Source organism: Sphingobacterium athyrii (genome assembly GCF_003071065.1).
Lineage (GTDB): Bacteria > Bacteroidota > Bacteroidia > Sphingobacteriales > Sphingobacteriaceae > Sphingobacterium > Sphingobacterium athyrii.
Map to the genome: position 1 here is coordinate 1 of NZ_QCXX01000008.1, position 230,686 is coordinate 230,686.

At 39.8% G+C, this 230,686-nt stretch carries 220 protein-coding genes, 1 tRNA gene and 1 riboswitch (1 of these 222 cut by a window edge); of the genes, 74 read left to right on the forward strand and 147 right to left on the reverse strand.

Features of this window, described 5'->3' with window-relative positions; all coding sequences use genetic code 11:
• Positions 1–869: 869 nt before the first annotated feature.
• Complete coding sequence (locus DCO56_RS23265; RefSeq protein ID WP_376786672.1) at positions 870–2,042, reverse strand: acyl-CoA dehydrogenase family protein; 1,173 nt, start codon at positions 2,040–2,042, stop codon at positions 870–872.
• 127 nt (positions 2,043–2,169) lie between these two features.
• Here DCO56_RS23265 and amaB point away from each other — a divergent pair, with 127 nt between their 5' ends.
• Both amaB and lat read left to right on the forward strand, forming a co-directional pair.
• Positions 2,170–3,699, forward strand: coding sequence for an L-piperidine-6-carboxylate dehydrogenase (amaB, locus tag DCO56_RS23270; protein WP_108636119.1), 1,530 nt, complete (start codon positions 2,170–2,172; stop codon positions 3,697–3,699).
• A gap of 19 nt (positions 3,700–3,718) precedes the next feature.
• Entirely contained in the window at positions 3,719–5,005 is a 1,287-nt protein-coding gene (gene lat, locus DCO56_RS23275; RefSeq protein WP_108636120.1) for an L-lysine 6-transaminase, read from the forward strand.
• Positions 5,006–5,076: 71 nt separating this feature from the next.
• Here lat and DCO56_RS23280 read toward each other — a convergent pair whose 3' ends face one another.
• The 3 genes from DCO56_RS23280 to DCO56_RS23290 all read right to left on the reverse strand — a co-directional run bounded on the left by DCO56_RS23280 (position 5,077) and on the right by DCO56_RS23290 (position 7,424).
• A complete protein-coding gene (locus DCO56_RS23280) occupies positions 5,077–5,841 on the reverse strand; it encodes a suppressor of fused domain protein (protein ID WP_206531860.1) in 765 nt (254 codons plus the stop codon).
• A gap of 77 nt (positions 5,842–5,918) precedes the next feature.
• Entirely contained in the window at positions 5,919–6,368 is a 450-nt protein-coding gene (locus DCO56_RS23285; protein ID WP_108636122.1) for an energy transducer TonB, read from the reverse strand.
• Positions 6,369–6,440: 72 nt separating this feature from the next.
• Complete coding sequence (locus tag DCO56_RS23290; protein WP_108636123.1) at positions 6,441–7,424, reverse strand: hypothetical protein; 984 nt, start codon at positions 7,422–7,424, stop codon at positions 6,441–6,443.
• A 141-nt stretch (positions 7,425–7,565) separates the two neighbouring features.
• Between DCO56_RS23290 and DCO56_RS23295 the strand changes: the two genes are divergently transcribed.
• On the forward strand, positions 7,566–8,177 hold the full coding sequence (locus tag DCO56_RS23295; protein WP_108636124.1) for a DoxX family protein: 612 nt from the start codon (positions 7,566–7,568) through the stop codon (positions 8,175–8,177).
• Between the two features lie 32 nt (positions 8,178–8,209).
• Here DCO56_RS23295 and DCO56_RS23300 read toward each other — a convergent pair whose 3' ends face one another.
• Positions 8,210–10,321, reverse strand: a complete 2,112-nt coding sequence (locus DCO56_RS23300) for a type IA DNA topoisomerase (protein ID WP_108636125.1) — start codon at positions 10,319–10,321, stop codon at positions 8,210–8,212.
• A gap of 169 nt (positions 10,322–10,490) precedes the next feature.
• Positions 10,491–11,849, reverse strand: a complete 1,359-nt coding sequence (locus tag DCO56_RS23305) for a deoxyguanosinetriphosphate triphosphohydrolase (protein WP_108636126.1) — start codon at positions 11,847–11,849, stop codon at positions 10,491–10,493.
• Positions 11,850–11,989: 140 nt separating this feature from the next.
• On the opposite strand from DCO56_RS23305, the gene DCO56_RS23310 reads away from it, so the two are divergent.
• Entirely contained in the window at positions 11,990–13,048 is a 1,059-nt protein-coding gene (locus tag DCO56_RS23310; protein ID WP_108636127.1) for an aldose epimerase family protein, read from the forward strand.
• Between the two features lie 109 nt (positions 13,049–13,157).
• Here DCO56_RS23310 and argH read toward each other — a convergent pair whose 3' ends face one another.
• Positions 13,158–14,489: an argininosuccinate lyase gene (argH, locus tag DCO56_RS23315; protein ID WP_108636128.1), complete on the reverse strand. Its 1,332-nt coding sequence runs from the start codon at positions 14,487–14,489 to the stop codon at positions 13,158–13,160.
• Between the two features lie 782 nt (positions 14,490–15,271).
• Here argH and rbfA point away from each other — a divergent pair.
• Genes rbfA through DCO56_RS23340 form a run of 4 tightly spaced genes read left to right on the forward strand, consistent with a single transcriptional unit; the run spans position 15,272 to position 18,059 of the window.
• Positions 15,272–15,646, forward strand: a complete 375-nt coding sequence (gene rbfA, locus DCO56_RS23325) for a 30S ribosome-binding factor RbfA (RefSeq protein ID WP_108636130.1) — start codon at positions 15,272–15,274, stop codon at positions 15,644–15,646.
• Between the two features lie 31 nt (positions 15,647–15,677).
• Positions 15,678–16,334, forward strand: coding sequence for a leucyl/phenylalanyl-tRNA--protein transferase (gene aat, locus DCO56_RS23330; protein WP_108636131.1), 657 nt, complete (start codon positions 15,678–15,680; stop codon positions 16,332–16,334).
• Positions 16,318–17,406, forward strand: a complete 1,089-nt coding sequence (locus DCO56_RS23335; RefSeq protein ID WP_108636132.1) for an aminotransferase class V-fold PLP-dependent enzyme — start codon at positions 16,318–16,320, stop codon at positions 17,404–17,406. Before aat ends, DCO56_RS23335 begins: the two co-directional genes overlap by 17 nt.
• Positions 17,407–17,408: 2 nt before the next feature.
• A complete protein-coding gene (locus DCO56_RS23340; RefSeq protein WP_108636133.1) occupies positions 17,409–18,059 on the forward strand; it encodes a hypothetical protein in 651 nt (216 codons plus the stop codon).
• 33 nt (positions 18,060–18,092) lie between these two features.
• Here DCO56_RS23340 and DCO56_RS23345 read toward each other — a convergent pair whose 3' ends face one another.
• Positions 18,093–18,431: a hypothetical protein gene (locus tag DCO56_RS23345; RefSeq protein WP_245935906.1), complete on the reverse strand. Its 339-nt coding sequence runs from the start codon at positions 18,429–18,431 to the stop codon at positions 18,093–18,095.
• 311 nt (positions 18,432–18,742) lie between these two features.
• On the opposite strand from DCO56_RS23345, the gene DCO56_RS23350 reads away from it, so the two are divergent.
• From DCO56_RS23350 to hemL, 6 genes are all read left to right on the forward strand, one after another.
• Positions 18,743–19,585 (forward strand): flagellar basal body-associated FliL family protein, encoded by an 843-nt coding sequence (locus DCO56_RS23350; RefSeq protein WP_108636135.1) that lies wholly within the window; start codon positions 18,743–18,745, stop codon positions 19,583–19,585.
• A 219-nt stretch (positions 19,586–19,804) separates the two neighbouring features.
• Positions 19,805–21,046 carry a glutamyl-tRNA reductase gene (gene hemA / locus DCO56_RS23355; RefSeq protein WP_108636136.1) on the forward strand — a complete coding sequence of 414 codons (1,242 nt, stop codon included), beginning with the start codon at positions 19,805–19,807 and terminating at the stop codon, positions 21,044–21,046.
• Positions 21,047–21,294: 248 nt separating this feature from the next.
• Positions 21,295–22,881, forward strand: a complete 1,587-nt coding sequence (gene hemC, locus DCO56_RS23360) for a hydroxymethylbilane synthase (protein WP_108636137.1) — start codon at positions 21,295–21,297, stop codon at positions 22,879–22,881.
• A gap of 109 nt (positions 22,882–22,990) precedes the next feature.
• A complete protein-coding gene (gene hemB / locus DCO56_RS23365) occupies positions 22,991–23,959 on the forward strand; it encodes a porphobilinogen synthase (RefSeq protein WP_108636138.1) in 969 nt (322 codons plus the stop codon).
• Positions 23,960–24,094: 135 nt separating this feature from the next.
• Positions 24,095–24,487 (forward strand): hypothetical protein, encoded by a 393-nt coding sequence (locus DCO56_RS23370; RefSeq protein ID WP_108636139.1) that lies wholly within the window; start codon positions 24,095–24,097, stop codon positions 24,485–24,487.
• Between the two features lie 87 nt (positions 24,488–24,574).
• Entirely contained in the window at positions 24,575–25,885 is a 1,311-nt protein-coding gene (hemL, locus tag DCO56_RS23375) for a glutamate-1-semialdehyde 2,1-aminomutase (protein WP_108636140.1), read from the forward strand.
• Positions 25,886–25,972: 87 nt separating this feature from the next.
• Here the strand turns inward: hemL and DCO56_RS23380 are convergent, their stop codons facing one another.
• From DCO56_RS23380 to DCO56_RS23395, 4 genes are read right to left on the reverse strand one after another with little or no spacing between them, the layout of a single operon-like run.
• The gene (locus DCO56_RS23380; protein ID WP_108636141.1) at positions 25,973–26,551 is read right to left on the reverse strand and encodes a DUF4252 domain-containing protein; all 579 of its coding nucleotides are present in this window, start codon (positions 26,549–26,551) and stop codon (positions 25,973–25,975) included.
• 5 nt (positions 26,552–26,556) lie between these two features.
• Entirely contained in the window at positions 26,557–27,048 is a 492-nt protein-coding gene (locus DCO56_RS23385) for a DUF4252 domain-containing protein (protein ID WP_108636142.1), read from the reverse strand.
• A gap of 6 nt (positions 27,049–27,054) precedes the next feature.
• Entirely contained in the window at positions 27,055–27,744 is a 690-nt protein-coding gene (locus DCO56_RS23390; protein ID WP_108636143.1) for a hypothetical protein, read from the reverse strand.
• A 41-nt stretch (positions 27,745–27,785) separates the two neighbouring features.
• Positions 27,786–28,301, reverse strand: coding sequence for an RNA polymerase sigma factor (locus DCO56_RS23395; RefSeq protein ID WP_108636144.1), 516 nt, complete (start codon positions 28,299–28,301; stop codon positions 27,786–27,788).
• 302 nt (positions 28,302–28,603) lie between these two features.
• Between DCO56_RS23395 and DCO56_RS23400 the strand changes: the two genes are divergently transcribed.
• On the forward strand, positions 28,604–29,440 hold the full coding sequence (locus DCO56_RS23400; protein ID WP_245935907.1) for a hypothetical protein: 837 nt from the start codon (positions 28,604–28,606) through the stop codon (positions 29,438–29,440).
• Between the two features lie 92 nt (positions 29,441–29,532).
• Here the strand turns inward: DCO56_RS23400 and DCO56_RS23405 are convergent, their stop codons facing one another.
• The 12 genes from DCO56_RS23405 to DCO56_RS23455 all read right to left on the reverse strand — a co-directional run bounded on the left by DCO56_RS23405 (position 29,533) and on the right by DCO56_RS23455 (position 44,180).
• Positions 29,533–30,828, reverse strand: coding sequence for a DUF3472 domain-containing protein (locus DCO56_RS23405; protein WP_108636145.1), 1,296 nt, complete (start codon positions 30,826–30,828; stop codon positions 29,533–29,535).
• Between the two features lie 461 nt (positions 30,829–31,289).
• On the reverse strand, positions 31,290–31,427 hold the full coding sequence (locus DCO56_RS29385) for a hypothetical protein (RefSeq protein ID WP_181390659.1): 138 nt from the start codon (positions 31,425–31,427) through the stop codon (positions 31,290–31,292).
• A gap of 92 nt (positions 31,428–31,519) precedes the next feature.
• Positions 31,520–32,245, reverse strand: a complete 726-nt coding sequence (locus DCO56_RS23410) for a LytR/AlgR family response regulator transcription factor (protein WP_108636146.1) — start codon at positions 32,243–32,245, stop codon at positions 31,520–31,522.
• 11 nt (positions 32,246–32,256) lie between these two features.
• Positions 32,257–33,078 carry a sensor histidine kinase gene (locus tag DCO56_RS23415; protein WP_181390660.1) on the reverse strand — a complete coding sequence of 274 codons (822 nt, stop codon included), beginning with the start codon at positions 33,076–33,078 and terminating at the stop codon, positions 32,257–32,259.
• Positions 33,079–33,386: 308 nt separating this feature from the next.
• Positions 33,387–36,434, reverse strand: a complete 3,048-nt coding sequence (locus DCO56_RS23420; RefSeq protein WP_108636148.1) for a lantibiotic dehydratase — start codon at positions 36,432–36,434, stop codon at positions 33,387–33,389.
• A gap of 19 nt (positions 36,435–36,453) precedes the next feature.
• On the reverse strand, positions 36,454–37,182 hold the full coding sequence (locus DCO56_RS23425; RefSeq protein WP_108636149.1) for a biotin/lipoyl attachment domain-containing protein: 729 nt from the start codon (positions 37,180–37,182) through the stop codon (positions 36,454–36,456).
• A gap of 11 nt (positions 37,183–37,193) precedes the next feature.
• Positions 37,194–39,488 carry a peptidase domain-containing ABC transporter gene (locus tag DCO56_RS23430; RefSeq protein ID WP_108636150.1) on the reverse strand — a complete coding sequence of 765 codons (2,295 nt, stop codon included), beginning with the start codon at positions 39,486–39,488 and terminating at the stop codon, positions 37,194–37,196.
• Between the two features lie 41 nt (positions 39,489–39,529).
• Positions 39,530–39,736: a hypothetical protein gene (locus tag DCO56_RS23435; protein WP_108636151.1), complete on the reverse strand. Its 207-nt coding sequence runs from the start codon at positions 39,734–39,736 to the stop codon at positions 39,530–39,532.
• A 28-nt stretch (positions 39,737–39,764) separates the two neighbouring features.
• Positions 39,765–39,962, reverse strand: a complete 198-nt coding sequence (locus DCO56_RS23440; RefSeq protein ID WP_108636152.1) for a hypothetical protein — start codon at positions 39,960–39,962, stop codon at positions 39,765–39,767.
• A gap of 74 nt (positions 39,963–40,036) precedes the next feature.
• On the reverse strand, positions 40,037–42,394 hold the full coding sequence (locus DCO56_RS23445; protein WP_181390661.1) for a TonB-dependent receptor: 2,358 nt from the start codon (positions 42,392–42,394) through the stop codon (positions 40,037–40,039).
• Between the two features lie 83 nt (positions 42,395–42,477).
• On the reverse strand, positions 42,478–43,785 hold the full coding sequence (locus tag DCO56_RS23450) for a radical SAM/SPASM domain-containing protein (RefSeq protein ID WP_181390662.1): 1,308 nt from the start codon (positions 43,783–43,785) through the stop codon (positions 42,478–42,480).
• Between the two features lie 59 nt (positions 43,786–43,844).
• Complete coding sequence (locus tag DCO56_RS23455; protein WP_108636155.1) at positions 43,845–44,180, reverse strand: hypothetical protein; 336 nt, start codon at positions 44,178–44,180, stop codon at positions 43,845–43,847.
• A gap of 167 nt (positions 44,181–44,347) precedes the next feature.
• Here DCO56_RS23455 and DCO56_RS23460 point away from each other — a divergent pair, with 167 nt between their 5' ends.
• Positions 44,348–44,848, forward strand: coding sequence for a carboxypeptidase-like regulatory domain-containing protein (locus DCO56_RS23460; RefSeq protein WP_108636156.1), 501 nt, complete (start codon positions 44,348–44,350; stop codon positions 44,846–44,848).
• Positions 44,849–45,054: 206 nt separating this feature from the next.
• Here the strand turns inward: DCO56_RS23460 and DCO56_RS23465 are convergent, their stop codons facing one another.
• The 4 genes from DCO56_RS23465 to DCO56_RS23480 all read right to left on the reverse strand — a co-directional run bounded on the left by DCO56_RS23465 (position 45,055) and on the right by DCO56_RS23480 (position 49,078).
• Positions 45,055–45,552, reverse strand: coding sequence for a DUF1648 domain-containing protein (locus DCO56_RS23465; RefSeq protein WP_108636157.1), 498 nt, complete (start codon positions 45,550–45,552; stop codon positions 45,055–45,057).
• Positions 45,553–45,892: 340 nt separating this feature from the next.
• Positions 45,893–46,906, reverse strand: coding sequence for an N-acetyl-gamma-glutamyl-phosphate reductase (argC, locus tag DCO56_RS23470; RefSeq protein ID WP_108636158.1), 1,014 nt, complete (start codon positions 46,904–46,906; stop codon positions 45,893–45,895).
• Between the two features lie 86 nt (positions 46,907–46,992).
• On the reverse strand, positions 46,993–48,177 hold the full coding sequence (gene argG, locus DCO56_RS23475) for an argininosuccinate synthase (RefSeq protein WP_108636159.1): 1,185 nt from the start codon (positions 48,175–48,177) through the stop codon (positions 46,993–46,995).
• A gap of 184 nt (positions 48,178–48,361) precedes the next feature.
• Positions 48,362–49,078: a GNAT family N-acetyltransferase gene (locus DCO56_RS23480; RefSeq protein WP_077438076.1), complete on the reverse strand. Its 717-nt coding sequence runs from the start codon at positions 49,076–49,078 to the stop codon at positions 48,362–48,364.
• A 574-nt stretch (positions 49,079–49,652) separates the two neighbouring features.
• On the opposite strand from DCO56_RS23480, the gene DCO56_RS23485 reads away from it, so the two are divergent.
• Positions 49,653–49,916, forward strand: coding sequence for a hypothetical protein (locus DCO56_RS23485; RefSeq protein ID WP_108636160.1), 264 nt, complete (start codon positions 49,653–49,655; stop codon positions 49,914–49,916).
• Positions 49,917–49,961: 45 nt separating this feature from the next.
• On the opposite strand, the gene DCO56_RS23490 is transcribed toward DCO56_RS23485, so the two are convergent.
• Positions 49,962–52,052, reverse strand: coding sequence for a S9 family peptidase (locus DCO56_RS23490; protein WP_108636161.1), 2,091 nt, complete (start codon positions 52,050–52,052; stop codon positions 49,962–49,964).
• Positions 52,053–52,354: 302 nt separating this feature from the next.
• Between DCO56_RS23490 and DCO56_RS23495 the strand changes: the two genes are divergently transcribed.
• From DCO56_RS23495 to DCO56_RS23520, 6 genes are all read left to right on the forward strand, one after another.
• Positions 52,355–53,980 (forward strand): S8 family peptidase, encoded by a 1,626-nt coding sequence (locus DCO56_RS23495; RefSeq protein WP_108636162.1) that lies wholly within the window; start codon positions 52,355–52,357, stop codon positions 53,978–53,980.
• An 83-nt stretch (positions 53,981–54,063) separates the two neighbouring features.
• Positions 54,064–54,255, forward strand: coding sequence for a hypothetical protein (locus DCO56_RS23500; protein WP_146191123.1), 192 nt, complete (start codon positions 54,064–54,066; stop codon positions 54,253–54,255).
• 219 nt (positions 54,256–54,474) lie between these two features.
• Complete coding sequence (nth, locus tag DCO56_RS23505) at positions 54,475–55,152, forward strand: endonuclease III (RefSeq protein ID WP_108636163.1); 678 nt, start codon at positions 54,475–54,477, stop codon at positions 55,150–55,152.
• A gap of 67 nt (positions 55,153–55,219) precedes the next feature.
• On the forward strand, positions 55,220–56,245 hold the full coding sequence (recA, locus tag DCO56_RS23510; RefSeq protein ID WP_108636164.1) for a recombinase RecA: 1,026 nt from the start codon (positions 55,220–55,222) through the stop codon (positions 56,243–56,245).
• Positions 56,246–56,447: 202 nt separating this feature from the next.
• Entirely contained in the window at positions 56,448–57,215 is a 768-nt protein-coding gene (locus DCO56_RS23515) for an endonuclease/exonuclease/phosphatase family protein (protein ID WP_108636165.1), read from the forward strand.
• A 5-nt stretch (positions 57,216–57,220) separates the two neighbouring features.
• Positions 57,221–58,402 (forward strand): metallophosphoesterase family protein, encoded by a 1,182-nt coding sequence (locus DCO56_RS23520; RefSeq protein ID WP_108636166.1) that lies wholly within the window; start codon positions 57,221–57,223, stop codon positions 58,400–58,402.
• A gap of 106 nt (positions 58,403–58,508) precedes the next feature.
• On the opposite strand, the gene pruA is transcribed toward DCO56_RS23520, so the two are convergent.
• The 6 genes from pruA to DCO56_RS23550 form a co-directional block, all read right to left on the reverse strand.
• Positions 58,509–60,146, reverse strand: a complete 1,638-nt coding sequence (gene pruA / locus DCO56_RS23525) for an L-glutamate gamma-semialdehyde dehydrogenase (protein ID WP_108636167.1) — start codon at positions 60,144–60,146, stop codon at positions 58,509–58,511.
• Between the two features lie 186 nt (positions 60,147–60,332).
• Positions 60,333–60,518: a peptide-methionine (S)-S-oxide reductase gene (locus DCO56_RS23530; RefSeq protein ID WP_245935908.1), complete on the reverse strand. Its 186-nt coding sequence runs from the start codon at positions 60,516–60,518 to the stop codon at positions 60,333–60,335.
• A gap of 97 nt (positions 60,519–60,615) precedes the next feature.
• Complete coding sequence (locus DCO56_RS23535; protein WP_108636168.1) at positions 60,616–61,224, reverse strand: superoxide dismutase; 609 nt, start codon at positions 61,222–61,224, stop codon at positions 60,616–60,618.
• Positions 61,225–61,325: 101 nt separating this feature from the next.
• Positions 61,326–61,793: a nucleoside deaminase gene (locus tag DCO56_RS23540; protein WP_108636169.1), complete on the reverse strand. Its 468-nt coding sequence runs from the start codon at positions 61,791–61,793 to the stop codon at positions 61,326–61,328.
• A gap of 9 nt (positions 61,794–61,802) precedes the next feature.
• Positions 61,803–62,144: a tRNA-binding protein gene (locus tag DCO56_RS23545; RefSeq protein ID WP_108636170.1), complete on the reverse strand. Its 342-nt coding sequence runs from the start codon at positions 62,142–62,144 to the stop codon at positions 61,803–61,805.
• Positions 62,141–62,350, reverse strand: a complete 210-nt coding sequence (locus tag DCO56_RS23550) for a hypothetical protein (RefSeq protein ID WP_108636171.1) — start codon at positions 62,348–62,350, stop codon at positions 62,141–62,143. Before DCO56_RS23550 ends, DCO56_RS23545 begins: the two co-directional genes overlap by 4 nt.
• Positions 62,351–62,438: 88 nt before the next feature.
• Here DCO56_RS23550 and DCO56_RS23555 point away from each other — a divergent pair, with 88 nt between their 5' ends.
• From DCO56_RS23555 to DCO56_RS23575, 5 genes are all read left to right on the forward strand, one after another.
• Positions 62,439–63,035, forward strand: a complete 597-nt coding sequence (locus tag DCO56_RS23555) for a porin family protein (RefSeq protein ID WP_108636172.1) — start codon at positions 62,439–62,441, stop codon at positions 63,033–63,035.
• 172 nt (positions 63,036–63,207) lie between these two features.
• The gene (locus tag DCO56_RS23560; RefSeq protein WP_108636173.1) at positions 63,208–63,978 is read left to right on the forward strand and encodes a succinate dehydrogenase cytochrome b subunit; all 771 of its coding nucleotides are present in this window, start codon (positions 63,208–63,210) and stop codon (positions 63,976–63,978) included.
• A gap of 58 nt (positions 63,979–64,036) precedes the next feature.
• Positions 64,037–65,971, forward strand: coding sequence for a fumarate reductase/succinate dehydrogenase flavoprotein subunit (locus tag DCO56_RS23565; protein ID WP_108636174.1), 1,935 nt, complete (start codon positions 64,037–64,039; stop codon positions 65,969–65,971).
• Positions 65,972–65,984: 13 nt separating this feature from the next.
• Positions 65,985–66,758: a succinate dehydrogenase/fumarate reductase iron-sulfur subunit gene (locus tag DCO56_RS23570; RefSeq protein WP_181390663.1), complete on the forward strand. Its 774-nt coding sequence runs from the start codon at positions 65,985–65,987 to the stop codon at positions 66,756–66,758.
• Positions 66,759–66,846: 88 nt separating this feature from the next.
• Entirely contained in the window at positions 66,847–70,593 is a 3,747-nt protein-coding gene (locus DCO56_RS23575) for a HAMP domain-containing sensor histidine kinase (protein ID WP_108636175.1), read from the forward strand.
• Between the two features lie 286 nt (positions 70,594–70,879).
• Here the strand turns inward: DCO56_RS23575 and DCO56_RS23580 are convergent, their stop codons facing one another.
• The 3 genes from DCO56_RS23580 to DCO56_RS23590 all read right to left on the reverse strand — a co-directional run bounded on the left by DCO56_RS23580 (position 70,880) and on the right by DCO56_RS23590 (position 73,815).
• Positions 70,880–71,806 carry a hypothetical protein gene (locus DCO56_RS23580; protein ID WP_108636176.1) on the reverse strand — a complete coding sequence of 309 codons (927 nt, stop codon included), beginning with the start codon at positions 71,804–71,806 and terminating at the stop codon, positions 70,880–70,882.
• A gap of 99 nt (positions 71,807–71,905) precedes the next feature.
• A complete protein-coding gene (gmd, locus tag DCO56_RS23585; RefSeq protein ID WP_108636177.1) occupies positions 71,906–73,057 on the reverse strand; it encodes a GDP-mannose 4,6-dehydratase in 1,152 nt (383 codons plus the stop codon).
• A gap of 194 nt (positions 73,058–73,251) precedes the next feature.
• Positions 73,252–73,815 carry a lipocalin family protein gene (locus DCO56_RS23590; RefSeq protein ID WP_108636377.1) on the reverse strand — a complete coding sequence of 188 codons (564 nt, stop codon included), beginning with the start codon at positions 73,813–73,815 and terminating at the stop codon, positions 73,252–73,254.
• Positions 73,816–73,869: 54 nt separating this feature from the next.
• On the opposite strand from DCO56_RS23590, the gene DCO56_RS29600 reads away from it, so the two are divergent.
• The 3 genes from DCO56_RS29600 to DCO56_RS23605 all read left to right on the forward strand — a co-directional run bounded on the left by DCO56_RS29600 (position 73,870) and on the right by DCO56_RS23605 (position 75,915).
• Positions 73,870–74,202 carry a hypothetical protein gene (locus DCO56_RS29600; protein WP_108636178.1) on the forward strand — a complete coding sequence of 111 codons (333 nt, stop codon included), beginning with the start codon at positions 73,870–73,872 and terminating at the stop codon, positions 74,200–74,202.
• An 88-nt stretch (positions 74,203–74,290) separates the two neighbouring features.
• Positions 74,291–75,205 carry a lysylphosphatidylglycerol synthase transmembrane domain-containing protein gene (locus tag DCO56_RS23600; protein ID WP_108636179.1) on the forward strand — a complete coding sequence of 305 codons (915 nt, stop codon included), beginning with the start codon at positions 74,291–74,293 and terminating at the stop codon, positions 75,203–75,205.
• A gap of 2 nt (positions 75,206–75,207) precedes the next feature.
• On the forward strand, positions 75,208–75,915 hold the full coding sequence (locus DCO56_RS23605; protein WP_108636180.1) for an SDR family NAD(P)-dependent oxidoreductase: 708 nt from the start codon (positions 75,208–75,210) through the stop codon (positions 75,913–75,915).
• A gap of 46 nt (positions 75,916–75,961) precedes the next feature.
• Here DCO56_RS23605 and DCO56_RS23610 read toward each other — a convergent pair whose 3' ends face one another.
• From DCO56_RS23610 to DCO56_RS23625, 4 genes are read right to left on the reverse strand one after another with little or no spacing between them, the layout of a single operon-like run.
• Positions 75,962–77,338 carry an alpha/beta hydrolase family protein gene (locus DCO56_RS23610; RefSeq protein ID WP_108636181.1) on the reverse strand — a complete coding sequence of 459 codons (1,377 nt, stop codon included), beginning with the start codon at positions 77,336–77,338 and terminating at the stop codon, positions 75,962–75,964.
• A 10-nt stretch (positions 77,339–77,348) separates the two neighbouring features.
• Positions 77,349–77,933, reverse strand: a complete 585-nt coding sequence (locus DCO56_RS23615) for a hypothetical protein (protein WP_108636182.1) — start codon at positions 77,931–77,933, stop codon at positions 77,349–77,351.
• On the reverse strand, positions 77,923–78,414 hold the full coding sequence (locus DCO56_RS29390) for a PH domain-containing protein (RefSeq protein WP_181390664.1): 492 nt from the start codon (positions 78,412–78,414) through the stop codon (positions 77,923–77,925). The genes DCO56_RS23615 and DCO56_RS29390 overlap by 11 nt, the downstream gene beginning before the upstream one ends.
• 46 nt (positions 78,415–78,460) lie before the next feature.
• Positions 78,461–78,760 (reverse strand): DUF2089 family protein, encoded by a 300-nt coding sequence (locus tag DCO56_RS23625; protein WP_108636183.1) that lies wholly within the window; start codon positions 78,758–78,760, stop codon positions 78,461–78,463.
• A 125-nt stretch (positions 78,761–78,885) separates the two neighbouring features.
• On the opposite strand from DCO56_RS23625, the gene DCO56_RS23630 reads away from it, so the two are divergent.
• Positions 78,886–79,620 carry a lysophospholipid acyltransferase family protein gene (locus tag DCO56_RS23630; RefSeq protein ID WP_108636184.1) on the forward strand — a complete coding sequence of 245 codons (735 nt, stop codon included), beginning with the start codon at positions 78,886–78,888 and terminating at the stop codon, positions 79,618–79,620.
• Between the two features lie 7 nt (positions 79,621–79,627).
• Here the strand turns inward: DCO56_RS23630 and DCO56_RS23635 are convergent, their stop codons facing one another.
• Positions 79,628–80,758 carry a glycosyltransferase gene (locus tag DCO56_RS23635; protein WP_245935909.1) on the reverse strand — a complete coding sequence of 377 codons (1,131 nt, stop codon included), beginning with the start codon at positions 80,756–80,758 and terminating at the stop codon, positions 79,628–79,630.
• Complete coding sequence (locus tag DCO56_RS23640; protein ID WP_108636185.1) at positions 80,742–81,716, reverse strand: lysylphosphatidylglycerol synthase domain-containing protein; 975 nt, start codon at positions 81,714–81,716, stop codon at positions 80,742–80,744. The genes DCO56_RS23635 and DCO56_RS23640 overlap by 17 nt, the downstream gene beginning before the upstream one ends.
• A gap of 100 nt (positions 81,717–81,816) precedes the next feature.
• Here DCO56_RS23640 and ruvC point away from each other — a divergent pair, with 100 nt between their 5' ends.
• Positions 81,817–82,383, forward strand: coding sequence for a crossover junction endodeoxyribonuclease RuvC (gene ruvC / locus DCO56_RS23645; RefSeq protein WP_108636186.1), 567 nt, complete (start codon positions 81,817–81,819; stop codon positions 82,381–82,383).
• Here ruvC and DCO56_RS23650 read toward each other — a convergent pair whose 3' ends face one another.
• Positions 82,384–83,463 (reverse strand): hypothetical protein, encoded by a 1,080-nt coding sequence (locus DCO56_RS23650; protein ID WP_241254904.1) that lies wholly within the window; start codon positions 83,461–83,463, stop codon positions 82,384–82,386. It abuts the gene before it with no gap.
• Positions 83,464–83,783: 320 nt separating this feature from the next.
• On the opposite strand from DCO56_RS23650, the gene DCO56_RS23655 reads away from it, so the two are divergent.
• Positions 83,784–84,257, forward strand: coding sequence for an Lrp/AsnC ligand binding domain-containing protein (locus DCO56_RS23655; protein WP_046674894.1), 474 nt, complete (start codon positions 83,784–83,786; stop codon positions 84,255–84,257).
• A 34-nt stretch (positions 84,258–84,291) separates the two neighbouring features.
• On the opposite strand, the gene DCO56_RS23660 is transcribed toward DCO56_RS23655, so the two are convergent.
• The 34 genes from DCO56_RS23660 to rplC form a co-directional block, all read right to left on the reverse strand.
• Positions 84,292–85,356 carry a M20 family metallo-hydrolase gene (locus tag DCO56_RS23660; RefSeq protein WP_108636187.1) on the reverse strand — a complete coding sequence of 355 codons (1,065 nt, stop codon included), beginning with the start codon at positions 85,354–85,356 and terminating at the stop codon, positions 84,292–84,294.
• A complete protein-coding gene (proC, locus tag DCO56_RS23665) occupies positions 85,346–86,152 on the reverse strand; it encodes a pyrroline-5-carboxylate reductase (protein ID WP_108636188.1) in 807 nt (268 codons plus the stop codon). Before proC ends, DCO56_RS23660 begins: the two co-directional genes overlap by 11 nt.
• Positions 86,153–86,178: 26 nt before the next feature.
• The gene (argB, locus tag DCO56_RS23670) at positions 86,179–86,976 is read right to left on the reverse strand and encodes an acetylglutamate kinase (protein ID WP_108636189.1); all 798 of its coding nucleotides are present in this window, start codon (positions 86,974–86,976) and stop codon (positions 86,179–86,181) included.
• Positions 86,977–87,028: 52 nt separating this feature from the next.
• Positions 87,029–87,991, reverse strand: coding sequence for a Rossmann-fold NAD(P)-binding domain-containing protein (locus DCO56_RS23675; protein ID WP_108636190.1), 963 nt, complete (start codon positions 87,989–87,991; stop codon positions 87,029–87,031).
• A gap of 140 nt (positions 87,992–88,131) precedes the next feature.
• On the reverse strand, positions 88,132–89,277 hold the full coding sequence (locus DCO56_RS23680; protein ID WP_108636191.1) for an aspartate aminotransferase family protein: 1,146 nt from the start codon (positions 89,275–89,277) through the stop codon (positions 88,132–88,134).
• 159 nt (positions 89,278–89,436) lie between these two features.
• Positions 89,437–89,940: a 50S ribosomal protein L17 gene (rplQ, locus tag DCO56_RS23685; protein ID WP_108636192.1), complete on the reverse strand. Its 504-nt coding sequence runs from the start codon at positions 89,938–89,940 to the stop codon at positions 89,437–89,439.
• Between the two features lie 130 nt (positions 89,941–90,070).
• Positions 90,071–91,063, reverse strand: a complete 993-nt coding sequence (locus tag DCO56_RS23690) for a DNA-directed RNA polymerase subunit alpha (RefSeq protein ID WP_077438111.1) — start codon at positions 91,061–91,063, stop codon at positions 90,071–90,073.
• A 96-nt stretch (positions 91,064–91,159) separates the two neighbouring features.
• Positions 91,160–91,768, reverse strand: a complete 609-nt coding sequence (rpsD, locus tag DCO56_RS23695) for a 30S ribosomal protein S4 (RefSeq protein WP_108636193.1) — start codon at positions 91,766–91,768, stop codon at positions 91,160–91,162.
• A gap of 60 nt (positions 91,769–91,828) precedes the next feature.
• Entirely contained in the window at positions 91,829–92,218 is a 390-nt protein-coding gene (gene rpsK / locus DCO56_RS23700; protein WP_108636194.1) for a 30S ribosomal protein S11, read from the reverse strand.
• 10 nt (positions 92,219–92,228) lie between these two features.
• Positions 92,229–92,606: a 30S ribosomal protein S13 gene (gene rpsM / locus DCO56_RS23705; protein WP_108636195.1), complete on the reverse strand. Its 378-nt coding sequence runs from the start codon at positions 92,604–92,606 to the stop codon at positions 92,229–92,231.
• Positions 92,607–92,634: 28 nt separating this feature from the next.
• Positions 92,635–92,751 carry a type B 50S ribosomal protein L36 gene (gene ykgO, locus DCO56_RS23710; protein WP_013665024.1) on the reverse strand — a complete coding sequence of 39 codons (117 nt, stop codon included), beginning with the start codon at positions 92,749–92,751 and terminating at the stop codon, positions 92,635–92,637.
• Positions 92,752–92,796: 45 nt separating this feature from the next.
• Positions 92,797–93,015, reverse strand: coding sequence for a translation initiation factor IF-1 (gene infA, locus DCO56_RS23715; protein WP_002997456.1), 219 nt, complete (start codon positions 93,013–93,015; stop codon positions 92,797–92,799).
• Positions 93,016–93,089: 74 nt separating this feature from the next.
• A complete protein-coding gene (gene map / locus DCO56_RS23720; RefSeq protein WP_104385207.1) occupies positions 93,090–93,872 on the reverse strand; it encodes a type I methionyl aminopeptidase in 783 nt (260 codons plus the stop codon).
• A gap of 9 nt (positions 93,873–93,881) precedes the next feature.
• On the reverse strand, positions 93,882–95,219 hold the full coding sequence (secY, locus tag DCO56_RS23725) for a preprotein translocase subunit SecY (protein WP_108636196.1): 1,338 nt from the start codon (positions 95,217–95,219) through the stop codon (positions 93,882–93,884).
• Between the two features lie 3 nt (positions 95,220–95,222).
• Positions 95,223–95,669: a 50S ribosomal protein L15 gene (gene rplO, locus DCO56_RS23730; RefSeq protein ID WP_108636197.1), complete on the reverse strand. Its 447-nt coding sequence runs from the start codon at positions 95,667–95,669 to the stop codon at positions 95,223–95,225.
• A 119-nt stretch (positions 95,670–95,788) separates the two neighbouring features.
• Positions 95,789–95,968 (reverse strand): 50S ribosomal protein L30, encoded by a 180-nt coding sequence (gene rpmD, locus DCO56_RS23735; RefSeq protein ID WP_046674880.1) that lies wholly within the window; start codon positions 95,966–95,968, stop codon positions 95,789–95,791.
• 5 nt (positions 95,969–95,973) lie between these two features.
• Positions 95,974–96,492 (reverse strand): 30S ribosomal protein S5, encoded by a 519-nt coding sequence (gene rpsE, locus DCO56_RS23740; protein WP_104385209.1) that lies wholly within the window; start codon positions 96,490–96,492, stop codon positions 95,974–95,976.
• 12 nt (positions 96,493–96,504) lie between these two features.
• Positions 96,505–96,858 carry a 50S ribosomal protein L18 gene (gene rplR / locus DCO56_RS23745; RefSeq protein ID WP_088160091.1) on the reverse strand — a complete coding sequence of 118 codons (354 nt, stop codon included), beginning with the start codon at positions 96,856–96,858 and terminating at the stop codon, positions 96,505–96,507.
• 5 nt (positions 96,859–96,863) lie between these two features.
• Positions 96,864–97,418: a 50S ribosomal protein L6 gene (rplF, locus tag DCO56_RS23750; RefSeq protein WP_108636198.1), complete on the reverse strand. Its 555-nt coding sequence runs from the start codon at positions 97,416–97,418 to the stop codon at positions 96,864–96,866.
• 21 nt (positions 97,419–97,439) lie between these two features.
• The gene (gene rpsH / locus DCO56_RS23755; RefSeq protein WP_046674876.1) at positions 97,440–97,838 is read right to left on the reverse strand and encodes a 30S ribosomal protein S8; all 399 of its coding nucleotides are present in this window, start codon (positions 97,836–97,838) and stop codon (positions 97,440–97,442) included.
• Between the two features lie 136 nt (positions 97,839–97,974).
• On the reverse strand, positions 97,975–98,244 hold the full coding sequence (gene rpsN, locus DCO56_RS23760; RefSeq protein WP_028071569.1) for a 30S ribosomal protein S14: 270 nt from the start codon (positions 98,242–98,244) through the stop codon (positions 97,975–97,977).
• Positions 98,237–98,806, reverse strand: a complete 570-nt coding sequence (gene rplE, locus DCO56_RS23765) for a 50S ribosomal protein L5 (protein WP_046674875.1) — start codon at positions 98,804–98,806, stop codon at positions 98,237–98,239. Before rplE ends, rpsN begins: the two co-directional genes overlap by 8 nt.
• Positions 98,806–99,153, reverse strand: a complete 348-nt coding sequence (gene rplX, locus DCO56_RS23770; RefSeq protein ID WP_108636199.1) for a 50S ribosomal protein L24 — start codon at positions 99,151–99,153, stop codon at positions 98,806–98,808. The genes rplE and rplX overlap by 1 nt, the downstream gene beginning before the upstream one ends.
• Positions 99,154–99,155: 2 nt before the next feature.
• Positions 99,156–99,524: a 50S ribosomal protein L14 gene (gene rplN / locus DCO56_RS23775; protein ID WP_104385212.1), complete on the reverse strand. Its 369-nt coding sequence runs from the start codon at positions 99,522–99,524 to the stop codon at positions 99,156–99,158.
• Between the two features lies 1 nt (position 99,525).
• Positions 99,526–99,780 carry a 30S ribosomal protein S17 gene (gene rpsQ / locus DCO56_RS23780; RefSeq protein WP_028071573.1) on the reverse strand — a complete coding sequence of 85 codons (255 nt, stop codon included), beginning with the start codon at positions 99,778–99,780 and terminating at the stop codon, positions 99,526–99,528.
• Between the two features lie 14 nt (positions 99,781–99,794).
• On the reverse strand, positions 99,795–100,013 hold the full coding sequence (gene rpmC / locus DCO56_RS23785; RefSeq protein WP_108636200.1) for a 50S ribosomal protein L29: 219 nt from the start codon (positions 100,011–100,013) through the stop codon (positions 99,795–99,797).
• 92 nt (positions 100,014–100,105) lie between these two features.
• On the reverse strand, positions 100,106–100,528 hold the full coding sequence (rplP, locus tag DCO56_RS23790) for a 50S ribosomal protein L16 (protein WP_046674870.1): 423 nt from the start codon (positions 100,526–100,528) through the stop codon (positions 100,106–100,108).
• Between the two features lie 62 nt (positions 100,529–100,590).
• Positions 100,591–101,382, reverse strand: coding sequence for a 30S ribosomal protein S3 (gene rpsC / locus DCO56_RS23795; protein WP_108636201.1), 792 nt, complete (start codon positions 101,380–101,382; stop codon positions 100,591–100,593).
• Between the two features lie 11 nt (positions 101,383–101,393).
• On the reverse strand, positions 101,394–101,828 hold the full coding sequence (gene rplV, locus DCO56_RS23800) for a 50S ribosomal protein L22 (RefSeq protein ID WP_077438121.1): 435 nt from the start codon (positions 101,826–101,828) through the stop codon (positions 101,394–101,396).
• A 6-nt stretch (positions 101,829–101,834) separates the two neighbouring features.
• Positions 101,835–102,101, reverse strand: coding sequence for a 30S ribosomal protein S19 (rpsS, locus tag DCO56_RS23805; RefSeq protein WP_002997495.1), 267 nt, complete (start codon positions 102,099–102,101; stop codon positions 101,835–101,837).
• A complete protein-coding gene (rplB, locus tag DCO56_RS23810) occupies positions 102,101–102,928 on the reverse strand; it encodes a 50S ribosomal protein L2 (protein ID WP_108636202.1) in 828 nt (275 codons plus the stop codon). Before rplB ends, rpsS begins: the two co-directional genes overlap by 1 nt.
• Positions 102,929–102,934: 6 nt before the next feature.
• Positions 102,935–103,225, reverse strand: coding sequence for a 50S ribosomal protein L23 (gene rplW, locus DCO56_RS23815; protein ID WP_077438123.1), 291 nt, complete (start codon positions 103,223–103,225; stop codon positions 102,935–102,937).
• A gap of 1 nt (position 103,226) precedes the next feature.
• Entirely contained in the window at positions 103,227–103,856 is a 630-nt protein-coding gene (rplD, locus tag DCO56_RS23820; RefSeq protein WP_108636203.1) for a 50S ribosomal protein L4, read from the reverse strand.
• 5 nt (positions 103,857–103,861) lie between these two features.
• Positions 103,862–104,479 carry a 50S ribosomal protein L3 gene (gene rplC / locus DCO56_RS23825; RefSeq protein ID WP_077438124.1) on the reverse strand — a complete coding sequence of 206 codons (618 nt, stop codon included), beginning with the start codon at positions 104,477–104,479 and terminating at the stop codon, positions 103,862–103,864.
• Positions 104,480–104,820: 341 nt separating this feature from the next.
• Here rplC and DCO56_RS23830 point away from each other — a divergent pair, with 341 nt between their 5' ends.
• Entirely contained in the window at positions 104,821–105,291 is a 471-nt protein-coding gene (locus DCO56_RS23830; RefSeq protein WP_108636204.1) for a DinB family protein, read from the forward strand.
• A 216-nt stretch (positions 105,292–105,507) separates the two neighbouring features.
• Here DCO56_RS23830 and DCO56_RS23835 read toward each other — a convergent pair whose 3' ends face one another.
• Together DCO56_RS23835 and DCO56_RS29785 are read right to left on the reverse strand one after the other, a co-directional pair.
• Complete coding sequence (locus DCO56_RS23835) at positions 105,508–106,461, reverse strand: helix-turn-helix transcriptional regulator (RefSeq protein ID WP_108636205.1); 954 nt, start codon at positions 106,459–106,461, stop codon at positions 105,508–105,510.
• A gap of 67 nt (positions 106,462–106,528) precedes the next feature.
• The gene (locus tag DCO56_RS29785; RefSeq protein WP_108636206.1) at positions 106,529–106,876 is read right to left on the reverse strand and encodes a DUF2750 domain-containing protein; all 348 of its coding nucleotides are present in this window, start codon (positions 106,874–106,876) and stop codon (positions 106,529–106,531) included.
• Between the two features lie 190 nt (positions 106,877–107,066).
• On the opposite strand from DCO56_RS29785, the gene DCO56_RS23845 reads away from it, so the two are divergent.
• On the forward strand, positions 107,067–108,038 hold the full coding sequence (locus DCO56_RS23845) for a helix-turn-helix domain-containing protein (RefSeq protein WP_108636207.1): 972 nt from the start codon (positions 107,067–107,069) through the stop codon (positions 108,036–108,038).
• Between the two features lie 9 nt (positions 108,039–108,047).
• Here the strand turns inward: DCO56_RS23845 and DCO56_RS29105 are convergent, their stop codons facing one another.
• Positions 108,048–108,461: a hypothetical protein gene (locus tag DCO56_RS29105; RefSeq protein ID WP_146191124.1), complete on the reverse strand. Its 414-nt coding sequence runs from the start codon at positions 108,459–108,461 to the stop codon at positions 108,048–108,050.
• Between the two features lie 287 nt (positions 108,462–108,748).
• On the opposite strand from DCO56_RS29105, the gene DCO56_RS23850 reads away from it, so the two are divergent.
• The gene (locus DCO56_RS23850; protein WP_108636208.1) at positions 108,749–109,366 is read left to right on the forward strand and encodes a fibronectin type III domain-containing protein; all 618 of its coding nucleotides are present in this window, start codon (positions 108,749–108,751) and stop codon (positions 109,364–109,366) included.
• A gap of 150 nt (positions 109,367–109,516) precedes the next feature.
• Positions 109,517–110,329 carry a hypothetical protein gene (locus tag DCO56_RS23855; protein ID WP_146191125.1) on the forward strand — a complete coding sequence of 271 codons (813 nt, stop codon included), beginning with the start codon at positions 109,517–109,519 and terminating at the stop codon, positions 110,327–110,329.
• Positions 110,330–110,446: 117 nt separating this feature from the next.
• On the opposite strand, the gene DCO56_RS23860 is transcribed toward DCO56_RS23855, so the two are convergent.
• The 7 genes from DCO56_RS23860 to DCO56_RS23890 all read right to left on the reverse strand — a co-directional run bounded on the left by DCO56_RS23860 (position 110,447) and on the right by DCO56_RS23890 (position 121,394).
• Positions 110,447–110,863: a hypothetical protein gene (locus DCO56_RS23860; protein ID WP_146191126.1), complete on the reverse strand. Its 417-nt coding sequence runs from the start codon at positions 110,861–110,863 to the stop codon at positions 110,447–110,449.
• A 110-nt stretch (positions 110,864–110,973) separates the two neighbouring features.
• A complete protein-coding gene (locus DCO56_RS23865; protein WP_108636211.1) occupies positions 110,974–111,600 on the reverse strand; it encodes a response regulator in 627 nt (208 codons plus the stop codon).
• A complete protein-coding gene (locus DCO56_RS23870; RefSeq protein WP_108636212.1) occupies positions 111,593–113,554 on the reverse strand; it encodes a tetratricopeptide repeat-containing sensor histidine kinase in 1,962 nt (653 codons plus the stop codon). Before DCO56_RS23870 ends, DCO56_RS23865 begins: the two co-directional genes overlap by 8 nt.
• Positions 113,555–113,695: 141 nt before the next feature.
• Positions 113,696–114,952, reverse strand: a complete 1,257-nt coding sequence (locus DCO56_RS23875) for a glycoside hydrolase family 88 protein (protein WP_108636213.1) — start codon at positions 114,950–114,952, stop codon at positions 113,696–113,698.
• Positions 114,953–115,148: 196 nt separating this feature from the next.
• Positions 115,149–116,417 carry a DUF2264 domain-containing protein gene (locus DCO56_RS23880; protein ID WP_108636214.1) on the reverse strand — a complete coding sequence of 423 codons (1,269 nt, stop codon included), beginning with the start codon at positions 116,415–116,417 and terminating at the stop codon, positions 115,149–115,151.
• A 154-nt stretch (positions 116,418–116,571) separates the two neighbouring features.
• Positions 116,572–118,260 (reverse strand): RagB/SusD family nutrient uptake outer membrane protein, encoded by a 1,689-nt coding sequence (locus tag DCO56_RS23885; protein ID WP_219929440.1) that lies wholly within the window; start codon positions 118,258–118,260, stop codon positions 116,572–116,574.
• 14 nt (positions 118,261–118,274) lie between these two features.
• Entirely contained in the window at positions 118,275–121,394 is a 3,120-nt protein-coding gene (locus tag DCO56_RS23890) for a SusC/RagA family TonB-linked outer membrane protein (RefSeq protein ID WP_108636215.1), read from the reverse strand.
• Positions 121,395–121,535: 141 nt separating this feature from the next.
• Between DCO56_RS23890 and DCO56_RS23895 the strand changes: the two genes are divergently transcribed.
• Positions 121,536–125,417 carry a hybrid sensor histidine kinase/response regulator transcription factor gene (locus DCO56_RS23895; RefSeq protein ID WP_108636216.1) on the forward strand — a complete coding sequence of 1,294 codons (3,882 nt, stop codon included), beginning with the start codon at positions 121,536–121,538 and terminating at the stop codon, positions 125,415–125,417.
• Between the two features lie 85 nt (positions 125,418–125,502).
• On the opposite strand, the gene DCO56_RS23900 is transcribed toward DCO56_RS23895, so the two are convergent.
• Together DCO56_RS23900 and DCO56_RS23905 are read right to left on the reverse strand one after the other, a co-directional pair.
• Positions 125,503–126,753 carry a glycoside hydrolase family 88 protein gene (locus tag DCO56_RS23900; protein WP_108636217.1) on the reverse strand — a complete coding sequence of 417 codons (1,251 nt, stop codon included), beginning with the start codon at positions 126,751–126,753 and terminating at the stop codon, positions 125,503–125,505.
• A 45-nt stretch (positions 126,754–126,798) separates the two neighbouring features.
• Positions 126,799–128,946 (reverse strand): glycosyl hydrolase family 95 catalytic domain-containing protein, encoded by a 2,148-nt coding sequence (locus tag DCO56_RS23905; protein ID WP_146191127.1) that lies wholly within the window; start codon positions 128,944–128,946, stop codon positions 126,799–126,801.
• Positions 128,947–129,482: 536 nt separating this feature from the next.
• Here DCO56_RS23905 and DCO56_RS23910 point away from each other — a divergent pair.
• The 3 genes from DCO56_RS23910 to DCO56_RS23920 all read left to right on the forward strand — a co-directional run bounded on the left by DCO56_RS23910 (position 129,483) and on the right by DCO56_RS23920 (position 135,792).
• The gene (locus DCO56_RS23910) at positions 129,483–130,751 is read left to right on the forward strand and encodes a Gfo/Idh/MocA family oxidoreductase (protein ID WP_108636219.1); all 1,269 of its coding nucleotides are present in this window, start codon (positions 129,483–129,485) and stop codon (positions 130,749–130,751) included.
• Between the two features lie 237 nt (positions 130,752–130,988).
• Positions 130,989–134,390 (forward strand): DUF1080 domain-containing protein, encoded by a 3,402-nt coding sequence (locus tag DCO56_RS23915; protein WP_108636220.1) that lies wholly within the window; start codon positions 130,989–130,991, stop codon positions 134,388–134,390.
• A gap of 151 nt (positions 134,391–134,541) precedes the next feature.
• Complete coding sequence (locus DCO56_RS23920; protein ID WP_108636221.1) at positions 134,542–135,792, forward strand: ROK family protein; 1,251 nt, start codon at positions 134,542–134,544, stop codon at positions 135,790–135,792.
• On the opposite strand, the gene DCO56_RS23925 is transcribed toward DCO56_RS23920, so the two are convergent.
• The 8 genes from DCO56_RS23925 to DCO56_RS23960 form a co-directional block, all read right to left on the reverse strand.
• Entirely contained in the window at positions 135,789–136,148 is a 360-nt protein-coding gene (locus DCO56_RS23925; RefSeq protein ID WP_108636222.1) for a CoA-binding protein, read from the reverse strand. The two genes, DCO56_RS23920 and DCO56_RS23925, sit on opposite strands and share 4 nt — an antisense overlap.
• Positions 136,149–136,277: 129 nt before the next feature.
• Positions 136,278–137,468, reverse strand: a complete 1,191-nt coding sequence (locus DCO56_RS23930) for a serine hydrolase domain-containing protein (RefSeq protein ID WP_108636223.1) — start codon at positions 137,466–137,468, stop codon at positions 136,278–136,280.
• 263 nt (positions 137,469–137,731) lie between these two features.
• Positions 137,732–139,360, reverse strand: coding sequence for a 2-oxo acid dehydrogenase subunit E2 (locus DCO56_RS23935; RefSeq protein WP_108636224.1), 1,629 nt, complete (start codon positions 139,358–139,360; stop codon positions 137,732–137,734).
• A 29-nt stretch (positions 139,361–139,389) separates the two neighbouring features.
• Positions 139,390–140,385 carry a pyruvate dehydrogenase (acetyl-transferring) E1 component subunit alpha gene (gene pdhA, locus DCO56_RS23940; RefSeq protein WP_104385230.1) on the reverse strand — a complete coding sequence of 332 codons (996 nt, stop codon included), beginning with the start codon at positions 140,383–140,385 and terminating at the stop codon, positions 139,390–139,392.
• 241 nt (positions 140,386–140,626) lie between these two features.
• Positions 140,627–142,009: a histidine--tRNA ligase gene (hisS, locus tag DCO56_RS23945; protein WP_108636225.1), complete on the reverse strand. Its 1,383-nt coding sequence runs from the start codon at positions 142,007–142,009 to the stop codon at positions 140,627–140,629.
• 24 nt (positions 142,010–142,033) lie between these two features.
• Positions 142,034–142,774 carry a ribonuclease III gene (rnc, locus tag DCO56_RS23950; RefSeq protein ID WP_104385232.1) on the reverse strand — a complete coding sequence of 247 codons (741 nt, stop codon included), beginning with the start codon at positions 142,772–142,774 and terminating at the stop codon, positions 142,034–142,036.
• An 84-nt stretch (positions 142,775–142,858) separates the two neighbouring features.
• Positions 142,859–144,112, reverse strand: a complete 1,254-nt coding sequence (fabF, locus tag DCO56_RS23955; protein WP_104385233.1) for a beta-ketoacyl-ACP synthase II — start codon at positions 144,110–144,112, stop codon at positions 142,859–142,861.
• 27 nt (positions 144,113–144,139) lie between these two features.
• A complete protein-coding gene (locus DCO56_RS23960) occupies positions 144,140–144,376 on the reverse strand; it encodes an acyl carrier protein (protein WP_028070665.1) in 237 nt (78 codons plus the stop codon).
• A 287-nt stretch (positions 144,377–144,663) separates the two neighbouring features.
• Here DCO56_RS23960 and DCO56_RS23965 point away from each other — a divergent pair, with 287 nt between their 5' ends.
• Entirely contained in the window at positions 144,664–145,158 is a 495-nt protein-coding gene (locus DCO56_RS23965; RefSeq protein WP_241254902.1) for an IPExxxVDY family protein, read from the forward strand.
• Positions 145,159–145,294: 136 nt separating this feature from the next.
• Positions 145,295–146,722 (forward strand): pyruvate kinase, encoded by a 1,428-nt coding sequence (gene pyk, locus DCO56_RS23970; protein ID WP_108636227.1) that lies wholly within the window; start codon positions 145,295–145,297, stop codon positions 146,720–146,722.
• 54 nt (positions 146,723–146,776) lie between these two features.
• Here pyk and DCO56_RS23975 read toward each other — a convergent pair whose 3' ends face one another.
• Positions 146,777–147,100, reverse strand: coding sequence for a hypothetical protein (locus DCO56_RS23975; protein ID WP_108636228.1), 324 nt, complete (start codon positions 147,098–147,100; stop codon positions 146,777–146,779).
• 158 nt (positions 147,101–147,258) lie between these two features.
• Between DCO56_RS23975 and DCO56_RS23980 the strand changes: the two genes are divergently transcribed.
• The 3 genes from DCO56_RS23980 to metE all read left to right on the forward strand — a co-directional run bounded on the left by DCO56_RS23980 (position 147,259) and on the right by metE (position 152,475).
• Complete coding sequence (locus DCO56_RS23980) at positions 147,259–149,088, forward strand: sensor histidine kinase (protein WP_108636229.1); 1,830 nt, start codon at positions 147,259–147,261, stop codon at positions 149,086–149,088.
• Positions 149,089–149,142: 54 nt separating this feature from the next.
• Positions 149,143–149,832, forward strand: a complete 690-nt coding sequence (locus DCO56_RS23985; protein WP_108636230.1) for a response regulator transcription factor — start codon at positions 149,143–149,145, stop codon at positions 149,830–149,832.
• A gap of 152 nt (positions 149,833–149,984) precedes the next feature.
• Positions 149,985–150,088, forward strand: a riboswitch (SAM riboswitch).
• Positions 150,089–150,162: 74 nt separating this feature from the next.
• Positions 150,163–152,475, forward strand: coding sequence for a 5-methyltetrahydropteroyltriglutamate--homocysteine S-methyltransferase (gene metE, locus DCO56_RS23990; protein WP_108636231.1), 2,313 nt, complete (start codon positions 150,163–150,165; stop codon positions 152,473–152,475).
• Between the two features lie 92 nt (positions 152,476–152,567).
• On the opposite strand, the gene DCO56_RS23995 is transcribed toward metE, so the two are convergent.
• Positions 152,568–153,074, reverse strand: coding sequence for a tetratricopeptide repeat protein (locus DCO56_RS23995; protein WP_108636232.1), 507 nt, complete (start codon positions 153,072–153,074; stop codon positions 152,568–152,570).
• A 421-nt stretch (positions 153,075–153,495) separates the two neighbouring features.
• On the opposite strand from DCO56_RS23995, the gene DCO56_RS24000 reads away from it, so the two are divergent.
• The gene (locus DCO56_RS24000; protein ID WP_108636233.1) at positions 153,496–154,077 is read left to right on the forward strand and encodes a helix-turn-helix domain-containing protein; all 582 of its coding nucleotides are present in this window, start codon (positions 153,496–153,498) and stop codon (positions 154,075–154,077) included.
• Positions 154,078–154,231: 154 nt separating this feature from the next.
• Here the strand turns inward: DCO56_RS24000 and DCO56_RS24005 are convergent, their stop codons facing one another.
• Positions 154,232–154,594: a hypothetical protein gene (locus tag DCO56_RS24005; RefSeq protein ID WP_108636234.1), complete on the reverse strand. Its 363-nt coding sequence runs from the start codon at positions 154,592–154,594 to the stop codon at positions 154,232–154,234.
• Between the two features lie 182 nt (positions 154,595–154,776).
• Between DCO56_RS24005 and DCO56_RS24010 the strand changes: the two genes are divergently transcribed.
• Entirely contained in the window at positions 154,777–155,172 is a 396-nt protein-coding gene (locus DCO56_RS24010; protein WP_108636235.1) for a single-stranded DNA-binding protein, read from the forward strand.
• Between the two features lie 62 nt (positions 155,173–155,234).
• On the opposite strand, the gene DCO56_RS24015 is transcribed toward DCO56_RS24010, so the two are convergent.
• The 3 genes from DCO56_RS24015 to DCO56_RS24020 all read right to left on the reverse strand — a co-directional run bounded on the left by DCO56_RS24015 (position 155,235) and on the right by DCO56_RS24020 (position 156,849).
• On the reverse strand, positions 155,235–155,633 hold the full coding sequence (locus tag DCO56_RS24015; protein ID WP_146191128.1) for a hypothetical protein: 399 nt from the start codon (positions 155,631–155,633) through the stop codon (positions 155,235–155,237).
• A gap of 286 nt (positions 155,634–155,919) precedes the next feature.
• Complete coding sequence (locus DCO56_RS29925) at positions 155,920–156,051, reverse strand: hypothetical protein (RefSeq protein WP_281259434.1); 132 nt, start codon at positions 156,049–156,051, stop codon at positions 155,920–155,922.
• Between the two features lie 138 nt (positions 156,052–156,189).
• Positions 156,190–156,849, reverse strand: a complete 660-nt coding sequence (locus DCO56_RS24020; protein ID WP_108636237.1) for a helix-turn-helix domain-containing protein — start codon at positions 156,847–156,849, stop codon at positions 156,190–156,192.
• Between the two features lie 90 nt (positions 156,850–156,939).
• Here DCO56_RS24020 and DCO56_RS24025 point away from each other — a divergent pair, with 90 nt between their 5' ends.
• The 6 genes from DCO56_RS24025 (at position 156,940) to DCO56_RS24050 (ending at position 166,136) form a co-directional block, all read left to right on the forward strand.
• The gene (locus DCO56_RS24025) at positions 156,940–157,329 is read left to right on the forward strand and encodes a YbjN domain-containing protein (protein WP_108636382.1); all 390 of its coding nucleotides are present in this window, start codon (positions 156,940–156,942) and stop codon (positions 157,327–157,329) included.
• A 4-nt stretch (positions 157,330–157,333) separates the two neighbouring features.
• A complete protein-coding gene (locus DCO56_RS24030) occupies positions 157,334–158,041 on the forward strand; it encodes a PspA/IM30 family protein (protein WP_108636238.1) in 708 nt (235 codons plus the stop codon).
• Positions 158,028–158,222 carry a DUF4177 domain-containing protein gene (locus DCO56_RS24035; protein ID WP_181390665.1) on the forward strand — a complete coding sequence of 65 codons (195 nt, stop codon included), beginning with the start codon at positions 158,028–158,030 and terminating at the stop codon, positions 158,220–158,222. Before DCO56_RS24030 ends, DCO56_RS24035 begins: the two co-directional genes overlap by 14 nt.
• Positions 158,223–158,233: 11 nt before the next feature.
• On the forward strand, positions 158,234–158,956 hold the full coding sequence (locus DCO56_RS24040; protein WP_108636240.1) for an OB-fold-containig protein: 723 nt from the start codon (positions 158,234–158,236) through the stop codon (positions 158,954–158,956).
• A 113-nt stretch (positions 158,957–159,069) separates the two neighbouring features.
• The gene (locus DCO56_RS24045; protein ID WP_108636241.1) at positions 159,070–161,187 is read left to right on the forward strand and encodes a flotillin family protein; all 2,118 of its coding nucleotides are present in this window, start codon (positions 159,070–159,072) and stop codon (positions 161,185–161,187) included.
• Positions 161,188–161,291: 104 nt separating this feature from the next.
• Positions 161,292–166,136, forward strand: a complete 4,845-nt coding sequence (locus DCO56_RS24050) for a DNA repair ATPase (protein WP_108636242.1) — start codon at positions 161,292–161,294, stop codon at positions 166,134–166,136.
• A 149-nt stretch (positions 166,137–166,285) separates the two neighbouring features.
• On the opposite strand, the gene DCO56_RS24055 is transcribed toward DCO56_RS24050, so the two are convergent.
• Both DCO56_RS24055 and DCO56_RS24060 read right to left on the reverse strand, forming a co-directional pair.
• On the reverse strand, positions 166,286–167,527 hold the full coding sequence (locus DCO56_RS24055) for a hypothetical protein (protein WP_108636243.1): 1,242 nt from the start codon (positions 167,525–167,527) through the stop codon (positions 166,286–166,288).
• Positions 167,528–167,538: 11 nt separating this feature from the next.
• Positions 167,539–168,168, reverse strand: coding sequence for a GIN domain-containing protein (locus tag DCO56_RS24060; RefSeq protein ID WP_108636244.1), 630 nt, complete (start codon positions 168,166–168,168; stop codon positions 167,539–167,541).
• 610 nt (positions 168,169–168,778) lie between these two features.
• On the opposite strand from DCO56_RS24060, the gene DCO56_RS24065 reads away from it, so the two are divergent.
• Together DCO56_RS24065 and DCO56_RS24070 are read left to right on the forward strand one after the other, a co-directional pair.
• A complete protein-coding gene (locus tag DCO56_RS24065; RefSeq protein WP_108636245.1) occupies positions 168,779–168,985 on the forward strand; it encodes a DUF2683 family protein in 207 nt (68 codons plus the stop codon).
• Positions 168,976–169,248, forward strand: a complete 273-nt coding sequence (locus DCO56_RS24070; RefSeq protein WP_108636246.1) for a Txe/YoeB family addiction module toxin — start codon at positions 168,976–168,978, stop codon at positions 169,246–169,248. Before DCO56_RS24065 ends, DCO56_RS24070 begins: the two co-directional genes overlap by 10 nt.
• A 470-nt stretch (positions 169,249–169,718) precedes the next feature.
• On the opposite strand, the gene DCO56_RS24075 is transcribed toward DCO56_RS24070, so the two are convergent.
• The 11 genes from DCO56_RS24075 to DCO56_RS24125 all read right to left on the reverse strand — a co-directional run bounded on the left by DCO56_RS24075 (position 169,719) and on the right by DCO56_RS24125 (position 183,297).
• On the reverse strand, positions 169,719–171,425 hold the full coding sequence (locus DCO56_RS24075; protein WP_108636247.1) for a bifunctional alpha/beta hydrolase/class I SAM-dependent methyltransferase: 1,707 nt from the start codon (positions 171,423–171,425) through the stop codon (positions 169,719–169,721).
• A gap of 96 nt (positions 171,426–171,521) precedes the next feature.
• Positions 171,522–172,946: a phosphatase PAP2 family protein gene (locus DCO56_RS24080; protein WP_108636248.1), complete on the reverse strand. Its 1,425-nt coding sequence runs from the start codon at positions 172,944–172,946 to the stop codon at positions 171,522–171,524.
• Positions 172,928–173,683: an SDR family NAD(P)-dependent oxidoreductase gene (locus DCO56_RS24085; protein ID WP_108636249.1), complete on the reverse strand. Its 756-nt coding sequence runs from the start codon at positions 173,681–173,683 to the stop codon at positions 172,928–172,930. The genes DCO56_RS24080 and DCO56_RS24085 overlap by 19 nt, the downstream gene beginning before the upstream one ends.
• Positions 173,684–173,835: 152 nt before the next feature.
• Positions 173,836–174,867, reverse strand: a complete 1,032-nt coding sequence (locus DCO56_RS24090; protein WP_108636250.1) for a patatin-like phospholipase family protein — start codon at positions 174,865–174,867, stop codon at positions 173,836–173,838.
• Positions 174,868–175,047: 180 nt separating this feature from the next.
• Complete coding sequence (locus DCO56_RS24095) at positions 175,048–175,893, reverse strand: phosphatidate cytidylyltransferase (protein ID WP_108636251.1); 846 nt, start codon at positions 175,891–175,893, stop codon at positions 175,048–175,050.
• Positions 175,886–176,491 (reverse strand): CDP-alcohol phosphatidyltransferase family protein, encoded by a 606-nt coding sequence (locus tag DCO56_RS24100; protein WP_108636252.1) that lies wholly within the window; start codon positions 176,489–176,491, stop codon positions 175,886–175,888. The genes DCO56_RS24095 and DCO56_RS24100 overlap by 8 nt, the downstream gene beginning before the upstream one ends.
• Positions 176,492–176,654: 163 nt before the next feature.
• Positions 176,655–178,130: a TPM domain-containing protein gene (locus tag DCO56_RS29395; protein WP_108636383.1), complete on the reverse strand. Its 1,476-nt coding sequence runs from the start codon at positions 178,128–178,130 to the stop codon at positions 176,655–176,657.
• A gap of 272 nt (positions 178,131–178,402) precedes the next feature.
• On the reverse strand, positions 178,403–179,725 hold the full coding sequence (locus DCO56_RS24110; RefSeq protein WP_108636253.1) for a gluconate:H+ symporter: 1,323 nt from the start codon (positions 179,723–179,725) through the stop codon (positions 178,403–178,405).
• Positions 179,726–179,741: 16 nt separating this feature from the next.
• Positions 179,742–181,253, reverse strand: a complete 1,512-nt coding sequence (locus DCO56_RS24115; protein ID WP_108636254.1) for a gluconokinase — start codon at positions 181,251–181,253, stop codon at positions 179,742–179,744.
• 218 nt (positions 181,254–181,471) lie between these two features.
• Positions 181,472–181,543: transfer RNA gene (locus DCO56_RS24120), tRNA-Thr, on the reverse strand.
• Positions 181,544–181,665: 122 nt separating this feature from the next.
• On the reverse strand, positions 181,666–183,297 hold the full coding sequence (locus DCO56_RS24125; RefSeq protein ID WP_108636384.1) for an ABC-F family ATP-binding cassette domain-containing protein: 1,632 nt from the start codon (positions 183,295–183,297) through the stop codon (positions 181,666–181,668).
• Between the two features lie 84 nt (positions 183,298–183,381).
• On the opposite strand from DCO56_RS24125, the gene trmD reads away from it, so the two are divergent.
• The 13 genes from trmD (at position 183,382) to dusB (ending at position 198,343) form a co-directional block, all read left to right on the forward strand.
• Positions 183,382–184,059: a tRNA (guanosine(37)-N1)-methyltransferase TrmD gene (gene trmD / locus DCO56_RS24130; RefSeq protein ID WP_108636255.1), complete on the forward strand. Its 678-nt coding sequence runs from the start codon at positions 183,382–183,384 to the stop codon at positions 184,057–184,059.
• 258 nt (positions 184,060–184,317) lie between these two features.
• Positions 184,318–185,721, forward strand: coding sequence for an anthranilate synthase component I family protein (locus DCO56_RS24135; RefSeq protein ID WP_108636256.1), 1,404 nt, complete (start codon positions 184,318–184,320; stop codon positions 185,719–185,721).
• Complete coding sequence (locus DCO56_RS24140; RefSeq protein ID WP_108636257.1) at positions 185,718–186,011, forward strand: chorismate mutase family protein; 294 nt, start codon at positions 185,718–185,720, stop codon at positions 186,009–186,011. Before DCO56_RS24135 ends, DCO56_RS24140 begins: the two co-directional genes overlap by 4 nt.
• Positions 185,998–186,576, forward strand: coding sequence for an anthranilate synthase component II (locus DCO56_RS24145; protein WP_108636258.1), 579 nt, complete (start codon positions 185,998–186,000; stop codon positions 186,574–186,576). Before DCO56_RS24140 ends, DCO56_RS24145 begins: the two co-directional genes overlap by 14 nt.
• Positions 186,577–186,592: 16 nt before the next feature.
• On the forward strand, positions 186,593–187,375 hold the full coding sequence (gene trpC / locus DCO56_RS24150; protein ID WP_108636259.1) for an indole-3-glycerol phosphate synthase TrpC: 783 nt from the start codon (positions 186,593–186,595) through the stop codon (positions 187,373–187,375).
• A 60-nt stretch (positions 187,376–187,435) separates the two neighbouring features.
• Entirely contained in the window at positions 187,436–187,951 is a 516-nt protein-coding gene (locus DCO56_RS24155; RefSeq protein WP_241254900.1) for an RNA polymerase sigma-70 factor, read from the forward strand.
• 49 nt (positions 187,952–188,000) lie between these two features.
• Positions 188,001–188,639, forward strand: a complete 639-nt coding sequence (locus DCO56_RS24160; RefSeq protein WP_108636260.1) for a hypothetical protein — start codon at positions 188,001–188,003, stop codon at positions 188,637–188,639.
• Between the two features lie 145 nt (positions 188,640–188,784).
• Complete coding sequence (locus DCO56_RS24165) at positions 188,785–189,873, forward strand: hypothetical protein (RefSeq protein ID WP_146191129.1); 1,089 nt, start codon at positions 188,785–188,787, stop codon at positions 189,871–189,873.
• A gap of 114 nt (positions 189,874–189,987) precedes the next feature.
• Positions 189,988–192,369 carry a TonB-dependent receptor gene (locus DCO56_RS24170; protein ID WP_108636262.1) on the forward strand — a complete coding sequence of 794 codons (2,382 nt, stop codon included), beginning with the start codon at positions 189,988–189,990 and terminating at the stop codon, positions 192,367–192,369.
• A 23-nt stretch (positions 192,370–192,392) separates the two neighbouring features.
• On the forward strand, positions 192,393–193,622 hold the full coding sequence (locus DCO56_RS24175; protein WP_108636263.1) for a hypothetical protein: 1,230 nt from the start codon (positions 192,393–192,395) through the stop codon (positions 193,620–193,622).
• 73 nt (positions 193,623–193,695) lie between these two features.
• Entirely contained in the window at positions 193,696–194,829 is a 1,134-nt protein-coding gene (locus tag DCO56_RS24180) for a PepSY-associated TM helix domain-containing protein (RefSeq protein WP_108636264.1), read from the forward strand.
• A 10-nt stretch (positions 194,830–194,839) separates the two neighbouring features.
• On the forward strand, positions 194,840–197,281 hold the full coding sequence (locus tag DCO56_RS24185; RefSeq protein ID WP_108636265.1) for an outer membrane beta-barrel family protein: 2,442 nt from the start codon (positions 194,840–194,842) through the stop codon (positions 197,279–197,281).
• A 66-nt stretch (positions 197,282–197,347) separates the two neighbouring features.
• Positions 197,348–198,343 carry a tRNA dihydrouridine synthase DusB gene (gene dusB / locus DCO56_RS24190; protein WP_108636266.1) on the forward strand — a complete coding sequence of 332 codons (996 nt, stop codon included), beginning with the start codon at positions 197,348–197,350 and terminating at the stop codon, positions 198,341–198,343.
• A gap of 52 nt (positions 198,344–198,395) precedes the next feature.
• Here the strand turns inward: dusB and DCO56_RS24195 are convergent, their stop codons facing one another.
• From DCO56_RS24195 to DCO56_RS24205, 3 genes are read right to left on the reverse strand one after another with little or no spacing between them, the layout of a single operon-like run.
• Positions 198,396–199,898: a lipopolysaccharide biosynthesis protein gene (locus DCO56_RS24195; RefSeq protein ID WP_108636267.1), complete on the reverse strand. Its 1,503-nt coding sequence runs from the start codon at positions 199,896–199,898 to the stop codon at positions 198,396–198,398.
• 6 nt (positions 199,899–199,904) lie between these two features.
• Positions 199,905–200,186 (reverse strand): acylphosphatase, encoded by a 282-nt coding sequence (locus DCO56_RS24200; protein ID WP_108636268.1) that lies wholly within the window; start codon positions 200,184–200,186, stop codon positions 199,905–199,907.
• Between the two features lie 37 nt (positions 200,187–200,223).
• On the reverse strand, positions 200,224–201,399 hold the full coding sequence (locus DCO56_RS24205) for an amidohydrolase family protein (RefSeq protein WP_108636269.1): 1,176 nt from the start codon (positions 201,397–201,399) through the stop codon (positions 200,224–200,226).
• Positions 201,400–201,811: 412 nt separating this feature from the next.
• Here DCO56_RS24205 and DCO56_RS24210 point away from each other — a divergent pair, with 412 nt between their 5' ends.
• The 4 genes from DCO56_RS24210 (at position 201,812) to ggt (ending at position 206,977) form a co-directional block, all read left to right on the forward strand.
• Positions 201,812–204,268, forward strand: a complete 2,457-nt coding sequence (locus tag DCO56_RS24210; RefSeq protein ID WP_108636270.1) for a TonB-dependent receptor — start codon at positions 201,812–201,814, stop codon at positions 204,266–204,268.
• 134 nt (positions 204,269–204,402) lie between these two features.
• Positions 204,403–204,861, forward strand: a complete 459-nt coding sequence (gene dtd, locus DCO56_RS24215; protein ID WP_108636386.1) for a D-aminoacyl-tRNA deacylase — start codon at positions 204,403–204,405, stop codon at positions 204,859–204,861.
• Between the two features lie 18 nt (positions 204,862–204,879).
• A complete protein-coding gene (locus tag DCO56_RS24220; RefSeq protein WP_108636271.1) occupies positions 204,880–205,206 on the forward strand; it encodes a nucleotide pyrophosphohydrolase in 327 nt (108 codons plus the stop codon).
• Positions 205,207–205,273: 67 nt separating this feature from the next.
• Positions 205,274–206,977: a gamma-glutamyltransferase gene (gene ggt / locus DCO56_RS24225; protein WP_108636272.1), complete on the forward strand. Its 1,704-nt coding sequence runs from the start codon at positions 205,274–205,276 to the stop codon at positions 206,975–206,977.
• Positions 206,978–207,045: 68 nt separating this feature from the next.
• Here the strand turns inward: ggt and groL are convergent, their stop codons facing one another.
• The 26 genes from groL to DCO56_RS24355 form a co-directional block, all read right to left on the reverse strand.
• On the reverse strand, positions 207,046–208,683 hold the full coding sequence (gene groL, locus DCO56_RS24230; protein ID WP_104385281.1) for a chaperonin GroEL: 1,638 nt from the start codon (positions 208,681–208,683) through the stop codon (positions 207,046–207,048).
• A gap of 114 nt (positions 208,684–208,797) precedes the next feature.
• Complete coding sequence (locus DCO56_RS24235) at positions 208,798–209,073, reverse strand: co-chaperone GroES (RefSeq protein ID WP_028070710.1); 276 nt, start codon at positions 209,071–209,073, stop codon at positions 208,798–208,800.
• A gap of 301 nt (positions 209,074–209,374) precedes the next feature.
• Positions 209,375–209,782: a preprotein translocase subunit SecG gene (gene secG, locus DCO56_RS24240; protein ID WP_108636273.1), complete on the reverse strand. Its 408-nt coding sequence runs from the start codon at positions 209,780–209,782 to the stop codon at positions 209,375–209,377.
• A 12-nt stretch (positions 209,783–209,794) separates the two neighbouring features.
• Positions 209,795–210,868, reverse strand: a complete 1,074-nt coding sequence (locus DCO56_RS24245) for a hypothetical protein (protein ID WP_245935911.1) — start codon at positions 210,866–210,868, stop codon at positions 209,795–209,797.
• A gap of 12 nt (positions 210,869–210,880) precedes the next feature.
• Positions 210,881–211,396, reverse strand: coding sequence for an LptE family protein (locus DCO56_RS24250; protein WP_108636275.1), 516 nt, complete (start codon positions 211,394–211,396; stop codon positions 210,881–210,883).
• A 10-nt stretch (positions 211,397–211,406) separates the two neighbouring features.
• The gene (locus DCO56_RS24255) at positions 211,407–212,684 is read right to left on the reverse strand and encodes a sigma-54 interaction domain-containing protein (RefSeq protein WP_108636276.1); all 1,278 of its coding nucleotides are present in this window, start codon (positions 212,682–212,684) and stop codon (positions 211,407–211,409) included.
• A gap of 37 nt (positions 212,685–212,721) precedes the next feature.
• Positions 212,722–214,158, reverse strand: coding sequence for a tRNA (N6-isopentenyl adenosine(37)-C2)-methylthiotransferase MiaB (gene miaB, locus DCO56_RS24260; RefSeq protein ID WP_108636277.1), 1,437 nt, complete (start codon positions 214,156–214,158; stop codon positions 212,722–212,724).
• A 263-nt stretch (positions 214,159–214,421) separates the two neighbouring features.
• Complete coding sequence (locus DCO56_RS24265) at positions 214,422–215,111, reverse strand: YiaD family glycine zipper/OmpA-like lipoprotein (protein WP_108636278.1); 690 nt, start codon at positions 215,109–215,111, stop codon at positions 214,422–214,424.
• 200 nt (positions 215,112–215,311) lie between these two features.
• Complete coding sequence (locus DCO56_RS24270; protein ID WP_108636279.1) at positions 215,312–216,073, reverse strand: hypothetical protein; 762 nt, start codon at positions 216,071–216,073, stop codon at positions 215,312–215,314.
• A gap of 152 nt (positions 216,074–216,225) precedes the next feature.
• The gene (locus tag DCO56_RS24275) at positions 216,226–216,624 is read right to left on the reverse strand and encodes a hypothetical protein (RefSeq protein WP_108636280.1); all 399 of its coding nucleotides are present in this window, start codon (positions 216,622–216,624) and stop codon (positions 216,226–216,228) included.
• Between the two features lie 5 nt (positions 216,625–216,629).
• Entirely contained in the window at positions 216,630–218,042 is a 1,413-nt protein-coding gene (gene rlmD, locus DCO56_RS24280) for a 23S rRNA (uracil(1939)-C(5))-methyltransferase RlmD (protein WP_108636281.1), read from the reverse strand.
• Positions 218,043–218,299: 257 nt separating this feature from the next.
• A complete protein-coding gene (locus tag DCO56_RS24285; RefSeq protein WP_104385291.1) occupies positions 218,300–218,875 on the reverse strand; it encodes a TetR/AcrR family transcriptional regulator in 576 nt (191 codons plus the stop codon).
• A gap of 114 nt (positions 218,876–218,989) precedes the next feature.
• The gene (gene pheS / locus DCO56_RS24290; RefSeq protein ID WP_108636282.1) at positions 218,990–220,030 is read right to left on the reverse strand and encodes a phenylalanine--tRNA ligase subunit alpha; all 1,041 of its coding nucleotides are present in this window, start codon (positions 220,028–220,030) and stop codon (positions 218,990–218,992) included.
• A gap of 294 nt (positions 220,031–220,324) precedes the next feature.
• Positions 220,325–220,783, reverse strand: coding sequence for a single-stranded DNA-binding protein (locus DCO56_RS24295; RefSeq protein WP_108636283.1), 459 nt, complete (start codon positions 220,781–220,783; stop codon positions 220,325–220,327).
• Positions 220,784–220,802: 19 nt separating this feature from the next.
• Positions 220,803–221,852: an A/G-specific adenine glycosylase gene (gene mutY, locus DCO56_RS24300; protein ID WP_108636284.1), complete on the reverse strand. Its 1,050-nt coding sequence runs from the start codon at positions 221,850–221,852 to the stop codon at positions 220,803–220,805.
• 106 nt (positions 221,853–221,958) lie between these two features.
• Positions 221,959–222,438, reverse strand: a complete 480-nt coding sequence (locus tag DCO56_RS24305) for an urease accessory protein UreE (RefSeq protein ID WP_108636285.1) — start codon at positions 222,436–222,438, stop codon at positions 221,959–221,961.
• Entirely contained in the window at positions 222,431–223,387 is a 957-nt protein-coding gene (locus DCO56_RS24310) for an urease accessory protein UreD (protein WP_108636286.1), read from the reverse strand. Before DCO56_RS24310 ends, DCO56_RS24305 begins: the two co-directional genes overlap by 8 nt.
• A gap of 12 nt (positions 223,388–223,399) precedes the next feature.
• The gene (ureG, locus tag DCO56_RS24315; protein ID WP_108636387.1) at positions 223,400–224,029 is read right to left on the reverse strand and encodes an urease accessory protein UreG; all 630 of its coding nucleotides are present in this window, start codon (positions 224,027–224,029) and stop codon (positions 223,400–223,402) included.
• A 115-nt stretch (positions 224,030–224,144) separates the two neighbouring features.
• Positions 224,145–224,831, reverse strand: coding sequence for an urease accessory protein UreF (locus DCO56_RS24320; protein ID WP_104385299.1), 687 nt, complete (start codon positions 224,829–224,831; stop codon positions 224,145–224,147).
• Between the two features lies 1 nt (position 224,832).
• Entirely contained in the window at positions 224,833–225,327 is a 495-nt protein-coding gene (locus tag DCO56_RS24325; protein WP_108636287.1) for an urease accessory protein UreE, read from the reverse strand.
• A gap of 9 nt (positions 225,328–225,336) precedes the next feature.
• A complete protein-coding gene (ureC, locus tag DCO56_RS24330; protein WP_108636288.1) occupies positions 225,337–227,187 on the reverse strand; it encodes an urease subunit alpha in 1,851 nt (616 codons plus the stop codon).
• 6 nt (positions 227,188–227,193) lie between these two features.
• Positions 227,194–227,565, reverse strand: a complete 372-nt coding sequence (gene ureB, locus DCO56_RS24335) for an urease subunit beta (RefSeq protein ID WP_108636289.1) — start codon at positions 227,563–227,565, stop codon at positions 227,194–227,196.
• A 16-nt stretch (positions 227,566–227,581) separates the two neighbouring features.
• Positions 227,582–227,884, reverse strand: coding sequence for an urease subunit gamma (gene ureA / locus DCO56_RS24340; RefSeq protein WP_046674789.1), 303 nt, complete (start codon positions 227,882–227,884; stop codon positions 227,582–227,584).
• 36 nt (positions 227,885–227,920) lie between these two features.
• Entirely contained in the window at positions 227,921–229,129 is a 1,209-nt protein-coding gene (locus DCO56_RS24345) for a porin (protein ID WP_108636290.1), read from the reverse strand.
• Between the two features lie 154 nt (positions 229,130–229,283).
• Positions 229,284–230,666, reverse strand: a complete 1,383-nt coding sequence (locus DCO56_RS24350; RefSeq protein WP_181390666.1) for a sensor histidine kinase — start codon at positions 230,664–230,666, stop codon at positions 229,284–229,286.
• Positions 230,656–230,686 carry the final stretch of a response regulator transcription factor gene (locus tag DCO56_RS24355; RefSeq protein WP_108636292.1) on the reverse strand. The gene runs 650 nt beyond the window's last position, so only the last 31 of its 681 coding nucleotides appear in the window; its start codon lies off the right edge, out of view; it ends in the stop codon at positions 230,656–230,658. The genes DCO56_RS24350 and DCO56_RS24355 overlap by 11 nt, the downstream gene beginning before the upstream one ends.

The following is a 230,686-nucleotide window of genomic DNA, read 5'->3' on the forward strand; positions in this document are numbered from 1 at the left end:
GAAGTTTTTTTTCTTTTTCTTTTTCCAATTTCTGCGCCTAACTCCCGTTAAACCCTTCTTTTTTCAGGATTCCTTCTTTCGAAGCAACCGTTCCTCCCTTGCGGAGTGGTGCAAAGATAGGGAGTTTATTAACAAACTTCCAAGCCTTTTGTTCTTATTTATTTCATTTTACCCCTAACTCGCTGTAACGGTGGCTGATTGTTTTTCCGCAGGAGGCCTTTCCGCACCCCGAAAATTTCCATTCAATCGCCTATGGGAAACATTAATCATAACTCAAGGACAAGTTATGCTTTTAGTTAGGGTTTAGTTAGGGTTTGTTTAGGTTTAATTTAGGTTTTCATTAGGTAAAAACTAAACTAAATCTAATGGATTGCTAACTTAAATCTAACTTATTGCTAAATTAAAATCGAACTTGTCCATAAATAAGGGTAAAAATGGGGCGATCATAAACAGTATTTGTGATTTTAGGGCTTGTGATCTACCAGGATAAGCAATTAGATAAAGTATGATCAGCCATTATATCGACAGAGTCCAAGAATCAAAAGGAATATAACGGCGGCCAATCCTTGTTATACCCATCTATATTACTTGGGCATCTGAACGAAAATTCTTTTAAGAAAACAAATAGCTTTCCCACCCGGGAGATAAATGGGATTCAATCAGAGGAAAACACTAAATATATGGAGAATGAATTTATTAAAAACAGAATAAACGTGGCGCAGCCATCGTCTTTTTCTCAAAAACGATGGCTGCGCCACGTGAATTAAATACTATATCAGAGCCAACAACACGAAATCTTAAACAAAACATCATGTTGTTATCATCAATTTGAACAATATGATGTCCCCCTATTTGATTTGCATTCAGATTTAAGAAAATGCATTAAGCCCTGTGATATCCTGGCCAGTAATCAATAAATGAATATCGTGAGTTCCTTCATACGTAATAACAGACTCAAGATTCATCATATGTCTCATTATTGGAAAATCTCCAACAATGCCCATTCCTCCCAAGATCTGTCGGGATTCACGCGCAATCTGTAAAGCCATATGCACATTATTCCTTTTGGCCATCGAAATCTGTTGTGGAGTTGCCTTACCTTCGTTTTTCAAGACACCCAAGCGCCACGACAATAATTGCGCTTTTGTAATTTCTGTCAGAAATTCGGCTAATTTCTTCTGTTGTAATTGGAATCCACCAATTGGTCGGTCAAATTGCTCCCGTTCTAAAGCATATTGAACAGCAGTTTCATAACAGTCGATCGCTGCGCCTATCACGCCCCAAGATATTCCATACCGTGCTGAATTCAAACAAGACAGCGGCCCACGCATTGAGCTTACCTCAGGTAATACATTTTCCGCGGGAATAAAAACATCATGAAAAACCAACTCACCCGTTTTAGAGGCCCTTAACGACCACTTATGTAATGTTTCCGGCGTTTCGAAACCATCCATTCCACGCTCAACAATTACCCCCCGTACTTTTCCAGCCTCATCGCGTGCCCAGACCACGGCAAGATCGCATATCGGCGAATTTGTGATCCACATCTTTGCTCCATTTAATAGAAAACCACCGTTCTTAGCGGTCAGTCGTGTTTCCATACCTCCCGGATCAGATCCATGATTCGGCTCGGTCAAACCAAAGGATCCTATAAGCTCACCCGAAGCAAGTCGCGGCAGATATTTCCGTCGTTGCTCCTCACTACCATAGGTATATATCGGATACATCACCAAAGAAGATTGCACCGAGGCAGCCGAACGGACAGCAGAATCACCAGCCTCCAATTCCTGCATGATCAAACCATAAGAAATCTGATCCAATCCGGCACCACCATACTCTACAGGAATATAGGGCCCTAAAGCCCCTATTGCACCAAGTTTAGGCATTAACCCCGGTATTGCCTGATGTGCCTGTGCCGCATCTTCTATGACAGGTTTTATTTCTGACCGGACAAAATCACGCACGGCACCACGAACAAGCTTTTGCTCCTCGGATAACAGGTCATCTACTTGAAAATAATCAACATTTATTTGTTTCATCATCGTATAGTCTACATTAGCTTATCTAAGATAATAAAATATTTTCAAACTGAACAATATTCATTCAAAACTTGTTTAACAGAATTTTATTCCTTACATTTAACATAATACACGAATAAAATAAACCATTATGATAAAAAAGGAACTTAAAATACTTGGCATAACCTCCCTGAATTTAGGCTCGTCAACAGGCGAGAACTGGTTTTCTGGAGGCGAAGCATTCGAATCCTTATCTCCAGTCGACGGAAAACTCATTGCGAAAGTATCAGGGAGCAGCCAAAAAGATTATGAAACCATTATCGATACAGCCGAAAACACATTCAAAGAATGGCGACTTATCCCCGCTCCAAAGAGAGGAGACATTATCCGTCAATTAGGCGATAAATTACGAGAATTGAAACCGACACTCGGAAAATTAGTCTCCTATGAAATGGGTAAATCTTACCAGGAAGGCATGGGGGAAGTACAAGAAATGATCGACATTTGTGATTTTGCCCTTGGTTTATCCAGACAGCTCTACGGAAATACTATCCATTCCGAACGTCCGGGCCATCGCATGTATGACCAATATCATCCACTGGGCGTCGTCGGAATTATTACTGCATTTAATTTCCCCGTTGCCGTATGGGCATGGAATACGGCCATCGCTTTGGTTTGCGGAAACACAGTGGTATGGAAGCCCAGTGAGAAAACACCACTATGTGCGATCGCCTGTCAGAAAATATTAGCTGATATCCTTCACAATAACGGATTACCAGAAGGTATCTCCAATCTGGTCATGGGTGATAAAGAAGTCGGTGAATGGCTTGCTGCTGACAGCCGCATTGCCTTAATTTCAGCAACTGGATCAACAAGAATGGGAAAAGAGGTCGCTGTTACTGTTGCGCAGCGTTTAGGCAAAACGCTGCTGGAACTCGGCGGTAACAACGCAATTATTGTTACTCCCAATGCCGATCTCAACATGACGATCATCGGTGCCGTATTTGGTGCCGTAGGTACCGCGGGACAACGTTGCACCAGCACACGAAGACTTATTATCCATGAAAGTATATATGACAAAGTAAAGAAACAACTGACCAAAGCTTATGGACAACTAAAAATTGGTGACCCTTTGGACACCAAAAATCATGTAGGACCATTGATCGACAAAGCCGCCGTAAAATCATATTTAAACGCACTGGACAAAATTAAAACACAAGGAGGAAAGCTTCTCATTAAGGGAAAAGTACTGGAGGGAAAAGGTTATGAAAGCGGCTGCTATGTGCAGCCCGTTATTGCGGAAGTTGAAAATCACTATGAAATCGTACAGCATGAAACCTTCGCCCCAATTTTATACTTAATAAAATATCAGGGTAACATAAGCGATGCGATTGCCCTCCAAAATGGCGTTACTCAAGGGCTATCCTCGGCCGTCATGACAAACAACCTGAGAGAAGCTGAACTATTTCTCAGTGCTGCCGGATCGGATTGCGGCATCGCAAACGTCAATATCGGTACCTCAGGCGCAGAAATCGGTGGAGCATTTGGCGGAGAAAAAGATACTGGAGGAGGTAGAGAATCCGGCTCTGATGCATGGAAAGCATATATGCGTCGCCAGACGAATACCATTAATTATACGACAGACTTACCATTAGCACAGGGTATAAAATTCGATTTATAAACCATTCAGATTCGAAAATATGAGCAACGTACATGAAAGACTAAGTAAACATATATTGGCGGACGGATTTCCACTGGTCATGGATATGGAAAAATCGCACGGCTCTTATGTTGTCGATGAAAATGGAGATGAATATTTGGATATGTTTAGCATGTTTGCCTCCATGGCTGTTGGCTACAACCATCCTCATTTAATTAAACATCGCGATTTTCTCGGCAAAATGGCAGTCAACAAGCCAGCAATGTCAGATATCTACCCAAAAGAATTTGCAGATTTTGTGGATACCTTCGACCGTGTGGCCATACCCAAAGAACTCGCTTACACATTCTTCATCTCGGGTGGAACATTGGCTGTGGAAAACGCCTTAAAAGCAGCATTTGACTGGAAAACAAGACTTAATTTCGCACAAGGGATACAAAAAGAAGCCAGCCAGGTCATCCATTTTAAACAGGCTTTTCATGGTCGATCAGGCTATACGCTTTCCCTAACAAACACACAGGATCCCAGGAAGTATATGTATTTTCCAAAGTTTAACTGGCCTCGGATAATTAATCCCAAGCTTACCTACCCTTTAACACCGGAGCGCATAAGCCAAACAGTAAACCTGGAAGAAAAAGCAATCGCCGAGATCAATCAAGCTATTGAGAACAATCCCAATGATATTGCATGCATTATCATTGAACCCATACAAGGTGAGGGGGGTGACAATCACTTCCGGAAAGAATTCTTTCAACAACTGCGTCAGATCTGCGATGAAAATGAAGTGCTGCTCATCTTTGACGAAGTACAGACAGGCTTGGGTATTACTGGAAAAATGTGGGCTTATCAACATTACGACGTTATACCTGATGTCCTGGCTTTTGGCAAAAAGGCTCAAGTCTGCGGGATATTGGCGAATAAGGAAAAATTTGATCAGGTCGAGCATCATGTATTCAAAGAATCCAGCCGGATCAACTCAACCTTCGGTGGAGATTTTGTAGACATGCTCCGTTTTAAATTAATTTTGGAAGTCATTGAACAGGAGAATCTATTGGCAAATGCCGCCGAAAAGGGAATATATCTTAAAAATAAGCTGCAGGAACTGATAAACGATAAACCGCAGCTCAGTAACTTAAGGGGGGAAGGCTTATTTGTTGCGCTGGATTTTGATACTGCAGATTCCCGTAACGAATTTATCAAACGGGCTTATGCCAATAAATTGATTATGTTGGGCTGTGGCGAGAAAAGTATCCGCTTCAGACCGCACCTTAATGTCAGTAAGCAAGATATCGACAAAACAATAGCGATCATTGAAAACAGCCTATAAGACAAAATGCAGTATTGCCGAGGATTATCCCCCTAACAATACTGCATTTTTGAACGGAATGTCTCAGATCACTAGTTCCTACACACATTTGGACGATCTATGTCGACCAGTTCTGAGATCCCATATTCGTCAAAACGATCCAATAAAGCGTCTGTTCCTTCTTCCAGTTTGAAATCCATTTCTTCCTTGTAGACCGGAATCATCGCATAGAAATTGATGATATTACCATCCTTCGTTTGAAGTTCCAAAAATTCCTCATCAAAACTCAACATAGGAGGCAATAAAAGCATACAACCAAAACCGGTATTTGCTATTTCCTCAGCTTCCATCCCGTTAGGGATCGTGTGCCCATAGCCTAACCAGGTTTTATACTCATGCGGAAAACGTGCGAGTCTCTTCAAAAAATAGACCGGCCAATAATTGTTATCATCCTGAAACTCCTCCTCACCTATCTTCCAGTCCGCAGGAAGGACAACCATCAATTCGGCACGTTCATAAGCTTGCTTATCGTCTATTTCATCCGGAACACTCATCGGCAGGTCACTCATACCGGATGTTACCAAGATATTGTACGGATAATTCGCGCTAGGTTTGATCCAATGCACATCAATATGCACCAACTCAGATATAATTTCGTGAAAAACCCAATCTGGCTCAGCGATGTATTTCGCCAGATGCTCTTCAATCTCTTCCAAATAAACACATTGTACCTCGGGGAATAGGTCTTTTGGATCTTTTTCCTCAGGTTGATTTTCATAACGATACACAGTCGAACCCCCGGCGGTAATTTCAACATCTTTCTTTCCAGTGGAGGATTCATCCTCTTCCCCACTCATAATTTTTTTGACTTTATCCCAAAATGACATACTATGCGAATAAATGGTTAAATTTTCAGATTACAGCTTGTATTTATTTATTCAATAACAGCAACTACAGGTTGCCTAAATCTTGTTTTGACCGGCTTTCCTTTGACTAAGGCTGGCATCCATTGCGGTGATTTGCGCATTGTTGACAGTACTGCTTTAGCAAATTCAGGACTTATCTTTTCTGGATTCTCAATTTCGATATTACAAATCGCGCCATCCTCACAAACGATAAAATTAAGAATCGCTGTTTGCTTGGAGCCATATTTTACATAGGCAATGCTATCCATAGCAACTGCTGTACGCGTTAGATCGAGGTTATTTTGTAAGAACTTTGACCATGCCGTTATCCCGCCCTTAAAATAAGGAAAATCATCCACATTTTGAACTAGACTATCTGTAGGAATGTTACGAACAACGCCAGTCTGTGCCTTTGAGACCAAACAAACGATAAAAAATAGGACTGATAAAACAGTCATTTTAAAATTTGGTGAATACATACCTGATCTTATCCATAATCATACCATTTTAACGCGTATTTGGAACAACTTATTACCCTACTTTCTTCAGATTTAATTTAGCGGCATATCAACATCCCCGATAAAAGCACCTTGATCATCCAGCAAAAAGCTAATTGGTTGTTCTGGATTTTTGATAATTTCAAATAAGGTCAGCCCCCAAGGCTTCCAGAAGTTTTCCAATACCTGCCCATACGTCTTGTTCTGCCAATGATCAAATATTGGTTTCATCGACATATCTGCTAAAGGCATTGGTTCAACATAAACTTTCTGCGGTGTATTTAAATAGGTATAATCGGGTAAACGATTGAATAAATAAGCTGAATAGAAATAGCGGGCACATAATTCTTCAAACTGTATCGGGTGAAGCTTTTTGCCAGCAATCACTTTCAGTATGTCTTCGTGATAGATATTGTTTGTCGCATTATCCTGAAGGCAAGCAATGACCGCAAAGTCTTTCATTCGAATCGAAAAAATCAGGGTATTTATTTCATCACGATACATGAAGGTATCCGGTGCATTTTCTACGGGTACAACAACGAGGGAAAATGGGAATGTATTTTCAAATTCCATTGGAACAACCAACGACTGCAACATGGCATGCAGGTTGGTAAAACGCTGCGCCAAAGCCTGTGAAAAATTCATGTCCTCACCTGAGGCTTTCTGTTGGCGGATTCCTGCAAGAATTTCGTTATAAACAACTCCATAAATGATCTTTGTCATCCATTGAAAAAGTAGCAAAGGATCCAATTGGCGGACCGCTTCATAGCCTTGCTCGAATGATTGCTCAACGGCACGTTCCATCTGCTCTATTGCTTCAGCAGCAAGGATAGAACATGGAAGTTTTAAGGACTTATAGGTCACTAAATTCTCATCCAACATTTTGAAGGGCTTATCTTCCAATTGAAAAGATTTCATCATCCAGACAGGAAAGACATGGATACTCTCCTCCTCAGACTGAAGTTGATTGCCCGTTAAAAAACAAATAGCCGGATCAAACTGAAATTGTTTGAATGGATTATACAAAGTTGTTGCCATAATGCCAGCAAAGTTAATACAAATCAAAAAGGACACAAGAAAAGGAAAACCTTATTACGATATGGTGACTTGCAGGTCCAAGACTTTAAATTAATTTATGGAAACTGACAATGAAAAGAATCTTATTATAAACACTAAATTATGGAAACAACAAAAGAGGAAAAATTCCAAACACTTCTTGTCTTGTCCATCAGGATATTGTTAGCACTCATTTTTCTAAGTTACGGAATGAGCAAAATCTCTGGTGGACAATTTGGAGGTTTAACCGAAGCCGAACTCAATACCCCCATAAAAGATTTGAGCTTATTCAAAATCGGCTGGTACCTTTTTGACCACCAACCATTCAAAGCTTTCATTGGAATTTCACAGGTCATGGCCGCCGCATTCCTGTTGTTCAACCGTACAGTTATTTTGGGGCTACTGATGCTCATACCTATTATTTTCAATATTTTAGTAATCGATCTGACCATTATGGGTTATGGTCTCAAAGTGGGTTTCTTTTTCAGGTTGACAGGCTATCTATTTTATATAGCATTACTACTTTTTTATTACAAGCAATTCACTTTCCCTGCTCTTCGATCGATAACGCAGACACATTCCACGCCCACTAATCTCAAAAATAAATGGACTTATCTGTGGATTCTATTAATTATTCCTTTACTAGAGATTATTCCCGCAGCGCCCAAGATGCTATTTCTGATAGCAACGCATCCGAAAGAAGTTTGGGTACAAATCATGCACTGGTTTACGTGACAACTGCGATTCCAGTGTTGGCTGATTTCAGCTTACCCCACGTTGACTTTAAAGTTTTCAAATACAAGGGGAGCATTTACGATGGCGCCCTCGCTATTTTTAACACCTTTAAACTCCGAAGTTTTCCCTTTTTCCAACAGATTCTTCATCTCCTTTTCCTCCAGAAAAATACCATTCAAGGTTCGCCAAATCTTAAAATCACAACCGCGGGCGTAGTGATCACATTGTGCCACCCGATCATAGAGCAGGATTAAGCCCTTCTCACATTTGGGGCACTTGATTTTCCCCTTCTGCTGTGGTTTGACTTCCTCTTGCGCCAATGAAATACGCAATGTCAATAACTCTTTGGTAATTTTCGCCGTATAATCCTTAATATGCTTCATAAAAACATCATAAGAAACCTTATTAGCCCGCATTTCTTCCAACTTCTGCTCCCATTTTCCAGTCAGTGTTACTTTAGCGATCGAGCGATCTTTGACAAGGTTATATACGGCTAGCCCTTTTTCTGTTGGAATCAATTTTTTCTTATCCCGTTTAATATAATCCCGTTGAAAAAGCGTCTCTATCGTTGCCGCACGGGTAGCTGGTGTTCCCAGTCCACAGTCTTTCATCGCCTGACGCATTTCATCATCCTCAATTTCTTTACCTGAAGTTTCCATTGCTTTTAAGAGGGAAGCCTCGGTATGAATCGGACGTGCCTTGGTAAAACGCTCAGCAAGTTCCAAAGTCAATATTTGCAGAAATTCCTCGGCCAGCAGTTTAGGCAGCTGGGCATTTTCGTTATCTTGGTCATCGCTGTTCTTATCCTCATCCGGAGCTTCTATCTGCTCGGCAGAAAGGCGCCAACCGTACTGTTTGATGACCGTTCCCTTTGCGATCAGCTCTACCCCCTGTGCATCTATCGTGACCGTAGTGATATCCTTTATACAGACTTCAGAGAAACTCTCGACCATACGCTTGGCAATCATGTTGTAAATATTTTGCTGTTCTTTCAACATGTGGCCCGGCTTTTCATCAGTAACCAACAACGCATGGTGATCAGTTACCTTTTTGTCATCAACAGAACGCTTATTTAACTTTGCCCCAATTAAATTCTTCGCGATGGAAGCAATAGATTCCTCCGCATGATCCGAAAGATGCTGGAAAAGTTCCTCGATATGTTCGAAAACATCCTCACCGATATAACGGGATCCCGTACGTGGATAGGTAATAACCTTTTTCTCGTAAAGTGTCTGCGCAATACCCAGGGTTTGGTCGGCCGAGTAGCCGTATTTTTTGTTTGCATCCTGTTGCAGGGAAGTCAAGTCAAACAATAAAGGAGGTTGTTCCTTTGTCTCTTTGGCTTCAACCTTAGCAACGCGGGCATTTGTTCCAACAGTCAATCGGGCGATGGTCTGTTCGGCAACATCTTTTTTGTCTATTTTGTTTGAAGTGGCTTTAAAGCTAATATTATCTTTTTCAAAGCCCGCCTGAATTTTATAAAATGCCTGCGGCTTAAAATCTTTATTTTCCAGGTAACGCGAGCAGATCATCGCCAAGGTTGGCGTCTGAACTCTTCCCAAAGAAAGAAGCCCTTTGTTGCCTGCTGCCAAGGTGATCGCCTGTGTAGCATTGATCCCGATCAGCCAATCTGATTCCGATCTTGAGCGGGCAGACATGTATAAACTATCGTATTCAGTGCCTTCTTTTAAATTAGCAAAACCTTCTTTGATTGCTTTATCCGTCTGACTCGAAATCCACAACCGTTTAAACGGCACCTTTGAACCCAAGAAGTAATAGATATTACGAAAGATGAGCTCACCTTCCCGTCCGGCATCCGTCGCTACAATAATTTCTTCGGCCTGTTCTAATAGTGATTTTATCGTATTGAGCTGTTTGACCGCACCTGTGTCATCCATCTGCTTTCCATCCCGCTTAACTTTTTTCGATTCCAGTTTAAAATTTGCAGGTATAATAGGAAGATTGGAAATGGTCCAGCTATTATAACCGTAAGCTTGAGGCGTGCATAGTTGAACCAAATGACCAAAAGCATAGGTAAAGGCATAGCCGTTTCCGGCGATATAGCCATCTTTGACTTCCTTCGCTCCCATCACACGGGCCAGATCACGTGCCACGGAGGGCTTTTCAGCTATTACAACTTTCATTTTAACGTTTTGAGATTTGAGTATTGAGATTTGAAACGCAACATGTACATGCTCTTAGCTTATCGAGTACTTTCATTTTTACTTTGACAAGATAACTTACAAAAGTAAGCCTGATCTTAATAAATCGATAACCAGGATCACAAGTTAACAAACTAAATTGTTCGCAAACCTATTCGATACTCGGAATTGTTATTCCTTTAATCTTACGATAGAGTTCAATGGCATATACATCAGTCATACCAGAAACAAAATCCAGTACACAACGGATTTTGGAATAGGAGTCCTGTTTGTCTGTATAAAACTGCTCCGGAATCAAAGCGACTAATTTCTTGTCGTAATTATTTTTGTTCTTTTTAAGGTATGCTGGTACAAACTCTTTCAACAGGGCATCCATAACACGATAGCCTGCAATCTCAATCTGGACTACAGTTGGCGCATTATAGATCTTCGCTATAGAAATTTTTGAGATCTTGTTCATTTGCTTTACAATACTGTCATCCAGTGCATCCATTAATGCGGATGAAAAAGTTCCAGATAAAAACTGTTCTTGCTCACGAACAAATACATCGACACAACCTTTGATCAGGGTATTAATTGCCTTAGCCCGTAAGAGCGCTACACGACTCGGTGTATCAAGCAAACCGTCCAATCGGTCACGAAGATTTTCGGAGCCACATAACGGCAATAAAAGTTCCTCGACCTCTTGGTAGGATAATATTTTTAAATGATGCGCATCTTCCAGATCAATGATATTATAACAGATATCGTCGGCAGCTTCTACAAGATACACCAAGGGATGTCTCAAATAACCCTTGGGATTGGAAGGATCTCTTAGTAACCCTAACTCGTCCGCAATTTTTTCAAAAGCTTTTTGCTCCTCTGTAAAAAAACCATATTTTTTGCGATGGTGGCTTTTTTTGACATGCCCATCTATCGCTAAACAAGGATATTTCACAATAGATGCCAATGAGGTATAGGTCAAAGCAAATCCTTTTGGATCTTTTCCCTGAAAAGCGTGGGTCAGAATCCGTAGCGCATTGGCATTACCTTCAAAATGGGTCAGATCTGCCCATTCTTCGGCTGTTACCTGTTCCTGATATTTCCGTCCATCTCCATCTGTGAAGTAGGTGGATATCGCAGACTCCCCGGAATGTCCAAATGCAGGGTTCCCCAAATCATGAGAGAGACAAGCCGCTGAGATAATATTTCCGACTTCCTGAAGAAATGGGTATTCGGTATCTATATTGGAATTTTCCTCCTTTAACTGTGCATAAAACATACGGCCAAGTGAACGGCCTACGCTGGCAACCTCCAAGCTATGCGTTAGCCTATTGTGCACGAAAACAGCTCCCGGAAGCGGAAAAACCTGTGTTTTATTCTGTAATCTTCGAAATGGGGAAGAAAAGATCAACCGGTCATAATCCCGTTGAAATTCCGACCTAGCCACAAGGTAGCTGTCAGCTGTTCTATCTTCATAGCCCCAGCGTTTTGCAGAAAGCAAATCTTTCCAGTTCATTTTTTCAGACATAGCGCAAATATATAAAAAATAAAAATTTAGGCACCTATTAGATCAACCCGAAAAAACCGCCTAACCGGAGTCTCCCCTCTCAATTCTCATATCTCACGACTTATATGTATCTTTAACCTAAATACCAATGGGAATCAATCATGACAAAATATCAAACACTTATTCCAAAACATTTTGAAACCAATATTGAGGGGAAAAACACCCATTTACTTTTATTAAAAAATGAGGGCGGTATGCAGGTGCTTTTAACGGATTACGGCGCCCGTATTGTCAGTATCCTAGTCCCCGACAACAAGGGCAACCTAGTTGATGTTGCTCTCGGCTTTGATTCCATTCAGGGTTACCTGGAATCCGATGAAAAATACCATGGCTGTACCGCTGGCCGATTTGCAAACCGCATCGCAAACGGCAAATTTGAAATAGACGGGAAACAGTATACACTTCCGCAGAACAATGGCACAAATTGTCTGCATGGTGGAATATCGGGCTTCCATGATAAAGTTTGGGACCGTAGAGTAACCTATCAGTCTCATGTAGAATTTTACTACGTTTCTAAAGATGGCGAGGAGGGTTTCCCGGGAAACTTAAAAATAATGGTTTCCTACACGCTAACGAGAAATAACGAAATCATTATCAAATACCACGCAGAGTCCGATGCTGACACGCATATTAATTTAACAAATCATACCTATTTCAATCTTGATGGCGAGGGAAGCGGAGATGTATTGCAACAAGTACTTCAAATAAATTCAGACGAAGTGCTGTTTGTGGATGAGAATCAAGTACCCAATGCGATCGTACCGGTAGAAGGGACGGCTTTTGACTTCAGAACCCCTAAAAAAATTGTTCAGGACATCACGGAAAATGATGAGCAGCTCATTGCAGCCAAAGGCTATGACCATTGTTATGTCAATAATAAACCAATCTCCCAGCCCTGCGCAACAGCTTACTCAAAAAACACAGGCATTCAGCTGGATGTATTCACTACTGAGCCCGGAGTACAACTGTATACTGGAAATTGGATGACGGGAAATGATATCGGCAAAAGAGGGTATAAATATCTACCTTATGCCGGATTCTGTCTGGAGACACAACATTTTCCTGATAGCCCCAATCAAGCAGAATTTCCCTCCACGCTATTAAGGGCCGGTGAATCGTTTGATTCAGAGACACACTTTAAGTTTTCAATTAAGAAATAACAAAAAAGAGCTGTGATAACATACATATATCACAGCTCTTTTTCATCAAGCATGTCTCAATCAGCACCTATTGTTGCCAAGTGTTACGGACTGAATAGGATAATTGGCCTTATTTCACCAATTCTTCCAAGGCCTTTTCTACTTGTTCAAATCCGAAAGTCGCTTTTACCTGCTGAAACATTCGTTGAATCTGATCGTTACAAAGATTTCCGATACTACCTTCATGTGTATGGTTAACCTCTTTCGATGGTTTGAAACGTCCTTCGTCAATATCAATACCAATAGTCCGGTAAGCCTCACGGAAAGGCACGCCTTTAAGCACCTCATTGTTTACCACCTCAACGGAGAAAAGGTAATCGTATTTTGGGTCATCAAGGATATTGTCTTTTACGGAAATATTTTCTAGCATGAAGGTCGCTATTTCAAGACATTCATTCAGCGATTTAAACGCTGGGAATAGATTTTCCTTTAACAATTGGAGATCCCTATGGTAACCCGAAGGAAGATTCGTTGTCATCAATGCAATTTCATTCGGCAATGCCTGAATTTTATTACAACGTGAACGGATCAGTTCAAAAACGTCAGGATTTTTCTTGTGTGGCATAATACTCGACCCTGTTGTCAAATGGGCAGGGAATGAAATAAAGCCAAAATTCTGATTGATATATAAGCACACGTCCATCGCGAACTTTGCTAATGTAGCTGCGATCGAACTCATCCCCTGTGCTAAAATCCGTTCGGTCTTACCCCTACCCATCTGCGCATAGACCACATTATAGTTCAGATCTTCAAATCCCAATAACTGTGTGGTCATTGTTCTATTTAACGGAAAAGAAGAACCATAACCTGCAGCCGAACCCAATGGATTTTTATTGCAGACCTTCCAGGCCGCTTTCATCATTTCCAGATCATCAACCAGACTTTCCGCATAAGCTCCAAACCATAAACCAAAAGATGATGGCATCGCAATCTGAAGATGTGTGTAGCCTGGGATCAAAATATGTTTATAACGTTCACTAAGCTGGATCAGTTCATTGAAGAAAGCTTCGGTATTCTGAATAATATGTTGGATCTCTGTACGGAAGTACAGTTTTAAGTCCACAAGCACTTGATCATTTCGGGATCGGCCTGAATGAATTTTTTTACCAGCCTCGCCGATGCGTTGTGTGAGTAACATCTCAACCTGTGAATGCACATCTTCTACCGAATCTTCAATCTGAAAATCCCCCGCTAAAATTTCCTTATAGATATTTTTCAGTTCCTTCTGTACCAAAGCAAGATCCTCATCAGTCATCAGGCTGATGCTATTTAGCATCCGTGTATGGGCCAAAGAGCCCAAAACATCCGCTGCAGCAAGCTGTAGGTCCATCACACGGTCATTACCTACGGTAAAAGATTCTACAAACGAATCAACATCTATATTTTTTTGCCAGATTTTCATTAATATATATTGTTTTATGGTAACGAAATTATGATGAGCCAATATTCATTTCGGTTTAGCAGCTGATCATAGCTCATCAGAATATTTATTTGTATGTCATTTTTTGTCTTAGGGCCATTCGCCTACCCTCAGCAAATAGTTATTTGTCAATTGGCGCAATCTCGCATTTACAACTCAGCTTTTTTACGCATAAAACGATCTCTATTCATTATTTATGATCTCTCTTAAACAGATTGAAGTTATTGATCAAAATGCACCCGATTTTTTAACAATGCAAAAATACCAATTGCAAATGGTTATATCAATGCCAAGCTGTGCAAGGAGAAACAATAATCAAAAGAGGGGCAAAAAGGAGAATTTTGGAATAAAAAAATATATGTTACAAAAAAAAACAAATGTTAAAAGTTTGTTAAATCGCAATAAACACATTTTATAAGTAACCACTCACTTTATTTTTAAAAGTTATTTTGTCAGTTTTTTAAGTATTCCTATGTTTGTAGTGTAAGGGAGATGAAAAAATAGAAGCCGGTAAGGTTAGTAAATACTTACCACTTTAAATACACCGAGATTAAAAACCAAATATGATAGACCCCAACGTCTTAAAACTTGCAAGAAATTACCTAACCAATTGTGAATCGAAATTTAAAGGCACGTCAAACCAAGATGTGCCTTTTTTCGTATACACGGGTGCTAAAGCCAGTCAATAGGTATGCATGTGATTCTAGCCTAAAATACTTATCTTTGTGTATCATATTGAGCATATTCAACATAAAACGTATACGATGGGAACAGAAAGCAAGAGACAGCAACGTTTTGCTGGAGTCATTCAACAAGATTTAGCAGCATTATTTCAACGGGAAGGTAAAGCGTGGGCTCCGGGAGCATTCATTACAGTTACACGTGTTCGAGTTACTCCTGATTTGGCTATCGCACGTGTTTATTTGAGCTTTTTAAACACGAAGACTGCGCAGGAAGACATGAAAGCTATACGTACCAAAACATCCGAGATACGTTATAAGTTAGGATCAAAAATTAAAAACCAAGTCAAAATTGTTCCGCAATTGGAATTTTTCCTGGATGACACCAATGAGTACGTGGAGCACATGGAAAAATTGTTTGAAGAAATAAGTAAAGAGCCTCGTCAACCAGAAGAATAACGCAATTTAAATTGGCCTATCTAAAGGATCGATGGTATTTGAACTGGATAACAAAAAGCTGGAGTTTCCACATCCGAGCTACGCTGATGAAGATGGTTTATTGGCTGTCGGGGGTGACCTTTCGGCTGACCGATTGCTTTTGGCCTATAGCAATGGTATATTTCCCTGGTTTAGTGAGGATACACCGATATTATGGTATGCACCTCATCCACGCTTCGTCATCTATCCTTCCAAGATCAAGATCAGCAAAAGCATGGCTGCCTGTATCCGGAAAAAGACCTTTTCCATTTCGGTAGACCGCAGTTTTCATACGGTCATCCAGAATTGCTCCACTATCAATAGAAAGGATCAAGATGGAACATGGATCACAGAAGACATGATCCGGGCTTATACAGCATTGCATGAAATGGGATATGCACATTCAGTGGAAGTATGGCAAGATGGATTACTTGTAGGTGGGCTCTATGGTATGCTGATCAATGGTGTATTTTGTGGAGAGAGCATGTTTTCCAAAGTACCTAATGCTTCGAAAGCTGCACTGATTTACCTCGCGCAAGAAATAGACCTACAATTGATAGACTGTCAATTTCATACGTCCCATCTGGAAAGCATGGGCGGTGAATACCTTTCCTTACCTGATTATTTAGCAATATTAACAAAAGACCCAAGATATGAACAGTCCATATAGTAAATATTTTGACATTGATGAAGCGACAACTTACTTGACCACCCCCGGTTCAGGTCTACTTTCACGTGAAACAAAGCAATGGCGCACGCAACGCGATCAAGCGTTTCATGAGTCAAACACATCGCTTCGTGAACAACAGGGCGCCATGTTGGATTCTTGCAGAAATACACTTGGACAATTCTTCAATTGTCCCGGAACCAATGTATTTTTATCAAGCTGCTTTTCTTTTGGATTCAATGCATTACTAGCGGGCCTTCCCAAACATTATAAGGTGCTGCTTTTGGACAATGATTATCCCTCGGTAAATTTCCCAACTATAGTTAGTGGGTTTGAGCATAGCTTTGTCAATATGGACGAACAGCTTGAGGCTAATATTCTGGATGCCATAGCAACTTTTAGACCTAACGTACTTATTCTATCCATTGTTCAGTACATCTCCGGTTTAAAAATAGACCTTTCTTTTATACAGGAATTAAAACATCAGCATCCTGATTTGTTAATCATTGGCGATGGAACGCAATTTTTAGGAACTGATTTATTTGACTTTAATACCTCGGGCTTTGACGCCGTATTGAGCAGCGGATACAAATGGCTAATGGCCGGATTCGGAAATGGCTTTATCCTGCTGAACGATCGACTTAAAGAAATCCTTTATGCTGATATCCAGAAAAACTACAGTTACCTCAACAACCAATGGATGAATAAATCCGTAGTACAGTTATGCTTTGAACCAGGGCATCTGGACACCCTAGCTCAGGGAACCTTACAACAGTCTCTATTGCAGTTTGAACAATGGGGATATGCTGAAACAGTCTTGTATACACAGGATCTGGTGGCACAGGCCCGGGCTGAACTGGCTAGTAGAGGGCTACTCCTGGATCGTATTATAAATAGACGTCCGCAAAGCAATATTTTCAATATACAGATCGACCCCAAAAATTTTCAGCTTCTGATGGATGAGGGTATAAAATGTTTCCCCCGCGGTTCCGGTATCCGGGTCGGATTCCACCTCTACAATGACCATGCAGATCTTGAAAAACTATTATATATTATAGATACAAAAGCAAATTAATCATGAAATTTAGAATAGGCGACTTAGTCAGGTTTGTGGATGAGCCCATTGAAGGACATATCACTTCCATGCAAGCGAACAATATTGTCGGAGTAACAGATGAAACAGGATTTGAAATTCCTGTTCCCATGGACAAGATCACGCTCGTCTTTGGAAATATGCGCAGAGCAGATGACGAGCTTGATCAGCATGCCGCCCCATTGACGCCGCATCGATTTATCGAAAAAGGAATTTTACTGGCTATCTCCGGAGATCATAAAGATGGATTGGCCAAGCTTCATATCATCAATGAGACAAGTTATGAGCTCCTGGTATCAGTTTCCGAAGCTACGGCGAATAAAGTGAAAGGCCTTTTTAGCAATAAAATACCACCGCACGATTCTATCCAATTTTATACAGGAAACTTCGCCAATGTTGGAAAATGGCCGACATTCCGTTTTCAGATCATTAGACATAGCAGCAGTTTGCAGGAACTGACTAATCCAATCAATAGAGAGCAGCGTGTACGTCCTGTGGACCTCACCAATCCGAAAGTGCTGCATGAAATTCTGGATGAGAAAATCTGGTCTTATGAGTTAGACAAAATTGAAGAGGATCTCGGTCTGGATAAACTAAAGGCACATTTTATACCGCATCGTCCAAACAAAAAATAAGCTAGATAAAATATCTAGCTTATTTTTTTCGCATCACTCATTTGTTGACACAATCTTCTTTGTGCTCAACAGCAATAGCAGGATCCCGATCAAATAGACAATCCACCCCCAGCGCATGTGAAGCGATTTGGACAACAATTTGTCCGCAAACCCCCAGCCAAAATAATTGTTGATTTTAAACCATACGGCGGTAATACTGACTAGATACCAACATACGGACAGTCTTGTCATCCATTGATAGGCGCGTACCGCACGAACAAAAAATAACAATGCTATTATTCCCAGAATCAGCATTGTAATAAAAAATAGATAGGCGTCCACCTGATAAAGATTCCAGTTACCCTTGATAGGAACTTTTAAAAATGGAGTCATACTGGACAAAAAACAAATGATTAGTCCAACAATGGCAAAATACTTCCTGATGATGACCATGGCTCAAATTACTTTAAAATTGATACGAATATAAGTTGAATATCGCCACATATATAACTTGTATTTCATTTTTTGGAAATTTGTTCTAATTTTAAAACGAAGTTCTCGTATAGCATTCTGGACAAATAACAATAATCCAAAAGATCATTCGAAATTGAATAAAATTGATTCCTTCAAAATTGAGTTATAAAAAGTATTTGAAAAGAGTCTTTACCCAAAAGTTGATTTAAAATTTAAGCCCAATATTGAACATGAAAAGAGCATTTGAAGAACCTGAAACAGAACAGGCACCAAAACAAAAATCAAAGAAAAATATATATATCATTATTGGAATAGTCTTGCTATTGGCCATACTTGCCGGCGGAGGATATTATAATTTCGTCCTGCGGCAAGACCTTGATGCCATACCTCTAGATAGTGGAGCAACAGCCGTGGGCGGATTTGAGAATGCAGATCCAAAAGATCTCGAAGAGGCTGATGGCTGGAGCTCCATTGATGAATACGCCCATTGGAACAATGCCATCTTTACAATCCCCGAATATGAAAATATTCCATTACGTTACCGCAGAGGCATTACAAAAATCTTTATGGGAAATAGTTACCTGGAACCCTCCGGTGATAAACCCATCTATAAATTTACCCGGATAAAGGACCGTGCAAAATCGGTATTCTGTTACGGTAATTTTACTGATCGTCATGATGCGGACAATTGGAATAAAGAAATGGCTTTTTTAGTGGAAAAAAATGACTATCAAAGTAGTGCCATCTGGATTATATCAGCAAAAGGAGATATCTTGTTTTGGAAAGAATATTCCAGTGAACTTCCTTTGATCAATAGTTTTAAAAAAGGACAGAAGATTTTTATGGATGAGATGAAATTAGTTCCCGCTCCAGCTGATGGAATTATTGTCAAAAACAAAAGTTCCAAGTATGCATTGATTTACAATAAAGGGACTAAAACATTTGATACTTATTATCAATATAGTGACAGTGAAATAGCGGAGGCGACCGCCGCTGAAGAAGTCCCCTATGTAGAGGAACTGGAAGATATCACCATAGATTCAGCACAAACAAATACAGGCGATAATGAATAGTTTAACGCCTTCAAGAGGTTGAAATTTTCATCACACATCTGTGTGATGAAAATCATTCAATTTTATAACGATATTTAAAACACTAAAAATCAAACACTTAATTACAAAATAAAGCTATTTAAAATCTTTCTAAATTAATGCGTTTGACAGATTTTTGACACAAGCACAAAGCATTTAAGCTACATTTGTACCGTTAAATATAAGCGAGGGATTAGAGCTTTGAAAAATCTTAAAGTATTAGCGTTTACTCATAAACATGTCGAATTAAAAGATCTAGGTAATCTAGTGATCTGCAATGAGGATTTAGAAAGTCGCCTCATTAGCTTAAAACACAGCCTAGATATTCCGGAGATCTTTTACATTGGTACTTGTAACCGGGTAGAGTTTGTATTTTATGGAGCTCACGAATTGACCAACGAATTTATTGCGGAGTTTATGGGAAAATTGAATTTCTGTGTTCCGCAAGAACGACTCCAATGTTATTTGGGTCAGGTCAACAAATATGAAGGAATGGATGCTTTACATCATTTGCTTCGGATGTCCTGCTCACTTGAAAGCTTGGTTGTTGGAGAAAAAGAAATCTTGGCGCAGGTACGTAGAGCGTATGACCGCTGTAGAGAAGCCGGTTTTACGGGTGATTTCCTTCGTTTAATGATGGATCGTCTTGTAAAAACAGCAAAAGAAGTTTATACCTATACCAAAATTTCCAGAAATCCGATTTCTGTTGTTTCTCTTGCCTACCGCAAATTACGTGAATTAAAGCTCGTTGAAAACCCGAGAATCCTTATTATTGGATCAGGCGAAACAAACCAGAACTTAGCAAAATATTTCCAAAAAAATCAAAAGGCCAAATTTGTCGTTTTTAACCGCACGCTTGAAAACGCAAAAGCATTAGCTGAGGAGTTAAATGCTGAGGCTTATCCGCTTGCTAGCATTGAGGAATACAAAGAAGGTTTTGATATTCTGATTACATGTACCGGTGCTCCAACATCAATCATCGATAACACGTTGTACCAATCGCTACTAAATGGTGAAACTGACAAGAAAATTATCATTGATTTAGCTGTTCCAAATGATATCGATGCCGAAGTAATCAAAAACAACCCGATTCATTACATTGAAGTCAGTAGCTTACAAGCTATTGCGGAGAAAAATATCCAGGAACGTTATAATGAACTGGACAGTGCTGAAAAAATCATTCAGGATAATATTCAGGAATTTTTACCACTGATCAAACAAAGACGCGTAGAGGTTGCTATGCGTGAAGTTCCTGAGAAGATCAAAGAAATCAAGTCATTTGCCTTAAACGAGGTCTTTGCCCAAGAAGTACAGGCGCTGACACCGGAAGCGAGGGAGGTTCTTGAAAAAGTCATCAACTATATGGAAAAGAAATACATTAAAGTTCCGATGGTTATGGCGAAAGAGATCCTGGTTAAAACGCCTGAGATTGAGAAAAACTAATTGCAATCCTATCGCTGCAATCATTTCTGACAAAATACATTTATCCTTTTCTGAATTGCGCCCAATAATGGCGACCGTATGCAATTGATTTTTTTGTCAAAAGAGCTCCTACTGCTATTCTAATTTTCGGTTTATCAATCATTTCCTTCTAGATAATGACAGTAACGTGTCAACATATTCCACCTATTTATTTATTTTTGCTTCGATAAATGGTATTAAACACATTTTAATAGGTAAAGTAAAATAACGTGAATAGAAAACTAATTATTGGCACCAGGGGAAGTGTTCTTGCAATGTGGCAGGCAAATTTTGTGAAAGACCGATTACAGGAAATCGGTATAGAAGCAGAGTTAAAAGTCATCAAAACTCAAGGTGATATTATTCAGCATCTCCGTTTAGATAAATTGGAAGGTAAAGGATTTTTCACCAAAGAACTTGAAGAAGAACTTTTGAACGGGACCATTGATTTAGCTGTACACTCACACAAAGATTTACCTACGATTAATCCTCCGGGATTGATTATTGCAGCCGTTTCCGAACGGGAGGATCCTTCCGAATTATTGATTATCCACAAGGATTGTGTAGATATCAAGAAGCGGCTGTCCCTAAAACATAACGCAACTGTCGGAACATCTTCCAACCGTAGAAAAGCACAAATATCGGCTTTACGCCCAGACCTGGAATTCGACGATCTAAGAGGGAACCTGCAGACAAGAATGCAAAAACTGCGGGATGAACAATACGACGCAATTGTACTGGCAAAAGCTGGTATCAGCCGTATCGAAATGGATATCTCTGATTTTCATGTCGAAGAAATCCCACCGGTCGAAATTATTCCTGCTCCGGCACAGGGTGTATTAGCTATTCAGATCCGTGAAGTCGACAAGGAACTCTTTGCCGCATTGCAACCGCTAAATAATGATGGGGTAGCTAAAACCATTGCTGTGGAACGTTTGGTATTGAACAAATTTGACGCAGGATGTCATGCTCCACTCGGATGTTATTGTCGCAAAAGTGGTGACGAGTATGAGGCTTGGGCTTCCATTGCTGATACGAGTGAAGACTTTCCTGATCGTGTGTACCTCAGAGATGCTGATCCGAACCGGTTGGCAGAGCGTATTTTCAGCAAGTACGCAAAAGACCGTAAGTTGCCTCAATCTGTCTTTATTTCCAGAGAGGTGGACGAAAATTCCTACTTCGCGCGCGCAATGGCCAAACATAATATTTCCATCGAAGGGCGTTCATTGATCAAAATATTTCCGATCATTAACAAATTGGATCCTTTTATTCTGAAACATGTGGATTGGATTATATTTTCAAGTAAGAACGGGATTGAGCATTTCTTCAATCTGGAACCCCGATTGAGTAAAAAGACCAAAATAGGCGTTATCGGCCGTGGCTCAGAAGAAGTATTGCGTAAGTACGATCGTGTAGCTGATTTTTCTGGTGACAGCGAAGGCATTAACATGGATGAAATCGCTAAGAAATTTGCCGAATTGGCAAATGGTGGAACAGTACTTATTCCGCGCGCAAAGGAATCGCTTGAGACCATTCAGAAAGCACTAAGTCCAGAGACTAAAATCATTAATATCCCAGTCTATGAGACTGTATTGGAAGAGGACGTCGATCCATCCAATGCAGAAGTACTCGTATTTACAAGCCCTAGTAATGTAGAGGCTTATTTTGCGGACAATCTTTTAGAACCGGGACAAAAGGTTATCTGCATTGGTCGTTCAACCGGGGCGAAGTTTGATGAGATGAATGTTCCTTACACCCTTCCGTATTCACCAGACGAGATCGGTCTCTCAGAGGCTGTTTTTGGTCTGGACTATTAAATCGTATCACGTAATTAGTATTGCGTATGGAAAGGTTGGCAAACAGATTTATCGCTGTTGCAATTGAACGACACAAAATCACTGGATCATAATAAATAAATAAAAAATAATGTTACAACGTCCGAGAAGAAATCGTAAATCTGCCGTGATTCGCGACATGATTCAAGAGACACGTTTAGACGCGTCAAATTTGATTTTTCCACTTTTTATCGTAGATGGCCAAAATCAAAAAACCGAAGTTAAATCAATGCCGGGTATTTACCGCTATTCCATTGATAATTTATTGAAAGAAGTGGAAAGCTGCCTCAAATTAGGCTTACGTTCATTTGACTTATTTCCCAATATCGAAGAGTCATTGAAGGACAAATATGCGACGGAGAGTTACCGTGACGGAAGTTTGTATTTACGGGCTATTGAGGCCGTAAAGAAAAATTTTCCCGAAGCTTGTATCGTTACGGATGTAGCAATGGATCCTTACAGTAGCGATGGTCATGATGGAATTGTCGAAAATGGCGAAATCCTAAACGACGAAACATTGGAAGTATTGGGCAAGATGGCACTCGCACACGCTCAATCCGGTGCAGATATTATCGCACCTTCCGATATGATGGACGGACGTATCGGGTATATTCGTGAGCTATTAGACCACAATGGTTTCACTAACGTGTCTTTAATGTCGTATACAGCGAAGTATGCATCAGCCTATTACGGTCCATTCAGAGACGCTTTAGGTTCGGCTCCAAAACATGGTGACAAGAAAACCTATCAAATGAATCCTGCAAATGCGAAGGAAGCGCTTATCGAGGCTCAACTCGATGCACAAGAAGGTGCAGATTTCCTAATGGTCAAACCGGGGCTTCCCTATTTAGATATTGTTAAACTCCTCGCTGATAATTTTGATCTTCCGATCGCGGTGTATAACGTCAGTGGTGAATATGCGATGTTAAAAGCTGCTATTCAAAATGGATGGTTAGATGAACGCGTCATCTTGGAAACTTTATTAAGTTTCAGACGTGCAGGCGCAACAGCAATTTTGTCCTACCATTCCAAAGAAGTTTTGGAAAAAGGTTTTATTTAACAACTGCCAAATTATTTTCGGTAATCGGGATATGGCTAACAAAAGCTCGGAAATGAATTTCCGAGCTTTTGTGTTTTATTATTTAAACCTTTTTACAACATCGCTGTCAAACAGAAAATTATAATCCACTTTATTATGTTAAAAAGTATTATAATCAGCAGCTTCCTGTTATCGGCACCTTCTGTACATGAACACACCTTTTACTCCTTTTTGGAAGGCAATTGGATTGCAACCAACGCTAAACTGAAATCAATCACATTTAATAAGAATGGTGATGCCTTTTTCACCTTTTCAAATTCGAACCCTCAAAGTCCTCAGACCTCAATTCATCAGAAAGTAGATAGCATAACTATATTAAATCGCAAAAAATTTAGTGGCTACTTTTTCAGTCCCAACCTCTTTGGGAAATATAATGATAACAAGACAGCTTTTGAGATTGAAATTAAATCAACGAATGAAATTATCCTATTTGTCAATAAACAAGAAATACAATTGTTAAAAAATGAAACCATTATACGATTTAAATAGCCAATAACAGGCAATTATAGATTCCTTACGTTTATATGAGACTTATCTTCCGAAAAAAAGATAACTTCGCATACAAATACATAGACAATGCAAACACCTGATATTTCAAGAGCAAAATCTGCTGAATTATTCGAAAAGGCAAAACAATATTTCCCGGGCGGTGTAAACTCGCCAGTTCGGGCTTTTAAATCCGTATTTGGCACCCCTTTATTTATTGAACGTGGCGATAAAGCGCATCTTTGGGATGCTGATGGCAATGAGTTCATCGATTTCTGCTGTTCGTGGGGTCCTTTGATTTTGGGACACAATAACGATCAAGTTCGCGAGGCCGTTGCCGCACAATTAGGTAAAGGATTGAGTTTTGGTGCACCTACTGCGCTGGAAAACCAACTGGCTGAATTGATTATTGAAAACAATAAATATATCGAGAAAATCCGCTTCGTCAGTTCAGGAACAGAGGCCGTGATGTCCGCAATCCGTTTGGCAAGAGGATATACCAAACGTGATAAGATTATCAAATTTGATGGTTGCTATCATGGGCACTCGGATTCTCTTTTGGTAAAAGCTGGATCTGGCTTGGTGACATTTGGAGAAACATCTTCTGCCGGTGTTCCCAAAGCTTTTGCAGACGAAACAATCGTCATCGAATTAAATGACAAAGAGGCGCTACGAGCTGCTTTTGCAGAATTTAAGGATCAGATTGCCGCAGTAATCATTGAGGGCATACCGGCCAACAATGGGCTATTAATGCAATCAAAAGAATATATGCATTTCTTGCGTGCTATCACCAAAGAACATGGCAGCATGCTAATCATGGATGAGGTCATCACCGGATTCCGGATCGGTTTTGAAGGAGCCTCTGCTTACTACGAAATACAGCCTGATATTATCACCTATGGTAAGATCATAGGCGGCGGAATGCCAGTGGGAGCCTATGGAGCATCCAAAGAGCTTATGGCTTGTATATCACCTGACGGTGCCGTTTATCAAGCGGGAACCTTGTCAGGAAATCCCGTGGCCATGGCAGCAGGTATTGCAGCCCTGACTATTTTGGCACAAGATGATTTTTATACAAATTTAAATGCCAAAACTGCAGCATTTGTTCAGGATCTTCGTCAATATATCGCTGAAAAAGGTTATCAAGTACAATTATTCCATGTTGCATCTATCTTTTGGTTTGCATTTACCGAGCAAGAAGATATCAAGAAAGCAAGTGAAATTGACCCCGCATCAATGGAATCATACAAAATTATGCACCGTGAACTCTTAAATAGAGGTGTATATTTCGGCCCTTCGGGCTATGAAGTTGGTTTTGTTTCCGCTGCGCATACCGACGCGGATTTAAATACCGCCAAGAAGCATATTTTCGATGCCTTGGACATCGTATTTCAGTCATAAAAGGAAAGTATAATACAACAATGCCCCAAAAACTATTTTAGTTCTTGGGGCATTTATATGCTGTTTAATCAAGAATCGCTGTCTCAGCTAAAGTTCCTGTTGAACTACAGTATGGGTATCAGCCAATTTGGTGGACAGCTTTTTATCCTTCGATTTTATCTTATTCAATCCCTGGATAAGTTCATCCAATGAAAATTTGCCTTTAATATCCATAAATACGCTTTCATCACCTTCGTCGTGTACCAAAAGTGAAACCCTACTGATTACATTATCTTTGTCAATGCGTGCATTAATTGATATCTCTTCCCCCTCGCTGTTGATCACCAGCAGTTCCTCAAATTTGTTCTTTTTTAGATATTTGTGGTAATCCTCCAAAATCAGCGCATTTTTTTCCTGGTCATTGTTTGATAATGTCATCATCCTGAATTTTTTCAATTTTTTGACGATGCCCGCCATGACTTTTGCATCCTCGTCATTCTCATCCTTTAACGCTTTTTTGATAAACGGTTTCGTTAACCACATCGGCAGATTTATGGCAACAATTTCTGCTTTATTTGAGATATTTGACCCCCTGACGTAATCCATATTGGATCCTTTTTTAATGATGCAGGACTGCAATGAAGAAAGCACTCCAATTAGGCATAACAATGTTAGTAATCTTTTCATAATATCTACTTTTTATTGTTATTTTCGTTCACCAAACCAGTCACTTCCTTCAACGGTATAGCTCCATCCAAAATCATAAACAAGTTTTGGCCATCACCATTGATTGTCAAAAGCAAATTATTGAGAATATCAGAATTTGCGGATATATTTTCAACCAGAAAACGGATATCCTCACCATCACTATTAAGGGTCATCAATTCCTCATACTTGAGATTGGAGACTGCACTCCGAATGACTGAAGTCAAATTTTTGTCTTCGCCATCCTCGACGATCAGCATCCGCAAGGATTTTACGTTTTTGAGTAAAGGCGTAATTTTCTGCATATCCTCGTCATCAATTTTTAAATTCCCTAACAACTTGAACATAGGGGCTCCAATTTTAAGTGTGGTCACTCCCTTTTTCCCCTGATATTGCTCGAAGAGTTTATCTAACTTGGAAATTTGTGCGTTTGCCATACTTGCTACAAGTAATAGGCAAGCTATTAATAATCCTTTCATATTATTTTAGTTAATCGATATTGACATTTGTTTTATATTCATTGCTTTATCTACTCCATTTTCCAGATTATTCGCCAGCAATCCCAATGACCTCAGGGTCAATTCCACAGCTTCCTCTTCGTTGGCAACGGGTTTACCATTTAATACAACATAATCTGCTTGATAAGTCTGTCCTGTGGCTGATTCCAAATTTTCAGTCACGACTTCCTTCTTCGCTGTCCTATCTTTGGCTTGTTTTTTAATTTTTGGACGTTTGAAAGTTTCTGCTGTTTGCATTGCCGTCCGACTTCCATCTGACAATATCCTATCATTAGGATTGGGATTCGCTGCTTCCGTATTTTGATGTTCGATAGGCTTATTTTTCGCAGGTTTTAAATCTTTCATGTTCTTTTCTACGAGCACCGGGTCCTCGATCGTGGGCTTCTGATTCAGGAATAGTGCGATTCCAATGGTCATTAAAAGAACCGCTGCTGCCGCATATTTCACCCAGCTATATTTCCACCATACAATAAGCTTTTTATCCGCATTGATCTGACTTTCGAAGTCATCAAAGGACCAGTCCATTTTAACATTCTTTTCTTGATTCAAAGTTTGAAAAAAAACATGATCCGAGTTTTTCAACTCACCTTCTTCCTCTAACGACGACTGGCCATTAAAGTACTTCTCTTCTAATTCCTTTAATTTTTTATCTTTCATCACCACCTATCTTATTTTGTATAATCATGAAACTACAGTATCTATTTTTTATCTGAATAAACTCGCGTTCTTTCATAATCGAATAACTTTGTCAACTGCTCTTTTACCTTCTGTCTTGCACGCATTAAATTGACTCTAACTGCCGACTCACCCATATCCAATACTTCAACGATTTCCTCAATATCATAATCTTCCACATCGCGCAAATGCATAACCAGACGTTGTTTTTCGGGAAGGGAATTGATCATCTCCAGAATAATTTCTTTGGTATTTCCAACCGTATTCTCCGTCATCGAAACTACTTGATATTGATCAACGTAGTCAGCTCTCACTTTATCTCTTTTAATCCGGTTCAACGCTTCATTTTTAACACTTTGCATACAGAAAGCTTCGACATTTTTATACTGATGTAGCTGATCTTTCAATTTCCACAACCGCATCATGACATTCTGCACAGCATCGAAGGCCTCATCGTCATCAACCAAGATCCGTTTCGCAAAGCGAAATAGCTTATCCTTATGGACGAAAACGGTATTTTTAAATTGTTCTTGGTTCATTTTTAGTATTTAGTAGTAACTAGCCACCATCCCTTCCATACCTTCGTCACATAATCAAGACATTTCAACTTGATGATTCATTACATCTAATATGAATATTTTTTTAAAATATTCATTTATTCAAATAACAGGTTATTGAACACGTTACTCTTTCGTGTTGAGAAAGCAAATAAACAGGGATTATTCTTGTTTATATACCGCTTGCTCACAAACTGGTTAGTTGTTTTAGCATTATTACAAACAAAATACGCTGAGCTATTGTTATTTAAGATGCTGAACAATAAAATTTAAATAAAAAAATTATGAAGTACTACAGAATTACAGCCATTGCCGCTGCATTAGTATTGTTAATGGGAGCCGTCGGATGTAATAATTCATCCAATAAAGGTGCTGACCATACTGATTCCATGGGTGACACCGATACGACTACTGCACAGAAAATGGATTCCATTTCAGTTAATCCAATTGCAGATTCAAAACAATTTCCCGGAGCAAATCTCGAAATCGCTTCTATAACTGCAGAAAAAGTAGGTGCAGACTCTGCAAAAGTCACCGTGAAATACACGGTTAAAAACTTCAAGCTGACAGAAATGACAGAAGATGCGCATGCTGCTCACATGGCCAACTCGCATGATGGACAACATATTCACTTTATTCTGGATAATAAGCCCTATACAGCATTATATAAACCTGAACACTCCGTTACTTTGGCTTTAAATTCGGAGCACTATTTACTTTCATTTTTGTCACGGTCTTACCACGAATCCATTAAAACAAGTGAAGCTTCAAAATTGACTAAATTCAAGATAGATGCCACAGGAAAATTGACACAGGAGCCAACCCCCAAAGAACCATCTCTATTTTACTCCCGTCCAAAAGGGGAATACAAAGGCGATGAAACAAAAAATTTACTCCTGGATTTCTATCTAGTCAACACCAGTATTGCCCCAGACGGAAATAAGGTTACCGCAGATATCAATGGACAGACATTTACTTTGGATAAATGGGGCCCTTACGAAATCAAAGGTTTGCCAATGGGAAATAATAAGATAAAATTAACGTTGGTCGATAAAGAAGGCAATGCGATTACGGGAGATAATATATCTATAGAACGAGATATTAAACTCTCTGCGCAATAAATAGGTCATAACATACCGAAAAGAGTCGCACTTCAATGCGACTCTTTCGTTTTTTATGCTACATATCCTGCTTTCAGGGACAGATTTAGCCATTAAGGCAATTTATCAAAATCAATTTTTGGGGCTGTGTTTTTATTAACAAACTCAAACTTACTTCCAGGTTTGACAATTTCATTAAAGAAACCGCCATTTCTAAGAAAATAGCCATTTTTAGTTGTACCACCGATGGCATCAATACGCTGATTGGCGCGATAGGTATTATCAACACTGAATGAAGCAGATTGGACAGGGCGCCATTGGCCGTCATAAACCCATTGGTTTTTAAATTCCACCTGTCTTTCTAAATATCCCTGATTCGGGCTAAAATTCTCCAGAAAACTATGAAATCTCTTTAAATAAGTATTTGTTTGCGGACGTTTGAAACTGGCGATTACATTCCATGCGTTTTCCTCAGGTACAAAAAACCAGGCGGTATAGTCTGTATTTCCTTTTCCATCCGGGGTACCTTTCAACAAGAATTTATAGGTTTCACCCGCTTTCCAGAAATATTTCCGGTAACTCTGTCCACCAGACCCTTCATTGCCAAATTCGCCCGTTTGGACGTCTTTTCCTTTCTTCAACAAATGGATTTTTTGCTCGTCCGGAATACTTTTCGGATCATCTGTATGAAAGGGGCTCCAAACTGAAAAAAGAATACGGCGTTCCGTCTCCGAATTCACCTGTATACCAAAATAGCCTTCGCCAAAACCGTTGGCCATAAAATATGAACCGATTTTATCTTCTCCTTTGGGGACGGTTACCTCATTGTAATAATAGCTGACATTTCCTTCACTAGGTACCGTATAATTTAAATGACAGGAAGGACCACGACGCGACCAATAGTAATAATCAGGATCATTTGAATAGATAAGGCCTTCAGATGCTGCTTCTCCACTGACAATTAATTCCGTTACGTCGGCAAAGCTACTCCCCGACTTACTTAATCCTTTTAAATTCACCTGTATATAGCCCGGGACTTTGACATCAATTGACAAGGCTGCTGTTTCGGATAACTCAGTTTCTTTTATATCTAAGGAGCTCCTTTTTCCCAAGGCAGAAATCTCTATTTTGGAGGTATTTCCAGCATCAACTTTTGCTTTGAGCTTTAATTCAAGATTTCCGGTTTTCTCAGTTCTGAAATACACCGATGCGATGCTCTGATCGCTTGACCATTTCACCAGTCCATTGCGTCCTGAAATTTCAGCACCGCCATTTTGTCCGGTAGTAATGAAAGCATTGCCCGCAAATGGAACAGAATAGGATTTTATAGAAGTCTGCGCATTACCACCTAATGAAAGGCAAGATAAGGCACCTATGAAGAGGAGCCTGATAAAGAGTTTTCTTTTCATTTTTTATTTTTTCATCAGTTATTTATTACCAAAGGCATTTATGCTCCCTTTAGCTATCAACAGCATGTCGGATCCCAAACTTCCGTTTCATTCGGAGATTTCACAAAGCCTTCCAAATTATAGCCTTGGGAAATCGAGTTGTCGTCTACCTATCCGCTTTAATTCACTTAACAGTGATGTAAGATTTATATCAGTTCTTGAAAACTGCATTATTTCATGAAGATAAGGCATAGATCAAAAGAAAAAGAAAGCAAATGTATATCAATCGATTGTGTAAAATTTGTAGGTTAAAGGACGATGATAATATTTTGGCACAACAATTTAATGAAGACATTTTCAGAAGTAGGAATTAAACCAGAAAGTTTGAGCTTATTGTAAGCAGATCAATGACGGTTCAATGATAGGCTAATAATCACATAAATATGGATATATAATCCATACTTATGTTGGATAGACGTATATTAAAGTAATGAAGAGAATGTTAATCCTTGGGTGACGGTTCCCGTCATCCCTCCTGTTTGTCCATCTCCTAATTCCGATAAATTTTTATTTTTCATTTTAAACACAGTTTTCTTTTTAATGGTTAGTTTTTTGTTCATCTTCTTATATTAAGTTTCCCAAATATAAAGTTTTGGAAAGAAGAATATCTTTTATTTTCGATGAATAAGACTATTTTTTCGATGAACGTAAATTAAAACATCTCTTTAATATATTCTTTTACCGATTCCCAATAAGTAGGACCAATTGCTATGCGCTCAAGTTTTGGTAAAATCGTTTCAATATGAAGGTCTTCAATCGAACGGATAGCTCCCTGACGAACTATCGTCGACCGATTAACCCGAATAAATACCGGTGCAGGCAATAGCTTTTCGAGCTTGGACATCGTAGCATGAACCATTACTTTACCTTCGGGCATAATAAATTCCATATAATCGGCCAATGCCCGTACAATCACGACATCAAGTAAACGTATCTGAACATGCTTTTTCCCCTCTTTAACCCAGATATACTCCTGATCTGTGCGTATGAGATCGTCATTGGTGCTAATTTCCTGTTGATTTTTCAAATACCAAACATGCGCTTTATTGACAGCCTGAAAAAAGCGTTCGAAAGGAATCGGTTTCAGCAGGTAGTCGGTTATATTGAGATCAAAGCCTTCCAAGGCGTACTCGGGATAAGCAGTTGTAAAGATGACCTGAGTCCTATTACGCTGTACGACACGTAGCATCTCTACGCCTGTCATACCAGGCATCTGTATATCCAGAAAGATGAGATCAGGCTGTAGGTTATTTATCATTTCTAATGCCGAAAAAGCATCATCACAAGTTCCCACAATTTCCAAAAAGGGAACTTTCCCAGCTAATTTTTGAATAACCTCCTGCGCAATGGGTTCATCGTCTACAATAAGAATTTTCATTTTTTAATAGATTAAAATAATAAAGTCAATTCCACAACATAGCATTCATCGGTTTTCTTTATGGAGAGCACATGTTTTTCAAAATACTCCAATTCCAAACGTCGCCTGACGTTTTCAAGACCTATTCCACTATACTCTTCTTGTCGACCTCTGTCCCGGGCTTGTAGGTTGCTATGCTTATTGTCGACTGTTAATAAACGACTGTTTGCGACATAAAATCGAATGCTCTTTTCGTCTGCTGTTAATTCTATATCGACCCAGCTCGTACCAACATTCGCATTGACACCATGTTTAAATGCATTTTCAATAAAATTGACCAAAAGTAAAGGTTTGATCTTTTGTTTTTCTGATGTAGCAGCAGAAAAAGTACAATTTATCTGAACTTTTTCAGGTCGATGTCGAATACGTTCTAAGTCGATATAATTGGTTAAAAATAAAATTTCTTCCTTTAAGGATACCCATTCCTGTTTGCTTCCACTGAGCGAGAACCGTAATAATTCAGAAAGTTTGGTAACAGAATCAGCTGCGCGCCGATTATCCAATACCATTCCATAGATATTATTAAGTGTATTAAATAAAAAATGAGGCTGAATCTGCATCCGTAAGAAATTTAGCTCCATATTATTTCGCTCTTGCAGTATAGTAAGTTTTTCTTTCTGACTTTGGTATAAATTATAGGCTGTCTGAATTAATATGGTTGCAAAATTCCAAAAAAACACAGCAGAGAATGTCCATAATAACGGTTGGTTACTAAATATATCTTCCCAAGTTTGGATGCCATAGAACTCATACTTGATTCTATAGTACCTATTGTCCGGAAAAAGGTTAGTCATAAAATACAAAGGAAAATTTGCTATTAGTGTAGAACATGCGTAAAATAGAAGAACAAATAAGATCCCGTTGGCCCAATTCCTCTTTCTGAAAAAATAAATTATTTGAGGAACTAATAAATAATGATTAAGTACAATGGCAATAATAAAATCTAGGTTACCTATTAAATTGATCGGATGCACGATATTAACTTCATATAGTGCTGCATGATTAAGAGAACACATTACACAATAGAGAATAAACCACAAAAGGATATGCACTCCAATTACGCTTCTTCTATTTCTAAAATCAATATCGATTTTCCAAAATCTCATTTTATTCTTTGGGATAAAGCTTTTTTATATTCCTTTTCCAGAAAGCGGTAGCTTATGTACTCCATTAGTCTTTGATCAGATTTATACCATCGATTGATACTCATATGAATATAACTGGCCAGATTTTCTTTCGAAAGATTAAGCGTACCTAATTTTTCTAATCGTTGATCTAACGGTAAGATCGGTTGGGTTGACCGATTTAACATCATTACATTCTTGCCCATCAAACTCCGATAAAGTTGATCCACCTGATAGGCGCTCCCCTTATCATGTTCAAGTGCAAAAGCATTCGCCATCTCCATGCAAAAGGCAGCCTTTGCCTCTAAAGACATACGAAACAAAGATAACCAATTGTCTATATTATGCAAGCCCATGGCAAAACGATACTGATCGTCCTCACAGAATTGTTGATCTTCCAATGCACCTAGAAAAGCGCCAGAGTCAGCCGAAAAAGCTTGCTCAGTATTTTCTATATGCGATACCCCATAACGTTCTATTTCTCGCTGATAGGTATCCAATTGCAATTTCCATATTCTCCCGTCTTCTATATATTTTTTTGCAAACTCATCTATTAATTCCATGACTTTCGACATGTTCGTAACCGTATCATTTTTTACAAAATGAAGTCGAAAACGTATATGATAATGAGGGTCAGTATAGCGGATAAAAAAAGCTATATCGATCAGCTTTTCTTTTCTCAATAGCTCTATTACAGGTTTTACCACGTGTAATAATAGATCATCTGAAATAGAAGCACCGCAATATATTTTATAATATACCCATTCACTACCGGGCACAAATGAATGTTGGATGTCAGATCGAGGTATAGATGGAATATATTCAATTTTGCTGTCAGTTCTTCTCAAGGGCAGTATAAATTGTCTAATATAAGCCTTTTGATCCGTTGGATGATCATTATTGAGCAGGCTTTCCACTAAAGTTAATCTTTTTCTTCCTCTCATTTCTTGTATCAACAGCATAAGATAATCCTTCCTCTTTGTATCAATGAAGAGTTCATTATCACCATTCTGTATACTAACTCGAGAGGAAACACGCCATTTTTTCAGCAGTTTTTTTAACGTTACAAGAGGTAACTCCGAATTCGTAATTGCATTGATATCATCCTCCATAATATTCCATTTTGCTCTTTGTAGGATGACATTTCCAGTTCTAATACGAGGGATAAAGCGATACCAATTCGTCCAATCACCCAATTGTATACCGAGTCCCGGACGTCCCTGATGTTGTATAGCTGCCAAAAATCGATAGATGGGAAGATCGCTACGCAAATAATTATGTGCATTTGTCAAGATCGGAATGATTCTTCTTCCACTTTCTTTACAGCGAAGTATAAGCTCTTCATTCTGAATAGAAAGTAAAATAGTGCTTATCGGTACTGTCGTATCATCCTGTTCCACATAGGCTAGATAGGGAATCTGATAAGCCAATAGTCCCGTTGGCCGGGCGATATTAGCCGTTCGCCCTTCAGGTAGGTGAACAATTCCAGCATAGATAATATCTGCACTTGTTTGCGGTTTGGATATCTCTGATTTGCACCATTTCTCTAAATCATCATTCATATAAGAAAAACGCCCCAATAATGCAAATCCATTAGACCCTCCAAAATTCTCTAAAAGTAGCTTTCCAGAAGGCAAAATAGTTCCCATCACTGAAAGTTCGGAAGCCAATTTTTCTGATTGGTCTGCAAACTGGGCTACATCATATTTGTTAATCTCTATTTCAAGTGTTGGTTCTTCTTGTGCTTTAAAAACTTTTTTTTTCAACCACAATTCGAACGGTTCCATTCTCCTTTCCGTCGACAGTAATCGGTTCTTTGAGACTCCCGGAATGCACTCGGCTATTTCATTATGGGATATATTTCCCAATTTACTTTGCGCAGGAAAGCCAATGCCCTGTTCTTGATCCAATGCTTCGGTCAAAGGTATTTCACGATCGCCATATTTTTCTACAAAAAGCTGTTTGAAATTCCTTAATTGAGTTTCATGTAGGGAGCTATTGGCCGTTGTTCTTGCTAAAATAGCGGAAGCCTGTTGAATATCTTTGAGGTAGGCATTCGGAACATAATCGGCTTCTGCTATAGGATTCCAAAGATCGATGTGAAATAACTGTCCCTGTTTAACTTCAATTCCAATTCCTTGTAGTTCATCTAGACACTCTTCGATCTGTTGACATGGAAATTCCCCTAGTTTCGATTGGTTAATCGAATTTAGCACCTGAGCAATCTTATGAATAACATGAAGATATGTAGACGCCTTCTCCGAGATATTCGGTTCAGTAGAACTAAGTATATTCGTTATGGTTTCTAGAGGGGCAGTACTTGTTAAGACAGTCGACAGCTCACTGGTGACAAATTGCGATTCAATCAGATTTAAAAAAAAATCCTTTTTATCATCGCATGTTACATCATCGCCAATGATCTTATAGATATCATATGCTTGAAGTCTTACATCTTTTTTTAATTTATCGAAAATTTCATCCAACAGATCAGACCGATCTATTGATGCAGTCTGATATTCAATTTTTCCTTCTATCCACAGTGTCTCTATATAGCGATAGGTCTGTGCTAATTTGTATATAGAATTATTTATTTGATATGAAAATCGTTCAACAAAGCAATCATGCAGAGCAATAGTTTGGACAAGCTGATAAAGCACCCCCATGTCAATACGCGCACGCTTAACAAGCTGTTGTTTGATATTGGACTGTTGATCTCCGATATCCACTAAAGAGCATCCCGCAAACACCCCATAAGGAGTGCAGCGGGTCGCCGCACGGATAATATACTTTTGCAACGTAGCAAATAACCGTTCTTTTTTTTCTTTAATTAACCCACCATTCTTAAAACGATAAATTTGATTATAAAGGTCTCTTGATGTCCAATAAATGCCTTCTAAAAAACATGGATCTTCCAGTTTTTCAGTGACAAGTTCATTTAATGCTCTACTCTCTCCACCCGGTGAAAATAGTGTACTATATTCAAATAACGGTTTCCTAACAACCGCTTTTCCTAAATTTTTATACAAAACTTTGAAATTAAGTTATCTATCGTAAGATACTGCTGAATATCCGCTGAAAAATGCTTCGATCATTTAAAAGGATCTCTCCATTACCTTCCATCAGTGGCAATATTGGCAATTCCTTGCCTTGAGATGTCAGTAATTTTTTCAATGTCAAAGTTACAGTAGCCTCATGTGCGTTTTCTGTTTGAATCGGCAGAATAGACCCAATTTGGCCTTCTAAAAACCCGTATTCATAGTCCGGATAATCATCGAGTGCAATGCGAACAGATTGCCCCTTTTTCACATTTCCGGCTCCCTTATTGGAATATTTTATTTTGACATCTACTTCCTGTGAATTGGGTATCACCCAAATAGTTTGCTCAAGCAAATTTTCGGAATTTCGACCATTTACCAGGTAAATTTTACCTGTCATCGGTGTCGTTGTCGCTTCGCTAGTCCCTTGGCTTTTATTGTAGCTCACAAGCAAAGTATCCCCTGGCTTGACCATTTGTCCATCTTTGACATAGAATTGATACTCTTGGTCGGCGTGATTACGTTGGATCGTCACCTTTCCCGGTTGTTGTCTCGCTTGCACCACCACGGATCCTTGTATACTATCTGGAAATCGAATATGCGAAGAGATAAATGCACCGATAATGGCAACGATAAATAACACAGTAATACCCCAACGGATAATCCAAGGAGGAATTCTTCCTACGATTTCCTCCATCTCATTGCTTACTGTGTCTAGCGATCTATTTACATTTGGCATAATATATGGATTTAAGCAGCTCCTAATTCTAATTGGTTTTTCACCAATTCATAATAATACCCCTTCTTCTTGACCAGCATTTCGTGATTGCCTTGTTCCACAATTTCGCCCTTGTTCATCACGATAATCTGATCTGCATTTTTTACGGTGCTCAATCGATGAGCAATGACGATCACAGTTCTCCCTTTATAAAATTCGTCCAAATTTTCCATAATCACTTTTTCGTTATTGGCGTCGAGCGCACTCGTTGCCTCATCAAAAAAGAGGTATTTAGGATCTTTATAGATTGCTCGCGCGATAAACATACGTTGTTTTTGTCCGCCGCTCAAACCTGATCCGGCATTTCCGATTCGCGTGCTATACCCCAATGGCAATCGGGCGATATCATCGTGGAGATTCGCTAACCTAACAGCATCCCAAAGTTTATCCTCTTTAATCCGTTCACCATCGACAGCAATATTTCTTGCTATAGAATCTGAAAATACAAATCCTTCCTGCATGACTGTTCCACAGCTATTCCGCCATAATTGTGCTGAAAGATCATTCAGATTAATACCATCTACCAAAATTTCACCCTCAGCTGTGGGATAGAACTTTAATAACAACTTCATTAAGGTCGTTTTCCCACTACCACTTGCACCGACAATAGCTGTAACCTTTCCTTTCGGTATATGCACATTCAAGTTTTTCAGTACCAATGGGCTTTTGGGAGAGCCATATCGAAATGACAGATTGGATAATGTGATCCCGCCTTCATTCGTGCGAATATTTTTTAGGAATTGCGTATGATTGATATACAACGAATCGGAACCATCTACTGGTTGCCTCGGAAAGGCATTGTCATTGAAACCAATCAAATCTTCACTATTTTCTTCCTCTGGTCTATCATGGATTTCTCCTAATCGGTCTAAACTTATTTTTGCATCCTGTATGCCTTTAATAAATTGTATAATTTGATTTAAAGGGCTATTCATTTGGCCTACGATATAGGATATGCTCAGCATGACACCTAATGTAATCTCCTGATTGATTACAAGCATTGCAGCGGTATAACTAATGACAATGTTTTTAAGCTGTGTAAAAAATGTCGCACCTATTTCCTGATATTGTTCAAGGGCCAAGCTCTTAATATTTACCCTGAAAAGTTTAGCTTGTACACGTTCCCATTCCCAACGTCGAGCCTTTTGACTATTGTACAATTTAATCTCCTGCATTCCAGTGATTATTTCATAAAGACTGTTTTGATTTTCCCGAGAACGTTGAAAACGGCTATAATCAATATCCCTTCGCCTTTTTAAAAAAATCACAATCCATAAGATGGACAACACACTCCCGATAGCGAATATGAAGAGAAGCTGTGTATTATACATCGCAAGAATAATTGAAAAGACAATCAAATTAATCACAGAAAAAAGTGTACTCAATGTTGATCCGGTCAAGAATGTTTCTATACGATGATGATCGTTAATTCTTTGTGTAATATCGCCAACATTTTTAGATTCGAAAAAGTTAATCGGCAACTTCATCAACTTGATCAGAAAATTGGAGATTATACTGATGCTTATTCGTGTACTGACATGTAGCAATACCCAATTCCGTATTAAATCCACAGCAATTCCTCCTGTAAATAAAAGAAGTTGCGAAAACAATACTAAATGGATAAAATTCACATTTTTGCGTGTCACCCCGAAGTCGACCAAACTCTGTGTTAAAAATGGGAAACACATGCTGATGAGACTAGCCAACAACATGCCCATAATCAATTGTATGAAGTAACGTTTATAAGGTTTAAGGTAAGAAAGTAAGAAATTGAAACCCGTTTTCTTAACACCGTTATTTTCTCTATCTTCATAAAAAGACGCTGTTGGCTCAAGCAGAAGCGCTATTCCTTTATTGTCAGAGCTTATCCAACATTGTTCAAAGATCTTCTTTTCTAAACGAACCAAGTTATGTCCAGGATCACCTAAGACAACTTTCTCTACAGACCGAAATGCATTTTTCTTTTCAATATCGTAAAGGACAACGAAATGCTCTTGATTCCAATGTAAAACACAAGGAAGAGGGACTTGCTCCGTGAGTTGTTCGTAAGTTAACTTGGCTACGATGGTTTTAAAGCCGATCTTCTCAGCAGCTTCACTTAATCCTAGCATACTTACCCCATTCTTTGTGATGTAGGAATTTGCTCTAAGGTAATCTAAATCATACTCTTTACCATGATAAGCAGAAACCATGCGTAGACAGGTCGGACCACAGTCCATGTAATCCAATTGTTTATAAAATTTAAATTTCTTTCCGAAGAGTCCCATCTTAGTATAATGAAATATCCAATTTTAACGTTAATATTTTTCTATTTTATACTGCCCATTGTCGGCCAATTCTGACATACGCTGCCAGAATCTTTGTCATCGCCTTCTTTATACCTGCCACCATGGAGCTCACTGCCATCTATTTCTTCAATAGTTTTATCAGCATGAGGATCATTCGTGATACCTAAGTTCCTTAATTGTTCAAGGTTTAAAGTTGATTTTTTCTTATTATGCTCTTTACGTGCCATATTAATTTGATTTTATAAAGTTGATTTATTAAAGAGACGAATCGTTAAAGAGATCCGTCAGATTTGTTTTCCCAGATATCGCTGGTCCGGGCGTATGTATCGGTGCCTTTGGCTCCCGATAACCTCCATAAAGAACTTCTGCCTTAGCATTCTCCAAAGCAAGCTCTTCACATTCTTTTAGTTTGCTTCGTTGCTTTTTTGTAAAAACTCCTTTGAATAAATTCATAACTTAATTTTATTGATAAAGTAATACTAGTAACCTTCGACGCTATTTCTATATTTCTTTCAATGGAAGTCAGGCTATAGTCCCAATCGACCTCTTTCTTCGCTATTGGTATCGGTCGTACTCTTTCGATCACTATTCATTGTTTTACCAAATTTATACCCGATGGTCAGACGAACCCGACGCGTATCATTGCGACTGCTGCCTGTGAATCGTACCGGGACAAAATCACTCCCCCAGCGTTGTACCTGCCCTAAGAAGATATCGGATACATCCACTTTCACGAAGCCTTTTTTGGCAAGGAACTGTTTACGAATCCCTAAGGAAACATTGGATAATTCGTCTACCCAATTCACGCCGGATATGATATCCCCACGATAGAAAGCACTTAAATCCATATCCCAGTCCTTACCTAAGCTAAAGATATTGTTGGTCTTCAGGTTGGGATAAGTATTTTTCCTACGCACAGTCTGTTGTGTAAACGGATCCTGAATATTGTTAAGTTGACGATAGACACCAATTGTATTATAGGATTGCCAGAATTTCCCGATTTTAAATGGTACGGATAGGTTAAGTCCCAATAATTCCCTTTTAGAAAAGTTCGTCACCATATTGGTATAAAATAATTTATCCTCGTCGTAAGTGATCTGTGATGAAATAGCATCCTTAATATGTTCGTATTCCAAAGACAAGCTATAGTTTTTAAAGCGATGTGACCAACCTATCAAATTCGAATATTCGGGTTTTAAATGAGGATTTCCTGCTTGGGCACTGTAAGTGTCAAAATATCGAGTATATGGAACTAATAGATCATAGTTTGGACGGCTAATGCTTGCGGAATAGTATAATGCTGTACTATATTGCGGTGATACGGTAAAATCCAATCGTACCTTTGGAAACAAGTTCCAGTAGGAAGAATCCTGTCCTTCTTTCACCTGATAAGAAGTATTTTCTCCACGTAAACCCACTTGTAGTTTTAGAAAATCCGTTAGTTCAGTATTATAATTTGCATATAAGGCCAAAATATTCTCCTTATAGCCCAATACCGTGTTTTCCTCCTCCATATTGGTTCCACTTCTATTGTTTTCGTGGCTATTGTTTTTTGTATTGGTATATTTTAGACCTAATTCCAGTGATTGTGTTTTACTGAACGCCTTCCTATAGTTGGCCATTCCGGTCCAAATATCATAATTGGCCTTAATATCATTGAGGATCTTGCCTTCTGGATCTGTCTGGGGTAAAAAGTTTTGGCTTTGGCTATTCTGATAAGCGGTATAATTTCCCGATAGATCAAAGGTAGAACCCAGGTCATCCAATTTAAAATTGTACAACAAATTGTAACTATTGAATTTGGTTGTAATATCTATTTTAGAATTTATCGGAGTGAAAGTTTCACTTTCAGGCTGATACTCTTTCAATCGCGTATCCATTGTTCCATCTATATCAATATCGAAATTCATTAAACTAAAATCGAAATCAATGTTTTGCCTGTCATTCAATTGGTATCCCAATTGTGCAGAAAGATTCAGTGGTTTGACTTTTCCACCCAGATCTTTATCCGATTTAACTTGACCAATTTCATCCTTGCCCTTATATACATAGCGATTAAATCCGCCAACTTCCAAGTGACCATTATTGGAATAGCCACCAGATAGGTTAAGGGAGAACTTATTTTTATTGTAATATAAACCGAGGTTACCACCGGAGTGAAACTTCTTCCCTTGAGCGGCATTCAATGTGATATTTCCTCCCCAAGAATCTGTACTCGTCGTATTTTTGGTATAGATCTCGATCACACTATTTGCTTCGGCATCATATTTTACCGAAGGATTTGTAATGACTTCGATGCGGTCTATCTGATCTGCTGGAATAGATTCCAATAGGTCTTTGATGGAAGCATTGGGTAACTTTTTGCCATTCAGAATAATCAGAACACCGCTTTTCCCCTGTACCTCAATACCCTCATTGCTGACTGCTACCGCAGGTGCCATTTTTAAAAGATCGTATACATTATTGCCGGCCGCCAGCACTGAGTTAGCCACATTCATCACCACCCGATCTGATTTTTGGACAATAGGTTGCCGGCGATTGGCGGTTATTGTTACGGTTTCGAGCTGATTACTTGTTGGCGTAAGTGTAATCTGTAGAGTACTATCTCTGTCAACTGTCAGGTGATATATTTTCTCCTGATAACCGATCATCGAGATTTTAAGTACATATTTACCCGAATTTATCGCCGAAACTTTAAAGTTTCCCAAAGCATCTGTAATTCCACCCTTTAGTATAGTGTGCTGTTCTTCATTTTCTACACTATAGGATGCGTATGCAAGTGCGGTATTTTTATCGTCTGCAACATGTCCATTCATGGTGATTTTTTGTTGTGCCATCACCGAGGTTGACAGAAAGATCGTTGAAAAAAGTATTAACTTATTCATAAATTTCATTGTTATTCTGTTAAATTCGTATACTCAATTATAATAAGGCACACCCTCAATTACAATCCTTTCTTAATCGACTTTTAGAGATAGGTATTTGTCAGCTTTAAAAATTTCTCTAAGACCACTCTTTTTTTTGAATTTTCATCAAAATTATAGACACAATAATCCTTATCCATATTTTCCAAAGCGACCTGAGAGCAACCGCCATTACATATTGGTAATATCGAACACGATAAGCAAGGTTTATTTTTAAATTTAGCATCGAGCCTTTTATAGTATGTTTCATTCCAGATTAAGCTTCCATTTTCATCTATAAAACCTTCGCTATTACCGGATTTAAAATCTCTGGCTGTACATTTAAAAAGTTCGCCGTTGTAATTAATAACCGCATGGTTATTCTTATCTGCGTAGCAAGAATTTCTCAAATTGTCTGGCAGTCCACCTATCAAAGCATTTAGTCCCTTGCCTCTAAAATACTTTATTAAGGATGAAACAGTATCTTTAAGAATTTCAGTGTTCTCTTCTTGCCAGACTTTGTGAAAGGTTATCGATAGATAATCTCTATCCTTTATAGGCATATCGAGAAAATCTTGGGCTATATTGGCTACACTAGGTAAGTTTTTCTTGGTATAATTGATTCGCAATGTTGTTTTACGCTGGTGTGCACATAATAGTTTTATATTGGAGACAATTTCATCATAAGATCCGCGCTTGTCATTAACGAAACGTACCGAATTGTGCTCCTCTCTTCCTCCATCCAATGTAATCTGAAAGTTAGTAATATCAAAAGGTTTAAGTGCATTTACATTTGCACGGTTTATTAAAAAACCATTTGTAGTAAAACCATTATCAAACTTTACCCCAAACTTTGAACAATGTTCGCTGGCGAACTGAATGATCGGCATAATAACCCGGTCAAAGTATAAGAATGGCTCACCACCAAACCAAGCTATATGAAATCTCTCTATTTTAGATGTAGCATTTATCTTATTTTCAATAAGAACTTTGATCTTTTCAATTGTTTCAGATTCCATCTTAGACTTTTTCTCATGGGACTCATAACAATACCAACAACTAAAATTGCAATTCATGGTTGGGTTAATAGTTAAATGAAAAAATGTCTCATTTTTAAGATCTACTTGTTCACGTATAGCGACGACTTCCCGAAACTCATCATAATCATCCTCTACTATAAATCCTTTTTTATGTAAGGCTTCAAACAGGGACGGGTGTAATTTTTCTAAACCTGCAAACTCATCATGATCGCGACTCGCGTCTATCAATTCTTTTATAAGTGGATTGATATACAAAAACTGATTCTGCAAAGCATTATACAAGACAAATTTATCGGTATAAGCTACTGTTGTATTAAATCGGCTAAACTTCATATGATCTTTCGTTAAAAAGAAGAGCATTCTAACTAAATACTCTTCTTTTTAAAATATTATTACCAACAAACAATATTTGTAGTTTGGTCGCCTTTATCCGCACCGGATAGAGATGCAAACCCACCTTCAAGTTTCTCCTGATCAATGCTTGACAATTTTTCTTCAGTCAATTGCTCATCTAATTGTTCAAGAACTGTTTTTTTAATGTTTTCTTTCAATTCTTCATTGGTCAATTTCTTTTCTTGTGACATCACGTTTAATTTTAATTGATAGTTCTTACTTGGTTGAGGCTTCAGATTTCCCCTTGCAATTCCGTATTGCTTGAACAAAGATGTTTTATAAAACTCTCCATTAAAAATCGATTCGACAAACAGTCTATTATTTTCGATGAACATACTGTTAATTTCGAATAGAAGTCTTATTTAAAATATTCTGATCAATCGGTCAGCTATCTTATATCAAAAGATAATTTATGTAATCAGGATAATAATATATTTATATATTTGCCGAATACAATTTTTACAAAATACTTACTAAGCCCAAGCCTCAAATTATACAAACGATGAAGCACTTCCTAAGCAATCTAAACTATTTAAGCTTTCTACTACTCTTGCCTATTGGCCTTCACGCCCAAGAAAAGACAAACCTATCAGGCCGGGTCATCAATCAGCAAGGCCAGCCTCTACCCTATGCCACCGTACTCATTCGCAACTCTACACAAGGGAGCGTCAGCAATAGCGGTACCACCGATGAAAAAGGCATCTATCAATTCTCAGTAGCTGCCGCTGATAGTGCCTATATTGAGGTCAGTATGCTCGGTTATGTCAAAAAAAATATCGCTATAGCAGCAAAACAAAGTACGAGGATACAGGATCTTGTGCTAAGTCCCGATCCACATGTATTGACTGAGGTTGTCGTTCAGGCACGAAAAAATAAAATTACCCGCAAGATCGACTATAGTGGTCAATGTCGAGCAGAATTCGGCCGTTGCAGGACGTTCTTCCATAGCCCTGTTTTCCACCTTGCCGGGGGTATTTGTCCAGAATGGGCAAATCTCTGTTAACGGTGTTTACGGTACTCGGGTCCTCCACCAAGGTGGGCTTACCCGAACCATTCTCCCCAATAATAAAGGTCACTGGGGACCTAAACCGTAATTCATTCAAGTTTAATATTGAAGCAATATTAAACGGATATGCTATTCGATCCTCGATTGATTTTGTATTTTTTATGGAGTGAATGTAATACATAAAATCTGATAGCAATGAAATACTAAACTTCTCTGAACGCCTTTAAAACGTAATAGATCACCGGAATAAAAATAAATCCCATTGTCAACGGAAAAAACCATTCGCCCAGCTCATCTGAAGTCCCGGCTGCATTTGGAATGGTCTTGAAGCTGATTACACCCAAAATAACAACACTAATAAATTTCAGATACCGCATCATACGACTTGCATTGGCATATTGCCGAAACGCATTTTCTTTCGTTATCTTAACCGGATAGTTGAAAAGATGTGGAAATCTATTCACGATGGTCATGCCAACAAATAGTATTGTGGCGATAACCGGCAAAGCTAAAATAGTTTCTTTTCCACCAAAATTATCCGCTTTTCCGGATGTATTATAATGAACGGGAATAGTCTCTGGTAGCTTATCATAGTTGACAGCCATCAGATACCATAATGCAAATAAGGACAAGCAACCCATTAATTCCAATATTTTATCCCCTAGTGTCGGTATGAGTTTTATGCGTGGTCTTTTTTCCATTTTGAAGTTGATTACGCCTACATTGATTTGGTTTAATAAGATCGAATTCAACTCGATTTTATACTTACTAAGTTAAGAAACATACGATAACAATACAATGGAACAAGCTGGGTGCTAACTTATCCGATATCGCAGTGATATCGAACTAATACCTTGTTAACTATTGCGCCCGCATTAGCTTTATAAAAATCGGCGTCGGGCATAAAAAAAGTGAAGCGGTTGCCCGCTTCACTCTTCCACACAGCGTTAATAACTATGTTGATAACTGTATTTTATCAGGATTTTGCTATTTCGATTATTCACAGTCTGTTAATTCAGCTGTTGAATAAGCTCTAAACAATTAAAAACCAACACTTTTCAAATTTAATCCCATACGCTCATTCAATCCGAACATGAGGTTCATATTCTGTATGGCTTGACCAGATGCTCCTTTCAACAAATTATCAGTCGCATTTAAGATTAGCAACTTATTCCCATGTTTCTCCAAGTGGATAATACTTTTATTGGTATTTACCACTTGTTTGAGGTCAATATTGCTCCGGCTAACGTGCGTAAATGGATGTGTGGCATAATAGCCTTCGTACAATTCGTAAGCTTGCTCCTCCGTCAAATCGGAATCAACATAAATCGCTGAGAAAATTCCCCGAGTAAAGTCACCACGCTGTGGTACGAAATTTATTCTTTCTGCCGCACGTGCTAATAATGAATCATCAGACGCTGGCAAAAATCCATTTTGCAATTGATCCAATGACTCCGAAATTTCCTGTAGGTGTTGATGCTCGAAAGACTTGTATGCAGAAAGATTGTTGTTACGCCAAGAGAAATGTGTGGTCGCCCCAGGCTTCTGTCCGGCACCGGTAGACCCCGTTGTCGCATTAACGTGAATCTGATCTGGCAACAAGCCCTTACTTGCCAACGGCAATAATGCCAATTGAATGTTTGTTGCAAAGCAACCCGGATTAGCAATATACTGCGCAGATTTGATCGCTTCCTTGTTTAGCTCCGGAAGTCCATAAACAAATTGCTGTCCTTGATAAGCGGTATTTGCGCGAAGGCGATAATCTTGCGAAAGATCAATAATCTTTACAGATGCCGCAACTGGATTCGTATCCAAAAATTTGCGTGCATCGCCATGCCCAACACATAAGAACAATACATCAATATCGGAATGAAAATCAGAAGAGAAAGTCAGCTCAGTATCTCCAAATAAATCATTGTGTACTTCATATAATTTGTTTCCAGCGTTGGAAGCACTATTGGCGAATATAATCTCCACCTCAGGATGGTAGATCAAAACGCGCAATAATTCGCCACCTGTATACCCTGCTGAACCAACGATTCCTACTTTTATCATTTTTTAGTATTTAGATGTGAGATATGAGCCTTTGGCGGTTCAGGTCAAAGACTTACCAACTATCTCCCTTTTTTAATTTTGACTTTTTACTTATTGTTTACTTTATGCCAGATTATAGTTTGATTTCCAAAAATTTTGGAGAAGCCTTTCACATCATCACCAGTATAACCTTTATTCATCTCCCCGTAACTACCGAATTTATTGGACATTAAATCATGCTCCGACTCAATACCAATCACAACAAAACGATAAGGGTGCAATTCAACGATCACACGGCCCGTTACAGTGTCCTGTGAAGACTGTAAGAATGCTTCAATATCGCGCATGACAGGATCGTGCATTTGTCCTTCGTGCATATAATTTCCGTAGAAAGCAGCGATTTGATCTTTCCAGGATAATTGCCATTTGGTCAAAGTATGTTTTTCCAGAGTGTGATGTGCCTTAATCAAAATGACTGAAGCGGCTGCTTCAAAGCCTACACGACCTTTGATACCGATAATTGTATCACCTACGTGAATATCGCGACCGATGCCATAAGGTTGAGCAATCGCCTGCAATTCCTGAATGACTTTAACAGATGACATGTTCTCACCATTTAAAGCAACTGGCTCGCCCTTTTCAAAATCTATTGTGATTTGTTGGGGTTCTGAAGATGTCACTGGCGTGGGCCAAGCTGATTCGGGTAGATATTGGTTGGATGTCAATGTTTCCGCCCCACCTACAGACGTACCCCAAAGGCCTTTATTGATCGAATATTTAGCTTTTTCGGCAGAATATTCAACACCATGTTTATTCAAGTATTCTATTTCCGCTTCGCGGGATAACTGCAGATCACGGATAGGTGTGATAATTTCAACCCCTGGGATCAAGGTCTGGAAAATCATGTCAAAACGTACCTGATCATTTCCGGCCCCTGTAGAGCCATGTGCAACACATTCAGCACCGATTTTCTTTGCATAGTTTGCAATGGCAGTCGCCTGACATACGCGTTCAGCGGACACTGACAGCGGGTAAGTCGCATTTTTCAGCACATTACCAAAGATCAAGTATTTAATAGTTTCGCGGTAATAGTCTGCTGTTTCGTCAATCGCCGTATGTGATTTTACGCCTAATGCATATGCACGCGCTTCAATCGTCTTCAATTCTTCATCCGAAAAACCACCTGTATTTACGACTACGGAATGAACCTCCAAACCTAAATCTTGCGTAAGATAAATACAACAAAACGAAGTATCTAATCCTCCGCTAAATGCTAAAACTACTTTTTTCATTGAGATAAATTGTTTTTTATTGCAGTGAAACTATTATCAACCAATCCGGTTCTATTTGAGCCTTAGGCTAACCGTCTCATCGCTGTTCATTATTTATTTTCAATGGCTGCTACGCCAGTTGACATGCTATGTATGATTTTTGCGGAGAAAGATGGGTGACACCCGGTTTCTCCTGTTAAAGTTATTAAAATCCTTTTGCAACTTTATTATGCTTTGGGAAATTGACCGCAATGAATTTATTGGCCGATTTCCAGAACTTTGCCTGAATACGTTTTAACAAGGATTGTTTTTGTGTGATTCGCTCCAAACGCTCCTTTGCTTCATGTTTACGCTGGATCTTTTCTTTCAGCTCACGTTCTTTTTCCTCCGGATCCCAGAGCATGGCCGTACACATACAATTCTTACGGTCTTTGCTCATTAAAATTTCATAATTCACACAACTCTGACAGCCTTTCCAAAATTCATCATCGTTCGTCAATTCTGAATAAGGTACGGGTTCGTATCCAAGTTCTGAATTAATTTTCATGACGGCAAAACCTGTGGTCAAACCAAATATCTTTGCTTTGGGATATTTTTCACGAGACAGATCAAATACCCTTTTCTTAATGGCTTTTGCCAAACCTACCTTTCGAAATTCGGGATTGACTATAAGTCCAGAATTTGCAACGTAATCGCCATGGCCCCAAGTTTCAATATAACAGAAGCCTGCCCATCGACCGTCTCTATGTAAAGCAATCACTGCTTTACCTTCATTCATTTTGTTGGCAACATACTCTGGTTTACGACGTGCAATACCAGTACCACGAGCCTTTGCAGACTCGAACATTTCGTTGCAAATAACCTCTGCATAATGTGCATGCTCAGGTTTAGCCGGAATAATTAAAAAATCTGATATAGTCATTGACTTACGACCCTAATAATAAAACAACAACTACTGTCGTGTTTTGTTACTGAATAAATTAAAATAATGGATTCAAAACCATCGGACAATCATGGCCTTGTTTGGAAGATTCACTACCTCAAATCAAGCCCGAGGTAGTATGGGTCGTCGGAAGCGTAAAACAGGTATTTCTACGAAAATGAAAGCACAAAACACCTTCCTCATAAACTTCTCAAAAGTTTGAGTATAAGAATAGTCGTTCTTTTTGCTCTGTTTCATTTTATTTCTCTGTCAATTTGTTTCTGACGTTGCAAATGTATAAAAATATTTTTTTCTTTTCCACAATATTATCATGGATTTTTTGCAAAAATCAAAAAATTACAATCAGGCATCAAAATAGGCCTGTACCCTTCATTTTCAAGTAATTAATTATTGACAACCCCAGTCTACCCCTTAGCTTCAGACGATATTAATTTGACAATAAAATCGATAAAGGTTTAAGGCTTTATCAATTGATAAGGGGAGTTTTTTCCACGGGTTCGTTATTTTTGGACAAAAACGATACTTTTGTATACATCATTTAGAGGAAAATAGCATGTCACCGAGTTTAATTTTCTATATTATTTTTGCTGTACCTTATATCGTCTTTATGTATTGGCTTGTCAAACAGGACAAACGTAAATATGCCTGGGGACTCGCAATCATTACTGTGGTTGCTATACTTGCCATCTATGTGTCGCAAAAAGCGAGCAAAGTTGCGATGGACAACTATCAACAACATCAGATCGATTCCAGAGAAATCGAACGTGAAGAACGTTTACAAAAACAGCAGGACAGCATCAATCATGCTCAACAATAAAAAAGCGGCAATGCTGCTTTTTTATTGTTGTCATACTCTATCAGTTTAGTGGTCGATCCCTTCCAGTTTAAACAAAAAAGCATATTCTAGCGCGATCTCCTTCAAATAGTCAAATCTTCCCGAAGCGCCACCATGTCCATAATCCATATCTGTCTTCAAGAACAAAACAGACTTACCCGTTTTGACAGTACGTAATTTTGCCACCCATTTGGCGGGCTCAAAATATTGAACTTGGCTATCATGTAGTCCAGTGGTAACCAACATATTTGGATATTCTTTCGGTTCAATATTCTCATAGGGCGAATAACTTTTCATATAAAAATAAGCATCCGACTCATTGGGATTGCCCCATTCATCATATTCATTCGTCGTTAATGGTATTGTCTCATCCAACATGGTATTCACAACATCCACAAAAGGGACTTGAGCTATGATACCATGATATTGCGCTGCAGCAATATTCGCAACAACACCCATCAATAATCCACCTGCGCTTCCTCCTTGTGCATAAAGGTGGTTTGGAGAAGTGTAGCCCTGTTCAATAAGATGCCTTCCACAATCCACAAAATCATTAAAAGTATTCATTTTACGCATCATTTTCCCATCCTCATACCACTGACGTCCCATTTCTTCGCCACCACGGATATGTGCCAGTGCATAAATAAATCCACGGTCCAATAAACTCAAGCGATTGCTGGAAAAACTAGGATCCATCGATGCACCATAGGAACCATAGGCATACTGTAATAACGGCGCTGTGCCATCTAATTTGGTCCCTTCCTTATAAACGAGAGAAATAGGCACTTTTACACCATCCCTTGCGGGAGCATAGATACGCTCAGTCTTATAAGCTGCCCGGTCATAGCCGCCCAGAACTTCCTGCTGCTTTAGCAATACTTTGCTCCGATCCCGCATGTTATATTCGTAGACGGAACTTGGCGTCACCAAAGAGGTATATCCATAACGCAGACTTTCCGTATTGTATTCGACATTTATCCCCGGATATACCGTATAGGCCACCTCTCCAAAATCCAAATAATGCTGTTCCAGACTGCTCAAATTATAGATCGCCAACTGGGTCAATCCATCTTTTCGTTCGGCTATTGCCAAAAAAGACTTAAACTCTTCAATGTCACTCACCAGCACATCTGGACGATGTGCCAAGAAAGTAGTCCAATGTTCGCGCCCCGTTTTGTTTAACGGACATTGCATCACCCGGAAGTTAATAGCGTCATCATTGGTCAGTATCAAAAAACGATCTTCCAAAGGGACTATGGTATAAAGCACATCCTTCCGGCGTGGTTGAAAGACCTTAAAATCATTATTGGGAAGATCGGCATCCAACAACCATATCTCGGAGGATAGGGTACTTTCGGAACTGATGATAATGTATTTACAATTTTTCGATTTACCGACCGCGATGTAATTTGTATTATCTCTTTCTTCATAAACACATACATCTGCTGAAACGTCCGTGCCCAGTGAATGCCGCATAATTTTTTCACTCAGTAGTGTTACTGGATTCTTCGCTGTATAAAACAGTATCTGGTTATCATTCCCCCAGATTGCAGTACCTTCCGTATTAGCAATCCGATCAGGGTAAATCTCACCTGTCTCCAGATTCTTAATGTATATGGTATATTCCCTTCTGGAAACTGTATCCACACTAAAAGCCAGCAAACGATTGTCCGGACTAATTGAAAACCCCTTAGCAGTATAATAGGCATATCCTTCCGCTAGGTTGTCAATATCCAATAATAATTCTTCGTCGGCATCCAAACGACCTTTCTTACGGCAAAACTTAAAATATTGATTCCCCTCCTCAGTTCTGCTGTAATAATAATAACCGTTCTTAAAGTAAGGTACGGTCTCATCCTTTTCCTTGATCCGGGATTTCATTTCCAGAAATAAGTCTTCCTGAAAAGATTCCGTATCTTTTAGCATTGCAGTGGTATAGGCGTTTTCTTCGTTCAGATAATTGATCACTGCCTCCGATCTGGGCCCCTTTTTAAAATAGTCAATCATCCAGTAATAGTTATCCACGACGGTATCACCATGGATCTGTCTTTTATATGGATGTGTTGCAGCTATCGGCGCTGAAACTTCCGGCCATTGTACATTATTGTTATGTTGCATATACGCTATAAATTCGCTAAATATCGTCTTTCTAATTAAAAAAAACCGCTTATTATATTTTCGTTCCTCATAATCGCACGATCTCCCAAAGGGACTCAATTTAACGCATTTATTTAAACATATCAAAACGATATTTTAAATACGGCCGACTGGTTTTAGGCCGTCCTATGATTTTTCATATCTCGCAATACACATCCTTTCGGTCTATCCCGTTAAGGGCACGAAAAGTCACTTTTAATAAAAATTAACAATTCATCAGAGGCATAAATACTATCTTTGCTACAATGCTAGGAGAAAATTGCATGAATTTAAAGAAATCATTATATCTGATTGCCTTGGGCGTGTTGCCGGTAATCTCGTTTGCTCAAAGTGAATCTGTACCTCCAAATTGGTACAACCTGGATTACCAAACGGATGGTGTCATGGGAATCAGTACGGAGAAAGCCTATAAAACTTTATTAAAGGGAAAAAAATCAACTCCTGTCATTGTTGGGGTTTTGGACGGTGGCGTGGATGTCTTTCACGAGGATCTGAAGGATGTCGTTTGGATCAACCCAAAGGACAGTCTTACCAATGGGAAAGATAATGATGGTAATGGCTATATCAATGACAAGTACGGCTGGAACTTTATTGGCAATGCCGATGGGAAGGATGTTCAATTTGACAACCTGGAACTTACGAGGCAATTAAGGATTTTAGATAAAAAATTTGCGGGTGTCACCCCTACGACAGAACTGAATGAAGCCGACAGGAAAGCTTTTTTGGTCTATCAAAAGATGGTCGTTAAGTACAAGAACAAGCTAGAAGAAGCCAAAATGGGGCAGTTTTCCTATGATGCCCTTAAACGCAACTTAGACGCTGTGGTTCGTGAAATAGGTAAAAAACCAGCAGAAATCACCTTGACCGATTTAGAGAATTTCAACCCAAAATCGAATAATCAACGTATCGCACTTAGTTATGCGAAAGATGAGATTCAAACCAACGGTTTTGTCAAGTTTTTTGATGATATTACGGAGGGTGCAAAATATTTCAACAATCAGGTGGAATACCATTTGAACAAGGAATACGATTCCCGTCCCATTGTTGGCGACAATTACGAGGATGCCTCCGAACGTTATTACGGAAATGCCGATGTGAAGGGGCCTGATGCACTTCATGGCAGCCATGTGGCCGGTATTATTGGCGCCAGTCGCAACAACAACATTGGCATCAATGGCGTTGCAGACAATGTCAAAATTTTAGCTGTACGTTTGGTTCCGGACGGTGATGAACGCGATAAAGATGTCGCAAATGCAATCCGTTATGCAGTAGACAATGGCGCAAAAGTGCTCAATATGAGTTTCGGAAAAAGCTATGCACACAACAAGCAGACCGTGGATGAGGCCGTTAAATATGCCGAGTCCAAGGATGTCTTATTGGTACATGCAGCGGGGAATGACAGTGAGGATAATGACGTGGAACCAAATTTTCCGATGAAATACTACACCGATGCAAAGGGGGATACTACCGGTATCGCAAACAACTGGATCACCGTGGGCGCAACGGGCTTATATCCGGACAACGCACTTTTAGCCGATTTTTCCAATTATGGCAAAAATTCAGTTGATGTATTTGCTCCCGGTGTGCAGATCAATTCCACTATTCCAGATTCGCAGTATAAAGAAGAACAAGGAACAAGTATGGCTGCTCCTGTAGTCGCCGGACTGGCAGCTATGATACGCTCCTACTATCCGAATCTCTCAGCTGTGGAAACCAAACAGGTCATTTTGGAATCTGTGGAAAAACCGGTGGGAATGGTTCAGGTCAAGGTAGGTGAAGATGCAACAAGAATGGTCAAATTAGCAGATATCTCTGTCACTGGAGGAATCGTTAATGCATATAATGCGATTCTTAAAGCTGAAGAATTTAGTAGTAAAAAGAAAAAATAAATATTATTCTCGTTTTTTGTATACCAAAACCATCTTTTGTCCGTTTAATTAATTAACTTACAGGGACAAAACTCAAGATGCTTATGGTAGAAAACTTTACCCAATCAGAAAACGAAGTTCAAAATTTGCTAACCCAAAACGAGAAGGTAATGACTGACGAGGATATAGAAAATGAATTGAAACTTCAATTACCCAAAATGTTGCTTAATCCAAGCAAAAAATGTATTGCGAATATCATGGAATATTCCAAACAAATGGAAAAAAGAAAGGCCTAATCCAGAGATTAGGCCTTATTTATAGAAATAATATCAGCTTTTTTCCTTCCTATTATCTAAGCAGATAAGTACCATACCGTATTCCTAAAATACCCGATAGACTTTAGTGCGCACGCCTATTATCGCAATCCATTTGTATTCCTAATTAATCCGCTCGATGAGCCGTGTGTAAGCGTTAAGTTTTCTTTTTTGATAGAAATTTTGGCTAGTTTTGGAGTGATGTTAAAACAAGAACGATACAAAGCTTTTGTGGAATATTTTTCCAAAAATAATCCGGATGCGCAGACAGAACTCAACTATAGTAATCCGTATGAATTGCTTGTCGCTGTTATTCTATCGGCCCAATGTACCGACAAGAGAATTAATCAGATCACGCCGAAGCTATTCGAACGTTACCCCGATGCACATACTTTAGCCGCTTCAAGCGTCGATGAAGTATTTACTTATATCCGCTCGGTAAGCTATCCAAATAACAAAGCCAAGCATCTTGTCGGAATGGCACAAATGCTTATTGAAAAATTTAACAATATCGTGCCTGAGCAGATTGAGGATTTGGTCAAGCTGCCCGGGGTAGGTAGAAAAACCGCCAATGTCATTTCGTCTGTTGTCTATCATAATCCTGCAATGGCAGTCGATACGCATGTATTCCGTGTGGCTAACCGGCTTGGCTTAACCTACCGTGCAACAACTCCATTGGCGGTAGAGAAACAATTAGTCAAAAATCTCCCGAAAGAGACCATTGCTGTTGCGCACCATTGGTTGATCTTGCATGGACGATATATTTGTCTGGCCCGAAAACCACTTTGCGAAAAATGCCCGATTACTTATATGTGTAAATACTTTGAGAAAACCCATCACATAAAAAGTGCTCCAAGCGCGACAGAAACAAAAAACTAATTTTTTTAGTGGAAATATTTGGTTTATTCTTTTTTATTTTTAATTTTGATAAATATATACTAAAAATATGAGCAACACAGATAAATTAAAAGCGTTACAGCTGACGTTAGATAAATTGGAAAAGAGCTTTGGAAAAGGTTCGATTATGAAATTAGGAGATACAGCTGTTGAGCCTATCGAGGCGATTTCTACAGGGTCCTTAGGATTGGATATCGCTTTGGGAATTGGCGGTGTTCCAAAAGGACGTATCATTGAAATATATGGACCTGAATCTTCGGGTAAAACGACATTAGCGACGCACATTGTTGCTGAAGCACAGAAAAAAGGCGGTATTGCAGCAATTATTGATGCTGAACACGCTTTTGACAAATATTACGCACAAAAGCTTGGTGTTGATGTTGAGAACTTATTAATTTCTCAACCTGATAATGGTGAGCAGGGATTAGAAATTGCAGACAATTTAATCCGTTCAGGTGCCATCGACGTCATTGTTATTGACTCTGTAGCCGCATTAGTACCTAAAGGTGAGATTGAAGGTGAAATGGGTGATTCAAAAATGGGTCTTCAAGCCCGTTTAATGTCTCAGGCTTTACGTAAGTTGACGGGAACAATTTCCAAAACCAACTGTTGCTGTATTTTCATCAACCAATTGCGTGAAAAAATTGGTGTGATGTTCGGTAACCCTGAAACAACAACAGGTGGTAACGCATTGAAGTTCTATGCTTCTGTACGTTTGGATATCCGTCGTACATCGCAGATTAAAGATTCTGACGAGGTATCCGGTAACCGTGTTAAAGTTAAAATTGTAAAAAATAAAGTCGCACCTCCATTCCGTATTGCGGAGTTTGATATCATCTTTGGGGAGGGTATCTCAAAAGTCGGTGAAATCATTGACTTAGGTGTTGAATATGGTATCATCAAAAAAGCGGGTTCTTGGTTTAGCTACGGTGAAACCAAATTAGGACAAGGTAGAGATGCCGTAAAAGCCCTATTGTTTGACAATCCAGATCTAATGGACGAACTTGAGGCAAAAATCCGTACGGAAGTAACAGGAGAAGATCCTATGCTTCATGTAGAGGAAAATGAAGACTAGTTGCTGTAAAAATTAGTATAATGTAGGTGGCCATCCTTTAGGGATGGCTATTTTTTTATCCGCTCCCCTCATATAGTCACGATTAAGTTTAAATGATTATTTTGTTACATGTCCAAACTTTTGAGTTTGTACTGTAAGATTTTAGTATTTTTAGCACAGCGAACATAAATCGCTGACTTCATTCTAAACTTAATTTTGAAAAATGAATCATAAGCTCATTGTATTTATATTGGTCCTTTTCGGATCAATATTTCATCTCAGTGCACAAAAAATCCGTGTGCTTTCCTTTAATATTCATCATGGAAATCCCCCCTCAGAAAAGGAATCTGTTGTCAATCTCGATACCATCGCTCAAATTATTAAAAACAGTAATGCGGACCTAGTCGGTTTGCAAGAAATTGATGTCAACCTGGCGCGATCCTACAATGAGGATCAAGCGAAAAAATTGGCTGAACTAACGGGAATGCACTACATTTTCTCAAAAGGAATAGATCTCGAGAAAGGTGAATATGGTACTGCGATATTGTCAAAACATCCGATAGAACATGTAGAAAAGCATTTTCTTCCTTCTCCGGTCGAAAGTGAACAACGAAGCTTATCCATTGTTGAAGTGCGTATCAACAAAAAGAAAATCCTATTTGCAAACACGCACCTGGATCTAAAAGACAACAACAAAATCGCACAGGCAAAGTTCATTACATCTCGTTTTAAAAATGAAAAACGACCTATTATCCTGGTCGGCGATTTAAACTCCGAACCCACTGATCCTGCGATTAAAGAGCTCGGCACCTTATTCACAAAAACAACGAGCCAAAATGGTTTTACTTTTCCGCAAGATAAGCCAAGTACCGAAATAGACTATATTATGGTCAACAGCGCCTCACATCCCAAGTTCGCCAACCACCGCGTTCTAGAAGAAAAATATGCGAGTGACCATCGACCATTATATGTTGAAATCGACATTAAATAACCCCTATGAATTTTAATAGAAGAAGATTTTTAGAAGCGCTAGCACTCGCGGGAATTACACTACCCAACATTAGCGTCGCTAAAGAAAAAGCAACAGAAAATCCGGAAGGAGATTTTAATTTTATAGTGCCCGCTTATTTACAGAATCAGACGGCAACCGGCATCAGCATTTTTACGATTCTGAGTAAACCCGCCTTGGCCTGGCTGGAAATCCTTGACAGTGCCGGTAATGTACAGCAAACGATCCACCAATCCGAAGATGGTATGATCAATGCAAATACAGATTTCTTTCGCTTCACTATCGATGAAGCTCCCCGATCTTTCCGCTATCGTATCCGGGCAAAGGAAATCCAAAAATTTGATCCGTATAAGATTGTCTATGCGCAAGAAATCCAAACACCAATCTTTGAGGCTAAACTAGCAAAAAACGATCAAGAGCAAATCCGTTGCCTGGTCTACAACGATGTTCATGAAGAAAAAAGTAGCTATCGTGATCTTGTACCAAATCAAGATAGCTCAATCTATGATTTCTTTGTCCTGAATGGGGACTCCTTTCACTATGTGAGCAATCAGGAAGATATTACAGAAAAATTATTGAAACCCATCGAATTCTTCGCCATGGAGAAACCTTTTATTATGAACCGTGGCAACCATGAAACGAGGGGTTCTTTCGCCCGTCATTTCAAACGGTACTTTGGTTATCCCAATAATAAATACTATCAAGCTTTTAAAAGAGGTCCTATTTTCTGGATCATGCTGGACAGTGGTGAAGATAAACCTGATAACCATGAAGTATATGCCGGTACCGTAGATTACGACAATTACAGGAAGGAGCAGGCAAAGTGGCTCGAAACTGTCTTACAGTCCAAGGAAAGAAAATCCGCACAACATACAGTTGTGATCAGCCATATCCCGATATTCCATTCAGACGATTGGCATGGCACATTACATAATCGGGAATGCTTCCATCCTTTATTTCAGAAATACAAAATAGATGCGATCGTCTCAGGGCATACACATCAATACGGATACTACCCCGCAGATAAAGATCATAATTATCCAGTATTTATCGGTGGTGGGCCGAAAGCCGGCAAAAGAACAATTATTGATATTTCGGGATCTGCGAAATCATTAGCCATCCGGATGACGCGTGACGATGGAACCGAACTGGGGCAGTTTAAAAAATAAAAAGGCAGTCCAGTAATGGACTGCCTTCTTTGGATATAACCGTTCTGATTGGCATCAGCTTTATACAAAACCTTACCCATTCGAGCGGACAATCCTTTAGGTATTTTTATTCGCCTTTTTCTAAGAAAGGATATCTATAATCCGTATCCGGATTGAATGTTTCTTTGATTGTACGCGGAGATACCCAACGCAACAGGTTGATCATAGATCCAGCTTTGTCGTTTGTACCTGAACCTCTCGCACCACCAAATGGCTGTTGCCCTACCACAGCACCGGTACACTTATCATTCACATAGAAGTTACCGGCAGCATGTCTTAATTTATCCGTAGCTAAATTAATGGCATAGCGGTCTTGTGCGATAATAGAACCGGTCAATGCATAGATCGAGGTTTTATCAACGATATCTAATGTTTCCTCGAACTTAGCGTCCTCATAAACGTATACGGTCAATACCGGTCCAAACAATTCTTCAACCATTGTTTCATAATCTGGCTTTGAAGCTTCAATGATCGTTGGATGAATGAAGTAGCCTTTGGACTTATCATAAGTACCGCCCACCACGATCTCTGCCTCAGTAGACTCTTTCGCACGATCGATGTATTTCGCTAATTTATCAAAAGATTTCTCGTCGATAACCGCATTGATAAAATTTGTAAAATCTTCTGTTCCACCAATTGTAAATGACTTCACGTCGTTAGTCATTGACTCTTTTAATGCTGGCCACAATGATTTTGGGATATATGCACGTGATGCTGCCGAGCATTTCTGACCTTGATATTCAAATGCGCCACGAACCAAGGCTGTATTTGCTGCTTTTAGATCCGCAGAAGGGTGCACAACGATAAAGTCTTTACCACCTGTCTCACCGACAATGCGTGGATAAGTTTTGTAACGGTGGATATTGCCACCGATTGTTTTCCAGATATCCTGGAATACACCTGTTGAACCAGTAAAGTGGATACCGGCGAAATCAGGATGTTGGAAAATCACATCACCAGCATCTGGTCCCGAAACATAGACTAAATTGATGACACCGTCAGGAAGTCCCGCTTCACGGAAGATTTTCATCAACACGTTTGCTGAGTAGATCTGCGTATTGGATGGTTTCCATACAACAACATTTCCCATCATGGCAACACATGATGGCAAGTTACCGGCGATAGCTGTAAAATTGAATGGAGTCAATGCAAACACGAAGCCTTCAAGCGGACGTTGTTCCACACGGTTCCATACACCTTTGCCAGATACAGGAGGCTGTTGCTTATAGATTTCACTCATGTATTGCACATTGAAACGCAAGAAATCTATGATCTCACAGGCAGAGTCAATTTCTGCTTGATATGGGTTCTTCGATTGCCCCAACATTGTTGCCGCATTTAACTCATAACGGTATTTCCCTGAAATCAATTCAGCTGCTTTCAAGAATACTGCCGCACGGTCTTCCCATGCTAGATTTTCCCAATCCTTTTTAGCCGCCAAAGCAGCATTGATTGCATCTGTTACATGAGATTTCTCACCTTGATTGTATTGACCTAAGATATGTTGGTGGTCATGTGGAGGAGCTATTGTTACTTTTTTAGAAGTAGTCACTTCTTTACCGCCAATATACATTGGGATATCAATTTGTTTCGAACGTGCCTCATCAATTGCTGCTTTCAACAACTTACGTTCTTTCGTTCCAACAGCGTAAGTATACACCGGTTCATTTGCAGGAACAGGAACTGTAAAAAATCCTTTAGACATATTACAATTATTTATTATTCAACTTTTTAGCATCATACTAAATGGTGCCAACAGAAGTAAAAATACCTTAAATTTTATGAATACCCAAAGTTACTCTCCTCCTTTGAGCACCTTGGAAAAGATACGTTTAAATTTTTCCAATTTCGGTTTAATGACTAATTGCAATAAGGTTCCTTCCCATTTAACCTATAATAATCTTGATGATAGTCTTCTGCGGGGTAAAATTATACTTGCGGGAACAACTTCCATTACAATGGGTTCTTGGTAAACTTGCTCCTTAGTCAGCGTCCCAATATAAAACTGTACTTTATGCAGTTGCTTCTTACTATGGACAAATATAGCCGAACGATATTGTGTCCGGCAACAAATCACAAAAACTCATGCCGTCTTAACCCTGTATCCCTTAAAGTAAAGAAGCGACAATAATAATCTTATTGTCGCTTCTTCTTGTACCTATTTAAATGATCAATTATTTTGCTGCAGCATAATTCTGTGCTACGGCATCCCAATTGATAACATTAAAAATTTCTTCCAAATAAACCGGACGTTTATTTTGGAATTTCAAGTAATACGCGTGTTCCCAAACGTCGATACCTAAAACTGGTGTTCCTTTTACCTCTGCGACATCCATCAATGGATTGTCTTGATTCGGAGTCGAAGTCACCGCCAATTTGCCATCAGCACCAACGATCAACCATGCCCAACCTGATCCAAAACGTGTAGCACCAGCAGCCTGAAGTTGTTTTTTCAATTCGTCAAATGAACCGAAAGTAGCATTGATCGCTTCTGCCAATTCACCTGTAGGAGCTCCGCCAGCATTTGGACCTAAAACTTTCCAAAACAAAGAGTGGTTGTAGTGACCACCACCGTTATTGCGTACTGCTGCTGAATATTTGCTCACATTCTTTATAATATCTAATAAAGATAGGTTTTCTGCATCTGTTCCTGCGATAGCCTTATTTAAGTTGTCCACGTATGCCTGATGATGTCTGTCATGGTGGATTTCCATTGTAGTCTTGTCAATATGCGGTTCTAATGCGTCGGCTGCGTATGGTAACGCTTCTAATTCAAATGCCATATCTATTTTAATTTAAATGTTTATTACTTCGTTTATGTATACAAATATAACACAATATAGCCTGTTATGTTTTTATGTGTTACAATAAATTCAATATTTCGTTAGCGTTTTTGACGAAAAAATGATTTTACCAAATCGGCACATTCTTCCTGCAAAACACCTTGGGTAACGACGGTCTTCGGATGTAAAATCTTATCATGAAAATGGGAATAACCACGCTTTTCATCCTTCGCACCGTAGACAATTTTACTGATATGTGTCCAATATGCCGCCCCGGCACACATGATGCAGGGTTCAATAGTCACGTACAATGTACAATCGTCCAGATATTTTCCACCAAGATAATTTGCTGCTGCTGTAAAAGCCTGCATTTCGGCATGAGCTGTGACATCATTCAAGCGTTGGGTAAGATTATGTCCTTTACCAATGATGCGTCCCTTATGCACGATAACTGCACCAATAGGAACCTCCCCTTCTTCAAAAGCTTTTTTTGCTTCATTTAATGCCATCCGCATAAATGATTCATCACTATCTATTAATTGTGTTCCTTCAAAATCTATAAATGTCATGCCACAAACTTAGCTAAGTTTCGATCCATTTGGTAATTTCCTGTCCACAGAAGTCAAAATAATATCTCCACGCTCATCAGCAAATCCTGTCACCAAACATTCGGAGAAAAAATTGGCAATCTGTTTCTTTGGGAAATTCACGACTGCAACAATCTGCTTTCCGATCAATTCTTCCTTCTTATAATGTACTGTTATCTGGGCGCTACTTTGTAATATTCCGATTTCGTTTCCAAAATCAATTTTCAGCTGATAAGCTGGTTTTCTTGCTTTCGGAAAATCCTTTGCATCCAAAATGGTCCCTACCCGTAAATCTACTTTTTCAAAATCTGTCCAGCTAATGCTGTCACTCATAACCTATTGCTATTAATGTCCTGAATTTCCTTACCAATTGTGAATATAATATAAGAGGGTTTGCGTTTTAAACGCGAAGAGAGTTTATGAACCAATTTATCCTCCTCACCTGCTTGAAAAGCTAAATCTTCGTCGCTTAAATGATTGTACTTGCGACGGAGTTTTTCTTTGGCAACTTGCCATTGTTCTTCGTTAATTTTCAGCATAACTATGATTTAGGTACAAAATTTGTATATCTTTATCAAACTTGTGAAAGTTTGTTTAAAGATACAATATATACATAAATAAAAGATTATGAAAAAGATTTTACCAGCATTACTCTTGATTTGTGGTAGCGTAGGAACGGCACAGGCCCAGCTTTTGCCTGGATTTGAGGTCGGTTTAAAAGGCGCTTTGAACTTCTCAAAGTTTAAAAGCGACGGCAAATATTTCAATTCAGACAATAAAGCGGGTTATCAGGCAGGTCTTTATGGACGTGTTGGTGTCTTGGGATTCCACGTTCAGCCCGAGATCTACTTAACCGGGAAGAACACCAAAGTAACGAATTCCGAAGGAGAATCGACAGACGTTAAATTCACAACGGTCGATATTCCCGTGTTATTGGGTAAACGTTTTGGCTTAGGGCCAATTGGAGCCAGAATTCAAACTGGTCCGATCTTCTCATTTAAAGTAGATGACAAACAAGATAAGATCATTGCCAATTTAGATCCAAATAACTACAAAAAAAATGGCACAGCATGGGCATTTGGTGTAGGTGCTGATATCTCAAGCCTACGTGTAGATGTACGTTACGAGATGGGCTTGAATAAAGTTAACAATGAAAGCCAGGCAAATCCAAAAATCAATATGTGGAGCATTGGTTTAGGCTACAGATTATTCAGTATTCTGTAGTTTATAAAACCACTGTTCATACTATATTAAAAAGTCCGTTTTTATCCAAAACGGACTTTTTATTTTAAGAAAATTTAGAACCGTTCTAAATTATTCCTTTTTCTTGTCAAAATGGTATCATATTTAATAGCAAATAGTAGATTTGCCTAATTAAAATTAAATTACAAGCATAATGAGTAAATCAAAGCCAGTTTTCAGTTCTTCGATTGGGAAGAAGCTAATCATGAGCTTAACAGGAATTTTCCTATGTTTATTCCTAGTTGTTCACTTGGTTGGTAACTTGCAATTATTTAAAGATGATGCGGGTCTAGCGTTCAACAAATACGCTTATTTCATGACTCACTTTACACCAATCAAAGTTGTTTCTTACTTATTGTACGCTTCGGTAATTGTTCACGTCATCTACGCCATTACGCTGTCGATGAAAAACAAATCCGCTCGTCCTATTGGCTACGCCAAATACGATGGCCAAGCAAACAGTAAATGGAATTCACGCAACATGGGTATCTTAGGTACTGTCATTTTAGTATTTTTAGCTACACACATGTCTAATTTTTGGTGGAAGTTTCACAATGATCAGGTACCTTACATCGAATACCGTACTGATTTGGCAACTGGACAGACAACAGCTAGAGAACTTCAAGCTTCTGAATTCCACGACTACCAAGAAACGGTAGAAAACAATGTTCAAATCTTAAAAGCAAGAGATTTGTACAAACAAGTTGACTTTGCCTTCAAAAATGTGGCTTTAGTTGCTTTGTACGTTATTGCCATGGCGGCTTTGGCATTCCACTTAATTCATGGTTTCCAATCTGCATTCCAAACTTTAGGTTTTAACCACAGAAGATATATTGGAATTATCAGAGCAATCGGAGTTTGGGTATTTGGGGTATTAATTCCAATTGGCTTTGCAATAATGCCATTGTTTTTCTTCTTTAAATAATTCAGAATCTTTTAAGATAAGACCTTAGGTCTTATCGTTCAATATAAAATTAAGAGATATGTTAGATTCAAAAGTACCAGCGGGCCCATTAGCCCAAAAGTGGTCAAATCATAAATTTAATCTTAAGTTGGTTAACCCTGCTAACAAACGTAAATTTACCGTTATCGTTGTTGGTACAGGTCTTGCTGGTGCATCTGCAGCAGCATCTTTAGCTGAATTAGGATACAACGTAATTACCTTCTGTTACCAAGATTCACCTCGTCGTGCGCACTCAATTGCAGCGCAAGGTGGTATTAATGCGGCAAAGAGCTACCAAAATGATGGTGACTCCGTGTTCCGTTTATTCTATGATACAATCAAAGGTGGTGACTACCGTTCACGTGAAGCAAACGTTTACCGTTTGGCCGAAGTATCTGTAAACATCATCGACCAATGTGTCGCGCAAGGTGTTCCTTTTGCACGTGAATATGGTGGTTTATTGGACAACCGTTCTTTCGGTGGAGCTCAGGTAAGCCGTACCTTCTATGCGCGTGGTCAAACTGGACAACAATTGTTGTTAGGCGCGTATTCGGCGTTGAACCGTCAAATCAAAAAAGGAAAAGTGAAATCATATACACGTCACGAGATGCTGGATCTGGTTATGATCGATGGTCATGCCAAAGGTATCGTCACACGTGACTTGGTATCAGGTAAAGTTGAAACACATGCAGCACATGCGGTATTAATGTGTACTGGTGGTTACGGTAACGTATTCTTCTTGTCTACAAACGCAATGGGATGTAACGTTACAGCAGCTTGGAGAGCACACAAACGTGGCGCTTACTTCGCTAACCCTTGTTATACACAGATTCACCCTACTTGTATTCCTGTAACTGGAGATCACCAGTCTAAATTGACGCTGATGTCCGAGTCTTTACGTAACGACGGCCGTGTATGGGTTCCTAAGACGCAAGAAATGGCCGAAAGATTACGCAAAGGTGAAATCAAAGCCAACGACATCAAAGAGGATGACAGAGATTACTTCTTGGAACGTAAATATCCTTCATTTGGTAACTTAGTACCTCGTGACGTAGCATCACGTAATGCGAAGGAAGCCGTTGATGATGGTCGTGGTGTTGGTAAAACTGGTTTCGCCGTATTCTTGGATTTCAAAGAAGCGATCGGCCGTCTAGGCGAAGATGCTGTACGTGCTAAATACGGTAACTTATTTGACATGTACTATCAAATCACTGACGAGAACCCTTACAAACAACCAATGCGTATCTACCCTGCTGTTCACTACACAATGGGTGGTGTATGGGTTGACTACAACTTGATGACGACAATCCCAGGTTTGTACGCATTAGGGGAATGTAACTTCTCAGACCACGGTGCAAACCGCTTAGGTGCTTCGGCATTAATGCAAGGTCTTGCTGATGGTTATTTCGTTATTCCTTACACTGTCGGTGATTACCTAGCTAAACTAGGTTCTTTCGCACCAGTAGATCACAGCCATCCTGCTTTCGAAGCTACACGTAAAGAGGTTGAAGAGAAAATCAATAAATTGCTATCCCTAAACGGTACGCAAACTGTTGATGATATCCACAAAAAATTAGGTCACATCATGTGGGAATACTGTGGAATGGCACGTACTGCTGAAGGATTACAAAAAGCACAAGGTTTGATCCAGGAGTTGAAAAAAGAATTCTGGACCAATGTTAAAGTTCTTGGAGAGAACGAAGAATTAAATCTTTCTTTAGAGAAAGCTGGCCGTGTAGCTGACTTCTTGGAATTGGGTGAATTAATGGTTGTTGATGCATTGCAACGCGCTGAGTCTTGTGGTGGTCACTTCCGTCTAGAAAGTCAAACTGAAGAAGGTGAAGCTAAACGTAATGACGAAGAATTTGCTTATGTATCTGCTTGGGAGTACAAAGGAGACAATGTACCTGAGGAATTACATAAGGAAGACTTGGTATTCGAAAACGTTCAGTTAACACAAAGAAGTTATAAATAAGAAGGAAATTATCATGGCACAACATATGAATTTAACGCTGAAAGTTTGGCGTCAAAAAAATGATAAAGATAAAGGTCAATTTGTAACTTATCAGGCAAACGACATCGCTGATGATATGTCTTTCTTAGAGATGCTTGATATTGTGAATGAGGAATTGACACGTAAAGGTGAAGACCCCGTATATTTTGACCACGACTGTCGTGAAGGTATTTGCGGGATGTGTTCATTAGTAATCAATGGTCGCCCTCATGGTCCTAAAGAAGGTACAACAACGTGTCAATTGCACATGCGTAGCTTTCATGACGGACAAACGATCGTAATCGAACCTTGGAGAGCTGCTGCATTTCCAGTATTGAAAGATCTTGCCGTTGACCGTACTGCTTTTGACCGTATTCAACAAGCTGGTGGATATGTGAATATCAACACCGGTGGTGTTCCTGACGCTAACACGATTCCTATTCCGAAACGTATTGCTGACGAGGCTTTCGAATCCGCTACTTGTATCGGTTGTGGTGCTTGTGTTGCAGCTTGTAAAAATGCCTCTGCGATGTTATTCGTATCGGCTAAAGTATCTCAATTTGCATTATTGCCGCAAGGTCAGACTGAACGTTACGAACGTGCGCAAGCAATGGTGGACCAAATGGATGCTGAGGGATTCGGTAACTGTACCAACACTGGTGCCTGTGAAGCTGAATGTCCAGTAGGTATTAAATTAACGAACATTGCTCGTTTGAACCGTGAGTACTTGACTGCTAAAATCTTCAAACAGGAAGAACCACACGCATAAGCAATTTTAGAATAAAATAATATAAAAGTCCTTGTCCTAAGAAAGCAAGGACTTTTTTTTATATTTACAATAATGTAAATTGACTGACGTGAATTCTGGTATAAAAATTCGTTTACTTCTACTTATCTTAACACTATGCTTTATAGGAACAGCTATCACCATCAAAGAATCTGTTACAAATAAGGAAATACTCGACATCGATACCAAATCACTCAATGATTATATCTCCGAACAAGAAAAAAAGGTAGACCTTATTTTTAAGGACTCCTTATTACTCAAAACATTTAAAAATTACGATCAATACCCCATAGCCGTCTATCAAGCTTTCGAAAGGTATAAAAACGATCAAGAGGTTTATCTTTTCCTCTTTAAGGACCATCAACCTAAGATGTGGAGCACAAATTTATTTGTTCCGATCACCGATCAGGGCTTCTTAGAAAAATCCAATTTCGTACAAGATGACAATAGGTCCTACGTCATCCGTAAAAAAACAATTGGAAATATAAGCATACTTGCCTATATCCTTGTTAAGCCCTATACCAACAATAACAATCCTTACTTAAACTCTTCGCTACGCAGAAACTTTTTTGATACGCGAAACATAGACATTGCCTCCTACACGGATACCGTAGCCATCAAAAATATCTACAGCAATGAAGGTTCCTATCTATTTTCTGTGAAGCTTAAAGATGGCGAGCATGAAAATATCTATACCATCTTACAGTTCTTTTGCTGGTTACTGGCATGGATTGCACTGTTGATTTTCTTTAACAGCCTTTGCCTCCACATGGCAAAGACCAAAAGAGCTTGGTGGGCAATAGTGCTATTGGCTGGCATATTTGTCTTGGTCAAATTTGCAGACCTAAAATGGAATCTGCTCTCTGAAAATGCCACGTTTGCTATATTTGACTCCCGCAACTACGCCTATAATAGATTCTTCCCCAATATTTGGTCGGTGTTATCCACGACAATATTGATCCTATGGTGGATACTATTTATCTATTCCATTCGAAAGGAGCTCAATTTTGACAAAATCAAAAATATCCGCCTCTTTAGAATACCTATTGCCATTGGCTTTATACTGAGTATATATTTCGCCTTTGCACTTTTATATGATATTGCCGGAACATTGATCACCCATTCAAATAATATCTATTTCGATTTCACCAAACTTGTTGACCTGCATTTCCTGAGTTGGGTGGATCTAGGCATTGTCGGAATGGGAATATTAGCATTAAGCATTTACATAGATCTGGTATTGTTCTTCCTTAAAAAGTTAGAACTAAAACCTACTCAGTTGTTAAATATCCAATTGGCCTGTGTCATCTTTGTTATTCTCATTATCTCCATTTATATCGAGAAAAATAGCTTGGTCAATCTGCTTTTAGCCCTGATTATCCTAATCAAATCTTTCGGCGAGAAATATTTTGACAGGCATATACTGACCAATTACATCGCCGTTTTGATCCTTTGGGCGATCATAAGTACAATTACGCATGCTCGATTCTATCAGGAGCGAGATCTTATTGATATGAAGATATTGTTAAACAATCTTCAATCGGAAGATGATGTTAATGCTGTTTCACTATTTTCAGACATTGAGAATGGAATTACCAATGATAAGGAACTAAAACATTTGTTCAATATCAGCTTACCCTATACAAATACCGATGCAATCAATGATTTTATCAAGAAAAAATACTTCAGTGGATATCTTTCAAAATATGACTTTAAGGCATATTACTATGATCAAAATAATATTCCATTAAATCCGAACAGTCAAAATAAGATTAATGAATATCGAGAGAAAGTAATCAATAAATCGATCAAGGTTACTCAAAATTTTTACCGCGCCAGTGCTGAACTTGGAACCCATGAATACTTTTCGATTATTCCGGTAACAATAGATCAAAACAGGGTCGTCAACGTGATTATTAATCTGTCCAATAAGGATTTCAGTTATACAGTACCGTATCCCGAAATACTGACAGATATGCGGATCAATAATTCGCAATATTATAATAAAGGAGAGTATTCTATTGCCTTGTATAAAGGAGGTTCACTTGTCACACAATTCGGCAAGTATACCTATGAAAATAACCTACGCGGATTAAAAGGTGCACCCGGAGAATATATTGAAATATTAGATCGGGATTCATACCTGCACATGGCTTATGTTGCCAATACCTTTTCAACCTATGTCATCAGTAAACAGAAACCATCGTTTTGGGATTATGTCGCGACATCCTCTTTCCTGTTTCTGGTGTTTTTCATGATTTTCATGTTTTTTCATTATGTCACTTCGTTTTATATCTTCCTGAAGAATACAAAACTGACGTTTCGCAACTTGAAATATCAATTCTATAAAATCATTAATAAAATACAGTATTCGACGCGTATCCAGACCTCGATTATTTCCTCGGTGATCTTAGCTATTCTGATATCGGCCGTGATTTCATATATCAGCATCAATAAACAGCTCTACAACAACAATAGAAATAGTAAGGAGCGTTTCATTATCGAACTTGGAAAACGGATAGAAAACATGCTCCCCAATACAGATGAAGTCTCCAATGAAAACCAACTTATTAGCGTTCTAAAGACGTTATCTGAGACCATATCGAAGGATTTCAACCTGTACTCAAAATCAGGCAGGCTTTTATATAGTTCGCAACGCCGAATTTATGACCTGGAGCTCTTCTCCACATTCATCAACCCGATAGCGTTAAAAAACCTTTCGCTGCTAAAAAAATCAGAAACAATTGAAGATGAGGGAATCGGAACCTTCCAGTTTGAAACAAGTTATGTTACAATTAGGGATAAAGATTACAGCACGGTCGCTTATATAGGCATTCCAAATTTCTCTCTTCAAAAGGAAGAGAATATCAATAAAAATTTGCTCCTTAATACCATTGTCAACATTTATTCACTAATCATCATTGGTTTCGGTTTCTATGCCACTTTTGTTGCCAACAGTGTCACCAATCCACTCAGTATCATCAGTAGAAAGATCTCTCAGCTTCGGCTAGGACAGCCTAACGAACCCCTTTTCTGGCAAAGAAACGATGAAATAGGGACATTAATCAAAGAGTACAACCTCATGATCATAAAACTGGAGGACTATGCCAATAAGATCAAGGACACCGAACGTGAATCGACCTGGCGTGAGATGGCGCAGCAGATCGCCCATGAAATTAAAAATCCGTTGACACCTATGAAATTAGGTATACAACAGCTTCGAAGATCGTATAAAGACAATGATCCGAAGTTTCCGGATCGTTTCAATAAGTTCTCCACCTCATTTATTGAGCAGATAGATGCATTGACACAGATCGCTTCAGAGTTTTCCCACTTTGCAAAATTTCCAACGACGGTGATGGAAAATATCAATATCGTTGAAAAAGTTGTGAAATCCATATCACTCTATAACAATACACCAAACGTTAACATCCGCTTAATAAATAACGCCGATCAAAAAACACTGATTGTTAAAGCCGATGGCAATGAACTGCTTCGGACATTCAATAATTTGATAAAAAATGCCATTGAGGGTGGATATGGACGAAAAAACATGAAGATAGAAATATCCATCGAACGATACTCAGACAAGTTTGTAAAGATAGATATCAAGGACAATGGTTATGGAATACCCGAAGGGATGAAAGATCAAATATTCCAAATTAACTTCACCACAAAAAGCTCCGGAAATGGGTTAGGATTGGTACTCGTTAAAAAAACAATAGAAGCCTGTAACGGACAGATCTACTTTGAAACCACGGAGGGAGAAGGTACGACCTTCCATATCCTACTTCCCTTACAGCAAATAGAGTCTTAATCGGAATGGCGTAGAAATAAACTTATCAGATCTAGAGCTCCTATTTTCTAAATAAAGAAAGCTTTCAATGAGCATATAGAAACACTATGCCAATTCAATAGCGACTTCCTCGCCCCTTGGACTAAATCATATACCTGTGTACGCCTGCCCCTAAAGAATTTCATTTGTGCCATAAAGTAAATTGGCAAAAAGGTCCTAAAAACAAACTGAAAAATTGACCGGACTGCAAAACGAAACGGGCATCCTTGTGGGACGCCCGTTCTATCTTTTTTATAATACTGCTTTACTAACGCAATACCACTGTGGATCTGCCCATTATTGCATTGTCTTCGTAAAGTAATACCGTATATGCTCCTTTGGTAAAACCATTCTCAGCAGCCCAATACACAATATAATCCTCCCCTTTATTCGTAAACAAAATATTATGCTTAAAGGTATATTGCAGTTTTTCACCATGAACAAAGAAAATATTGTCTCCCTGAACAACCAGGTTACCTTGCGGATCGATAATTCTTATATAAATGTCCCGCTCACCATTTTTTGCCAGCGCATTATCGGCGATGGTAAAATTGATCTTTAGCTTATCCACACGTTTGGCCCGTTCTTCCACAGACTCTTTACCATTTTTTTTGATCTCAAGTCCATTAATGCTGATACTTGAAACCTTTAAAGCAGATGCTGTTGTCACTTTCTCCTTCAATTCAGAATTAGTCGTTGTCAAAGAAGTAATTTGTTTATTTTTCTCGACAACAGATTCATTCAAATTTGAATTCTGCTTTGATAAAATTTGATTTTCCTGAATCAATCGCTGAACATCCACACGATAGTTGTCAACTTGCTTCTTTAATAGATTGATTTTACGTTGCGCGTCGTCAATATCTTTAGGAGTAATGCTTTTATTTTCAAGCTTTTTTCGTAGCTCAGCAATTTCTGTTCGCGAATCATCCTTTTGCACCGTCATCTCAGGAGTCAATTGAATATTTTCAATGTCAATCTTATCCAACTCGGCTTCTATCCGATCGATCTGTACCTGAAGGTTTTCTTTTTCTACGGTTAAGGCATAGACTTTCTCTCCGTTCGTCTTAAACTTAACATAAAAATATATATTCGTTGCTAGTAACGCTGCTATCGCAATGATGAAGAAATAAACTTTAGAAGAATCTTTCTTCTTTTCGTCCTCCTTCTTACTCGAAACAACCTCTGAATTCATCATAATACACTGTCATATTCATCGTATGAATTCATTGATTCATACCAATAAATGTTTAAACAAAAATTATTCCAGTTTTATTTTTTCCTTATCAATTATGAATTATTCAAAATAGTTCAGTGTCTGAAAACCACCTTGTTTTAAATATTCTTCCTTTCGCATCAGATGCAGATCTGATTGTACCATATCTGTTACGAGCATCTGGAGGTCATATTTAGGTTTCCAGCCTAGCTTGGTATTTGCCTTGGTAGGATCTCCAATAAGCAAATCAACTTCCGTCGGTCGGTAATAAGCCGGATCCACTTTAACGACTGTTTGCCCAAACTTAATCTGCGATTTATCAATATTCAATTCAGCCAAACGTTCCTCATCAACATCAATAATCACTCCTTTTTCTTGCTCTCCTTTCCCGCTGAATTCGATTTCAATACCCAGTTCGGCAAAAGCTAAGCGGACAAAGTCTCTGACAGTTGTGGTAACTCCGGTCGCAATGACAAAATCTTCAGGTTTTTCCTGTTGTAGGATCAACCACATCGCCTCAACATAGTCCTTCGCATGTCCCCAATCCCGTTGAGCCGAAAGGTTTCCCAGATAGAGTTTGTCCTGCAATCCCAATGCTATTTTTGCTACAGCACGGGTTATTTTACGCGTCACAAATGTCTCGCCCCTGACAGGACTTTCGTGATTGAACAAAATACCGTTACAGGCATACATGTTATAGGCTTCGCGGTAATTAACAGTAATCCAGTAGCCATACATTTTGGCTACTGCATAAGGGCTTCGCGGATAAAAAGGAGTAGTTTCACTTTGCGGTACCGCTTGCACCAGACCATATAGCTCAGAAGTTGAGGCCTGATAAATGCGTGTCTTCTCAATCATTCCCAGTAATCTGACAGCTTCCAGTATACGAAGGGTACCAATTCCATCGGCATTGGCAGTATATTCCGGGGTATCAAAACTTACCTTAACGTGGGATTGTGCCGCTAGATTATAGATTTCATCCGGTTGTGTCTCCTGAATAACGCGGATCAAATTGGTTGAATCAGTCAAATCACCAAAATGCAATGTAAAATTTCTATTGTCAAGATGGGGATCTTGATAAAGGTGATCAATACGATCTGTATTAAAAAGTGAGCTCCGGCGTTTTAGGCCATGTACCTTATAACCTTTTTTCAATAGGAATTCTGCTAAATAGGCACCATCTTGACCTGTAATACCTGTTATCAATGCAGTTTTCGTGTTTTGTTCAGCCATACTTCTAGTTATATTGGGCAGTTCCTAACGTTCTCGCCGGGAATCATGCTATTTTTCATCCGATAAATCTGTTCAACTCCGCTCCCAATATGAATAAATCATGATGGTTTCGGAGTGTAAAAGTATTAAATTTTCAACAAAAAAAGCCATAGGATTTCCTATAGCTTTTCATTATGTTTTTTTTCTTGCTTATGTTAGTTTACGCGGGAGAAATTAAATACCAAATATGCTTCACCATTTGCAACTGTCAACGGCATTTTCATAACTAATTTATTGCCATCAGAATAAGACAGATCCAAACGGTAACCTGTCGTCACGTTTTTGGCTTTATCTCCTGCATAGATCTTTTTAAATTGGAATTGTGGCTCACCTAAACCTTTTCCAGGGTTATAGATAGACCAAAAGATCTCACGTGATGCCCCCGGAGCACATAAAGTACCTTGTGCGTTGAAGGTGATTGATCCCTTTCCATTTCCAATAAAATTCCATGAACTACCAACAAAACACTCCGCTGGAGCTTCTTCAAAAACGCTTTTAATCGTGAATGTAGAAGGTAAATTTTCTCTATCGATTGAATTCAGTGTCCAAGTTCCTTTCACAGCAGATTTCCACTCTGAGGCACTAGGTCCCGAAGCTGCACTTGTATTGGAAGAACCATTACCAGGATTTCCAGATGATGTACCTTGCTTTTGTGCACCACAAGAGAATAAGGACACCGTAGCAAAAATAGTCGCCAATGATAAAACGAATCGATTCATATGTCTAAATTTTAATTTCAAATTGTATTTTTGGGGTAAATTAATCCACAAATCATGAAGATTACAGCCAAAAATCATACCATAAGCAAAATAATTGCAAAAACTCTTTTGAGGTTATTCATTATTCTCCTAGCCTTCGCCACCTATCCACTTTTTCTTGGGCAGGAAGCTAAGGCAAAATTAAGTCAAATCAGCCTAGCCTTCACAAATAAGATTTCTTTGATCGCTCCCATTTTACTATTTTGCTTTATCGTCGGATTAATGATTGCTGTGCTAAAGCACAAATATAATAGAATTGACCTAAATTGGCTATTTTCTCTTGCGACAATATTCGGCATTTTATATCTGATATTATTGTATTCAAGAATTTACCCAACTATCGCTTAAGTAAAATTGCACATTTCGACAAAGTTCCTAACTTTGAATTTTCCAAAATCGCCAATATAATTGATTAAGATTGGAAAAATAAACTTCTATGGACAAAAAAAAAGGTTTTAAGATCCTAAAAAATATACTAAAGATTGTCGTTACTGTGGGAGCCTTATATTGGGTTTTCAGTAAAGTTTCACTAAAAGATCTCAAAGAAGCTGTAATTAATTCAAATCCTATCTTTTTATTTCTAGCATTATTAGCTTATAGCCTCTCAATTTTTATATCTTCTTCACGCTTATTAACCTTTTTAAGGGCAATTGGTTTGGATGTTTCTGAAAAATATAATTTGAAGCTCTACCAGCTGGGACTATTCTACAACCTCATTCTACCGGGAGGAGTAGGTGGGGATGGGTACAAGATCTTTTTTCTTCGAAAAAGATTCAGTATTAAAGGCCGGAAATTATTTACGGCATTATTCTTAGACAGGCTAAGTGGCTTATGGGCCTTATGCCTAATTATTTCCGCCTTAATTACCTACATGCCACAACTGGGAATTCCAAATTACCTGACGGTCATTTTGTTTATATCAGGTAGTATACTTTACTATTTTATTGTCACAAAATTTTTCAAAGAGTACAGGTCCACCTTCCTAAAAGCACACCTAAAAGCGATAGGTGTACAGTCCATGCAAGTGATCGCAGCGATTTTAATTCTTTATGCTTTAGGATTTAACGGAAAGTTCTCCCCTTACCTATTTTTATTTCTGGCCTCTTCGTTAGTCTCAATCATTCCTTTCTCTGTGGGGGGATTAGGCATGCGTGAACTCGTGATCATGTGGGGAGCAGGCATATTTCAGGTTGACTCTCACAATGCGGTATTGATCACATTGTTATTTTATATTATCTCGGCGATGGTCGCACTCTCCGGAATTTATTTTATCTTCAATCCCAAAGCAATCGGAGAGGATAAACTGCCTTCTGTCGAAGAAGTTGAACAAAGTCAAAAATTAGAAGAATAAACATGGCGAATATTATTATTACCGGAGCAAGCAGCGGTGTTGGGTTTGAAGCTGTACTTGATTTGACCTCAAAAAAGGACAACAAGGTTATCGCACTGGCCCGATCTGCAGACAAATTGAGAAAACTTCATGAAATCGCAAGTCAGCTCAATTATGACGGGGGGACACTCTTTCCCGCACAATTTGATATCGTCTATGATGACTATGCAACGCTAATTCCTTTTATTCAATCGAAATTTGACAGCGTTGACATCCTGATCAACAATGCCGGGGCACTCATCAATAAGCCATTCATGGAGACCAGCAGTCAGGATTTTGCAGCAATGCTCCAGACAAATATCATGGGCCATGTCAATATAATACAGCATGTTGTTCCGTTTATGCACGAAGGTTCCCATATTGTCAATATCAGCAGTATGGGCGGCTTTCAAGGCTCAATGAAATTTCCCGGGCTTTCAGCCTATTCCACCAGTAAAGGCGCGTTGGCGATTTTAACAGAATGTCTCGCTGAAGAATTTAAGGAGAAAGGCATCAAGGTTAACTGCTTAGCCTTGGGATCGTCACAAACTGAAATGTTTGAGGCAGCTTTTCCGGGAATGCAAGCCGGTACACTAGCCTTCGAAATGGGCCGATATATTGCGGAGTTTGCGCAGAATGGACACCAGTATTTCAATGGAAAGATTCTACCTGTTGCTAATACTACACCATAACAGAGCAGTTAAAAGCAACAGGTTGTTGATGGAATCTAAGATTCGCTTATTTTGTTTTCAGTTTAAGCCACTTTGTAAGATCATCCATGAGTTGTGCATTGAAACTTTCCGGGTTTTCAAAATATTCCTCAATTTTTCCTGTTTGCGCGTTTTGAAAGAGATGGTTCAAATTTGGGTAATCTTTAATTATTACATCTGTCGTATTTAAGTGCAGGCGTTGAAGCGCATAGATATTTTCATTTGCAGGAACCTGAATATCCTTTCCCCCAAAGGAAGCGAAAACAGGTACTGTCACTTGCTTAAGATAGTAAGCCGGATCGATGCGGAGAAAGGTTTTGAACCATGGGGTCAACATCGGACTCAATTTAACTTTCATATCTGATGTTAATGCATTTCCATTGTTTTGACTGATAAGTTCTTTTTCCAATGATTTTGTCAAATCCTTTGGCGGCTCATCCTTAAGCAGAATGTCATATAGCTTTCTGTTATTGCGCTTATTTATTTCCAACGCCGCTTCAGATAAACCAGCCACTTTCCCCAAAGCATAGCTCTGCAGAATCAATAAGGAATCACCTTTGAGGACAGGTCCGGACAACAAAGCAATATAATTGACTTTATTGTTCTCCGCAGCAACCATTTCGGCGATCAAAGCTCCTTCACTATGACCGATAATACCAATTTTTTCTGCGTTGACCATCTGTTGCCTGCTCAGAAAATCCACAGCTGCATTGGCATCCGAAGCAAAATTAACCGTCGTAGCCAAATTGACCTCTCCTTTAGAGTCGCCAATACCGCGATCATCATAACGAAGCACGGCAAAACCATTTTTACTGAGGTGGTCCGCCAATATTTTAAATGGCCGATGCCCGAAAACTTCTGAATCTCTATTTTGTTGTCCACTTCCATTAACCAGGACGACAGCAGGAAAAGCCCCTCCCCCTTTGGGATAAGTAAGCGTTCCCGCTAAAGTAGCATTTCCTTTCACATTTTGAAACGTAACCTCCTGTTCAACGTAATCGTAGGGAGGAAAGACGTCCTGTTTACGGGAAAGTCCACTTTGGTCGCTTTCACTCCGCACCAATATCATCGCGGACTCAAAACTCCCCTGCTTCATCACTCCCTTCATCACATCTTTATCCCGATCCAGATAACCTGTATAAAATAGACCGATCGCTTTGACATCCATCGATATCGAGTCCTTGTTCACTTTTATTGTATTAATCGGAAACTTCAGCGAGGTCTGCATCGGGCTTTCAAAAGTTCCCGCCCAATTATCATTACTATCCTGTTTAAGATTAAATACCAAAAGTAATTTCTGCCCAGACACACTCACCTCACCTTTCCAAGAACCATCAAAAGTCTGTGCACCTGCACATGAGAACTGCAAACAGATCAAAAATAAATAGAAAATTTTCTTCATCATTTCCTTGCTATCAAAAATAAAACTGTATACCTACATCAAGTATAAAATATAATGCCACAAACAATATGCTTATCCAAATCTTTTTATTATTTACGGCAACATTCATTCCTTTGACCAATAAATAGAACTGATAAAACAGGAGAAATAGCGCTAGTATTCCAAATACACCAAACAATATCATTTGACCTTTATCTATACTCGACAAACTATGGTCACCATTTTTTAACGCTTCATCTATCTCATTGGTAAACTTGTCCTGATTGATTAACTTACCCAAGAGCAACATTAGATAAAGCGGAAATGGCACAATCAGCATCACGTTTAATACATCAATAAGCCTTGTCTTGGTATATAATATAAGACCTACAATATATAATAAGGCTAAAGGAGCCAAAATCATATAAGCATGGACTCTTAAAACAGCAACGAAAGAGACTGCTATCTCTGGTCGATAGAAGTGCATAAAACCATTGAACTGCTCCCCCGATAAATAGACGAAATAGCTCGATAGCAAAAAACCAATGGTGCCTGCAAAAAATAGTTTCCGTTCCGAAAACTCTTCAAATGGGTTTAGAAATAGCTGTTTAATTTTCATTGTTTAAGAATTTGGATAAATTCAATTGTTCGATCTCCACTGGGTTTTGAGTTCCGATGAGCAGTACTTTACCATTTCTCATGGTAAGTTGCAAGCCCATATTACCTTGTGCTGAAAAAGCTCTTCCTCGACTCCCTCTTCTCAGCCCCCAGCCTCCAAACTCTGCAATTGGACTATATTTTCGTAATTCAACTGTAGTTATATCACCCCATGCAATCCTTTTTCGATAGAAATTAAATGGAAAAAAATAGACTTCAATCCCATTCTCATGAATAGTGGTCTTTAAACGAAGCACACCGAATAAACACCACAAGGCTAAATTGATCCAGAATCCAGGTAATCTAAATAGAGGAACAAAATTGAACTGTAAAATATCCTGCCAGTGAGCAGAAATGCTAGCTACGCCAACAGATAAAAGGATCAGACATAGCCACCAACTAAAAAATGATTGACTCTCGTTATAAAATGTGTTATTTCTCATCTTGAGTAAATAGTTTATATATCACTACTTCAATTCTTAAGGCTGCCTAAATCTTCCTATTTGTGTCAACATTACCCGTATTAGCTAGCGAATTTAATTTATGAATCAGATCATCCAAAATATTGCGAACAGTTGGGTACGACTTTCCCATTTGGTTGGCCATCTCTTTTAAGCTACCCGAATACTTTAAAAAATTGAGGACAAACTCCTGCTCATCTATGGTCAATTGCATAAGCAAGGGTAAGTTAAACTTACCGACAACTTCTGTGTCACAGGAATCGCAGACCAGCTTAGAGACCTGCAGTCTCGCATCACAACATGGACAATTTACGGGTATTTTTTTCATTTAAAAAAGACAAACATTAACATTGTTAAATATAATATTAATATTATTAAAACAAAACACAATATTATCAATATTTTCCAAAAATCGTTGCTTAATGATATATTTGTAAACAATAAATAAAGCGTATGAAAAAGTTTTTAGGCTATATCCTATCTATTATATTTTGGTTCTGTTTTGGCTTATCCCTGATTATATTTCATCCCATCCAATGGCTATGCCTAAAATTTGGTGGTTATGATGCGCATAAAAAAAGTGTTGACCTATTAAATGCATGTTTGGTTGCATCTTATTATACATTATTTAATAGGGTTACTTTTATCGATAACAAATCAATCCCTTTGGGACAACCGATTATTTTTGTTGCCAATCATCAAAGTACCTTTGACATCCCCCCACTGATCTATTTTCTGCGAAGATTTCATGGAAAATTTATCTCAAAAATTGAATTAGCTAGTGGCATACCCAGTATTTCATTTAACCTAAAACATGGTGGGGCTGCTAATATTGATCGTAATGACCCCAAACAATCCATAGCTGAGATCCTCAAACTTGCCAACAATATGAAAACAAAAAATTGGTCGGCCTTTATCTTTCCAGAAGGTACCCGATCAAAAACAGGTAAGATGAAAGCTTTTCACGTAGGTGGTATTGCAACATTATTAAAGAAAAACCCAAATGCATTGGTCGTCCCGATTGCGATAAAAGGATCCTACGAAATGGTGCAATATGGTATGTACCCATTGACTCCTTTTTTACATATGACATGGGAGGTACTGGACCCTTTGGACACCGCGGATAAAAATATCGAGGAAATCGTAAAATTAGCGGAAGAAACGATTAAACGGAAAGTGGAAAATTAAAATAGTTTTATTTGACTTGCCTGCCCTTCCAATCGTATTTTCCAACATTCCCCAATATTCCGATATAAGCTAAGTATAGAATATGGGCCAGACTCAATATCGGGAGATACCAAAGCAAAGTAGTACGTTTCGCAAAATTGGTTAAGGGCTGAATAAACAAAAACTCAACTGTTATTTTAAGGAGCAATGCAAAGAGGACAACCCCTCCAAGTGTCTTCACTCCTGTGACCGTAAGAATTGCTGCCACCAGCAATAGCACATTGAACAGCCAAATAGCAATTCCCAAAGCAATGACACCTTTATTTTTATACTTGGTACTCTTGGATGCCCAACGTCTTCTTTGGCTAATAAATGACCCAAGATCAGGCTTGGCGTCCGTATACACAATAGCATCCTCTGATTTACAAAAAGCAATCCGTTCGGGATACTTCTCAGCCACCTTATGCAAAAATAACTCATCGTCCCCCGAAGCAAGCTCATCGATACCTTTAAACCCTCCCATTTGTTTAAATATATCTTTTCGATAAGCTAAATTTGCACCATTACAGGTCGTAGGTTTTCTATTACCAATACCCGCTGCACCAAGACCTATGAGATACAGGAATTCCAAGGTCTGTAGTCGTTCAAAAAAACTCTTTTCCTCCGAGTATACGACTGGAGAAGACAATAAATAAGCATCTTCCTTTTCAAAGGTCCCGATCACGGTAGCCAGCCAATTTGGTCCCATTCGGCAGTCTGCATCTGTCGTTATAATAATCTCCCCCTTACAGCAATCAATCGCCCTTGAGATCGCCAGCTTCTTATAGGAATTCATCCGACCATTCTCATTTAGCTGAATCAACTTGACTCCACTTTCGATATATTCTTTAACAATCGCGGAGGTATTGTCATCCGAGTGGTCATCAATAATAATAAGTTCAAGAAGTTCACTCGGAAAATTTTGATTTAATATGGATGCTATCGTTCTCCGGATATTTAATTCTTCATTGCGGGCTGCAATAATTACCGATACGGTTTTGGTAGAAATTAAGTTACTGTGAGGTGCCTGGATCGTAGCCCAACCTTTCCGCATCCATAATACGAGGATAGCGTACACACAGGCAAAACTGATCAATAAATAGCTAAGAATTTGTATCACCGAAAAAATTTATCTTAAAAACAAAAATAGAACCAAATATTGCAGGAAGAATTAAATTGACAAACCAAATACATGATACAATAGCCATCACCGCAATCTCCTGTGTTGTAATATAGCTATAAAGATTACTTGCCACAAAACTCCGCACACTAAAATCAAAAATATCCAAGGTAGGTAGTGCTGCCTGGACGAAAAAGAGGATAAAAATCATCAAGATCATGGATAAAAGAGGCAACTCAGGCAAAGTCAATTTCATCAAAATAATATATTGTGAGGTAAAAATGATGAATCTAGCCAATGAATTTAGCAAAACAATGCAGAGCTCACGTGCAGAATAATGTTCAAGGACTTCAAAAAAAGGCTTGATTTTCGTCAAAAACTTAATTCGACCCACAAGCATATCCACCCATCGCACATTAAAATACAATATCACAAACCCGACAGCATAAATAATAGCCAACAACCAAACCCCAAATTGAACAGATAATGGCGTAGATAAGAACTTACAGAGAAACCAGGCGATGCTCAGTGATCCTGCGACACTTGTCAGTACCAGTTGGGCAAATAACCCAACCCCCATGGCGACAGCTCCCTTAGCTCTATTTTGGGGTTTCAGAAATAACACCCTTCCACCATATTCGCCAATCCTATTCGGGGTAAAAATCGCCCATGTAAGTCCACAAAAAACGGATTGAAATGCCTTCCAAAAAGATATTCGCTCCAGTTTGGATGCAAGATAGCGCCATTTGACAACCTCCAGAAGCCAGTTTACAAGCATTAAAACAACAATTAAAATCAGCGTCCATACAACAGAATGTTGCTCCAATCCAGTGATTAGCGTCTTAAACTTATCGATATTGCTCTTATCAGACACCTTGGTAATAATATACCATGTCGCAAGTGCAAAAACCAGTATCTTTAATAAAAGACTGATGTATTTTTTTTGTCTCCCGGTCAACTTTTGATAATTAGAGAGCAATGTTACTAAATTTTGTCCAAATGATTAAGTTTTGTACACATCAATCCACTTATAAAGAGCAAAATTTGTAATATTGTACATGCAGAAGGAAAAGGCGAAAGAAAGAATCATTCTAGGGATAGACCCCGGTACGGTCGTGCTTGGATACGGAATTATTAGAGAAGTCGGCAATACCATATCCCTTATTTCAATGGGTGTGATCAAAATGGGGCATCTCGATGACCATGCCTTAAAACTGCAACGCATCTTCAAAAAGACCTCTGCATTAATGCAAGAATATAATCCGGATTGCGTTGCGCTAGAGTCACCCTTCTACGGCAAAAATATTCAAGTGATGCTCAAACTCGGGCGGGCGCAGGGCGTTGCCATGGCAGCAGCACTGGCACAGGATATTCCGATCTTTGAATATTCACCCAGAAAAATAAAGCAATCCGTCACCGGAAATGGAAATGCTACGAAAGAACAGGTTTCTGCCATGCTCAAAAACCTATTAAAGTTTGAAGAAACGCCCCAATTTCTAGATGCGACAGATGGGCTGGCCATTGCGGTCTGCCATTCATTTCAAAAAAACAGCAGCACTGGCAACGGAAAATCCTATTCAGGCTGGTCCTCTTTTATCAAAGACAATAAAGACCGAATCAAATAATTACATCTGCACCTGTCGAATCACATTTTTCACATTTAATTCGACAATATCAGTCATTGTCTTACATTTCAAGTAAGAATTATTTTGGTAAAACTCCGCATAACCTTCGCGCAGTTGTTTTATGTTTTCGGGCGTTGAAAGGATCTGAGTCTGCGAAGCGTCCCGAAGATCAGCAATGCGGTGCCGTTCGCTCCGCACCCTATGCACGATCGAAGAACGTTCCTCCTGTTGATATTGCTGCACCGTTTTTTCTGTCAAATGCTCCATGGCAAGCTTGACATATGGATAGTTCTCTTTAAAGAACTGTGGCATATATACTTTCGGATTTCCCTCATAAAACTGCTGGTCAAAATCAATGGCCCTGATCCTAAACTGAAAGTCATCGAAATCAGGTGTAATCTGCATAACAAAATTATAGGCACGCATATCTCCCAGCAGCGTGATAATACAACGTTCGTTAAACTTGACGAATTCCTTCGAAATCCGTGTCAGGTTGTAATCAGGCGTAAACATTCGGGTTTGCGAAAATATATCACCGGGAATACCAACAATATGCTCCTCAACCAAAGTGTCCTGATCCACCATATAGTTGACCTGATTGGGAGATAGTATTTCCTCAAGCTCTAAGCCGTATATCCGTGATGCATCTGCCTGCTTGATATAAAAATAATCGTAGACGTCATTCAGCCGGTTTACAATACGAATACGAAAAGGCCTCGTATTACCAAAACCGCAATACTCCACGCGGTCGATATATTTGTGCTGTACAATCCGTGTATTACCAGAAGCTTTGAGCTTAGCATAAATTACTTTTAACCCGTCATACAACTGATCAATGAGATATTGAGGATACAGTGGAGTTTCCCAAAAAGTATCATGACCAAATTTATCCATGACTGGTACCGTCTCTGTAAAATTCAATAGATCCTTATAACCAATGGGCAATTTCTCATCCCGTTGATATAACCTAAGATATTTATGGAGCCCTTCCCCTACCTCAAAAATCGGCTTCTTCCTCGAAATCTTTACATCTTGAACTTCTTCCATCTTTATTTTAGTATTGAGACCTTGCTCTGACATGCCCTACAGTTTACTTATTTTACCTTTGATCTTCGTAACACCGTATGAGATCCTTAATCACAGGATCCTCTTATTTCCACCCAACTTTAATAACAAGATAACGAAAGAATCCGATAACCTTACAATAAAATCACCTCTAAAACAATTATAAGCACTTTCAATCAAAAACATACAACATTATCAATATCAATAAGTATTTTTTATTAAATTTACATCTATAAACCGAAAATTCTTAGTAATTTTGAAATAAATTTAATTATTTTAGCAATTGGTCAGATTTTAATGTATGACCGATGAATGAAACACAAAACCCATTGTTAATGGAAAATCAATATGCAAACTATGATCTAGACAATTTGGATATCCAAATCCTGTCTATTCTAATGAACGATGCTTCTATTCCTTATACCGAGATTGCAAAAAAGCTAATCGTATCAGGTGGTACCATCCACGTTAGAATGAAGAAGATGGAAGAGTTAGGTATCATTAGAGGTTCAAATCTTATTATCAATCCCCAAAAAGTTGGATTTGACATCACTGCCTTTCTCGGTATTTATCTAGAAAAAGGTTCACAATATGCAGATGCGGTAGATAAGTTGAAAGAAATCAAAGAAGTGGTTGAGTTACATTATTGTACCGGCCAATACAGTATTTTTGCAAAAATTATCTGTAGGGACACTGTCCACCTCAGAAAAGTATTGAACGAAGATATCCAATCCGTGCCCGGAATTCAGCGTACAGAAACGATTATCTCCCTTGAAGAAAGTATTAAGCGTCAGATCAGCTTAGTCTAGTATAAAAAAAGCTTCCAACAGTTGGAAGCTTTTTTTATACTATCTCTTGTAGCATAGCCACATACAAATCTATTCCTTCCCGAATTTCATTAATATAAATAAATTCATCAGCCATATGCGATCTTGCACTGTCTCCGGGCCCCAGTTTCAAAGAAGGTACCGGAATAAGCGCCTGATCACTCATCGTCGGAGATCCATATAGCTTACGACCAAGTTTTATTCCTGCCTGAACGATAGGATGTTCCTCCGGAATAGCTGATGATTTCAAACGAGTAGATCGAGCCGAAACTTCCGAAGTAACATGAGATTTGATGATCGCCAGTGTTTCTTCATTTGTATAAGCATCAGTTGTCCGTACATCGACCACAAAACTACAATTGGCCGGCACTACATTATGTTGCGATCCTGCTTGAATCATTGTCACGGACATTTTTATCGGGCCTAAGGTAGTTGATGTTTTTTCAAAAGCATAGTCCTTAAACCACTGAATATCTTTAATTGCTTTATAAATAGCATTGTCACCCTCATTACGAGCAGCATGGCCCGCTACCCCTATTGCATTGCAGTCCAATACCATCAGACCTTTTTCGGCGACAGCTAAATCCAGCAGTGTCGGTTCGCCAACAATTGCAAAATCAATAGGTCCGATATCCTCCAGGACGGACTCAATCCCGTTTCTTCCCGATATTTCCTCCTCGGCACTCGCCACTAGACAAAAATTGTATTTTAAGTCCTTCTCGTCATAAAAATACAAGAAAGTGGCGATCAACGACACCAGACATCCGCCCGCATCGTTACTTCCTAAACCGTACAGTTTCCCGTCCTCCTCAGAAGGTGCCAATGGATCACGAGTATACCCCGGATTGGCTTTTACCGTATCATGGTGCGAATTAAGCAGAATAGTCGGTTTATCTAGTGCGTACTGTTTGTTGTATACCCAAACATTATTCCCCTTTCTAAAGGTTTTAATGAGCCTTTCTTTGAAAAATGCCTCAATCAGGTCAGCTGTCAGGACCTCCTCCCGACTTAAGGAAGAAAGCGCGATCAACTGTTTCAATAAAGCTAAGCTATCTTTGAATAAGCTCTCCTTATCCTTCATGATATAGTCCTCCTGCTTTATCGGCAGACAATTTTATTCCTTTGATAAATGCCGAACTAAAACCATGATGTTCCATTTCATTCAATCCAGCTATGGTACACCCTTTCGGTGAAGTTACCTTATCGATCTCGCCCTCAGGATGCGCATTCGTATGCAATAATAAATCTGCGGCACCTTTAGCCGTCTGCACAGCCATTTTTAAGGCATCATGTGCATGGAAACCAATCTCAACTCCACCCTGTGATGCCGCTCGTATAGCCCGTAAGAAAAAAGCTATTCCACAGGCACACAAGGCTGTTGCCGAAGTCATCAGATCTTCATTTATAATGACTACCGAACCAACGGTCTCAAACATCTTTTCTACCTCAGCTAGACTACCTTCCGAAGCATTATCACTCGCAATACAAGTCATCGACTGAGCGATGGCAATAGCCGTATTTGGCATCGCACGTACGACCGTCGCATCATCACCCAATACGGCTCTCAGGTCAGCACAGGAAACACCAGATACAATGGAAACAAAAATCTGGTTTTTCTTATCTATTTCGGGAGCGACTTCAACCAATACCTTTTTTAGCTGCTGCGGTAATATGGCGAATACAATAATATCAGCACCTTTAACAGCAGCTTTATTATCATTACTTACCGAAAATCCCTGGCTTGCTTCCTCAGCCAAAGCATTCAGATTTCTGCGGGTCAATGTAATATCGGCAGCACTGGCGAACTCGCTTTTAACAAGCCCTTTCGCCAAGGAAAGACCGATATTGCCACTTCCGATGATAGTGACCTTTTTCATAGTTGGGTTTAGATTAGATTACATGATTATTTTAATGTCAAACAGGTACCGAACTGCCCCTGTTGAAACAAGTGCAAATTATTGGCATGACCAATATATACCTCCTGAACACCTTTATTTATCGCATTAAATGCATTTTGCAATTTTGGAATCATACCATCATTGACAATGCCCGATTCTTTAAGATATTCAAATTCATCAGATTTAATCGTTGGTATCACCGAATTTTCATCGGTCACATCACGTAATACTCCATTTTTCTCGAAGCAGTAAACCAACGAAGTCTCATACAGGGACGACAAAGAGACCGCTAAAGAAGATGCAATGGTATCCGCATTGGTATTGAGCAGCTGCCCTAAACCATTATGCGTAATGGCAGAGAATACCGGAACAAAGCCTGCTTCCAGGAATTTTTTTATTGCCAATGTATTCACAGAATCATGCAATAAATCTCCAACAAAACCATAGTCAATATCTTTGACAGGTCTCTTTATAGCCTTAATTACATCACCATCAGCCCCTGTCAAGCCAACAGCATCACATTTTAGTTTTTGTAATTTGGCAACGATGGTCTTATTTGTCAATCCAGCATACACCATCGTCACAATACGCAGCATATTTTCATCTGTCACTCTGCGGCCATCAACCATTTGCGCTTGTAGACCAAGCTCACTTGCAAGACGTGTCGCAATTTTGCCACCGCCATGCACGAGGATTTTCTTCCCTGACAGTGCGGAAAATTTCTCTAAAAAAGAATCTAAAAGACCCTCATCGTCGATAATATTTCCTCCAATTTTTATAATATTTAATACACTATTAGCCATTACGCAACTTTTCCCAAATAAAAATAGTTTCTCAATAATCAAAAGACCGATCTTAGACTAGATCTTCCAGCATTCGTTTTAAAACAACCTGTGCCGCCCAGACACGATTACTTGCTTCCTTAATCACCAAGGAGTTTGGTCCATCTAAAATCTCGGATGATAATTCCAAATCCCGTCTTACCGGTAAGCAATGCATGACCTTCGCGTCATTCGTCAAAGACAACTTCTCGTTATCCATCATCCAATCCTCGTCAACGGTATATACCTCGCCATACTCCTGATAGGATGACCAGTTTTTCACATAAACAAAATCAGCATCTTTCAGGCTTTCATTTAGATTTGTTGAAATTGTCGCTCCCTTCGTAAAATCCTTACTGAGTTCATAGCCCATAGGTTGCGCGATGGTAAAATCGACAAGTCCTTCCGCTTGCGCCTGACACATCCATTCCGCAAAAGAATTCGGTACAGCCTGTGGTAAAGCTTTCACATGCGGAGCCCAAGCCAATACAACTTTTGGTTTCGCTGTCTTCTTATGTTCGGTGATCGTAATGATATCCGTTAAACTTTGTAATGGATGGCGTGTTGCACTTTCAAGCGAAACAACAGGTACACCACAATATTTAATAAATTTGTTGAATAGATCCTCACTGTAATCTTCTTCCCGATCTTTTAACTTCGGAAAAGACCGTAAGCCAAGGATATCACAATATTCACCCATGACGGCTGCTGCCTCACGGATATGTTCAACAGTGCTGCCGTTCATCACGACACCATCCTGTGTCTCCAACGCCCAGCCATCCTTGTCCATGTTCATAACCATGACATTCATACCCAAGTTCATCGCCGCTTTTTGAGTACTCAAACGTGTACGTAAACTAGGATTTAAAAACACAAGACCCAAGGTTCTATGCTTACCAAGATCTTGGTTAGCATAAGGTGCCGCTTTTAGCGCCAACGCCTCTTGGACAACGTCTGCTACACTGGATACGTCTTTTACAGAGAAAAACTTTTTCATCTATATAAATCATTTATGCGAGTCTTTTCTAGGACACAATGCATTGTGCTACCCGCTTTGTTTATTTATGCTGAAGAAACAATTCAGATAGGTTCCCCCTTACACGGAGAAGTCACCCTTATTATTTCATCTAATTATCGTTAAGCGACTACAACCGCCTTTATATGTTCTTTTAATGCCAATAAAAATTGATCAGCATGTTCTTTGGTAATATTCAATGCTGGAAGCAATCGAATAACGTAAGGTTTAGCTTCCCCAGTAAAAATACGATTCTTTAACAAAAGATCTTTCTTTACATGTGCCAAAGATGCTGGAAGCTCGATTCCGATCATCAATCCACGGCCCCTTACTTCTACGATCTCTTCAATTTTCTTTAATTCGTCAATGAGATACTGTCCTACAGCATTCGCATTCTCCATCAAACGATCCTGTTGAATCACCTCCAAAACAGCCAAAGCCGCTGCACAGGCCAAATGGTTGCCACCAAAGGTTGTCCCTAAACTACCGTGGGAAGCTTTAAACTTAGGAGAGATACTTATTGCCCCGATAGGAAAACCATTTCCCATCCCTTTGGCCATGGTATAGATATCCGCGTCTACTCCAGAATAATCCTGTGCATAGAACAAACCTGTCCGACCATAGCCACATTGCACCTCATCAGCAATAAATACGGCATTATATTGGTCGCAAAGTGAGCGGATCAATTGAAGAAAAGTAACAGACGCTTCCCTAATTCCACCAACACCTTGGATACTTTCAATAATAACAGAGGAAATTTCCGTGCCATAAGCTGAAAATGCATCCTTTAGTGCTTCCTCATCATTGAACGGAAGAAAAACGACGTTGTCAGTCTCATTGACAGGCGCAACAATACTTGGATTGTCGGTCGCAGCCACAGCCAGCGATGTTCTACCATGAAACGATTTAGAGAACGCGATTACTTTTTTTCTCTTATTATAGAAAGAAGCAAGCTTCAAAGCATTTTCATTCGCTTCGGCCCCAGAATTACAAAGGAATAAGTCATAATCAACCTTACCAGATACTTCGCCAAGCAATCGCGCAAGTTCACGCTGAATTGGAATTTCAACAGAATTAGAATAGAATCCGATACGATTCAACTGCTCTGTAATACGTTGTACATAATGTGGATGCGTGTGTCCGATCGATATCACGGCATGGCCACCATACAAGTCCAAATAAGCATTTCCTTCGGCATCCCACACCGTAGATCCATTAGCTTTAACTATGTTAATGGGATTAATGGGATAAACATCAAATGGTTTCATCTTAATGAATTATAGATTGATAAACGAAATAGCTAGTAATAGAAAAAGCTATCAGATTTTAGCATTACAAATATATCAGTTATAACGGTAGGAATGGTCATAAAATAAAAAAAGTCCTCTTAAAAAGAGGACTTTTTTTTATTTGTAACGGGATCAATATTATTCTCCGTCAACTTTTTCTTCACCTTCTACTTCAGCTTTTACCTCTGTAGGAGCTTCGGTCTCAGCAGGAGCAGCAGCTTTTTTAGCACCGCCACGACGACGAGTAGCTTTTTTCTCAGCAGCAGCTTTTTTACCGTAGATTTCGTTGTAATCAACAAGCTCGATGAAAGCCATTTCCGCGTTATCACCTAAACGGTTTTCCATTTTGATGATACGAGTGTAACCACCTGGACGGTTAGCTACTTTTTCAGAAATTTCGCGGAACAAGATAGAAACTGCGTCTTTATCTTTCAAATAAGCGAATACTGTACGACGAGAGTGTGTTGTGTCGTTTTTAGATTTAGTAATCAAAGGCTCTACATACGTACGCAATGCTTTAGCTTTAGCCAAAGTAGTTGTGATACGTTTGTGTAGGATTAATGATGTCGCCATGTTAGCCAACATTGCTTTTCTATGGCTATCCGTACGGCCTAAGTGATTTACTTTTTTTCCGTGTCTCATTTTGATTTTATTATACTATATATACCGTTCTTGTTTTATATAAATTGCTAAACTTTTCAAAGGCAACTGCCCATCTCGTCCAGCAATCAGCTTCAAGAGGAATTACATATAGTGGTCGCTTAATAAATTATTATTCTTCGTCTAATTTATATTTTGCCAAGTTCATTCCGAATGATAAACCTTTGGATTTAACCAATTCCTGAATTTCACTTAACGATTTTTTACCGAAGTTTCTGAATTTCAACATATCAGCTACGTCGTAAGTTACCAACTCAGCTAATGTACGAATATCAGCAGCTTTCAAACAATTCAATGCACGCACTGAAAGGTCAAGGTCTACCAATTCTGTTTTCAAAATCTTACGCATGTGCAAGATTTCTTCATCGACGACTTTAGTTTCCTCTTTTGTTTGCGACTCAAGCAGCATATTCTCATCAGAGAATAAGATAAAGTGTTGAATTAAGATCTTAGCAGCCTCTTTTAAAGCTTCTTCGGGGTGAATTGAGCCATCTGTAGAGATATCCAACAACAATTTCTCGTAGTCAGTTTTTTGCTCTACACGGTAATTCTCAATGGTATATTTAACATTCTTGATCGGAGTAAAGATCGAATCGATAGCGATAACACCTACCGGCGCATCAGTCACTTTATTCTCATCTGCATTTACATATCCACGACCTTTAGCAATACTCAATTCCAATTCAATTGTCACTGCGTTATCCATGTTACAGATTACCAAGTCTGGATTTAAGACAGTAAAGTTATTAGAGAATTTTGTGATATCACCAGCTAAGAATTGTTCTTGACCATTGATTACTACAAATACCTTTTCGTTGTCGCCAATCTCACCTGTTTTTTTGAAACGGATCTGTTTCAAGTTCAAGATAATTTCAGTTACGTCTTCAACAACACCTTTGATCGTTGAAAATTCGTGCGAAACGCCAGAAAACCTTATCGACGTAATTGCATATCCTTCTAACGAGGACAATAGAATACGGCGCAAAGCATTACCAATGGTTACACCAAAACCAGGCTCCAATGGACGAAATTCAAACGTACCATCAAAATCCGTAGATTTCTGCATGATAACTTTATCCGGTCTTTGAAATGCTAAAATTGCCATTTATTTTCTTTTAATGTTTTATTTGTAATAATAATTGTAATACAACAGAAAGATGCATACCCCAAAACTGGACTATGCATACTTCTATTTTATTTATTATTTAGAGTATAACTCAACGATTAAGTTCTCTTTAATGTTTTCAGGAATATCAGATCTTTCCGGATAGCTTAAGAAAGTACCTGTTAATTCTTTCGCATTCCACTCTAACCAAGAAAATTTATTTACAGTACGACCTGCAACTGAATTAGTGATGGCTTCAAGCGTTTGAGAACGTTCACGAACTGCTACAACGTCACCTGGACGCAAGCTATATGATGGAATGTTAACAACACTTCCGTTAACAGTAATGTGTTTATGAGATACTAACTGACGAGCAGCAGCACGAGAAGTAGCAATACCTAAGCGGTAAACTACGTTATCCAAGCGAGCTTCTAATAATTTCAAGAAGATCTCACCTGTAATACCTTGTTTAGAGGAAGCTTTAACAAATAAGTTAGCGAATTGACGCTCTAATACACCATAAGTGTATTTTGCTTTTTGTTTTTCTAACAACTGAATAGCATATTCAGATTGTTTACCTCTGCGTTTAGAAGCTCCGTGTTGTCCAGGAGGGTAATTTTTCTTTTCTAACGCTTTATCAGGGCCGAAGATCGGCTCTCTAAATTTACGGGCAATTTTGGACTTAGGTCCTGTATATCTAGCCATTTTCTTTTACAATTAAAGTATCTATCAGCCTATAGCCGATGAATCTTATCTTTAAATTAATTAAACTCTTCTGCGTTTTGGAGGACGACAACCGTTGTGAGGAAGTGGTGTGATATCTTTAATAGTAGTCACATCGATTCCTACAGTTTGTAATGTTCTGATTGCAGATTCGCGACCAGCACCAGGTCCTTTAACAAACACTTCAACTTTGCGTAAACCCAAGTCATGAGCAACTTTTCCACAGTCTTGCGCAGCTTGACCAGCAGCATATGGAGTATTCTTTTTTGAACCACGGAAACCCATTTTACCGGCACTAGACCAAGAAATAGTTTGTCCTTGATTATTAGTCAAAGTTACAATGATATTGTTAAACGTTGCGTTAATGTGAGCCTGACCTATAGGTTCAATAACAACGATACGCTTTTTTGCAGCTTTTTTAGTTTTAGCCATTTCTTATTTATTATTTAGTAGCTTTTTTCTTGTTTGCAACTGTCTTACGTTTACCTTTACGAGTACGTGAGTTGTTTTTAGTACGTTGACCACGAACTGGTAAGTGTTTACGGTGACGCAATCCACGGTAACAACCGATATCCATTAAACGTTTGATGTTCAATTGGATTTCTGAACGCAATGAACCTTCTACTTTCAATTCATCATTGATGATGCTACGAATTGCTGCCAATTGCTCATCATTCCACTCTTGTACCTTCACATCTTCGCTGATACCAGCTTTTTCCAAGATATATTGAGCTCTTGTACGACCGATACCAAAAATATAGGTAAGGCCGATCACACCTCTTTTGTTTTTAGGTAAATCAATACCTGCTATCCTTGCCATATAATATTAAGCTATTATTTTTAATGAATTAACCCTGACGTTGTTTAAACTTCGGGTTCTTTTTGTTGATTACAAAAACTTTACCTTTACGACGGATGATCTTACAGTCCGCGCTACGTTTTTTTATTGATGCTCTTACTTTCATGATATTTATTTTTTCAAAAGCTTGTGCTAATTAAAAGGATTACGACTATTTATAGCGGTAAGTAATCCTCCCCTTAGTCAAATCATACGGAGACATTTCCAATTTAACTTTATCCCCAGGTAAAATTTTGATATAGTGCATACGCATTTTACCAGAAATATGGGCAATGATTTCATGTCCATTTTCCAATTCTACCCTAAACATAGCATTAGAAAGTGCCTCTCTAATTATACCGTCTTGTTCTATTGAGGCTTGTTTAGCCATATATTCTCGATTAAATTTAATTTAAAAGCCTGCGAACAGGAGTGCAAAGATAAATAAAAATAATTGAAAACCAACTACTTTTTGTTCAAAACTTTCTCTACATGTTCGAATGTCAGCAACACATCTGGTTCACCTTTTCGGATGGCAACCATCTGTTCGAAGTGCGCCGATAACTTCCCATCTACTGTACTTACTGTCCAACCATCGTCCCAAAAACGAACACCTGCCCGTCCCGCATTGATCATCGGCTCGATACAAATAACCAAACCTTCTTCCAACTTCGGGCCTGCACCACGTTTTCCATAATTTGGAACTTCTGGTTTTTCATGTAAATGATATCCAACGCCATGTCCGACCAGTTCGCGCACAATTCCGAAACCGAACTTGCTCACGTACTCTTGGACCGCAGAGGAAATATCCCCAACACGTTTACCGGCCACAGCCTGTTCAACACCTTTGTACAATGATTCCTTTGTGACATCCAACAACAATTGAGCTTCCTCAGAAATCTCACCGACACCGAAAGTGTAAGCTGAATCACTGATAAAACCGTTCAAATTGACACCCCCGTCGACTGAAACAAGATCACCATCTTTAATTTCATAATCGCTCGGAAAACCATGTACAATCTGATCGTTGACAGAGATACACAAAGAGTATGGAAATCCATGATAATTTAAGAACGCTGGCGTACCGCCATTATCATGAATATACTCATAAGCTAATTTATCAAGAGATATAGTTTTTACCCCAGGCTTAATCACTTTTGCGATTTCACCAAGCAATTGCGAAAGCACATCTGCTGACTTCCGCAATTGCTCTATATCATCTGCTGACTTATAAAATACTTTAGACATCTAAAGAAATTAAATTGCCGAATGATCCATTCCCTCAACAGACGCGGCCGAACGACCTTTAATACGACCTGTTTTCATCAATCCATCGTAATGACGCATCAATAAATGAGATTCGATCTGTTGCAAAGTATCCAACACCACACCTACTAAAATCAATAAGGACGTACCTCCGTAGAAGTGTGCAAATTGATTATTAATACCAAACAAACTTGCAATAGCAGGTAGAATAGCAATAATCGCTAAGAAAATTGCACCTGGAAATGTAATATTTGATATTACGCGGTCTATAAAATTACTAGTTTCCAATCCCGGTTTAATACCCGGAACAAAACCTCCGTTTTTCTTCATGTCATCTGACATCTGTTGCGGATTCACCATGATCGCTGTATAGAAGAACGTAAATGCGATAATTAACACCGCAAAAGTCACGTTGTACGCTACAGAAGTATAGTTACTCAACGAAGTCAAAAATTCCGACTGAAGATTTGGGAAGAACTGTCCTAAACTCATTGGCACAAACATGATCGCCTGTGCAAAAATGATCGGCATTACACCTGCAGCATTTACCTTTAACGGTATATACTGACGTACTCCACCGACTTGCTTGTTTCCGACAATTTTCTTCGCGTATTGCACAGGAATCTTACGAACTCCCTGTACGATCAAGATCGTAAAGATCACGACGAAGAACAAAGCCACAAATTCAAGCAACAATGGAATTGGACCACCACCACCTTTCGCCATTCTAGAAACCCATTCCGCAGTGATACCACTTGGCAATTGAGCGATAATACCAGTCATGATGATCAAAGAAATACCATTACCGATACCTTTATCCGTAATTTTTTCTCCTAACCACATCACAAATAAAGTACCGCCTGTCAAAACTATGGCAGTCAGAATAGTGAACAATGGGTCTGCGATTGTTTTAGCACTTGGCTCGATCTGAGTACGTACATAAGCAAAAGCCTGAAGCAAAGTAATCCCTAATGTTAAATAGCGAGTAATCTGATTCATTTTTTGACGACCACTTTCCCCTTCTTTCTGCATCTTTTGGAAGTAAGGAACCGCGATGCCCAGCAATTGAACAACAATGGATGCCGAAATATATGGCATTACCCCTAAAGCAAAGATAGCCGAACGAGAGAATGATCCCCCCGCAAACATATCCAGTAAGCCCAATAAACCCTCTTTTTGACCGGAAGCCAAAGCCTGAGGATTTACACCTGGTAATACCACGTGACATCCAATACGGTAAATCAAAAGAAAAAGTAAGGTATTTAGAATACGCGTACGTAAATCATCGATTTTCCAAATATTGGTTAAGGTTGTGATTAGTTTCTTCATTTATTAAATTTTAACGATAGAACCGCCTGCAGCTTCAATAGCTTTTTGAGCAGAAGCAGTAAACGCGTGCGCTGTTACTTCAACTTTAGCTTTCAATTCACCGCGGCCCAAGATTTTTACTTTGTCATTTTTAGACACTAATCCATGAGCTTTCAATGCATCGAAATCTACAGCTGTCAAATTGAATTTCTCGATCAACGTTTGCAAAGTATCCAAGTTTACACCATTGTACTCTACGCGGTTGATGTTTTTGAAACCAAATTTAGGCACACGACGTTGCAAAGGCATTTGACCACCTTCGAAACCGATTTTCGTAGAGTGACCTGAACGAGAACCAGCACCTTTGTGACCACGTGTAGAAGTACCACCACGACCAGAACCAGTACCACGGCCAATACGTTTGCTACTTTTTACTGCACCTTTTGCAGGTTTTAAATTACTTAAGTTCATTTTTAAACTAAATTGTGCTAGCCCTTCGCTCTCACTAAACAGGTACTAGCGATTAAAAAATAATTATTATTAATAACAAGTAATGGAAAGAGCCCAAAGACCCCTTCCATATGCTAATATTAAATAGTTTCGATAGCTACTAAATGGTTTACTTTACGTACCATTCCAATGATTGATGGAGTAGCTTCAACTTCTACTGAGTGGTTGATTCTTTTCAAACCCAATGCCTCAATAGTTTTCTTTTGGCGCTCGCTTCTGTCGATAACGCTCTTTATCTGGGTGATTTTGATTTTTGCCATGATAATTAACCGTTAAATACTTTATTCAAATCGACACCGCGGTGCTGTGCCACTGTATATGCATCACGCATGTTTGCTAAGGCAGTTACAGTTGCTTTTACCACGTTGTGTGGGTTAGAAGAACCTAATGATTTAGCCAATACGTCTTTGATACCAGCAGACTCCAATACTGCACGCATTGCACCACCTGCCAAAACTCCTGTACCACCAACAGCTGGTTTAATCAAAACTGAACCACCAGAATATTTACCATATTGTGCGTGAGGAACAGTACCTTTGATTACAGGAACTTTCACTAAATTTTTCTTTGCGTCGTCGATACCTTTAGTGATTGCTTCAGTTACCTCTTTAGCTTTACCTAAACCGTAACCAACAATACCGTTTTCATCACCTACTACAACAATTGCAGAGAAGCTGAAAGTACGACCACCTTTAGTAACTTTAGCTACACGTTGGATACTTACTAAGCGATCTTTTAATTCAATTTCGCTTGATTTTACTCTTTTTATATTGCTTAATGCCATTTCTTTCTATGATTAAAAGTCTAAACCGCCTTCGCGAGCACCTTCAGCCAAAGATTTGATACGGCCATGGTATAAGTACCCATTACGGTCAAAAACTACTTTATTAATACCTGCTGCTACTGCTTTTTCAGCAACCAATTTACCTACAGCTTTAGATTGATCAACTTTGTTACCGGATGCAACAAATTCTTTTGACAAGCTAGATGCAGCAACTAATGTTTTACCTGCATTGTCATCAATGATTTGCGCATAGATACCTTTGTTACTTCTAAAAACCGATAAACGTGGACGTTCAGACGTTCCAGCAAGGTTTTTTCTGATTCCTTTTTTGATTCTCTCTCTACGAGATGCTTTTTGTCCTGCCATGATTATTATTTTTTAGCTGATTTACCTGCTTTTCTTCTCAATACTTCACCTTCAAACTTGATACCTTTTCCTTTGTAAGGTTCTGGTTTACGGAAGCCACGGATTTTTGCCGCTACCTGACCGATCAATTGTTTGTCAGCACATTCTAAAGTGATTGTAGGGTTTTTACCTTTTTCAGCAGTAGTTGATACTTTAACCTCTTTTGGCAATACAAAAACAATCTGGTGAGAGAAACCTAAAGTTAACTCTAATACATTACCTGTACTTGTGGCACGGTAACCTACACCGACTAACTCTTGAGTAGTTTTGTAACCTTCAGTCACACCTTGAACCATGTTGTTCAACAGGGAACGGTATAGACCGTGTAATGCTTTGTGTTTCTTTTGATCAGTTGGACGTGTTACGACGATATTGCCATCTTCTTGAGCAATCGTGATGTCACGGTCAACCTGTTGTGTTAATTCGCCTTTAGGACCTTTTACTGAAACTAAGTTTTTGTCCGAAATAGTAACAGTTACCCCAGCAGGGATAGCGATAGGCGCTTTTCCAATTCTTGACATTTCTTTGTGTTTTTACCTAGATTAATAAACGTAACATAAAACTTCACCACCAACATTTTGAAGTCTAGCTTCTTTATCTGTCATAACACCTTTCGATGTTGACAAGATAGCAATACCTAAACCATTCAAAACACGAGGCATAGTATCAACGCTTGCATACTTTCTTAAACCAGGTTTACTCACACGTGTCAACGTACGAATAGCCGGAATTTTGCTAATTGGATTATATTTCAATGCGATTTTGATCGTACCCTGTACGCCATTCTCATCGAATTTGTAATTAGCAATGTAACCTTTGTCAAAAAGAACTTTAGTGATTTCTTTTTTAAGGTTCGATGCAGGAATTTCAACAACCCTGTGGTTGGCCTTGATGGCATTCCTTACTCGTGTAAGGTAATCCGCAATTGGATCTGTAGTCATTATATATGAAATTTGCGACAGCGGTTTCCCTCCCAACCATTGGTATGAGACCTGCTATCTGTTAAACAATTTTAAATGCAAAAACCCGGCAATCCTAAGTAGAATTGCCCGGGCAAAATTAAGTATTTTTTTTTAATTACCAAGAAGCTTTTTTCACCCCTGGGATCTTGCCATCCAAAGCCATCTCACGGAAAGTTACACGGGAGATACCGAATTGACGCATATATCCTTTAGGACGGCCAGTCAATTTACAACGGTTGTGTAAACGTACCGGAGAAGCATTTTTAGGTAATTTATCTAATGCAACGTAATCGCCAGCAGCTTTTAATTCTGCACGTTTTGCCGCATATTTAGCTACCAATTTAGCGCGTTTTACTTCGCGTGCTTTTAATCCTTCTTTAGCCATTGTTATTAGTATTTTGATTTTTAAATGGTAAACCGAATTGTTTCAACAATTCTAAAGCTTCAACATCATTTTGAGCAGAAGTCACAAAAGTGATATCCATACCTTGGATCTTGTTGATTTTATCAATGTTGATCTCAGGGAAAATGATTTGTTCAGTGATACCTAAGTTATAGTTACCACGTCCGTCAAAACCTTTATCGTTGATACCGCGGAAGTCACGAATACGTGGAAGCGATACTGCTACCAAACGATCCAAGAATTCGAACATGTTGTTGTCACGTAAAGTAACACGTGCCCCTACAGGCATACCTTTACGTAATTTAAAGTTTGAAATATCTTTTTTCGATTTTGTAGCAACGGCTTGTTGACCTGTAATTAAAGTCAATTCAGCGATAGCGTTATCGATTAATTTTTTGTCAGCTGTTGCAGCTCCTACGCCTTGTGAAACAACGATTTTCTCAAGTTTAGGAACCTGCATAATACTTTTATACTGAAATTTTTCTTGAAGTGCTTTACGGATTTCCTCCGCATATTTCACTTTTAATCTTGGTACGTAAGTCATTATTTAATTTCCTCCCCTGATTTTTTAGCGTAACGAACTAATTTACCATCTGCATTTAACTTACGGCCTACACGGGTAGTTTCACCTGTTTTAGGATCGATAACAGCTAAATTAGAGATGTTAATACCAGCTTCTTTCTCAATGATACCACCATTAGGATTAGCTGCACTTGGTTTAGTGTGTTTTTTTACGATGTTAGCGCCTTCAACGATAGCTCTATTTTTATCCACTAAAACAGTTAATACTTTTCCTTGAACACCTTTAGAGTTACCAGCGATAACTTTCACTAAATCACCTTTTTTAATTTTGATTTTGTGCGTAGTCGTTTTTGTTTTCTTGATTGCCATAATTATAAAACCTCCGGTGCTAGTGATACAATTTTCATGAACTGTTTCTCACGCAATTCTCTGGCAACAGGGCCAAAGATACGTGAGCCACGTGGCTCATCATTATTATTTAATAATACAGCGGCGTTGTCATCAAAACGGATATAAGAACCATCTTTACGACGGATTTCTTTTTTCGTTCTAACGACTACTGCTTTAGAAACGGAACCTTTTTTCACGTTTCCTGAAGGCATAGCGCTTTTCACCGATACAACAATCTTATCTCCGATTGATGCATAACGCTTACGCGTACCGCCCAATACACGGATTACTAAAACTTCTTTAGCACCGCTATTGTCAGCTACATTAAGTCTTGATTCTTGTTGTACCATGTTATTTAGCTCTTTCTATAATTTCAACTAATCTCCAGTTTTTTGTTTTACTCAGCGGACGAGTTTCCATAATTAATACCGTGTCGCCGATACCGCAGGTATTAGTTTCGTCATGAGCTTTAAATTTAGTAGTTTTTTTAACGAACTTACCATAGATAGGGTGTTTTACTTTACGTTCAACAGCCACTACAATAGACTTGTCCATTTTGTTGCTAACTACTAAGCCGATTCTTGTTTTTCTTAAATTTCTTTCCATTTCGACTTTAAATTTTACGCCTCAGAGGCTGTTTCGTTTTTAGCTGCAGCTTTGCGTGCACTGATTTCTGTGCTGATACGAGCGATAGCTCTGCGTGCTGCCTTGATCACGTTAGGGTTCTCAATAGCTGAAACAGCATGTGCAAATTTCAATTTCGTAAGGGCTGTTTTCTCCTCTACAAGACGAGCTGCTAAGTCCTCATTAGATAATTCTAAAATTTCTGAATTTTTCATGTTTTTTCAGTTGTTATTTGGGGTATCATCCGTTTATATGTAGCGTTAGGAGTAACGGCCCTAACGCTTAAATGATGACATTACCAAGATTTTTATGCTTCAACGTAGTCTCTACGAATCACAAACTTAGTTTGAACCGGAAGTTTTTGAGCTGCAAGGCGTAAAGCTTCTTTGGCAATTTCCAAAGGCACACCTTCTGCTTCAAATAACATACGGCCTGGGCGTACTACTGCTACCCAGTATTCTGGAGCACCCTTACCTTTACCCATACGTACCTCTGCAGGTTTTTTCGTAACAGGTTTGTCAGGGAAAATACGAATCCAAACTTGACCTTCACGTTTCATATAACGTGTAACCGCAATACGAGCTGCCTCGATTTGACGACTAGTGATCCATGCTTGCTCCATTGTTTTGATACCGAAAGAACCGAAAGCTAACTCCGCTCCACGAGAAGCGTTACCTTTCATGCGGCCTTTCTGCATCTTTCTGAACTTCGTTCTTTTTGGCTGTAACATGTTCGTATACTTTTTAAATCTGCTTCTTCAGCAGGTTTTTGTTGTAATCTAAATAAACTCTATTAATCTTTTTTCGGACCACGGTTATTTCCACCACGGTTGTTTCCACCACGGCTGTTTCCACCGCGACCACCTTTGTTACGGTTGTCACGACGTTCGCCACCACCTTCGTGGTTGCCACGTGATTTTACACCAGATGCTTGACCAATGTTTGGAGATAAGTCACGTTTACCGTAAACCTCACCTTTACAGATCCAAACTTTGATACCGATTTTACCGTATGTAGTCAATGCTTCAGCTAAAGCGTAGTCGATATCAGCACGCAATGTGTGTAAAGGAGTTCTTCCTTCTTTGTATTGTTCAGTACGTGCCATTTCAGCACCACCTAAACGACCGGAACACATGATTTTGATACCTTCTGCACCCATACGCATGGTAGAAGCGATTGAAGTTTTCATTGCACGACGGAATGAAATACGCGCCTCTAATTGCTTAGCGACACCTTCAGCTACTAACTTAGCATCTAACTCAGGGCGTTTGATCTCGAAAATGTTGATTTGAACATCCTTTTTAGTCAGTTTTTTCAACTCTTCTTTGATCTTGTCAACTTCTTGACCACCTTTTCCGATAACGATACCTGGACGAGCAGTGTGAATTGTAACAGTGATACGTTTTAAAGTTCTTTCGATAACAACTTTAGCTACACCACCTTTTGCAATACGAACAGAAAGATATTTTCTGATTTTTTCGTCTTCAACTAATTTATCGGAATAGTTTTTACCTCCGAACCAGTTAGAATCCCAACCTTTGATGATTCCTAATCTGCTACCTATTGGATTTGCTTTTTGTCCCATTTCTCAATAAATTAGTTTTGTTCAACGTTTAATTTGCTATCAACTACCAACGTAACGTGATTTGAACGTTTACGAACTCTGTATCCGCGACCTTGAGGAGCCGGACGCAATCTTTTCAATTGACGACCACCACCTACTGATACTTCTTTTACAATAAGTTCGCTTTCTTCCACTGATTTACCTTCGTTTTTGGCTTCCCAGTTTTTGATTGCAGATAATAATAATTTTTCTACACGAGCAGCAGCTTCTTTACTAGAGTGTTTCAAAATGTATAATGCATTTTCAACACGCTGGCCACGAATTAAGTCTACCACTAAACGCATCTTACGAGGCGAAGTAGGGCAGTTCAATAATTTGGCATCCGAAGCTCCACCTTGTTGAGCTTTCTCTTGCTCTTTGCGTTGTCTAATTAAGACAGACTTTTTAAGTTTTTTTGTTGCTTCCATTACCTATTATTTTTTCTTTTCTGCGTGGCCTCTGAATGTACGCGTAGGCGCGAATTCACCAAGCTTGTGACCTACCATATTTTCTGTTACATAAACAGGGATAAATTTATTCCCGTTGTGCACTGCGAAGGTATGGCCAACAAAATCAGGTGAAATCATTGATCTACGAGACCATGTTTTGATAACTGACTTTTTGTTAGTTTCATTCATAGAAAGAACTTTTCTTTCTAAGTTGTGATCGATATAAGGACCTTTTTTAATTGAACGAGCCATTATTTTTTCCTTCTCTCAATGATGTAACGATTCGATGTTTTCTTCTTGTAACGTGTTTTGAAGCCTTTAGCTAATACACCTGTACGTGAGCGTGGGTGACCTCCTGAAGTACGGCCTTCACCACCACCCATTGGGTGATCTACTGGGTTCATCGCAACACCACGAACTCTTGGACGACGACCTAACCAACGTTTGCGACCTGCTTTACCTAACACTTGGTTAGATCTCTCATGGTTCGATACCGAACCAATTGTAGCAACACAAGTCAATAAGATCATACGTGTTTCGCCTGAAGGCAATTTGATGATGGCATATTTACCATCACGAGCAGACAATTGAGCATAAGTACCAGCCGAACGAGCAATTGAACCACCTTGACCAGGATTTAATTCAATGTTGTGGATGATAGAACCCAATGGAATGTTTGCTAATGGTAATGTATTACCAACTTCTGGGGCAACTTTATCACCTGCAACTACAGTTTGACCAACTTGTAAACCAGCTGGAGCAATGATGTAGCGTTTTTCACCATCAGCGTAGTGCAACAATGCAATACGAGCAGTACGGTTTGGATCGTACTCAATAGTAGCTACTTTTGCAGGGATATCTTTTTTATCGCGTTTGAAATCAATTAATCGGTATACTTTTTTATGTCCCCCACCGAGATAACGCATAGTCATTTTACCGGAGTTATTACGACCACCTGATTTCTTGTTGATTTTTACTACTAACGATTTTTCAGGAACGTTTGTAGTAATATCAGAATAATCTGCGCCTATTCTGAAACGAGTACCAGGGGTTACCGGTTTGAATCTTTTAACTGCCATCTTAAATTATATAGTACTGTAAAAGTCAATAGTTTCGCCATCTTTAATAGTAATGATAGCTTTTTTATACTTAGGAGCTCTACCAGATACGAAACCTGCTTTTGTGTAACGGCTTTTTGCTTTACCTGCTACAACTGCAGTGTTTACAGCAAGAACTGTAACACCGAACATAGCTTCAACAGCTGATTTAATCTGGATTTTGTTTGCTCTGTGATCTACTTTGAAAGCGTAACGGTTTAATTTTTCCGTTAAGATAGAAGCTTTCTCAGTCAAGATAGGTTTTTTGATAATTTCCATATTACTTAGCTAATGCTTCCTCCAAAGTTTTAACAGCATCTGTTGTTAACAATAATTTTGTTGCATTTAATACATCGTATGTATTTAAATCAGAAGCAACAATAACTTTTGCTTTTTTCAAATTTCTGCTTGATTTATAAACAATTTCATCGTAAGCTGGCAATACCAACAATGTTTTCTCATCAGCTACGTTCAACGCATTTATTAAAGCAACATAATTTTTAGTTTTGATCGCATCGAATTTTACTTCATCCAATACCACAATATTATTATCTTTTGCTTTGTAAGACAACGCTGATTTACGTGCTACTTGTTTCAATTTTTTGTTCAATTTGAACGAGTAGTCACGAGGTTGAGGACCGAATACACGACCACCACCATTAAACAATGGAGATTTGATAGAACCCGCACGAGCACCACCAGTACCTTTTTGTTTGTGTAATTTACGAGTTGAACCCGCGATTTCATTACGTTGTTTAGATTTGTGAGTTCCTTGGCGTTGGTTCGCTAAGTATTGTTTCACATCCAAATAGATCGCATGATCGTTAGGCTCTAACCCAAATACCGACTCAGGAAGTTGCACCTTGGCACCTGTTTCTTTACCTGATAAATTTAAAACTTTAACTTCCATCTCTACTATTTGTCTACGATTACATAAGAACCTTTAGCTCCTGGAATGGAACCACTAACAACGATAAGGTTTTGCTCAGCGTAAACTTTCAACACCTGTAAGTTTTGAACTTTAACTCTGTCACCACCTGTACGACCAGCCATGCGCATACCTTTAAATACGCGTGAAGGCCATGATGAAGCACCTAATGAACCTGGAGCACGTAGTCTGTTGTGCTGACCGTGAGTCGCACCACCTACACCACCAAATCCATGACGTTTCATTACACCTTGGAAACCTTTACCTTTTGAAGTACCGACTACATCTACGAATTCGCCTTCCTCGAAAAGTGTAACGTCAACTACGTCACCAAGTTGTTTTGCATCTGGGAAAGTTTTAAACTCTACCAACTTACGCTTAGGCGTTGTATTTGCTTTCGCAAAGTGCCCTTTCAAAGGAGCTGTCGTGTTTTTCTCCTTAGCTTCATCGAAACCAAGTTGAATTGCCGAGTAGCCGTCCTTTTCTTCCGTACGTATCTGCGTAACCACGCACGGCCCAGCCTGAATCACTGTACAAGGAATATTCTTTCCTTCAGCGTTAAACAGGCTTGTCATTCCTACTTTTTTTCCAATAATACCTGACATGTTGTAAATTAATTAATTAAAAGTCCTTCGAAGCAGTAGGGCTTCGCTCAAGACACACTATTCCCATTAAGGGACTGCAAAGTTACAAACATTTTTATAACTGTCAAATAATTAGTGAATTATTTTTTTTATTTTCTAATTTCCTCCCTACTCCGATTTTATTCATCCGATCAGACCACTCACGCCACTCCGCACAATTCATTCACCAAAAAAATAAAAAAACAAGATTTCATTTGCTCTACTGCCATACAGCTGTCATTTATCCGGCTAATTTTGAACTGTCTTAATAACGGAAGACAATTCATCCAGATTAAAATTTAAACACTTAAAATACGATAATCATGAAAACAGAAATCATTTCCAAGAACGAACTGCTTGCACATTGGTTAGGCCACAGAAATTTAACAAGACAAACGATCGAAAAATTTCCGGAAGAAGCACTTTTCAATTATAAAGTAGAAGGCATGCGGACATTTGCCGAAATGATCCAGGAGCTTCTGGGCATCGCTGTCCCCGGGCTGCAGGAAATTGTCAATAATAAAAGCGGGGAGCTTAATGAGAAGTTTAACTATACGACCAAAGCTCAACTGTTACAGGCCTGGGATGAGGCTACTCCACAGATCAGTGCATTATTCGACAAGATTCCAACAGAACGTTTCTCCGAAGAATTTAACCTGTTCGGACAATACAATTCGCCGATCATCCATAGTATATTCTATTTCATCGATAATGAGATCCACCACCGTGGTCAAGGATTTGTCTATTTACGCTTGTTGGGTATCCAACCTCCATTTTTCTGGGAGCGGGATTAACTTGTTAGATGAGAGATATTAGATTTGAGATGGTAGATTCTAGTATTACTAGTCGAAGACGCTCTATATAATATTGGAGACCTGCCACATTATTATCACTGACATCTTAAAATCTATATTTTATAAAAATACTTGTTCGGGTTCAATTCAGATACCGGACAAGTATTCTTTTTAGGAATCTCTCGACGGGGAACCTCATGCTCCCCTAATTTCAGATTAAACCTGTTCGAGTGCTGCCGCCAGCAATTGCCTTACAGTTCCTTTTAGCGATTCCGGCTCTATAATCTTTCCTTTATCGGCAAACATCATGTACCAGCGTGCAAATCCACTTTCAACATGGATGCTTTCAAAGTGCATTTCAACATAACTGTCAGTAACCACTTCCTTTTGAAATCCAAAGTAATGGCGATCCCATTCCATATACCTCGCCATCTCTCTGTTCACCTGCACTACCACTTTGGTTGTTGGCGTCTCGTGCCGTTTATTCAGAAAAAAAGAAAGTTCGGGGTGTTCTTTTCCAAAACTATCAGCGAGCTTCCGGATCTTGCTGATCCGGTCCAGGCGAAATTGCCGGTAGTCATTGCGGAGTTTACAAAAAGCAAGGACATACCAAAACTTACTTTCCACAAAAATACCCACTGCTTCAATCTCCCGTTTTTCCGGTGTCTTGTCTGACGGTTTGGAATAATAAATTTCCACACATTTTTTTTCCGCTATACTTTCTATAAGTGTATTTGTGCCATGGGTCAATTTCTCATTAAACTGATGGCGGCCGCCTCGAACGAGAAAATTGTCCCCCAACAAAGCAACATGTTCCTTTTCGTTCCCTCTCAAAATAGCCTTCATCTTGAGCATAGCTGTCGTAAAATGGTGGGCGAGATTCCTGTCGGTATACTTCTCAACCAATTTTTCAGCAGCGACAAAACTCAGGGCCTCCTCGCGGCTAAATTGCAGGGGCGGCATTTTATATCCTTCGACCAAAGAATAGCCATTTCCTGCTTCGCCATAAATAGGTATTCCTGCCTGCATGAGCGAGCGGATATCGCGATAGATCGTCCGCAGGCTTACTTCGTATTTTTCTGCCAGCGCAGCGGCAGTCACCACAGGTTTTGCCTGCAGGTGCATATAAATAGCAAGGATACGGTCAAATCTTTTCTGAATGTCGGTCATAGGGATAAAGATACGAGTTATTCATTTTTTTCCGACGTAGAAAAAGACTTTCAAAAGCACATGATGCTTAATACTTTTTCAATTCATCACCCATATCCCGAGCAAATTCCTTTACATTGACCACGAACCCAGCCTTTGAATCGACGGAAAATACATTAATTAAATAATTATGGTGTTCAATCAAATCTAGCACGTCCGTCTCAAATTCATCTAAAGTAATTTCTTTGGGCGAATAATCTGACCATTCTTTGACTGCTGACAATAATGCGTATTCTGGGAATGGCCAAATAGAAAAAAAGAAGAATTCGCTAAAGAAGATGAATTTCTGCTCCGCAACTGGAGTTACTACGGACTGATTGAAAAAATTAGATATAAAGCGAATATGGCAGGGATCAATATTATCGTTGAATAGCAGCTACCTGACGGCAGAGCTGGTTAATGCAGATAAATAGCTTTGCCGTTTTTTCCTTTAGTCCTTTTGAATTCCATTTTCTATTCCTGTTTACACTGTCCTTTAAAAAGAAAATAATCTTTGAACAGCATTAAATTGCTTATACCGAAATACTTTTGTATCTTAACGATACTAACCAATTTTTCGAAAAAGTATGCTGATCAACAAGAGCATAAACCTTAAATATCCGTACCATTTAGCACAACGCCATACTGCTCCCAAAGGACTGTACTTTAATTTTCTGACGGCGGAGGATCCTATTCTTTGTACTAAAGATCAGTATATCGCCAGTAAAAAAATAGGTAGTCATACTTTTTTGGAAATAGCCGGAACTTTTGAAGAAGACTGGAATTTTAATATCTGCAATAGCCAGACTGCGCTCTGGATGGCTTTCCAATTTCATGGTTCTTCTTCCATAAAAGGCTTTAATCAATCCACTCTAGTCCATCAGCAATACTTGGGCTACTTTAATACGGATCAAGAAATCAGCTATCAGATAAAATCCGGTAAAGTCGCCATGATCCTGATCGGAGTTGAAATAGAAGATTCCAGCTCCTTAGCACTGGAATGGAATACGCTGCAACTGGACAGGCTACAGGTAACACAGGTATTAGCCACGGAAAAGATTGGCTACCGCATCAGAAAAGTGCTCGACCTTATCCAACAGACCAAATCCTCGGCCTATTCATTAAGCGTCAGACTACAATTTTATACAAGCAATATCATTGAGCTTTATCATAGGGATCTGACCGAACAGCGCAAATCGGCTCAACAAGAGGACATCTCGCTCCTTCATCGGGCAAAGGCCTATATCTATGCACATTATATGGATGAGGGAATCAACATTCAGTGTATTGCAGCCGCCCTGCTTACAAGCGAGCGAACATTATACCGAGTATTTAAAGATAACGGATTAACCGTAAATTCGGCCATTCAGGCCATACGGATCTATAAAGGCCGGGAAATGCTCCGAACCTCCAACGATTCCGTTGATATGATCGCTTTCAGATTACAGTTTTCGACGGCCAAATATTTTATTAAAACTTATATCCATTATTTCGGACACACACCTGTCGTAGAACGGAAGCTCCATAATGCAAAATATAACTTTGACGATGAAGATTAGCGCTTTCCCCTAAGGGGGACAAACTCTTCCCTTAAGGGATTTCAAAAAATTCCTAGGGGATTTTACTTTCCTCTCAGGGGGATAAACTTTTCCCTTAAGGGATTTCAAAAAATTCCTAGGGGAATTTACTTTCCTCTCAGGGGGACAAACTTTTCCCTTAAGGGATTTCAAAAAATTCCTAGGGGAATTTGATTTTCCCTCAGGGGGACAAACTTTTCCCTTAAGGGATTCCAAAAAAATCCTAGGGGAATTTGATTTCCTCTCAGGGGGATAAACTTTTCCCTTAAGGGATTCCAAAAAATTCCTAGGGGAATTTGATTTTCCCTCAGGGGGACAAACTTTTCCCTTAAGGGATTCCAAAAAATTCCTAGGGGAATTTGATTTTCCCTCAGGGGGATAAACTTTTCCCTTAAGGGATTTCAAAAAATTCCTAGGGGAATTTACTTTCCCCTCAGGGGGACAAACTTTTCCCTTAAGTTCAGGCTAGCCAACCAGACCATCTAAAATCAACCTCTACGCCATCCAAACTCAGTTTACAAGAAAATATTTATTTCAAATCAATAATTATTAGGGGTAAAATTCCGCCAAAAAGAATTTTCAGCTTTTTGCATTTTGGCGGAATTTTACCCCCTCCACGTCCTCCCCACTGTCGTATGTTTGTATCGTTGCTAGCACAATAATTTATTTTAAACTTTTAACATTTAAAAATTATGAGTCAATTAACAATTAACGAAAAAGATCAAACAGATGTACAACTGATGCAGACCGCAGAACAGATTGCGACCAAGATGGCCAATGAAGCAGTCCTGTTTCCAACACCGATTCCGGCACTGACTGTACTCAATGCGGCACTTACCGCCTTCCGTAATTCGGCTACAGAAGCTGCTTATAGGGATACCAGGGCAATTATGATCCGTAAACAAAAGAGAGAGGAACTGGTCTACGTCCTTAAAGAGCTCGGCAAATATGTGGATACCATCGCAGGCAACGACGACACGATTGTACTGGCGGCGGGATTCAATATCCGAAAAACAAATACTTCTTATAATGGCTTTGTACCTAAAGCGCAACGCCTCATTGCTGAACCCGATCAGGTAGGCAGCGGCCGTGTCAATCTGAAAACAACCGCATGGGCCGGGGCGAGAATGTATGAGTACCAGTACAGGCTCAAGGGAAGCAATGAAGCATGGTCGTCCCAACTAAGCTCAAAGAGTACCTGCGTGATCGATGGCTTGGAAACGTTCAAAGAGTATGAGTTCAGGGTCACCTATATCGGCATTGATCCGAAACCAAATTACAGTGATGCGATAAGCAGTTTTGTACTGTAGTCGCTAGGTCCTACATCGCCGGCTTCCTCCGGCCTGACACGCTAAAGACTCGAGGAAGCCGCATTTTCCTGAACAACTATGAACTTCCCTTAGCGGAGGTATAAATCAACAGATATGAGCGTATAGACTACGCTAACAAAAAAAACAGATTTGGAAAAAACACCGCCATTTTCTATCTTGATGCGGGAAGGACCAAAAAAAAGACCGGTCAAAACAGTTAAAATGGCGGTAATTCCAGATATCCATACCACTACAATTATGAAAGAAATCGTCAGAGAACACCAGCTAAGGCCAATTGTCCTCCGCTTTGACCTTGATAAGCCCCGGTCAGATTTTGAAAAAAAAGGCCTTGATGCCCACTACCTCATGCACGACCTCACCTGGGATATGCTTCAAACACTCAAAGAGCAATATCGGATTCTGGAAGAGATTGATTATGAAATAGCCGAACTTGAATATCTATTGCTGCCCATTGAGCAGGACCTAGATATACTGGAAGTCATGCTTAAGATCAAAGCGCCTTCCGTCCTCCCCTTCGACGAACATGATGACGGCGCCGAAATCAACATCAATATCGGAGAGTTCTTTAAGGGGGCAATCTACCACAACCAGCGGATACAGGATCTCCATGATGAGGTTTCCGAAGCATACCGATGGTTTAATGCCCATTTTGAGATGATCTATGAAAAAGAAAGCTGGATCGACGAACAGCTCTGGGACGATATCCAACAGATCTATAGCAATTATCTAGAGGCTCAGGTCGATATTGTTTCCCTGGACCGTGACCAGGAGGAATTTAAAGAGGCTTTGTCCCAAGTCATCGAACTGCAGGATAGGTACAACGACTACGGACAGGTTCTATTTGCCTCCTTCAACGCGCTTCAGGCCAGATCGGAAGAATGTTACAGAAGGACCGAGATTGTCAACAAAGGACTGGATGAACTGAATAAAAATCTGAAATAGGCTTCTTATTGAGCGTAATATTCCCAAGAAATTCAATCCAGTACTGGATAAAACAAAAAAATCACATTCCATTTAGTTGGACCGTGATTTTTTTTGTTGAATTTCTAACGAAAGTGATTATTGCTTTGTTCCCTCAAAATAAAATTCTACATCACTGCTAGCTTCAGACTCTGTGCTAATTTGAATATTCTTATCATCAAGTTTATAGGTAATTGACCCCATGGGTCCCTGACCGGAAATATGGATATTTGAGACGTTCTGTACAGGGAATGTTTTAGCCGTAGCTCTACTATAGGCCTCGCCTGTCTTCACTGTCGCTTTCACTTTGCCATCATCCACCTTTGTAACATTGACAATCGCATTAAAATATTCAGCATCACCGCCGATGACCATCTTTCCTTTAAAAGAGCCTACAATGCCATCTATTTTTCCCGAAACGATAGGTTCATTCTTGTCTTTGCTACATCCGACAAAGATCATTGACACCATTGCCGCTAGGCAAAGGATCATTAGGTTTTTGTTAATAGTTTTCATCTTTTGCATATCTATATAAACAAAAGTAGATATACGCTGGAGGTCGAACAATACCACGAAATAGGGTAATTTACCCTCCCAATTTTAGGGTAGTCATTACAAACAAGCGTCTAGAGTAAATTTTCCTTAAATAGTATTGTCAACAGTTCTGCAGTATTTTTTACGGCAAATTTCTGAATCAGATTTTTTCGGTAAGTATCCACTGTCAATGGGCTCAGGAATAGTTTTTCGGCAATTTGCGCACTAGTTTTTCCTTCTGCCAGTAACTGCAAAACCTGTTTCTCGCGCATTGTCAGTGAAGGCAGTTGTCGGGATGGTGCGGCGGCTATGAGCCGTTGCGTTGCCCCACATAAGCCCATACTGCCTTGAGAAACTTTCTGAATACAGGTTATAATTTCCTCTGCATCGGCACTTTTCAGGATATATCCTGCAGCACCATTGGCAAGCATCTGCAGGATGCTATTGCGCGCCATATGATTACTAAACCCAACGATGATAAGCTCGGGATAGTTCCTTTTGAGTTCGCCGCACAGATCGATACCATTCGTATCGGGCAGGGCAATATCCAATAAGAGCAGGTCTATCTGATCCTGCTTCAAAAAATCGGTCAGGGCCCGACCCAGTGAAAATCCAAGCACCCTGCCGTATGACAGATTTTCTTTTAAAAATGATTTGATTCCTTCGATGGCAATTGGATGATCATCCAAGATAGCCAATGTTTTTTGCTCCTCAGACATTGATTTCAATATTGACACTTGTTCCCGCCCCCGGCTGTGACGAGATATTCATTTTTCCATTTAAATATGCTACCCTCATTTGTACATTCTTAAGTCCCATTCCCCCTTTAGCTTCCACAACCTCCCTCACGTCAAATCCTTTGCCATTGTCATCCACACCGATCAAAAAGCCTCGCTCATTTTGCAGACATTGCACGATAATTTGATCTGCATTCCCGTGTCGAATGGCATTATTGATCAGCTCCTGAATAATACGGTAAATATTCAACTGCATATTCTCCGCGATAGTGCTGGAGAGGCCGTTGCACTGTAGCTCAATAACAGCAGTGCCATGCTGCATCAAAGTACAGAGATCTTCAAGGGCAACCAATAGCCCCGAGCGTGATAAGTTTTCAGGCATCATATTATGTGCGATCAGTCTGACATCTGAGATCATCTGATCCAGCTGAGATTTTATCCCATCCAATACGGGCTGATTCCCCTCGGAAGATATTTGCAGTCTCATAGCAGTCAAATGCCCACCAAGGCCATCATGCAAATCACGGGCAACCCGATGACGTTCCTGTTCCTCCCCTTCCAAGAGCGCTTTGGTCACTTGAAGTTCTTGCTGCTGTGCCAACAGTTCCAGGTCGCGTTGTGCCCTCCTCCTGTGCTGACGATATAAATAGACAGACAAACCGAGCAACAACAGCAAGACCAAAGAAAATATACCCAATATATAATTATACAAACGCTGGTTTTTCTGTTGAAGTACAGTCTGCCTCTGTTCAAACTCCAGTCTCATGATTTTCTCGTTCTTCTCAGCTGTTCTAAATCTGGTCTCCAGGCCAGCTATTTCACTTTTATAAGCCGCTTGTGCCAAGCTGTCTTTAATAGCAACATGTTTCCCAAGCCATTTATAAGCATTTGGGTAATCGTTTAATTTGACATAGGTATTAGACAAATCTTTGGCAATTTGTTGCATGTTACTTGTCATATCATAAGGCATGTCCCGCATGACAATCTTAAGCTCCTTCAATGCAAGTTCATATTTTCCCAAACTATAAAAGATATTAAACTTCTGATAATGCATCATGCCGATCTCATAAGGCATATTTAGCCGTTCCGCAATTTTCAGCGCTTTTTCGACAACCTGAAGCGCTTTCGGAAAATCATTCATTGCGCAATAATACATACTGGCTGTTTCACCATAATTCAGATGCGCCAAAGACTCCTTTAATGTATCTAAAATTTGCTCTGATTTTAACAGATAGGATTTCGCTAAGTTAAGTTCGCGCGATTCAACATATTCACGCGCTAAGTTTAATAATGATATTGCATGTCTCTCTTTAGAAAGAGGGTATTTCTCATAGAGTTCAAGCCCCTTTTTAAAATAATAGATACCTTTTTCTGTATCGCCGATTTCCTTCAGAGCGGAGCCAATCGCCTGGTAGGATTTTGCAGCCTGATTATAGTCCTTCTGTTTGATCGCTGCGGGAATTATTTTATCAATCTGGATCTTCACCATGCTTTTCCGATCATCTTTATGATCAATGATCATCGCGTAATTCCACCAGGCTTTCACCCAAAATTCATAAGCTTCCCGGGTATTAAATTTCTCCAGCATAACCGCAGCCTGCCTGTAAAGCTGCTGACATTCATTGGTCTCCCCCGCGGTCATAAAAGTATGTGAAGCTCGATAGTATGTATATAAAGCCTTCAGGTATGACTGCTTTACACATAATTTTTGTGCTTCGCCCAAATAGCGTAGAGCAGTGACTGAATCTTTTTTTTCAAACATCGACTGATTCGCGATCAAAAGAGCCGCTCTCGCTCTCAGGCTATCATTCTTAACGGTATTGAATACATTCCGTAGACTGTCAATGAAACTGGTAGAGGGCCCACTCTGCTGTAATGCAAAAGCAGATAAAAGCATGCTGCACAGCAGTATCGTAAGAAAAACAAGTTTTTTCATCTATTCAGCTTGATATTGACAGATTGGTCTATTTCTATCACACAAAATGCAAAAAAAAGATAATATATTGTTGTTTTCCTGACTACATTTTATACTACTAACTCATCATTTATAGTTATATAATATTTTACTCATATCCTCCTATTTTTTGATCACTTTTTCGCCATTGAGCATTCGGTCATATCTGATCAGTGCCTCTACATAATAGTAATCAGCATAAGTCAATGGTACATCTACCTCAGTTTTATGCGGAATAGAACCGACACTATGTTTCAGTATGTAACCACCGGCTTCTTTGTAATCTGCTTTGTAAGGTTTCGAAGAAAGTGACTTTAACATCTGCTCAGCTTTGGAAATGTACAACTGACTTTCACTGCCTTTTGTATATTGTGCCAATTCCAACAATGCAGAAGCGGTAACCGCAGCGGTAGAAACATCACGTAGATCCTTTTGATTATAATACTTACTTTCCTTGGTCAGTTTATTTTGATCCATATCCCAATACGGAATCAGATCCTTTGGAAGATTGGGATGATTAAGGTAAAACTTGGCAATATGCTGTGCTTGCTCGAGATAATTCTTATCACCAGTTTCACGGTACATCATTGTGTATCCATATAATCCCCAAGCTTGTCCCCTTGCCCATGCAGACTCATCAAAGGCACCCTGTGCTGTTTTTTTCGAAATTATGCTTCCATTTTCTGGATTGTAATCAACTACGTGGTAAGAACTATAGTCTTTTCTGTAATGATTGGTCATGGTTGTGTTGGCATGTGTTACAGCAATATCTCTGTATCGTTTATCGCCTGTCATCTTGGAGACTTCTGTCAAAAACTCCAAATTCATCATATTGTCAATAATAACAGGATAAGTCCATGGCTGTCCATCCCAGGAGCGGATTGTTTTGGGAACTGTGTGAAAACGCGTCGCCAATGAAGCAGCTCCAGTACTTAACACTTCTTTGTATGCGGTAGAATCTCCAGTCAATCGTAGCGCATTACCAAAACTACAATACAGCATAAACCCAAGATCATGTGTTCCTTTATTGTTTTTCTCCTTTTCTAAATATTTTAATTTTCGTTTTGCCTCATCCAACAACTTCTCATCTTTTGTATATTCATAAAGATAGAGCACTGTACCCGGATAAAATCCGGAACACCACCAGCTAGAGCCCCAATTGACATATTTCCCGTCTTTATAAGTGGTGGGAATATCTGACTCCTGTATAGAAGCTGCGAGATAGGTAATCTGTTTACGCGCATCTTCAAGATTGGTTTGCACAAATTCCTTGTTCAGTCCCAATTTGGCTGTTGTTAAATTCTTCTGACTAGAACATGATATGGCCTGTACGCCAAGCCCAATCATTAAAGCTCCTGTAATATAGTGTTGTATCTTCATTATTAGTATTTAGTATTGAGATATGAGTATTGAGTATTGAGATTTTACTTAGACAAGCCTACAGCTTACCAAGTGCATCTATTTTTTATTTCTATCTTTTAATTATTTAGTATTGACATTTTACTTATGCAAGCCTGAGACCTACCTGATACCTCTATTTTTTTAGTATTTAGCTTATGGATCAAAGAACAAGGTCTTAGTAACTAACATAATAATCTTTCGGAAACTGTTCCGCATTCCAGCATTTCTGTGAGGTCCATTTCTGTGGGGCGCATGTCCAGAACTCATCCGTAGCCGGTAATCCTAGCGGCAGGAACGACAGCGATGCCACATACATTGATCCGGCGTTGGTATAATAGTCAGCTAAATTTGACTGTTGGTCTCCAACCACTCCCATACGGAGCCATCCCGAAGGAGCAAAAGTTTTGTCAATATAAATGTGCCTGAGTACCGCCGTAAGGGCCGCCCTCACCTGACCTTTTGAGATATCTTCCGGCAGTTTATCCTCTAAAGCTACTGCCGCCAAAGGCTGAAAGGCCGCATTCTTATAGGTAGAGGACCGCCCAACGACCACATAGTGTCCTTCAGGCGATATCATCCGTTCCAAATGATGTGCATAACGCTGCATGCGTTTATAGGCGCGTTCATACATTTCCTTGTATTTTCCACCCGCAGAAATATTATGACGAAGTGATTCGACCTGCATGCAATGGATCACGTATCCATTATAATGATCAAAGCTAAAACGTGCCCCATCACTATACCAGCCATCACCAACATACCATTCCTGATCAAATTTATTGACCGCATAGTCTATTTTCTCACGCGCACATTCTTCGCCAGCGCTATATAAGAAAGTTTCGGTCATTGCAGCAAAAAGCAACCAGTTACTTTCATTAGGTTTAATCTTACGTAGCAGTTTAAATTCTTCGACAACCCTTTTCTTTGTTACCTGATCCAATGGTTCCCAAAGTGCCTTGGGAGCTCTTAGGAACGCAAGGGCGAGATGTGCTGCATCTACCAGCGTTTGTGATGAAGGACCCCGCCATGTAAAATAATCCGGAGATTTAGGATCTACACCATATTGGATTCCCAATAAAGCTTGATCACGTAATTTCTTACGCAATTTACCTTCTTCAGTGCTGTCATCCGCTAAAGCCAGCCAAGGTGCCATACCTGCCAGCAATCGACCGAAAGCTTCGAGGTAACCAACCCCGGGATCTCTGCTGTCAAAAGTAGGACTTACCTCCATCGGCATCTTTTTGCGCCATTGCTGCTTGCTGATATTATCCAATATCGGTGTGGCCATCTTGCTTAGAATTGAAACCCAATAAGCACGGTCATTCCCCGTATAGCTTATACTTTCATCAGGTAAAACACCTGCCTTCGCGCCCATCGGCAACGAGGCCGTCAATGCACCAACGCCAGCGCCACCTAACAATTTTAATACAGATCTTCTCTTCATCGATAATGGTTTATAAATAAACGTGTGCTCAATACAGCCTCACAAAACATTAAAAATCTTTATTTTAATACAAAAAAACAAACTAAAAAGAATCAATCGCCCTAACAAACGATTGCACGAGCGATTGATTCATAAAATTGTTACAACTTAAACCTTACTGCCATTTTGGATTCTGCACCAGATTCGAATTTAAGGACAATTCCGTAATTGGAAGCGGCCAGAGATAATCACGAGCAGGATCAAATTTTCTTGTGGCCGCAGTCTGTGCAATCACATATCCTTCAGGGGTAAGATTCACAACAGGCTGTTCCGCATATTCGCCTTTGAAAAATTGAATACCAAGTGTGGGCAATGGTAATACCTTTTCTGCGATTTTCCAGCGGATAATATCCCAATAGCGGTGTTCACCTTCCATTGCAAATTCGACTCTACGCTCTCTTCTAATTTCTTCTAATATATTCAACTGATGCTCTCCAGCAAAAGCATTTGTCAATTTGGGCATGCCTGCACGCTCACGAACTATATTTAACGACTTATTCAAGTCAGGATCTGAAATATTTCCATCCAGTTCATACACTGCTTCTGCATATGACAACAGTATTTCAGGATATCGGATAATTTTATGCTCATTGAAACTGGCTTGGTTCACCCAATCCGTATCATTAAAATATTTGAAGGTTTTATATCCCGTTTGCGTAAATGAAAACATAGGCTGGTATTTAGAACCATTGATATAAGTATCTCCTGTTTTAAAAACAGTCATTGCTAGACGAGGATCCCTATTTTCAAATTCAGTTAAGGTGCTTACACTCGGTTTATAATAAGGCGATCTATTCACCCCCTCTCGAGGCAAACCATCGATATACAAGTAAGCGTCCACTAAATAACGCGTGGGTGTAATTGCTCCTTGTTCTATATTCCGGCTATAATTATGCGTTGATATTCTATCCGTCATATCTTTCCCATATAAACGGGGTAAAATAACCTCCTTGTTAACATAACCATTGCCTTCTTTCTGAAAAAGATAATAATAACTCAGCTTAGGGTTGTCTGCATAAGTAAAAAGCTTAAAATAACCCGTTGAAATAATATCATTGGCGGTATTTTTCGCTATTGTCAAGTGTTTATTAGCATCTCCCAACTGATGATATTTTTCAAAAGTTCCTTCAAAAAGTGCAAGCCTAACCTTAAGAGCCTGTGCAACACTTTTATTAATTCGACCATAATCTGTCGATTTCGTTGCACTAGCTTCAGGTAAATTTTGGATTGCATAATCCAAATCACTATAGATCAAATTAATAACCTCTTCCCTAGTGCCTCTAGGCGCCTGAAGCAGCTCATCACTCAGATCTATAGTTCGAGTTATAATCGGCATTCCGCCAAATCTTTTCAATAATTCACCATAGGCAAAAGCTCTAAAAAATCGCGCTTCCGCACTATATTTCGTAATAATACTTGCATCTAGAGTCATCTGTTGCGCTTTTTCTAGCACAGTATTAACAGCACGAATAAGCTGATAATTATTTGTATAATCTCCACTAGTATTGGGCACCAATCGAGAACCATCACTGATTGAATTGTTACCTGTAGAACGAGAATCATCAGTCCAATTTGCTGCACTATTTTCGCCTATTCCTGGCAAGAAGGTATAAAGATAATTAACACCCATCAACAAATGCTGCTCGGTTTTCCAAAACGATGCGTCAGTCACTCTTGTCTCATCTATCTTATTATCTAAATCCTTCATACATGATGAAAGCAGGAAATTAGCGAACATAATCAAGCCACCCAATTTTACAGCGCTCTTTATAAGATTTTTTGATCTATTTACTTCAATTTTCATAATTTTCTTTGGTTTTAAAACGTAACATTTACCCCCAATGTGTATGAACGGAAAAATGGATATCCGAATGCCTGTCCATTTGGCGTTTCAGGATCATAATAAGGATTCCATGACTTTTTAAATTCAAATAAATCCTCCCCCGAGAAGAATACTCTTAAACGTTCTATCTTAGCTTTTGTGGTCAGTTCTTTTGGTAAAGTATAGCCCAATTGGATATTTTTCATACGTGCATAAGCTCCGTTTACCACCCATTTATCCGATATCCTTGTATTACTTCCGCCACCCATGACTGGCCTTGGGAATGTTGCATTTGGGTTTTCTGGAGTCCAGTAATCTTTATGTATTGCCCAGGCCTGGCGCCAACTTTCAACATAAGGAAGGGTCAAAACGGAAGGTAGTAAAAACTCTCTTTTCCCAACCCCTTGAATAAACGCGCTAAAGTCAAATCCTTTATAATTAAAACCTAAATTTAGACCAAATGAATAGCGTGGGTTCTGTGTTCCAAGATATACTAGATCGCCTGGATCCTCTAAATTACCTTTCCCTGAAGAAATAATCTGATCACCGTTGACATCAACATAGCGGATATCTCCAGGTCCCAAATTAGGATTCTGATGATTTACCTTATTATTACTAACCTCTTCTGCATTTTGGAAATACCCATCTGTACGATATCCAAAAATCGAATTCTTCGAATATCCTTCTAAAAGAGAAACAAGACCGCCACTTACGTTGGTTCTATTCAAAAATTTAACAACCTTATTGTTATTATCTGATAAGTTAGCCCCAATAGTATAATTAAAATCCTCCCCTATTTTATCACGCCAATTTAAGCTCAATTCCCAGCCCCAAGATTTAAAATCGCCAATATTTGAACTTGGGCTGCCGATACCGAATACACCGGGTTGCGTAATGACGCCGTAAGTCCCTTTAGTTTCTCGCCAAAAATAAGAGAATGATCCATCGAGTTTTCTATTAAACATAGCGAAGTCCAACCCGACATCAGTATTTGTAACCTTCTCCCATGTCCTTAAAGGTGAGGCTGCACTTCCAATCCAATAGTAGGTATTTCGCACATTATTAAAAGGATATGAATCCCCCTTAGATAGTGCATTTATATAATCGTAATTGCTTGCTCGGGGATTATCGCTATTTGGGTCATTGGCCTGTTTACCCCAAGCTGCTCGCAATTTTAGTTCATTGAATATTTTAGAAGCATTTCCAAACCAAGATTCATTATTTATCCTCCATCCCGCAGAGACACCGGGTAAAGTGATCCAGCGGTTGGCTGGTGATAATCGTGAGCTTCCTTCTCTATTTAGCGTCCCTTGAATAATATATTTTTGGTCAAAAACATATTGCGCGGTACCAAAGAAAGAAATCAATGTATTGGTTTGAATATTATCCCCAACACTGGTGTTATTTTTATCCCCAAATTGACTTAAAGCCAAAACATCATCTGTTGGAAGATTCGAGGCTGACGCACCAATATAATCGTAACGATAATCGTCATAACGGTAGCCTCCACGTACTAATACTTCATGTTTTTCATTAAAAGTACGATTATACTCACCTACTGCTTGCCAATTATTCGTTAATGTTTGAGAACGTCCCTTAATGATTGAATTAAGATTAATTCCCCCTGCCCATCCAGTTCGTCCATTTACATTATACATCGGAACTGGTATTCTGGTATTATTATCATTTTCGACTACTATCCTTGGACTATATAAAACGCGTAGTTTTAAACCCTCCGTAAAAACATCCTTTGCTCCAAGCTCAAAACTACCGCCAATTTCTTGAATGACATTATTGTTACGTCCACCATCCTTCAATAACCCAACAGTTTCCCCAGCAGCACTTCCGGCAGCATATTTTGTATCACCACTTTCCGGAAGATATATGGGACTTATACTCCTTGAAGAAACAATATTATAAATCAATCCATAATCATTACTGGCGCCCAAAACACTTGTATTTCTCTCCGATCTACTGTATAATATTTTAGAATCCAAGCTAAACATCTTGGAAAGTTCTCTATGATAATTAAAACGTCCATTCAAACGTTTATAGTCATCTGGACCAAATCTAAAAATCCCTTTATCCGTGATATAGCCCAAGGAAAACAAGTAATTATCCTTTTCTGTACTTCCGGATATTGATAAATTTTGATTTAAACGTGTTGATTTATCTTTCAGTAAAATCTCTGGATAATTATAATTGCCAAAATATTGATATGCGGTGGGGTTAGTTGGGTTAATCCTATAATATTGATTTGGATCTTTCATCAGAGCAATTAACTCCGCTGACCAATCCGGAGATTGACCGGCATTGATACGGGCGAGGTTCTGCATTTCAGCCTCCTCCCAGCTATTAATTCGCTCCGGAAAAAGTCCCATCTTTTTTGCCGTCCACATCCCCTGATAATTTACCTTCAATTTCCCCTGACCGGATTTTGTCGTCACGAGGACAACACCAGCGGCTCCTCTAGAGCCGTATATAGCTGTTGCCGAGGCGTCCTTAAGAATAGATATACTTGCGATATCGTCTGGATTGGTATAGGTTAGACTACCAGGAACACCATCGATAAGCACTAAGGGATTAGATGAACCCGTAGACAGATCCCCACGAATGTTAACAGAAAAGCCCTCTGCACCAGGCTGTCCACCTGAACGAGTCACAACCAAGCCCGGAGCGGCTCCTTGCATGGCCGACATTACATTGGATATGGGACGGGAATCCAGCACTTTTTGATCTATTGTAGATACCGAACTCGTCAAATTCGCCTTTTTCTGCGTTCCATACCCCACAACAACAACTTCATCAATCGCCGAACTAGAGTTCTCGAGCGTTAAGTCAACAACTTTGCGACCGTTGAGGGTTATCTCTTGGTTTTGATATCCCACATAAGAGATTACTAGTGTTGCGTTGGGACTTACGGACAAGGAATAGGTTCCCGATCCATTTGTGGAGGTTGAGAGTGTTCCTCCCTTCTCTCGAATTGTAACACCTGATAGTGGTGTTCCTTGACTGTCTTTGATTTGTCCTGTAACATTTACTTTCTGTTGGGCGTTAGCGACACCAACAGCAAATAATGTCATAGCGGACAATCCAATTGCGTAAAACTTAGCCATACTTTAGGAAATTGGTTTTATAATTTAAAAATCGGTTGCTTAACAGTATCAAAATTGGGCAAGTGCAACTATTCAATAGGGTGATTTTTATAAATATTAAGGGGTAAAATCTTAAATTTGAACCATAACCGCTATTTATCTATGAATTTCCTCATAAAGCAGATCCAAAACATGGTCATTATCACATGGCTACTTTGCCCATTTATGTCTTGTTTGGGCCAGAATTTCAGTTTTGAGACACTAACACAGGAAAATGTATTAGATAAACAGGCAGTTTTGACTATCGCACAGGATAAAAAGGGAAAACTTTGGTTTGGCGGAGGGAATAATCTGTTTGTTTACGACTCACAAACTATTATAAACCTTCGTGTTCAAGATAGCATATTCAACAAATTGGATTATATTAATAAGATTTGTATAAATGACAAAAATGATCTTTTTATAGCTACCGCAACACAAGTATTTATTTTCAACATAGACAAACGAAAGGCTGTATTGAGGAAAGGAAAGCCTTTTATAGAAAAACTCGTTGTCTCGGATATACAAATTCTCTCAGGCCAGATCTTTTTATGTACAAATAGAGGTCTATATATAGCTATTCCAGCTTCAGGCTCCTATGATTTTAAATTAATTTTAGATCGTCCTCATACGCAGACTATAGTTCAAACAGGACCAGACTCGTACACGATAGCTAGTTCCAACGGTCTCGAATCATTTGTATACAACAACAAACGAATATCTAAAATCCATAACCTAGGGTTCCCCGTATTACCGCTAAAGGAACGAATCTTTAGTACAATGCATTTTAAAGACAACATGCTCTGGGTAGGGACAAAATTACATGGTCTATTTCTGTTCAACTTTTCCAGTGGAAATTGGAGGAATCTAAGAGAAGAAAATAGTAACCTCCTGAGTAATAACGTTCGTAAAATCATCAGAAACGCAAATGGGGAGCTATTAATCGGAACGTTGAAAGGTCTTTCTGTTTTCAAGGGCTCTCCTGTTTTCACAAATTACAAACATAATACATCCATCAAAAACTCGCTCAGTCAAAATTCGATTTATGATATCTTTGTCGATAATCAAAATGTTATCTGGCTAGGAACATATTTTGGAGGTATTAATGCAGTTTATCCTGATTTGATCCCTATCCGATCCTATTCTACACGTTCTTTATTAAATCAACGTTTGAATAGCGATATCGTGGGCAGTTTTGCAGTTTCCAAAAATGCGGCCTGGATAGGCACTGAAGAAGAAGGAATCAATAAAATTGATAAAATTACGGGGAATACCAGTCCACAACCGAATTTGACCCGATCAAACCTGATAAAAGACCTCTATGTCCGGGATGAAAAATTATATGCCGCACAATATGGTGGTGGCTACTCCATCATTGACCTAAAATCGGGTAATACCAAAAATTATCTCCTCGAAAAGGATCTCTTAAACCTGAAAAACAATATTTATAGCATTTACGTGGATCCAGCACAACGAATCTATTTAGGTACAAATAAGGGGCTTTACATTACGGAACAGGAAAAACCACCACAGTTTGATTCCTCGCTCGCAGCAAATACAATAGATGAGATACAGGCAGATGATAAACAACAGATTTATTTCCTGCAATCAGGAAAACTATACCGGAAAAAGACGTTTAGTACTACTATCCAACCCATAAAGCAAGTTGATTCACTTTACATCAATGGATTTCATGTAGCACCCAATGGCAATATTTGGCTTACTTCGAACGGGGATTTATATCATTTCGATCTTAAAGATCGTTTAATCCTTATAGCACGCTTCCCCAACAACACGCTAGGCTGGCCAGTGATGATCGACAAACATTTCTGGATCAGCAGCAAAAATGGACTGATTTTCTTCGACCCAACGACAAAGTATCATACTGTCCTTAATCAGTACGATGGTCTCCCCGTTAAGAATATGCTAGGAGCAAAGGTCTATAACAGCGACGCCGGTGTTTTATTCGTGACTACACTGAACGGTCTGGTTTCCATCGACACCCGAAAAATCACTTTTAATCAGAAGAAACCAAATGTGCTTTTTAGAAATATATTCCTTGAAGATACCCCATTAAACTATGGCCGCATCCAACAAGGTGATCGGTCCAACAGCTATCAGTTGCAATTACGTTATGACGAGAATTTTATCACGGTCAATTTTTCAAGTTCCAATTTTATCAAACCACAAAAAAATAGATATCGTTATAAGCTCGAAGGTTTTGATAAAGACTGGATAGAAACCAATACCCCAAGTATCAGATACACCAATATCCCCGAGGGGCGGCACACACTGACCGTATATGCCAGCAATAATGACGGCGTCTGGAGCAGTACTCCGCTACAAATACATATCGCTATAAAACCTCCGATCTGGCGCACCTGGTGGGCCTACCTCTTATATGCCGGACTATTTACCCTCGGGGTGCATTTTGTCATTAAGTTTGTTGTGGAACGCCAGATGCTGATCAATTCCGAACGGGAACAGGAAAAGAAAATCAAATTCTTTACACAAATTTCGCATGAAATCCGTACGCCGCTGACCTTGATCACTGCACCTCTGGACGAAATCATTACCGAAACCGCCAATTTAACGACCACCCAGTCTAAGATCAAACGGATTAAAAAGAATGCTGCTAAATTATTGGGGGTTGTTAACGAACTACTTGATTTCAAAAAATTTGACGACAAGCACTTCATCCTGAAACAAAGCGATATCCCTTTCAGAGAATATATTGAAGACACATTTTACCTCCTCAATGATCTTGCGCAGAATAAACATATCAATTATTATATCCGGAAATTGGATGCCGTAGGGTTACAATCCATAGACCCTGTTCAATTTGACAAGGTCATGTTCAATCTATTGTCAAATGCCATTAAGTATACGCCCGAGAATGGCACCGTTTATCTTGAACTTCTTGAGAGTGAAGACAGCATCATTATCAACATCGTTGATAATGGCATTGGCATTGCAACGGACAATCAATTCAAGATCTTTGAAGAATACTATCGGGAAGAACAGGCAAACGACAGCATAGGTACCGGAATCGGATTAGCGTTGACCAAACAGATTATCCTACAGCATCAGGGAGAGATCCGTTGCTTTACAATGAAAGATGAAAAAGGAGAATGGACGGTGTTTAACCTACGTTTGCCAAAGCTATCGAAAGTCCGCGTGTCATCTCCTACAGACTCCATGACGACCGCAATAGATCATTCAAATTTAGCAACTCCGACAGCCCCGGACAGATCTTTGCAACAGACCATCCTCATTGCCGAAGACAATAGAGAACTACTGGATACCATTGTTCATTTGTTTCAGGACAGCTATACCGTCATCACGGCTGTCAATGGCGAAGATGCATTAACAAAAGCGCTAGAATACATCCCCGACCTGATCCTGTCTGACCTAATGATGCCTTATATGAATGGAGCTCAGTTATGCCGGGCAATAAAGACAAATATCACAACTAGCCATATTCCCGTTATCTTGCTGACCGCAGTGACAGACAGTGACTCACAGACACAGGCCCTACAATTTGGAGCAAACATCTATCTAACCAAACCTTTTGACAATAGGCTATTGTTTCTATCTGTGCAGAATCTCATCGCAATCAGCCGTAAAAAGAGCAGGGAATTTCAGGTTAAAAAGACAGATTTCGACAATGAACTGGATGCGCAATTTATTGCCTCATTGGATCAACTGATCGAAGAAAATATACAGTCAGAAGATTTTGACGTTAACTTTATATCCCGAAACATGGGAATGAGTGCGCCTATTCTCTACCGCAAACTCAGAGCAATATCCAATCTCTCTATCAACAATTATGTCAAGATGTACCGCCTTAATAAAGCCAGAGTGTTGTTGAAATCTTCGATGAATATCAGTGAGGTCGCTTATGCCGTAGGATTTTCAGACCGAAAATATTTTAGTAAAGAATTCAAGAAACAATTCGGACATAACCCATCTGAAGAAACCTCAGCCGCAGAGCAAGACGGTTAAAACCGTTCTTTAAACTGGGATAGTTAAAATAAAGAAGCCACATTTTATGCTAAAATATGGCTTCTTTATTTTGTGAGATACCTATTTATTTTACAATTTCCTTAATTATTGGCTCACCCGCCAATAATCTCTTATAGCGCACCAATGCTTCTACATAATAGTAGTCAGCGTAGGTCAAAGGCACATCCACTTCTGAATTCAAGGGTAAAGCACCAACACTGTGTTGAAGAATATAGCCACCATTTTGACCGTAAGCTGCCAGATAAGGCGCTTGCGATAAATTTTTTATCATCGTTTCGGCTTTATCCAAGTAATTTGTGGATTCAGTACCTTTTGTATATTGAGAAAGCTCCAATAGCGCCGAAGCATACAAAGCTGCTGCCGACACGTCTCTTAAATCTTTATTAGGATACATCTTATCAGATGAAGCAATTTTATCCTTGTCAAAGTCCCAATAAGGAATCAGATCTGAAGGTAAGTTTGGATTGTCAAGGATATATTTCGCTATCTGTTGCGCCTGCTTCAAAAATTCCTTCTTCTTTGTTTCACGGTACATCATCGTGTAACCATATAAAGCCCAACCTTGGCCACGCGACCACGCAGACTCATCAAAAGCACCCTGATGTGTTTTTTTGGATCGGACCTTACCCGTATTTTTATCATAATCGATCACATGATACGAACTATAATCTTTTCGAAAATGATTTTTTAGCGTCGTTTCGGCATGCGTGACAGCAATATCATAATACCTCTTATCACCTGTTACTTTAGAGACCTGGGTCAAAAACTCCAGGTTCATCATATTGTCTATAATGACTGGATAGTCCCAAGCTCCGTGATCCCATGAACGAATAGTTTTTGTTTTCTGGCTATAGCGTGATGCCAATGAATTGGCCCCCGTCGTTAAAACCGGTTCGTATTTCTGTGTATTCCCGGTCAACCGAAGGGCATTTCCAAAACTACAGAACAGCATAAAGCCCAGGTCGTGCGTACCCTTATTGTTCTTCTCCTTCTCCAGGTAGGTCAATTTATCTTCGGCACTTTGTAATAGTTGCTGATCTTTGGTTCCTTCATATAGATAAAATAAAGTTCCGGGATAAAATCCCGAACACCACCAACTTGATGACGAAAAAACCTCCTTCCCATTTTCAAATGTTTTTGGAAATTTATCCTTTGGCGTTTCTTTATCCAAAACCTTTATCTGCTTGGCAGCGCCATCAAGTTGCTGCTGAATAAACTCCTTCGAGAGTTTCAATTTTTCCGTTTGCCCATGGGCCAGACTGCTTGTTCCCAAAGCAGCCCATACGATCATTAAGATTTTCTTTTCTAGTCTCATTATTTATATTCCCTTTTTTACGTTATTGATTTTTAAGTCTTCGCACTATTTATTTTCACGGATGGCCGCTGTGGCACCTTTATCGAGTTCTAATAGGATCAACCCATCCGCTTCTTTCGTGTACTGTCCCTTTCCAAGTATTTGAACGGATGGGTTCACTATATCAAGCTTGAGTTTTAATGATCCTCCATATTGACTTTTAATCTCAACGGCTACTGTGGCTCCATTTTGTCGTCGTGCTGAAATCAAATGGCCGCCATCCGCCAAAAAGTGCCTGAACGAAACATCTTTCCATCTACTTGGAACTGCCGGAAATACGCGTAATATTCCGTTCCAATATTGTAGGCACAATTCCTGTATACTTGCCATCGCAGCCAGCGGGGTTTCGATCACAGGACCACTTTCTGCATATAAGGTATTCGGTCTGATATATTTGTTCAACAAAACATCCAATGAGGCTAAAGCAGAATCGCCACGCCCCATCATCGCATACATGGAAGCAGCCCCCGTAAATGAATAGCCTTGGAGCCATTGCTTTTTGCTCTGCCAATGCGCGATGGATTTTTCGATCAATCCCCTATTCTCCCTTTGATCCCAGTTCACATCATAAAAAGGATAAATCATCATAAGATGCGAATAATGGCGATGTGATTCATCATAGGGTACATCTTTGGCAATCATAAAACCATCACTGTTTTGTGGATATTCAACCAGATGGGTTAGCACATCCTCCCATACAGCATGAAGTGGATCATTACCCCCTCGCTCATCGTCTAGTTCCAGAAGTGTTTTTAACCCCCACTTTAAAATGGACAGATCATAATTTGTATTGTAAGCAAATCCCTTCGCATATTCCGGTGAATAAGTTTTAACAGCGATATGGTATTTTCCCATTGCATCTTTTTCCATGAGATGCAAATGGTAGTTGACCGCTTCCTTCAAAAGTGAAAAGAGACGATCGTATACTTCTCGCGACAATGTTGCCCGATAATACTGATAGTAGCTATGCAGTAGCCACACCAGATTGCCAAGTTCTTTATCACCATCAGAAGCTTTTTCAAGGGCGACGCCTTTTTGCAGTAACACGGGGCTCCATAAATCCGGCCCCGATGATCGGCCTATGGCGATACTATTATAACGATAGGGCTCCGGAACATTTAAGCGCAAATTGTCTTTATTCCGGTCGATCATCTGTATCAGGGAATTGGAAATATCCAAATGATTTGCTTTAAAAGTCGGTGAATAAGCAAGCTGCATATTCAGATTAAGCCAATAAGCGGGCCAGGGCGTAGCGCTTGTCCAAGGACCTTGCAGATCCATGGCAGGTTTATCCGACCGCGTAGCACTCGCGAGCTTATACAATTGCATATCGTAGAAACCTTGGTAGATTGGATCCGGCAATTCAAGCGTAGATGCATTAAAATAGTCCGTCCACCATTGACGATGCTCCCTCAGACTGGCATTTATCTTCTCGGCATTAAATTTTTGGAGATAGTCAAGTGTTTTTCCGGTAAAATCTTTTCCGGCCTGACTGTAGCCAACTGTGATCACATAGGTATCAAGATCTTTGGACGAACGCAATAAGTAAGCAGTCGTATAACCGCCACCTGCTGTCAAGGGTTGTTCATAGAATTTTATCTGGCCCTGCTGTCCGTCGGTTCCGGTTGGATTGGGAAGGTAAGCCTTCGGTTTTTGGGTATAGCTAAATTTCATACGCGGACTGATTGCAGAATCGGCAATCCAATTGAGCGTATACCTTCCTTTAAAGTTCTTTTTTAATACCTCCAATAGAATAATGTTAGCATTAGAAAGTGTTGTGGTCTTTACGTTGATTGGTCCCTGATCAGTCACAATCGTCGCCACAGCATATGCATCCTTCAAATAGATATCCCCTTTGGCCTGTTCGATCGCACAGCTCAAATCTAGATTGAAGTAGCCCAGGGACAGACGGGCTTTGTCAAACAGTTTATCAGCTGAATTTGCGCGATGGTCATATACATCTGTTCGGCCGATGTCAACCCGCACTGATTTTTCCCCGGACAGGTAAGTCATGGTCCCCAATAGACCATTACCCGTGAATACACCCTCATATATGGTATTTCCGAGCGGAGCAACCTTAAATTGCCCAAACCCTGCCATCTGTAAAGCTAGGGTATAAATAACAATTAATAATAGTCTTCTCGGTCTCATCATATCGGTTTTCCTCTTTTCAAGGCTCCATAAAGATGCCGTATTATCTAAGTATAATCAAGCCTGATTTACGAAAACGATTAAGTACCTCCACAGGTTCCCTGTAGCATATCCGTTTATTTTTTTCCGGTGCCGCCAGTATGAAAGCAAACGAAGCAGACGATTCGGGCATTAATATGGACCAAATATCGTTTCGTTCCTTTCAAAAACGGTCAAATACTCGGATATTACCACTGGTGCGCCGGACTGCATTGCTGAAAACCTAGCCTCAGCAGGGAACTCATTTGGGAGCAGCTTTGTAACAATTCTGTCGCTAAATTTCCTTTTTCCGCAAGAGAACCAAACACTATATACGAAAGAAATGAGTTTAGAAGCATTCTTTTATTATTTTTTCACAAAACGAGAAGAAACAATACGTAAAAATTTAGTTATCAGTTTATATTTAGCAGTTTTTTATCTATTTTTAAGTTCGATATCCAATTGCAGTTATTATTAACAGCCTAGAACGGATCAATTATAAAAAAACTAATCCAACCAACATGAAAGAACAGAATTCATCAAGGCGTGATTTCATTAAAAAATCAGTGGTAGGCGCTGCTGCATTTTCTATTGTACCACGTTTTGTACTTGGAGGCCAGGGCTATCTTGCTCCAAGTGATCATCTAACCAAAGGAGTAATTGGCGTCGGCAATATGGGCCGTGGACACTTCGGCTATGCCGGAACAAAGACAGTTGCCATCTGCGATGTTGACACAACCCATCTTGCAGCTGCGCAAAAGGACTTGGGTGGTGGTATCAAGGAATATCATGATTTCAGAGATCTTATTAAATCTCCGGAAGTAGACATCGTTCACATTGCTACTCCACCACATTGGCATGGTCTTATGTCTATTGAAGCTGCCAAGGCCGGAAAAGACATCTGGTGTGAAAAACCGATGACACGTACAATCGGCGAAGGTAAGAAAGTTAAGGAAGCCATCGCACAACATGGAAATATGTTCCGTTTAAATACCTGGTTTCGCTTCAAAGATGATTTTTATGGAATGAATGTACCTGTCAGTAAAATCAAAAAACTAGTAGATACAGGCATGCTGGGCTGGCCATTGAAAGTGACAATAAGCAAGCACACAGGATTTGACTGGAAATTCTATTGGGTGGGAAAAGAAAACCTACCCGAAGAACAAGTTCCGGCTGAGCTGGATTACGAATTTTGGCTAGGGCCCGCTCCTTATAAGCCATATAACAAACATCGTACACACACCACTTTTAGAGGATATTGGGATTATGATGGTGGTGGATTAGGTGATATGGGACAACATTACATGGATCCCGTGCAATATTTCCTCGGTAAGGACAACGAAAGCCCGGTGACCGTTGATGTCGACGCGCCACAGCAACACCCAGATGCGGTTGGTACATGGAGACGCATTACCTTTACTTATGCGGATGGTTGCCAGATCATTTTAGATGGTGAGGCCAAAGACGAAAAAGCGGCATATATCGAAGGTCCAAAAGGTAAATTATATAAAGGATTTGCTTCGGATATCCCAGACCTGGAAAGAAAACTTGCGCAATACCCTGAACCGGCACCGCAGATCACCGACTTTTTAGAATCTGTCCGGACACGTGAAAAGTTCGCACTAAATGAATTAAATGGGCACCGCTCCTGTACTTTGGTTAATATGGGTCTAGCGGCTTTACGCCTCAACCGTTCATTGAAATACGATTCTCAGAATGAGCAGTTTATTGACGATGACGCGGCAAACCGTTTAATTCATCAACCCATGAGAGGTCCTTGGTCCATCTAACAATTATAATCCGATGAAACATCATATACTTAAAAAGCGTCACTACAAAAGATGGATAGAAAAAGTCATTGTGCTTCATACCGATAAAAGATAAATAATCTCAATGAAACCTTCATGATTTATTCAATTACATAGGGAAATGAGTAAATCCGATAGCTTCATCACAATTGAATCCGCCGAAGGCAGCATAAATGCCTTAGAGGGAAAATTGACTAATGAATAAACAGATTTAAACGGATGAAAAAGATATTTAATTCGCTGGCCGTATTGCTTCTTATCTCAAGCGCTTCATACGCCCAGCAACCACAAAATAGAACCACAGCTACCAAAATAGCTGATGTGTTAGCTCAACAGCCGGCAGAGGAAAAAGAAAAATTCCTGCTCGCCATGCATGAGCTGGAAGGATTCAGTTCGGATGACATCGTTGCTTTTCTTAAAGGCCTAAAAGCACCCGGAAGTAATAATGCACCAATTGAATTTGCTGCGAACAGTTATTCCTTTTATGTCAATCAGCCCGGAAAAGAGCAGCAAAAAAAGATCTTTGTTGAAGGCTTAGCAAAATCCATCACACAACTGAGCGAACCTACAAATCAAGTTTTCGCTTTGCGTTTACTCCGCCAATGTGCGGACAACTCGGCAATCCCTGCTGTCGCAAACTGTTTAACAAACGATTACCTTGCTGATGCAGCTGCAAGAACTTTGGTATCTATCCGTACCAGCGAGTCCGCTGCGGCGCTGGAAAAAGCGCTGGCTGCCTCAACGACTGAAAAAACTGCTATCGCCATCGTTACTGCATTAGGTGACCTAAAAGTAAGCAATGCGGAAAATGCTATTTTAAATTTAACGCAAAAATATAGTTCAGATGCTTTCCAGCGTACCGCACTAATTGCATTGAGCAAAATTGGGGGGACGGCCTCTGCTTCTCTATTTCAGAATAAATTGAATGATGCAGCATATAGCTATGATAAATTTGATGCTGTCGGACTAGGCATTGACTATGCACAGTCATTGATCGACAATAAGCATGACCAAGACGCAGTCAAATTCCTGAATAAATTCTTTCAGGAATCACAAAAAGCAAAATCCATCAACGGACAATTTGCCTCGTTGAAACTATTGGCTGCCATCGATCCAAAAAAGCAACAAAAAAACCTGCTGTCAGCCGTAAAGAGTGATAATGGCGCATACCGTAATCTCGCATTACAATTGCTGGGCAAATATGGCAAAGGCAGTGATGCCAAAAGCCTGCTCGCTTTAGCGAGTAAAGGTACTCCAGAAGTACAGGAAAGTGTACTAAATTACCTTGCACATAACGGATCCGCAAGCAGTTTAACAGCAATCCAGGCATTAGTCGGCAAAACGACTTCGCCAGTTACAAAATTAGCGGGATTAAGCGCGATCAACACACTTTCACAAGGAAAAGAGACCAATACCCTAATACAGGCTTTTGATGCGGACCAAGAATTCAATAATTCTGTTAAGGCGCTCATCCTTTCCTCCAAGGACGCCAATGTGATCAATGATGTCAATAACGCGCTCGCCTCTGTCGATGACAGCAAAAAAATTCAGTTACTGGATATATTGAGTAAACGCTCCAATAGCGCTTCGTCAAAAGCAGTATTGGCAATCAAAACAGCAAATCCTTCCGTTGAGGAAGCGATAAATAAAGCGCTGCCTAATGTCGCTCAGGAATCCGATCTCGAAGAACTTTTCAATAGATTGAACAATACAACTGACCCGAAATCTGCTGCTTTACTGCAAAAAGCGATTGTCAATGTCGTCCAATCAAGCCCAAATGCCAACGGACTCACAGGAAAACTAGCTGCAAACATTTCAAAGTCTGCAGCACCGAGCGCCACAAAGTATTTTCCTATTTTTGCCGGACTCGGGGATGATCAATCGTTAAAAGCTGTCGGTAATTATCTAAACAATAGCAATCCAGAACTTAGAGCCGCAGCCATTACATCATTGGCGAGCTGGACATCCGCGAACGCTCTTCCCGAACTGGTAGCATTATCCAGGACGGAAAAAGACCAAAACTTATTCAATACCGTTTATAAAGGATTAATCAAATCCATTTCCTCTTCGACAAATACTACAGATCAGAAAACACTGTTGTTGCGCGACGCTTTTAGTGTTGCAAAAACAGTAGAACAGAAAAAAGCCGCACTTGCCGCCCTGCAGCCAACAGGTACGTATCAAGCTTTTATTTTTGCTGCGGACAAAATGGCTGATCCACAATTAGGCGAAGCTGCTGCGAATACCGCCATGAACATAGCCATGGATAATAAATATTATGGTAGCAAAGTAAGGGAAGTTTTAGAGCAGGTCATAGGTAAATTGTCTGGCAGTGAGAGTGGCTACCTGAAAGAAGCCGTAGTTCGTTACCTTTCTGAAATGCCAATAAAAGAGGGTTATGTATCGCTTTTTAATGGCAAAGACCTGAGTGGCTGGAAAGGATTAGTCGCTGATCCGATCAAACGAGGTAAAATGAATGCCAAAACATTGGCAGCTGAACAAGCCAAAGCTGACGACATCATGCGTAAGGGCTGGTCAGCATCAAATGGCGAAATTGTTTTTAGCGGAAAAGGAGATAACCTGGCAACAATAAAACAATACGGAGATTTCGAGATGTTAGTTGACTGGAAATTGGAGAACTATGGTGGCATAGAGGGTGATGCCGGTATCTATTTGAGAGGTACACCACAAGTTCAGATCTGGGATATTGCCAACACGAGAGTCGGTGCACAAGTCGGTTCAGGAGGATTGTACAATAATCAAAAAAATGAAAGCAAACCGTTAAAAGTGGCTGACAATGCCACGGGCGAATGGAATACGTTCAAAATAAAAATGCAGGGCGAGAATGTCTCTGTTTGGTTAAATGGTCAATTGGTTACCGATAATATTCCGCTTGAAAATTACTGGGATAGAAATCAATCCATTTTTCCTACAGAACAGATTGAACTGCAGGCTCATGGTTCAGTGGTCTACTATAGGGACCTCTTTATCAAAGAATTCCCCAGAAGACAAGTCTTTAAGCTAAGTGACCAAGAGAAAAAAGAAGGATTCGATGTCCTATTTGATGGAACAAATCTCGACAAATGGACTGAAAACAAAGCGTATGTAATCAATGATGAAGGTTACATTTGGGTATATCCCAATGCAAAATTCGGCGGCAACTTATATACAAAAGAAGAATATGCTGATTTTATCTATCGCTTTGACTTCAAATTGACCCCCGGAGCTAACAATGGTGTTGGGATCCGTGCTCCATTAGATGGAGATGCGGCTTATGAAGCTATGGAAATCCAAATACTGGATGACGGTGCAGATGTGTATAAAGACCTAAAACCTTACCAGTACCACGGTTCTATCTATGGTGTGGTAACGGCCAAAAAAGGACATTTAAAACCATTGGGCGAGTGGAATTCCGAAGAAATATATGTAAAGGGCAATCGTGTTAAAGTAACTTTGAATGGCACCGTTATTGTTGATGCAGATATCGCTGAAGCGAGTAAAAATGGAACACTGGACGGAAAACAACACCCCGGTTTAAAACGTAAAAGTGGCCATATTGGTTTCTTGGGCCATGGAACGGAAGTATTCTTCAAAGATATCCGAGTTAAAAAACTCAAATAACTTCTTGAAGTGCAGAAAAAGGGGATAAGGAATCTTATCCCCTTTTTGCTAAAAGACCGGCTTGCTTGACAAGTGAGAAAAATAACAGAATGATTCCAAAAACTTTTATTAAATTAAAGATCTGGGATTCTAATTCAAAATATGATGTTTTATGACTAAAGCCGTAAACCTGTTGATTAACAAAAAATTGGATAGCAAACCTGAAAAGAAAAATCTATTCAATAAACTTTCTATTATAAAATTAATAGCCGAATTAGGATCTGTATCAGTAAACGACATCGTAAAAAACCTTTCGTTAAGCCTTCCAACGGTCAACAGCCTGATTGCTGAACTATTGGAAGACAATATCGTTCGTCAATTTGACAAGGGAGAATCCATCGGTGGTCGCAAACCTAACCTATATAGGCTATGTGACGGGTTGTTTCAAGTACTATGTATAGAACTTCAACGTTTCTCCATTACACTGAGTATTATGGACAATAATCAGAATATTGTTGCTGAAACCGTTGAGCTGGACAATGAGTTATCCCGCAATGCAGATAATCTCCATGACATTACAGCAATTATTGACCAATATTTATTGGAAAAAGCGGTAGATACCGAAAATCTTACCGGACTGATCATTAGTATGCCGGGACTAATCAATGCTGAAGAAGGAACAAATGAAACGTTTTTACATGATGCTTCACAATCTATCACAGCATATTTCGAAGACAAATACAAAAAGCCCGTATACATACTCAATGATGTGAAGGGGGCAGCGTATGCGGAATTGAAATTTGGCTTAGCCAAAAACACCAGGAATAGTCTTATTATATTAATGGATTGGGGAATAGGTCTTGGAATAGTTTCCAATGGCGAAGTTTATCTCGGGCGTGACGGTTACTCGGGCGAGGTAGGGCATATGCCATTCATTGATAACGGCGAATTGTGTTATTGTGGCAAAAGAGGTTGTCTCGAAACAGTGGCTTCCGGAATTGCCTTGGTCAACAATGCAAAGCAGGAGATCGAGAAAGGTGAGCTTACCAAACTCAATGAGTTGCAGAAAGAAGAGTTGGATCACTTAACACCAACCCACGTGATCGAAGCAGCTAATAAAGGTGACCAATTCGCAATAAATCAAATTTCTAAACTGGGCACCAACCTCGGGAAGGCATTTGCCTCCCTGATCCAGCTGCTCAATCCCGAATTAATTGTACTGGGGGGGAAAATAGCCAAAGCCAATGAGTTAATTACAATCCCGATACAACAGGCAATCAATTCATATACAATGGCTATTTTAAAAGAACATTGCGATATCAAAGTATCGAGCCTGAATCTAGACAGTAACACAATCGGTTTGACAAACTATTTTATCACAAAGTATCTGTCTGTCGAATTGCAACAGAAATCCAAAATCTAAAACTGACCTGTACTCAACAATACCAGAGTACAGGCTCTTTCAGTTTTTATACCATTTTCCATTGCCAGCTGTTCCAATTCAGCATTTTCTGCCCCCGGATTAAAAATAATACGCTTTGGTTTGGTCTCCAAAATATAGTTATAATATTCTTTCTGATGCTGCTCGCCAAGATACATGGTCACCGTATCAATATCAGTATGTATGTCGCCTTTCTTTTCAATAGGTACACCGGCCGCTTCTCCACCGCTCAAACCAATATTAACAATATCGTGTCCGTGCTTACGGAGCATATTCGCGGCTTTATTTGAATAGCGCGAAGGATTTGTACTGGCACCTAAGATTAACGTCTTTTTCATCCTTATACTTTTTTGTTCATCAATGATTGATCTTTAAGAACATGCCTATTGTCTTCATTATACCCCGCATCCGGCTATCAACGCCCAAAGTGAAGTTATGCATTCATTTTATTATTGATGAGCATAGAATTATTCATCAATAATAAAGTCACCATGGGTGCTATAAGCATTCTTACGTAAAACAGGCATACCCAAAATTTTATAAAGTTCATCCAATTTCACCAAACTGCCATTTGTAATATTCGAAAGTAAAACGATAACAATATTTCTTTTCAGATCCCGTACATAGATATGACGAAAACCGTGCCACCATCCGGTATGATAAACAATATGGTCGTTTCCATGCTCAAAAGTACGCCATCCATATCCATAGCTAAAAATACCTTTCTTTGCATCAGGGTAACCGCGGTAAGCCGAATCCAACGTCGATTGTTTTAATAAGCGGCCATCACGAAGCGCTAAATCAAAACGGTAAAGGTCTCGTACTGTACTATAAATTCCTTTATCTCCCAACGGTCCGTCCTGAAAATTCTGCACCACGGATCTTCGCCATATCTTATCATGTCCAATGACGTTGGTCGGTATCTTTTCGTATACAGCTTTTGACAGCGCAGCGGTATTGGTCATTCCGGCAACATTGAAAACACTGTCTTTCATATATGTTGCATAATCCTGTTTCGACACCTTCTCGATAATAGCGCCTAAGACCATAAAATTGGAATTATTATAGAAAAACCGTCCGCCGGGAGCGCCGTATCTGTTAGGCTTAAACTCTGTTAGCATTTTCATAACATCCTGATTGGTCATCCCTTTTTTACGGTCGGGCCAATGTTTCTCTGAAAAATAGACATAATTTGGTAGGCCTGACCGATGGGTCAGTAACATTTTGACCGTAATACCGGGGTAAGGAAAATCCGGATAAAAATCATTGATTGTCTGGTCCAGACGTAATTTCCCGGCTTCGACCAATTTCAATGTACCAACAGCAGTTAAAGGTTTAGAGACTGATGCCAATTCAAACTTATCATCAATTTCCAAACTATCACGTTTCAGATAGTTGGCCCAGCCAAATGTATTTTGATATAGAATTTTGCCATCCTTCGCCACCAGCACATTTCCGTTAAATGCAGATCTCGAATGCAGGTTTTTCATAAATGCATCAATATTGGGGTCTGCCTGCTGAGGGTTGTAAATAAGTCTTGTACTATCTATTTTTGCCTGTGCTATTGCCGCTTCTTTTTGTTTTTTCTCTTTTGAACTACAGGCAACTGTAGATGCCAACAAAAGAGCTACCATTCCCTTTAAAAAAAATAATTTCACGTATTGTATCTCCCGGATTTTCTATTTAATGTTATGTTTACCCCTATCTCGAAGGTAAATCTGCGCCTCATCTTCATACGATTTATACATCGCAATGATCTCATGCCCGTTCCATTCTGTGTATTCTTTTTGAATTTCAATAAAGAATCGAGTTTAAAGATAATAATGCTAAAATGAAGATTTTAGTATAAAAAAACGAATTTTTAGCACAAAAAAAGCCACTTTATTCCTAAAGTGGCTAATATTTTATTGGCATCTAAAATCTATGCTAACAACCGAACTGGATTTTCTACCAATGCTTTTAAAGTCTGTAAGAATGCAGCACCTGTTGCGCCATCTACCACTCGGTGGTCACAGCCCAAAGTTACTTTCATTACATTACCCGGAACTACAGCACCATTTTTCACAACCGGAACTGCCTGAATAGCTCCTACTGAAAGAATAGCTCCGTCAGGAGAGTTAATAATAGATGTGAACTCATCTATACCAAACATACCCAAGTTGGAAACGGTGAATGTAGAGCCTTCCCAATCCGCTGGTTGTAATTTCTTAGCTTTCGCTTTTTGCGCAAAATCTTTCACCTCAGCAGAGATGTGAGATAATGATTTACCATCAGCAAAACGCACTACGGGAACTAACAAGCCATCTTCAACAGCCATAGCAACACCGATGTTTGTATGCTCGTTGAAACGGATCTTATCTCCCTGCCAAGAAGAATTCACAGCTGGGTGTTTTTTCAATGCTACTGCGACAGCTTTCACGACGATGTCATTGAAAGAAACCTTTACTGGTGCGATCTCATTAATTTGAGCACGAGCAGCCATGGCATTGTCCATATCGATAGACACTGTCAAATAGAAATGTGGCGCAGTGAACAATGACTCAGCCAAACGGCGCGCAATTGTCTTACGCATTTGGTTGACCGGTTTTTCTGTATAGCGTTCTTCACCAACATAGGTAGGTAAAGTAATTGCTTTTGTTTCTGTAGCCGGAGCTGCTGCTGCTGTTTCAGCTGGTTTCGCTGCAGTCGGAACAAAGGACTCAACATCTTTTTTCACGATACGACCACCATCTGCTGACCCTTTGATATCACTCAAATTGATTCCTTTTTCCTTCGCAATCTTACGTGCCAAAGGGGACGCTTTCACACGGGAATCATCGTTTGAAGCAGCTGCAACCGGTGCAGCAGTTGCTGCTGGAGCTGAATCAGCTTTAGGAGCTTCTGCAGATTCCGCTTTCGCAGGAGCAGATTTTTGATTTAATAACGGTGTAATATCAGTTCCGGCAGGACCAACAATAGCAATAATATCATTTACTTTTGCGGCTTCTCCAGCTTCAAGACCAACATACAACAACGTGCCATCAGCATAAGCTGTAACTTCCATAGTCGCTTTATCCGTTTCTACATCAGCGATAGCATCATCCGATTTGATCGTGTCGCCAACTTTGAAATTCCATTGTGCAATGACACCTTCTTTCATGGTATCACTCAATAACGGCATTGTGATCACGGTACATCCCAATTCCTCAGGAGTTACAGTACTAGCCGAAGATTCTGGACCAGAAACTTCTTCTGCTTTTTTTTCTTCTGCTTTTTCCGGTGCTTTTTCAGCTGCAGGAGCATCTCCGCTCAACAATGCCTGAAAATCTTCACCGGGCTCACCCAAAACAGCGATAACAGCATCAATAGCTACTGCTTCACCCTCTTTTGGGCCAATATATAAAAGAGTACCTTCTTGGTATGACTCAAAGTCCATTGTAGCTTTATCTGTTTCAATTTCAGCTACTAAATCACCAGAATTTACTTTATCACCAACTTTTTTGTGCCATTTTGCGATGACCCCCTCGGTCATTGTGTCGCTCATTTTGGGCATTCTTACTACTTCAGCCATTCTGTATTATATTATCAAGTTAAAGAGTATTAATCTAAAATAAATGGATAGTCTTGTTGTACATAGACATCTTTGTACAATTCGTCAGCATCTGGGTATGGAGATTCCTCCGCAAATTTTACAGACTCTTCGACTACTTTTTTCACGTCAGCTTCAACCTCAGCAAACCAAGCATCATCAGCATATTTGTTTTCCAAAATAGCATGTTTAGTAGCCAATAAAGGATCGCGATCTTTATACGCTTCCAATTCCTCTTTCGTACGATATTTCGCAGGGTCAGACATGGAGTGTCCTTTGTAACGGTAAGTACGGATTTCTAAGAATGTAGGTCCTTCGCCAGCGCGGGCACGTTGAACAGCTTCATCCATTGCGTTGTGTACAGCAACAACATCCATTCCGTCTACAGGAGCTGAAGGCATATCAAAACCTAATCCCATTTTGTAAATGTCTTGCATGTTAGTCGTACGTTGTACAGAAGTACCCATTGCATAACCGTTGTTTTCACAAACGAAGATAACAGGGAGTTTCCATAGCATCGCCATGTTTAATGTTTCGTTGAATGCACCTTGACGTACAGCTCCATCGCCCATATAACAGATGTTTACATTATCTGTACCAAGATATTTCTCAGCAAATGCGATACCAGCACCTAAAGGAATCTGACCACCGACAATACCATGGCCACCCATGAATTTATGTTCTTTAGAAAAGAAGTGCATAGAGCCTCCTTTACCTTTTGAACAACCAGTGATCTTTCCATATAATTCAGCCATACAAGCATTTGCAGAAACGCCTTTAGCCAAAGCGTGGGCGTGATCACGATAAGCAGTGATTAAAGAATCCTCAGGTTTGATTACCGACATCGTTCCAGCGACTACTGCCTCTTGTCCTATGTACAAGTGACAGAAACCACGAATCTTTTGCTGTCCGTAAAGTTGACCTGCTTTTTCTTCAAACTTACGCATAAGTAACATCGACTTATACCACTCCAAATATGTCTCTTTTGTTATAGGTGTTGAACTCATTTCAAAGTTTTGATTTTCTTACAATTCTAGACTACAAATCTAATAATTTTGGATGAATTTTCTTGGTCAAAAATCAATTTTATTTACACTTTAAGACACTTCTAAGACATTTGATTTAAAGTATATAGCATTTTTTAACAAATAAATGAACGGCACAACCAAATAAATCAAAAACTTATGAAAATAAAAAAGCCAAAGGACTTAATAATCATTTGGCTTTATCTTTTTTATAGAAATTGTTCTAGCGAAGTTTTTGAATAAGCTCATTTTCGGTAACCTTCACCTGTTCTCCGCTTTCCATATCCTTGAGCGATAACTGACCAGAAGAAACTTCTTCCTCCCCGACCAATAATACATAAGGAATTCTTTTTCCGTCGGCATAGCTCATTTGCTTTTTTAGCTTCACTGCTGCTGCATACAATTCAACAGCAATATTTTCTTTGCGGAGTTTATTGAGCAAACCCAATGTATAGGTCTCAAGCTGTTTATCAAAATTAATGATCAACAGCTTGGTAGAATCTGCCTTGTTTGCCGGAAATAAATTCAATTCCTCCAGGACGTCATAGATACGGTCGGCTCCAAACGAAACGCCAACACCGGTCAGGTCCTTCAGACCGAACATCCCGGTAAGGTCATCGTAGCGTCCGCCACCACCGATACTGCCCATGGCAACTTCATTTGTCTTCACCTCAAAGATACAGCCCGTATAATAATTCAAGCCTCTCGCCAAGGTAATATCCAGATCAACAATACGGGTCAACAGTGTGGTGTCCCCGCTCAACTTAATAATATAATCGAAGACTTCCTCAATTTCAGCAATGCCTTTTAAACCCACTGAAGAATTCTCCAAGATAGATTTTAACGCTGCAAGTTTCTCCTCATTCGAACCTTCCAATAAGATGATCGGTTTCAACAGATTCAGATCAGCTTCGGTAAATCCTCTTTCCAGCAGTTCCTTATTGACCCCGTCTAATCCGATTTTATCCAACTTGTCAATGGCGACAGTCATATCAACAATAAGCTCCGGCTTTCCGATAATTTCGGCGATACCAGAAAGGATCTTCCGGTTGTTGATTTTAATATTAAAATCTTTCAATCCAAAACGTTCGAAAGCCTCTTGATAAATCAGAATAAATTCAGCTTCATTTAGCAAACTTTCTGAGCCCACCACATCCACATCACATTGGTAAAATTCACGGTAACGGCCTCTTTGAGGACGGTCTGCACGCCAGACAGGCTGAACCTGAAAACGCTTAAATGGTAAGGAGATATCATTTTGATGCATCACAACGTAACGTGCAAAAGGCACCGTCAGATCATATCTTAGCGCTTTTTCACTTATATGCGGGATTAATTTATTTGAATTTTTATCTTGGAGCAGGCTATCTGGAGCTTTTGCCAAATAATCGCCGGAATTAAGGATCTTAAAGATCAATTTATCACCTTCATCACCGTATTTACCTGTTAAGGTTGTTAAATTCTCAAATGAAGGTGTCTGTATTTCATTGTAACCATATTTTTTAAACACAGCTTTCAATGTGTCAAAGATATAATTACGTTTGATCATTTCGGAAGGCGAAAAATCACGGGTTCCTTTCGCCAAAGAAGGTTTTACTGTTGCCATATCCGGCAAAGTTAATAAATTCCTTTAATCTACTTCCAGAATCTTGAGGAATTCACAGGCTTTTTCTGCAGCTAGCTTTTCAGCGGATTTTTTATTGAAATCACGGCCCAGGCCACATACCACCCCATCTACAACAGCCTCCACACTGAACATCTTCGAAGATTCACCTTCTGGATTATCCGTTTGTTGAAATAGGATTTCTTTCCCGGTATGCTGACACCATTCGATCAACCGGCTTTTGAAATTAGTCTCGGTCTGCTCCAGTAGCTGGATATCAACATGTGGTTTAATAATACGGTTTAGGAGAAAGCTTTTTGTAAATACGTAACCTTTGTCGAGATACACCGCACCGATCAGCGCTTCAAATGCATCGCCCAACAACGACCCTTGTTTGTTTGGAAAACTGATCATTCGAGCGTCGAACTGTATCATTTCATTGAACCCTAATTTTCTGGAAAGTTGGTTCAGATTTGCGCGGCTCACAATTTTGGAACGCATCTCCGTGAGGAAGCCTTCGTCTTTATACGGATATTTCTTGAACAACAGTTCGGCAACGACCGAGCCTAAAACAGCATCACCCAAGAATTCCAGACGCTCGTTACTGTTTTTAGCCCCTTCTTTGATTGTTACTGCAACAGACTTATGTCTAAATGCCATCTTGTACAAATGCACATTCCCGGGAATAAAACCTAGTAGGTTTTTTAGTTTTCTAACATATTCCCGATCCGGCGAAATATATAACTTGTATATCCTTGAAAAAGGCATCTCATCTAAAAATAAGGCGACAAGTTCTAATTAAAGAACCTGTCGCTAGCTCATATTACCAAACCATGTTTGAAGGATCAAACATTAAGCTTTATATTTTTTTACAATCACAGTAGCATTGTGGCCACCGAACCCAAAGGTGTTACTCAACGCTGCATTAACAATACGTTTTTGCGCTTTGTTGAATGTAAAATTCAGTTTATTATCAATTTCCGGATCATCTGTGAAGTGATTGATTGTCGGTGGGACAATGTCATTTTGCACAGCTAAGATCGAAGCGATTGTTTCTATCGCCCCAGCAGCACCCAAAAGGTGTCCAGTCATTGATTTTGTTGAACTGATATTCAATTTATATGCGTGTTCACCAAACAGGTCAACAATAGCCTTCGTTTCACTGATATCACCGACCGGTGTAGAAGTTCCATGAACATTGATATAATCAATATCTGAAAAATCCATCTCTGCATCGTTGACAGCCATCGTCATTGCCAATTTAGCGCCCAAACCTTCAGGATGCGAGGCTGTGATATGATGTGCATCCGCACTCATGCCACCACCGGCAATCTCTGCATAGATTTTTGCACCGCGTGCTAAGGCATGCTCTAAACTTTCTAAGATCAAGGCACCCGAACCTTCACCCGAAACAAAACCATCCCTGTCTTTATCAAAAGGACGGGAAGCAGTTTTGGGATCATCATTTCTTGTTGACAATGCATGCATAGCGTTAAATCCGCCGATTCCAGCTTCATTGACCGTCGCTTCTGATCCACCGGTAACAATCACATCTGCTTTTCCCATACGAATATAGTTAAAAGCATCAATCATTGCGTTGGTGGCAGAGGCACAGGCCGATACTGCCGAAAAGTTAGGACCGCGAAGGCCATGACGCATTGAAATATGTCCTGGAGCAATATCAACGAGCATCTTAGGAATAAAGAAAGGATTGAAACGTGGTGTTCCATCCCCTTTTGCAAAGTTGGCAACTTCTTCTGTAAAAGTTGTCAGACCGCCTATTCCTGAGCCCCAGATTACTCCGATACGATTTGTATCTAATTTTTCAAAATCTAAGCCAGCATCTTTAATTGCCTCATCAGTAGACGCAATTGCATACTGTACAAAAGGATCGACTTTACGAGCTTCCTTACGATCCATAAAATCATGTGGATCAAACCCCTTTACCTCACACGCAAACTGAGTTTTGAATTTTGACGCATCAAAATGCGTAATAGGAGCAGCTCCGCTTACACCATTTATTAATGCCTCCCAGTATTCTGAGACGGTATTACCAATTGGTGTAAGGGCGCCTAATCCTGTTACTACTACTCTTTTAAGCTCCATTTATTACGATTAGCCTAATTAAATTAGTTAGTTAACGTTTTTTTCTAAATAAGCGATTGCTTGACCAACAGTACCGATAGTCTCTGCTTGATCATCAGGAATAGCAACGTTGAATTCTTTTTCAAACTCCATGATCAACTCAACAGTGTCAAGTGAATCAGCACCTAAATCATTAGTGAATGAAGCTTCTGGTGTTACTTCGTTTTCGTCTACACCTAATTTTTCAACGATAATTGCTTTTACTCTTGAAGCGATATCTGACATGATTTTATAGTTTAATTGTTTAATAAATCTGTGCAAAGAAAAATAAATTTCATCAAAATTCAAACCTAAATTGATATTTAGATGAAAGTCACCATGTTAGGCGACCGAACTTATTCGCGTCTTATACTAGCTAACCCACTCTATATTAACTTAGTTCAAGTATAACAAAAAATATTTTGTATTCCAAACGCTCAGCTAATTAACTCAAATTTTACACAAAAAGTATATTCCCACCTTAAAATTATTAGTACCTTCGTTAGCATAAGAACATATATTTTAGAAAAAAAGTGGTCAATAAGTTAGTAGCAAGGTTAGACATGGACATGGATGAAGAGTTAGATTTCACCCTACTCGCCATCACCTGCCCGCTGAAAGATTACCGTCTCTGTCACTTTATCAACAAAGTGACAAATCTGGATTTTTCCAGAGGCAAAGAGAGCAAATATGATCATGATGGCCGTCCAAAAAATAAATCCGAAGAAGAGCTTGAATATCATATCATCTTTGATGCAAAGAAAAAAATAAGCTACCACTTCACCGCTTTTCATTACCTCAGTCCCGATTCGGACACAGAATATTTTCTCATCAACAATAAAAGTATCGAGGGAACCTTTTTAATCCCCGAAAATCCCCATTTTGATTTCTTCGTCATCATCAAAAATTACATCTGTGAAGAAGATGTTGAACATATAATCAAAAGGATCAGCAAATTACCCGAAGTAGTCATAGCGAAAGAAATATCACCAAAAATATTGAAATCTAAAGAAAATCTCATATTTTAGCAGACTGTAGGTTAGTGTAGCAAATACACCTAACTGTAAATCTAAATTAATTCGATTTAGTTTTGACAAAACGACAACAATACAGCAAGCTGTTTGTTGTCATAAATGAAGAACATTAAAAAATACAAAATAACAGATGGAAAAAGTTCAAAAAAGGACTAAAATTGTCGCAACATTAGGCCCTGCTTCGGCAGACAAACAAGTTTTGACCAACATGATTGCCAAAGGGGTTGATGTGTGTCGGTTGAATTTCTCTCATGGCAGCCAGGCAGATCACCTTAAGGTAATCGAAACTATAAATGCAATAAATAATGAAACCGGATTCAATGTTGCCATCTTAGCTGACTTACAAGGTCCAAAGATTCGGATCGGAAAAATGAAAGAAGGTGGTGCTGTTCTCGTCAATGGTTCAAAAGTTGAAATCACCACACACGAACTCATTGGAGATGAAAACAGAATCTATATTACATACGAAAACTTTCCAAACGATGTTGAAGCAAACGAAATCATATTACTTGATGACGGAAAACTTCAACTTCGTGTTTTAGAGACCAACCATAAAGACACCGTAACTTGTGAAGTCGTGCATGGAGGTGTCCTTACTTCACGTAAAGGTGTCAACCTGCCAAACACCAAAGTATCTATCCCTTCATTGACTGGGGAAGATTTGGATAACTTAAACTTTGCATTGGATCACGGTGCTGACTGGATTGCCATGTCATTCGTTCGTTCGGCAGAAGATATCGCACAATGCAAAAAAATCATTGCTGAAAAAGGAAGTCATGCGCGCGTAATCGCCAAAGTAGAGAAACCAGAAGCGATCGAAAACATTGATGCTATCATCGAAGCTACTGACGCTGTCATGGTCGCTCGTGGAGACCTTGGTGTTGAACTTCCCATGGAAGAGGTACCGGGACTTCAAAAGATCATTGTCCAAAAATGTAGAGACCTTTCAAAACCTGTAATTATCGCTACTCAAATGTTAGAAAGCATGATTACTACACCTCGTCCTACCCGTGCTGAAGTAAACGATGTTGCCAATTCAGTATTGGATGGGGCAGATGCAGTGATGTTAAGTGGAGAGACTTCAGTTGGCGAATTTCCGGAGATCGTAATCGAAACAATGAGTAAGATTATTATCCACGTGGAACAAACTTCTTATCCTTATTATAATGAGAAAGTTAGTGAGATACACGACGGAACGCTTATTCCGGACGCAATTTGTGCCTCTTCAGTTTATCTGGCTCAAAAAACAAATGCCTCAGCAATTGCCGTGTTGACATCTTCCGGCGCAACAGCATTTGAAATTACAAGTTACAGACCAAATGTAGACATCTTGGTATTTACAGGTACACAGACATTATTGAGACAATTGAGCTTGCTTTGGGGCGTAAAAACATTCATTTACGACAAATTCGAAAGTACAGATGGTTCTATCCATGATGTCAATAGATTTATCGTCAAAAACAACTACGTTACACCAGGATCAATTATCATTAACACAGCCTCTACACCGTTAATTGAAAAAGGTAAAACAAATACAATCCGTGTTTCTCAGCTGTAAGAAATAGGATCAAAAAAAGAAAGGCATTCGCGGTAAAACGAATGCCTTTCTTTTTTATTTTTTGGGATAGAGCGAATCTATCTTAAATTTGAAATCTTTCACTTTTAAACTATCTTCCAATAGCTTAAACCTTAATGAGTCACGCTGTGATTTTTTTCTCTTGGGTATTTTTTCTGTCCCCGGCATAGGCGATAGACTATCCAGCTTTTTGAATTTCTGAACGGGCATATTATACTTCGCTGAAGCCGTATCTAATCCCAGAACGGGCATCTTGGAGTGTTTATCCTGTAATAAAGGACGATACTCTTTTTGCTTAATTTGGCCAAAGGCAATTCCCACCGTAAAAGATAATGCCAATGATAATACGTAAGCTTTCATAACATAATCTATTTTAACTTCTAATTTACAACAACATAACCAAGATTTAAAGCAATCGCTGTTAAACATTGTTAAAACAGCTTCAAAACAAGTTAGCATCTTTATATTTGTAACAATACAAGTAAAGTGGAAGATGGAAGGCAAGAAAATATAATTTAATGAAGAAAAATAGTATTGTATTAATCATTGGACTAATGTCTTTGGCGCTAATCGGGGTATTGGCCATGCAATTCTATTTCCTGCGGGATTCCTATCGTCAAAAATCACAGCTTTTTGATGAATCTGTCAATGCCGCGCTTACGGCTGTCGCAGGGAAACTCGAACGCCGTGAGGTCGTGGATTTCGCGAAAGTACAACAGGAGCGTAATATCGAAAAATCCAAGCAAGAACAAGCGAAACAACGTCAGTTAACTGAACAGCTTAGGCTCCAAACTCAAATTGAAGAACTCCGTGGCAAATTAGATCAGGTCTATCAAAAATATAAAGTACGAGAAGACAAATTAAAGGCACTTTATCCCAATGTAGTCAATATCGAAAACTGGTTTTACGAAACCTATATCAGAAGACCACAATACCAGGATCTCGTTGAGATTAATATTATCAAAACCCCAACAAATAGCATGTATTATCAGGAAGACGTCATTGTGTCAGCAACAAAGACTATTCCGCGTATAGAAGCAAAGGATGATAGCACTCGATTTTTGATTATCCATTTTGACGATTACAAAAGATTGATAGGAAGAGATTTATTTGTCCTCCCCCCAAGATCAGATCCAAAATTAGCCCGGAAGATTTTCGAACTTGAAACAAAATTAAATAAATTATCCCGGCAAAATGCCCGGTATGAATTCAATGTCTACGACTCCGTTGCCATGCTCGGCGGTAAAAAGGCTGATTACATCGAAGATGTCGCTATCGGGATGGAGCTGGCCAAAAGACCGCTAAAAGACCGGTTAAACGTTATTATTGTTCAGGAACTCCTAAAAGAAGAACTGGCACAACGTGATATCAAAGCGCCGTTTAATATCGAAATATGGAGCACAAGCAACATCTTGCTGAACAATATCCTAAATGAAGCCGAATTAAACAGCCCTAAAAATACCACAAAGTACTCAACTGCTCTTTTTAAGGGTGACATCGGTGCTGCGCCGGGAAAACTGACAATATATTTTCCGAATAAAAAAGCGATTATTGCGGACAACATGGGCTATTTATTACTGCCCATGCTCGCGCTCCTGTTTCTACTGGTCGGATGTTTTGCGTATACGCTTATTATTATCTTCAGGCAAAAGAAAGTATCTGAAATGAAAACCGACTTCATAAACAACATGACACATGAGTTTAAAACTCCCGTGGCTACGATTATGATCGCCAGCGAATCACTCAAGGATCCGGACATCAATGCAGACCATAAACGTGTACAGAAATTGGCCAATATCATTTACGACGAGAATGTTCGTCTCGGAAATCATATTGAACGGGTACTGGATTTGGCAAAACTGGAGAAAGAAACCTTAAAACTCGACCGTGAAGATGTGCATATCAACGACCTTGTTGCCGCTGTTACCGACAGTATGCAGCTTCGGATGCAGAACATCGGCGGACAGTTCAGTGTTGACCTAGCGGCGACAAAAGATCTTGTTGTCGGGGATGAACTGCATTTTTCAAATGTTTTTTACAATCTACTGGATAATGCGATCAAATACAATAAAGGAGATCTACATGTCAATATCAATTCCAAAAATGTCGGCGACAACATCGTTATCACCATTGCTGACAATGGAATCGGGATGAGCCGGGACCACCTTCAAAAGATATTCGATCAGTTTTATCGCATTCCTACTGGAAATGTCCACAATGTAAAAGGTTTTGGCCTAGGCCTCAGTTATGTCCAGGATATATTGAGAAGGCTCAATGGAAGGATCACCGTAAAAAGTGAGAAAGATAAGGGCACAACCTTTGAGGTAATTTTGCCCATAAAAAAATAACACGTTCCTTTTTTGTATATTCAGGGAACATTAGTGAAAATTAATAGATTCATTATGCAAAAGATATTATTAGCAGAAGATGATCCCAATTTGGGGGATCTTTTAAAGGATTATCTCGAATTAAAGGGAAAATTTGACGTTACGCTCTGTATAGATGGGGACGAAGCCATTTCCCAATTCAAAAAAAATGATTACGACTTATGCATTTTCGATGTCATGATGCCTAAAAAAGACGGTTTTACCGTAGGCCGTGAAATCAGAAAAACAAATAGCACTGTACCGATCATCTTCGCCACCGCAAAGGGGATGATGGAAGACAAGACTGAGGCATTTGAATTAGGTGGAGATGATTATATTACCAAGCCGTTCCGTGTTGAGGAGTTACTGCTTCGGATTAATGCCCTTCTGAAACGTAGTGTTAGAGACAAAGAAGATGAAGTGGTTGCAGACAAATTTGAAATTGGAGATTACTTCTTTGATTATACAAGTCAGCAGATCTCCTACAAGGGTCAAACGCAAAAATTATCAACAAAAGAGGCCGAGTTGCTCCGTCTGCTCTGTTTAAAAAAGAATGATGTATTGACCCGTGAAGAAGCCTTATTAAAAATATGGCATGACGACAATTATTTCACCGGCAGAAGTATGGATGTATTTCTCAGCAAACTTCGCAAATATCTAAAAGAAGATAACAAGGTAGAAATTGTCAATGTGCACGGGAAAGGGTACAAACTTCTGGTAAGCTAAAAACATAGCGGGTGAGATTCCATTGAACAATTTCACCCTGCTTTCCAATGAAAAGAAAGAAATAAAACTTTTCTATCCTTAGTAGATTATAAAAAATAGATGCACTTTTATAAAAAATTTGCATGTCAAAAAAAAATGTACTAACTTAGCGTCGCTTATAGAGAAAGGCAGAGGGAATAGACCCGATGAAGCCTTAGCAACCTGTCCCTTGACAAGGTGCTAAATTCTACCCTACTTGATATGGGAATGATAAGCCGAAGTCACCGAATTCTAGTGTGTCCTTCTCTCTAGCAAGAAATATAGTTGTAAAGAAATATTAAAAACATTATTATGTTATTGACTAACAATTTAGGTTACCCTCGTGTGGGCGCGTTCCGCGAATTGAAAAAAGCCAATGAGGCCTATTGGGCTAAAAAATCTTCTGTTGAGGAATTATTGGACACAGCAAAAAAAATTCGTGAAGGCAATTGGAAAACACAAAAAGATGCTGGAATAGATTTGATCCCTTCCAATGACTTCTCTTTTTACGATCAAGTATTGGATTTAACCCTTACTGTTGGTGCTATTCCTGCTCGTTATCATTCTTTATTGAATAAAGTTGATAACAACTACAGCTTAGACTTATATTTTGCTATGGCCCGCGGTTTCCAGCAAGAAGGAATTGACGTGACTGCAATGGAAATGACCAAGTGGTTGGATACCAATTACCACTATATGGTTCCCGAATTCACAAAGGATCAAGAGTTCAAATTGACTTCCGAAAAATTCTTAAATGAATACAACGAAGCAAAATCATTGGGTATTGAGACAAAACCAGTTTTACTTGGCCCAATCACTTACCTTTTGATCGGTAAAGAAAAAGAAGCTGGTTTCGACCGTATCGACCTATTGGACAAATTGGTTCCGGTATATGAGCAAATCCTGGCTAAATTGGCAGAAGCTGGTGCACAATATGTTCAGATTGACGAGCCTTTCTTGGCTTTGGATCTAGACGAAAAAGTAAAAGCATTATACCAACCTACTTTTGAGAAATTAGCTGCTGCTGCCAAAAACATCAAATTAATCGCTACGACTTACTTCGAAGCATTAAAAGACAACGAAGATATCGCGGTTAACTTACCGATCCATGCATTACATTTGGATTTAGTACGCGGTGAAAACCAATTGGATACAGTTTTGGCTAAAGTTCCTGCTTCATTGACATTATCATTGGGTATTGTTGAAGGCCGTAACATCTGGAAAAACGATTACGAAAAATCATTGGTTAAAATCAAACAAGCGGTTGATGCATTAGGAAAAGACCGCGTTTGGGTTGCCCCTTCTTCATCATTATTGCACGTTCCTTTTGATTTGGACAATGAGCACAATGAGCAATCATTGCCTGCTGAAGTTAAAAACTGGTTAGCATTCGCAAAACAGAAGTTAGCAGAGGTAAAAGATCTAGCGATCTTAGCTGACGGTGAGGTTGATGCAGAAACGACAAAACGTTTTGAAGCAAACAAAGCTGCTGCTGAAAGCCGTCGTACTTCTCCATTGATCCACAAACCAGAAGTTAAAACACGTACGAGCAATATCACTGATGATGATGCAAAACGTACATCAGTATTTGCTGACCGTAAAGCAGCACAACAAGCGAAGTTCAACTTGCCAGCATTCCCTACAACAACGATCGGTTCATTCCCACAAACGAAAGATGTACGTAAATGGAGAGCTGATTTGAAAAAAGGAGCGATTACACAAGAAGAATACGATAAAGCAATTGCCGAAGAAACCGAAAACACAATCCGTCTTCAAGAACAATTGGATATCGACGTATTGGTTCACGGCGAGTTCGAACGCAATGACATGGTTGAATACTTCGGTGAGCAATTGGCGGGATATGCATTCACTCAGAACGGTTGGGTACAATCCTACGGTTCCCGTTGTGTGAAACCTCCAATTATCTACGGAGATGTTTATCGTCCACAAGACATGACTGTACGTTGGTCTTCTTACGCTCAATCATTGACTAACCGTCCGGTTAAAGGGATGTTAACTGGTCCAGTTACCATCTTACAATGGTCTTTCGTACGTAACGATCAACCACGTTCGACAACAACTTACCAAATCGCATTGGCCATCCTGGATGAAGTACAAGCTTTGGAAAAAGCAGGAATCAAAATCATCCAGATTGATGAACCAGCAATCCGTGAAGGCTTACCATTACGCAAAGCTGATCAAAAAGATTACTTGAACTGGGCAGTTCGTGCTTTCCGTGTATCTTCATCCAATGTAGAGGATGATACACAGATCCACACACACATGTGTTACTCTGAGTTCAACAATGTGATCGAAGATATCGCAGCAATGGATGCAGACGTAATCACAATTGAGACTTCCCGTTCACAAATGAAATTATTGAATGCATTTGCCGGTGATTTCAAATACCCGAACGATATCGGTCCAGGTGTATATGATATTCACTCACCACGTGTACCAAGCAAAGATGAGATGGTAGACTTATTGCGCAAAGCAAAAGCAGTAGTTCCTGCGGAGCAACTTTGGGTTAACCCAGACTGTGGCTTGAAGACACGCGCTTGGCCTGAAACTAAAGCTGCTTTAGAATCAATGGTTGATGCTGCGAAAATCTTAAGAGCAGAATAATTCTTAAACTATATTGATAAGAGCCCAAGATGAGAATTCATCTTGGGCTTATTTTTTTGAGTATTTTATCCGAAATCAAGCATCTTCGTCAGTTATTTACCTCGCTTTTTGATTGTCTTGGTCATTTCCTGTTTTCCTTTAATCCGATCTTCGACAGACTTTATGACCGTGGACAGATCGCTGTCCAGGTTATCCAACTTAGCCATTTTGAGGATTTTTAAAGCCTTTTTGTATTTCTTTAATTTCTCAAGCAGCAACACCTTCTTAATCCAGATCACTGTCAGGGACATCCCGGGCAATGTCAATGCATATTTGATGGTTTTCTTTGCTGCTTCGTAATCGCCCATGTCGATCAAGGTCTGTATAAAATAGGGGTACACTTCCAAAGCATGCACATTATGGCTTAAAGCCTCCTGAAAATATTTCTTTGCCTGCTCATAATCAAAAAGTTGCTCCGCATAAACCCTACCCATTAAACACAACGCCATGGTATTGGATTCATCGTATGACAAGGCATAGGATAAGGATTCTAACGTATCCTCCAGATAATATGGATAATTATCCAGAGCCTGAAGGACATATTTATTCACTGAATTCATTGTTTTTTTTCAACATTACATGAGTATTAGACCTCCTGCGACTACGACCAGCCACACAGATGTCATTTCCTTTATCGGTTAGATCATCTCAAATGATCTCCTGGCGACACATACATCACGATCCGATGCTGTATTCAAGCGCCGAAAATTGGTCCGGAAAAGAAGATTAGGAGAGTGCGGTATTCCGGAGAATATGCCCAAGACTCTTCTTTGAGGACGAAGCTGGGGTTTTTAGTATAGCAAACATATTCTTCCGTTTTTTTATTTTATATTAATACCTGATTGTGTTGCAAAGATTCAAAATATTTATCAGATTAAAAAATATTTGATTATTAACAACTTACAAACATGTTATATCATTGGCATATTATTGTCATATCGTTTTTTTTAAAATCAACACCGTTTTAGCCATTTTCGTGTCATGGAAAGTCAAACAGTAAATCAACTCATCAAACAATCTAGAAAGCGCAAAGGACTGACACAACAGGATCTCGCCAATCAAGCCGGCCTATCTTTAAGAACAGTACAACGAATCGAAAAGGGGACTGAAGAGATCAGTGGTTTCAGTTTAAGACAAATCAGTCAGATTTTAGAAATTCCTTTAGAACATTTAATTATGCCAAATGTAAATCAAATCAGTATCGACAAAAACCAAAGTGGAAGCATAAAGGCTCTTTATCTGGCTTCTCTAACATTTCTGGTCAACCCCTTATTGGGTTTATTGGTCCCGGCCATTATGGGCTACACGAAGCAGAATAAAGATGCCCAATACAGCAAGCATCTAAAAAAGATCATCATCATACATGCCTCCGGTCTTTTATTTCTCGGAGCCTTTATAGGCTATCTCCTTACAGCAAAATTTTTTCATATTCAACTGCCCTCGTCTTTAAATTATATTTTTACAGGCTGGCTTTTTCTGCTCATCCCAATGTGCTATTATGCCGTAATTATCATCTTCACAGCAGTAAACTATTTTAGAATTAAAGGATCCGATGTAAATTAAAAATAACTAGTATTCAGTTTACTCGAATCAGAATTCACGATAAGAGCAAGCTGAAAATACAGCTATATGAATAGGTTTTATAAAATCAGAAGAACATTTCCCATTAGAGATAAGAGGGAAAGCGGGGACATTAAGGAGAAATTGTTGTAAAATTTTATAATGGCTTTTTTTGAACAACCAATATCCACTCATTTTCCAATGTGAGATATCCCATTTCATAGATAAAGTTATAAACCTGGCCTTTATTATTGACAAATGTATGCGTGTGGAATTTGAAATCAAATCCCAGTCTTTTTAATTTTTCGCGCAGGACCTTTGTCATACCCTTCTCCTCCCCTTCCAGCACATCCGCCAAAATACGCCGGTTTTTACGCAATATATTATTCACATTACGGATCAGATTGGTCTGATCACTATTCAATTTATTGTTGTAAGCATTTCGACAGGAGTCATCGCAAAAGCGCTTATCCGATCTTCCCCGTATATTTTTCCCACATTCCAAACAGACTTTTTCCATAGTGTTCAATATGAAAGTTAAACGACAACAAACGGTTACAACCGACTATAGTCGAATACAAATGGTAAACAGACGATTATTATTCTTTCTCCTTTTCATCTTTGCTCAAGGTCATTCCACATCAATTGTTATGGCCAGTAACTAAAATAAGAATTATTAGAAACATTTAAAAATTAGACAAAATGAGCAGATTACGTAACAAAGTACAATTAATTGGTCATTTAGGAAATGATCCTGTAATCAAAACCACTTCAACCGGGGTAAATTACGCTATTTTACGACTTGCCACAAATGATCTTTTCAAAAACAAAGCGGGAGAATGGGTAGAGGAGGTACAATGGCATACACTTGTCGTATGGGGCAAGCAAAACAATACCATTGAAAGGAAATGTAGCCGCGGGACCAAATTGATGGTTGAAGGGAAACTAACCTATCGTAACTACGAAAATGCTGATGGAACGAAAAGATATATTACTGAAATCAAAGTTGACAGCTTTTTGATTCTATCCGATCAAAACTGCGCAAACGAGGATATTCCGGTACCACAAGAGGAGGATGAAGAAGATCTTCCATTCTGATTTAAGACCGAAAAAAAGTAGGACTTTTATACAAAGCCCTACTTTTTATTTTTTATCAAAAACTATTTCGCTGCACTAGCAGTTAACTCTGCTGCTAGCTTTTGAGCATACTCCGACCATAGCTTCGCATCTTCCGGAGTTAATTTAGTAAGAGCGGTAGCAGTTTTTGTAGCCCACTCCTGTTGTTTTCCGGCTAACTCCTGAATTTTAGTTGCATCTCCGCTTTTAGCAGCAGCAACATATTCGTTCACATATTTTGTGTAATCGTCTGCCAACTGTTGTGCTTCCGGAGAACTAAACTTTGGCACTTCAGTAGTCGTTGTTGTCTCTGTCGTTGTTGTCTGGGCAACACCACCTTGTGTATCAGTCGTTGTGACCGTATCCTTTGTTTCTACTTTTTTGCTATCTGCATTATTACAAGAAACAAGGAAAAGTGCAGCAATTGCTGCAGATAATACCATTTTTTTCATTTGTATAAATTTGTTTTTAAATTGTGATGAAGCGATCAAATTTATTCATCGCTCAGAGAGGTTGAATAAAGCATGATGGTTTCATGAAACGAATAAGTTTATAATAAATTAAAATTATTTACCAACTTAAATTTGGATTATTTTATTTTATAATCCAAATTTATTTTTTTTCAAAAACAAATAAATATTAAAAAACCTCCGTTTTTCTCTTTACCATGCGTTTACATTAAAAATATCTGATGAAAAAACAGTTGTCGATTGTAACAAAACCATGGCATTAATCACCATACTGGCCTCGCATAGTCTCCAAAGCGAGATACTCCCCGGAAACGATATCCATGATCTGAATATTCTTGCAGTCTCCCTTTAAGGCATTATTCATAAAGTCTCTATTTTCAATGGTATTCATGAGCTCGTTGACTCATTAAATTTGTACTTTAAGGTATCCGTGAGCTCAATCGCTCGGTTCATCCTGTCTTCGGCGGTATATTGTTCAATCTCATCGGTACAAATGAGCTCGTGTTTACTTTTTGCCTCCAATCTCGACTTATATCCTTTCGAATTTACCATACAGTTTCCAAAAATTTCCCTTCTCGGCCAATTCAAAGTCGACTTTCTTCCATGCGTTTAAAACCAAGCTTATTTCCTGCTCTGCTAAGGTATATTTTCCAATAAAGAATTCCTCGGCTGAAAAACATAGGCCGAAGGCATTGTTTAGCGTATGCAAGCTTTCAATGTCAATTTCTTCAAAAAATAGAATTGATTGTGCTGATACAGCGAAATCAACGGGTACCGGTAAAGCATCCATATACTCCACCGCAATAAAACGATTGCGGCTCTGCAACGGAAACTCGATGACCGGCAGTTCATTTAATTTTGACACATAAGTACAAGCATCTAACAGCGCTTCACGTTCCAATAGCGGGACCTGTGCCAATCGCTTCCCCCCTACTGCAGGCGTATCAGGCTGAAAATAATCGTTAAAATTGAGAATCTCATTAACAGAAAGATTTTTTTCAATCAGATGTTGCACAGGAATGCCAAAATAATTTGCAATCTTTAGGACAATCTCTATTTTTGGTTCGGCACGCATCTCTTCGTAAGATGAAATATTCCCCCTAGTAAGATTAAAAACATCTCCAAAAGCCTGCTGACTCAATCCTTTCACCTTTCTCAGCTTTTTTATATTATTCCCGACGTTACTCATTTTAAAAAAAATTAATTTTTTCTTGCAAAATATTTTTGCAATTCACTATCTTTATGCAAAGAATATGTGCAATATATAAAAAACTTGATTATGTACTTCTCAAAAATTGAAAATTATATCGCCAACATCGGTTATAACATTACCCATAAGGATGAAAAAGAAGGCGTCTTTGTCATCGAAAACGAAGATGATGGTATTCGCAACCTCATTGTGGGTATAGCACATCCCATTGTAATTTTCGAGCAGTATCTATTTACCATCAACAACGAGAATATGGACATGTTTAGATCGTTGCTCATAAAAAATAGAGATATCATCCATGGCGGATTTGCCTTGACGGAGGATGGCAGAAAGGTCATATTCCGATATACTTTGCAGATACATAATCTGGATCAGAATGAATTTGATGCAGCCATCAATTCACTTAGTCTTTTGATCAGTGAATATTATAATCAGTTAATAAGTTTTTCAAAATTATAGAATAATGAATATTTTTAAGAGAATTTTCAGAATCGGTCAGGCAGAGATCCACGCTGTAGTGGACAAAATGGAGGACCCCATCAAAATGACGGAGCAAGGTATCCGTGAGATGAAAGAAGACCTGGAACAATCGTTAGAGGCTTATGCAAAAGTAAAAGCGCTAGCGATACGCACGCAGAATAACTGTGAAAAGAAAAAGGAAGAAGCCAATGAATTTGAAAGCAAGGCCATTTTATTGTTGCAGAAAGCACAAAAAGGAGAACTTTCTGCCGAAAAAGCAGAAAGCCTGGCCAAAGAGGCCCTATTACTGAAAAAGCAATTGTTGATTGAAGCTACCGAACTGGATAAACAGGCAGCAATTCATCAGAGTTCCGCAGAGGAATTGCATAAAAATGTGGATATACTTAAATTCAATATCGCTAAATGGGAAAGCGAATTATCAACTTTGAAAGCACGGGTCAAGGTTTCCAATGCAGCTAAAATGGTCAACCGGCAACTGGCCAACATTGATTCCAACAGCACGATTTCCATGTTGGAACGCATGAAAGAAAAAGTCGAAGAGGACGAAGCATTAGCGAAAGCCTATGGTGAAATCGCAACAGGTAATAGAAGCAAGGTGGATGAGATCAATGAATCCATAGGTGGTTCGGACGCTGTAAACAGTGAACTGGAAGAATTAAAACGAAAATTGAATGGCGATGCGGAAATTTGAGTATAAAACAATCAAAATTGAACCCCAAGGCTTCTGGGGAACCAAATTGGACTCGGACAAAATCGACAAGATTCTGAACGACCTCGGTGATCAGGGCTGGGAGCTGGTCGCGATGCAGGACCTTGAAATGAATGGTAATTCCTGGTCATTTCATTATACCTTCAAAAGAGAAAAAATTTAAAAGAAAATACGATGACAGAATTAATCAATATCTTATTCAACCCATTGTCAAATGGCATCATGACTGTCCTGACAGGCCTGTCTGTAGTGTATTGGTTATTTATGTTTCTCATGGGCGATGGCGTGCATCTATTTGACGCGGATGCCGACGTGGATCTACATCCTACACCTGATGTAAGTGACGTCGATGGCTCACATGATATTGATACCGATGGACCAGATCATCCACATCATCATACAGACTCCGATACGCATACCGAACCGGGTTTCTTTGCCAAGGCAATGGATTATATCAATGTCGGAAAAGTGCCCATTATGCTTATTGTGACCATGTTTAAATTCGTTGGCTGGGTGATCACCATTGTATCTTCATTGTATATTGACGTCGCATCCTGGGGAATAAAATCGGTATTGATCCTGGTTCCGGTTTTTATCGTTACGTTCTTTTTAATGCATTTTCTGACCAAACCCTTAGCAAGAATGTTCAAAAATATTGGCTATAATGGCGAAGAGAGCCATGATTTCCTCGGCCGCATGGGTAAAATGCGCGCAAGTATTGAGGGTAAAAAAATAGGTTCTGCTGAATTTATTATCCAACAAGATCCAATTCGTCTCAATGTCGTAAGTCATAATGGCGAGAAAATCGGCTATGGCGATGATGTCATTATTGTGGACGAATCCAAAGACAAAAAATATTATTATGTCACCAAGGAAATCACCATTGACAATATTTAATCGAAAATAAAAAAGAACAAGGAGCAAGGATTAAGACTTGATCGGTAAGCCGTAGGCTTGCGCAACTAAAATCCAAATACTCATATCTAAAATCTAAATAAATACTAATCAATATGCTATATCAACCTCTTTTATTTTTAAGCGGCTTAAACGGAATTATATTGCTGATTGTCGGTTTAGCTGTTTTTCTAATCTTTGCATTCTTTGTTGTACTGAGTGCATTCTACAAAAAGATCCCGCAGGGAAAGGCAATTGTCCGAACAGGTGTCGGCGGAACGAAAGTTGCCTTCAACAAGGGTATGTATGTCGTCCCGGTTTTCCACAAGATGGAGATCATGGACATTTCCATCAAAAAAATTGAAATCGCCCGTATGCAGAGCGAAGGACTGATCTGTAAAGACAATATCCGCGCAGATATCAAGGTGGCATTCTTTGTTCGTGTCAACAAAAATGTGGACGATGTGATCAACGTTGCTCAGAATTTGGGATGCGACCGTGCCAGCGAACCCGAAACTCTAAAGAGCATCTTTGAATCTAAATTTTCTGAAGCTTTAAAAACCGTAGGTAAAAAATTCGACTTTATCGAACTCTATGAAGCACGTCGTGAGTTCCGTGATGAAATCCTCAATATCATTGGTACAGACCTGAACGGTTATATCCTTGATGACTGTGCGATCGACTACCTGGAACAAACAGATATCGAACATTTAAATCCCAGCAACATCCTGGATAGTGAAGGTATTAAGAAAATCACCGAGCTGACAGCAAAACAAAATATCAATGCCAACTTTATCCGTCGTGACGAAGAGAAATTAATCAAAAAACAAAACGTAGAAGCACGGGAGGCAATTTTAGAACTGGATCGTCAACTTGCCGAAAAAGAAGAAAAACAAAAACGTGAAATTGATAATATCAAGGCCCGCGAGGAAGCAGAGATCGCTAAGGTACGTGAAGAAGAGCGCCTGAAATATGAAAGCGTCCGTATTTCCACCGAAGAGCAGCTGGCAGTACAAGAAGAAAATAAACTACGCCAAATTATCATTGCCGAGAAGAACAAGCAACGTACCGATGCTGTGGAAGCCGAACGCGTAGAGAAAGACCGCGCATTGGAACAAACCGAACGTGAGCGTATCGTCACCTTGGCTCAGATTGACAAAGAGCGTTCGATTGAGACCGAGAAGAAAAGTATTCAAGGAGTAATCAAAGAACGCGTCCAATTGGAAAAAGGCGTTATCGAAGAGCAACAAGGTGTCAAAGATATTGAAGTATTCCGTGAAGTAGAACGGAAGAAACAAGCAGGTGTTATTGCAGCATCACAAGAAGCAGAAGAAAAATTAATTTCTACGGTGAAAGCGGCTGAAGCAGCAAAAATTGCGGCAGAACAAGAGGCTGAGAAAAAAGTGATTGACGCCGAAGCGGCGCGTAAGATTGCAGAAAAACGTGCTCAGGAATTATTGATAGACGCCGAAGCGAAAAAAGAGGCGTCACTCAAAGAGGCCGAAAGCCGTAAGATCATAGCTGAAGCTCAGGCGAAAGAAGAAGCTGCAATAGGTTTATCGGAAGCCGAAGTAATGGTCGCAAAAGCCGAAGCCGAAGAGAAGCAAGGTACTGTACAGGCAAATGTTATTGAGAAGAAAGCCGAAGCCATGCGCAAAGAAGGTTTAGCACAGGCGGAAGTTGTCCGTGAAAAGGCACTTGCGGAGGCAAAAGGTATCGAAGAGAAAGCCGAAGCTATGAAAAAACTGGATGGTGTGGGTAAAGACCACGAAGAGTTCAAATTACAGTTACAGAAAGAACGTGACATCGAACTTGCACAGATCAATATCCAAAAAGATATTGCACAAGCACAGGCGGGGGTATTGTCCGAAGCGCTTAAAACAGCGAAGATAGACATCGTCGGTGGTGAAACCATGTTCTTCGAAAACATTGTACGTCAGGTGTCCAATGCCAAAGGTTTTGACCATCTGATCGACAATTCGAAACATGCCACTGATATCAAAAATTCACTATTGGGCCCAGACGGGAAAGGTGATCTCGCCGAAAAAGTACGTGGACTGGCAGATAAATATGGTATCTCATCCAATGATATCAAGAACTTAACAGTTTCTGCGGCGCTGATCAAACTGCAACAGGCAGCCACAGATGCCGAAAACGGTGAAGATGCCGGTTTTATCAATTCCTTATTTGGATTAGCAAAAAACTTAGGCATTTCCAACAAGAAGCTGTCTTAAGACATCTTAAGCTTACTAATTATCCGCAAGACCATTTCAAAATGGCTCCTGCGGGTAGTTAAAATTGATTTTGTCACAATAATCCAGTAGAGAAAGCTCATTTTATGCCAGAAGAAAACGTAATAAATCAGAACGACAGCCTTGACCAAGGTGCATATGAGATTATCCGAAAGCGGCTTCTTACACAAAAAGAAGAACTCGCGACCAAGCTCCAACAGTTGAATGAAGCCCGTAAAGAAGTCTTTAATTCGACGAGTTTTGTCCTCAAAGCCAATCAACGGATCACCACAGAAAATAACTGTGTTGCCCGCGGTATTCTGGCCTTGGATAATCAATGTATTTTTGGGTATAACGTGCATTTTGGACTGCGTACCGAGATCAAGCTGGAAGATGTTTTCAGTGTTTATGCATTTGAGAATAATCAATTTATTCCGCAGTCCCTCGACCTGATCAACGATCAAAATTTTATTTCAGATTACCAAAATCTATATAAATACTATAGGGACTCCATATTCTCCAAATTTCGTAGGACGGAGAACTATTTGTACATGATCTTTCAGACCAGCAAAAATCCTGCTGACCTTAAAGCATTCAAATGGTTAATCAAAGATGGTAAGCTCCAGTATCAGGATGACCGCAGCATCCACGAAGTCAAATTGCCCAACCAATTTGAATTTGACTGGACGAAAACCACGCTTGAAGACCGTCGGCTCGGTAAGTATCCCCATATATCCATTATGGATAAGATCTTTATTGAGGCGATCAATGGCGACATCACCTTCAAGATCGAAAACAATACAGACAGTGGTAAAGGGATCTATTCCGAAAAAGTGGTTAATGCTGACCAACAATTAGACGATGCCGATTATTACTACGCGGATCTCGGCAATCTTATTGCGGTACGCATCAAACCTTACCAGGAAGATTTCAGGGCCTTTGTCTATAACCAACGGACGAAGGAAGTAATCAACCTCAAATCACTGAATGAATCAGCAATACTGTTACCGGACAATCAGGGGATTATTTTCTCCAATGGCTACTATTTACAAAATGGCACAAACAAAGTTTTTGACGCCCAGTTTGAGCAGGTATCGTTCCTTCGTAGAATAGCCTCCCCCAATGGTGAGGATTTTCTATATATATTCTGTCAGGAGGAAACCAATACCTATATCCTACTGTCATATAACATCATTCAGCAGCATGTCGAGACTCCGATTATCTGCAACGGATTTACCCTGTTCAAAGATGGTAGTTTAATTTATTTCCGCACCGAGGCAGAAGCCACCAGACACCATCAGGTGCAGATCTGGGAAACACCTTATATGGCCATGCTCAAAGAAAATGAGCAAAAGAAAGATGATCCCCTCTATAAGGTAGGCAATAAACAGATCGTGCAGGCAATGGCCGAGGCACAGGAGGTCATACAGCTGATCAACAAAGAGGACAGCTACGAAGGTTTATACGAAGATATCCTCAAAAAGTCCACGGTATTATTGGATTCCTATTTTTGGATAAAAGATGACGCCTTATCAAATCTTGGCCAGCCATTAACACAGATCAAGGAAGTCGCCAATACCGCTATTGATGAATTTATCAAAGTACAGGCCCAACGCAAACATGCCGCAGAATTAAATCTAGCAGCAGAAAAGAAGATGGAAGAACTCACCTTCTCCATCAATAGTACCGTTGTAGACAAACTCGATCAGCTCGTCCATCAATTGGCCGACTCCCGTCGTCTTCAGGGTGAAATCATCGACCTTAAAAATGTAAAATATATTGATACGGTCAGGATAGATAGCCTATTGGAAAAACTACAGAGTATCACTTCTGGGCTGGCCGAAAAAACCATTGCTTTTCTCCTACGTGATGAAGCTCTGCTTCCTTACGAACAAAAGGTAGAACAGCAAAAGAAAAATGTGGATGCCATAGTGAAGGTATACGATGCCAAGGCAATCGAGGAAGCCAATTTGGCCATTTCAGGTGAATTGGAACTATTGATTGATATCCTCAATAGTTTAAAAATTGACGACTCCACGCAGACAACCAAAATCATTGAGAAAATTTCGGTTATTTTCTCCTCCTTAAATGAAGTCCGCGCACAGCTAACGCGAAAACTCAATTCATTAAAGAGTACAGAAGCAATAGCCGAATTCTCTGCACAGCTGACCCTGTTGGAGCAATCCGTGACCAACTACCTTGAACTGTCGACGACAACCGAAAAGGTAGACGAATATTACACAAAAGTTATCGTTCAGCTGGAGGAACTTGAAAGTAAATTTTCTGAATTTGAAGATTTTGCGCTCAAGATCGCGGACAAACGTGATGAGGTGATCAAGGCTTTTAATTCCCGCAGGGAACAAATCGTTGAACAGATCAACAAGCGTACATCCTCGCTCGAGCAGATCGGTCTTCGTGTATTAAAGAACATTGAGAACAAATCCAAGACATTTGCAACGCGGGAAGAGATCCTCAGCTTTTTTGCCTCGGATCTGATGATCGACAAGATCAGGCAGTTGGTACAGGAGCTAAAAACGCTGCAGGATGTCTCAAAAGCCGAAAACCTTGAAAATCTATTAAAGAAATCACAGGAAGATGCCTTACGGGTGTTACGGGATAAAAATGACCTCTTTGTAGACGGGGAGAATATCATCGCTCTTGGTAAACACAAATTCGCCGTCAATAACCAATCCCTCAGTTTAACCCTGTTGCGCAGAAACGACGAGCTCTATTTCCACCTGACAGGTACAAGCTTCTATCAAAAAGTGCCGGCCGAGGAGATCAACAGGTTTCAGGATATCTGGGATCAGGAACTTGTATCCGAAAATAAGGAGGTCTATCGTGCAGAATATCTTGCATACAAAGCATTCCTGGCTTCGAAAGGACAACAAGATTTTGATGCTGCACTGTTCATCACGCAGACCGTGGAGCAAAGTTATTCGGAAGGCTATGTCAAAGGAGTTCACAATGTGGATGCGCTATTGATCTATGATACGATAAAACAGCTCGATAGCAAACTGGATCTGCTTCGCTATGATCCTTCTTTGCGCACGATGGCTCAGCTATTTTGGCAATCGCTTTCTGATGATCAGCGTGCAAAACAGCTGGCGCTGATACACTCGACTTACACGATATTGAAAACGTTTCCAAATTCAAATCGTTACCAATCCGTCATTGATGAACTCAGCAAGTTGTTCAATGCCTGGGAGACACATTTGGATCGCGCCGCCCTTCATGACCGTGACTTGGCAACTTACCTTTTCCAGACCTTTACGCGTTACAATACCTTTGTCGTCAGTGAACAATCCGATGAACTGAAAAAGGCTTTTACTCGACTGCTGGAATCCAAGAAAAGCCATAAGCTTTTTGAAGCGGATATTCAGAACGAACAATTTAGCGTGGTAGATCGCTTTTACCTGACTTTAAACTGGCTCAACTCCTTCGTTGATGAGCATCCGGAATATCTTACGCTACGTAAATATATTGAGGAAGCAGCGATCATGTTGCTTTATCCGACGCAAGCATATCACTTAATTATAGCCAAAGACCAAGCACATATCAGCGGATTAAAAGGCAACCATACAATCCTCAACAACGGGGAGGAGCATATCCAATATCATGAATTTTTAGCACGTCTGGCGCAATTCACGGATTATAATGTACCGCGTTTTGTGGCTTTCTCCACATTGAAAGAACAGCTTGCGAAGTCTTATGCTAAAGAACTAAAGATCGGTGAGTTTGAGCCCAAAGTACTGACTTCCTTTGTACGTAATAAGCTGATCAATGAAGTTTACTTCCCATTAATCGGAAATAACCTCGCCAAACAGCTGGGAGCCGCTGGCGACAACAAGCGTACGGCGCGTATGGGAATGCTTCTGTTGATCTCGCCTCCGGGTTACGGTAAGACCACCTTAATGGAATATCTTGCCAAAACTATGGGCTTACATTTCGTCAAAATCAATGGCCCGACCATTGGTCATTCGATTACATCCATTGATCCAATTGAAGCGAAAACATCCGGAGAACGGGAGGAGCTCAAAAAGATCAATCTTGCATTTGAGATGGCTGACAATGTCATGCTGTATCTGGATGATATCCAACACTTAAATCCGGAGTTTTTACAGAAATTTATCTCCCTTGCCGACGGTCAACGTAAGATTGATGGCATCTTTGAGGGCGAGAGCAAGACCTATGACCTCCGTGGCAAGCGCTTTTGCATCGTGATGGCCGGAAATCCATACACAGAGAGCGGCTCTAAGTTTCAGATTCCCGACATGCTTGCCAACCGGGCCGATGTGTACAATCTCGGTGATGTGATCGGTGATACCGAAGCATTATTCAACCTCAGTTTGATTGAAAATGCGGCCATTGAAAACAGTTACCTCGAAAAGATTGCAAGCAAATCATTTAACGACTTCTACGCCCTAGTCAATTATGCACAGTCTGTTATGGATCAACTGCCGGATTTAGAGGGCAACTACCTGAAACAGGATATTGATGACTTTATCGCCGTGCTGCGCCATGTACTGAAAATCAGAAATGTGGTGATCAAGGTTAATCAAAATTATATCCAGAGCGCGGCTATGCAGGATAATTACCGTACCGAACCTCCATTTAAAATGCAGGGATCGTATCGGAATATGAGCAAGCTGGTTGCACAGGTGGTACCGATGATGAATGAGCAGGAAATTGATCAGGTTCTTCTCGCACACTATGAGAGCGAATCGCAGACATTGACAGCGGATACCGAAAGCAATCTCTTAAAACTAAAAGAGCTTGCCGGACTACTGAACCCTGTCGAGCAGGAACGTTGGGAAGCCATCAAAGAAATCTTCCGCAAGAACAATAAACACGGTGGACTGGCCAAAGACGATAAAGTCTTCGGTCAGCTACTGGACTTCAATGAAAATCTGGAAGGTATTATTCAGGCAATTCGGGATTATAAGAACTAAGATTTTCTACTGCTATCCCAGCTGACTTTTCTAGTCCGTTCAATTGGGATAGCAGTGTTTTGATACGATTACTATCAACTTTTTTTTAAGCTTTAGCTAATTTAGACCTGATTAATGATGATTTTTGATAGTATCAAATGATAGTATCATCATTCTTTTTCTTCAACTTTCTCAGTTTTCTCCGGTGGGTAGCAAATACCTTCGGGTTTTGTCCTACGCCTGCATAAATCCAATACAATCAATGTTAAAATATCGAGGATTTTTAGTAGTCGATTACGGATTTCTAGCCCTTCTTCCCCCATTCCTGCCGACCATCCACGCTCATATTGAAAAATGATTCGCCACTCTACCATATAGATCTCATCTTGTAAATGAATTCCATAGTATAATTTAGATAATATTTTTTTCAGATTCCCCTGTTCTTTATTACTCAGCGACTTTGGTTTCCAGAAACTTAATTTTCGCTCAGGGACTGGACATCGTAAAAAGTCAGCCGCATCCGGATCCAACCAGTCCTCCGGAAAATAGTCTGTTTGCAACAGTAACCAACCAGTCTCCAACAACCATCTTAATGTATATCGTAGATCATCGGTCTCTATTTTGGACGGTTTATTTTCAGAAGGATTTAGTGGATATAGACTTAAGATACTATCACGAAGATCTGTGTAATTATTATCATAAAAAACTTGTTCAATACGTTCATAGGGACTTGCACTGCGATAGCCATCGGCATAATCGGACGACAAATAATTTATAATTAAATGCTTATTGGGTGGAGGATAATCAATTTCAGCCCAATGATATGCTACAATGCATGCCTCATGCAGTTTTAACAATTGTTCATACGTTTCTAGTGGGGTGTAATCTACCATGCACTGAAATAAGCTTTCGTCATTCAGTAAACAGCTCTTCCAATCTCCGAGGAGATTGAGCCAAGCGGAAAGATCCATTTTCGAAAAAAAATTCTTAAAGGCCTTTGGAAAGTTTTGGATCTCTTTTCGGGAGAGTTTTGTAAATGGGTATTCAAAATGGGCTAGATGATGATTGAGTTTTTTGTCCTCTTTTGAGCGATACTTCTTACTGCACCTATATGGATTTTTATACCATTTTATATCAATCCAATCATCCTCATAATTTAATCGCTTTTTATGGTATAAAAAATAATGACATCCCTTGACCATCAATATAACCTTATCTAGATGCGCAACTAATTGCTTTCGTCCCGCCTCATCTTTTTTATTTTTTGATGTTAAAGCGATCAATATATGCCATAACTTCTCATTAAAGGATTCAAAAGTATCATCTTTAAAAGACTCGAAAATTCCCCCTCCTATTAAAAACCATGGGATTTCGTATTCATCCTCAGGATTTTCTAAATATTGATTTTCCATAATGCTGATTTTTATGTAACTGTCGAAGTTTTTATCTGCTTGAGTGCAGATCCTTTATTAATCTGTAGAATTCTCATTTTAGGATCGCCACGATAGGTTAATTTACCCTGTCCATACATACCCAATTCCAGTTCATCTGTAACACATACAGAAGCTTTACCTTCATCGTGTACATGAATCTGGCCCTCAGATGCAGTTAAGTTTGCTCCCTCATATATACTTTTATGATACATTAGAACCCGAGAAATAATTGTTTCTCCATAGATCTTAACATATCCACCTTTCAATACAGTACAATCGATATAAGAAGCTTCTACTCCGATCTCTAATCGTCCCTCTCTTACAGTAATACCAAGCTGTTGTAGAATGAGCTGTTTTGCTGATTTGACAAAGCATCTATCCTGCATTTTTAATGCATTTAATTTATTAAAGGTTACCGTAACTTTTGGATAACAGCCGTGCATTAATAAATACCCGTAATAATTAGGTTTTGTATAAATGGTCAACTCGCCATTCCTTACAGATACATTTATCCAGTTTACTTTTTCATCGCTCTCATCAATGGTACATGCAGAACAATCACCATAATTAAGTATCACTGTACAACGGGTATTTATGACAATACTGTTAAAATCATTCATAAATTCTCCCTTCTAAAATCTAATAGACACTTAAATTTAGATTCAAAACTTCGTTTGATTGCACCTTCGTATATATGATCCATAATTTTAAAAATTTATATTGGTTTATAATTTTCTCTCCTTCGAAATATCACTAAGCTGAATTGCGCCATGAAGTACGACACTCACTAATATTTGATATTTCAAAACAAAAATAAAGATAATCTATACAATTATAAAATTTTTAAATAAATATTTTATACAAGAAATCTTCCGCAAGAACAATAAACACTGTGGACTGGCTAAAGATGATAAAGTATTCGGTCAGTTACTGGACTTCAATGAAAATTTGGAAGGTATTAATCAGGCAATTCGGGAGTATAAGAACTAAAACCACATACCCGATCACTCTCAATTGACTTGAATAGAGTCAATGGAGAGAATTTGAACAGCAGAATATCATAAGGTAATTGACCTGTAAATTGTTAGCATGTTTTAAAACTAGTATCTTTGTAAGAGTTTAACTAGCTGTAATTTTTTAACAGGTAGATCACGCTAGTTGACTAGCAGATTTATGCAAAGGATCTTTGGTTAAATATTTAGCAGAAGAACGAACTTAAAGGACTTAATCATGGAAGCAATACTTTTACATCCGCAAAACAAAGAGCAACTTGAAGCAATCAAGGCAATTGCCAAAGCATTGAAAATGAAATTTGAGACTACCACTGTAGAAGGCAGTACCTATAATCCAGATTTTGTAAAAAAGATACAAAATGGCCGAGCTGATGTTAAGAACGGCAAAGGGACTAAAATCGGCATTGATGATCTATGGAAATAATTTATACTCCGCAAGCGGTAGAAGATTTAAAATTCTGGAAAAAATCAGGTAACAAAATAATCCAGAAGAAGATTCAAACTCTTATTCTTTCTATATTAGAAACACCATTTGAGGGTATAGGCAGACCAGAAGCGTTGAAATATGAATTATCCGGCTCGTGGTCACGAAGAATAGATCAGGAGCACAGACTTATCTATGAAGTATACGAAGAAAATGGAGAAACAATACTCGAAATACAGTCTCTTAAAGGCCATTATCTGTAGATAATAAACTCAGCGAAAATACTGGATGAAAGCAAAACTTATTAAAACTGAAGAAGATTATGCACAGGCTTTAGACCGACTTGAAGTAATATTTGATGCTAAAGTATAAGGACATGTCGCTCAACAGATAGTCCACCAGTATATCATTATTCCACAGTGTCTGCAATAGGAACGATTTGTTAAGTAAAAAAGTCCTTTTGTCATGCCGTTACGTCCCTGTGAGTGGAATAAAGTCTTTTTGTCAAACGGATTGGATCTGCATTTCTGAGCAATGGAAGCAGAAAATGGGGTATTTTGCGTAGACAAGGGGTCAACTTGCGCCAAATCCATAACTTAAACACTATCTATTTGGCGCAAGTTGACCCCCTACTCTATTCATTCCATACGTACAATCCTATTAACAAGCATATGAAAATAATTTAACAGCCTACTTGGCTACGATTCTGTATACAGATCGTTGGGGAATACGATTATCCGGCCTTCACAGCTCCCGAAGAAACGGTAAATATTCCATAATCGTCAATAAGCATCCGCTCCTTGCGCACCCCATTGTAAGCCATAATCCGATCCAGCTCTTTCTGCGAACGTCGGCGCATGACCCAATCTTTCTTCTGATGGCTGTTCAGCACATAAGCGATCATTTTCAACTGTGGATGCCATGGCTGTCCGGTATAAACCAGATGGCTATTTTCCTCACAAATAGCTGTTGCTCCATGTACCGCCCTGCTGGCCATTCCATTGTCGCCGAACAATTCGAAAATACCAGAGATTACTACAATATTAGGTGCAAAATCCAGTTTGCTGTATGTAGCCGGATCAAAACAGTCGTAATTGCTGAAACGTATTCCTTGGAGGCCTTTCTTCTTGATGATTTTCTCTCCCACTGCAATATTTGGCAACAGAAACTCGTTGATCACGATCTCTACCTCCGGATATTTTTCTTTGATATCAAACAAATAATTTCCGGTACCGCCAGCGATATCCAGAATTTTCACAGGTCGGCCTGTAGACTTGATTTGTGCAATATTCTCTTCCAGCAGCCGTAAGAGATGCTGTTTGCGTATACGGATTCCTTTCCAGCCGATCGCTTCTAAGTATCCTTTGTCAATAACTTTGCCTAACCCCAACCTGCCCTTCGGCTCATTACGGTATACGTAATCCAATGAGATTCCTGAATCAAAACCAAACTGAAGGCCTAAGTTCATACCATGACTCAATGATCCGATCTTGCCTAAAGTCCATTTTTGAAATGCATAGTTTAGCTTCTCAGCCGCTGGCATCACCTTATGGTACAATTTCTCATATTCTTTTACCGAAAACTCGTCAGCCTCCAGTCCCTGTTCGGGCATTTGCCTTGCATAGGCTTTCGTAATAAAATCTTTTAAATAGGTATAGACTTTCTGTCTGTTGGATTCAAACAGGATACCATGATAAAAATTACGCAGGGTAATAAATGTCTTTAGCTTGGAAGCGATGGAAACGAAAAATTGCTTTTGCACCGAGTTTTTAACCACATAGTCCTTTTCAGCAGATAGCACAATCACGGGAATATCGATTGCGGCTGCATCGTCTACGATACGCACACCAGCTTTCAATAGATCGACCAATAAAGCGCCGTTAATGGATTTTGAGATTAGGGGATCAGCATCATAAGCCTGTTGTTGTTCGATATCATGCGTCAATACCTTCGCTTTAACATAGCTTTGGATAACAAGATCCTTTTTCAGTTTAGTTCCCAGTGCAATCATCTGATTGGCCAAGGGCACATATAGTTTGATTTCAAATGCGGGCGCCAATAAAGCCATACCTGCAATCGGAGGGGCAAAATCATGTACCCAAGCACTTACAATGACCCCAGCAATACTATTGGCGATGACAAAGACATCCTTCGTATCAACCGCATATTCGGTATGAATATAGGACACAAAACAGTCCAGATCACGCACATTATCCATGAAAACCGGTGATACGGGCACTTTGGTATGGCCATGTCCGCGCAGGTCGAATGCAAAGATGGAATAATCGGCAAACTGCGGATCGGTAGCCATCTCCTGCAAGCGTTCTGAATGTTCATGTCCACGGTGCAATACAACTAAAGCCTTTTGTCCCTGTTGATAATTCCAAACACGATATAGCAGTTCCCCTTGATCGAAACTCTTAAAATAACCTGATTTCATCTTTTATAATTTATTCCATTAATACAATGGCGTATGTAATTTTAGTTTCTCTTTCGATATGCCTTTTAAAAACAAAGACCAAGCCACCCTTTTTGATCACGATCTGCCCGCGACGATAATTTTCATCAGCTGGATCGCATGATCCTGTAACACCATATACCTATTGATCGACTTCACCCGACCAATAGCTTTATTTAAATCTAAAGATAATAATTCCTGCGTCATCAGAACAGCAAAAATCATGCTCCTACTGTAACCCATTGTACAATGAATGACCATATTTTCATGTTCGTTCATTTTGCGGTAAGCGGATACCATAGCGTCTATGATCACATGGGCATGATGCAGATCGATCTCCGCAATATCCAGCAAAGGGAAAGAATAATACTTTTCCATGGCACCTAAGAGTTTTACCTCCTCCAGCTCAGCTGCAAGGTCAAAAACAACTAGATTGCGATCCAATCCCAAGCCTATAAGTTCCGAAGCGTTCAACCTTGGCCCCACATAACAGCGGGGCAATAACTCCATCAGCGGCGGATTATTTTTCTTTCTAAAAAAACGCCACATCAACTGGTACGCAAATTGGTAAGGAGCGTAAAATACTTTCTTTATCAGCGGTATTCGACCTAGATGATCCTTTAAAAACCTCGTATTACCGCGCAGGTAATTGTAACCAACCGCAAAGCAGACGAAGGCCACCCAAGCAAAAACAATCAGCGGCAATAAATATCCCTCGCAAAGCAGCGCCAGTAGCATGAATATCCACCCAATAAGGTAATAACTATTCGCTAGTTGTTGGTTTCTGACTACCGGACGATAACTATCAAGATTTTGGGTATCAATGCCCGATTTCTCAGCTTTCTCTTCGTTCCGCCCCCTGCTTTGACCTATAGCCACCCCTTGTACCGATTGTTCAATGGCATTCGGAAAGAGTATAAAACTGAACTGAACGAGTATGCAAGCTGTCAATAGATCGATCACATGGTGCTGATATACGGCCAATGTTCCTAAGCCCATCAACAGAAGCCAGATGCCCAAGATTATTTTCTTCCAACCGTTGAACTTCCAACGCAGCACCGACCAAAAAATACAGGCATAAGCGACATGCAGGGAGGGTGCCTGATTAAAAGGCGAATCATATTCCTTTAAGAAGGAAAAGAAAATAGTAAACAAAGGATATTCAACCGACGGTCTGTCAAAAGAAAACCGCAACGGAAAAAGGAGAAAGCACAATGCCGCAATCAGGGTAACAAACGTAAATCGCTGTGCATAGCACAGGAGCTCCCCTTTTTGTCGACAGTAAAACGGCACGAAGCAAAAAAACAGTCCACTACTCATATAAGGTAGGATCATCCATGGAACGAACGAAATATACTGTTCAAAATCGAATACAAAGGAAGGCACCGCAACTAAACTGGAGGCGTAGGCTGCTGCATAAGGATAGGTAAGTTGAAAAAGCAACAGGCAATAAATGGCAACAAGGAGCTGCCCACTTACCTTCTTTAATCGTTTTTCATCCATTTGGCTTTCCTAAACATGATTTTACTTAATAATACATGGGGAAGCAGACCTAAAAATCCCATCAGCCATTTCATGCGCATCGGAAAAATCAAGATTTCTTTCTTTTGCTGTATCGCCTTTAAGATGCGTTGCGCGGCATCGTCCACGCTGATCAAAAAGGGCTTTTTGGAGAGATCCTGCTGATTAAGTTCGCGCAGTTTGGTTGTATCCACATACCCCGGTGCGATGACTGTCACCGCAATCCCATACGGAAGCAATGCCCTTCTGTAGGCATCAGCCACTTGAATTGCAGCCCGCTTTGTTTTGCTGTACAAACTTGAGTTTGGAAAATCCAGCGTCCCCGAGACGGATGCTATTGTTGCGATCTGCCCCTTTGATTGTCCACGCATGGCTTCGCGGGCGACTTCAAAACAGTTCAGGGTACCCAGCATATTGACGCGGAGCATCGCACTTGCCTCTTCATAACTGATGCGCAGTGTCACATCATCGGCATAACTTCCGGTACAATTGATAAAAAGATCCAATGTCCCATGATCACAGAAAGAATCAACGGAATCAGCCAATACGTCCCGATTACATACATCCACTTCAAACTTGATGAGCGCATCGTATGTCGCTTGATTGGTCAACTTTGAAAGGTCTCGACCACATACAGCAACTTCAGCCCCTTGTTGGAGGTAGCATTGTGCTAGTGCCAAACCTATTCCGCTTGTTCCGCCTGCGATAAATACCTTCATTTTATACAAAAAAAATAGCGATTATATTACCCGCTTGATCGGGCTATCCTGTCAAACAAATAAACTTTCGATGTATGCCACCTAAACTCTCCAATAGATCCCGTATTACACGATAAATACTTCCAACAACCATGATTCCGATACATCGTGTACTACGCCATCCGCAGTTCCATCGCCTTGCGATATCCATAATTCCACTGTGCTTCCATAGCGGTCGCAAATTCATCCAGACTTGCCGGAAGGGACAATGTTATTTCAAATCTACGCCAATCTATGTCTTTTCTGCAATAGTTTCCTGCTAACTTTTCCGCAGCATCCCTTGTATCGATCCATCGGAGACCCTGAAATTGCTGATCAATATCCCGCAGGCGTTGGTTTCCGCTGAAGCCCAATACCGCTCTGACCAATCCCTCCTCCTGAAATTTATACCTCTGCTTGCACTCACAGATTACTTCTGCTGCCAAAGACTGCGCCAGTTCTACAGGTACCAGATCAATGGCTCCACCGGCATAATATTCTCCATTCCGCTGTATTGGCTCAATATAAAACATATCGGACATGGAAATACGAACAGCTTCCAACAAGGTTACCGTTGAATTTATTGCTACCGCAGGGGCAACAGCACTTTGTCCATAATTTTCACCTTGAATTTGGATATTATCCAGACTTACGTTTGATAGAGCAGTGGTATTCCCCATCAGGACTTTCTGGTAGAGCTTACGTTCGCCCCGTCTCTCTCCAACTGCTGAGCGGTCAAAAAGCATTTTCGAACCAATAATAATCGCCGGTATTTCCTCCGAAAATGGACGGTTCAAAGTTGGTAATAAGGGCGAAAGATCATGTTCCATCTTGACCAGATAACGATCAAAAACATCTTCCAGATAAGGAGCAGTTCTCTTATCCCATTGTTTTCTTAACACATACCAACCCAGTTTGCCCAGATGACGCTGCTGCGTAAGTTGATGTCCACAGAAAAAGCGATAAAACTCTTCGGATTGGAGATAAGATTTCCGTTCTACATCCCTTGCAAAAGCCTGAATAATCGCAGCGGCCAACGATCCACCACAGGTAGCAATCAGTAGATCCGGTTTTAATCCCAGTTCCTCCAACGCGGCATACATTCCCAAGTATAAGCCAAAACGAGTACCACCTCCTGAAAATAAAACTGCCCGTTGATAATTCATTTCTGAGCTATTAAATATGAGTTTATGCTTTTACAAGGCCGGGGCCTAATTACAGTTTTTAACCTTTGATAGATTGACCTCATTTTTCTCCATTCGTAAACAAGCTATCGGACTACTGATCGCAGCATAATAATTATAAATTTTACGATTTCGATGATAATCACCCACTTGATAAAACCATTACAAATTCGTCATTTCTATCAAACAAATCAAACCATAGAACACAGGTGCATTAAACACCAGGCTATCTATCCGATCCAGTAATCCGCCATGTCCGGGGATTAATGTCCCCGTATCCTTGACTCCGGTCTTGCGTTTCAAAAAGGAGAAAAGCACATCACCACAAAATCCTAACGTACCAAAGAGCAAGCCAAGCAACGAAAAGCAGATAAAATCCCCTAATGGCAACAACAGATAGCCCAAGATATTACTCAAAATTACAGTTAGCCCGATACCACCGATACATCCGGCAACAGTTTTGTTTGGACTGATACGCGGCACGATCTTTCGTTTACCAAAGAATTTACCCATGAGGTATTGGAATACATCGTTCAGTTCTGTTAAAACAATGATATAGGCCACGAGCCGTAACCCCATTAGTTCATCCTGATGGTTTTCGACCGTCCGGATAAAGGCCAGCTGGCTGAATGCAAGTAAGCAGGCAGCCGCTCCAAAAGTCATTCCGATCGCGGCGCTCACCGTTGTTTTCTGTTCCAACCGAAAAAAAAGCCCAATCCCTATGCACAACAGTGCAGCCCATACCAAGTAAGCTCCATACGAGCAGTAGATTAAAAGTAGCAATTGCAATAGAGCAGCGAAAATAGCAAAGGGCAATGCAGGACCAAAATTTGGCACAAACATCTTCATAAATTCGCGCATGCCCTGGAAGGTAATCCAAGAAACAAACAGCAAAGATGTTGTTTGTGGAACGAAAGCAATCGTCAGTACGAGTACAATATAGCCCCAGCTTCTGACTCGGACAGGTACGTCAGCAAACTTGCCCTTCGGATTGGAGACTTCACTCATGTATCACCAATGCCTTTCTCAATCGTGTTATTGAACTCAAGGCCAATAACAAGCATAGCACAGCAAAAATATAACCCGACAATGCAGTTATCGAAACATGCAATAAACTCAAAATCCCGTATACCCCCAGCAGCAGCGCACGGTCACTTTTGCCCATGGGTCCATCATAACGACGGTCATTGGCGACAACCTTTCCAATCAGCCCGCAGAATTCATTGATCACACTTAAGACAATAAAACCAACCACCAGGTATAAACGCTCGGGATGAAATTTCAGCAAGGGAAAGAAGATCAGGACATCGGAGACAATATCGCCCACCTCGTTCAGGACTTCACCTTTCTTACTCGTCTGATCAAAAAGACGGGCCATCATACCATCCAGTGCATTGAAGCCCATGCGAAATAATAAACCAATTGGCAATGCCAAAAACAACATTGGCATCCGATCGGCATACCAGAACAGTACCGCAATAACCAAAGACAAAGCGATTGAGCCAATCGTAATCTGATTGGCCGTTACCTTTTTCCGATGCAAGAAGGTCAGAATCGGCATCAATAACTGCTGAAACTTTGGTTTTAATTTATAAACAGAAATCATATATGCACTATGTAACTTATTTTTTTGATTTTTTTAAAAAAAATTTTGCATAGTGTAATAAATACACTATATTTGTGTCATCATAATTTAGGTTTATAATTGGTTATTTAAGGTTTTCATTCTCCCCGTTTGAAAACCTTTTTTTTTGCTCCTAAATCACATATTACCATCTTCCGCCAGCACCACCACCACCTGAAGATCCACCGCCAAAGCTGCCTCCGCCACTACTGCTTGACCCGCCACCCCCAGAACTGCTCGATGAAGACCGTACTTTAACGGGTATGGTATGCTCGCCATGGGACACACGGTGACCACAGTTTTTACATTTATCAAAACGTTCCTCCAACCCCTGCGAACTGTAAGTTGCAGATCGGATCGTATGTGAAAGCCCCGTTTCAAACGTATGGTAATAGCATTGCGGACAATCCATATAGCCTGCGTTTTCATCCCAGGGAACCAGCTTGATTTCATTGCTTGTCTGATTTACCCAGATCTCATAAGATCGACTGCCAATTTTCTCCTCCATGAGCTGTCCCTTATCCAAGTAAGCGCTTTCTCGGGTAGATACATCATCCTTATTCATCCGTAACCAACTTCCCGAATCATCCGGAGGAGTCAGTCTAAGTTCATTCCTTCGGATCCGTTTATTTATTCCAAAGAGATCAAACAGCGCCAAAGGACTTAATAGTAAAGGAACAAGTCCCCAAATGCGAAATTTACGCAGAGCTTGCTGGATATTCTCCTCATCGCGATAAGAATTGACAATCTGCGTACGACTCGCATTATATTTCATCGCCAATGTGATACTGCCAAATATAAAAATAAAGTAAGGAAGGTTTTTCCATTGATAAACGACTTCAAAGTTGTTCAACGCAAAAGCACATATAAACACACTGGCAAACATCAACATCCCCATACAACCACAGCCGCTGACCAGTGGTGGGAAATACTTACTTTTCTTGGTCAGTTGCCCTTTTATCGCGCGGGTCACCTCTCCCAGCCAGATATAACAAATGGCAAATAAAGCCAGTACCAAAAGTGAATTTCGCAGGATAGGACTGCTGAAGCTCCAGATCGGAGTTGCCTCAGGCATCAGGCGCTCCAATTCAGCCTTGCTATCAGGCGACATCAGGATCGTTTTGATAAACTGTGAAGCATCAAGAACGCCCTGATCATAATTTCCATTTCGAAAATTTGGCACGAGATACTTCTCACCGATCCGCTTTAAATAGGCATCTGGCAAGGTACTTTCCATCCCATAACCCGTAATAAAACGATATTCCCGCCGGTCTTTGGCAATAAACAATAATAAACCATTGTTACTTTCCTTCTTACCGATACCCCAGGTATTAAATAATTTGAGTGCAAATTCAAAATCGCTGTCACCGACATAGTCATTGACCAATACAATGGCAAACTCACTTTTAGTAGCTGCTTCGATCTGTGTGGATAAACCATCCAGTTCAGCTACAGTACCCGATGACAAAATCCCATCAGGATTGGACACAAAATAGTCCTGCCCCCTCTGCTTCGGACTCGGAATATTATCAACGGTATACTGGGCCAACACCGGAACAGCATTCAAACAGCAGCTTAGCCAAAGTAAAATAAAGATATAGAGTGGATGTGATCTATGCATATTTTAGACAACTAGAACAATAAAATTCGGTTCATTGTCACGATATTAAGAAAAAAAAATCAAACAAACGTTTCCATCAAAGAAAAGCCCATAATTGGTTGATTATGGGCCTGTATAATTCAATATTCGTTTGAGCTATTTATGTATATTCTTACGATTACTTCATATAATAGTTTTGTTGAGCTAATGAACTAGATTTATTTTACAGCAACGGTTCATGGAGCGTGTCTTGCGGCAACTTTAAAAATGATATGAAACTTTCCCACTCGCTGTCAATGGCCAAGCCAATGTAAAATCAAGACACCGATCAATCCAATAACAGAAACGAGCGTTTCCATCACCGTCCATGAGCGAAACGTATCCTTCACGCTCACTCCAAAATAAGATTTAAACATCCAAAACCCCGGATCATTGACGTGTGAGAACATGAGACTGCCTGCTCCCGTCGCTAGCACCATTAATTCAGGAGTAACATTTCCTGCTTGCACAATAGGGAGCATAATGCCCGCTGCCGTGAGTCCAGCAACACTTGCCGAACCGATAACTAGGCGAATGATGCCGGCTATTAACCATGCAAGCACAAGAGGCGACAAGCTCAGGTCTGCAGTTAGCTCAGCGATGTAGTTGGCTACACCACTATCTACCAAAATTTGCTTGAAGGCGCCTGATGCTGCAATGATAAAAAGGATCATCATTATCCCGCGAATTGCTTCTTCCACACTTTCTGACTGCTCCCGCAAACTTTTACCTTGGCGGATACCCATCGTGTACATCGCCACTAGCGATGCAATCATTAAAGCCACCACTGGGTCACCCAAAAAACGTAGTGCCGTCAGCCAAGAGGAGCCTTCTGGGAATATTAGATGTGCAAATGAACCAAAAGCAATTAAAATTATTGGAAACAGCCCCGTAAATATACTAATTGCAAATCCGGGAAGCTCTTTCCTATCTGCCTGATCGTGTTCAGGAAAAAACTCGGCCGGTGGGTTGGTCGGAATACGCTTAAGCATTCTGCCAAAAAGTGGTCCACCGATAATTATGGCAGGAATTGCTACAACAATGCCATAGGCCATTGTCAAGCCTATATCCGCATTGTAAGTAACCGCTATGGCTGTAGCGCCCGGATGTGGTGGCAAATAACCGTGCGTCACGGACAGCGCTGCCAGCAGTGGAATAGCTACGTAAAGCAAGGGCATTTTATTGGAAGCACATACCATAAAAACGAACGGTACTAAGACGATAAAACCGACATTGTAAAATAAGGGAATTCCTACTAAAAAGCCCGTGAGAACCATTGCCCAAGGTAAGTTTTTTCGGCCAAATACAGCCGTTAGTTTCGTTGTAATCTTTTCTGCAGCCCCCCCTTCCGCCATCAATTTACCCAGTAAAGACCCGAAAGCCAACAAAAGTGCCAATTGGCCCATAGTACTGCTCACTCCGGTTTCAACAGATTTAAGGATATCGACGGCATTCATATTCATGGCAAAACCGACCGCAACAGAGGTTATCAGTAACGAGAAGATCGTGTTTAACCTGACGACAGTGACTAAAAGAAGTAGTAAAGCTACTCCCAAAATAACGATGATTAGAGGCATAGTAATTTACATCTAGTTAAAACTCACCTTCCAATATATGGTACAGGTGTTCAAATTTCTGGAAGTTTTTAATATATACGGCGTGATTCTCCGCACTCGGTTTGTAATAGTGCTCGGTATCTTGTGCTCCCCCCGCTTGCTTGTTTTTTACGGTAGGCTCCTCCCTATGTATACCCAATGCTTCCAAGCCTATCAATGCTGCTCCCCATGCAGAGCTTTCTACCGTATTTTTGGTGAATACAGGTTTATTGAAAATGTCTGCAAGCATTTGCACCAACATCGATGAACGTGCTAAGCCGCCGCTTGCAAAGATCGTATGAATGGGACCGGTGTTCTCCTCTAATGCGATTCCTACACTGTAAATTGCAAACAACATCCCTTCCATCATGGCCCGCGCAAAGTGCGCTCTGCCATGATGCAGCTGTATTCCAAAATAAACGCCTTTTGCATTGGAATTCCAATGTGGTGCCCGTTCACCAGTTAAATAGGGCAAGAATATCAAACCCTCTGCCCCGGGAACGACGGACTCGACCAAAGCATTTAACGAGGCAGAAGAATCTCCATCCGTTTCCATTTGGGCAAATTCATGCAAAAAGTTATCTCGAAACCAGTTGCGCAATACACCGCCATTGTTAACAGCGCCACCAATTATATATTCATTTGGCCTCAGTAGGTAGGTAAATAGCCTTTGTTTTTTTTCTTGATTTGCCTGCGAACTTGCTACGCGAATAGCTCCACTGGTACCGATAGTTACCGAAGCCACCCCAGGACTTATAGCCCCTACCCCGAGATTAGCCAAACAACCATCGCTACCACCTATAACAAAAGGGGTATCTTCAGGAATGTGCATCAAAGCCGCAATTTCTCGGCTAGGCATATTTAAAATATAATCGACCGGAACTGGCGATGCCAGTTGTTCCTCCGTTACGCCCGCCAATCTTAACGCCTGATCAGACCATGTTAGGCGATGTATGTCGAAAAGCCCTGTTGCAGATGCAATGGAATGATCGACCACATAGACGCCAAAGAGCCGGTAAAAAAGAAATTCTTTGATACCGATAAACTTGTGCGACTGAGCAAATAATTTTTGATCGTTAGACTTTATCCACATTAATTTGCAAAGCAAAGACATGGGATGTATGGGTGTACCGGTCTGCTGATAAAGCTGCCTGCCCGCCTCACTTGCCTCCAAAGCAACCGCAATATCCTCACTTCTGCGATCTGCCCATATCATGCAATTGCTAAGTGGTTTGCCAACCGAGTCAACAGCGATCAGTCCATGCATAGCACTGCTCACCGAAATGCATACGGGTTTCGGTATCTCGGCACTAGATTGCTTTAAGCCAATCATTACATGTGCAATAGACTCAATACATGCAGCATAAACAATCTCCGGATCTTGCTCATACCAGCCTTCCGACGGGTTTAATATGGGATAAGATATACTATGCTGCGACAAGATGTTACCTTCGCAGTCAAATGCAACAGCTTTCGCAGATGATGTACCAATGTCTAATCCAATGATCATAAATAAAATTGATGTTTAGGAGAACTCAATATACGGATTATCTGTTGTTTTACCCGGTCTGGAGAAAATTATTTCCCCTAATGCACATCGTCCTATTGATCAGGAAGGTATCTTTCATACACTTTGGGATTAAGAAAAAAAAGCTTGAAGATTCGATTTAATCTTCGTTCAAGACGCAAAAAAGCGGCTTTTTTATATAAAGCCGCTTTTTATAATTGAGCCTCCTATCGAGATGAACCAATGACCCATGGATTACAAGTCCGTTGCTCCACCAGCTGAGCTAAGGAAGCTTCCTTTACAGATAAAGTTTCTGATTTCTGTACCGCAAATATCGGATTTGAACAAAAACTTGTAGCGTATGATTATATGAGATAGACTAACAGAATACGTTTACACTCCGTTGATTTAGATGCTATCGCTCAATATCCTTTAAACTGCTCATTTTCTTATATTCCAGGAATCCTTTGATATCCTCAAAATGCTCACGGACACGTTTGTTTCCAAACTCGAAGACTTTTTCCGCCAAGCCGTCCAAAAAGTCACGGTCGTGTGAAACAAGGATCAATGTGCCATCAAAATCCTTCAGTGCATCTTTGATAATATCCTTGGTCTTCATGTCCAAATGGTTGGTAGGCTCATCGAGGATCAATACATTCACTGGTTCCAAAAGAAGTTTTATCATCGCTAGACGCGTACGCTCACCTCCAGATAATACCTTAACCTTTTTCGTCGTGTCATCACCACTGAACATAAAAGCGCCCAAAAGATCTTTCATTTTTACACGCACATCGCCTACTGCGATTTGATCGATGGTATCAAAAACAGTCAGTTCACCATCCAGCAAGGCCGCCTGATTTTGAGCGAAGTAACCGATCTTGGCATTATGACCTACCTTTAGCGTACCTTCAAAATCTATTTCACCCATAATCGCTTTAATCATGGTGGATTTACCCTCTCCGTTTTTACCGACAAAAGCAACCTTTTCTCCACGTTCAATGACCATGTTGACTTTTTGAAATACCACATGATCATCATAAGCTTTTGTAAGATCTTCGACAATGACCGGATATTGACCAGACCGAGGTGAAGGTGGAAATTTTAGGCGCAAGGCCGAAGTATCTACTTCGTCAATTTCTATGATTTCCAATTTCTCCAACATCTTGACACGCGACTGCACCTGCAACGTTTTCGAGTAAGTACCTCTGAAACGGTCGATGAATTCCTGATTGTCAGCAATAAAACGCTGCTGTTCCTCATAAGCTTTCAATTGATGCTGACGTCTTTCCTGACGCAGTTCCAAATAGTGACTATATTTAGCTCGATAGTCATAAATACGGCCCATCGTCACCTCAATGGTACGATTGGTGATATTATCGACAAAGGCCCTATCGTGTGAAATAACAATAACTGCCTTGGCCGAATTGACCAAGAAATCCTCCAGCCATTGGATACTCTCGATATCCATGTGATTGGTCGGCTCATCCAACAAAATCAGATCTGGTTTTTTCAATAGTATCTTGGCCAGCTCAATACGCATACGCCATCCCCCGGAAAACTCTGAGGTCTGTCTGGTAAAATCCGATCGTTCAAAACCAAGCCCTTTCAGCACCTTCTCAACTTCCGCGTCGTAATTGACCTCTTCGATCGAATAAAATTTCTCACTCAGTTCCGACACGCGTTCGATCAATTGCATGTAATCATCCGACTCGTAATCCGTACGGATATTCAACTGCTCGTTCAGACGTTCCAATTCATCGCGCATCCCATAGACCTCCTCAAAAGCCTTAGATGTTTCCTCAAAAACCGTCACGTTGTCCTCTGTTAGCAAATGCTGCGGTAGATAAGCAATGATGGCATCCTTTGGTCCCGCCACATTACCCGTCGTAGGCTTGCCCACCCCAGCGATAATTTTCAGCAAGGTAGATTTACCCGCACCGTTCTTACCCATCAATGCAATCTTATCATTCTCATTGATCGAGAAAGATACATCCGAAAAAAGAGTCGTTCCCCCAAAGGAAACTGAAATATTATTTACGTCAATCACTTTATGTACACTTAAATTTGCCACAAAGATAAGCGAATCAATCTTATAAATAGACAATGGATCATTTTTGTGTATCTTTGCACCATGCGTTTTGATATTATTACGGTCTTACCAGACCTTTTGGAAAGTCCATTTGCACACTCTATTTTACAACGTGCAAAGAATAAAGGCCTCGCGGAGATATATGTACACAATTTAAGAGATTACTCAACAAATAAGCACAAAAGTGTGGACGATTATCCGTATGGCGGCGGTTCCGGCATGGTGCTCCAGATCGAACCTTTCGCCAAGTGCATTGAACAATTGCAGGCCGAACGGACATACGATGAAATCATCTATATGACTCCCGATGGTGAAACCTTTAATCAGGATATCGCAAACGGGCTCTCGACAAAAGGTAACATGATGATTCTCTGCGGTCACTACAAGGGTATAGACCAACGCATCAGGGATATATATGTGACAAAAGAAATCTCGGTAGGTGATTATGTGCTGTCTGGTGGCGAACTTCCGGCAGCAATTGTTACAGACGCGATCGTCCGTCTGATCCCCGGAGTTTTGTCCGACGAAACCTCCGCACTTTCGGATTCATTCCAGGACGGATTGTTGGATGCACCGATCTATACGCGCCCAGCAGACTGGAAAGGGCACAAAGTACCCGATATTCTGCTCAGTGGTCATGAAGCAAACATCGCTACCTGGAAGCATGAACAACAGTTAAAAAGAACGCAAGAGAGACGTCCCGATTTATTAAATGATTAAGAAATAAGGCGAATTTTTGTTTTTTTATCACAAAAAGTTTGCTTATTTATTTTTTTTTATAAATTTGTGTAATAATGACACGAAGATATACAAATACAAATTGGTGGTGGCCTGAAGCAATAAGCATCGGGAATCAATTGGTATTGTCATAATATTTCATAATCAACCAAAACCATTTATGGAAATTCCAAACCCGATGCTAACCAGTATCGGGTTTTTTTTATGTATAAAATTTATCACAGCGAATAAAAGAATAAAATGAAGTATAAATTCAAAACACAGAGCAGAAAGTTGCTCGCCGACACAACTACACCGGTGAGTATTTATCTTCGATTACGGGATATCTTTCCAAATTCACTGCTATTGGAAAGTTCAGATTACCATAGTCGTGATAACAATATCAGTTATATCTGCTGCCAACCCATTGCAGGGATCCAGCTGGACGAGCGGGAACTGACCTTAACCTATCCCGGGAAAGAACGAATTGTCAAAAATGCACAAGAAATCGAATTACGCCAGGAAGTTTCCGATTTCCGGAATTCTTTCGAAGATTCGACAATTGCCGAACTGAATTTAATCTCCAATGGGTTATTCGGTTACTTTACATTTGACTGCATTGAGCATTTTGAGGATATCAAGCTGACCACACCTGTCGATCCGGCACGCAAGATACCGTTTATGCAGTACCACGTCTACAAATATGTGATCGCCATTGACCATTTCCGTAATCAGCTGTATATTTTCGAACATCTTTTGGGAGATGAGGAGTCTGAACTGGAACGTATGCAGTTCCTGATCCAGAACAAAAACTTCCCAGAGTACACATTTAAATTGGCCGGAGAAGAAAGTTCCAACCGTAGCGATGAGGAGCACCGTCAACTAGTCAAGAAGATGAAAGAACATATCCAACGCGGTGACGTCTTTCAGATTGTTCCATCCCGGGGTTTCCGAACACCATTCTCGGGAGATGAGTTCAATGTCTACCGGGCATTGCGCTCCATTAACCCTTCGCCTTACCTATTCTATTTTGATTATGGTGATTTTAAACTATTCGGATCATCGCCCGAGGCTCAGTTGCGCATCCACGGCAAACAGGCAACCATCTTCCCTATTGCCGGAACCTTCAAAAGAACCGGAAACATGGAGGAAGACCAAAAAATTGCCTCTCGACTAAAACAAGACCCGAAAGAGACATCCGAACATGTGATGTTGGTAGACCTTGCCCGTAATGATCTGAGCAGACACTGTACCCAGGTTAAAGTAGAATCGTATATGGAACCACAATATTACTCGCATATTATCCACTTGGTATCGAAGGTAACTGGCGTGCTTAAGGACAATATCAATCCCTTTGACATTGTAGGAGATACTTACCCTGCCGGAACATTGTCCGGAGCACCAAAACATATGGCCCTGACACTCATTGACCGCTATGAGGGATTGCAACGCTCGTTCTACTCCGGAGCAATTGGCTTCATGGGTTTCAATGGAGATTTCAATCATGCCATCATGATCCGCTCATTCCTGAGCAAACAAAATACCTTACATTATCAGGCCGGAGGCGGAATTGTACTGGATTCAGATCCGGAAATGGAACTTCAGGAAGTCAACAATAAAATAGCTGCTTTGCGAAAAGCATTACAATTAGCAGAAACGTTATGATCAGACCATTAGAATACTGTGTCAATACCCAACATATCAATGTTTCAATCGACACCATCGACAACCGCATCGTTGAATTGCTAGCCCTACGGAAAGCATATCTTCATAAGGCAAAAGTATTGCAGGATGATACAGATAACGAGCAGCATATTATTAAAAATATCAGCAGCAATCAGGTGACACTGGCAAAGAGATTCGATCTGCCAATAGAATTTGTCCAGGCGATATTTCAGGAAATAGATAATTACTTTAATCAGGACTATACAACAAGAGGTTATGAGCAACAATAAAATCGTTGTCATTGACAATTACGATTCATTCACCTATAATTTGGTTCATTTGCTCCAGGAACTGGGACAGGACTATGTGGTGTTGAGAAATGATAAATTCAAACTGGAAGAGCTGGAAGCATTCGATAAAATCCTCCTTTCCCCAGGTCCGGGGATTCCTGAAGAGGCGGGCTTACTGCTTGATGTGATCCGCACCTATGCGCCACACAAAAGTATATTAGGCATCTGCCTGGGCCAGCAGGCAATCGCCGAAGTATTTGGCGGTACCTTATTTAACATGGAAAAACCATTGCATGGTGTCGCAACGGACATTATCGTAACCGATGAATCCGAAAAGCTATTTCAGGATTTTCCGAAAGATTCTAAAATAGGGCGCTACCATTCATGGGCAGTAAACAAGGATACATTGCCGAATACACTTAAAGTTACGGCTGTGGACGAGAATGGCATCATCATGGCACTGACACATACGGAGTATGATGTACGTGGAATGCAGTTCCATCCGGAATCAGTACTGACAACAAATGGAAAAAAATTAATTGAAAACTGGTTGTTTCAACACTAATATCTAAATACTACAAATGACTATACTGGATAAAATCATTGAACGAAAAAGAATAGAAGTAGAAAAAGCGAAAGCCTTAGTTCCATTCGAAGAGCTGTTGAACTATCCCTATTTCAACGTAGCCTGTCTTTCGTTACGGGAATCTATATTAGATCCTGAAAAAACAGGAATTATAGCTGAATATAAACGAGCGTCTCCCTCAAAAGGAGATATCAACAGTACAGCAAAGGTCGAAGATGTTGTCAAGGCTTATGAAGAAGCTGGTGCCTCGGCGGTATCTGTGCTGACCGATGGGGAGTTTTTCAAGGGCAATCTGGAAGATCTTTCCAAAGCAAGGGAAGCAATTAACATCCCTATTTTGCGCAAAGAATTCATTGTGGACAAATATCAGATTACTGAGGCCAAGGCTTATGGTGCTGATGTTATCCTTTTAATAGCAGCATGTCTAAAAAAAGAAGAAGTGCAGGAATTTGCTGCTTATGCTCATCAATTGGGCCTTAATGTTTTGCTTGAAGTACACAACGAACAGGAACTGTTGGATAATCTTTTTGACGACATTGATGCCATCGGTGTCAATAACAGAAACCTAAAAGATTTCACCGTCGATCTACAACATTCGTATGATCTTTTGGATAAGATTCCATCCGAATACATCAAAGTGTCTGAAAGTGGCATCTCCGATCCCAAGACGATTAAAGCATTAAAAAAGGCTGGTTTCCAAAGCTTTTTAATCGGTGAAAATTTTATGAAAACCACAGATCCGGGGAAAGCGATCAAGGATTTCGTAAAAGAAATTTAGAAATTATTTAAAACGAATCTAAATAAGCCTATCTTTGCGTCAGAACAGCGAACTGGTATTTTGGAAAAAGAGTTTTTTATTATAGATAAAGCAGGTTTTGAGCAAATATATCTTCAACACTGGGAAGGTATGTTTGCCTTTTGCCTGAGCAGCATCAAAGATGAAGAACATTCCAAGGAAATTGTACAGGATGTTTTCAAATCACTCTGGGAACGGCGTGATGAACTTCGTCTCATCGAGGTTGAACGGTATCTGATCAGATCAGTAAAACTCAAAACATTTGAATACATTCGCAATAAAGTATCGCGGCAGCAACACCTGGACAACATTTCAAATACAAGAGAAGAGCATTACGTAGATAATTCGCTGATCGCTGATGAACTGGCCAAGAAAATATCAAATCTGATCGATACTCTGCCCAAACAATGTAAAAATGTCTTCCGCATGAGCAGAGAACAGGGGCTCACCAACAAGGAAATTGCACATAAGCTCTATATTTCAGAAAGAGCGGTAGAATATCATATTTCACGAGCATTAAAAACATTAAAAACAGAACTAACGGAATATATATCCTAAATTTAGCTATACAAAAGAAATCCTGTACTTTTGTCAGGAAGTATATCATATGAAAATAGACCATAAACTCATAGAGAAATATCATTTAGGCCAATGCTCTCCCGCAGAACAACTTCTTGTGGAAGAATGGTTATTGGATGATACCCTCGAGTCGGATCCCTTGTCTATTTCCATTGCTAAAAAAACAAAATTAGAAACGGATATCTGGGCCGAGCTGAGCAGCCATATTGATCGATCCGAAGTCCCAACAATAGTTCCTCCTAAAAAATATGGCTTTAAATATATTGGAATAGCCGCCAGTATTGTATTTTTAATCGGTTTTGGTTTTTATCAATTTAGTAAGGATGCCGAAAAAGCTTCCGCCATCTTTGATAACGGAACAAGTGCTGGACTGAAGTATATTAACCAGCATAGTTATAATATCATCTTGGGTAAAAATGCAAGGGCAGAGATCAATACGGATACCGGGGAATTCAAAACTTCAGGCAATATGATGTTCATACCCAAAAAAAACTTTGCCTTTAGCTTTTCTGGAACAGATAAAAAGAAGGAGTTCAAACATGGGGAAACATATTTTGTATTAAAACCACAAAAAAATGGCAAGCAAGTAATAATCTCCAAATCGGAACTTACCTTTTTAGCTCCTACCATCCAACACGAACTGAAAATACAATTTAATATCATCTAAATAAGAAGAACCTCAATTAGTCCATACACTCATGCTCTCCAACCGCTTCACGCTATTCTTATCCTTGTTATTACTCCATTTGGTAATAAGCTGTGGAACAGATGACGGAGAACAAAATGCAGCCGGAAAGTACAGTCTTTATACGATGAATAAGGATCTCAGCAATACCATCCTGACGACAAATACGGTGGATAGCGGGAATCTGACAATTTCGAAAAATGGAATCGACGTTTCTACAAAACTTTTTGATAGAAGCATCATCGTCAAAGACAAGCATTTTTATTTTTTGAGGGCAGGGAAATTCAGAAAATATATACTTGAACCAAACGGGTTAAAGGAAATTGCTCAATTGGATATGCAGGACCGGCATATTGAAAACATCAGCTGGATCCATCAGGATACATTACTCTTATTCACTTCGGACAACAAAACAAATCGTCGGCTATGGATCTATAAAATTGCCGTCCATGATTTCAAAATCAACCAACAGCAAGAGATAAAATTACCGCCGGCCGCAGCGGATTTTAAGATCCTTTCTGTGGGTTTTGGTACGATACATCAACAGCAATTGCTGGTCGGTTATACGTTTAATAAAGTAATCAACGAAACTGACTTCACCACAATAGACACCTTCTATGTCGCAACATTGGATAAGGCGACTTTACGATTGAAAAATATACAAAAAGATATACGATCCACTTACCCCGGTGGAGTTAATACGGTACAGTCTTACAGCTTTCATGACGAAAATGGGAACTTCTATTTTATGTCCTGCCCGGGCATAGCGCTGGGCAACAGTCCGTCGAAACCTACCGCAATTTTCAGAATTGACAGCAATTCTACCCATATCAACCCTACCTATTTCCTAAATTTAACAGCCAAAACGCACAATCATGCTTATGGCATGTGGTATTTGGGTAACAATCAAGCGATCGTGCGTAGTGAACGTAGAGACCGCTACACAGACTTTAGCGATCATCATTCCACCTATCAATTTGAGTACTATGTAGTCGATCTTATCCGCCAAACTACTAAAAAATTAAATCTTCCTTTCGACAAGGGAACGCGTAAAGAATCCGTTCTCGTTGAAAATGGGAAAGCCTATATCACCATAGACGACGCAAAGGATCAGCATCAAGTTTGGGTCTATGATATCACATCAAAAAATATTCAGGTTGGTCTTACCCTAGATCAAGCGACCGATTTTATTGTCAGAATAGACCGATTAAACTAAATTTTCGACTGATATTCAGCTTATTAAAAAATAATATCATTTATTTACTTTTTTGACCTTCGGTAAATTTAGAGTTACGCTACTTTTCTATGTGTAATTAATCTAAATAAAATAATGTCAAAATTTAAAATAATATGGTTAATCGTATTCTTAATCATATCTCAATCTTCTTTTGCCCAACAAGTAGCTGAACTCAAAGGTAAGATTGTGACAGCTTCCAATGAACCAATTGAAGGAGCTTCCATTACATTTAGAGAAATCAAGCAGGGCGCAAAAGCTGATCAAGATGGAAACTTTACAATAAAGGGGATTCCATTTGGAATATACCAGATCAATATCTCTGCTGTTGGTTATAAAACTTTACAAAGAAAGTTTAGAATTAATCAAGAACATGAAATCCTCAGAGAAATACAGCTGACCGCAAAAAATAATGGGTTAGAAGAAGTAAAAATTAACGGAAAAACAGCAGGTAAAAAAATAAAAGATTCCGGTTTTAATGTCAACGTCATTGAAACAAAGCAATATGCAAATACCAATTCCGATGTCAACCAAATTCTAAACAGAAGCACAGGGGTAAAAATTAGAGAACAAGGAGGACTAGGATCAAAATATTCCTTTTCGCTGAACGGACTATCGGGAAATAACATCAAATTTTTTATTGACGGCGTGCCAATTGAATCTTTCGGAAGCGGTATGAGCCTAAACAATATGCCGGTCAATATTGCGGAACGAATCGAGGTTTACAAAGGTGTTGTGCCTGCCCATCTAGGCTCAGACGCTCTTGGAGGAGCAATCAATATCGTGACCAACCGTGATTACAAAAAATCTTTGGATGTGAGTTACAGCATCGGCTCATTCAACACGCACCGAGCAGCGCTGAGTGCTGGATATAAACATCCAAAAAATGGACTAATGGTCAACCTTAATAGTTATTACAACTTTTCAAACAATAACTATTTAATGAAAACCAATCCTAAGGCAGGAGTCTACATACTTGCTCCCGTAGATGCCTCGAGATTTGACACATTACAATCCGCAAGACGCTTTCATGACGATTATCGCTCATTCATGACCCAGGTCGAGGTTGGTGTGAGCAACAAAAAATGGGCCGATATCGCTGTTTTAGGATTAACCTATAACGATGTCTACGATCAACAGCAGACTGCGGCAACACAGGAACGGGTCTTAGGGCAAGTATTTAGTAAAAATCATACATTAACACCCAGTTTAAGGTATAGAAAAGACAAACTCTTCTTTGAGAATCTATCAGCCACTGTATACGCCAACTATTCAAGGGGTGAGAATGTGATCACCGATACGAGTTCACGGACTTATTATTTCTGGAATGGCCTTCCTACGGAATATAGTCCCACGGCTGGTGAACTTAATAGCTATAAATCAATTATTCACCAAAAGATCAACAATAGTTTTTCTCAGCTTAACCTGAACTATAAACTGGCGGCGCAACATCTCATCAATTTCAATTATAATTTAAACACCAATAAACGCGAAAATTATAATGAAATAGACCCCTACAATGATTTTTATAATATTACCAATCAAATCATCCGCACTAATGCTGGATTAAATTATCAGCAATTTTTATGGAAGGAAAAAATCAACAACTCGTTTTTCATAAAAGAATATGGACTATCAGGCAAAACCAATACTTCAGAAAAAACGTCGAAAAATTACTTAGGTTATGGGGCAGTAACAAATATCAGATTTGGAAGTAGTTACGGAATAAAATTATCGTATGAGCATGCTTATCAATTACCATCCTTTACACAACTCTTCGGAGATGGACTCAATATAATGCCGAATGAGAAATTAAGGCCGGCCAACAGCGACAATTACAATTTAAACCTCTACTACATTACAGCCTTTGGAAATCATCGTCTAAACTTTGATGCTTCCACCTACTATAGAAATGTAAAAGACTATATCATCAGTAAAATGTATGATACACCGCAAGGACAAAAACAGTTAGCCGAGAATGAAGGTGGAGTGAAGGTGAATGGAGTCGATTTTGAGATTAAATATGGTTACAAATCAGATTTTATGGCGGTATTCAATATGAGTTATTATAATGCTGTCGATCGCGAGCGCTTTGATAATAACAACAGAGAAAAAATTACCTACAAAAACCGTACACCGAATGAACCTTGGCTATTCGGGAATCTGGATATCAGTTACGGCCGAAACAATTTATTTGATAAAAAAGATAATCGAATACAGTTAAACTATTATTTGCAGTTTATCAACAACTATTCACTAAGCTGGTCCAAATTAGCTGAAAAATCGACAAAAGATTACATCCCAGCACAATGGTTGCACAACATCGCCGCAACCTATTCTTTCAATAATAATCAGTACAACATCACTATCGAAGGGAAAAACCTGACCGATCAAATTGCGTATGATATTTTCAAGCAACAGCGCCCCGGGCGTTCGGTGTATCTAAAACTGCGTTATCTGATCCAATCCACACATTAAAAAATAAATTAAAATTTCATATTATGTTAAAATCAATCACAAAAAGTGTAGGTCTGGTCGCTCTGGCTGGCATGACACTTATGAGCTGTAGCAAATCAAATCCAGATCCTGCCGAACCAACAGATCCCACTGAAGAGGTAGGTGGAAACTTTGCAATTAAGTTTAGTACAGACAATGGATCTTTTATGCTTCCGGTAAAAGACTTAATGTCCGGCACAATATCTCCAGTAGGGGCAGGTACAGATGTTACAAGCATGTTTCCATGGGAAGAAAATGTGATTCAAAAAGGGAAATATTTTTATTCAATCGATCCAAACGCTTCTAAATTTGGTAAATATGCATTTGAAAACGGTGTACTAAAGACTATTCAAGTTATCCCTTTTACCAAATTAACCACTTTGTATATCGGTTGGCATAGCTGGTTAGATGATGACCGTCTAGCTGTAGGCCCACGTAATAGCAATGAATATGCTATTATCAACACCAAAACAATGACTGTAGAGGCAAATGGATCAATAACTTCTGAAAACGATATCCCAAAAGATCACAGTATGCGTATTTACGCATTTCTTCCCCAAGGAAATAAGGTCGTATTAGGCTATTGCTTGTACAATAATGTCACTAAAGTGAGTTATGACGTCACGTACACAGGCGCTGTTGATTACCCTTCTTTTAAGAATTTCAAAAAAACAGGTGAGGACAATCGTTCAGCACCAGTAGGCCCTGTAAGAAATGGCTATTTCCATAAATTCAAAGAAAACGGTTATACATATCTCCAGACATACACGATGCCAGCACTAGGTGGCGGTAAAAATATGCCTACTGGATTCTATCGTATCAAAGATGGTGACGACAAATTAGATCCCAACTACTTCTTTAACATCAGTCAATACCAAGCTGGTGACAACCAACTGGGCGTTGCATATCTAGGTAATGGAAAAGCTTTGCTCATCAGTGCCCATGACACAAAAAACAATGTTAAAGAATGGAATGATTGGTGGTATGCTGCAATGTGGGAATACCTAATTGTCGATGTAAATTCTCAAAAAGTAATCAAAAAGCTAGATTTTCCATTGGTAAGTAATTCCCGTTCAGCCGTTGTCGTAAATGGTAAGGCATATATTGCGGTGAATGATCCCAAAGCGGATGCCATCTACATCTGGGAATATAATCCCACGACGGACAAATTAACAAAAGGGGCGAAAGTACTTGGCGGTGATGCTGATACACCAATGATCTATAATTTAGATTAATCGCCTTTTCAATAGGGCAACGCTTATTGCCCTATTGAATATATTTTAAATCTCTCCAATATTTAATACTATTATGCTCAGTAAAATTAATGCCTGGTTGCACCTCTGGCTAGGTTTGGCAGCGGGTATACCCGTTATCATCTTAGGAATTACAGGCTGCGTACTTGTCTTTGAACATGATATCAAAGAATTGACTACAAACTATATTCAGGTCGCACCGCAAAAACCAGCAGAACAGCTTCCACCCTCTGCGATCTATAAATCTGTTAAGGCTGCACTTCCCAATTATGAAATTGGGAGCTCCTGGTATTACGGACTGGACAAGTCGGTCAAAGTAAGCTTAGACCATTCCGATAGTCTGGTCTATGTAAACCCTTATACAGCCGAAGTCCTGGCCATTGTCAATCATGAGGATTTTTTCCATTTCATGGATGAGGGGCACCGTCATCTTTGGATGCCTGTAAAAATAGGCCGACAGGTCGTTGGCTGGAGCACCTTCATTTTTTTTATACTGCTGATCACAGGCTTGATATTATGGTGGCCGAAGAAATGGAACCGTAGATCCAGAGAACAAAGTTTCACCGTCAAGTGGAAAGCAAAATTCAAACGTGTTAATTATGACCTCCATAACGTATTGGGCTTTTATACACTAACAATCGCATTGGTCATGTGCTTTACAGGACTAATTATGAGTTTTCCCTGGATCCGAAGTTCTGTCGTCTGGGTGACGGGAGGCTACCCCAACAAACCGAAGACGGAAAAGAATAATAAACCTGAGCTTCCGGACCAACCGCTAAATGATGCGCTGGTAGTGGCGGATCAAATCTGGTATAAAGTACGTCATGAGTATGCAAAATTCAATAAGGAAGCTGTCATCGTACACTATCCTGAAAAGGAAGACAAAACGGTATATGCCTGCACGGATATGGCCAACGGAAGCTGGAGAGATCTTACTTTTGACCGTTATACCTTGGAATTAAGCGGACGCAAGCAGGGACCAATTGATGAAGCCAATACCGCGGAATGGCTCATGCGCTCCAATTATGCCCTGCATACCGGTTTTATAGGTGGGATGACCACCAAAATCATTTACTTTATTGCCTCACTTATCTGTGCCACATTACCCATAACGGGATTCTACATCTGGTGGGGAAAGAAAAAAAAGCCAACAAAAAAAGCAAGACGTACACAATTAGCAACAACTTAATCACATCACCATGCCTTATATCCTCCGTTATCTCTTAAGTCTCCTTTGGGTCTGTACTTTATTTTCGAGCCAGGCCCAAAAAACAAATCATATCAAAGGACAGACGGTGGGCGAAGATAAACAGGCCATTCCTTATGTAAGTATTTTGCTTTATCGCGTCAAAGATGGCACCCTAGCTAGTACGGCAGCCTCAGATAGTACCGGAAATTTCAGGTTCACTAACTTAAAAGCCGGCACCTATTTTATTAAAGTCAAAAGTCTTACACACCAGGATACTTTCAGTCCTCACTTCAGGCTGGAGGAACATTTTGACGAATATGATCTTGGCAAGATCCTCTTATTACAAAACAATGCTTATCTCGCAGAGGTAGTCGTCGAAAGAAAAAAACAATTTATCGAACAGCAACAGGACAAGCTGGTTTTCAATATTGAAAACTCAACGCTCGCGGACGGCAACAACGGACTGGAATTACTCAGCAAGATTCCGGGCGTCGCGGTCGACGAAAGTGGCTCGCTAAGTATTAAAGGTAAATCTGGAGCGACGGTCATGATCAATGGAAAAATTACATACCTGTCTGCCGATCAATTGGCCAATCTCCTGCGAAGCACCTCCTCAATGGATATCAATAAAATCGAGGTTATGTCCAATCCAAATGCAAAACAGGACGCCGCTGGATCCGCAGGTATCATCAACATTGTATTAAAGAAAGGACTCAAACAGGGGTTTAATGGTTCCGTATCAGCTAATGCCGGTGCCGGTAGAGGAGCACATCTTGGCGGAAGTTTAAACCTCAATTACCGTACAGAAAAAATTAATGTATTTGGAATTTATAATCAGTATTTCCAGAATCTGGAATACTATAACTCGCTTACACGTTATTTTTATACCGACCGCGGATCCGATCCTGATTCTTATTCGCAGCAGGAAAACACCATTCAGCCCAAACTCCGATCTAATAATTTTAGAGTCGGCATGGACTACAGCATAAATTCCAAACAGACGATAGGCTTCTTAATTAACGGAGGATTTGGAAAATATCCGAAGTACGAACCCACCACGAATAGTCTCAGGAATTTTAATACCGATAATTTAATATCGGCATCCACTACCGTCACCGAAGGCAAGGAGCGCTGGCGAGATATGCTGTACAACTTCAATTATAATTTAAAGCTTAATGATAAAGGTCATGAACTAAAACTAGATCTTGATTTCGTTGACCATTATTCAAAAATGGATCAGCAGCTGAATACGGCATATCACAATGTGGGACCTTCAACATCGCTTGCAAATTCCTCAAGAATCGGTGATATCCCCTCAGACAATCAGGTTTATGTTGCCAAACTGGATTATACACTTCCGCTTCCAAAGGAGTACAAACTCGAAGCTGGCTGGAAGAGCAGTGATGTGCGCACTGAAAACGATCTACATTATGATACATTACAAAATGATCAATATGTTCCGGATCTGGGCACAAGTAATCACTTTATCTACAAAGAGACTATCCATGCGGGCTATGTAAATCTTTCAAAAAGCTGGCATAAGTTTTCAACGCAATTAGGCATTCGGGGAGAATACACCCGTACACGTAGTCATCAGATCACATTGAACGAACAATTTGAAAGATCCTATTTCAAATTATTCCCGGCAGCGTTTTTAACTTATACAGCCAATGACAATCATAAAGTACAGACCAGTTACAGCTATCGCGTGCAAAGGCCTTCATTTTGGGATTTAAATCCATTCAGGGTATACACAGATCCTTTTTCCTATGCTGAGGGAAATTCGAACTTAAACCCGGCCTATGAACACTCCTTTGAATTAGCTTATACTTACGCAAGCAAATATGTCTTAACGCTGAATTATGCACAGCGGTCAAATGTTGTCAACGGAATATTGGGAAGAGATCCGCTTAACCCATATATTACTTTTGAAAGGCCCGAAAATATAGGCTCTTTTAAAAATTATGGTATCTCTTTTATTGCCCCGACCCAATTGACCAGTTGGTGGTCGGCAACACATTTTGCAAACTATTATCGGAATGAATATGAATTACCACAAGAAGATGAACTGATCATTCGCAAAGGCAATACGTTAAGTCTAAACAGTCAAAATTCATTCAAATTGCCCGAGGGCTGGTCTATTGAACTGGGAGGCAATTATGTATCAGGCTTAACGGTAGGGATCAGTCATATCAAAAGCTATGGACAGGTATATTCCGGCATTCAAAAAAATCTCCTCAATAAAAAAGCGACGCTGAAATTAGTCGTTAACGATATTTTCAGAACTAACAATCGACGATATGAAACTATCTCGCCAACCATAAGGCTCATCGGTAGGTCTAATCCAGACAGTAGAACTGCCATCCTGTCTTTCAGCTACCGTTTCGGTGGTTCTCAGAACGCCACAGCACAGCGCGCTACGGGTTCTGAAGACATAAAAAGTCGACTCTAAACTCATGACAGTTAGCTAACTTTATACTAATACCAAATTTTGTACCTTTGTAAAAAATTATTGAAGATGTCGGTCAAGATTGGTGAAAATATTGATTTGGGTGAATTCCCTTTGTTACTAGCTCCAATGGAGGATGTAAGCGACCCGCCGTTTCGCTATGTATGCAAACAGAATGGTGTTGATTTAATGTATACTGAATTTATTTCTTCAGAGGGACTAATCCGTGATGCAGCTAAATCTGTTCAAAAGCTCGATATTTTTGAATATGAACGGCCTATCGGTATCCAGATATTCGGTGGAGATATTGAAAGTATGCGTCAATCAGCTGAAATCTGCACAAAAGCAAATCCAAATCTCATCGATATCAATTACGGTTGTCCAGTTAAAAAAGTGGTCTGTAAGGGAGCCGGTTCTTCCCTATTGCAAGACATTGATAAAATGGTTGCAATGACCAAAGCTGTTGTTGAAGCAACTCATCTCCCCGTGACAGTAAAAACACGGCTTGGCTGGGATGATAATACCAAAAATGTATACGAAGTAGCTGAACGGTTGCAAGACGTCGGTATCAAAGCATTAGCGATACATGGCCGGACCCGTGCGCAATTGTACAAAGGTCAGGCTGATTGGTCTATGATCCGTGACATCAAACGCAATCCGCGCATTCAGATTCCAATTTTTGGTAACGGTGATGTGGATTCAGTCGAAAAAGCAGCGGCCTGGAGACAGGAATACGAAGTGGATGGCATTATGATCGGCCGTGCGGCTATTGGTTACCCTTGGATCTTTAGAGAAATCAAGCATTTCTTCCATACAGGCGAGCGCTTGGAGGGGCCTACAATTGCCGAACGCGTTGAGGTTTGTAGAACACACTTAAACAAATCCATTGAATGGAAAGGTGATAAATTAGGGATCTTTGAAATGCGGAGACATTACGCAAATTATTTCAAAGGAATTCCAAATTTCAAAGAATATAGGATGAAACTTGTTAGTCTTCAAAATCAAGCAGATATACTTGAAGTTCTTGATGAGATTGAACATTCGTTCATGCCTGAATTCATCTAAAAAATAACAAAGGCGATAACCTAACAGTTACCGCCTTTGTTTTAATATGAAATTATCTTCTTCGTATTAATTTCATCAGCGCATTCTTTTCAAGGAAAAAAGTAACACCGAGCAGCAGCAATAACATAGCGTTTCCTATCCAAATATTACTATGGAAAACTTGAAAGCTCAACCACGAAATCAACAGCCCTGCTCCGAGATAGACAGCGATCTTGATCATCTTATAGGGTATGGGGTAATACTTCTGGCCCCAGTAAAGTGAAAAAGCGATCATGACTAGATATACTACTGTTGTTGATAAAACAGCCCCAACATAGGAATAAGTTGGGATAAGCCACACATTGAGCATAATTGTAATTAGCGCCCCTATTCCCGAAATGTAAATAGCATAACGTGTATGATCAGTCAATTTATACCAAATCGATAGATTCATATATATTCCAAGTAGCACATAATTGAATAAAAGAATGGGGACAATTTTAAGTCCAGTCCAGTATGTTGCGACCTCTTTTTCATTACCTTCAATAAAATACTTCAGCCAATCCAAATTCACTGTCAAGCCGACCATTGCGATAACCATAAGGATAACAAAATACTCCATGATTAGGGCATAGGTTTTCGATGCGTTCTGGTTTTTTGAATATGAAAAGAAGAACGGTTCGGCCCCTAATCTAAAAGCTGTCACAAATAAGCTTAGGAATACAGACAATTTAGCAACCGCGCCATATATACCCAACTCATCTTTCCCCGCCTTTCCAGGTATCAATTTTAGAAAGAACATTTTGTCTAGATTCTCGTTAATAATAAATGAAATATTGGCGACTAGAATTGGGAAGCTATACTTTAACATTTCATTCATTAATTTTCTATCTAGACTAAATCGGAAAGTTAACAATTCAGGGAGCAATAGGATTAGTGTGACAATACTTGCGAAAAGATTGGAGATAAAGACATAACCGATCCAACCCTCTTTGAACCATGTGCCAGCAAAATCCGCCCAAAATGTATACTTATGTACCCAATCCGGCAAGAACAAAATAAAAAATAGATTTGAAATCACGGTAATACCGATATTAACAAATTTCAATGCACTGTATTTATAAGGTCTGCCTTCTGCCCGTAGCTTTGTAAACGGGACAACGGCCAGCGCATCCGCAACAAGGATAAAAGCAAAATACTTAATGTACTGTTCATATAGATCCACTTCACCCCCATCCGCAAACCATGAAGCGATAGGTCTTGTGAAAACAAATACAGACAACAATAATACTCCTGAGGTAAATAAAGTAATAAAGAAACTATTATTGTAAACTTTATTCTTATTCTGTGGTTCAACTTTCTGTAAATACCGGAAATAAGTTGTTTCCATTCCAAATGCTAGAATAGCATTCAGCATGGACATCCATGCATAAAAATTAGAATAAATTCCATAGACCGCTGCATCCTTAAATTTACGGAGATAGAGCGGGGTCATCAGGAAACCTATCATTCTTGAAACGATAGTAGTCACACCATAAATAACGGTATCGCTGAGAAATTTCTTAATTGTCGACACTGGGCTTTAGGATTGAACTCTTTTAATCACTTCAAAATTAGAAAAGCCTTTCAGTTCGCCTTCCGTAACTTCAACAGCTTCAACATTTGCATCCTCTGGACCTTCCTGGCAGAAGTCCAACAATGAATCAAGGGCAAAATCGTCCCCCTCGGCCTCCATGTAGACAGACCCATCCTTTTGATTGAGCACAAAGCCTTTCACACCGACCTGATCCGCAACAGCTTTGGCCGTCAATCGAAAAAAGACTCCTTGTACTTTACCTCTTATTGAAATATTCAAATGTTTCATAAGAGCAAAAGTACAGAAGTTTTTGTGGAATTAAATACTACGCTAAACGTTTGACTTTAACTTTATCTGTTAAACGCAAGTTTTCCATACCCTCAAGCAGGACAATCCCCGGTTTTTTGCCGATTTCCAAAGATCCATATTCATCCTCAATATTCAATGCAACAGCTCCGTTGATTGTTGCCCATTGGATTGTTTGCAAGAAATCCAAATCTTCGAAATGTTCATGCAATACCTTCAGTTCTTCCAATACCGAAAGTGTATCATTCGACGCTAGGCTATCCGTACCAATCACTAACCGTTGTCCCGCGTTTATAAAGTTTTGAACCTTAGGCAGGTTCCCTTCAATATATAAATTTGCTTTTGGGCACAGGCACCATACAACATCCCGGTCCATTCGTTCTACAAAATCCAGATCTTTTAATGAAGTATAGGTATTATGGACCAACAACAACTTATTCGGATAAGGTAAGTAAGGTAAGTAAGACTGGATGGAGTTTCGGGCTTGCGCTTTAATAGAATCCGCATTCTTTCCGATACTCTTATAGAAATCCAGAAATTCACCTGTTTTGTATCTAAACAATTTATTCTCTTCGTCACTCTCCTGATTATGAATACTAATGATATTAGTCTCAGGCACCGATTTTTTAAATTTCTTAAAAAGAACTTTCGAACACGAATAAGGTGCATGTGGCGTAATAGACACATGGCCATTTCTAAATTCTTGTGTTAAAGACTTGGCTTCTTTAAGTTTAAAATCAGCTTCTTCAGGTTCAACCCCAATGACCTCCACAAAGGTATGATAAAGTATTTTTGAATCTTCCTTCAGTTTAGAAGAATTGTCCGTATTTGCATGGTCTCCCACCACTACGATCCCATTTTCATACATCTCTTTATCCGCTTTCGACATCGCATCATCCATTTTCTTCATAGATGCACTACGTGAAGTCATGACTTGGCTAAGGAAATTGGGAAGACCGGTACCTTTAGCGACCACGCCTTTCATATGTGACAATTCAAGATGGCAATGGGCATTGATAAAACCCGGAATAATTACTCCCTCATACCGCTCGATTTTGACTTTATCAGTCTGTGTGAATGAAGTAGGGTCATAGATGCCTTGAATTACCCCCTCCTCGTCTACCGCTACAATACCATCTTTTATAGGCATTGAGGTAATCGGTAGAATATAATTTGCGCTTAAATACTTTAACATTTTATCTCCTCACTCTCAAATTAATAACTAAAAATTTTTGACCGAATATAAATACATACTAACAGTAGAAAATTCTATACCAAGGTACCTAAAAAGAACAACAAACACCAAAAACAAGCCTAAACGTAAAATTTTAAACCAAAAGGAAATTATTGCATATTTTACAAAAAGTCTACTTTTTGTAAAAAACACCATCTTTATATATCATTCCGATTTTAATTTATATATTCGCAACGTCGATTAGGGGTGCCTTGTTTTGTCAGAAACACAAATAAAGGCTGAGATCATACCCAACAGATTAAGTTCTGTGCACCTGATCCAGGTAATGCTGGCGGAGGGAGAGGTTAGTTAAATAAAACGGTCATGGTGACCCCTTGCCATGATTTGTTTAACTTAAACAAAATACATCAACATGATCAAATTTTTGATTTGTAGCGTTTTAGCTACTTCTTTAAGCCAAATTGCTGTTGCCCAGCACAATTTGACGATTAAAACCGTAGATAAGGATACACAAAGGCCGCTACAGAATGCATCGGTATCCATAGACGGACAGACTTCATTTACAACCAAATCTGACAGAGATGGCCTGATCAAATTATATAATATCGCAGATGGAAAACATGCCATTCAGGTCTCGTTTGTCGGATATCAAACCTGGACCCAAAACCTAAACCTCCAACGGGATATGGAATTGACCGTTCAGCTCGATCCAAAAACAATTCGTACCGAAGAGGTTCTTGTGGTATCCACCAGAGCTAAAAAGAATGCACCGACCACATTCAGGAACATCTCAAAAGAAGAGATTTCTAAGAATAATCTGGGACAGGACATCCCCTATCTCTTGAATCAAACACCTTCTGTTCAGGTAAACTCCGATGCAGGAGCCGGCATAGGATATACAAACATGACGATCCGTGGATCTGACAACCAGCGGATCAATGTAACCCTTAATGGTATTCCATTAAATGATGCCGAAAGCATGGGTTCATTCTTTGTCAACCTCCCTGACTTCGCCTCATCCACAGAAAGCATCCAGGTACAGCGGGGAATCGGAACATCTACCAACGGGGCCGGATCCTTCGGAGCTTCCCTGAATATTCAATCAAATACATTAGCAGAGAAACCTTATGCCGAGCTCAATAATTCATTCGGGTCTTATAATACCTGGAAAAATACAGTAAAACTCGGAACCGGTTTGATCGATGACAAGTTTGCTTTCAATGCCCGCTTATCCAGGATCAGCAGTAATGGTTATATCGAAAGAGGTACCTCAGACCTACAGTCCTTCTATATCGATGGAGGTTATTATGGCAAAAAACACACCTTAAAAGGAATCGTATTCTGGGGAAAGGAAAAGACCTACCAAGCCTGGAACGGCGTCCCGGAACCTTTGATCACGGGTGATAGATCTCGCATGGATGATTACGCTGACAATGGATTATACGTATCAGGCACAGAAAAAGATCGCTTTATGAATGCAGGAAGAAACTATAACCTATATACCTATAAAAACCAAACGGACAACTATACGCAGAAGCATCACCAGATTCACTATACCAATATCCTCAATGACAAGCTCACACTGAATACCGCACTACATTATACACGAGGCTATGGCTATTATGAGGAGATGAGACCCGGTGATAAATTAAGTAAATATGGTTTGCCTGATGTCATCCTCGGTAGTGATACCATAAAAAAAACAGATCTAGTCCGCAGAAGATGGTTAGATAATTATTTCTATGGTATGACCTACGCATTGAATTACAAACCGAATGACCAACTTGAAATTACCTGGGGTGGAGCATACAATCAATATCGGGGAAAACATTACGGTGAAGTAATCTGGGCACAGTACGCTTCCAACGGATTTATAGACGACAAATATTACTTCGGAAAATCGCAGAAAAATGACTTCAGCAACTTCCTAAAGGTAGATTACAAATTGGATAAATGGATCTTAATGGCCGACGTCCAGTACAGAAATGTAGACTATCACATGTATGGGGACGATGATAAGGTCAAAAACTATAATTACCACCCAAAATTCAATTTTCTAAATCCCAAAGCAGGAGCAACTTATCTGTTAAATGACCATGCAAATGTCTATGCTTCCTACGCTTTCGCGCAAAAGGAACCCGTCCGAAAAGATTTCATAGAGAAAAACAGCAAACTTCCGGATCCAACGCCAGAAAAAATGCAGGACATTGAAATTGGGTATAGATTCACCAATACCAAATTCAATATTGGATTAAATGGATACGGGATGTTTTATAAAGACCAGTTGATTCCAACAGGCGAGATCAGTGATACCGGTGCTCCCATCCGACAAAATGTGAAAGACAGTTATCGCATCGGGCTGGAATTTGACGGAGCCTGGAACATCAGCAAGCAATTGAGCTGGAAGGCGACAGCCAGCTTTAGTCAAAACAGAATTAAGAATTTTGAAGAAATTGTGAAAGATATAAACGGTGTCAGCCCCGATACCAAAATTTTCTATCCAAAGACAGATATTGCCCTGTCTCCAAATACGATTATATCCAGCAATTTTTCTTATAGCCCTATTGAGCCGCTCACATTTTCATTGCTGTCAAAATACGTAGGACGACAATACCTCGACAACTCATCCACAGAAGAAAGAAGCATTTCCTCTTATTTTGTCAACAATTTGCTGGCAAACTATAATTTTACGGCTTTAGGCATCAAAAACATTAGTGCGACTTTACAGGTCAACAATGTCCTCAACGAAAAGTATGAAACCAATGGCTACACCTTTGGTGGAATGGACGGAGATACCAGAAAATATTACAATTTCTACTTCCCACAGGCACCTACAAATTTTATGTTAGGCCTGAATATCAAATTCTAAAGTTAGGATCCTATATATTAAGGGCCGTCTTGTCTTAAATAGATAAGACGGCTCTTTATTTTGGCAGCAATAAATGTTAGATTGGATCGTGTTTGACGATGGGAATTTTTAACTTTGGTTTTATACTTTTTATTATGCGTGCAGTAATACAACGGGTAAAACATGCTTCCTGTACAGTGGACGACCAGATCACCGGGCAGATTCAAAAAGGTTTGGTGATCCTATTGGGAATAGAAGAAGCCGATACAATTGAAGACTTAAAATGGCTGGGACAAAAGTTCGTTAACCTACGGATTTTTGAAGACGAGCAGGGACTAATGAATAAATCCATACAGGATATCGGCGGTAATATCTTACTGATTTCCCAGTTCACCTTATTCGCTCAGACAAAAAAGGGAAATCGGCCTTCGTTTATTCGGGCAGCCAAACCTAATACCGCCAAACCGCTTTATGAAGAAATGGCCAAATTACTTTCCCAACTGATCGATCAGCCTGTTCAGCTCGGCTTATTTGGGGCTGACATGAAAATCAATCTATTGAACGATGGTCCCGTTACTATCATTATGGATACAAAAGATAAGGACAATTTTTAAACTACTTAATCCGAAAAAATGACAATCAAAGAAGCACAGGAAGTAATTGATAAATGGATCAATACAACGGGGATACGCTATTTCAATGAGCTGACAAATACAGCCATGCTCATGGAAGAAGTTGGCGAAGTCGCCCGGATCATGGCCAGACAGTACGGCGAACAGTCTTTCAAAAAATCAGATAAAGAGGTTAATCTGGCTGATGAGATGGCAGATGTATTGTTTGTCTTAATGTGTCTTGCAAATCAAACGGGTATAGACCTGACCGATGCACTGGAAAAGAACCTTCAAAAGAAATCCATTCGGGATGCAGACCGTCATAAAAACAATGAAAAATTAAAATAACACCTTTGTGTTCCATCGGTGTCCAAGGTTTAATATTAATCTTACGCACAATTTTAGAGCAGATATTATGAATAAACTATTTATTTATTCGCTAGTAGGAAGTTTACTATTCGCTTCGTGTTCCAGTACCCGCAGGCAGTTTGGTTCACATAGGACCAGCCCTGCCACATTCAACAAAGCTGCTGTAGTCACTGCCCACCCTCTGGCCTCCGAAGTCGGATTAATGATTCTGAAAAAGGGCGGAAATGCAGTTGATGCTGCTGTCGCCGTACAGTTTGCTCTTGCTGTTGTCTATCCCAATGCAGGCAATATCGGTGGTGGTGGATTTATGCTATACCGCAATAGTCAAGGTCAATACGATGCCCTGGACTTCCGGGAAACTGCTCCCAAAAAGGCGCACCGGGATATGTATCTGGATGCACAAAAGAATGTTATTCCCGATTTGAGCTTATACAGTCAGCTGGCATCCGGTGTGCCCGGTTCTGTTGCCGGAATGTGGGAAGCACATCAAAAATATGGAAAGCTGGATTGGAAAGAATTACTCTTGCCCGCGATAGAACTTGCGCGGAAAGGTTTCAAGATCAGTGAAAGGCAAGCACGCGAGTTTGAAGATCATAAAGAGCGATTTATAAAGCTGAATCCCACTGGTGCCGCAATTATCAAAAATACAACATGGCAAACTGGTGACCTATTTGTACAGGAAGATCTTGCCAATACCATCGAACGAATCGCCAATGAAGGACGCGATGGCTTCTATAAAGGAAAAACGGCTGATATGCTCGTCGCCGAAATGAATAGAGGCAAAGGCATCATTACCCATGAGGATCTAACGAGCTATCAGGCACGCTGGCGTGCCCCGATCGCCTCAAGCTATAGAGGGCACAAGGTTACTTCCATGCCTCCACCATCAAGCGGCGGGACCTCCCTATTGGCTTTATTAAAGTCAGTTGAACAATTCCCGCTTCGGCGCTGGGGCTTTCAGACGGACTCCGCAATACGTGTCATCGTTGAAGCGGAACGTCATGTGTATGCAAATAGGGCAAAGTATTTAGGGGATCCCGATTTTATCAATGTCCCTGTGCAGCAACTGATAGATTCCACGAAAAATGCAGCTAAACTAAATCCGTTTAATTTTCGTCAGGCGACTTTAAGCAAAAACGTCAATGCAGATGTCATTCCGGGTTATGAGAGTGAGCAGACAACCCATTTCAATATTGTTGATGAGCAGGGAAATGCTGTTGCCATCACCACCACACTCAATGATTCCTATGGATCCGGGGTCATCGTGGATGGTGCAGGATTTTTATTGAACAACGAAATGGATGATTTCTCGGTAAAGACCGGCGTACCCAATATGTATGGCTTGACCGGAGAAAAAGCAAATGAAATTCAGCCCGGGAAGAGAATGCTGAGTTCCATGACACCGACCATTTTAGAAAAAGATGGCAAACTATTTATGGTGGTAGGGACACCAGGCGGATCAACGATTATTACCTCCGTTTTCCAGACCATATTAAATGTGATCGACTTTGGTCAAAATGCACAGGCCGCCGTGAGCTCACCCCGCTTTCATCATCAGTGGTTACCTGACCGCATTGATGTGGAGAAAGATGCGATTGATACAACACTTCGAGACAAATTGACAAAGGATGGTTATGTGATAAATCCCCGGGGAACAATAGGACGTGTAGAAAACATTCTTATCCTTCCAAACGGCAAATTGCAGGCCGGTGCCGATCCTCGTGGCGATGATACTGCAAAAGGATATTAAACATCAAAACAAAGGCTCATCTGGAATTCCAGATGAGCCTTTGTTATATATCAGATGGTTGGATGATCTTACATCATTCCACCCATACCACCACCCATCGGAGGAGCACCAGCACCTACAGGGTTTTCTTCAGCCTCGTCAGCCAATACACACTCTGTTGTCAACAACATTGAAGCAACTGAAGCTGCATTTTCCAAAGCAATACGAGATACTTTAGTAGGGTCGATTACACCTGCTGCGATTAAGTTCTCATAACGGTCAGTACGTGCATTATAACCAAAGTCAGCTGTACCTTCTTTTACTTTTTGAACGATCACCGCACCTTCGATACCTGCGTTATTACAGATTTGACGTAAAGGCTCTTCGATAGCACGTTTGATAATGTCAATACCGATTTGCTCATCTTCGTTTTCACCTTTAAGGCTTACCAAAGCTTCAGTAGCACGGATAAATGCAACACCACCACCAGCAACGATACCTTCTTCAACGGCAGCACGAGTTGCATGTAAAGCATCATCAACACGGTCTTTCTTCTCTTTCATTTCTACCTCGGTAGTAGCACCTACGTACAATACGGCAACACCACCTGACAATTTTGCCAAACGCTCTTGTAATTTCTCGCGATCGTAGTCAGAAGTTGTTGTTTCGATTTGTGAACGGATTTGAGCAACGCGAGCTTTGATGTCATCTACGTTACCGCCACCGTTGATAATTGTCGTATTATCTTTGTCAACTTGAACTTTTTCAGCTTGACCCAAATAAGATAATTCCGCATTCTCCAATTTGAAACCTCTTTCTTCAGAGATTACTGTACCACCAGTTAAGATAGCGATATCTTCTAACATTGCTTTACGACGGTCACCAAAACCAGGAGCTTTTACAGCTGCCACTTTCAGTGAACCACGGATTTTATTGACAACTAATGTCGCAAGAGCTTCACCGTCTAAGTCTTCAGCAATGATCAACAATGGTTTACCAGTTTGAACTTGTTTTTCCAAGATAGGCAACAACTCTTTCATGTTGCTGATTTTCTTGTCGTAGATCAAAATGTAAGGGTTATCTAATTCCGCTTCCATTTTGTCAGAGTTCGTAACAAAGTATGGAGATAAATATCCACGGTCAAATTGCATACCTTCTACAGTTTTTACTTCTGTTTCAGTACCTTTTGCTTCTTCAACAGTGATAACACCATCGTTACCAACTTTTTCCATCGCTTGCGCGATCAAAGAACCGATTACCTCGTCGTTATTCGCAGAGATAGCCGCTACTTGTTTGATTTTGTTGTTATCTTGACCAACTTCTTGAGATTGAGATTTCAAGTTGGCAACAACAGCTGCCACAGCTTTGTCAATACCACGTTTTAAATCCATTGGGTTAGCACCTGCTGCTACAGATTTAATACCCGGAGCAACGATTGCTTGTGCCAATACAGTAGCCGTAGTTGTACCATCACCAGCTTGATCAGCAGTTTTGGAAGCAACTTCTTTTACCATTTGAGCACCCATATTTTCTAAAGCATCTTTCAATTCGATTTCCTTCGCAACTGAAACACCATCTTTAGTGATTACCGGTGCACCGAATTTTTTCTCAATAATTACGTTACGTCCTTTTGGACCTAATGTTACTTTAACAGCATTAGCTAAAGTGTCTACACCTTTTTTAAGGGCCTCACGAGCCTCAACGTTATATTTTACTTGTTTTGCCATTTCTTTAGTATTGAGTATTGAGCTATTGGTAGTGAGACTCTAATATGACAAGTCTGCAGCTACAAACCGCCTCAATTTTTTAAATTTAACTTTGTAATTTTGACTTTTGACCTCTTAGATAACAGCGTAAATATCAGACTCACGCATAATTAAATACTCTTTTCCTTCGTAAGTAATTTCAGTACCTGCATATTTACCATATAATACTTTGTCACCTACTTTTACAGTTAACGGCTCGTCAACTTTGCCAGTACCTACAGCAACTACTGTACCTTGAGATGGTTTTTCTTTTGCTGTATCGGGAATATATAACCCTGAAGCTGTTTTTTCTTCTGCTGGAGCAGCTTCTACTACTACTCTATCTCCGATAGGTTTGATACTTAATGCCATAATTAATTTACTTTTTATCTGTTATTGAATTTATTTTTATGTTATAATCGTTATAGACACATCATCTTTTATGCCAATTGTAAATAAGGTGATGTATAAGACAATTTTTCACCGAAAACTTAACATGTCAATAAATAAAAGCGGATTTTGCTGTCACACTGTCACTGTTTGTATGACATCCTTACATAACCATATTCGCCATCCCGACCAGACTTTGATAGGCAAACTGACAAACCCGCGTATAGCAAAAAAGGCCTCGTCTAAATTGTAGACGAGGCCTTTTGAATTTCTTTGTTCGCAACTATTTTTTAGCTTCTTCAGTTGGCTTAGCCGTTGGCGTTTTTTGCTCTGATTGCGCTGGAGCAGCTTGCTCTTGTCCTGCTGGCGCACCTGCAGGTTTCTGTGCCGGCGTACCCAAGTTCAAAGGTCCCTGTTGTTGTGCAGGGGCTTCAATTTGACCACCCAAGCCACCTTTGGATGTACTTGGCGCTGTTCCCATAATGTTAACACCCAAACTAAAAATCATAATGGCGATAACCATGATCCATGTACCTTTTTCCAAGAAGTCTCCTGTACGTTTTACACCCATTAGGTTTGTTCCACCTGAAAAACCAGATGATAAACCGCCACCTTTTGGATTTTGGATTAAAACCAAAAATGCTAAAATAATACTAGCTAATATGATAAGACCAATTAATAATCCTTGCATCTCTTTATGTAATTAATTTAATTTCTTTTCTAATTCTGTTATGCGTGCCGCAAAGTAAGCATTTTTTTCTGGATATTTCAAAACTAATTTTTCGTAAACCTCTATTGCTTTAGGATATAAACCCTGTTCGGTATATATTTTTGCAAGGGTCTCCGTCACCAGTGAATGCTGATCTTCCGAGCTTTTTCTGGCCTTATTCTCCAAATCCAACTTCTCAGCCTGTAGTGGTTGGATCATAGGCTCCTCGCGGATAAATTTCTCGATCACCTCATCCGTTTTGCGCGGAATCTGGAAAGCAATTGTTGTTTTCACCTCATCACTGAGTTTTGCCTCCGGCGATTGCAGATGGAAAATATTCTCCCGAATCTGTTGATCCAATAGCTGGCTATCCAATTTTTCATGAATCTTGGCAATATCATCATTTGACGGTGCCATAGGACCCAAAGGTGACTTTACATAAGGCTGATAGGTTTCAGCATATTCAAGTCGCGTTTTATGCAACCACCACAAGAAACTATAGGGCATGGTATCATCATCATAGACCGAGACACGTTCCTGTGTATCCTTGACTGACTGGATAGCTGTTTCAGAAGATACCGGCTCAGCGATTTCTGGCTCCTCAACTGGGGCGACCTGTTGCTTTGCTTCACGCGAACGAAAATAGTCCTGCGCGACACCTGCTTGGATCAAACGGTCCAATTCATCGGGCTTCTCCGCCACGTTTTCAACTTCAGTTTCCACCACCTCATCTTCGGTCTCAGCCACTACTGTAGCCTCAACATCTTCATCAAGGTCGTCCTCAAGAATTATGATGTCTTCCAATTGGACTTCTTCCCTCGCCACCGTTGGCCTGCTATGCATAAATTCATACAACCAGTTTGGAGACGAAGCATAAAGCAATGTAGACGATAAATTCTGCACAGGTTTGCTTTCACCAAAAACTTTACGCTCATAAATAAATCGTAAACTTTGCGCATACGGATATTTTTCAATCAAGCCTAAAATCACTTCCTCATCAACAGATTCCGGCTGATTGATCGCTCGAAAAAAAAGCTCATTATTCGATAGTGGCATAGTTATATTCATCTTGGGAAAGGATTACCAGTTGGCAAACGCCTTATTATAAATATCCTCTGTCAACATCTGGATAACCTCCTTACCCAAGCTCTCTTCCTGTGCACTCTGAAGATTTCCAGCAAACTCTTTGAAGCGTGTAAAAGGCTGCTCAAAGTCGTCTTTAGGGTTAATCTTATTGTGGTAAGACACTTTAATGGTAATGGTCAATCTATTCATTGCAGCCCGATCCGTCCCTGCTTCAACAGCTGCTGGACTGATCGTATAATCTGTAATGAATCCTTCAAAAGTAGCATCACCATCTTGGTTGACCTGACTTAATCGGGATTGATTTCGAATACGCTCCTTTAATGCCTCCGTAAAATTCTGGCTTAAAGTCGGATAAACCAAAGGTGCAATATTTTCGAAATATTGAATATTGACGGTCTTCATCCCTTCTGGAATAGATCCTCCCGTAAATCCATATTTTACACCACAACTGTTCATGATGAATAGAAAAGTGGTCGTGAGCAAGGTATATAAAATTCTTCTTGACAACATCTGCAAAACCTTAGTCTAAATTTAAGTCTTTAATTTTCCTATACAAAGTCCTTTCGGAAATTCCCAATTCTTGTGCCGCTGCTTTACGTTTGCCGCGGTGTTTTTTCAAGGCCTTCTTGATAAGATCAGATTCCTTATCCACCAAGGACAAAGACTCTTCCACTTCCTGTGCATCTTGCAGATATTCATCCTGCGCGGCAGGATTCTTCAAGACATTTGCCGTATTGTTATTAGGCGAATGTATTGTCAGTGTTGGCGCAATACCATATCCTTCGGCATCAGATTTTATCTGTGGTTCAATTTCCTGATAGAGCTGATTAATATAAGGCGAATTTTGATCGAACGTAGAAGAATCCACGCCCTTCTGGATCAGCTCGACAACGAGTTTTTTGAGATCGACCATATCTTTCTTCATATCGAAAAGCACCTTATAAAGTAAATCTCTTTCTGAGAAATCTTCTTTTGCGCTATTATTTGATGAAACTATGGCCGGTAAACTTGTCCGCGATTCATTTGGCAAATAGTTTTGCAGGGTATGCGCATCAACAACACGTTCTTTCTCTAAAACAGCAATCTGTTCGGCCACATTTTTTAATTGACGCACATTTCCCGGCCAATTATAGTTGCGTAGCATATTTTGAGCATCTTCAGTCAATTGCACTCCGGGAGAGCGGTATTTTTCCGAAAAATCGACAATAAACTTACGAAACAATAAATTGATATCTTCAGGGCGTTCCCTAAGTGAAGGGACACGCAGCGGCACGGTGTTGAGACGGTAATACAAATCTTCCCGAAATTTACCTTTTTGGACAGCTTCAAACATATTGACGTTTGTCGCCGCAACCACACGTACATTCGTTTTCTGAACTTTCGATGATCCTACCCGAATGTACTCTCCAGATTCCAAAACACGTAGTAATCGGGCTTGCGTTCCCAAAGGTAGCTCCCCGACCTCATCCAAGAAAATTGTTCCGCCGTCAACTACTTCAAAATAACCCTTACGTGCTTCGTGAGCACCGGTAAAGGAACCCTTCTCATGGCCAAATAATTCGGAATCTATCGTTCCCTCCGGTATTGCCCCACAATTGACCGCTATAAACGGGCCATGCTTACGGGAACTCAATTGATGGATAATATGCGAAAAAACTTCTTTACCACTACCGCTTTCACCTTGTATTAATACAGAAATATCAGTTGGAGCCACCTGCCGGGCAATGTCTATCGCCCGATTTAACAACGGTGAGTTACCGATGATTCCAAACCTATTTTTTATATCTTGATTATCCATAAATTTCCAGTTGGAAATAAATTTATATTAAGTTTTCTTAATCAACAATTTTACCGAGCAAGGTTGCCGACGTACATGATTCAACAAGCACGTTGACATAATCACCCTGTTTGTAACGAGGATCTATAGGAAATACAACCAAGGCATTTTGATCATTACGACCACAGAAATCAAACTCAGATCGCTTTGAAAAACCCTCTATAAGGACTTTACATACCTTTCCAATAAAGTGTTGGTAACGATATAAGCTATGGTCACGCTGTTTGTTGATCACCTCAGTCAAACGACGTTTTTTGACATCCTCTGGAATATCATCTTCATAACGCTTAGCAGCTAATGTACCTGGTCTTTCCGAATAAGCAAACATATATGCAAAGTCATACTTCACATAATCCATCATCGATAATGTTTCCTGATGTTCTGCTTCGGTTTCTGTACAGAATCCTGTGATAACATCGGTAGAAATCGCACAATCCGGAATAATTTTGCGGATAGCATCTACACGTTCCATATACCACTCCCGATCGTAAGTACGATTCATCAGCTCCAATACCCTGGAATTTCCGGATTGTACTGGGAGATGGATATAATTGCAAATATTTTCATATGATGCGATCGTATGTAAGACCTCATCCGTAATATCTTTTGGGTGTGATGTAGAGAAACGAACCCGTAAAAGCGGGCTGACTTCCGCCACCATAGCCAACAATTTAGCAAAAGTTACCGTCTCAGCAGGAGCTTCACCTTCTGCAACCGTTGCTGTATGCTTATAGGAATCCACATTTTGCCCTAGCAATGTTACTTCTTTATATCCGGCATTGAATAGATCCTGCGCCTCTTTCACAATAGAATGAGGATCACGGCTGCGCTCACGTCCACGGGTAAATGGAACCACACAGAATGAACACATATTGTCACAACCACGCATGATCGAAATAAAGGCTGTCACACCATTTGAATTTAATCGAACCGGATTAATATCGGCATAAGTCTCCTCACGTGACAACAGTACATTCACTGCCTTTGCACCGTCATCGACCTTATCAATTAAATTAGGAAGATCACGATACGCGTCAGGACCTACCACAACATCAACTAATTTTTCTTCTTCAAGAAACTTCGATTTTAAACGCTCAGCCATACAGCCCAGCACACCGACGATCATTCCCGGATTTTTGGTCTTAGCCGCCTCAAATTCTTTCAGTCGATTACGAACACGCTGCTCTGCATTCTCGCGGATTGAACAGGTATTAATAAAGACAACATCTGCTTCCTGATAATTTTTTGTCGTCTCAAAACCTTTATCCAACAAAATAGAAGCAACGATCTCACTATCCGAGAAGTTCATTTGACAACCGTAACTTTCAATGTACAGTTTACGTCCATTACTGATCTTTGGATCCTGTTCCAATAACAATGCCTCACCCTGACGAGATTCGTCGTGTTCCTTAGTTGTATGTGTTAAATCTAGCATAGCTCAATTTTCAAAGACTACAAAGTTAGAAATTAAAATCCATATAATGACAGTTTGTCAGCCAGAAATATGGTTTATACTTTGTCAAATTTTAGCGCTAAATACTCCTGCGCGGTCCAACCGTATTATATTTTCCGATGCGTGGAGATGATACAAAAAAGGCACGGATAAATTTCCGCGCCTATATATTTTGAAACTCAACAAACTTTTTTTTCGAAGCGTTAAACAGCAAAGGATTCCACAGGAAGCAGCTGTTCAGTTCCTTATTGACCAGCTTGTTGTTTTGCTTCTTTCTTCATTTGATCACCAGCAACGATAACGATCTCCACACGACGATTTTGTGCACGTCCTGCTTCTGTATCATTACTTGCAATTGGCTCAGAGAAGTTTCTTCCTTCAGTTTTAATACGTGAAGAAGCCAGTCCTTTGGATACAGCAAACGCACGTACCGCATTTGCACGGTCCAAAGAAACTTTATCATTTGCCGCTAACGTACCTACATTATCTGTATGTCCGATAACCAAAATTTCTGTCCCTTGTTCCTTATTTAAAGTGGTAACCAAGTTAGCGATATTATCTTTTGCAGTGGTTTTCAAATCAGATTTATTGAAATCGAATAAAATACCTGAATCAAACTTCACAACAATACCCTCTGCGGATTGAGTCACTTCAGCACCTTCGACGGTTTTAGAAATCTCAGCAGCTTGTTTATCCATTTTCTTACCAATCAATACACCGGCTGCACCACCAATGGCCGCACCTGCTAATGTACCAATAGCCGTATTACCAGCCTTACCGCCAATTAATGCGCCTAATGCACCACCCGCTACACCACCGATTACACCACCTTTAGTCGTATTATTTGTATTTTGGATTGTAGAACAACTTCCAAATAACATAGCCGAGGTTGCAACAGTCAAACCAAATACAGCTAATTTTCTATTCATTTTCATATCTCTCTAAGACTTTTAATATTCAAACTAAATACTGTCCATGTTAAAATCAAACAAAGTGCCAAAAGCAACCTTTTTCAACTTTTTTGTTACGATACGCTCAAAAAAGCATTACAACACGTTTAAATGAAGACAATCCGCTACAAATAATCCCGATGGCCAATGTTCACAAGAACTAACAGTATGGAAAGGAAATTGTTTTACTTTTCCTGCGTCTTAACTTCGATATCGGGCAACAATGACCCTTTTGGACGGCCCTTTGCTTCGAAATCCTGTAAAGACTGTTGCACATAGTTCATCAAATCATATTGTCCCCAATGCTCGGCGAGATCAAATGAAGGACGATAACGTACCATAAAAGCATCTAAATCGGCACTGTCCAATTTTGTTAATTTCTGGACAGCCGCGCGTGAAAAAATACGGTCGACCTGTAATTCTTCTTTTTCCCGGTCCATAAAACGTCCAAAACGTTTCGCATTTTTTGCTTCCCGTCCAAAAAGATTATAAAGTGCGGTAGCAGGACTTCCTAGATAGGTTCCAAATTTATTTTTCCCCCCATTATAAACTCCCTTTTTGGAGTAGTTTCCCATCGCCTCATTTAGTTCAGCTTCTTTCGACTTCCGTTCTACGATTACTGTCTCAAGCTTTATCCCTTCCTGCATCTCAATATAAAATTCATTCAGGTTTGTCAGCACAGTCTTTACCGGTGAAAATCCGACCTTCGTGAAAGAAAGCGAATCGCCCACAGAAGCGTCAATTGTAAAGACACCAAAAGAATTTGTCAGCGCCGATCTGTTCGTCCGCAAATTTAGCACCACCACATCACCAATTCTATTGGCAGTTCCCTTCCGCATCACCATACCCGACACTTGTTGTATATGTTGCGCCTTTGCTCCGAATGCCGTCAAAAGCAACATCAATATGCCTAAAAACCCTCCTATATGTATGTGTATTCTTCTCATTGGAATATATTGTTATTATCACGCCAAGCTTTAAAACCTCATGTTACACTTAGCGCTTGGGGCTTGTTTACCCACCATGCTCCCAGTCTATTTTGTTAAAAATAGTAATAGTTTGACAATTGTATTGTTAAAAAAGTTTAAATATTCCTTATTTATTTATAGGGGTAAAAGACAAAATTGGCTCCTTCGGCAACAACCACAAACAGGCACATAAAATCCCTAGCAGATTTATAATTCTGGATAAAAGTGGCTTTACGGTCTTCCTGAATAATATCCATTTCGACAAATTCTTCCAAAGTAGAGGCATTGATTGTCCAATTCGTTTCTAGCTCCGTACGGTCCAAGATTACCTCTCCTACCGAAACCTCATGTTGATGTGCCACAAAAATCGGGTAGGAAGAATAGCCTTCCTCAATGATTTCCATCGCAACCTCACGGATTGACTCACTATAAAAATCAAGATCAACCTGCAAACTTTTCAATGGACTCTGCCCAGTAGATTGCGCGGCTTCCTCCCTTGCTCCGCCTGAAAATAAATCCTCTACTTCCATATATATTATGATTTTTTTAGTTCTAATAGAACGACATTTTCTACGTGCTGTGTATGTGGAAACATATCCACCGGCTTAATACGCTTCACGTCGTACTTTTCAGCCAATAAAACTAAATCTCTCGCCTGCGTCGCAGCATTACAACTGACGTAAACAATTCTCGGGGATTCCATCTCCAATAAACGGGCCACAACATCCGCATGCATACCTGCTCGTGGTGGATCGGTAATTACGACATCTGGTTTACCATGCTCAGCAATAAAAGAAGGAATCAACACATCTTTCATATCCCCAGCATAAAACTTCGTATTGTTGATATTATTGATCGCCGAATTTACCTTCGCGTCTTCAATTGCAGTAGGGACATACTCAACTCCGATGACTTCTTTTGCTTTCTTAGCGACAAAGTTTGCTATCGTACCAGCTCCCGTATATAAATCATACACCAGCTCATCTCCTTTTAAATCCGCAAAATCGCGTGTGATCTTATAGAGTTCGTATGCTTGTGCTGAATTGGTCTGATAGAAGGATTTCGGTCCAACCTTATAGCGAAGACCTTCCATTTCCTCATAAATAAAATCACGACCTGCATATACATGAATATCCTGATCAAAGATGGTATCATTACGCTTTTGATTCACGATATATAAAAGCGAGGCAATCTGAGGAAACTTTTCATTGATGAAATTCATCAATAATTCCACCTGACCTTGCTCTGGATAAGCAAAAACCACAATCACCATCATCTCACCAGTAGATGAAATACGGATGATCAGATTGCGTAATACCCCAGTATGCTCTCTTAGATCATAAAAAGTCATTCCTTTGCTTAGCGCAAAGTCCCGTATGGTATTCCGAACCTCATTGGAAGGGTCTTCCTGGAGAAAACAATGATCAATATCCAGAATTTTATCAAATCGCCCCGGCACATGAAAGCCCAAAGCATTCATTTCCAATTGCGACGCATCCTCATCAACAGAGGTCAACCATTTCTTATTGGAAAATGTATATTCTAATTTATTTCTATAATACTCCGTTTGAGTCGATCCCAAAATATCTTCCATGGCGGAAGTATCTACTTTCCCGATACGGGATAAAGCATTGTCAACAGACTGTTGTTTAAATTTTAATTGAGCTTCATAGCTCATGTGCTGCCATTTACAGCCCCCACAGACACCAAAATGCTCACAAAAAGGGTCTACGCGATAAGTAGAAGCTTCCTTCAGGCTCGTCACCCGAGCCTCAGCAAAATTCTTCTTCTTGCGCATTAACTCCACATCGACAACATCACCGGGGACAGCTTTTTCGACAAACAGAACCAGATCTTCGGTTTTCCCCACACCTCTACCTTCTTCGGCAATATCAATGATTGCGATATCTTTCAAGAACTTCTTTTCTTGCGGAATTCTTCTACTCATAGTTCGCAAAAATACAATTTTTTATAATGATTTTTCACTGACCTACATGGTCTTAGAAAAAAGATCTTTTATATAGCGCAATAATCCATTTTGATCAGACAAATTTCCTTTATTATTCGCGGATATGCAGCACTGCTTAAGCCTATAGAAAGGTCTAAATTCAGACATACTTCCTTGAAAAAAAAGAATTAGCAAAAAAGGAAGATTATTTAACAGGAGGATAATGAGCAGCAATAAACAACAGAACCCATAATCAATTAGAGAATCGTTGCCTGAACAAGGTACGGTAGAATCTCCTTTTGAAAAGAAATGAAATTTTTACGTACATCGGCATCCGAAACGGCAGTAAAAGCAAAAGAGAATACAATGCTCTTGCTTGATTTGATCAGAAATGTCAGTTTTTCCTCACTGATCGCTTCATTGATCTTTTCATTCTGGATAAATGTGCTTAAAAGCAAGAATTCCAGATCCTCAGATAGTGTTTTTAGATATTCCTGTGCATTGGCCGACTCACGGATAAATTCCCAGCCAATCAATTCATTGCATGCTGTATAGGTCAGCCGGCTGACACGAAGAATGGTGGAAGCCAAAAAAGAGGCCATATCATCCTCATATTTTGTGGTCTTTAAGATATCCAGCAGACTCGCCCGCAGATAATCCATCAAGATGGCATGCAAGATCATTTCCTTACTATCAAAGTATTTATAAACCGTCGCCTTAGCAATCTTAGCTTTTTTGGCCAACGTGTTTACACTGGTTTTATGATAACCATTTTGACGAAAGAGTTCCCGTGCTGTTCTTTTTATGGATTCAATGATATGATCTGGTTCCATATTCTTCAGATAAGACTAGCACACATCACACTATGCCCAATACCCGGGCCGAATAAGACACACGCAAGGATTGGTAATAGTGTGATGGTTTCAATAGTCTTTATTAGCATTGATTTATATTAATTCAGTCTCAAACTGAGCTAAGAAACGCGTATCATTTTCAGAGAAAAGTCGCAAATCTTTGATCACATATTTAAGATTTGTGATCCGTTCGATGCCCATACCGAAGGCAAAACCAGAATACTTTTTACTGTCGATTCCACAATTATCAAGTACATTCGGATCTACCATGCCGCAACCTAAAATCTCTACCCAACCTGAATATTTACAAAGATTACACCCAGCACCTTTACAGATTGTACATGAGATATCCATCTCCGCAGAAGGTTCTGTAAATGGGAAATACGAAGGGCGGAAACGCACTTTAGTGCCCTCACCATACATTTCTTGAACAAAATGGTACAAAGTCTGCTTCAAATCAGCAAACGAAACATTTTCATCCACATATAATCCTTCTACCTGATGAAAGAAACAATGCGCTCGTGCAGAAATCGCTTCGTTCCGATACACGCGTCCGGGCATAATCGCACGGAAAGGTGGTTTTCCAGCTTCCATGAGTCTAACCTGAACAGAAGATGTATGGGTTCTGAGTGTAATATCGTTACCTTCTTGTTTTTTGATAAAGAATGTGTCTTGCATATCACGCGCCGGATGTTCAGGCGGGAAATTCAACGCGGAGAAATTATGCCAGTCATCTTCAATCTCTGGTCCCTCAGACACGATGAAGCCCAGCTTTTTAAAGATCTCAACAATTTCCTTGCGAACCAATGAGATTGGGTGTCTGGATCCCAATTGAAACCCATTACCCGGCAATGTTAAATCACCCTCCATTTGTTGGGATTTCTGCTTCTCACCGGAACCAAATTTCTCCTGTGCTTCCTTGAATGTATTTTCTGCCAACTGCTTAAATTCATTCAGTACTTTCCCCAAAGTACGTTTTTCTTCAGGAGTAACTGTTTTGAATTCGTCAAAAAGATTTTTTACGATCCCTTTGGAAACCAAAAACTTCAATCTGAAATTTTCTACATCGGCTGAAGAAGATGGCACAAACGCCTTAATTTCTTCAGTATACTGCGTAATTTTATCTTGCAACATAATTACGACAAACATAGCCAAAATTTCTGCCAAAAAGAAATTTTAGCCATCTCTCAAACGGCTTCGAAAACATCCCTGTCTGCAAAATTTCAATTAAGATCAACCAGAATAAACCTGTTTGTAATCAACTCATTGAACATAAAAACACCGGTAAGATGATTTTTTCATCCCTGTCAGAGGCAAGCAAGAGTATACTAAAAATCAAAAAGAGCAGACTTTCATCCGCTCTTTTGCTCATAACTATATAATGTAAAATAATATCCGCTCAATATTCAAAGCTACTTTCGAGTTCGATTAAAATGGAAGCGGATTATCTTCCTGATCATTTTCGGTAAAATCAACTTCGATTTCTTTATCTTCGGCCTTCTGCGCCGGGGTGCTTGCAACATTTCCCGTATTAGCAGTTCCAGCTGGTTCAAAATCCGATTTGCGTCCCAAAAGAGTAAATGTCTCAGCAACCACCTCAGTAGCATAACGTCTGATACCCTCTTTATCTTCGTAGGTACGCGTACGTAATCGACCTTCGATATAGACCAATTTGCCCTTAGTAAGGTATTTTACCGCCACATCTGCCAAACCGCGCCACATGACAATATTGTGCCACTCGGTTTGTTCGACCCGTTTTCCGTCCTTGTTATACGTTTCTGAAGTTGCCAATGGGAAACTGGCAACGGAGACATTGCCTTCTAAATATCGAATTTCGGGGTCTTTTCCAAGGTGTCCCACTAAAATAACTTTGTTAACTCCTGACATAATTTAAAAGCATAAATGGTTAAAAATTGGATCTTTCCAAAAAGGTAAAGATCAACTTGTGTTTAGCTAATTTATCTAAATCTTTTAAAAATACATAATCCCAATTGGATTTTTTTTGTTTTAGACCGCCCTTTAACTGCACTTCAAAGAATGTCGCATAAATATTCTGATGGCTCAGAATATGTTTAGTTTGTTTTTGCAGGAGTTTGATCTCCGCCTTTTCCCCAAAATACCGGACAAATTGCTCATCTATAAGAATCTCCGGTATCGTTAAAGTCCGATCGGACTCGACCAGGGGAAACTCATATAAATTCTGCCAGACATCGCCTTCTCCCCGCTTTGACATCAAAATTTGCGCTTCGTCTTTAAGGATAAAATAATTAAAATACCGTTCTCTGCTGGCCTTGCCCTTAAGTTTAACAGGCAGTCGGTCGACTTCCCCTTGGCGAATGGCATAACATGATGTATTAAACATACAAGTAATACACAAGGGTTGTTTTGGCTTACAATGAGTGGCCCCAAAGTCCATGATAGCTTGATTGTATAACGCCGGATGGTCTTGATCTAAATTCTCCTGAGCGATAGCCGTAAAAATTTTCTTTCCCTCAGTAGAATTGATCGCTGTATCTATTCCATAGTATCTCGATAGCACACGAAACACATTCCCATCCAGTACAGCCTGAGCCTCATTATTGGCAAAAGATGATATTGCGGCAGCTGTATATTCGCCTACACCGGGAAGTTTTAGCAGCGTTTTATAGTCCACGGGAAAAATGCCGTTATATTCGTCACGGACAATTCGTGCAGCCTTATGCATATTTCGTCCCCTTGAATAATAACCTAGTCCCTGCCAAAGGTGTAAAATATCGTCTTCCTCCGCATTGGCAAAGTCAACGACAGTCTCAAACCGTTCCACAAATCGTAAATAGTAGGGCATGCCTTGTTCTACCCGAGTCTGTTGCAGGATAATCTCCGAAAGCCATATCTTATAGGCATCTTTTGTTTCCCGCCATGGTAAATCACGCTTATGTTGTTGATACCAGGCCTGCAATTCCGCACCAAATGTCATAACAACAAAAATGCACAATTTTTCAGCATTTTCAAGCAGCGCGCAAACAAAGATCGGCTGCCGCTAACAAATCAAAACCTGAAACAAGCATTCCAATACTCACCTCTTATTTTTTCGCATTGCGAAGCGATGTAATCTGTTCATCCGGTTCCAAAATGGCATTCTCCAAAGCAATGGAACCATTATATTTTTCTTTTAAAGCCTGATACAACCGCCCATCATAGGAGACAGCAAAGCGTCCATCTGCTTTCAGATAAACAGGCAAATGACGATTGCCTACATCAAAACAAAATTCGCCGACCATGGAAAGATCCTGACTGTCAAGCAATACACAAAGACAAGGCAAAATATTGACCTGTATAAACAGATCATCGCTATGATAGATACATTGTCCCGACTGTAGGGCCGTACTGTCATCCCGCTGTATCTTGACCGTGTTGCCCTTACGCGTTTTTCGATGGATAACGCGTTTATTTACTTCAAAGTAGGAAAGATCCAAAATATCCGATTCACGATTGAATTTAACATGCTCAAAATTGAGAATGGACTCAATGAGGATTTCTGTCGGCTCTTTCGATTTACGCATATTTCAGTCCTTCCTCTGTTTTATTTTTGCTTGCCCTCCTTTTCCGCGGACTGGCTGCGCTTTTCTTTTCAGCAACAGCTATTTCTGTCACAACTGTTCCCGCCACAACTGGCGAAAGCTCAGCCCCTACATTTTCGATAACTTCAACTTCTTTTGACTCCGACAGTTTATGCATGGTAAAGTCCCAGCACAGTTGCCCTAACATTTGCAGAAAATCATAGAGCAACTCACCGTCAGAACCCAGCGCCCGAAGGATAACTACATCCGATGAAGCCTGTGTAAACCCATAAGAGATATCATTATATTCTACAGTCAATATTTCATCAAGCTCATTCTTTAATTCCTGAGCGAAAAGAGCGGAAAATAAAAAGGTCGCCTGATGGGTGTAGCCTTCAAAGAACAGCATTTTTTGGATGGGCTGCATTTTTGGTTGCAACAGCTGATTATCAATAAAAACCAGTTTTCCAGATCTGAAAATCTTAGTCTGTGTATGCAATCGGTCAAATTCAAATGCTTCTTTCATATAAATCCGCCCGACACTGATGATATCACCCCACATCAAAACCGCATCTTCGGCCAGATGAATATGATTGGTCGCCTTGAATATAGAGTCTTTAAAAGGCGTGACCGGATGTGGGATGTAATGCAATATCCCCCCCGATGCAACCTGTACATCTGTATGCTGGCTGGCACCCGTTTTCATCGGGTGCAATTTATTGAAAGACTGCGTAAACAGCTTTAATTGGGCCTCTTCCTTTACATGGACATCAATATGAAGATGATCTGTATCCATAATACCGGGTGATGCACTCATGATAATCATTTCCAGATGGTCAGTTAGATTCACTGCTCCATAATGGGTCAATTTATAAGGCGCATTGTGATAGCTTTCTTTCAGCCTGCTTCTACCTTCCTCTTTGGCTACATTTAATACTATCTTACTATCCATATCCTATTGTTTTTAGCCTACTTGTTCTAATAAAGCGTACTCTTTGATCCATTTCTTTACGTCTTCCAATCCTTCTAATGTCATCAGATTCGTGAAAATAAAAGGACGTTCTCCACGCATGCGCAATGTATCCCGGCGCATGACCTCCAAATCTGCGTGTACATAGGGTGCCAAATCAATTTTATTGATCAATAATAAGTCTGAGCGTGTGATACCCGGCCCACCTTTGCGCGGCATTTTTTCTCCTTCGGCAACATCAAGAACAAAGATGGTTAAATCCGCTAGATCAGGACTGAATGTTGCTGTCAGGTTATCCCCTCCACTTTCAACAAAAATAAGCTCCACATCCTCAAAACGACCAGCCAATTCTTCCACAGCTTCAATATTCATTGATGCATCCTCACGGATCGCCGTATGTGGACATCCGCCGGTCTCTACACCAATAATGCGTTCAGCCGGGAGTGCCGAATTTTGCTGCAGATACATCGCATCTTCACGTGTATAAATATCATTTGTAACAACACATATGCTGTAATCTGCAGACATCGAACGTGTCAATCGTTCGATCAAAGCAGTCTTGCCCGATCCAACAGGTCCGGCAACACCAATTTTCACATAATTTCTTTTTGACGTCTTTTTCATCCGTATAATTTTTTTCACATTATTTTTTCCATCGATTAGATGAAATTTACTACGCTTAAAATTTAACTCACTCAATCAGATAAAATAAATTTTAAGTATAAACAGTAATCTTGCTTTACGATATATAGATACGTGTATATAACTTTTCATGTTGCATACAGCGGATATCCTGCGCGATACAACAATTACCGATTAAATCCTCTTCTAACGCTGGTTGCGCAGCAACCAACTTGTTGATCAATGGCTGCAACTTAAACAGAATCTGCTGTGCATCCATCTGACTAATAGGGACCAGTTTTGCGCAGTTGGTCATAATACCATTGAGTGAATTATAATAAAATGCGCTCAGTGCATCTGTATAACTAATTCCCTGTGCATGTGCAAACATGGCAAATGCCATGGCGTAATGCCCATGCAGTTCTTGGGTGTTTATTGCTTTTAAATAAGCTGAACATCGTTTAACCGGCTGCAGTTTTTCAGTCAGTTTCAAAAAACGTATTCCTAGTTTTTTACTTGCATCCCGAATTTCATAAGGCGCTTTAAAGGCTGTGATCAAGGCATCTAATTCTGCTACCTTTTTCTTTGTTGCCTTTGTCTCGCATAACTGCCATGTCTTATGAAAAAAGGCCGCATCATTGTAATAGAAGCTATGTTCCAATAAAGTCTGCGCGTACTCTTTGGCAGTTTTCGAGTCATGTACGAGACCTTTGGTTATATAGGTTTCCAATCCATAGGAATGTGTGAATCCTCCAATCGGAAAAACGGAATCATTGATCTGCATCAATGTCAACAATGGATTCATATTATACCCCCTTTGCTAGTGTGATTTTATTTTGCACTACGGCATACTGATGGATGCGCAATGTATGCGTGCGTTCGATTACCCGTGACTCTTGCGTTGGTGCAAATCCCGCCCGCTGTAATTGTTCCCACAGCGGATTTTCGTAAGCCGCTATGATTTCATGAGCTGCGTTGATAAAAACTGGGATATGTTTATTGCCTATTTCTAAACATATTCTTGCCATATCCAATACATTTTTTGGTCGTACGACCAAACAAGGACAGGGCAATATTCGGACAACGATACGGAACTCCTCTGCTTCAAACAGGACATCACCATCAAACAAAGAGTCTTCACCCAGGTTTTTAAATCCGATCTCCCGGCCTTGAACGGTAAATCCCCGAATGACACGCCGCTCAGTATCAAACCATTCAAGCTCTAAAAAATCGAGTTCTCTAGCATCATGCTCCTTGCCAGCTGCCCAAATATTGCCTTTAACGTCTCTTGCTAAAATCATATATTCAAATTAGAACAGGAAGTAACGTTGTGCCATCGGAAGTTCGCTCAACGGCTCACAAGTCGCTAACACACCATCCACTGTTACTTCATACGTTTCTGGATTGACCACGATATTAGGGGTAGCATGGTTATGTACCATATCCTTTTTCATCACTGTACGACAACCTTCTACTGGCAAACATTTACGTGATAAATTCAATTTCTGGATATTTCCATTCTCCAGCGATATTTTTGAAACGAAGTTAAAACACAGTCTTGACACCGCTTTACCATAATTTCCGAACATCGGCCGGTATATAATTGGCTGTGGTGTAGGAATGGACGCATTTGCATCCCCCATTTTCGCACCTAGGATCATACCGCCTTTGATTATCATTTCTGGCTTCACACCGAATAATTCGGGTTTCCATAAGATCAGATCGGCATATTTACCTGTTTCAATAGATCCGATATATTTATCAATACCATGCGCTTTTGCAGGATTGATTGTAAATTTGGACACATAACGTTTTACACGGAAGTTGTCATTATCTTTACCCTTATCCTCAGCTAACGGCCCACGTTGAATTTTCATCTTATGTGCGGTTTGGAATGTACGAGAGATCACCTCCCCCACACGCCCCATCGCCTGACTATCCGAACTCATAATGGAGAATACCCCCATATCCTGAAGAATGTCCTCAGCAGCAATTGTCTGTGGACGGATACGTGAATCAGCGAAAGCAACGTCTTCTTTTACATTTCTATCCAGGTGATGACAGACCATCAACATATCCAGATGTTCCTCTGCAGTATTCACTGTAAACGGTTTTGTCGGATTGGTAGATGCAGGAAGGATATTTGGATACATCGCTATTTTGATGATATCAGGTGCGTGACCACCACCAGCTCCTTCGGTGTGGAAGGTATGAATAACACGACCGTCGATGGCAGCAACAGTATCTTCCAAGAAACCAGCTTCATTCAATGTATCTGTGTGTATAGCCACCTGTACGTCATACTTATCAGCAACTTTTAACGCGGCATCGATTGTTGCAGGTGTAGCACCCCAGTCTTCGTGGATTTTCACCCCCAATGCACCAGCTTCAATTTGCTCTTCGATCGGCTTTGTTGTCGAAACGTTACCTTTACCGAAGAAACCAACGTTGATCGGTAAGTTTTCAAACGCTTCAAACATACGCTCGATATACCATTTACCTGATGTAACAGTCGTCGCAAGAGTACCATCTGCTGGGCCAGCACCACCACCAATAAATGTGGTTACCCCAGAATACAATGCGGTCTCGATCTGCTGTGGTGATATAAAGTGAATGTGCGTATCAATACCACCAGCAGTAAGAATATAACCCGCACCACCATGAACTTCGGTAGATGCGCCGATAATCATTCCTTTGGTGACACCATCCTGTACGTCAGGATTACCTGCTTTTCCGATACCAACGATTTTCCCGTCTTTGATACCAATGTCACCCTTCACGATACCCCAATGGTCAATAATGATCACATTGGTAATACAAAAATCCAATACGTCTTCATCGCGCAATGCACGGGCAGATTGTCCCATACCGTCACGGATCGTTTTACCCCCACCGAATTTATTCTCTTCGCCATATACGTTGAAATCTTTTTCAATTTCTATAAACAGCTCCGTATCAGCTAAACGCACTTTATCACCCGTTGTCGGGCCAAAAAGAGCAGCATATTTCTCTCTAGGGATATAAAGCTCCCCATCAATATATTTAACAGATGATTTATCTAAACCTAGTTTATCTAAACCAAGCGCATGTAGACCAACGGTAGAACCCAATGCAGTGAGTCCTACAACCTTAATCCATTCGCGTCTATTCCATCCTCCCATGCTATATTATTTAGATTGTCTGAATTTTAATTTTTTCATTTTCTCAACAGCTTTAGTTTTGACATGCTGATCAGTATACTTCCCATTTGTCAATCCATTAAATCCGTGGATTTCTTTACTCCCGCCAAATTCAACCAGAATAATGGACTTCTGTTCACCTGGTTCAAATCGTACTGCTGTACTTGCTGGAATATTCAGGCGCATGCCAAATGCCTTTTCCCGGTCAAAGGACAGCAATTTATTCACCTCAAAAAAATGATAGTGCGATCCCACCTGAATCGGTCTATCGCCCTCATTTTTTACAACAACGCTAGTGGTCCTTCGGCCCACATTTGCCTTGATCTCTTCTTTCTTTAAAATGTATTCTCCTGGAATCATATTATTTTAATTTTTATTAACGGATAGGATCATGAACGGTGACCAACTTGGTGCCGTCCGGAAAAGTAACCTCAATCTGCACATCATGGATCATCTCAGGGACACCTTCCATGACCTGGCTTCTTTTCAATAAGGTCGTACCATAAGACATTAAGTCAGCAACAGAGCGTCCGTCTCTTGCTTCCTCCATGATCTGCGCACTGATATAGGCAATACATTCGGGATAATTTAGTTTCACCCCACGCTTTAGTCGCTTTGCTGCCAATTCTCCTGCTAAATGCAATAGCAGCTTCTCTGTTTCTCTCGGTGTTAAACGCATAAAAAATATCTGTTTGTTATTTTGTTAAAGGAATTATTACAAGACCGGAATTGTAAAATATGCGCCAAAGGCAACACGGTTATATTGGCTTTTGTCGATTTTCATATGCCCTTTGTAGTCTACGGTATTACCTACATAACCAAGGTAAAATCGCAGATCCTGATTATGAAAAGGCTTATGTTGCAAGGCTGCAAAATATGTCCAGTTTTGACGGAAATTTTTACCAACTTCATCATCGTCTTTTGCTCCAGCAGTCTCATAACCACCTTTCAGCGCTACCTCCCATTTTTTACTCAAAAATTGATCATACCGAAGGATTGCGGAGGTATAACTGACATCCTTTGCCAAAACGCGCCCCGTACCCGTACGTCCGTAAAAGTCGTTGATGGCAGATGAAGCAATCAGCGCATGGTCAACACCCAGATAGGAATATTGCAAATCCAAATAGAGCATCTGTTTTGGCGTTTTAAGCTTGTTTGCTAAGGAAATGGAATGATTGGTATGTCTCTTTGCAAACTGAGAGATATTATAAGACCATTTTGTGTTTATTTTTTTTTCCAGAAAAGCACCTACCCAAGTAAAATAAGCACCCATTGGCACATCAGAACGCTCCAGATCACCTACTGCAAACCCATTTTTGCTGTGCACATCCATAAAGCTGTCGTTTGTGGTATTATACACTTGCGCATGTAAGGAATGATTGGGATTAACTTCGTAGGACAATGTTCCGCCGACTACAAATAAATTCAGGATGCGATCAACATAATCCGTGAATTTATATTCGTAAATTGGATTGTTTTCAAACTCGTAGCTCCCCACAATGGCACTCTGCTTACCTGCTGTGACCGACCATTTGAGATCTTTACCGAACTTATATTTGATGTAGGCCATATCCAATGCCCTTGAACCATTGTCCTGACTGGTCGGTGCAAATGATCTATTCAGTCGAAAACGTACTTTATAAGAAAGCTGCTCGTTGTAGTCACCGCTCATCAAAATACGGGCATCATCCAAATTAGCCTTCGCCTGGCCAGAGCCATCCCCATTATCAGATTGCAGACCAGCGCGCAACATAACGTCCAATTGAAATGATTTTGCTCTAGCAGGTTCTTTTGATAATAAACTACTTCTGGATAATAAGCTATTTCTTTCTGCGGGAATAGAATCCACTGGAGTCTGAGTCTGTGCATTTAATGTCACAACGCCCAAACCCAAGGTTGTAATAAGTGAAAGTGTTTTTTTCATCCGTTTTAAATCGCTTTTTATTCGTGATGAAGCGATCAGATTTATTCGTTTATATGTTTGAATAAATCATGATGGTTTCATATGATATACCTAATTCGTGTACAAGTATATCATGGCGAATTAAAAATGGAATAAGGATGAGATTAAAATCAGATTAGAACACAATTTTTGGCAATTTGACAAGCACTTGGGTACCTTGTCCTTCGGCTGAGATTAGGGTTAGCTCCGCACCATGTAGATCAAAGATATTTTTGGCTAAAACAAGGCCAAGGCCATTTCCATAGATATCCCCCACATTGGAAGCACGATAAAAAGAAGTAAAAATATGGGGTTGATCTTTCTGAGGAATTCCGATGCCTTTGTCAAATATTTTAACTGTAATATTTTGGTCATCACAGCTGATGGCAATCTGTATCTGCTCGCCATTACCATATTTATATGCATTGGAGATGATATTACTAAAAGCAATATAAAATAAATCAGGATTTGCAAAGACAGTTAGCTCATCACTATCCTCGGGGATCTGGGTAAGATCAAAAGACAGCCGAAAATCCTTATAGATGCTTCGTTCCGCTTTATAAATTTCATAGAGCAATTCATCAATACGGATGATTACTTTATTATCTACCTCCCCTTTAAAGCCCATACGGGATAATTGGAGCAAATTATTAATAATAAGTTCCATTTTATCGGCATATTTTGCAATTGTCTCTAACGAGTAATACGCTTCATGTTCTCTAGGGATAAAATTCCGCGCCAGCTCTGCCTCACCGCCAATGATTGTCAAAGGGGTTTTTAGCGAATGGGACGCATTACCGATAAAACTCTGTTGGGACTGCACAGAAATATCCAGGCGATTGAGCATAGAATTCAGGTTCGCGATCAGTACGCCAAGTTCATCTTTGGCGTTACTGAATTTACTGAAAAGTCTATAGTCCAGATTTGAAATATCCACCTTCCCTAAATCACGGTTGATATCCTTTATTGGCTTGAGCAGTCGGTCCGCAAAATAAAATGACATGAGGATAATCAGTAAAATGGCTAAAAACCCACCTGTTATCAGGGTACGGTCTAGGTGACGCTGCTCGTCATGTCCATACTCATCTATACCTTCGGATACGACGATAAGATTGTCATGATGGAGATTGTCGTTAAAGAATACCGCAACAAATGCAGTTTCGTTGTGCATATACCTACCTTTGCCGTTCTTAATGACGTCCTTATAGAAGCTCATGGGCATAGGTAAGTTAGGTTTAAACCGAATACTGTCGCTGCCTTTCACCACCCGCAGCAAATGATCTGTCCCTTCAGACAGCTGCTTGAGGTATTTGCGTTTTACCTGAATATATAATTCTTTGTTTTCTTCCTTTTGGTGCACAATATGATCGCCGACGATAACTGCATTTTCTTCTAACCGGTGAAAAAACTTAGTCTGCAAACTATCGTAGGTAAAATAAGAAACATAAAGGGCAAAGACAACAAGCAAAAGCGTGCTGATGATCGAAAATAAGAGTACAATCTTGGTCCTAATTTTCATGACGGATGACATAGCCCATA

Bases quoted from the DNA above. Each gene is read 5' to 3' on its own strand.
- DCO56_RS23265 (WP_376786672.1), bottom strand. From the start codon at position 2,042: ATGATGAAACAAATAAATGTTGATTATTTTCAAGTAGATGACCTGTTA.
- amaB (WP_108636119.1), top strand. From the start codon at position 2,170: ATGATAAAAAAGGAACTTAAAATACTTGGCATAACCTCCCTGAATTTA.
- lat (WP_108636120.1), top strand. From the start codon at position 3,719: ATGAGCAACGTACATGAAAGACTAAGTAAACATATATTGGCGGACGGA.
- DCO56_RS23280 (WP_206531860.1), bottom strand. From the start codon at position 5,841: ATGAGTGGGGAAGAGGATGAATCCTCCACTGGAAAGAAAGATGTTGAA.
- DCO56_RS23285 (WP_108636122.1), bottom strand. From the start codon at position 6,368: ATGTATTCACCAAATTTTAAAATGACTGTTTTATCAGTCCTATTTTTT.
- DCO56_RS23290 (WP_108636123.1), bottom strand. From the start codon at position 7,424: ATGGCAACAACTTTGTATAATCCATTCAAACAATTTCAGTTTGATCCG.
- DCO56_RS23295 (WP_108636124.1), top strand. From the start codon at position 7,566: ATGGAAACAACAAAAGAGGAAAAATTCCAAACACTTCTTGTCTTGTCC.
- DCO56_RS23300 (WP_108636125.1), bottom strand. From the start codon at position 10,321: ATGAAAGTTGTAATAGCTGAAAAGCCCTCCGTGGCACGTGATCTGGCC.
- DCO56_RS23305 (WP_108636126.1), bottom strand. From the start codon at position 11,849: ATGTCTGAAAAAATGAACTGGAAAGATTTGCTTTCTGCAAAACGCTGG.
- DCO56_RS23310 (WP_108636127.1), top strand. From the start codon at position 11,990: ATGACAAAATATCAAACACTTATTCCAAAACATTTTGAAACCAATATT.
- argH (WP_108636128.1), bottom strand. From the start codon at position 14,489: ATGAAAATCTGGCAAAAAAATATAGATGTTGATTCGTTTGTAGAATCT.
- rbfA (WP_108636130.1), top strand. From the start codon at position 15,272: ATGGGAACAGAAAGCAAGAGACAGCAACGTTTTGCTGGAGTCATTCAA.
- aat (WP_108636131.1), top strand. From the start codon at position 15,678: ATGGTATTTGAACTGGATAACAAAAAGCTGGAGTTTCCACATCCGAGC.
- DCO56_RS23335 (WP_108636132.1), top strand. From the start codon at position 16,318: ATGAACAGTCCATATAGTAAATATTTTGACATTGATGAAGCGACAACT.
- DCO56_RS23340 (WP_108636133.1), top strand. From the start codon at position 17,409: ATGAAATTTAGAATAGGCGACTTAGTCAGGTTTGTGGATGAGCCCATT.
- DCO56_RS23345 (WP_245935906.1), bottom strand. From the start codon at position 18,431: ATGACTCCATTTTTAAAAGTTCCTATCAAGGGTAACTGGAATCTTTAT.
- DCO56_RS23350 (WP_108636135.1), top strand. From the start codon at position 18,743: ATGAAAAGAGCATTTGAAGAACCTGAAACAGAACAGGCACCAAAACAA.
- hemB (WP_108636138.1), top strand. From the start codon at position 22,991: ATGTTACAACGTCCGAGAAGAAATCGTAAATCTGCCGTGATTCGCGAC.
- DCO56_RS23370 (WP_108636139.1), top strand. From the start codon at position 24,095: ATGTTAAAAAGTATTATAATCAGCAGCTTCCTGTTATCGGCACCTTCT.
- hemL (WP_108636140.1), top strand. From the start codon at position 24,575: ATGCAAACACCTGATATTTCAAGAGCAAAATCTGCTGAATTATTCGAA.
- DCO56_RS23380 (WP_108636141.1), bottom strand. From the start codon at position 26,551: ATGAAAAGATTACTAACATTGTTATGCCTAATTGGAGTGCTTTCTTCA.
- DCO56_RS23385 (WP_108636142.1), bottom strand. From the start codon at position 27,048: ATGAAAGGATTATTAATAGCTTGCCTATTACTTGTAGCAAGTATGGCA.
- DCO56_RS23390 (WP_108636143.1), bottom strand. From the start codon at position 27,744: ATGAAAGATAAAAAATTAAAGGAATTAGAAGAGAAGTACTTTAATGGC.
- DCO56_RS23395 (WP_108636144.1), bottom strand. From the start codon at position 28,301: ATGAACCAAGAACAATTTAAAAATACCGTTTTCGTCCATAAGGATAAG.
- DCO56_RS23400 (WP_245935907.1), top strand. From the start codon at position 28,604: ATGAAGTACTACAGAATTACAGCCATTGCCGCTGCATTAGTATTGTTA.
- DCO56_RS23405 (WP_108636145.1), bottom strand. From the start codon at position 30,828: ATGAAAAGAAAACTCTTTATCAGGCTCCTCTTCATAGGTGCCTTATCT.
- DCO56_RS29385 (WP_181390659.1), bottom strand. From the start codon at position 31,427: ATGAACAAAAAACTAACCATTAAAAAGAAAACTGTGTTTAAAATGAAA.
- DCO56_RS23410 (WP_108636146.1), bottom strand. From the start codon at position 32,245: ATGAAAATTCTTATTGTAGACGATGAACCCATTGCGCAGGAGGTTATT.
- DCO56_RS23415 (WP_181390660.1), bottom strand. From the start codon at position 33,078: ATGACTAACCTTTTTCCGGACAATAGGTACTATAGAATCAAGTATGAG.
- DCO56_RS23425 (WP_108636149.1), bottom strand. From the start codon at position 37,182: ATGCCAAATGTAAATAGATCGCTAGACACAGTAAGCAATGAGATGGAG.
- DCO56_RS23430 (WP_108636150.1), bottom strand. From the start codon at position 39,488: ATGGGACTCTTCGGAAAGAAATTTAAATTTTATAAACAATTGGATTAC.
- DCO56_RS23435 (WP_108636151.1), bottom strand. From the start codon at position 39,736: ATGGCACGTAAAGAGCATAATAAGAAAAAATCAACTTTAAACCTTGAA.
- DCO56_RS23440 (WP_108636152.1), bottom strand. From the start codon at position 39,962: ATGAATTTATTCAAAGGAGTTTTTACAAAAAAGCAACGAAGCAAACTA.
- DCO56_RS23445 (WP_181390661.1), bottom strand. From the start codon at position 42,394: ATGAATAAGTTAATACTTTTTTCAACGATCTTTCTGTCAACCTCGGTG.
- DCO56_RS23450 (WP_181390662.1), bottom strand. From the start codon at position 43,785: ATGAAGTTTAGCCGATTTAATACAACAGTAGCTTATACCGATAAATTT.
- DCO56_RS23455 (WP_108636155.1), bottom strand. From the start codon at position 44,180: ATGTTCATCGAAAATAATAGACTGTTTGTCGAATCGATTTTTAATGGA.
- DCO56_RS23460 (WP_108636156.1), top strand. From the start codon at position 44,348: ATGAAGCACTTCCTAAGCAATCTAAACTATTTAAGCTTTCTACTACTC.
- DCO56_RS23465 (WP_108636157.1), bottom strand. From the start codon at position 45,552: ATGGAAAAAAGACCACGCATAAAACTCATACCGACACTAGGGGATAAA.
- argC (WP_108636158.1), bottom strand. From the start codon at position 46,906: ATGATAAAAGTAGGAATCGTTGGTTCAGCAGGGTATACAGGTGGCGAA.
- argG (WP_108636159.1), bottom strand. From the start codon at position 48,177: ATGAAAAAAGTAGTTTTAGCATTTAGCGGAGGATTAGATACTTCGTTT.
- DCO56_RS23480 (WP_077438076.1), bottom strand. From the start codon at position 49,078: ATGACTATATCAGATTTTTTAATTATTCCGGCTAAACCTGAGCATGCA.
- DCO56_RS23485 (WP_108636160.1), top strand. From the start codon at position 49,653: ATGTCACCGAGTTTAATTTTCTATATTATTTTTGCTGTACCTTATATC.
- DCO56_RS23490 (WP_108636161.1), bottom strand. From the start codon at position 52,052: ATGCAACATAACAATAATGTACAATGGCCGGAAGTTTCAGCGCCGATA.
- DCO56_RS23495 (WP_108636162.1), top strand. From the start codon at position 52,355: ATGAATTTAAAGAAATCATTATATCTGATTGCCTTGGGCGTGTTGCCG.
- DCO56_RS23500 (WP_146191123.1), top strand. From the start codon at position 54,064: ATGGTAGAAAACTTTACCCAATCAGAAAACGAAGTTCAAAATTTGCTA.
- nth (WP_108636163.1), top strand. From the start codon at position 54,475: ATGTTAAAACAAGAACGATACAAAGCTTTTGTGGAATATTTTTCCAAA.
- recA (WP_108636164.1), top strand. From the start codon at position 55,220: ATGAGCAACACAGATAAATTAAAAGCGTTACAGCTGACGTTAGATAAA.
- DCO56_RS23515 (WP_108636165.1), top strand. From the start codon at position 56,448: ATGAATCATAAGCTCATTGTATTTATATTGGTCCTTTTCGGATCAATA.
- DCO56_RS23520 (WP_108636166.1), top strand. From the start codon at position 57,221: ATGAATTTTAATAGAAGAAGATTTTTAGAAGCGCTAGCACTCGCGGGA.
- pruA (WP_108636167.1), bottom strand. From the start codon at position 60,146: ATGTCTAAAGGATTTTTTACAGTTCCTGTTCCTGCAAATGAACCGGTG.
- DCO56_RS23535 (WP_108636168.1), bottom strand. From the start codon at position 61,224: ATGGCATTTGAATTAGAAGCGTTACCATACGCAGCCGACGCATTAGAA.
- DCO56_RS23540 (WP_108636169.1), bottom strand. From the start codon at position 61,793: ATGACATTTATAGATTTTGAAGGAACACAATTAATAGATAGTGATGAA.
- DCO56_RS23545 (WP_108636170.1), bottom strand. From the start codon at position 62,144: ATGAGTGACAGCATTAGCTGGACAGATTTTGAAAAAGTAGATTTACGG.
- DCO56_RS23550 (WP_108636171.1), bottom strand. From the start codon at position 62,350: ATGCTGAAAATTAACGAAGAACAATGGCAAGTTGCCAAAGAAAAACTC.
- DCO56_RS23555 (WP_108636172.1), top strand. From the start codon at position 62,439: ATGAAAAAGATTTTACCAGCATTACTCTTGATTTGTGGTAGCGTAGGA.
- DCO56_RS23560 (WP_108636173.1), top strand. From the start codon at position 63,208: ATGAGTAAATCAAAGCCAGTTTTCAGTTCTTCGATTGGGAAGAAGCTA.
- DCO56_RS23565 (WP_108636174.1), top strand. From the start codon at position 64,037: ATGTTAGATTCAAAAGTACCAGCGGGCCCATTAGCCCAAAAGTGGTCA.
- DCO56_RS23570 (WP_181390663.1), top strand. From the start codon at position 65,985: ATGGCACAACATATGAATTTAACGCTGAAAGTTTGGCGTCAAAAAAAT.
- DCO56_RS23580 (WP_108636176.1), bottom strand. From the start codon at position 71,806: ATGATGAATTCAGAGGTTGTTTCGAGTAAGAAGGAGGACGAAAAGAAG.
- gmd (WP_108636177.1), bottom strand. From the start codon at position 73,057: ATGGCTGAACAAAACACGAAAACTGCATTGATAACAGGTATTACAGGT.
- DCO56_RS23590 (WP_108636377.1), bottom strand. From the start codon at position 73,815: ATGAATCGATTCGTTTTATCATTGGCGACTATTTTTGCTACGGTGTCC.
- DCO56_RS29600 (WP_108636178.1), top strand. From the start codon at position 73,870: ATGAAGATTACAGCCAAAAATCATACCATAAGCAAAATAATTGCAAAA.
- DCO56_RS23600 (WP_108636179.1), top strand. From the start codon at position 74,291: ATGGACAAAAAAAAAGGTTTTAAGATCCTAAAAAATATACTAAAGATT.
- DCO56_RS23605 (WP_108636180.1), top strand. From the start codon at position 75,208: ATGGCGAATATTATTATTACCGGAGCAAGCAGCGGTGTTGGGTTTGAA.
- DCO56_RS23610 (WP_108636181.1), bottom strand. From the start codon at position 77,338: ATGATGAAGAAAATTTTCTATTTATTTTTGATCTGTTTGCAGTTCTCA.
- DCO56_RS23615 (WP_108636182.1), bottom strand. From the start codon at position 77,933: ATGAAAATTAAACAGCTATTTCTAAACCCATTTGAAGAGTTTTCGGAA.
- DCO56_RS29390 (WP_181390664.1), bottom strand. From the start codon at position 78,414: ATGAGAAATAACACATTTTATAACGAGAGTCAATCATTTTTTAGTTGG.
- DCO56_RS23625 (WP_108636183.1), bottom strand. From the start codon at position 78,760: ATGAAAAAAATACCCGTAAATTGTCCATGTTGTGATGCGAGACTGCAG.
- DCO56_RS23630 (WP_108636184.1), top strand. From the start codon at position 78,886: ATGAAAAAGTTTTTAGGCTATATCCTATCTATTATATTTTGGTTCTGT.
- ruvC (WP_108636186.1), top strand. From the start codon at position 81,817: ATGCAGAAGGAAAAGGCGAAAGAAAGAATCATTCTAGGGATAGACCCC.
- DCO56_RS23650 (WP_241254904.1), bottom strand. From the start codon at position 83,463: ATGTCAGAGCAAGGTCTCAATACTAAAATAAAGATGGAAGAAGTTCAA.
- DCO56_RS23655 (WP_046674894.1), top strand. From the start codon at position 83,784: ATGGAAAATCAATATGCAAACTATGATCTAGACAATTTGGATATCCAA.
- DCO56_RS23660 (WP_108636187.1), bottom strand. From the start codon at position 85,356: ATGAAGGATAAGGAGAGCTTATTCAAAGATAGCTTAGCTTTATTGAAA.
- proC (WP_108636188.1), bottom strand. From the start codon at position 86,152: ATGAAAAAGGTCACTATCATCGGAAGTGGCAATATCGGTCTTTCCTTG.
- argB (WP_108636189.1), bottom strand. From the start codon at position 86,976: ATGGCTAATAGTGTATTAAATATTATAAAAATTGGAGGAAATATTATC.
- DCO56_RS23675 (WP_108636190.1), bottom strand. From the start codon at position 87,991: ATGAAAAAGTTTTTCTCTGTAAAAGACGTATCCAGTGTAGCAGACGTT.
- DCO56_RS23680 (WP_108636191.1), bottom strand. From the start codon at position 89,277: ATGAAACCATTTGATGTTTATCCCATTAATCCCATTAACATAGTTAAA.
- rplQ (WP_108636192.1), bottom strand. From the start codon at position 89,940: ATGAGACACGGAAAAAAAGTAAATCACTTAGGCCGTACGGATAGCCAT.
- DCO56_RS23690 (WP_077438111.1), bottom strand. From the start codon at position 91,063: ATGGCAATTTTAGCATTTCAAAGACCGGATAAAGTTATCATGCAGAAA.
- rpsD (WP_108636193.1), bottom strand. From the start codon at position 91,768: ATGGCTAGATATACAGGACCTAAGTCCAAAATTGCCCGTAAATTTAGA.
- rpsK (WP_108636194.1), bottom strand. From the start codon at position 92,218: ATGGCTAAAACTAAAAAAGCTGCAAAAAAGCGTATCGTTGTTATTGAA.
- rpsM (WP_108636195.1), bottom strand. From the start codon at position 92,606: ATGGCAAGGATAGCAGGTATTGATTTACCTAAAAACAAAAGAGGTGTG.
- ykgO (WP_013665024.1), bottom strand. From the start codon at position 92,751: ATGAAAGTAAGAGCATCAATAAAAAAACGTAGCGCGGACTGTAAGATC.
- infA (WP_002997456.1), bottom strand. From the start codon at position 93,015: ATGGCTAAACAAGCCTCAATAGAACAAGACGGTATAATTAGAGAGGCA.
- map (WP_104385207.1), bottom strand. From the start codon at position 93,872: ATGTCTAAAGTATTTTATAAGTCAGCAGATGATATAGAGCAATTGCGG.
- secY (WP_108636196.1), bottom strand. From the start codon at position 95,219: ATGAAGAAACTAATCACAACCTTAACCAATATTTGGAAAATCGATGAT.
- rplO (WP_108636197.1), bottom strand. From the start codon at position 95,669: ATGAACTTAAGTAATTTAAAACCTGCAAAAGGTGCAGTAAAAAGTAGC.
- rpmD (WP_046674880.1), bottom strand. From the start codon at position 95,968: ATGGCAAAAATCAAAATCACCCAGATAAAGAGCGTTATCGACAGAAGC.
- rpsE (WP_104385209.1), bottom strand. From the start codon at position 96,492: ATGGCATTAAGCAATATAAAAAGAGTAAAATCAAGCGAAATTGAATTA.
- rplR (WP_088160091.1), bottom strand. From the start codon at position 96,858: ATGGCAGGACAAAAAGCATCTCGTAGAGAGAGAATCAAAAAAGGAATC.
- rplF (WP_108636198.1), bottom strand. From the start codon at position 97,418: ATGTCAAGAATTGGAAAAGCGCCTATCGCTATCCCTGCTGGGGTAACT.
- rpsH (WP_046674876.1), bottom strand. From the start codon at position 97,838: ATGACTACAGATCCAATTGCGGATTACCTTACACGAGTAAGGAATGCC.
- rpsN (WP_028071569.1), bottom strand. From the start codon at position 98,244: ATGGCTAAAGAAGGATTAAAAGCACGCGAAGTAAAACGCGCTAAATTG.
- rplE (WP_046674875.1), bottom strand. From the start codon at position 98,806: ATGACTTACGTACCAAGATTAAAAGTGAAATATGCGGAGGAAATCCGT.
- rplX (WP_108636199.1), bottom strand. From the start codon at position 99,153: ATGGCAATCAAGAAAACAAAAACGACTACGCACAAAATCAAAATTAAA.
- rplN (WP_104385212.1), bottom strand. From the start codon at position 99,524: ATGGTACAACAAGAATCAAGACTTAATGTAGCTGACAATAGCGGTGCT.
- rpsQ (WP_028071573.1), bottom strand. From the start codon at position 99,780: ATGGAAAGAAATTTAAGAAAAACAAGAATCGGCTTAGTAGTTAGCAAC.
- rpmC (WP_108636200.1), bottom strand. From the start codon at position 100,013: ATGAAAAATTCAGAAATTTTAGAATTATCTAATGAGGACTTAGCAGCT.
- rplP (WP_046674870.1), bottom strand. From the start codon at position 100,528: ATGTTACAGCCAAAAAGAACGAAGTTCAGAAAGATGCAGAAAGGCCGC.
- rpsC (WP_108636201.1), bottom strand. From the start codon at position 101,382: ATGGGACAAAAAGCAAATCCAATAGGTAGCAGATTAGGAATCATCAAA.
- rplV (WP_077438121.1), bottom strand. From the start codon at position 101,828: ATGGAAGCAACAAAAAAACTTAAAAAGTCTGTCTTAATTAGACAACGC.
- rpsS (WP_002997495.1), bottom strand. From the start codon at position 102,101: ATGGCTCGTTCAATTAAAAAAGGTCCTTATATCGATCACAACTTAGAA.
- rplB (WP_108636202.1), bottom strand. From the start codon at position 102,928: ATGGCAGTTAAAAGATTCAAACCGGTAACCCCTGGTACTCGTTTCAGA.
- rplW (WP_077438123.1), bottom strand. From the start codon at position 103,225: ATGGAAATTATCAAAAAACCTATCTTGACTGAGAAAGCTTCTATCTTA.
- rplD (WP_108636203.1), bottom strand. From the start codon at position 103,856: ATGGAAGTTAAAGTTTTAAATTTATCAGGTAAAGAAACAGGTGCCAAG.
- rplC (WP_077438124.1), bottom strand. From the start codon at position 104,479: ATGTCAGGTATTATTGGAAAAAAAGTAGGAATGACAAGCCTGTTTAAC.
- DCO56_RS23830 (WP_108636204.1), top strand. From the start codon at position 104,821: ATGAAAACAGAAATCATTTCCAAGAACGAACTGCTTGCACATTGGTTA.
- DCO56_RS23835 (WP_108636205.1), bottom strand. From the start codon at position 106,461: ATGACCGACATTCAGAAAAGATTTGACCGTATCCTTGCTATTTATATG.
- DCO56_RS23845 (WP_108636207.1), top strand. From the start codon at position 107,067: ATGCTGATCAACAAGAGCATAAACCTTAAATATCCGTACCATTTAGCA.
- DCO56_RS23850 (WP_108636208.1), top strand. From the start codon at position 108,749: ATGAGTCAATTAACAATTAACGAAAAAGATCAAACAGATGTACAACTG.
- DCO56_RS23860 (WP_146191126.1), bottom strand. From the start codon at position 110,863: ATGAAAACTATTAACAAAAACCTAATGATCCTTTGCCTAGCGGCAATG.
- DCO56_RS23865 (WP_108636211.1), bottom strand. From the start codon at position 111,600: ATGTCTGAGGAGCAAAAAACATTGGCTATCTTGGATGATCATCCAATT.
- DCO56_RS23870 (WP_108636212.1), bottom strand. From the start codon at position 113,554: ATGAAAAAACTTGTTTTTCTTACGATACTGCTGTGCAGCATGCTTTTA.
- DCO56_RS23875 (WP_108636213.1), bottom strand. From the start codon at position 114,952: ATGAAGATACAACACTATATTACAGGAGCTTTAATGATTGGGCTTGGC.
- DCO56_RS23880 (WP_108636214.1), bottom strand. From the start codon at position 116,417: ATGAAGAGAAGATCTGTATTAAAATTGTTAGGTGGCGCTGGCGTTGGT.
- DCO56_RS23885 (WP_219929440.1), bottom strand. From the start codon at position 118,260: ATGAAAATTGAAGTAAATAGATCAAAAAATCTTATAAAGAGCGCTGTA.
- DCO56_RS23890 (WP_108636215.1), bottom strand. From the start codon at position 121,394: ATGGCTAAGTTTTACGCAATTGGATTGTCCGCTATGACATTATTTGCT.
- DCO56_RS23895 (WP_108636216.1), top strand. From the start codon at position 121,536: ATGAATTTCCTCATAAAGCAGATCCAAAACATGGTCATTATCACATGG.
- DCO56_RS23900 (WP_108636217.1), bottom strand. From the start codon at position 126,753: ATGAGACTAGAAAAGAAAATCTTAATGATCGTATGGGCTGCTTTGGGA.
- DCO56_RS23905 (WP_146191127.1), bottom strand. From the start codon at position 128,946: ATGATGAGACCGAGAAGACTATTATTAATTGTTATTTATACCCTAGCT.
- DCO56_RS23910 (WP_108636219.1), top strand. From the start codon at position 129,483: ATGAAAGAACAGAATTCATCAAGGCGTGATTTCATTAAAAAATCAGTG.
- DCO56_RS23915 (WP_108636220.1), top strand. From the start codon at position 130,989: ATGAAAAAGATATTTAATTCGCTGGCCGTATTGCTTCTTATCTCAAGC.
- DCO56_RS23920 (WP_108636221.1), top strand. From the start codon at position 134,542: ATGACTAAAGCCGTAAACCTGTTGATTAACAAAAAATTGGATAGCAAA.
- DCO56_RS23925 (WP_108636222.1), bottom strand. From the start codon at position 136,148: ATGAAAAAGACGTTAATCTTAGGTGCCAGTACAAATCCTTCGCGCTAT.
- DCO56_RS23935 (WP_108636224.1), bottom strand. From the start codon at position 139,360: ATGGCTGAAGTAGTAAGAATGCCCAAAATGAGCGACACAATGACCGAG.
- pdhA (WP_104385230.1), bottom strand. From the start codon at position 140,385: ATGAGTTCAACACCTATAACAAAAGAGACATATTTGGAGTGGTATAAG.
- hisS (WP_108636225.1), bottom strand. From the start codon at position 142,009: ATGGCAACAGTAAAACCTTCTTTGGCGAAAGGAACCCGTGATTTTTCG.
- rnc (WP_104385232.1), bottom strand. From the start codon at position 142,774: ATGCCTTTTTCAAGGATATACAAGTTATATATTTCGCCGGATCGGGAA.
- fabF (WP_104385233.1), bottom strand. From the start codon at position 144,112: ATGGAGCTTAAAAGAGTAGTAGTAACAGGATTAGGCGCCCTTACACCA.
- DCO56_RS23960 (WP_028070665.1), bottom strand. From the start codon at position 144,376: ATGTCAGATATCGCTTCAAGAGTAAAAGCAATTATCGTTGAAAAATTA.
- pyk (WP_108636227.1), top strand. From the start codon at position 145,295: ATGGAAAAAGTTCAAAAAAGGACTAAAATTGTCGCAACATTAGGCCCT.
- DCO56_RS23975 (WP_108636228.1), bottom strand. From the start codon at position 147,100: ATGAAAGCTTACGTATTATCATTGGCATTATCTTTTACGGTGGGAATT.
- DCO56_RS23980 (WP_108636229.1), top strand. From the start codon at position 147,259: ATGAAGAAAAATAGTATTGTATTAATCATTGGACTAATGTCTTTGGCG.
- DCO56_RS23985 (WP_108636230.1), top strand. From the start codon at position 149,143: ATGCAAAAGATATTATTAGCAGAAGATGATCCCAATTTGGGGGATCTT.
- metE (WP_108636231.1), top strand. From the start codon at position 150,163: ATGTTATTGACTAACAATTTAGGTTACCCTCGTGTGGGCGCGTTCCGC.
- DCO56_RS23995 (WP_108636232.1), bottom strand. From the start codon at position 153,074: ATGAATTCAGTGAATAAATATGTCCTTCAGGCTCTGGATAATTATCCA.
- DCO56_RS24000 (WP_108636233.1), top strand. From the start codon at position 153,496: ATGGAAAGTCAAACAGTAAATCAACTCATCAAACAATCTAGAAAGCGC.
- DCO56_RS24005 (WP_108636234.1), bottom strand. From the start codon at position 154,594: ATGGAAAAAGTCTGTTTGGAATGTGGGAAAAATATACGGGGAAGATCG.
- DCO56_RS24010 (WP_108636235.1), top strand. From the start codon at position 154,777: ATGAGCAGATTACGTAACAAAGTACAATTAATTGGTCATTTAGGAAAT.
- DCO56_RS24015 (WP_146191128.1), bottom strand. From the start codon at position 155,633: ATGGTATTATCTGCAGCAATTGCTGCACTTTTCCTTGTTTCTTGTAAT.
- DCO56_RS29925 (WP_281259434.1), bottom strand. From the start codon at position 156,051: ATGAATACCATTGAAAATAGAGACTTTATGAATAATGCCTTAAAGGGA.
- DCO56_RS24020 (WP_108636237.1), bottom strand. From the start codon at position 156,849: ATGAGTAACGTCGGGAATAATATAAAAAAGCTGAGAAAGGTGAAAGGA.
- DCO56_RS24025 (WP_108636382.1), top strand. From the start codon at position 156,940: ATGTACTTCTCAAAAATTGAAAATTATATCGCCAACATCGGTTATAAC.
- DCO56_RS24030 (WP_108636238.1), top strand. From the start codon at position 157,334: ATGAATATTTTTAAGAGAATTTTCAGAATCGGTCAGGCAGAGATCCAC.
- DCO56_RS24035 (WP_181390665.1), top strand. From the start codon at position 158,028: ATGCGGAAATTTGAGTATAAAACAATCAAAATTGAACCCCAAGGCTTC.
- DCO56_RS24040 (WP_108636240.1), top strand. From the start codon at position 158,234: ATGACAGAATTAATCAATATCTTATTCAACCCATTGTCAAATGGCATC.
- DCO56_RS24045 (WP_108636241.1), top strand. From the start codon at position 159,070: ATGCTATATCAACCTCTTTTATTTTTAAGCGGCTTAAACGGAATTATA.
- DCO56_RS24050 (WP_108636242.1), top strand. From the start codon at position 161,292: ATGCCAGAAGAAAACGTAATAAATCAGAACGACAGCCTTGACCAAGGT.
- DCO56_RS24055 (WP_108636243.1), bottom strand. From the start codon at position 167,527: ATGGAAAATCAATATTTAGAAAATCCTGAGGATGAATACGAAATCCCA.
- DCO56_RS24060 (WP_108636244.1), bottom strand. From the start codon at position 168,168: ATGAATGATTTTAACAGTATTGTCATAAATACCCGTTGTACAGTGATA.
- DCO56_RS24065 (WP_108636245.1), top strand. From the start codon at position 168,779: ATGGAAGCAATACTTTTACATCCGCAAAACAAAGAGCAACTTGAAGCA.
- DCO56_RS24070 (WP_108636246.1), top strand. From the start codon at position 168,976: ATGGAAATAATTTATACTCCGCAAGCGGTAGAAGATTTAAAATTCTGG.
- DCO56_RS24075 (WP_108636247.1), bottom strand. From the start codon at position 171,425: ATGAAATCAGGTTATTTTAAGAGTTTCGATCAAGGGGAACTGCTATAT.
- DCO56_RS24080 (WP_108636248.1), bottom strand. From the start codon at position 172,946: ATGGATGAAAAACGATTAAAGAAGGTAAGTGGGCAGCTCCTTGTTGCC.
- DCO56_RS24085 (WP_108636249.1), bottom strand. From the start codon at position 173,683: ATGAAGGTATTTATCGCAGGCGGAACAAGCGGAATAGGTTTGGCACTA.
- DCO56_RS24090 (WP_108636250.1), bottom strand. From the start codon at position 174,867: ATGAATTATCAACGGGCAGTTTTATTTTCAGGAGGTGGTACTCGTTTT.
- DCO56_RS24095 (WP_108636251.1), bottom strand. From the start codon at position 175,893: ATGAGTGAAGTCTCCAATCCGAAGGGCAAGTTTGCTGACGTACCTGTC.
- DCO56_RS24100 (WP_108636252.1), bottom strand. From the start codon at position 176,491: ATGATTTCTGTTTATAAATTAAAACCAAAGTTTCAGCAGTTATTGATG.
- DCO56_RS29395 (WP_108636383.1), bottom strand. From the start codon at position 178,130: ATGCATAGATCACATCCACTCTATATCTTTATTTTACTTTGGCTAAGC.
- DCO56_RS24110 (WP_108636253.1), bottom strand. From the start codon at position 179,725: ATGCCTCTAATCATCGTTATTTTGGGAGTAGCTTTACTACTTCTTTTA.
- DCO56_RS24115 (WP_108636254.1), bottom strand. From the start codon at position 181,253: ATGATCATTGGATTAGACATTGGTACATCATCTGCGAAAGCTGTTGCA.
- trmD (WP_108636255.1), top strand. From the start codon at position 183,382: ATGCGTTTTGATATTATTACGGTCTTACCAGACCTTTTGGAAAGTCCA.
- DCO56_RS24135 (WP_108636256.1), top strand. From the start codon at position 184,318: ATGAAGTATAAATTCAAAACACAGAGCAGAAAGTTGCTCGCCGACACA.
- DCO56_RS24140 (WP_108636257.1), top strand. From the start codon at position 185,718: ATGATCAGACCATTAGAATACTGTGTCAATACCCAACATATCAATGTT.
- DCO56_RS24145 (WP_108636258.1), top strand. From the start codon at position 185,998: ATGAGCAACAATAAAATCGTTGTCATTGACAATTACGATTCATTCACC.
- trpC (WP_108636259.1), top strand. From the start codon at position 186,593: ATGACTATACTGGATAAAATCATTGAACGAAAAAGAATAGAAGTAGAA.
- DCO56_RS24160 (WP_108636260.1), top strand. From the start codon at position 188,001: ATGAAAATAGACCATAAACTCATAGAGAAATATCATTTAGGCCAATGC.
- DCO56_RS24165 (WP_146191129.1), top strand. From the start codon at position 188,785: ATGAATAAGGATCTCAGCAATACCATCCTGACGACAAATACGGTGGAT.
- DCO56_RS24170 (WP_108636262.1), top strand. From the start codon at position 189,988: ATGTCAAAATTTAAAATAATATGGTTAATCGTATTCTTAATCATATCT.
- DCO56_RS24175 (WP_108636263.1), top strand. From the start codon at position 192,393: ATGTTAAAATCAATCACAAAAAGTGTAGGTCTGGTCGCTCTGGCTGGC.
- DCO56_RS24180 (WP_108636264.1), top strand. From the start codon at position 193,696: ATGCTCAGTAAAATTAATGCCTGGTTGCACCTCTGGCTAGGTTTGGCA.
- DCO56_RS24185 (WP_108636265.1), top strand. From the start codon at position 194,840: ATGCCTTATATCCTCCGTTATCTCTTAAGTCTCCTTTGGGTCTGTACT.
- dusB (WP_108636266.1), top strand. From the start codon at position 197,348: ATGTCGGTCAAGATTGGTGAAAATATTGATTTGGGTGAATTCCCTTTG.
- DCO56_RS24200 (WP_108636268.1), bottom strand. From the start codon at position 200,186: ATGAAACATTTGAATATTTCAATAAGAGGTAAAGTACAAGGAGTCTTT.
- DCO56_RS24205 (WP_108636269.1), bottom strand. From the start codon at position 201,399: ATGTTAAAGTATTTAAGCGCAAATTATATTCTACCGATTACCTCAATG.
- DCO56_RS24210 (WP_108636270.1), top strand. From the start codon at position 201,812: ATGATCAAATTTTTGATTTGTAGCGTTTTAGCTACTTCTTTAAGCCAA.
- dtd (WP_108636386.1), top strand. From the start codon at position 204,403: ATGCGTGCAGTAATACAACGGGTAAAACATGCTTCCTGTACAGTGGAC.
- DCO56_RS24220 (WP_108636271.1), top strand. From the start codon at position 204,880: ATGACAATCAAAGAAGCACAGGAAGTAATTGATAAATGGATCAATACA.
- ggt (WP_108636272.1), top strand. From the start codon at position 205,274: ATGAATAAACTATTTATTTATTCGCTAGTAGGAAGTTTACTATTCGCT.
- groL (WP_104385281.1), bottom strand. From the start codon at position 208,683: ATGGCAAAACAAGTAAAATATAACGTTGAGGCTCGTGAGGCCCTTAAA.
- DCO56_RS24235 (WP_028070710.1), bottom strand. From the start codon at position 209,073: ATGGCATTAAGTATCAAACCTATCGGAGATAGAGTAGTAGTAGAAGCT.
- secG (WP_108636273.1), bottom strand. From the start codon at position 209,782: ATGCAAGGATTATTAATTGGTCTTATCATATTAGCTAGTATTATTTTA.
- DCO56_RS24245 (WP_245935911.1), bottom strand. From the start codon at position 210,868: ATGAATATAACTATGCCACTATCGAATAATGAGCTTTTTTTTCGAGCG.
- DCO56_RS24250 (WP_108636275.1), bottom strand. From the start codon at position 211,396: ATGTTGTCAAGAAGAATTTTATATACCTTGCTCACGACCACTTTTCTA.
- DCO56_RS24255 (WP_108636276.1), bottom strand. From the start codon at position 212,684: ATGGATAATCAAGATATAAAAAATAGGTTTGGAATCATCGGTAACTCA.
- miaB (WP_108636277.1), bottom strand. From the start codon at position 214,158: ATGCTAGATTTAACACATACAACTAAGGAACACGACGAATCTCGTCAG.
- DCO56_RS24265 (WP_108636278.1), bottom strand. From the start codon at position 215,111: ATGAAAATGAATAGAAAATTAGCTGTATTTGGTTTGACTGTTGCAACC.
- DCO56_RS24270 (WP_108636279.1), bottom strand. From the start codon at position 216,073: ATGAGAAGAATACACATACATATAGGAGGGTTTTTAGGCATATTGATG.
- DCO56_RS24275 (WP_108636280.1), bottom strand. From the start codon at position 216,624: ATGGAAGTAGAGGATTTATTTTCAGGCGGAGCAAGGGAGGAAGCCGCG.
- rlmD (WP_108636281.1), bottom strand. From the start codon at position 218,042: ATGAGTAGAAGAATTCCGCAAGAAAAGAAGTTCTTGAAAGATATCGCA.
- DCO56_RS24285 (WP_104385291.1), bottom strand. From the start codon at position 218,875: ATGGAACCAGATCATATCATTGAATCCATAAAAAGAACAGCACGGGAA.
- pheS (WP_108636282.1), bottom strand. From the start codon at position 220,030: ATGTTGCAAGATAAAATTACGCAGTATACTGAAGAAATTAAGGCGTTT.
- DCO56_RS24295 (WP_108636283.1), bottom strand. From the start codon at position 220,783: ATGTCAGGAGTTAACAAAGTTATTTTAGTGGGACACCTTGGAAAAGAC.
- mutY (WP_108636284.1), bottom strand. From the start codon at position 221,852: ATGACATTTGGTGCGGAATTGCAGGCCTGGTATCAACAACATAAGCGT.
- DCO56_RS24305 (WP_108636285.1), bottom strand. From the start codon at position 222,438: ATGCGTAAATCGAAAGAGCCGACAGAAATCCTCATTGAGTCCATTCTC.
- DCO56_RS24310 (WP_108636286.1), bottom strand. From the start codon at position 223,387: ATGGATAGTAAGATAGTATTAAATGTAGCCAAAGAGGAAGGTAGAAGC.
- ureG (WP_108636387.1), bottom strand. From the start codon at position 224,029: ATGAAAAAGACGTCAAAAAGAAATTATGTGAAAATTGGTGTTGCCGGA.
- DCO56_RS24320 (WP_104385299.1), bottom strand. From the start codon at position 224,831: ATGAATCCATTGTTGACATTGATGCAGATCAATGATTCCGTTTTTCCG.
- DCO56_RS24325 (WP_108636287.1), bottom strand. From the start codon at position 225,327: ATGATTTTAGCAAGAGACGTTAAAGGCAATATTTGGGCAGCTGGCAAG.
- ureC (WP_108636288.1), bottom strand. From the start codon at position 227,187: ATGGGAGGATGGAATAGACGCGAATGGATTAAGGTTGTAGGACTCACT.
- ureB (WP_108636289.1), bottom strand. From the start codon at position 227,565: ATGATTCCAGGAGAATACATTTTAAAGAAAGAAGAGATCAAGGCAAAT.
- ureA (WP_046674789.1), bottom strand. From the start codon at position 227,884: ATGCGTTTAACACCGAGAGAAACAGAGAAGCTGCTATTGCATTTAGCA.
- DCO56_RS24345 (WP_108636290.1), bottom strand. From the start codon at position 229,129: ATGAAAAAAACACTTTCACTTATTACAACCTTGGGTTTGGGCGTTGTG.
- DCO56_RS24350 (WP_181390666.1), bottom strand. From the start codon at position 230,666: ATGAAAATTAGGACCAAGATTGTACTCTTATTTTCGATCATCAGCACG.